This is a genomic window from Flexivirga lutea (assembly GCF_054778955.1).
The window spans coordinates 253,044-480,883 of the sequence record NZ_BAAGZB010000001.1; the positions used below are offsets into that span (position 1 = coordinate 253,044).

Here is a 227,840-nt window from a genome sequence, read left to right on the forward strand (position 1 = left end):
CCTTGAGCAGGTTGAGGATCTGCGCCTGGATCGTGACGTCCAGGGCTGTGGTGGGCTCGTCCGCGATGAGCAGGCGTGGCTTGCAGGCCAGCGCCATGGCGATCAGGGCGCGTTGCCGCATGCCGCCGGACAACTGGTGCGGATATTCCTTCAGCCGTCGTGACGGGTCCGGGATGCCGACCTTGTCGAGCAGGTCGCGCGACTCGGCCATCGCCGCGGACTTCTTCATCCCGCGGTGCCGTTGCAGCACCTCTGCCACCTGGACGCCGATCGAGACGACCGGATTCAGCGACGACAACGGGTCCTGGAAGATCATCGCGATGTCGCGGCCGCGCCGGTCGCGCATCTCCCGGTCGTCCAGCGTCAGCAGGTCGGTGCCGTCGTAGGTCGCCGACCCGGACACCTTGTTGCCGCGCTGCGGCAGCAGGCCCATGATGGCCAGCGACGTCACCGACTTGCCGCAGCCGGACTCGCCGACCAGGCCGACGGTCTGACCCGGTCGCACGTCGAAGGACACGCCGTCGACGGCACGGAACGGCCGCTGCCCCTTGGTGCCGAACTCCACGACGAGGTCGCGCACCGACAGCAAGGTGTCGGTCTTTGCTGGTGCTGGAGCGGTCATGCCGCTCACCTCCGGTTCCGGGGATCGAGAGCCTCACGCAGCGATTCGCCCATCAGCGTGAAGCCGAACGCCACCACGACGATGCAGCCGGCCGGCCAGAAGGCCACGTGCGGTGAGATGTCGAACAGTTGCTGGGCCCTGCCGAGCATCTGGCCCCACTCGGGGGTGGAATCGTCCGGGTTGCCCAGGCCGAGAAAGCTCAGTGCTGCAGCTTCGATGATGGCGGTCGCCAGCACCAGCGTCGCCTGGACGAGCACCGGACCGAGGGAGTTGGGCAGCATGTGCCGGAAGGTGATCGACGAGCGCTTCACCCCCAGCGCCCGGGCGGCGAGCACGTGATCGCTGGCCCGTTGGGTCAGCATCGACCCGCGCAACAGACGCGCGAAGATCGGCACCTGGACGATCGAGATGGCGATGATCAGCGTCCACTGCGACGGCTTGCCGAAGAGGGTCGCGACGGCGAGCGCCAGCACCAGCGAGGGCAACGACAGCATGACATCGACGATGCGCATGACGACCGAGTCGACCCAGCCACCGAACGCCCCCGCGATGGTGCCCAGCACCAGGCCGCCGAACAAGCCGGCCAGCGTGGCCAGCACCCCGACGATGAGCGTCTGGCGGGATCCGAGGATCAGCCGGGACAAGAAGTCGCGGCCCTGGTCGTCGCCGCCCAGCGGGAAGCCGTTCTGCGAGGGTGGGATCGGCGTGGCCGGAGTGACCTGGCCGATCAGGTACTTGGTCGTGCCGTTGTGCGGTGCGATCAACGGCGCGAAGATCGCGACCAGCACGAACAGGATCGTGACCGCGGCGCCGACGAGGAAGACGGGGTTGCGCCGCAGCCGCAGCCAGGCACTGCCGATCAGGCTGAGTCCGCCGGATTCGCTGACGTGCCCGGCGTCCGGGATGTCCGTCTCACCGGCCGTCGCGGCCAGCGCGTCGATGCGGTCCTTCTTGCGTTGCATGGGGTTCATCGCACTCACCTCGTCCGGATCCGCGGGTCGATGACGGCATACGCGATGTCGACGAGCAGGTTGACCAGCACATAGCCGATCGCCGCCATCGTGATCAGCACTTGCAGCACGGCGTAGTCGCGTTGGCTGAACGCCTGCGCGAGCGCGTCACCGACACCGGGGTAGCCGAAGACGGTCTCGGTCAGCACCGCACCGGTGAGCAGTCCGCCGACCTGCAGGCCGATGGTGGTGACCACCGGCAACAGGGCGTTGCGCAGGATGTGCCGGCCGCGGATGATCCGCGCCGACAGGCCCTTGGACTCGGCGGTGCGCACGTAGTCCTCGTTCATCACCTCCAGCACCGAGGCACGGGTGATCCGGAAGATCACCGCGAACGGGATGGACGCGAGCGCGATCGCGGGCAGGATCAGGTGCTTGATCGCATCCCACGAGGCATCGAACTCGCGGGTCAGCAGCCCGTCCAGCACATAGAAGTTGGTGACGCGAGTCGCGTCCAGGTCCGGGCTCTGCCGGCCGGCGACCGGCAGCCAGTTGAGCTCGATGGCGAAGACGTACTTCAGCACGAAGGCCAGGAAGAAGACCGGCACCGCGACGCCGACCAGCGACAACACGACGGAGCTGGTGTCCAGCAGGCCACCGTGCCGCTTGGCGGCGAAGTAGCCGAGGGGGATGGCGGTGATCAGCGCCAGGACGATCGCGAAAAAGGACAACTCGATCGTGGCCGGCAGGCGCTGTAGGAACAACTGCATGGCATCGGTGCCGGCCTGCACCTGGATGGAGGTGCCGAAGTTGCCGTGCACCGCGTTGTCCAGGAAGTGCAGGTACTGCACCGGCAGCGGCTGGTCGAGACCGAGCGTCTTGCGCAGCGCCGCACGGGTGGCGGGCGTCGCGCGCTCGCCGAGGATGGAATCGACCGGGCCGCCGGGCAGCGACCGCAGCCAGGCGAAGAGCAGGACGGAGACGATGAACATGACCAGGACGGCCTGCAGCAGTCGTCGCACGACGAATCTGAGCACGGGGATGGCTCCTACGAAGAGATTACGTGCGCCGGTGGCCGGCACCGAGGACTGACCACGGCACCGGCCACCGGGCGGACGAGGGCTACTTGCTGACCTTGGCGGTCCACAGGTGCTCGTCGGTCAACGGGCTCGGAGTGACGCCGGTGACCTTCTTGCTGAAGACGATCGCGGGCGGCGAGCTCGAGATCGGCAGACCCGGGAGGTAGTCCTCCATGATCTGCTTGTTGAGCTTCTCGTAGGCGGCCGCACGTTGCGACTCGTCGACGATCGAGTCGTCGTCGGCCAGCGCCTTGTGGAACGCGTCGCCCCACGGGTAGACGCCGACGCTCATCTGACCCTTCGGGTCGGAGAAGAAGCTGCCCAGGAAGTTGTCCGGGGTGTTGTAGTCACCCGTCCAACCCATCAGGTATGCCGCGGCGTTGCCGTTCTGGGTGCCGGTGACGTAACCGCCGGCCCACGGCATCGGCTTCGGGGTGACCTTGACCCCGACCGCCGCCCAGTCGGACTTGATCGCGTTGAAGATCTTGTCCGGTGCCGGCATGTAGGGCCGGGTGACCTCGGTGGGGTACCAGAAGGTGATGCTGAGGTTGGACTTGCCGGCGGCCTTCAGCAGTGCCTTCGCCTTGGCCGGGTCGTACTTGTAGGGCTTGAGCGACTTGTTGTAGCCCGCGACCGTGTCGGGCATGAACTGCGTCGCGACCGAGGCGCCGTCCGGCAGCTGCGACTTGACCAGCTGGTCCCGGTTGATCGCGTAGTAGAGCGCCTGACGGACCCGGATGTCCTTCAGGTCGGGGTCGACCTTGGCGTTGAGGCCCAGGTAGAGGATGTTGAACGCCGGGCGGATCTCGAGGTTGTCGTCCTTCTTCAGCGACGGCCAGTCGACCGGGTTGGGCAGGTCGTAACCGTCGATCTGACCGGAGGCCAGCGCCTGCTTGCGGGCGGTCTCGTCGGGGATGATCGAGAAGACGATCTTCTTGACCGTGGCCTTGTCGTCACCCGTGTAGTCGTCGTTGCGGACCAGGGTGACGGTCTTGTTCGTCTTGTCGTAGGACTCGAACTTCATCGGACCGGTGCCGGTCGGGTGCGCATTGGCGTATGCCGGGTAGACGAAGCCCTGGCCCTGCGCCTTGATGCCGTTGGCGTCATACTTCTTCATCGCCGTGGGCGACTGCATGGAGAACGCCGGCAGGCCGAGCAGTGCGGGGAACTTCGAGGTGGGCCGGGCGATCTTGATCACGACGGTCGAGGCGTCCTTGACGGTGCAGCCCTGGTAGAGCTCGTCCTTGGCGCCGTTGTAGCCGCCCATGTTCGTCAGCCAGTACTCCGAGGCTGTCTGCCCGGCCTTGTTCTGGCTGTCCATCCGGGTGAAGTTCTTGCAGACCGCGTCGGCGTTGAACGGCGTGCCGTCGGTGAACTTCACGCCGGTTTTGAGCTTGAACGTCCAGGTCTTGCCGTCGGCCGACGGCTTCCAGCTGGTGGCCAGGCGCGGTGCCACCTCGGCCGTGCCGGGCTTGAAGCCGACCAGGCCCTCGAAGATCTGCCGGCTGACGCGGAACGTCTCGCCGTCGCTGGCGTAGAAGGGGTCGAAGGTGGCGGGTGCACCCGCCGCTCCGAAGTTGAGCGTGGCGTTGCTGTTGCTGGCGCCGTTGCCGGACTTCTTGGAGTCATCTCGCTTGGAACTCGCGCACGAGCTGAGCGCGAGCGTGGAGGCGGCCAACAGCGCGACGGCGGCTGTGGTCTTGGTGACGGCCATGATGATGGGACCTTCCGGTGGAGAAGAGGGTTTTGCGAACGTTACCGAGTCGCCGCTGCTCTCGCCGGGTTTCGCGCACACCGTCATCATCTCGAGATGTGAACCGTCAGGAGGGCTGGTGCGGCCGCCGCAGCAACGGCGGCAGGAAGGCCGCGCCGGGTGTTCCGTTGCCGTCGGCTGCCGCGTCCTGCGGATTGGAGATGGCACATCCTCGCAAGGACAGGCACCCGCAGCCGATGCACGAGTCGAGCCCGTCGCGCAGCTTCTCCAGCGCGGCGATCTGCTCGTCCAGTCGGCCTCGCCAGTGGGTGGTGATGCGCTGCCAGTCCGCCTTCGTCGGAGTGCGGCCGTCGGGCAACCGGTCCAACTCGTCCCGGATCTCCTGCAGGGTCAGCCCGACGTGGGCTGCCGCCCGGATGAACGCCAGCCGTCGCAACACGCTGCGTTCGAACCGCCGCTGGCCACCGGAGTTGCGCTCGGCACGAATGAGCCCCTGCGCCTCGTAGTAGCGCAGGGCGGATGCGGCGAAGCCGCTGCGGCTGGCGACGATGCCGACCGGCAGCAGGTCGTGGGCGTCCATGAACGGCTCCTTCATTCCGCGGTCGGCGAACCGGAGATTGACTTCAAGTTGACTTCAACTTAGAGGATCGCATGAGTGATCCGGAGAGCCGGGGCGGCGAAGCCGGGCGGCCCGTGGTCAGTAGCACGGCAAAACCCTGAGACACTGATGGGGATCCCATCCGCGTAGAAAGGACGAAGACTGCCGCCGCACCGGTGCCGCGTGCGCAGCAGATCTGACAACTCCATGGCCATGAAGTCCCGCAGCGACGTCCGCAACGTCGCCATCGTTGCCCACGTCGACCACGGCAAGACCACGCTGGTCGACAAGATGCTCTGGCAGACGGGTGCCTTCAGCGAACGCCAGACCGTCGAGACCACCGGCGAGCGCGTCATGGACTCCGGTGACCTGGAGCGCGAGAAGGGCATCACGATCCTGGCCAAGAACACCGCGATCTCGTATGACGGGCCGTCCGCCGACGGCCAGTCGATCACCATCAACATCATCGACACCCCCGGTCACGCCGACTTCGGCGGCGAGGTCGAGCGCGGCCTGTCGATGGTCGACGGCGTGGTGCTGCTGGTGGACGCCAGCGAGGGGCCGCTGCCGCAGACCCGCTTCGTGCTGCGCAAGGCGCTGGCCGCCAAGATGCCGGTCATCCTGTGCATCAACAAGGTCGACCGGCCCGACTCCCGCATCGCGGAGGTCGAGGAGGAGACCTACGAGCTGTTCATGGACCTGCTCGAGGACGCCGACGCGGACGCCGATCAGCTCGACTTCCCGGTGGTCTATGCCTCGGCCAAGGCCGGCGTCGCCTCCACCACCCGTCCCGACAACGGTGGGCTGCCCGACGGCGCAGACCTCGAGCCGCTGTTCAAGACGATCCTGGAGACCATCCCGGCGCCGGTGTATGACGACCAAGCGCCGCTGCAGGCCCACGTCACCAACCTGGACTCCAGCAACTTCCTCGGCCGACTCGCCCTGCTGCGCGTGCACAACGGCGAGATCAAGAAGGGCCAGCAGGTTGCCTGGTGCCGCCACGACGGATCGCAGCAGACGGTGAAGATCACCGAGCTGCTGATGACCCGAGGCCTGGACCGGGAGCCGGCCGACAGTGCCGGTCCCGGTGACATCATCGCCGTCGCCGGCATCCCGGAGATCACCATCGGTGAGACGCTTGCCGACCCCGAGAACCCCGTGCCGCTGCCGCTCATCACCGTCGACGAACCTGCCATCTCGATGACCATCGGCACCAACACCTCGCCGATGGTGGGCCGGGTGCGCGGTTCGAAGGTCACCGCCCGCATGGTCAAGGACCGCCTCGACCGGGAGCTGATCGGCAACGTGTCGCTGCGGGTGCTGCCGACCGAGCGTCCGGACGCCTGGGAGGTGCAGGGCCGCGGTGAACTGGCGCTGGCCATCCTGGTGGAGCAGATGCGCCGCGAGGGCTACGAGTTGACCGTCGGCAAGCCGCAGGTCGTCACCAAGGAGGTCGACGGCAAGCTGCACGAGCCGGTCGAGCACCTGACGATCGACACCCCCGAGGAATACCTCGGCACGATCACCCAGATCATGGCCGCCCGCAAGGCGCGCATGGAGCAGATGACCAACCACGGAACCGGTTGGGTGCGCATGGAATTCGTCGTACCCTCCCGCGGCCTCATCGGATTCCGCACCGAGTTCCTGACCGAGACCCGCGGCACGGGCATCGCCAACCACGTCTTCTCCGGGTACGAGCCGTGGCACGGCACCATCACCACACGTCTGTCCGGCTCGCTCGTCGCGGACCGCTCGGGCGCGGTGACGTCATACGCCATGGTCAACCTGCAGGAGCGCGGCGTGCTCTTCGTCGAGCCGTCGACCGAGGTCTACGAGGGCATGATCGTCGGCGAGAACTCCCGCGCCGACGACATGGACGTCAACATCACCAAGGAGAAGAAGCTCACCAACGTGCGCGCCTCCAGCGCGGACAACTTCGAGAAGATCTTCCCGCCGCGCAAGCTGTCGCTGGAGCAGAGCCTGGAGTTCTGCCGGGAGGACGAGTGCGTGGAGGTGACCCCGGAGACGGTGCGCATCCGCAAGGTCGTGCTCAACGCCGGTGAGCGCGCCCGCACCGCGGCCCGCGCCCGGAGCGCCGCCAAGAGCTGATCCGACGTTCTCCTCCCCTCGAGTGACGGGTATTCCGAAAGAGCACTGAGCATGAGACTGGTCTTCGTCCACGCCCACCCCGACGACGAGTCGTTGTGGACCGGGCTCGCGATCGCGCACCACGCCGCGCGCGGCGATGACGTGCACGTGCTCACCTGCACCCTCGGTGAGGAGGGGGAGGTCATCCCGGCCGAACTGCAGCACCTGCAGCTGCCCGCCGACCAGCCACGTGCCGCCGACAGCCCCGATCCGCTGGCGGACCTGCGCCGGGACGAGCTGCACGCGGCGATCAAGGAACTCGGCGCCAGCACGGTCACCGTGCTGGCGGACGGCCGGTTCCGCGACTCCGGCATGGCCGGGATGCCGTCGGCGGCCCATCCGCGGGCGTTCACCGGTGCGCCGACCGATGAGGCCAGCGGCGCCATCGCGGCATACCTGCAGGCGGTGCGGCCGCACGTCGTCGTCACCTATGACGCGCACGGCGGCTACGGCCACCCCGACCACATCCGGACCCACGAGGCGACGCGTGCCGCGGTGGCCGGCCTGCCGCAGCCACCGGCGCTGTATGCCGTGGTGACGCCGCGCAGCTGGGCGATCGAGGACCGCGCCTGGCTGGCCGAGCACGCCACCCGGCCCGGCGTGATCGTGCCCGCCCCGGAGGAGACCTTCCTACCCAGCGTCGTGCAGGACACCGAGGTCACGCACACCGTCGTCGACGACGCGGCGCTGGGCCGGCAGATCGCCGCGCTGCGCCGGCACCGCACCCAGGTGTCGGTCGTCGACGGCTACTACACCCTGTCCAACGACGTCGCGACCCGGCTGGCTGCGCGCGAGGCGTTCCAGCGGCTGGACCCGGTCACCGGTGATGTGATGCCCGTCGTGACGGACGGCTTGCGGCATACGGGATTGATGGCATGAGCGAGGAGTTGGCCGCTGGTCGGCCGCCGGAGTCCGTTGATCCGGACGCGTACCGCCAGGTGATGGGCCGGTTTGCCACCGGCGTCTCGGTGGTCACCACCCGGCTGGGCGACATCGATCACGCGATGACCGCCAACGCGATCATGTCGGTGTCGCTGGAGCCGGTGCTGATGGTGATCAGCGTGGAACGGGAGGCGCGCTTTCACGATGCGGTGATCGAGGCCGGTGCCTTCGGGGTCAGCCTGCTGCCGGAGTCCGAACGCAAGACCGCCGCGTGGTTGTCCACCCGCGGCCGTCCGCTGCACGGCCAGCTCGACCGGGTGGAGTTCCACCGCGGCCCGCAGACCGGTATGGCACTGCTCGACAACGCGCTCGGCACCCTCGAATGTCACACCTACGACACGGTTCCCGCAGGTGACCACACGCTGGTGATCGGCGACGTACGCTCGGTCTCGATCACAGACAGGCCAGGGGATGCCCTGATCTATTACCGGGGCGCATTTGGAGTACAACGTTGAGCACGAACGCATCGGGCGGGGGCCGCGCACGCGGTGGTGGACGCAACGATCGGTGGCGCAAGGGCCTGTTGATCGGCGGCCCGACTGCGGTGGTCGTGCTCGCGGGTGCGTATGTCGGGCTCGCGGCCTGGCAGTCCGGCAAGATCCAGGGCGGCACCACGGTGGCCGGGCAGGACGTCGGCGGCATGAGCGCCGCCGACGCGAAGGCGCGGATCGCGGCGGCGGCCGCGCGACAGCTCAAGACGCCGGTCACGATCTCCTCCGGCAGCAAGACGCTCACCCTGCAGCCCGCGTCGTCGGGCCTGTCCATCGACACCCAGGGCACCGTCGACGGGCTGACCGGTTTCTCGCTGAACCCCTCGACCGTGTGGCATCGGCTGACCGGTGACGGCCCGAGCCGCGACGTGACGCCGCGGGTGGACCAGCAGCAGCTCTACCGGGCGATCTCCTCCCAGGCCGAGCAGCTCGAGGGCGCGCCGAAGAACGGTTCGGTGAAGTTCGTCGACGGCAAGGTCGTCACGACCGCGTCGACCCCGGGCAAGGGCGTCGACGTCAAGGCGATGACGAAGCAGATCGCCGCCGGCTGGCCCGGCACCAAGCACTACACCGCTGCGATCGCCGAGCAGCCTGCGGCCCTGACCGACGCGGAACTGCAGCGCTTCGTGAAGAAGTTCGCGGATCCTGCGATGTCCGGGCCGGTCACCGTGAAGGCCGGCGGCAAGCGGGCGACACTTCAGGCCAACGACATCTCCGGCGTGCTGAGCAGCACCTTCGACGGCACGTCGCTCCAGCCCCGGGTCGACGAGAAGGCGCTGGCCACGTTGCTGGACCACCGCGCGAGTGACCTGACGACCCCGGCCGTCAACGCCAAGCTCCGGCTCCAGGGCGACACGAGCAGCGTCATACCCGGAAAGAACGGGACCGCGCCGGACACCAAGGGCGCCGGCAAGCTGCTCATCGCGGCGCTCACCGCTCCCGACCGCACCATGTCGCTGCCGACCACAGCGCTGAAGCCGACGGTCACCGCGGCGCAGCTGAAGCAGACCAAGGTCGGTGACCAACAGATCTCCGAGTTCGTGTCGGTCTTCCCGACCGGGCCGGAGAACGCCGCCCGCACGGAGAACATCCGGGTCGGCCTGGCGAAGATCAACGGCATCGTGGTGCAGCCGGGCGAGACGTTCTCGCTGCTGAACGTGCTGCGGCCGTTCGACGCAGCACACGGATACGTCAACGCGCCGATCCTCGTCGGCGGCATCGACGTGCCGGGCATGGGCGGCGGCATCTCGCAGGTGTCGACCACGCTCTACAACGCGACGTTCTTCGCCGGCGTGAAACTGGTCGAGCACACCGCCCACGCCTACTGGATCCCGCGTTACCCGATGGGCCGGGAAGCCACCATGCTCGACCCCACGATCGACAACAAGTGGACCAACGACACCAGTCATCCGATCCGGATCCAGGCCGGCATCGAGGGCCACGCCTCCGTCATACGGCTGTATGGCGTCAAGACGTTCACCGTGTCGACCACCACGAGCGGAAAGTTCGACATCCAGCAGCCCGGGCCGACCAGGCACCTGACCGGTGCCAAGTGCATCCCGCAGCCGCCGCAGGACGGTTTCAAGGTGACGGTCACCCGGCTGGTGAAGGACCTGTCCGGCAAGGTCGTCAAGGACGAGAGTGTGACGACCCATTACGTCCCCGCGGTGCGCGTCACCTGCAACTGACCGTCTGAGTCACGGTGCACCGATGTCCCGGCCCCAGGGCGGGGATGGCGATCGCTCCAGCCCGGCCGCCGACAGGACCTGGATCAGACCTTGCGCGTGGAATGCGTCCTGCCACGTCCAGCGCGCGAACCCGACCCCGGAGCGACGGGCCCGATCCTCGCGGCGCTTTTCCCTGATGACGATGTTCTCGCTGGCCACGTCGCCGGCATCTCCGGTCGCTCGGTACTTGCGCAGGCCGTCGAACTCTCCGATCAGCCCGGCCCAGCCGAGATCACCCCGGCCGAGTGATCGTGCACACGTTGTTACGGAGCGCCCAGTCGCCGGCGACAAGTCCGCAGGCCAGCGACCTGGTGCGGGCCAGGTCGATCACCGTCCGCGCCGGGGGAGTGACCTGCAGTCCGGCGACCATGACCGGCTCGGGCAGGTAGGTCACCCGATGGCGGCACACCATGGTGCTGGACCCTGCCGCCCCGGCATCGACGAGCACATCGATCCGGCCCGGGTAACCGCCGAGCACCGGCATACGCAACATGGCGGCGGCCGACACCAGACCCAGCATCGGTAGCGGACACGGACGAGCCGAGCCGGTCGGCCGCGCGTGCCGATGAACGATGCGGGTCTGATGCCGCGGCGGGCGAAATGCGCGTTGGACATGATCTCGCGCGGATCGAGCGGTTGGTCGGGCATCGGCATACCCTGGCAAACTCCGTCCGACCGGCGCAGAGACCATCCACAGGCCGACTCCACTGTGACGGTCGTGTGCACGAGGGACGGCCGTCAACGGGCGTCACTGGTGCAAGAAGCCGTCAGTCTTCCGGTGTGGCGTAGTGGTACTCGTGGTGCACCCGCCAGCCGAGTGACTCGTAGAGGCCGACCGCTGCGACGTTGTCGGCGGCAACCTGCAGATATTGCATCGGGATGCGCCGGTCGGCCGCGATGCCGGCGGCCGTTGCCATGATCGCGCGAGCCACGCCGGTGCGGCGTGCGCCGGGATCGGTGTGCACGTCGAAGATGCCGCTCCAGCCACCGTGGAACGCCAGGCGAGCGTGGCCGACCGGCCGGTCGCCGATGTATGCCGTGAGGTATGCCGACTCGGGAACGAGACCCAGGATCCGGGCGAGCGTCTCGCGATGGTCCAGGGCACGGGGTGACGCGGCAGACCACCAGTCGTCGGTCGGTGCGCTGCGGGACGTCTCGACCCGCACGCCGGGGGCGACGGCTCGCCGGGCGGTCGTCGTCCTGGTCATGACCAGCGTGCGCACGACGAAGCGCCAACCCCGTTGTGCCAGAACGGTACCCAGCGGGGTCGCGGACGGTGCGACGTTTTCCGGGTGCGGAAGCTGGATCAGCGCCGGTTGATCGTGATCGGCATACCAGGCCGCCACCCGGTCCACCGCGTGATCCAGCGGTATGCCCGGATCGCCCACTGGCAGAGAAGAATTGGCCCGTCCCGTGTAACCCTCTGCAGATCGCACCAGCCACTCACCGACGTATGTCGAGACCAGCGGCGGCATACCGGCCGTCATCAGGACCTGCAGTGCGTCGATCCCGATCGTGTCCGCGTCGGTGACGTGTGCCCGACGGTGCTTGCGGGCGGGCGCCGGCGGGACGCGCTTGGCCAGCACGATGCTCGCGCGCGGCACCGTGACGGGTCCGCGACGGGTGGTCACGACGACAGCCTCGTCGCTGACCGACGCGACCTCACCCACGGCGTCGGTCAGCGTCGGACCGCCCGGCTCGAGCCCGCTCGCGGCCAGCTGGAAGCGCAGCACGACGCGCGTCCCGGCGACCAGCAGGTTGCTGAGGTGAGACTGACTGACCGGGTCCGAAGGCACGACGGCATACTAGGAGGCGAATAACGACCCGTCGGCCGTCGTCGCGCGGCCACGCATGCTTCGCAGCAGGAGGACCTTTCGTATGACCTACGTCATTGCACAGCCGTGCGTCGATGTGAAGGACAAGGCGTGCATCGAGGAATGTCCGGTCGACTGCATCTACGAAGGCAAGCGCAGCCTCTACATCCAGCCCGACGAGTGCGTGGACTGCGGCGCGTGTGAGCCGGTGTGCCCGGTCGAGGCGATCTACTACGAGGACGACACCCCCGAGCAGTGGGCCGACTACTACAAGGCCAACGTCGAGTTCTTCGACGACATCGGCAGCCCGGGCGGCGCCGCCAAGATGGGCATGATCGACAAGGACCACCCGATCATCGCCGCGCTCCCGCCGCAGAACGCCGCGGAAGCAGCGGAGTGACCCTCGCGGGTCCCGTGCGCCATGCCCGTCGCTGACCTGCCCGACTTTCCCTGGGACTCGCTGGCCGGCGCCAAGGCCACCGCGGCGGCGCACCCGGACGGCATCGTCGACCTGTCGGTCGGCACGCCCGTCGACCCGACACCCGCTGTGCTGCAGGAGGCGCTGACCGCGGCCGCCGACGCGCCGGGATATCCGCAGGTGTGGGGGACACCCGACCTGCGGAAGGCGGTCGCCGGCTGGTTCGCCCGCCGCCGTAACGCCTCCGCGGTCGACCCCGACTCGGTCATGCCGGTCATCGGCACCAAGGAGTTGGTGGCGTGGCTGCCCACGCTGCTGGGCCTCGGCGCCGGCAGCTCGGTCGGCATCCCCGAGCTGGGTTATCCGACGTATGACGTGGGCGCCCGCCTCGCCGGCGCCACGCCGCGGGCAGCTGCCAGTCTGCTGCAGTTCGGCCCGATGGCCCCACAACTGCTGTGGATCAACACTCCGGCCAACCCGCACGGCCAGGTGCTGCCGGTCGACCACCTCAAGAAGGTCGTCGCGTGGGCGCGCCAACGCGGGGTGATCGTGGCCAGCGACGAGTGCTACGCCGAGCTCGACTGGCGTGCGGACGCGGATGGTCCGACCACTCCGAGCATCCTGGACGACCGGATCTGTGACGGAAGTCATGAAGGGCTGCTGTCGGTCTACTCGCTGTCCAAGCAGAGCAACCTGGCCGGCTACCGCGCCGGTTTCGTGGCCGGTGACACCGAGCTGGTGCAGCGACTCGTGCAGGTCCGCAAGCACGCCGGGATGATCGTGCCGTGGCCGGTGCAACGCGTCGTCCTGGCGGCCGTGCAGGACGACGCGCACGTCGCCGCGCAGAAGCAGATCTACGCGGCGCGCCGCGCGGAGCTGAAAGCCGCTCTGCTGCAGGCGGATTGGCGCATCGACCACTCCGAGGCGGGGCTCTACCTGTGGGCCACGCAGGGCAAACCGTGCCGGCAGAGCGTCGACGAACTGGCCGCGCTCGGCATCCTCGCGGCACCCGGCGATTTCTATGGTGCCGCGGGCGCGCAGCACGTGCGCATCGCGCTCACCGCGACCGACGAGCGAATTTCCGCTGCGGCGAAGAGATTGGTTTCTTGACATGGGGTCGCACGCTGTCCTGTCAAGACCCTGAGGTACCGTCGATTTCGCTGACTTCCCCGGCAATGTCGCCGGTTGACGTATAAGGACGGAAAGCGAATATGACTGACCAGGCACCTGCCACATTCCAGGCAGGGGACAAGACGCTCGAGTTCGGGATCGTTCCCGCGACCGAGGGTAACGACGGTTACGACATCTCGAAGCTGCTCGGCGAGACCGGCAACGTCACTCTCGACGTCGGCTTCGTCAACACCGCCTCCTGCAAGTCGGCGATCACCTACATCGACGGCGGCGCCGGCATCCTGCGCTACCGCGGCTACCCGATCGAGCAGCTCGCGGAGAAGTCGACCTTCCTCGAGGTCTCCTACCTGCTGATCTACGGTGAGCTGCCGACCACGGCCCAGCTGGAGGAGTTCACCGAGCGCATTCGGCGTCACACGATGCTGCACGAGGACCTCAAGGACCTGCTCGCCGCGTTCCCGCGCGACGCCCACCCCATGTCGGTGCTGTCTGCCGCGGTCTCCGCACTGGGCACCTTCTACCAGGACTCGCTGTCCATCACCGACCGCGACCAGATCGAGCTGTCGACCGTCCGGCTGATGGCCAAGCTGCCGACGATCGCGGCATACGCCCACAAGAAGAGCCAGGGCCAGCCGACGCTCTACCCGGACAACAAGCTGAGCCTGGTCGAGAACTTCCTGCGGATGACCTTCGGCTTCCCGTCCGAGGACTACGACGTCGATCCGGTCGTCGCCAAGGCTTTGGACCAGCTGTTCATCCTGCACGCCGACCACGAGCAGAACTGCTCGACCTCGACGGTGCGCCTCGTCGGCTCCGGCCACGCCAACCTCTTCGGTTCGATCTCGGCCGGCATCCACGCCCTGTCCGGCCCGCTGCACGGCGGAGCCAACGCGGCCGTGCTGGAGATGCTGGACAGCATCGAGAGCGAATTCGGCGGCGACGTCGACAAGTTCGTCGAGAAGGTCAAGAACAAGGAGACCGGTGTGAAGCTCATGGGCTTCGGGCACCGCGTCTACAAGAACTACGACCCGCGCGCGGCCATCGTCAAGAAGTCCGCCGACGAGATCCTCACGAAGATGGGTGTCGACGACCCGCAGCTGGAGATGGCGATGCGGCTGGAGGAGATCGCGCTCCAGGACGACTACTTCGTCTCGCGCAAGCTCTACCCGAACGTCGACTTCTACACCGGCCTCATCTACAAGGCCATGGGCTTCCCGACCGAGATGTTCACCGTGCTCTTCGCCATCGGCCGCCTGCCGGGCTGGATCGCCCAGTGGCGCGAGATGATGGAGGACCCGGCCACCAAGATCGGCCGTCCGCGGCAGATCTACGTCGGCGAGTCCGCTCGCGACTACCCGGCCAACGGCTGAACTTTCTGCTCGACTCCTCGCACGGCACAGGCCGGGCTGCACGAACTCGTTCGTGTAGCCCGGCCCTTGTATTGCGAGGAGTCGAAGCCGGGGTTAGAGCGCCGGGCCGAAATCCGTGCAGGACGGCTCGAAGTCGGCCGGGCCGCCGCCGAGCGCGTTCATCGTCAGCTGCAGCGTCGGGCCGTCCAGGAAGAACCCGACGTGACCGACGGTGTCGGCCGGACACAGATCCTGCACCACGAGGTTCTGCGCACCGGGCAACGATTGGGCCCGGTATGGCGTGACGACCGCGTCATACTTCGTCTGGATCGTGACGTACTTCGGCCCGTTCGGCAGCGGTATGGCGCCCGTGCGTTGGTTGTATGCCGAACCGACCTGCTGGTCGCGCAGCCCCGGTGCCCCCCACGCCGCGAGGCCCACGTTGGCGATGCCCAGCACACCGAGCGCGGCAGCGGCGGTCGTGATGCCGGACAGCGTGGTCCCGTTCGAGCTCTGACCCCAGCCGACATACGTGCCGACCTTGTTGCCGCCGTCGTGCAGCTTGACGTAGTTGATGCCCATCGAGCCGCCCTGGCTGTGTCCGACGATGTCGACCTTGTCGGCGCCGGTGGCCGCCAGCACCCGGTCGATGAACGCCGCGACCTGATTGCCGGAGTCGGTCTCGGTGTCCAGCCCGCCGACGCGGCCGGCCGACAGCCAGGTCATGCCGAAGTTGGTGGCGAAGACGCAGTAACCGGCGTTCTTGAGCATCGGTGACAGCGCGACGAAGTTGGAGCCGATGTTGGCGAAGGTGCCCGGCAGCAGCACGACCGGATCCGGATGCGCAGCGGTCGGCTCGCAACTCCAGTCGTTGGCGCCGGCGACCGAACCGGGATGGAAGGCATAGCCCGCGGCCGCCTGGGGCAGGCCGCCGACGGGCAGGCTCGTGTCCGCTCGCGCCGCCGGTGCCGCTGCGGTGGCGAACAGGACCGCTGCCGTGCCGGCGCAGGCGAGGGACAGGGACGTCGACCGGGTGAGACGCATGAGGACCTCCATCGGAGTGAACTGGGTCACTCAACGCTACCTACGTTTCGGTAGGTAAGGGTGTCTCGCGCCCGTCTATTTGCTGGTCTCCACGTCGATGCGCACCTGCGTCGGCCCGCTCGTCGGTTGTGGGGCGGCGTGCCAGGTCCAGCCGTCACGGCCGCGGTGCCGCACCCACGCCCGATCGCCGACGGTGACTGCCGTGATGTTGTCGGCGTCGGCGTGCGCGATCGCCCATGCCGCAACCGCGTAGGCGCCGTCGACCGTTTTCGCGTGGTAGTCCACAGCGCTGTGCCCGGCGGTCGCGGTCAGCCCGCTCTCGTTGCTCAATTGCTGGACGACCTGGGCGGGGGAGCCGTTCTTGGTCGTCGGGTCGAGCCGGCAGCCGATGCCCTCGTGCGCGGCGCCGGTCATGACCGCGGTGATGACCTCGCCCTGCGACTCGTGTTGGGCATACGCGTCCGGAAAGCCGCTCTTCTGCACCTCCTGGGCCGCTTGGCCGATCGGCATGGTCTCCCAGCCGGGCACCTTCAGCAGCGCGTTGTAGAACGAGCCGCTGGAGAAGACCGGGTCCTGGATCTGCTCGGCGGTGCCCCAGCCCTGGCTCTTGCGCTGCTGGAAGAGCCCGAGCGAGTCCAGGTCGCCGTAGGCCAGGTTGCGCAGCTTGGACTCCTGTATGGCGGTCGTGGCCGCCACCGTCGCGGCCCGCGCCGGCACGCCCTTCTTGAAGACGCCGACGTCGACGATCGTCGACGCGGATTGCGCCTGGTCCGGATCCCATTGGTACTCATAGCCTTTGGCCACGAACTTGCACGACGGCGAGCCCCAGTTGTCCATCAGGTGCTGGTAGGCGAGGTAACCGCCGCCGGCGATGCCGGCGACCAGGGCGATCGGGATCAGGCAGCCCAGGGTGCGGCGGATCGGCCCGCGCGGCCGGTGCTCCTCCTCGAAGAAGTCGTCATCCAGCCCGTCGTGGCCGAACGCCGACCACGGGGTGTCCTCCGGGTCGCGGTCGAAGCCGTCGACCGGGCCGTCCTCGTACTCCTCCGGGTCGTGCGCGTAGCGCTCCCCGTGCTGCACGTAACGCGCCGGTTGCGCATCGTGGTCGGTGCCTGCGTCATACAGCCGATGGACCTCGCGGTCTCCGGGATTGTTGTCGCGATCGCGGCGGAAGGGCATCGGTGTGGGGTTCGCAGCTTCTCTCGGGGGCGGGGCTCAGTTGGCGTGCAGCGCGTCGTTGAGGGCGATGCCGTGGCCCTGGCGCGGACGGCATTCGACCACGCCGGTGGTGGAGTTGCGCAGGAAGAGCAGGCCGTTGCGGCCGGAGAGTTCGCGCGCCTTGACGACCGCGCCGTCGGGCAGGGTCACCTTGGTGCCCGCGGTGACGTAGAGCCCGGCCTCGACCACGCAGTCGTCGCCGAGCGAGATGCCGATGCCGGCCTCGGCGCCGACCAGGCACCGCTTGCCGATCGACACGCGGTCGGTGCCGCCACCGGACAGGGTGCCCATGATCGACGCCCCGCCGCCGATGTCCGAGCCGTCGCCGACGACGACGCCCTGCACGATGCGGCCCTCGACCATCGAGGTGCCCAGCGTGCCCGCGTTGTAGTTGCAGAAGCCCTCGTGCATCACGGTGGTGCCCTCGGCCAGGTGGGCCCCCAGCCGCACGCGATCGGCGTCGGCGATGCGCACCCCGGACGGCACGACGTAGTCGGTCATCCGCGGGAACTTGTCGATGCCGAAGACCTGCACCGGACCGTCCAGCCGCAACCGCACCCGGGTCTGCTCGAAGTCGTCGACCGCACACGGGCCGTAGTTGGTCCACACGACATTGGTGAGCACCCCGAACAGGCCGTCCAGGTCGACCGTGTTCGGCAGCACCAGGCGGTGGCTGAGCAGGTGCAACCGCAGGTAGGCGTCCGCGACGTCGGCGGGTGGTGTGTCCAGGTCGATCGCGACCCGCACCACCCGGGTGCGCACCTGCCGGCGCGGGTAGTCACGGGCCAGCGCCGCCAGGTCGGCCGGCTCGGCATACGGGTCGGCGGCGGGGGCCTCGCCCAGCTGCGGTTCCGGGAACCAGGTGTCCAGCAGGTCTCCCGAATACGTCTCGGTGGCGAGGCCGTAGCCCCAGGCGGCGCGCGGGGAGTCGGTCATGGGGCCAAGGGTAGGCGACGGGATGTGATGAAGCTGTGACCTGGTGGTGGACGTGCGTCGCACCGGGCGCGCGCCATACGCCAGGATTGCTCGTATGGCGCACTTGGACCTGACCCGCGACGTCGTCGATCTCACAGCCGACCTGGTCGACATCCCGTCGGTGAGTCGTGACGAGCAGCAGATCGCCGACGCCGTCGAGCAGGCACTGCGTGCGCTGCCGCACCTGCGGGTGGACCGGGACGGCAACACCGTGGTCGCCCGGACCGACCTCGGCCGGGCCGAACGCGTCGTGCTGGCCGGGCACCTGGACACCGTGCCGCTCACCGACCCGCCGAACCTGCCGAGCCGCCGGGTCGACGGCCTGCTGGTGGGCCGCGGCACCACGGACATGAAGGGGGGCGTCGCCGTCCAGCTGGCCATCGCCCGGGCGGTGACCGAGCCCACCCGCGACGTGACCTTCGTCTTCTACGACTGCGAGGAGATCGAGGAGGAGTTCAACGGGTTGCGCCGCGTCGCCGCCCAGCACCCCGACTGGCTCGCTGCCGACTTCGCGGTGCTGCTGGAGCCGACCGACGGCGGCATCGAGGGCGGTTGCAAGGGCACGCTGCGGGTCGACGTCACCACCAAGGGGATCAGCGCCCACTCCGCGCGGCCGTGGAACGGCCACAACGCGATCCATGACGCCGGCGAGGTGCTGGCGCGGCTGGCGGCATACGAACCGGCGACCGTGACCGTCGACGGCCTGGACTACCACGAGGCGCTCAACGCGGTCGGCATCAGCGGCGGCATCGCCGGCAACGTCATACCCGACCGGTGCACGGTGACCGTCAACTACCGTTTCGCGCCCGACAAGTCGGCCGACGAGGCCGTGGCGCACGTGCGCACCGTTTTCGCCGGGTATGACGTCGAGGTCGGGGATTGTGCTGCCGGTGCGCGGCCCGGTCTCGACACGCCCGCGGCCCGGTCGTTCGTCACCACGCTCGGCCTGCCGGTCACCGCCAAGGAGGGCTGGACCGACGTCGCGCGCTTCTCCGCACTGGGTGTCCCGGCGGTCAACTTCGGACCCGGCGACCCCAACCTCGCGCACACCGACGACGAGCGGTGCCCGGAGCAGCAGATCACCGACGCGTATGACGCCTTGTGCCGCTGGTTGGGTTGAATTGCTCGACTCCTCGCAGCCCGGGTGGCGACTCTTGCCCGCCGAACTGGTCGTCGTCTCGCACGATCCGCGTGAGAGATTGGGGCCGTGACCAAGGAAACCGAGGCATACCGGAAGGGCGCGACCACGTTGCGCGGCCGCCACGTCCCCGCGACCACGACCGACCAGCGGCTGCTCGACCAGTCGCAGGACACCAACTGGGTGCACACCGACCCCTGGCGCGTGATGCGCATCCAGGCGGAGTTCGTCGAAGGGTTCGGCACCCTCGCCGAGGTCGGCCCGGCGGTCAGCGTGTTCGGATCGGCGCGGATCAAACCGGACAGTGACTACTACGCCAAGGGTGTGGAGCTGGGCCGCCTCCTCGCCGAGGCGGGTTACGCGGTCATCACCGGCGGCGGGCCGGGCGCGATGGAGGCCGCCAACAAGGGAGCCTTCGAGGCCGGCGGCACCAGCGTCGGCCTGGGCATCGAGCTGCCCTTCGAGTCCGGCCTCAACCCGTATGTCGACCTCGGCGTCAACTTCCGCTACTTCTTCGCGCGCAAGACGATGTTCGTGAAGTACGCGCAGGGGTATGTCGTGCTCCCCGGCGGGTTCGGCACCCTGGACGAACTCTTCGAAGCGGTCACCCTGGCGCAGACGCAGAAGGTGACCAGCTTCCCGATCGTGCTCCTCGGCACGAGGTTCTGGACACCGATGATCGACTTCATCCGGGACACGTTGTATGCCGAGGGCATGGTCGGGGAGAAGGATATCGACCGGTTGCAGGTGGTCGACGACCCCGCCGAGGCGGTGCGCATCATCACCACCGACGGCGACACCAACGGCGCGACCCGGCCGGAATGACGGTCGGGTCCGGGCGGCGAGCCGGCCGGGAGCGTGCAGAACCGGCAGCGGTCGCTGGTTGTGCCTGTCCGGTGTCGGCTCTGACAGTTACTCTGGGCCAGTGATCGTCTTCCTCATCGCGCTCCTGGTCGTCGTCATCGGCCTGGTCGTCTTCGCGGTCCTCGGGCACTTCGGGGCGCAGCTGGAGGATCCCACCGGCACCTCGCCGTTCGAGTCGCTGCCACGCGGCGTGGTCACCGCCGAGGACATCGATCAGGTGCGCTTCGACCAGACGCTGCGCGGCTACCGCATGGGCCAGGTCGACGAGGTGCTCGACCGGCTGCGTGCGGAGCTGCAGGCCCGCGACGACGAGATCGCGATGCTGCGCGGCACCGCCCGGCCGGTGCGCGACTGAGCAACGCGGATGGCTGATGTCGTGGTGACGCGGGACTGCTCCGCGCCGGTGAGCCGACTCTGGCAGGTGGTGACCGACTGGCCCGGTCACGGCCGGTTCTTCCCGTTGACGACGGTGCGGGTCGCACCCGGCGAGCACACCGGGACGGACGGCGTCGGCTTGCGCCTGGACGCGACGACCCGCGTCGGGCCGTTACAGCTTCACGACCCGATGGTCGTGACCCGCTGGGATCCGCCGGGGGAGAGCGGCCGCTGCGAGTTGCGCAAGGTCGGCCGGTTGCTGGGCGGCCGCACCATCCTGGCGGTCGAACCCACCGAGACCGGCTCGCGGCTGCGCTGGACCACGGACGTCGGCCCGGCGCCGGAGCGGCTGCGCCGGCTGGTCGCGCCCGTGGCGCGACTGACCGCCATACCCCTTTATCGGCACGTGGTGCGGGGCATGGTGCGGGAGGCCGAAGATGGCTGAGCGCCCCTCCCTGGTCACCGGCCCGGACGGTATGACGCGCTGCGGGTGGGCCGACGGCAGCGACGACTACCGCGCCTACCACGACGCCGAGTGGGGTGTGCCGGTGCGCGGCGAGCGTGCCCTCTACGAGCGCATCACCCTCGAGGCGTTCCAGTCCGGGTTGGCCTGGATCACCATCCTGCGCAAACGCCCGGCGTTCCGGGCCGCCTTCGCCGACTTCGACGCGGAGGTCGTGGCGGCATACGGCCCCGCCGATGTCGCGCGCCTGATGCAGGACACCGGCATCGTGCGCAACCGCCGCAAGATCGATGCCGCTGTCACCAACGCGCACGCGGTGCTGCGGCTGCGGGACGCCGGTGGTCTCGACGCGCTGGTCTGGTCGCATGTGCCGGCCACGCACCGCCGGCCCGCAGATCTCAGCGAGACCCCGGCGCAGACACCCGAATCCGTAGCACTGGCAAAGGCCTTGAAGAAGGCCGGTTTCGCGCACGTCGGCCCGACCACCATGTATGCCGCCATGCAGGCGTGCGGTCTGGTCGACGACCACGTGGCCGGTTGCTTCCGCGGGACGGCCCGGTGACGACGACCACGGCACGCGCCCGGGACCGCCGCGACCTCGTGGCTCCGTCCCGGCTGCAGGTATGGCGCGGGCGCGCCGTCGACCTGCTGCACCGCCGGCTGCTGGTGTGCGTCGTGGCGGCATACCTGCTGCTGCGGGTGTTCTCGGCGGTCGTCATGCAACTGGTGGCCGCCCAACAGGACCCGGGTTTCATCTTCTTCTCCCACGGTCAGCAGGACTACTGGCTGATGACCCACGTCTGGGACGGACGCTGGTACCAGACGATCGTCGAGCAGGGCTATCCCGCGCAGCTGCCGACGGACGGTGGCGTCGTGCAGCAGAACCAGTGGGCCTTCTACCCGATGTACCCGGAGCTGGTGCGAGCGCTCATGACGCTCACCGGTGGGTCGTTCGCCGTCGTCGGATCGCTGCTGTCGCTGGTGCTGGGCGCGGTCGCCGTCGGCATGATGGCGGTGCTGGTCCGCGACAAGGTCGGGCCGGTGGCGGCGTTCTGCGTGGTGTGCGTCTTCGCCGCCTCACCGCCGTCGCCGGTGCTGCAGATGACCTACACCGAGTCTCTCGCGCTGGTGTTGCTCATCGGTGCCCTGCTGGCGCTGCAACGCCAGAAGTGGTGGCTGGCCGGCGCCGCCGCGCTGGCGACCGGGCTGGCCCGGCCGGTCGCGGTGCCGCTCGCGGTGGTGGCGCTGGTGGCGCTGTGGTTGCGCTGGCGCGATCGCGAGGAACGCCCGATCGCCCGGCGGGAGTGGGCCGCGATGGCCTCCACGCTGGTGGGCTGCGGCATCGCCGGTGCGATCTGGCCGGCGATCGCCTGGTGGCGCACCGGCGTCCCGTCGGCATACACCGACACCATGGCGGCCTGGCGGAGCGACCACACGATCGTCTACTTCCAGCCGTGGGTGGCCAACTTCGACCAGATCCTCGGCAACGGTTTCGCCGCCGTGCTGTTGCTCGCGGTGCTGGTGCTGGGCTTCGTGCTGATCACGATCGGCCCCTGGGCGGACGCCATGGGACCGATCATGCGCACCTGGCTGTTCGCCTATGCGTTCTACCTGCTCGCAGTGCTGGACGCGTGGACCAGCACCTACCGCTACCTGCTGTTCATGTTCCCGATCCTGATCGTCTTCGTCGGCGCCGGATGGAAGGACAGGGCGCAACGGCTGCTGGTCGGCTGGCGCACCGTCATCTGGGTCGGACTCGGGCTGGGCTGGCAGGTGTGGTGGTGCTGGACGCTGCTGGTGCTGCGGCACGTCAGCGGCGACCCCATCTGACGCCGGTGGGCCGTATGACGCCCGGCGCGACGCGCGGGCAACGGGAAGAGGGCGCGGATCCGGTGGATCCACGCCCTCTCGCCATACCGCCCGGCGCTACTGCTGCGGGCCGTTCGGACCCGGCTGCTGCCCCTGCTGCGGAGGCTGCGGCTGGTGAGCCGGCAACTGCACACCCTGCGGCGGGTAACCGGGCGGCGGCCCGGAGATCTGCTGGTGCTCGCCCTGACCCGGCAGCTGTGCGTGGGCCTGTGTCTGCTCCGCCGACTGCGCGTCGTCCTCCGCCGGGTCCGCCGACGTGGACGGTGCCGGCGGCGTCGCGGGGGCGGACGGGTGGTTGGACCGGCCGGGCCGCGGCGGCCGCACGTCGTCCAGGTCGGTGGTCTGCCGGGCGACGGCCTCGGCGGCGGCGACCGCCTCCGCGACCGCCGGGTCACGCTCGAGCGTGAACCAGTCGGCGACGTCCTCGTCCTCGACGGGTGCGCGTTCCTCGGCCGGCGGCATCTCGTATCGGAAGGTGCCGTCGTCGCCCTGCGCGCCGAACGACTTGGCGAAACCCTGCAACGCCGAACCGAAGTCGCTGGGCACCACCCAGACCTTGCTGGCCTCGCCCTTGGCCATCTCGGGGATCATCCGCAGATATTCGTAGGCGAGCAGCTCGGGGGTCGGGTTGCTGGACCGGATCGCGTTGAAGGTCTTCTCGATGGCTTTGGCCTCACCCTGCGCGTGCAGGTAGCGGGCGGCGCGTTCACCCTCGGCACGCAACACCTGCGACTTGCGGTCGGCCTCGGCGGCGAGGATCGCGGCCTGTTTGGCACCTTCGGCCGCCAGGATCTGGCCCTGCTTGTCACCCTCGGCCGACTTGATCGCCGCCTCCCGGTGGCCCTCGGCCGCCAGGATGGTCGCGCGCTTCTCGCGGTCGGCCTTCATCTGCTTCTCCATCGACTCCTGGATCGACGGCGGCGGGAAGATCGACTTCAGCTCCACCCGGGCGACCCGCAGCCCCCAGCGGCCGGTCGCCTCGTCCAGCACACCGCGCAGCTGGGCGTTGATGGTCTCGCGCGACGTCAGCGTCTCCTCGAGCGTCATACCGCCGACGACGTTGCGCAGAGTGGTGGTCGTCAGCTGCTCGACGCCGACGATGTAGTCGTTGATCTCGTAGACCGCAGACCGCGGGTCGGTCACCTGGAAGTAGACGACGGTGTCGATGTTGACCGTCAGGTTGTCCTCGGTGATGACCGGCTGCGGCGGGAACGACACCACGCGCTCACGCAGGTCGACGCGCGCGCGCACCCGGTCGATGAACGGCATCAGCAGCGTCAGCTGACCGGACACGGTCTTGGTGTAACGGCCGAGTCGCTCGATGACCGCAGCCTCCGCCTGCGGGATCAGTGCCACGGACTTCGCGACGATCGCGATCACCAGGATCACGATCACCGCGACAACTATCAGGACTGCCATCAGTCATCTCCCCTTCTCACGACGGCTGTTGCGCCGTCGATGTCTTGGACGACCACGCTCTCGCCGGTGCGGAACGTGTCGTTGTCGTCGGCCGGCCGCGCGGTCCAGACATCGCCGCCGATGCGCACCTGGCCGCCGTCGTTGCCGAAGGCCTTGAGCACCGTCGCCTCCTGGCCGCGCAGGGCGTCGATGCCGGTGGGCACCGTGGGCGAGCTCAGCAAGTGGCGCTTGAGCACCGGCCGCAGGCCGAAGACCAGCCCGATCGAGACGACCGCGAAGACGATGGTCGCCAGCCACAACGGTGCGCCGAGGAAGGAGGCGACTGCCGCGGCGATCGCTCCGCCGCCGATCATCAGCAGCACGAAGTCGCCGCTGAGCGCCTCGGCGGCGGCCAGCAACACCCCGCCCGCGAACCAGATCAACGCCGCCATGCCCGGATTGTGTCATGTATGCCGTGGGCCGACGTGAGCGCCGTCACAAGGATGCCGGGTTGTGATCGAACCGGCGACTGTTGCCGGTTGTGCACGGGTGTCGGCCGGTTTCCGGTGAGGAACCGGCGACTGTTGCTGGTTGTGTGCAGGCTGGGCCGGTTTCCGGTGAGGAACCGGCGACTGTTGCTGGTTGTGTGCAGGCTGGGCCGGTTTCCGGTGAGGAACCGGCGACTGTTGCTGGTTGTGTGCAGGCTGGGCCGGCTTCCGGTGAGGAACCGGCGACCGTTGCTGGTTGTGTGCAGGCTGGGCCGGTTTCCGGTGAAGAACCGGCGACCGTTGCCGGTTGTGCACGGGTGTCGGCCGGTTTCCGGTGAGGAACCGGCGACTGTTGCCGGTTGTGTGCGGTCCGATCGAACAGCGGCGACCCGGTCAGCGGCCCTCGAAGGCCGGCTTCTCCTTGGCGAGGAACGCGTCGACGGCGGCCTTGTGGTCCGCGGTCGAACCGGTCAGCGACATCAGCTCGGCCTCGTGTGCCAGCGAATCGGCCAGCGTGTGCGTCGCGGAGAACTCCACGGCCCGTCGTATGGCGCCATACGCCTTGGTGGGGCCGGCGGCCAGGCGGGCGGCCAACTCTTGCACCGTCGCGGCGAAGTCGTCGGCCGGCACCACCTGAGTGGCCAGGCCCAGCTGCAGCGCCTCGTCGGCGCGGACCGTGCGCGGCATCAGCAGCAGCTCCTTGGCCTTGGCCACCCCGACCAGGCGCGGCAACCAGAAGGACGAGCCGGAGTCGCTGGACAGCGCGATCCCGGTGAACGCCAGGTTGAAACCGGCCGCGTCGGACAGGATGCGCAGGTCGGCGGCGAACGCGAAGGCCGCACCGGCCCCGGCCGCGACGCCGTTGACCGCCGCCACGACCGGCTTGTCCATCGTCGACAACAGGGTGACGATCGGGTTGTAGTGCTCGGGCACGGTCGTGAAGAGCGCGTCGGAGCCGTCGGCCAGCAGGCCCACGTGCTCCTTGAGGTCCTGCCCGACGCAGAACGCGCGGCCGGTGCCGGTGAGCACGACGCAGCGGACCGTCTCGTCGTCGGCGACGTCCTGCAGCGCCGCGAGCAGCGCCTCCTTGGTCGCGATGTCGAGGGAGTTCATCGCCTCCGGGCGGTTCAGCCGGACCGTGGCGACGCCCGCCGTCCGCTCCACGACGACCGGGGCGCCGGCGGCGGTGTCCGCAGGGCCGGCGTCGGAAGTTGCGGCTGGTGTGGCATCGGCAGGGCCGGCGTCGGAGGAGCTCATGGGCACAGGCTATCCGGGGCGAGGATTTCCCTCTGCGCGGCGGAAACTGAAATAATGAGCGCGACTGTTGGTCGCACCCGCCGGACACCCGGCGTCGAAAGCACCGCGTGGCATTGGTGCGGCCGAGGATTTGAGCCACGCGGACGGAAGGGGAAAGCCGATGGCGGCAATGAAGCCGAGGACCGGAGACGGTCCTCTCGAGGTCACCAAGGAAGGCCGCAGCATTCTCCTGCGTATGCCGCTCGAAGGCGGTGGCCGCTTGGTCGTCGAGATGAACGCCGAGGAGGCCGAAGCACTCGGCGAGGCCATTCAGGGCTGCATCGGCTGACGCCGACTCACTGCACGCGAACGGCCGCCCACGTCTTGTCGTGGGCGGCCGTTTCCTGTGTATGACGCGAGGGACTCACCGCTTCACGGCGGTGAACAGGCCATCGCCGACCGGCAGCATCGCAGTCGTCCAGGCCGGGTCGTCGCGCAGTTGCTTGCCCAGGTTGCGCAGCAGCACCGTGGTCTCGTCGCGCACCGCCGGGTCGGCGACCCGGTCGTGCCACAGCATGTTGTCGATCAGCAGCAGGCCGCCGGGACGCAGCAGCCGCGCCGCCGCTTCGACATACGCCGGGTAGTCGGGCTTGTGCGCGTCGACGAACACCACGTCGTAACCGTTGTCCGCCAGGCGACCGGTGACCTGCAGCGCGTTGCCGGTGATGATGCGGGTCCGCGCCGGCGGGATGCCGGCGTCGGCATACGCCTGCCGGGCCGCGCTCTGGTGCTCGGCCTTGATGTCGATGGTGGTGAGTACGCCGTCGGACGGCATACCGGCCAGCAACCACAGTCCGGAGGACCCGGCGCCGGTGCCGATCTCCACGACCGCTTTGGCGCGGGTCGCCGCCGTGAGCAGCCGCAGCGCCGGCCCGGTGCCGGCGCCGACGGGGGTGCAGCCGAGTTGTTCGCCGCGCACCCGGGCGCGTTCGACGACCTCGGGTTCGGGCACGAACTCCTCGGCATACCCCCAACTGGCGGCGCGCTGTGATGACATGCCCCGAACCTAATGCTTGCGCGGTCCCCGCGCCGAACCGGGAGCCGGAGATGTCCGGCACATCCAGCACATGCGCCGACCGCGGTAACGATTGCCGCACGTCGTGCGTTGAGCACCTCGAGAGCCGATCCGATCTTCCGGTCAGGTGTATGGCGTGACAGAAATGCCACAGCAGTGCCACAGGTTGATGCGCAAGAATCGGGGCTCAGAAGCAAGGTCGACGACACGAGATGGATGCTGGAAGCGATGACCGACCAACTGCTGCGGGGTGCAGTCAAGACCGAGGTGCCCGATGTGGCGCCACCGGGGTGGGAGCCACCGACCTGGGAGGAGATCGTCACCGAGCACTCGGCGCGCGTCTACCGACTGGCCTACCGGCTGACCGGCAACGTCCACGACGCCGAGGACCTGACCCACGACGTCTTCGTGCGCGTCTTCCGCTCGCTGCATTCCTACCGCCCGGGCACGTTCGAGGGGTGGCTGCACCGGATCACCACCAACGTCTTCCTGGACAAGATGCGGCGCAAGCAGCGCATCCGTTTCGATGCGCTGGCCGATGAGGCCGCCGCCCGGCTGCCCAGTCGGGAGGGCAGCCCCGAGCAGCTGTATGCCGATGCGCACTTCGACGACGACATCCAGCGGGCGCTCGACGCGCTGGCACCGGACTTCCGCGCGGCCGTCGTGCTGTGCGACATCGAGGGTCTGTCCTACGAGGAGATCGCCGCCACGCTCGGCATCAAGCTGGGCACGGTGCGCTCGCGGATCCACCGCGGTCGTGCCCAGCTGCGTGAGGCGCTGGCCCACCGTGCACCCGAGAACCGCCCCGCCGCGCGCACCCGGGTCGGACTGCCGACGTTGTCGCCCGCCGGAGCAACGCGGTGATGCTCTTCTCGCGCGACCAGTTCACCACCGGGGAGAAACCTCGCGGGGTGCAGGGCCACCTGGGCGACCGGGTCGCCGACTACGTCGACGACATGCTGTCCGCCGAGGACCAATACCGCGCCGATCTGCATCTGACCGTGTGCGAGCACTGCCGCTTCGCGGTCCAGCAGGAGCGCTCCATCCTGGAGCAGTTGCGCTCCGTCCGCTTCGACTCCGGTGGCCATCAGCGGATGATGGCCGGGCTCCTGTCGCTCGCGGCCACCGAACCGGACGGCCCGCTGGGAGGGCCGACTCCCGCGGCGCACAAACCGCTCGCGGCGCCGCGACCGGCGCCTGCCGTGGTGACCTGCAGCGCGCCCCCGCAGTACCAGTCGGCGCGCAAGTCGATGGCCTGCGCGCTGTTCGCCGTCGCCGGCTGTGTCGGCGTGGCGCTCGTCGCGTCGACCGCGACGGGCGTCGCGCAGAGCCCGGAGCATCCGCAGCACGAGCTGCCCGGCCGGGCAGCGCTGGTGCGCAATGTGCAGACTCCTCAGGTCGCCGAGGTCACCGCACGACGCAGCAAGGTCAGCGGCACGCTGACCCACGAGATGCCGATGTTCGCGCAGGTGGCCGCCACCCGGACCCCCTGAGCGCAACGTTCCCGGCACTGGGACGGCCGGTCGCCGCCACCGGGCCGCGCGTCGGGTGCGACAATCAGGCGGCCGAGGCTTCGACGTGACCTCGGCGGCACTTCAGCGGGAAGGTATCGACGCGACATGTTTGGCATCAGCGGGTGGGAGTTCCTGATCCTCATCGCGCTCGCCGCTGCCCTCATCGGTCCCGACCGGCTGCCGGAGTATGTCGGCAAACTGCGCGGCTACATCAAGCAGGTGCGCGACATGGCCGAAGGTGCCAAGTCGCAGCTGAAGGACCAGATGGGGCCGGAGTTCGAGGACATCAACTGGCGCGCCTACGACCCGCGGCAGTACGACCCGCGCAAGATCGTCCGGGACGCCCTCTTCGAACCGGACCCCGCACCGGACGACGCCCAGGACGGCGACGAGGTGCCGCAACTGGCCGCCGGCCCGTCATACGACCCGCACCGGTTCGACCCGGACCGCGCCACGCCCTTCGACTTCGACGCGACGTAAGCAGCCGCCGTCTCCGCAGCCGTCGCGTTCCTGACCGGCGACTGTCGCTACTTCGCGGCCGTCAGCGGCCGGCGGGGGTGAGGCCCAGCGACCGGCCGGCCAGCCCCCGGGACCGGGTGGCCAGACCCTTGGCGATGCCGCGCAGCGCGACGGCGGCGGGGGAGTCGGGCGCGCCGAGCACCACGGGCGTGCCCGCGTCGGCGCCCTCGCGCAATGTGACGTCCAGCGGGATCTGACCCAGCAACTCCACCGGCGCGCCGATCGACTTGGTCAACGATTCGGCGACCTGCCGGCCGCCGCCGCTGCCGAAGACCTCCTGGCGGGTGCCGTCCGGCAGCTCCATCCAGGACATGTTCTCGATGACGCCGGCAACCCGCTGCTTGGTCTGCAGCGCGATCGCACCGGCACGCTCGGCGACCTCCGCGGCGGCCTGTTGCGGCGTCGTGACGACCAGCACCTCGGCGTTCGGGATCAGCTGCGCAACGGAGATCGCGATGTCTCCGGTGCCGGGCGGCAGGTCCAGCAGGAGCACGTCCAGGTCGCCCCAGAACACGTCCGCCAGGAACTGCTGCAGCGCGCGGTGCAGCATCGGGCCGCGCCATACGACCGGCTGGTTGCCGGGGACGAACATGCCGATGGAGATGACCTTCACGCCCTGGCTCTCCGGCGGCAGGATCATGTCGTCGACCTGGGTCGGGCGGTTCTCGACACCGAGCATGCGCGGCACCGAGAAGCCGTAGATGTCGGCGTCGACGACGCCGACCCGCAGGCCCGAATCCGCAAGCGCGGCAGCGAGATTGACGGTGACGGACGACTTGCCGACACCGCCCTTGCCGGACGCGACCGCATAGACGCGGGTCAGCGAACCAGGCTTGGCGAAGGGGATCTCCCGCTCCGCCTGGCCGCCGCGCAACTGGTCCTTCAGGGCCGCCCGCTGCTCGTCGGACATGACACCCAGGCGCACGTCGACGGCGGTGACGCCCTCGACCTTGCCGACTGCGTCGGTGACGTCGGTCTGCAGGCGCGTCTTCATCGGACAGCCGGCGATGGTGAGCAGCACGGTGACGGTCACCTTGCCGTCGTCGGCGACGTCGACCGACTCGACCATGTTGAGCTCGGTGATGGGCCGATGGATCTCGGGATCCTGCACATCGGCCAGTGCAGCGCGAATGGCGTCCAGCGAAGGGGTGGGCATACCCCCATGGTAGGTCGTGGCTCAGGTCACTCCGGTGTCGCCTCGTCGCCCTCGGCGGTGGCGGGCGAGCGCAGGTAGCCGCGTTCCTCCATCTCCTCCAGCAGCGACCGCAACTCCGAGCGGACGAAGTCGCGGGTCGCGGTGTCACGCATCGCCAGGCGCAGCGACGCGACCTCGCGGGTGAGGAACTCGGTGTCGGCCAGGTTGCGTTCGTCGCGTGCGCGGTCGGCCTCGAGCGCGACCCGGTCCCGGTCGTCCTGCCGGTTCTGCGCCAGCAGGATCAGCGGCGCCGCATACGACGCCTGGGTGGAGAAGAACAGGTTGAGCAAAATGAAGGGGTAGGGGTCCCACTTCAGCCCGAACAACCCGATCAGGTTGAGCAGAATCCACACGATCACGAACGCCGTCATCCAGACCAGGAACTGCGCGGTGCCCATGTAGCGCGCGAAGTCCTCGGCGAAGCGCCCGAATGTGTCGGAGTCCAACGGGGCCCGCGGCAGCCACCGGCGCTCGGCCTCGCGTGGCTGGTCCAGTCGGGCGGATTCCCGCCGGCGGCGGCCCCTGCGGCGCTCGTCGTCGCGGTCCGCCATCAGATGACCTCCTCGTCGGTTGCCGGGGCATCGGACGGCCGCGGATCGTGGCGGGCCTCGCGCCAGTCCTCGGGCAGGATGTGGTCCAGCACATCGTCCACGGTGACCGCGCCGAGCAGCCGGCCGGCCTCGTCCACCACCGGCATACTCACCAGGTTGTATGTCGCGAGTTGCCGCGTCACCTCACCCAGCGGTGCCTCGACGCCGACCGGCTCGATCGTCTTGTCCACGATCGTCCCGAGCGCGGTCTGCGGCGGCTCGCGCAGCAGCTTCTGGGTGTGCACCAACCCGATGAACCGGCCGGTCGGGGTCTCCAGCGGCGGACGGCTGACGAAGACCGCCGATGCGAGCGCGGGGGCGAGCTCCTCCCGGCGCACCACGGCGAGGGCTTCGGCGATCGTGGCTTCCGGACCGAGCACGACCGGTTCGGTGGTCATCAGGCCGCCGGCGGTGTTCTCGTCATACGACAGCAACCGGCGCAGCGGTGCCGCGTCGTCGGGCTCCATCAGCTGCAGCAACTGCTCGGCCTGGTCCGACGGCAGGTCGGACAGCAGGTCCGCGGCGTCGTCGGGCTCCATGGCCTCCAGCACGTCGGCGGCACGTTCGGTATCGAGGCCGGCGATGATCTCGATCTGGTCGTCCTCCGGCAGCTCCTCCAGGACGTCGGCCAGTTTGTGGTCGTCCATCGCGGCCGCGACTTCGGCCCGTCGCTTGGGGTTGAGGTCGTGGATCACCTCGGCCAGGTCGGCGACCCGCAGGTCCTCGTACTCCTCCAGCAGCCGCTCGGCACTCTGCGCGCTGGCCTGCTGGTGCAGCCCGGTGACGTCACGGGTGTCGACGAGCATGGTGCGGCCGCTGCGGCGCCGGGTGAGGCGCGACATCGCCTTGGACGCCGACGAGATGCCGTCGACCTGCCGGACGAACACCTTCACCAGCACCCAGTCACGACGCAGGTTCTGCTCGATCGCGATGTCCTCGACGAGCCCGACGACGGTCTCCCCGTCGTGGCGCACCTGCACCCGCCGATCGAAAAGCTCTGCCAGCACGAGGGTTTCGCCCGCTCGTTGCTCGAACCGGCGCATGTTCACCAGGCCCGTGGTGATGACGGCGCCGGCGTCCACGCTGGTCACCCTGGTCATCGGCACGAAGACCCGCCGCTTGCCGGGCACCTCGATGACCAGGCCGATGGCCCGCGGCTCGGAGCCGCCGAAGGTCATGACGACATCGCGGACCCTCCCCACGCGGTCCCCCAGGGGGTCCAGCACGGTGAGTCCGGCGATCCGGGCTACGAAGACACGGCTGCTCACCACCGAAAGGTTAGTCAGCCGTGCCGGCATCCGGCTGCGGCGGTTCGGCGTGGCCGGCAACCGGGTCCGGCCCGGCGTCCGCCGGGCCGGCCGGCGCGGTGTCCAGCGCCCAGACGGTGCAGTGCGCGGCCCAGTGCTCGCGCAGACCCTCGGGCGGGTTGTTCTGCCGGGCACCCAACAGCGCCGAGGTGACCGGTTCCCATTCCCCGGAGTCCGGGTCCACCCGTCGCGCGCGCACCGGCACCGGTCCGATGGCTCGCCGGGTCTCCTTCTCCCGCAGGATAATTCGCAGTTCGTCCGGCAGCGGAGGGATGGACTGCTCGCCGTCGCCGCCGACCACGTATGCCGTCTCGCCCGAGGCGGCATACCAGCAGGGGACGGTGACGTCGGGTGGCAGCAGGAGCCACCCGACCTTCGACTTCGCGAGCGCAGTAGTCACTTCCGACACACCCGGAGCGTAGCCGCAGCGCCGGCCGCAACCGGACTGGACAGGTGGCCAACCGGACCGGGCATTAAAGCGTCATACCTGACGAACCGGGACGACAATCTGCGTCACGGGGTTCGCAGAGTCGCTCGACCGAGTGACTCGGGGGATTTTCTTGGGGGCACACAATGCATCACGCAATGGCTCGACGCCAGACACTCGGCGCGGCGCTGGCGACCGGCACGCTCGGCATGATCGGACTGGCGGCCGCAGGCTCGGCCGACGCCGCGACCCGACCGACGGTCAAGTACGGCAGCAGGGGGGCGAGCGTGACCTACCTGCAGCAACGGCTCAACGCCGTCGGCTACTGGTGCGGCACCGCGGACGGCGCCTTCGGCGCCCAGACGCAGCAGGCGGTCCTCGCCCTGCAGAAGGCCTGGGGGCTGGCCCGTGACGGCGTCGTCGGACCTGCCACCTGGGCCCGGGTGGGTTCACCCACCCGTCGACCCGCCCGGTACGGCGCGGGATATCGCCTCGAGATCGACAAGTCGCGGCAGCTGGCACTGGTCGTCTGGGGCTCGACCGTGCGCTACACGCTCAACACCAGCACCGGCGCCAACCGGCGGTTCTACGCGTGGGGCCGCTGGTATGACGGCCGCACGCCGAGCGGGAAGTTCACCGTGCGCAGCCACGTCAACGGCTGGCAGACCGGAGCCCTCGGCTCGATGTACAAGCCCTACTACTTCAACGGTGGCATCGCCGTCCACGGCTCGACCAGCGTGCCCGCCTACAACGCCTCGCACGGATGTTGCCGGCTGTCGATCGCCGCCCAGGACATGCTGATCCGATCCGGCATCCTGGTCAACGGCCGCTCCATCGTCGTCTATTGAGTGTGCGAAGTCGTCGGTTCCGGACCGCACCGCACGCACGCGCCGGCTAGCACTACCTTTGGACGTCATGAGAGCTGCCGAGGCAGACCGGCTCACCGAGCCCCGGGCGGGCGGTCCGGAAGTGCTGTCCATCGACTCGGTCCCGGCGGACGAGCGCCACGGGCGGGTCCGCGACCAGTTCACGATGTGGTTCGGGCTGAACGCCAACATCTTCGTGGTCGTGCTCGGCGGCATCCTGGTCGTGATGGGCCTGTCGTTGCTCTGGGCGGCGATCGCGATCGTCGTCGGCGTGGTGCTCGGGCTGCTCCTGGTTGGCTTCCACGCCATCCAGGGCCCGCGGCTCGGCGTCCCGCAGATGATCCAGAGTCGCGCACAGTTCGGCTTCTACGGCGCCGTGCTGGTCTTCGCCGCCTCGATCGTGCTCGACTTCGGTTTCCTGGCAGCACAACTGGTCATCCAGGCCGAAGCACTCAACCTGCTGATCGGCTCGATCAGCATCCCGGTGTGGATCGCCCTGATCGCCGTACCCGTTCTCGTCATCACCATCTTCGGCCATGACTGGCTGCACCGCTGGCAACGGTGGATGAGCGTGGTGCTCGCGCTGACGTTCGCGATCCTGTGGGTGCGCGCTCTCCTTCACGATGCGCCGACCGGAGTTGCCGCCTCGACCGGTCTGCCGCCCCTGGCCGTCTTCATGGCCGGCACCAGCATGTTCGTCATCAGCGTGGTCAGCTGGGCGCCATACGTCTCGGACTACTCGCGGTATCTGCCGGAGACGGTCTCGCGCAGCAGGACCTTCTGGGCGGTCTTCGCCGGCGCGGCCGTCCCACAGATCGGCTGCGCACTACTGGGCGCCTACCTGACCAGCCTGTTGCCGCACGCCGATTCGACGATCGCGGCGATCGCGGACGTCGGCGGCCGGTGGATGCTGGTGGTCATGGCGCTCAGCCTGATCGGCTCCGACGTCGCCAATGCCTACACCGGCATGCTCGCCGTGGTCAGCATCGTCAGCTGCTTCCGCACGGTCCGCAGGTCGATCGCGTTGCGGGTCCTGGGGTCGGTGCTGCTCGTGGCGGCCGGCACGCTGTGCGCGCTGCTGGGCTACCGGGAGTTCGTCGCCAACCTGTCCAACTTCCTCAACGTGCTGCTCTACGTGTTCATCCCGTGGAGTGCGATCAACCTCACCGACTACTACCTGATCCGGCACGGCCGGTATGACGTGCAGTCCTTCTTCACCCCCGACCGCAGCTACCCGGGTTTCGTCTGGCCCGGGCTCGTCGCGTACCTGCTCGCCGTGGCGGTGCAGCTGCCGTTCATCGACCAGACGTATTTCACCGGGCCGTTGGTCGGTGCGCTGGGCCACGTCGATGTGTCGTGGATCGTCGGGGGAGTCGCCGGAGTGGTGTTCTACGTGGCGGCGCTGCGGGTGACCGGACGCCGAGCCGCGGCGACCGGATAACGAAACGGACACGTATCGCCCTACGACGCAACGACATCGGCAGCTGCGCCGTCATACGGGTGTCAGCACGGGGGACTCGCCTCCGGCCATCGGCGCCGGAGCATCGGGGGTCGAAACGGCTGGTGCCGGCACTCTCGGGGAGTGCCGGCACCAGCCGTTCGCGGATCCGCGAGTCGCTCAGACGGTAGAGCCGCTGCGCACCCGCGCGATCCACGCCTCGACGTCCTCGAGCTTGCTGGGGATGTCGGCCGACAGCACCTCGTGGCCGTCCTCGGTGACCAGCACGTCGTCCTCGATGCGCACCCCGATACCGCGCAGCTCCTGCGGGACGAGCTCGTCGTCGGCCTTGAAGTAGAGCCCCGGCTCGACGGTGAGGATCATGCCGGGCTGCAGCTCGGCGTCCATGTAGTCCTCGCGCAGCGCCAGCGCGCAGTCGTGCACGTCCAGGCCGAGGTGGTGGCTGGTGCCGTGCACCATCCAGCGACGGTGGAACTGGCCGTTCTCCTTGTCGAGGGTCCCCTCGACGTCGACACCGTCGGGCAGCAGACCCCACTCGTGCAGGTGCTCGGCGATCACCCGGATGGCCGCCGCGTGGATGTCGGAGAACTTCACACCCGGCCGCACCGCGGCGATGCCGGCCTGCTGGGCGGCATACACCGCCTCGTAGACCTTGCGCTGCGCGTCGCTGTAGGTGCCGTCGACCGGCAGGGTGCGGGTGATGTCCGCGGTGTAGAGGGAGTCGACCTCGACGCCGGCGTCCAGCAGCACGAGGTCCTCCTCGTGCACGTCACCGGTGTTCTTGATCCAGTGCAGCGTGTTGGCGTGATCGCCTGCGGCGCAGATGGACTCGTAGCCCACACCGTTGCCACGGTGCCGCGCGTGCAGGCCGAAGACGCCCTCCACCCACCGCTCACCGCGACCGCGCCGGACGGCCTCCGCCAGTTCGGCGATGACCGCCTCGAAGCCCTCGGCGGTGGCGTCGACCGCGAGACGCATCTGCTCGATCTCCCAGGCGTCCTTGACCGCGCGCAACGTCGACAGCAGCCGGGCCAGCTCGGAGTCGGCCTCGACGCGTTGTTCGGCGGCGGACTCGGTCTCGGCCTCGGTGGTGCGTGCCTTGTCGACGGTCGCGGTGACGTCGGCGTCCGCGTCGCGCACCACCCGCACGCCGACCTCGCCGGCGTCCTTGGCGACCGCGTCGGCCAACTCGTCGATGTGCCGGGCGATGAGGCCCAGCTCGGCCTCGACGTCCTCGATCGTCGGGCGGCTGCCGACCCAGAACTCGCCGTAGCGCGCGTCGGCGAAGAATTCCTCGGTGTCACGGCCGGCCAGTGGGCGGAAGTAGAGGACCGCGTCGTGGCCGCTGCCCTCGCGTGGTTCCAGCACGAGCACGGCGTCCGGCTCACGGTCGGCGCCCAACCCGGTCAGGTGCGCGAAGGCCGAGTGCGGGCGGAAGATGTAGTCGGTGTCGTTGCTGCGGACCTTCAGTCCGCCGGCCGGTATGACGAGACGCTCGCCGGGGAACGCCTCGGAGACCTGCTCGCGGCGTTTCGCCGCGAAATCCGCGACGGCGGCACGGGCCGGTGTGGCATCGCCGCGCGGCGCCCAGCCGGAACTGATGAACGCCCGGAAGGACTCCGGTGTCGGCTGACTGCGGGACTGGGACTTCTGCTGCTTCTCACTCACACCTGCCATCGTCGCACGTGAGCGGGACGACGGGGATCGGGAGCGGGTGCGGTGCGGACTGGTGCGCCGGCTCAGTGCTGCTTCCAGGCCCAGGTGGAGTAGATCCCGTCCAGCGCCTGGGCCGCCTGCGCCGCCGCATCGGGGGAGGACGCACTGGTCATCGTCATCGAGTAGACGTGGCTGCGGAAGACGACGAAGTACTGCGTCTGGGTGAAGTCCACGCCCTGGGCCTTGCGGTCGAAGGTGTAGCCCCGGGCGGGCAGCCCGCCGATCTTGCGGTCCGGTTCGTCCTTGATGTGAACGCCCTGCTGACGCCAGGCGATCTCGGCCTGGGTCACCACGTCGTCCAGTGCAGGCGTCGGTTGCGGGTTCTCGACCACCACGTTGAAGTTCGTCGTGACCCGGTCCTGCGGCGACGGTGCCCGGATCGCCAGGGTCGCCTGCTTGATGTCCAGCTTCTTCCAGCCCGTCGGAGCGACCAGGGAGAACGATCCGTCACCGCTGGTGGTGCTGCCCTGAGCAGCCGAGGTGCTCGGGGTCGGTGTGGGCGCGGCCGTCACGGTCGTGGGGACCGACACCTTGCTGCTGGGTGTGGGTGTCGTGGCGCCGCCGGAGCTCGAGCAGGCGGTCAGGCCGGCGAGCAGCACGGCTGCCGCACCGGCCGTTGACCAACGTGTCGACAGGCAGGCCGGTAACGAGACAGTCATGCCGCCCGATCCTAGATCGTCGTGTGAGTCGTCGGTCCGGGTGATCAGCCGCCCGAGGTGACGGCCGCCTGCACCGCACCCGCCAGGTCGTTGTCGAACGACGGGGCGCCGTTGCCGTACAACGCGATCACGTGCCGCAGGATCGGGAACGACTGGCTACCGGTGGACTGGGTGTAGACCGGCTCGACATACAGCAGTCGGCCACCGACGGGGATCGCCTCGAGGGAGCCCAGCACCACCTTGGACTGACCACCGCGCTGCAACGTGAGCGCCTCGGTGATGGTGGTGTCGGACTCGATGTCGTTCTGCACCTGCGACGGCGATTCGCCCGCCCCCTCGGAGGGGAAGTCCAGCACGGTGAACTTGCCGTAGTCCGGTCCCGGCTGTGCGTCGACCGACACGAAGGCGGCCAGATCGCGACCGTTGTAGGTCACCATCGGGCTGGACAGCGCGTAGCGCTGCGCGCCGAAACCGTCCGCGGACAGCGAGATGTACTGCGACGGCTGGTTCGGCGTCGCGGCCGAGCCGGCGCTGCTGCCCTTGGCATTGATCGTCTTCGCGGCCGCGACCGTGGGGTCGTTCGGCACGGTCCAGAAGTCGTTGCCGCTGTAGAAGTTCGATGCGCCGGTGACGTGGTACTTCGCCAACAGGGTGCGCTGGACGTTGAACAGGTCGGTCGGGTAGCGCAGCTGCGCCAGCAACGACGGCGAGATGCTCGACTGCGGCTGGACCAGGCCGGGGAACACCGACTCCCACGCCTTCAACAGCGGGTCCGGCTGCTGCTTCTGGTTCCACGCGTACAGCGTCACCTTGCCCGTGTAGGCATCGACGACCGCCTTCACCGAGTTGTGCAGGTAGTTGACTCCCTTGCTCGGCTGGGACACCGACGCGCCGTCCTGGGTGAGTGTGGTGTTCGTCGCCCTGTGCAGGTTGACCAGCTGGGAGTCGGGATAGCGGTTGGAGGTGGTGTATCCGTCGACGATCCAGTCGATCCTGCCGTCGACCACCGCGGGGTAGACGTCGCCGTCGAGGGTGAGCCACGGCGCGACCTGGGCGACCCGCGTGCGCGGGTTGCGCACCTCCAGCAGCTGGGAGGCGCTGTTGACCTCCGAGCTGAACAGGATGCTGGGGCTCTTCAGTTGCACCGCGAACAGGAACCGGCGCAGCGTCGACCCGATCGGGATGCCGCCGTGCGCTGCGTAGGTCGTGTGCGCCGAATCGGCGGAACCCTTCGCGCCCGGGTGGTCGAACTCGAGGTTCTGGTGGCTGCCCGCCGGCCGGCCCACGATCGCATAGGACCCGGCCGGGAAACCCTGCCCGAAGTAGACCTGCGGCCGGGTCACCGGGATCTGCTGCGCCGGCGGCATACCACCGTCCAGGAAGTCGGGGCTCTCGGTGGTCGCGTCCATCCGGTCCGAGGGAGCGGCCACGATGCCGTAGCCGTGCGTGTAGACCAGGTGGCTGTTGACCCAGCTGTTGCTCGGTATGCCGGACAGGTTCAGCTCACGGGTCGCCAGCGCGACGTCCTGCCCGGATGCGCCCGGCAGGTTGTAGTGGCCGACATCGAGGGTCGACTTGAACTGGTAGTAGGGCTCGAGCTGCTGCTTGACGGTGAACGTCGGGGAGAGCTGGTTGGGGTCCAGCACCGGGATCTGCGCGGTCGTCCGGGCCAGCTTCACCAGCGCTGCGCCCTTCGCGGCACCCTTGGCTGCCGTCGAGGAGTTGTAGGGCACGGTCGTGACGTCGTGGTCCAGACCGAAGGCGGTCAGCGTCGCCTTCTGGTTGTGCGCGATCTCCGGCAGGTCGACCTGGGCGGCGCTGGGTGCCTCCCGCAGCCGGTAGACCAGCTTCGGCCAGCCGACCCCGACCACCAGGGCGGCCACCACCAGGGTGACCAGGGCAGCCGTCAGCATGCGCACCCGGCCGACCACGAAACCGTTGGTCACCAGGGCGGCGGCGCACAGCACCGCGATCACGACCATCACATACTTGCTCGGCACCAGTGCGTGGACGGCGGTGTAACCCGCGCCGGTGACCGGACCCTGACCGGAGGTCGTGGCGGCATACCGCGCCAGCCAGAAGCCGACCGCCTTGAGCAGCACGTAGCCGGCGAGGAGGAAGGAGAGCAGGATGACGAACGGCCGGGTGACCTTCTGCCGGCCGCCACGGATCCGCCAGCCGCCGTACCAGTAGCCGGCGACGACCGCGATCAGCAGCCCGTACTGCACGGCACTGGACAACAGCGAGACGATCGCGAGGTGGAAGGGGTAGACCTCCACGTAGAACGAGATGTCCTTGTGGAAGAGGGGATCGGTGCGGTGCCAGGGCGCTGCGTGGCTCCACAAGAGGTAGGTCTGCCACTGCCCGGCGGCGCGCTGCCCGATCCGGATGGCCGGCGCTGCCACCGCCGCCAGCACGAGCAACCAGGCCACGCGCGGTTCGAAGCGCCGGAACGCCGACCGGAACACGTCGTCCTCGTCGTCGATGTCCAACCGGGGCCGGGCCCGTCGCGCGGCCACCAGGGTCACGCCGCCGAGGGCGCCGGCGATCGCTCCGAAGACGACGAACAGGCCGACCTTGGCCCAGATCTCCTGGGTGTAGACCGAGCCGGCGTGCAGCGAGTCGAACCACAGGTAGGTCGTCGCGATGCGCACCGCCACCTGGAAGAGCGCGTAGGCCACGGCCAGCGCGCCGACCGCGATCGCCAGGCGGACGAGCCACCGGCGGACGAACCCGGCACGGGCGCCGCGGCGCTGCGTCTCGTGCAGTCGGGCAGACGGCATACGCAAGAGGCTCACCGCCGGACTCCGCTGTGACCCTCGGCAGCACAGTGCCCTCGACGTCGCATGGAAGCCTCCTTCGCGGGCGCCTGGCTGACGCAGAACGACCCGGTCCACTGGATGCGAGGACGCGTGCCCCTTCTGCGCGGGCCCTCAGAACGCGCACATCGTAGGGACCGAAATCGAGTGCCATCTTCAGGTAATTCGAAGGTTGCATTCAGGAAGCTGCGGCGCCGATGAGCAGGGGGCCGCGGCGGCCGGGACGGCCGTATGGCCCTCGTCACGTGCGTCGCCGGGCGGGCGGGGCGAGGCGCTGAATGCCGTATCCTTGCACGTCGTGACACAGTCGGCGCAGGCATCCACCAGCCCTCGACGCGTCCAGCCCTCCAGCAAGGAGGTGCAGGCGCTGGTCGAGCGGTTCGGCCTCAAGCGGGCCGGCGCCCGCGCGCCGCTGGCGGACTACACCCGTGAGTTGTGGTTGCGGCGGCACTTCATCGTGGAGTTCTCCCGGGCGACCAACGCGTCCGGTTATTCCAAGAGCATGCTCGGACAGGCGTGGCAGGTGCTGACGCCGCTGCTGAACGCGGCGGTCTACTTCCTCGTCTTCGGGCTGCTGATCGGCACCCGGCGCGGCGTGACGAACTACATCGGCTATCTGGTGATCGGTGTCTTCGTCTTCCAATTCATCCAGGGCACCATGAACCTCGGCGCCCGGTCGCTGCAGTCCAACATCTCGCTGGTACGGACCCTGCGTTTCCCGCGCGCGGTGTTCCCGGTCTCGGCCACGGTGGTCTCTCTCGAGCAGATGCTCATGTCGCTCATCGTTCTCGTCCCGATCGTGCTGCTGACCGGTGAGCCGATCCGGCTGCAGTGGCTGGGGGTGATCCCGGCGCTGGCGCTGCAGTCGGGCTTCTGTGTCGGGCTGGCCTTCATCTTCGCGCGCATCGGCGCGAAGGTGCCGGACGTGTCGCAGATGCTGCCGTTCATCCTGCGGGTCTGGTTGTACGTTTCCGGTGTCATGTTCAGCATCGACCAGGTTTCTTCGAAGTTCGCTCCCTGGGTGGGCAATCTTCTCAACATCAACCCGGCTGCCGAGTTCATGTACCTCTATCGGGGATCGCTGCTCGCTTCGGAACCGAGTGTGACCCTGAATGAATGGCTGATCGCGATCTGCTGGACCGTGCTGGCGCTCGTCGGTGGGTACGTGTTCTTCTGGAAGGCCGAGGAGCAGTACGGCCGTGACTGACGTGACCCAGGAACGGACCCCGACGGTGATCGCCGACGACGTCCACCTGACCTACAAGATCTCCGGGCGGTACGCCAAGCGTGGCGGTGCCGTCGCGCTGGCGCGGGCCGTGATGCGTCAGTCCACTCCCGGCCTGCGTGAGGTGCACGCGGTACGCGGGGTTTCCTTCACCGCCTGGGAAGGTGACGCCATCGGACTCATCGGACCCAACGGGTCCGGCAAGTCGACCCTGTTGCGTGGCATCGCCGGGCTGCTCACGCCGTCGGCGGGCGCGGTCTACACCAAGGGCGACCCGGCCCTGCTCGGCGTGAACGCCGCCCTGATCGCCACGATGAGCGGCGAGCGCAACATCACCCTGGGCGGCCTCGCCATGGGTATGACGCCCGAGGAAGTGGCGGACAGCTTCGACGACATCTGCGAGTTCGCGGGGATCGGTGAGTTCATCTCGTTGCCGATGAACGCCTATTCCAGCGGGATGGGCGCCCGACTGCGCTTCGCGATCGCGGCGAGCAAGTCGCACGACATCCTGATGATCGACGAGGCGCTCGCCACCGGCGACGCGGAGTTCCGCCGCCGCAGCGAGCAGCGGATCAAGGAGCTGCGTGAGCAGGCCGGCACGGTCTTCCTGGTCAGTCACAGCCTGGGCGTCGTCCGGGAGACCTGCAACCGGGCGATCTGGCTGGAGAAGGGTGAGATCGTCATGGACGGCGCCACCGACGAGGTGCTCGACGCCTACGAGGACAAGCACGACCCCAAGAAGGCGGCGCGCCGGCGCGAGGATCAGCGCCGCGCCGCCGAGGAGTCCGCCAAGCGGCAGGCCGCCGAGGTCCGGGCGACCGGTTAGGCGTACCCCTACGGGCCGTCAGGAGCGGCCGGTCACGCCGAGCCGTCCGGCATCGGCTGCCGCCCACGCGGCGTCGTCCGCAACGCGGCGCACTGTTCGAAGAACCGGTTGCTCGGTTGCTGCCACAGCAGCCAGACGGCGGCGGCCCCCACCAGCAGGGTCGGCACCTCCGCGATCGTCGCGGCGGTGGTGCCGCGGGTCGCCATACCGATGGTGAGCAGCAGGTTCATCACGACCAGCACGGTGGCCACGATGCGCGCCCAGCCCAGGCCGCGGCTGTTGGCGACCGCCATCACCAGCCAGACGACCGTCGCCACGATCGACATGGTGAGGAAGCCGTCGTAGGTCAGATCGGCCGCCTGACGCAGATCGGCCGCGGACAGTCGGTTCCCGGGCGATCGGGAGTTGTTGGTGTGCTCCAGTGCGCGGGTGATGGCGTCGCGGGACAACGCATTGACGAGCACACCGATCAGCGCCAGCAGCACCCCGGCATACATCAGCCGGATGGCGGTGACGACCGGTTTCGGGCGCAACGCGGCCAACCGGGGCGGGCGGGGTGCGGACATGGGTCCAGCTTGTCAGCCGCAGGACGGTCGTGTGGCGCACTCGCGGATACGCGGTGCGCGGCGGTCGGCCCGGCCGGTTACAGTCGGCCCGTGCGCATCGACCTGCATACCCATTCCACCCAGAGCGACGGCACCGAGACCCCCGTGGAGGTCATGCGATCCGCCGCACGGGCCGGGCTCGACGTCGTCGCGCTGACCGATCACGACACGACCCGCGGCTGGGGACAGGCCGCGCGAGCGGTCGCCGAGACGGGCGTCACGCTGGTGCCCGGCATCGAGATCTCCTGCGCGTACGACGGCATCAGCATCCACCTGCTCGGCTACTTCATCGACCCGCTGGATGCGGCCCTGCTGGGCGAGCTCGAACGTGCCCGCTCCTCCCGCCGCACCCGGGCGCAGCGGATGGTCGAACGTTTGGCACCGGACACCGGGCTGACCTGGCACCAGGTGCAGGAGCAGTTCGGGGCGGAGACGACCATCGGCCGGCCGCACATCGCCGACGCCCTGGTGGCTGCCGGCGTCGTGGCCTCCCGGGACGAGGCGTTCGCGTCCTACCTGGCGTCCGGGTCGAAGTACCACGTCTCGCACTACGCACCGGACCCGGCGTTCGCGACCCGGCTGGTGCGCGCGGCCGGGGGAGTGCCGGTGATGGCGCACCCGTTCGCGGCGGCGCGTGGGAGGACCGTCGACGTCGACGTCATCGAGGGTATGGCGGAGGCCGGCCTGGCCGGCTTGGAGATCCATCACCGGGATCACACCGACGAGGCGATCGGCAAGGGCCTGCAACTGGCCCAGCGGCTCGGGCTGCTGGTCACCGGGTCCAGCGACTACCACGGCACGGGCAAGGACAACCAGCTCGGCGAGAACACCACCTCACCGGAGGTGCTGGAACAACTCAGTGCGCAGGCGACCTCGGGGAGTGGACCGATCCGCCCCTGACGCGTGGGTCCTGCGACCACCGGCACCGGCCGGCCCCGAGCCCGGACATAAAAGATCGCCGGCACATCCCCGTATGTGCCGGCGATCTCTCCCCTGGACCGGCGTTCGCTCCCCCCAGTGCGCGAACGACCTTGTCCAAGGATGTCCGATCCCGCCAGCGCTCGCTATGCGACTGGGGCTGAACTTTCCCCGGGAACGGCCTAGGCCCAAGGACTAGGACCGGGTGGGACCCCGCGCGAGGTCAGTGGCTCGACCGGCGCAGCGCCGGGCTCAGCACCAGCTCGATGCCGGCGCGCTGGGCCACCCCGAGTTTGCGCAGCACGTTGCCGACGTGCGTCTTGACCGTCTTCTCGGAGATGTGCAGTTGCCGGGCGAGGTCGGCGTTGCTCACGCCATCGCGGGCGATCAGCTCGGCGATCTCCCGCTCCCGGGCGGTCAGCTCGGCTGCGGGGTCGGCCAGGTCGTCATCCGCCTCCTTGTCGGCGAGCGCGCCGAAGAGGTCGCCGATCTCGACCTGTGTCGTCTCGGACAGCTGCTGCAGTTGTTGCGCGGCCTCGGCCACCTCACCGCCGGCCGAGGCCGCCAGCTCGGCGAGGTCGCGGATCCGGCGGTGCAGCCGGTTGACCCGGGCGCTGACCTCGTCGATCAGGTCGGTCTGGTCTCGCACGCCGGTGGTGTCCAGCTCCGGATAGATCGTGTAGAGCTCGAGTTCGTCCTGCGCCGCGGTGTCCCGGGCGAAGGAGTGCATCAACGCCCGGCCGAGCCACTCCAGGGCACGGACGGCCTCGTCGTCATACACGTGCGATTGCAGGCTCTGCGCGCTCATCAGTCCGGTGACCTCACCGCTGACCGCATCGATCAGCGGCACCGCCATCGCGTCCAGGGACACCTCGTCGGTGTCGCCGAACGGTATGGCGTTGGTGAGCAGTCGCCCGCCGTCCTCCCGGTAGACGTAGGGCCGCCTGCTGCTGCGCACCCAATAGGAGACACCGTGCTTGCCGTAGCGCCCGATGCTCGGGCGCAGGAACTGGTCGTGGTCGTAGATGTAGGGGATGAAGACGGTGTCCTCGCCCCGGAAGAACCCGATGTAGAAACTGTCCACCCGGGTCAGCGCGGAGATCGTGGTCCGGCACACGGCGTAGCGTGCCGCGTGTGCGTCGCGTTCGGAACTGCGCAGCCAGCGGTCGGCGGACCGCAGCCGTTCGACGTAGGGCGGACTGAACCGCGGGCTCGCCACGGCCCGGGCTCAGCCCTGCTCGGCGGAAGCCCGACCCGCGGAACCGCCGCGATGGGTGCGGCGCCGGCGGCGCGGCGTGCCGGAGCGTCGGCTGCCCTCGCCGTCGGAGGCGTGCCCGGCGGCCTTGCGGGCGCGGCCGCCGCGGCCACCCTCGCGAGCACCGTCGCGAGCACCGTCACGGCCGCCGGTGCGCTTGCCCGTCTCGCCCAGGTCCTCGACCCGCTCGGCGCGCAGCCCGGCCCGGGTCCGCTGCGCCCGCGGCAGCTCACCGGTGGCCGAGGTCGGGATGTCCAGGTCGGTGAACAGGTGGTCGGAGGAGGAGTAGGTCTCCGGCGGCTGCGGGATGCCCAGGTCGAGCGCCTTGTTGATCAGTCCCCAGCGGCCCAGGTCGTCCCAGTCGACGAAGGTGACGGCGGTGCCGGTGTTGCCCGCCCGGCCGGTGCGACCGATGCGGTGGACGTAGGTCTTCTCGTCCTCGGGGCACTGGTAATTGACCACGTGCGTGACGTTCTCGACGTCGATGCCGCGTGCCGCGACGTCGGTGGCGACCAGCGTGTCGACCTTGCCGGTCCGGAACGCGCGCAGCGCCTGCTCGCGGGCGCCCTGGCCGAGGTCGCCGTGCAGGGCGGCGGCGGCGAACCCGCGCTGGGTCAGCTCGTCGCTGACCTTGGCCGCGGTGCGCTTGGTGCGGGTGAAGACGACGGTCAGGCCGCGTCCCTCGGACTGCAGGATGCGGGCTAGCATCTCCACCTTGTCCAGGGCGTGCGCCCGGTAGACGAACTGCTCGGTGGCCGCCACGGTCTGGCGGTCGTCGCCGTCCTCGCTCATCGCCCGGATGTGCGTGGGCTGGGTCATGTAGCGGCGGGCCAGCGAGACGACGGCACCGGGCATGGTCGCCGAGAAGAGCATCGTCTGCCGGGAGGCCGGCGTCATCGCCAGCAGCTTCTCGACGTCCGGTAGGAAGCCCAGGTCGAGCATCTCGTCGGCCTCGTCGAGCACCACGCTGCGCACGTAGCTCAGGTCGAGGTGCCCCTGCCCGGCCAGGTCGATCAGCCGGCCCGGTGTGCCGACGACGATCTCGACGCCCTTGGTCAGCTGCTCGATCTGCGGCTCGAAGGCGCGGCCGCCGTAGATGGTGGCCACGCGTATGCCGCGCCGCTTCGCGGCGGTCTGCAGGTCACCGGCCACCTGCACGGCCAGCTCACGGGTCGGCGCGACGGCCAGTGCCTGCGGCTTGCCGGGCGCCGGCAACCGATCGAAAGCCTCGTCCTGCGGGGCGACGGTCTGCTGCAGCATCGGGACGGCGAAGCCGAGCGTCTTGCCGGTGCCGGTCTTGGCCTGGCCGATGATGTCGTGCCCGGAGATCGCGACCGGCAGGGTCATCGCCTGGATCGGGAAGGGCGTGGTGATGCCGGCCTCGGAGAGCGCGGCCACGATGTCGGGGTGTACGCCGAAGTCGGCGAACGACGGAGCGGGGGCGGTGTCTGTGGTGGCGGCAGTCGTGTGGTCAGTGGTGGTGTCGTCGGTCATGACGCGTGATGAATCTTCCTGTGATCGGCGTGCGTCGCGTCCAGCGCCGGGGCGACCAGTCGTCGGACGGGTCGCTTCGGCGCGAGCATCGCATCGCGCGGTGTGGCGGAGCCGATCGGAATTCTTCGGATGCGGGGCGACCCCGCGGATGTGTCTTCGTGACCGACCGGGCACCTGGGTGTACCGGTTGTGCTCATGTTCGTGCGCGTGACAGGACGGGCACGCTGCGGCGGCCCGTCCACTGCGATTGTACCTTGTCGGGGCGTCATACCACGACCGCTACCATCGGCGCCATGACTCAGGAGACACCGGATCGGCCCCGGCGCACCCAGGCGGATCTGTCCCTGCCGGCCTACCGGCGCGGTGTCGTCGCCCTCCTCGGCGTCCTGTCGTATGGCGAGCTGGTCGGCTTCCTCACCATCGCGCAGGAGGCGGGTTACGCACCCTCGTCCCGCGACAAGGTCACGCTGGGCAAGGTGGCGACCCAGGAGTTCTCGCACTACGAACGGCTGGCGGCCCGGCTGGCCGAGCTCGGTGCCGACCCGCACCAGGCGATGGCGCCGTTCACCCGGGCGGTGGACGACTGGCACCGGCGCGCGGCCCCCACCGACTGGCTGGAGGCGCTGATGAAGGTCTACGCCGGCAACTCGATCGCGAACGACTTCTACCGCGAGGTCGCCGATCTGGTCGACGAGGAGACCCGGACCCTGATCCGGGAGGCGCTGGAGGACAGCGGCCAGGTGGAGTTCGCCGCCGGGGAACTGCGCCGCGCCATCGCGGCCGACGCGACCGTCGCCGGTCGCCTGGCGCTGTGGGGCCGGCGGCTGATCGGCGAGGCGTTGTCGCAGGCGCAGCGGGTGGCCGCGGAGAACGACGACCTGATGGGCCTGCTGGTCGACGACGGGTCCGGCTACGGGCTCGATCTCGGCGGCTGGATGCACATGTTCACCCGGCTGACCGACGCCCACACCGCACGCATGGAGGCGCTCGGCCTGTCCGCGTGAGCGCGCCATACGAACAAGTGCCCCGCGACCGGACGGCCGCGGGGCACTCTTCGTGACGCCGGTGCAGGGTCAGCGGGTGACTTGCTTCCTGCCGGTCATGTTGCCGTAGATGGTGATGATGATCGCCGCGAAGACGATGCCGACGATGAACGGCACCCAGGCGAAGCCGCTCTTGTTGTGGTAACCGATGAGCCCGACGACCAGGCTCGCGATCAGTGACGCGACGATGCCGATGCCGATCGTCATCAGGATCGAGATGTCCTGTTTGCCGGGCAGGATGAGCCGTGCGAGCGCTCCGATGATGAGACCACCGATGACGGCTCCGATGATTGCGCCGATCATTGCTTCTCTCCTTCTGTCGAGGTCCCGTCGATGGACGGACCCAGGACGCCGACTGTGCTACACCCTGGGAGAACCCGCAATATTGCCTGCGGGCGCGCCGGGTATCTCTTCGGTAAAGCCCAAATTCTGTTGTTCGCACCAGCCGGTGCTGGGAGGCTGGTACCCGCCCGGGTGCCGGCCAAACCAGGCGTCATACCGACCGCACGCTCAGGGTCGACCGGGGGACAGTCAGGGTCGAACCGCATGGTGGGGGATCGCGCCCGGCGGAATAGTCGTAGCCGACACTGCAGCAGATCCAGCAATCTCGGGAGGAACCACATGTCCAACCCAGCAGCCGCCCCCGAGGTGGCCCGCGAGGCGCAGACGCCGCCGGCCGCCGCGGCATACAAGCTGGCCAAGACCTACGGCAAGGGCGAGACCGTGGTGCATGCACTGCGCGAGGTCTCCGTCGAATTCGCGGCGGGGGAGTTCACCGCGATCATGGGCCCGTCCGGCTCCGGCAAGTCCACGCTGATGCACTGCCTGGCCGGCCTGGACACCGCGTCGTCCGGCGACGTGCAGATCGGCGACGTCGCCCTGACCGGCCTGAACGACAAGCAGATGACCACGTTGCGCCGTGACCTGGTCGGGTTCGTCTTCCAGGCGTTCAACCTGGTGCCCACCCTCACCGCGCGCGAGAACATCACCCTGCCGCTGGACATCGCGGGCAGATCAGTCGACAAGGAATGGATGGCCGCCGTGGTCGACCGGCTCGGGCTGGCCGACCGGCTCGGCCACCGGCCCAGCGAACTCTCCGGCGGCCAGGTGCAGCGGGTGGCCTGCGCCCGCGCGCTGGTCGGCCGGCCGCAGATCATCTTCGGCGACGAGCCGACCGGCAACCTCGACTCCCGCTCCTCGGCGGAGGTGCTGTCGATCCTGCGCGCCACCGTCGACGACTTCGGCCAGACCGTGGTGATCGTGACGCACGACCCGCGGGCCGCGTCCTACGCCGACCGGGTGATCTTCCTGGCCGACGGCCAGATCGTGAACGACCAGCGAGGCCTGTCGACCGACGACATCTACGAATACATGAAGCACCTGGACGAGCACGCCCCGACGCGGCTGGCCGAGCAGGACTGACCCATGGCTTCCACGATGCGCAAGGTCTCCTTGCGAAATCTCGCGGCGCACAAGCTGCGCCTGGCCCTCACGGTGCTGTCCGTCGTGCTCGGCACGTCGTTCATCGCCGGTGCGCTCGTCTTCACCTCGACGATGAGCAACTCCTTCAACGGCATCTTCGACAAGGTGGCCATCGGCGTCGACACGCAGATCAGCCCCAAGACCACCGACACCAACGCGTATGGCGGGGTGGAGAGCCTGGGGGTGCCCGACTCCGTCATCGCACGGATCGAGCGCGACAAGTCCGCCCTGGGTGTCGCGAAGATCGTCCCGGGCTACGAGTCGACGATGACGATCGCCGGCTCCGACGGCAAGGCGATCCAGACCGGCGGCGCCCCGACGATGGGCGCCAACTGGGTGCCCAAGAGCCAGGCGCTCGATCCGGACGGCGCCACGATCCTGCCCGGTGGCCGGGCGCCGCACGGGCCGCACGAGGCGGTGCTCAACGAGAGCGCGGCCGAGCGCGGGCACCTGAAGGTCGGTTCGACGACGAAGGTCGTCGTCTCCTCCGGCACCGCCACACCGTTCGAGGTCACGATCGTCGGCCTGGTCAAGATGGCCGGCGACACCTCCGGCTACACCGAGATGGACTTCGACACCGCGACCGCCAAGAAGCTGTTCACCGACGGCTCGCACGCATCGACCGTGCAACTCGGCGCCGTGCCCGGCGTCTCCGCCGACACCCTCAAGCAGCGGATCAACAAGGAGTTCCCCGGCTACAAGGTGCAGACCGGGGACGAGGTGCGGCAGGAGAACAAGGACGCGATCAACTCGTTCCTGCAGATCTTCAACTACATCCTGCTGGCCTTCGCGGCGATCGGCCTCATCGTCGGCACGTTCATCATCTACAACACCTTCTCGATGATCGTGGCCCAGCGGGTGCGCGAACTGGCCCTGTTGCGCGCCATCGGGGCCGCCCGTGGTCAGGTGATGCGGTCGGTGATGCTCGAAGCGGTGGTGGTGGGCCTGCTCGGCTCCGTGGTCGGGTTGGGTGTCGGCATCGGGCTCGCGGCCGGCCTGCAGGCGTTGTTGTCCAGCACCGGCACCGGGCTGCCCAGTGGCTCGCTCGTGGTCGGTCCCGGCGCGATCATCGCCTGCCTGGTGGTCGGGGTGGTCGTCACCACGGTGAGCGCGCTGGCGCCGGCCCGTCGAGCGTCCAAGGTGGCGCCGGTCGAGGCGATGCGGGAGAGCCAGACCGACGGATCCGCCTCGCTGCGGGTGCGCACGATCATCGCGGTGGTGCTCGCCGTGCTCAGCATTGCGGCGCTCGTCATCGGGGCCAGCGGCAAGGGCGGCGGCGCGGCTGGCCTGGTCGGTCTCGGAGCGCTCGGGACCATCATCGCCGTGGTCTGCGGTGCTCCGGCGCTGGCCCGCCCGGTGGTGGGTCTGCTCGGCCTCGTCTTCGCCAAGCCGTTCGGCAAGCTCGGACAGCTGGCGCGCACCAACGCCATACGCAACCCACGGCGGACGGCGGCGACGGCGTTCGCGCTCACGCTCGGCCTGATGCTGGTGGCGATCATCGGCACGCTGGGGGCGTCGTTCAAGTCGACCATCGACAAGGCGGTCAACGAAGAGGTGAGGGCGCCGATCATCGTGACCGGCACCACCAACTCCGGCGCCCTGCCGCCGGCGGTGAGCTCGGCGATCGGCAAGGTCGACGGTGTCGACCGGGTGGTCGCGATGCATGCGGTCGCCGCCACCGTCGAGGGCAAGGAGATCGGCGGCACGTCGCCCAGTGGCGACCTGACCGCCGTGGCCAACATCAAGCTGGTCAAGGGCACCACGGCGCTGGGGTCCGACGCTCTGCTCGCGTCGCAGAAGATGGCGGCCGACAAGGGCTGGTCGGTCGGCCAGACCGTCGACCTCACCAGCAAGTTCGGCCAGCACGTCAACGTGAAAGTCGTTGGCATCTACAAGGACTCGGCACTGCTCGGCCCGTTCCAATTGGGCTCCGGGGCGTTCGAGAAGCTGACCCCGCCGAGCCTGCGTGCCGACTACGTCGACCTGATCCTGCTCAAGAACGGCGCCGATCGGTCGGCCGTGCAACAGCGGATCGAGGACGTCACCGGCAGCTATCTGACCGTGAAGGTGCAGACGAAGGCGGAGTTCGCCAACTCCTCGGCACAGCAGATCAACCAGATGCTGGTGGTGCTCTACGGCATGCTCGGCCTGGCCCTGGTCATCGCCGTGCTCGGCATCATCAACACGCTGGCGCTGTCCGTGGTGGAGCGCAAGCGGGAGATCGGGATGCTGCGCGCGGTCGGCATGCTGCGGGGGCAGGTGCGTCGCACGATCTACCTGGAGTCGGTGCTCATCTCCATCTTCGGGGCGCTGCTCGGCATGGTGCTCGGTGTGATCATCGGCTGGTGCCTGGTGCGGACCTTCCGCGAATGGATCGCCGGCATCACCCCGGTCGTCCCCTGGGGCACGGTGCTGTTCACGCTGGTCGCCGCCGCGGTGTGCGGTGTGCTGGCAGCACTGTGGCCCGGCATACGGGCGGCACGCACCAAGCCGCTGGAGGCCATCGCGGACCTGTGATCGGCGTTGGTATGCCGAACGGGCCGGTCACCCTCGATGGGTGACCGGCCCGTTCGTGTCGACGCAGTGCGGTGGCTGGGCGATGTCGCGACGACGATCGGAACGGACTCAGCCGTCGGCGAACTTGTGAGCGACGGCTGAGGACCGATCCGTGAGGAATGCGACCAACAATGCAGTCAGCCGCCGAAACCGACGCGGCCGCGCTGCTCGCTGCCGATGTCGATGTAGCCCAGCACCGCGGCCGGTATGACGACATGGTGGCCGCGCTCGTCGGCCAGCACCAAGGGAGTGCCCTTCTCCAGTGCGGTCTCCACCTGCTGCTGCACCTCGTCCGGCGACTGCTCGGACTCCAGGACGACCTCGCGTGCGACGTGCTGCACACCGATCCGGATCTCCACGTTCAAGCTCCTTCGAATAGGGCTGGTTCACGAACTGGCGCTCACTCTACGTCCGGCCCGCCGGCAGACCGGAGGGTGTCGCGGTGACTGGCACAGTTGTCGCCCAGTGGCACAGCTGTAGGTGTGCCACTCGGTGGCAGGTGTGCGACTCGGCGGCCGGGCGAGGCAGGTCAGCCGCGTCAGTCGGCGACGGATTGCTCCGGGTGCAGCGGGAACCCGGCGAGGCCGCGCCATACCAGACTGGAGACAAGGCGCTCGGCCTCCTCGCGCGGCACCGTGCGGCCGTGCAGCCAGGAACGGGCGACGGTCTGCGACATACCGACGGTGGCGACGCCGAGCAGCAACGCCTGCTCCGGCGGCAGGTCGGTGTCCTCCTGGATGACCCGGGCGACGGCGTCGGCGCACTCCGCACTCATCCGGTCCACCCGGCCGGCGACCTCGGGTTCGCCCAGCAGGTCGGACTCGAAGACCAGCCGGAACGCGGCGTCCTCGCGTTCGACGAAGGTGAAGAAGGTGCGCACCGCCGCGGCGACGCGCTCCTGGTTGTCCTGGGTCGAGGCCATCGCGGCGCGGACCAGCTCCGGCAGCTCGGAGGTGTGCTGCTCGATCAGCGCCAGGTAGAGGTCCAGCTTGCCGGGGAAGTGCTGGTAGAGCACCGGCTTGCTGACGTGTGCGCGATCGGCGATCTCGTCCATCGCCGCAGCGTGATAGCCGGACTCGGCGAACACCGACTGCGCAGCCTCCAACAGCTGGGCGCGACGCGCAGAGCGTGGTAGACGTCCTCCGCGGGCTCCCGTGTCCGCAACACTCACTCCAATGTCCCTTTCTGACCGGCGCCGACCTGGCGGGTCCCGCTCGGCATCCTAGAGCGAGACTAGGCTGTGGCAGCGTGACGCGCCCACCAAGGTTACGGGGCAGTACGCCCGCAGACAGCAAGCAGGCCGAGCGGTACTCCCGGCACACGCTGCTGCCGGAGGTCGGGATCGCCGGTCAGGACAAGCTCGCGGCGGCCCGCGTGCTGGTCGTCGGAGCCGGTGGTCTCGCCGCCCCGGTGCTCTCCTACCTGGCCGGTGCCGGGATCGGCCGGTTGACGGTCATCGACGACGACGTCGTGGAGTTGAGCAACCTGCACCGGCAGGTCATCCACCGCACCACGGACATCGGTGTCGCCAAGGTCGACTCGGCCGTGCGCGCGGCGCTCGACCTCAACCCGGACATCGTGGTCGTCGGGGTCGAGGCGCGGTTGACCGCCGACAACGCCCTGCCGCTGTTCGCCGAGCACGATGTCGTCGTCGACGCCACTGACAACTTCGCCACCCGCTATCTGATCAACGACGCTTGCGTGCTGCTCGGGCTGCCGCTGGTGTGGTCCTCGATCAACCGGTTCGACGGACAGGTCACCGTCTGGTCGTATGGCGAATCCCCTTGCTACCGCTGCATCTTCCCGACCGCTCCGCCACCCGGCACGGTGCCGTCCTGCGCCGAGGCCGGCGTGATCGGTTCGCTACCGGGTGTCATGGGCTCCATCCAGGCCACCGAGACGGTGAAGCTGGTGCTCGGCATCGGCGAGCCACTGGCCGGTCGGATCCTGGTCCACGACGCGCTCGCCGGCAGTTGGGCCGGCGTGCCCGTCGCCCGCGATCCGCATTGTGCCGTCTGCGGGGACCAACCGACCATCACCGTCCTGCAGGACGAGGCGTCCGCCTGTGCGGTGCCGCCGGAGGAGCCGGTGCCGACCATCGGTGCCCGCGAGCTGGCGGACCTGATCGAGGCGGGCCGGGCTCCGGTGCTCGTCGACGTGCGCACCCCGGCCGAGCGCGACATCGTGTCGCTGCCCGGCGGCGGCATACAGGTGGACGTGGCGCAGTTGCGCGACGGCACGGGGCTGCCGGCGGTCGCCGGAGTGGACGAGTCCGCGGTCTTCTACTGCAAGAGCGGCGCGCGATCGGCCGAGGCGGTGCGGCTGGTCGCTGACGCGACCGGTGTGCGCGCTCGGTCGCTGGACGGCGGAGTGCTGGGCTGGATCGATCAGATCGACCCCTCGCTACCCCGGTACTGACATGCCGGCCGTTCACGAGCTGCCCGATCTCGCCGACGCCGTGCTCGACGTCGTCGACCGGGTGCCCGAGGGCAAGGTCGTCACGTATGGCGACATCGGCCGCGTCGTCGGTGCCGGGCCGCGTCAGGTCGGCGCGGTGATGTCGGAGTACGGCGCGTTGGTCACCTGGTGGCGCGTGCTGCGCGCCGACGGCCGGCCACCGCAGGGCAACGAGGACGAGGCATTGGCGCACTACCGCGCCGAAGAAACGCCGCTGAAGGGCACCTTCCTGGACCGGGTCGACCTCGCGCGGGCTCGCTTCGACCTGGGGTGAGCGACATGCGTCCACCTGCGACCGTCGGGGCGGGGCGTCGGGGACCGAGCACCTGTGGGTATGTCGGTCGTGCGTGATGGGATGAGTCCCGTGCTGGAACTACGTCGACCGCCCGCTCTCACAGCGGAACCGTTGGTCCTGGACGACGTGCAGCAGGCCGTCTGCGACAGCACCAGCCGCGCATCGGTGGTGATCGGTGCTCCCGGCACCGGCAAGTCGACGCTCGCGGTCGAATCCGTGGTGGCAGCGGTCGAGCGCGGCATCCCGCCGGACCGCTGCCTGCTGCTCGCACCGACGCGGCTGGCGGCCGCCGACCTGCGCGACCGGGTCACCGCGCGACTGCAGCGCACCTCGACCGAGCCGCTCGCGCGCACCCACCAGGCGCTCGGCTTCGGCATCCTGCGACAGGCCGCCGCGCTGCAGGGCGAGCCGGCACCACGGCTGCTCAGTGGACCCGAGCAGGACGTCGTCCTGCGCGAGTTGCTGGCCGGTCACGCGGCCGGTGACGGCATACCGCCGGGTTGGCCCGACTTCGTGCACAACGCCCTGCCGACCAGGGGTTTCCGCAACGAGTTGCGCGACCTGCTGATGCGCGCGGTGGAGTGGGGGCTGACTGCGGACGAGCTCGCCGCGCTGGGCCGGGCACACGACCGCCCCGAGTGGCAGGCCGCCGCGCGCGTGCTGGACGAATACGACCAGGTGACCGCACTGTCGCGACCCGGTGCGTTCGACCCGGCATGGATCCTCAGCGCGGCCGCCGATCTGCTCGAGTCCGACCCGCGGGCGCGCGAGCGGGTGCACCGGGCCATCGGCTTCGTCGTGGTCGACGACGCGCAGGAGCTGACCCGGGCGGCCGCTCGGCTGTTGCGGCTGGTGATCGCGCCCGCCACCCGGATCGTGCTGATCGGGGATCCGGACGCGACCGTGCAGAGCTTCCGTGGCGCCGACCCGGCGATGTTCGGCGCGCTCGGCGACCACTTCGGTGCGATCGACCAGGTCATCTTGCCGGTCGGGCACCGGCACCCGGAAGCGGTCCGCCGGGTGGCCGAGCGGGTGGCCGAACGGATCGGCGCCGTCGCGGGCGCCGAGCACCGGCTGGTGTCGTCCCGGCCGGGCGGACGGGTCGACGTGGCGCTGCTGCGGTCGGCGCCCCAGGAGGCCGCACACATCGCCGCCCAACTGCGCCGGGCACACCTGCTCGACGGTCTGGACTGGTCCCGGATGGCGGTCATCGTGCGCGGCCAGGGCCGGGCCGGTTCGCTGCGCCGCGCGCTGGCCACGGCCGGTGTGCCGGTCAACTCCCCGCCGACGGTGGTCCCGCTGCGGGACGAGCCGGCGGTCCGGCCGTTCCTGGCGCTGCTGGAGACCATCGGCAAACTCCTCGCCGACGACCCTGACCCGATCAGCCCGGAGCTGGCCGCCGATGTGCTGAGCTCACCCCTCGGCGGCGCCGATGCGGTGGCGTTGCGGCGGTTGCGTCGCGCGCTGCGCGCCGAGGAGCTGGGCGCGGACGGGTCGCGCTCCTCCGACGAGCTGCTCGCCGCGTCGGTCGTCGGGCTGCCGTGGCTGGAGCTGCTGGGTCCGGTCGCGACTCCGGCACTGCGGGTGGCGGGCGTCATCCGCGCCGGCCGGGAGGCTGCGGTTGCTGCCGGAGCCACCGCCGAGACGGTGCTGTGGGCGATGTGGGAGGCCAGCGGACTCGCCGACGACTGGCAGGCCAAGGCGCTGGCGGGCGGCCGCGAGGGCAAGCGCGCGGACAGCCGGCTCGATGCGATCGTCGCGTTGTTCGCCGACGCCGCGACGTATGTCGACCGTCTCCCGGGCGCAGCCCCGCTGGATTTCCTGGAGCACGTGCGCGGCCAGGACGTGCCCGGTGACCGGCTGGTCGCGGCGGCGCCCGACGACGAGACCGTCGCACTGCTGACTCCGCAGGCCGCCGCCGGCCGCGAGTGGCAGTTCGTGGTCGTCGCGGGCGTGCAGGAGGGCGTGTGGCCGGACCTGCGGTTGCGCGGATCGCTGCTGGGTTCCGAGCGATTGGTCGATGTGCTGGCCGACCGGGGCGACTCGTGGCGTGCCGCGCAGACCGCCGTCCGCTACGACGAGACCCGGCAGTTCCTCGTCGCGGTCAGCCGAGCCACGGAGCGGCTGCTGGTCACGGCCGTGCGCAACGAGGACGAGCAACCCTCGGCATACCTCGACGTCGTCGACCCGCTCGACGTCAGCGACGACCCGGACGCATTGCGTGATTTCACCGAGGTCGCGCGACCCACCACCCTGCCCGCGGTCGTCGCCGAGTTGCGGCGCGAGCTGGCCGTGGGTGACGAGGAGGACCGGTCCCAGGCGGCTCGACAACTCGCGCGGCTCGCCGCGGCCGGCGTGCGTGGCGCCGACCCGGCCCACTGGTGGGCGCTGCGCGAGCTCACCGACGACCGGCCGCTGCGCTCACCGGACCAGCTGGTCCAGATCTCGCCCTCCCGGGTGGAGAGCTTCGGCACCTGTTCGCTCAACTGGTTGCTGACCACGGCCGGCGGGGACGGACCCGACGTCGGCGCGGCCGCGTTGGGCACCCTGGTGCACGAGGTCGCCCAGGAGTTCGCCGACAAGGACCCCGACGCGATGGCGGCCGCGCTCGACGAGCGGTGGGCACGGCTCGGTCTCGGGGACACGTGGGTGTCGGTCCAGAAGCGGGCGACCGCGCACCAGATGCTGCAGCGGCTGACCGGATACCTCGACGAGGCGAAGGCGCAGGGCTGGCGGCCGGTCGGTGTCGAGGTCGATTTCTCGGTGCTCGTCGGCCGGGCACGACTCACCGGGCGGGTCGACCGCATCGAGGGCCGTGGGGAGGAGATCCGGATCATCGACCTCAAGACCGGTTCGTCCAAGCCGTCCGCCGCGGAGCTGCCGGGCAACCCGCAGCTGGGCGCCTACCAGGTCGCGGTGACCGAAGGCGGCTTCGCCGAGGGCTCGGTGTCCGGCGGGGCGGCGCTGGTGCAGGTCGGTAAGGCCGCCGGCAAGAAGGCGGTCACCCAGGTCCAGGCGCCGCTGGCCGAGCAGGAGGACCCGCGATGGGCCTACGACCTGCTCGCCGAGACGGCTGACGGCATGTCCGGCGCGACATTCAGCGCACAGGTCAACTCCCGGTGTCGCACCTGCCCGGTTCTGAAGAGCTGTCCGCTGCAGCCCGAAGGCGGACGTCTGTGACCGGGCAGCAGCGTTACTCCGCCGTGGAGCTCGCCCGGGCGCTCGGTCTACCGACTCCGACCGACGAACAAGTGGCGGTGACCGAGGCCGCCCCCGGGTCCCCGCTGTTGGTGGTGGCCGGTGCCGGCTCGGGCAAGACCGAGACGATGGCCGCGCGCGTGGTGTGGCTGGTCGCCAACGGCCAGGTGGAGCCCGACCAGGTGCTCGGTCTGACCTTCACCCGCAAGGCCGCCGGTCAGCTCGCCGAGCGCATCGGCGTGCGGTTGCGGCGGCTGCGCCGCGAAGGCATCTGGCTGCCGACGACCGACGACGGCACCCAGGCGTTGGCCGAGGTGCCCACCGTGCAGACCTACCACTCCTACGCCGGCCGGCTCGTGGGGGAGCACGGGCTGCGCCTCGGCATCGAGCCGGAGTCCCGGCTGCTCTCCGAGGCCGCGGCATGGCAGCTCGCCTCCGAGGCGGTGCTCGGCTACGACGGCCCGATGGACCAGGTCACCCACACCGAGGGCAATGTCACCACCGCAGTGGTCAGCCTGGCCGGCGAACTCGCCGAGCACTTGGTCGACGCCGAGGACCTGATCGGCTATCTGGACCACTACCTCACCGACACCGCACAGCTGCCGCCGGTGGGTGCCACGAAGGTGACCGGTGGCGACATGAAGAAGGTCGCGGACGCGCTCACCGCTCGTCGGCAGATCGTGCCGATCGTGCAGCGCTACCTGCAGTTGAAGCGGCAGCGGTCTGCCCTCGACTTCGCCGATCAGATGGCCCTCGCGGCGCAGCTGGCACGGTCCTTCCCGGCACTCAGCGCGCTCGAACGCGGCCGCTTCCGTGCCGTGCTGCTGGACGAGTTCCAGGACACCAGCGAGGCGCAGATGGTGCTGCTGCGATCCCTGTATGCCGGTGACGACGAAGCACCCGGCGATGATGTTCGCGTGACCGCGGTGGGCGATCCGCACCAGTCGATCTACGGCTGGCGCGGGGCCAGCGCCACGACCCTCGGCAGCTTCCCGCACCTCTTCGCCGATACCAGTGGGCCGGCGAAAGTGCTTCAGCTGTCTCGGAGTTGGCGCAATGACAGCAGCATCCTCGCCGCGGCCAACCGGGCCGCCTCGCCGTTGCGGGCGGCCAGTGCCGTGCCGGTCGCGACGCTGCAACCCCGGCCGGGCGCGGGGGAGGGCTCCGTCGTCGCCGCACGGCTGTCCGACCAGGACGCCGAGGCGGCATACATCGCGCAGTGGATCCACGAGCGGCACACCGGCGCCGACGGTGCGTGGACCCGTCGCACGGCCGCGGTGCTGTGCCGCAAGCGGTCCCAGTTCACCGCGGTGGTCGAGGCGCTGCGAGACCGCGACCTGCCGGTCGAGGTGGTCGGTGTCGGCGGTCTGCTGACCACGCCCGAGGTGGCTGACATCGTCAGCCTGCTGTGGGCGGTGCAGGATCCGACGCGCGGCGACCAACTGATGCGGTTGCTCACCGGACCGCTGCTGCGCCTGGGCGCGGCCGACCTCGACGGTCTCGGGGAGTGGGCGCGCACGCTGGAGCGGCGCGACCGGCCGCAGCCCACGCCCGGCGGCGACGACCGCGTTCGCCAGGACATCTCAGCCGAGACCCGCGACCGGCCGTCGATCATCGAAGCCCTGGACGAATTACCCGACGCCGACTGGTGCGGGCCCGCCGGACAGCGGATCGGCCCGGTGGCGTTGGACCGCCTGGCCGGCCTGCGGGACGAGATCCGGCGGCTGCGGTCGATGACCGGACTCCCGTTGAGCGAGTTGGTCGTGGAGGCCGAACGCGCTCTCGCGCTCGACATCGAGGTGCTCGCCCGGCCGGGCCAGACGCCGGACACCGCCCGTGTGCACCTAGACGGATTCGCAGAAGTGGCAGCCGGTTTCGCGGCATCGTCCGACCGGCCGACGCTCGGCGGTTTCCTCTCCTGGCTGGCAGCCGCCGAACGCGAGGAGCGTGGCCTGGACCGCCCTTACCTGGAGGCCGAACCCCGAGCGGTGCAGGTCCTCACCGTGCACGCCGCCAAGGGCTTGGAGTGGGACATCGTCGCCATCCCCGGCCTGGTCGAGGGCACCTTCCCGGACCACAACGGTTCGGTCGGCTGGAGCGCCGACCACCACGGCTGGAAGATCAGCCCGCACGGCGTCCCCGGCGATCCCTCCACCTGGGCCGTCAATGCCAGTGAGTGGATCGGCGGGCTCGAGGGCCTGCCCTTCGACCTGCGCGGCGACGCCGACGGGCTGCCTCCACTGCGCTGGGCGGAAGCGACCGACGCCCGCGAGTTGCGCGACGCGATCGTCGAATTCCGTGCTGCCGCAGGTCAACACGGTCTGGACGAGGAACGCCGCCTCGCCTACGTCGCCTTCACCCGAGCGCGCTCGGAGCTGCTGCTGACCGCCTCGGTGTGGTCCACGGCGAGCACCCCGCGGATCACCTCTCGCTACCTCACCGAGCTCGTCGACGCCCGGCTCGTGCGCACCGACGTGTGGGAGCCGATGCCGGCACCCGCACCCGGTGAGACCACGGTCGCCAATCCCCGAGCCGACGAGGACTCGTCGGTCGGCTGGCCGACCGATCCGATGGCGGCGCGCCGGGCCGATCTGGCGGACGGTGTGGCACGGGTGTCCGCCGCGCTGGCCGGGGACCGCCAGGATCTGCTGCCGATCGGTGACCGGGAGCAGGAGATCGAGCTGCTGTTGCGCGAGCGTGACCGGTCGCGCTCCCGTGGGCTCGGAGCAGTGCTGCTGCCACGACACCTCTCCGCCTCCGCCGTGGTGTCCCTGGCCGACGACCCCGTCGAGTTCACCCGGCGGCTGCGGCGCCCGATGCCGTCACCACCGGCGAGCGCGGCCCGCCGGGGCACCGCGTTCCACGCCTGGATCGAACAGCACTACGCACATGCTGCGCTGGTCGACGTGCTGGAGCTGCCCGGCGCGGCGGACGAGGACGCCGACCACGACGCCGACCTCGAGGTGCTGAAGGAGCGATTCCTCGCCTCCGAATGGGCGTCGCGCACCCCTGAGGAGATCGAGGTCTCGGTCGAGACCTGGATCGACGGCATCTCGGTGCGGGGACGCATCGACGCGGTGTTCCGGCGGGACGACGGCTTCGTCATCGTCGACTGGAAGACCGGCGCACGGCCCTTCGGCGCGGCGATGCAGGCGCGGGTGCTGCAGTTGGCGGCATACCGGCTGGCCTTCGCCCGGCTGCGCGGAGTGGCGACCGATGAGGTGGACGCGGCCTTCTACTACGCCGGCACCGGCGAGACGGTGTGGCCCGCCATGCCTGCCGACGACGCGATCGCCGCCTTGCTGCGGCGGGTGCCCGGCTGATCCGGGTGCGGTGCGGCCTCAGCGATCTCCGGTCCGCAACGGCGTGGCGGCTGAGGTGCCGGCCAACGGGCGGTCGCCGCAGATCGTGGGGTCGGTGTCGCGTCGCAGCCTGCGGGTGGACATCTCCAGCAGCCAGACGGTCAGTCCCACCGTCGGGAACGCCGCTCCCAGCAGGCAGACACCGCCCCACCCATGGGAGGCATACACCGCAGCCGAGAGGGCGCTGCCGACGGACCCGGCCGCGAAGTAGGACGTCATGTAGGCGGTGTTCAGCCGGCTGCGCGCATCCGGTCGCAAGGCGTAGAACAACGACTGATTACTGATGTGGGTGCCCTGGATGCCGAGTTCCAGCAGGGCAGTGCCGACCGCCAGCGCGACCACCTGGTGCCGCCCGACGTCGAGCAGCAGGAAACTGACTGCGGTCGCGGCGACGAACACCCCGGTCTGCACGCGGGCCCACCCGCGATCGGCGAGCCGTCCCGCCACCTTGCCCGCGAGGGCGCCGGCCACGCCGCAGAGCGAGAACACGCCGATCTGTGCATCGGACCAGTGGTAGGGCGCACGGGCGAGCAGGAAGCCGATGCTGGTCCAGAACACCCCGAAGGAGGAGTAGGTCACCGCGCCGTACAGCATCCGCCGGCGCAGCACCGGCTCCTGACGGATGAGGGCGAGCACCGACACCAGCGCGCGTCGGTAGCTGAGCTGCGCGGCCGGCGGGGCGTCGGGCAGTTCCCGCCGCAGCAGGACGATGGTGGCGACCATCAGTGCCGCAGCGACCCAGAACACCGCCCGCCATCCGGCGACCTCGGCCAACAACCCGGCGACGAAGCGGGAGAGCAGGATTCCCAGCAGCAGACCGGTCATCACGTCGCCGATGACCTTGCCGCGCTCGTCGTCGGCGGCCAGCGAGGCAGCGAACGGCACGAGAATCTGGCCGACGACCGACGAGACGCCGACCAGCAACCCTGCGGCGGCGAGCGTCTGCCACGTCGGTGCGAGTGCCATGGCGAGCAGGCAGCCGGTGGTGCCGATCAGCACCGCGGTCAGCAACCGGCGCCGGTCGACCAGATCACCGATGGGCACCAGCAGCGCCAGGCCGACCGCGTAACCGATCTGTCCGGCCGTCACCACCAGGCCGATGCTCGTGGTCGACGCCGCGAAGTGGTCGGCGATCTGCGCGACCAGCGGCTGGGCGTAGTAGCTGTTGGCGACGACGATCCCGGACGCGAGGGCCATCACCAGCACCAGCCGGTGATCGATGCGACGGCCTGCGGAGGATGGTGTCGGATTCACCCGGCCAGGCTGACGGCTGCATGAGGTACTTGTCCAACAAGGTAATCAACTCGTTTTCATTGCTAGCTTTTATAAATGGAGTTGAAGCAGCTGACCCACTTCGTCGCGGTCGCCGAAACCCACAGCTTCACCGTCGCGGCGCAACGGTTGCGGATCTCCCAGCCGGGACTGAGTTCCTCCATCCAGGCATTGGAGCGGGACGTCGGCGCCGTGCTGCTCGAGCGCACCACCCGACGTGTGTTGCTGACGCCCGCCGGAGCCGCGCTGCTGGACTCGGCGCGCCTGATCCTCGGCGAGATCGCCACCGCGCGGCGGCGCATTGCCGGAGCGGCGGGTCTGACAACGGGGCAACTCGCCGTCGGAATGGTGCAGACGTTCAGCTCGGTCGACGTGCCGGCTGCGCTGGCCGGTCTGCACCGGCGGCATCCCGGCATCCAGCTGACGCTGCGGGAGGCACCGACCGCTGACCTGCTGCGCGCGGTCCTGCGGGGCGAGCTCGACCTCGCCTTCGCGGCGCTCGACGGCACACGGCTGCCCGACGGGTTGACGGTCCGCCGGTCCTACACCGAGCGCATCGTCGTGGTCGTCGGTGAGCAGCACCGGCTCGCGGGACGTTCCCGGGTGCGCCTGGCCGACCTGGCGGAGGAGACGTTCATCGAGTTCCGGGCCGGCCAAGGGCTGCAGACCGTCATCGAGAACGTCTGCGCGGACGCGGGTCTGCATCGCCGCATCGGCTGCGCCGTCAGCGACATGGATCAGGTGCTGTCGCTGGTCGGGCACGGACTGGGCGTGGCGCTGGTGCCGGCACCGCTGGCCGATCGCAGTGGGCTGCCGGCGATCTCGGTGGCACCCCGGGCGCCGTCCCGCACGCTGGCGCTGGTGACGCGCACGACCCCCTCGGGCAATCCGGCAGCGCGCGCCCTGCTGGAGCTTCTGTCGGGGGAGTGAACTTCGCGGCCGGCGCAGCGTGACGCGAGGCGTGTCAGGACGGGCGCTTCGCGTCCTTCGCGTTCTCGTCCGAGTGGTCGTGGTCGTCGGTCGCGTCCGCCTCGTCGTCCGCCTCGTCGTCCAGCGGGTATGACGACGGCTCGGGATCTTCCTCCGGGCCGGTCTCGTTGGCTGCGGCCGAGGAGGTGGACCGCTCCCGGGCGTTGACTGGGATCTCGACGGTCTCGTCGTCGGAGCCGGCGTCCTCGAACTCCACCACTTCGATGTCCTCGGGGTCGACCGCCGGCGTGGGCTCCGGCGCGACTTCCGGCACCTTGCGCCGGCCGGGTGCCGGCGGAAGGAGTGACTCGTCATCGCGCATCGCCTCGTCCAGGCGCCGGAGTGCGGCGCTGCGGCGAGCGACCAGCTCGCGGTCGTTGCTGGTCACCGCGTCCATCAGGGCGTTGACCCGCTGCAACTCGGCGGCCAGCCGGACCCGGCGCTCCAGGTGGGTGTCGATCGTGTCGCGACGTGCGCCGGCATACGCCTCGAGCACGGTGTCGAACGCGGCCGGCTCGGCGAGCACCGACAGCACCGCGAAGTCGGCGGCGGGATCGGAGACACCCGCCTGCTCCCAGCCGGTCATCGCGACCACCGCGTCACCGTCGACCAGCACGTGCGAGCCCTCCAGCGGGCCGTGCACCGTGCAGGTCGCGAACTTCCACAGCGCCACCTCCTCCAGGGCGCGTTCCCAGCGCGACAACAGCCCGGCGGGCACGTGGCCGGTCGCGGCGGCGCGGTCGAGCGTCGCGAGACGCCGGGCGCGGTAGGCGTCCGCGTCATACGTCGGCAGTCCCGCCTCCTCCACCGCCCGCGGGTCGGCGTCGTGTATGGCGGCCAGCGCCTTGCCGATGTTGCGCGCCATCGGGGAACCGGCACGCAACTCGCGCCATACCAACGGGGTGCCCGGCAACCGGGTCTGCACGGACACCACCGTGCCGTCGTCGGCGACCGCGGTGCCCTCGATGCGGGGCACGGCGAACGGGACGCGCGCCGACAGCAGCCGCAGCAAGCCGTCCGACTGCTCCATCTGCGCACCGGCAGCGGTGCTGCGGCCGGCGCGCACGACCCAGTCCTTGCCGTCGGCGGTGGTGACGTAGGCGATCTGGAAACGATCGTCCTGCGCCGTCGACGTGCCACGGACGGTCGTCGGCGTGAAATGTGGGACGGCTGCGGTCGCGAGGGCGGCGAGGGTCAACGGGCTGCGGAGCACGGCCCCACGGTAAGCCGAACCGACCGCATAACCTGGATGGCGTGCCCGCAGCTTCGCAAACTGGTTTCGATCTGGTCCTCGACAGCTCCGCCCTCGACCGCCGTGCGTTGCGTCGCCGCGACCCGGCGCTGATCGACGCGCTCCTCGAGCAGCCCTCCACCGCAGTGCTCGAGGTGTATGGCGACAGGCTCCCCCACACCGGGGACGGTCATCGGTTGCATTATCGGGCCCCCGACCCGGCCGACCGCCACGAAGTCGTGGTCTACCTGGGCGAGATCGCCGGCCGCGAGGTGCTCGCGGTGCTGCGGGACAGCGACGACCGGCGTCCTCGCGAAGTGTCGGGGGGTGCAGCCCCTGACGAAGCATCGAGGGAGCGTAGCGGGGGAGAGCTTCGTGGGGTGGTCGGCGACGTTCCGGCCGACGGTTTGCGCTACCTCGGCATGCGGCTGCACGGCGACGACGTCCCGATCGCCGTCACCGCGACCGGCATCGGCCGGTGGCACGCGGTCAACGGGTTCTGCTCCCGGTGCGGTCACGCGACCCGGGTGACCGAGAGCGGCTGGACGCGGCACTGCGACGGATGCGGGCGCGACCACTACCCGCGCACCGATCCGGCCGTGATCATGTCGGTGGTCGATGCCGACGACCGGCTGCTGCTCGGCCGCGGCCGCAACTTCACCGGCAATGGGATGTCGGTGCTGGCTGGTTTCGTGGAGCCCGGCGAGTCGCTCGAGACCGCGGTCGCCCGGGAGGTCATGGAGGAGGTCGGGGTGGAGGTCGTCGACGTGCGATTCCTCGGCGATCAGCCGTGGCCGTTCCCGGCGTCACTGATGGTCGGCTTCACCTGCCGTGCGACCACGACCGAGCTGACCCTCGATCCCGAGGAGATCGCCGCGGCCCGATGGTTCACCCGGCCGGAGCTGGCGGCCGCCGTGGGCAGCGGCGAGGTGCGGCTGCCGGCGCGGCTGTCGATCGCGCGCCATCTGATCGAGCACTGGTACGGCGCACCGATTGACCAGGCCGACGACGGATCCCTGTTGCGGCAGGCACGGTAGGACGGTTAGGGACAGGGACAGAGCACGGATGACGACAGCAGACGAGGTCCTCGCGGGGCTCGACCCGGAGCAGCGGCAGGTAGCGAGCAACCCGCTCGGGCCGATGTGCGTGCTGGCCGGTGCCGGCACCGGGAAGACCCGGGCGATCACCCACCGCATCGCCTACGGCGTGCACTCGGGCGCCTACCGGCCGGATCGCGTGCTGGCGGTGACGTTCACCGCCCGCGCGGCGGGGGAGATGCGCACCCGGTTGCGCGGACTCGGCCTGCCCGCGGTGCAGGCGCGCACCTTCCACGCTGCCGCGCTGCGGCAGCTGCACTACTTCTGGCCGCAGGCGATCGGCGGCCCGATCCCGCAGCTCCTCAAGCACAAGGCGCCGGCGGTCGGCGAGGCCGGCGCCCGCCTGCGCCTGGAGCTGGACCGCGTCGTCATAAGGGACCTGGCGGCGGAGATCGAGTGGGCCAAGGTCTCGATGCTGACTCCGGAGACCTACCGCGCGGCGGCCGCCAAGGCCGGGCGCTCGCCGGCCGAGCTCGATCTGACCGCGATGGCCCGGCTGTGGGAGACCTACGAGGAGGTCAAGTCGGCCCGCGACGTCATCGATTTCGAGGACGTGCTGCTGCTGATGGCCGGTGTGCTGGCCGAACGCGACGACATCGCGGCGACCGTGCGCGGTCAATACCGGCACTTCGTGGTCGACGAATACCAGGACGTCAATGCGGCCCAGCAGGCGTTGCTCGACCTGTGGGTCGGCGACCGGCCCGACCTGTGCGTCGTCGGTGACCCGGCGCAGACGATCTACTCCTTCACCGGCGCGACACCACGCCACCTGCTCGACTTCGCCGGCCGCCGTCCCGGCACGCACACCGTGCAACTGGTGCGCAACTACCGCTCCACTCCGCAGGTCGTCGACCTGGCCAACCTCGTCCTGCAGTCCGGCACGCGGCGCGCCGAGAGCGTGCGGCTGCAGGCGCAGCGCGAGCCAGGGCCGGCCCCGGTGCTGACCCAGCTGACCGATGACGAGGCCGAAGCGGCATACGTGGCGCAAGAAGTGAAAAGGCTTCTCTCTCAAGGCGTTCCGGCGAGCGAGATCGCCGTGCTCTATCGCATCAACGCGCAGAGTGAGGCGGTCGAGCAGGCCTTGTCGGCCGCGGACATCCCCTACCTCGTGCGCGGCGGCGAGCGGTTCTTCCAACGCTCGGAGGTCAAGCAGGCGCTGGTGCTGTTGCGTGGCGCGGTGCGCGGCGACGACGGCAGCGTCGAGCTCGGCAAGCTGGTGCGCGACATCGTGACCGCGGCCGGCTGGTCCCCGCAGCGCCCCTCGGGCGGGGCGGTGCTGGAGCGCTGGCAGTCGCTCAATGCGCTGGCCGAGCTGGCCGACGACCTCGGCGGCGCCGACGAGGGCTTCCGGCTGCGCGAGTTGGTCACCGAGCTCGACCGGCGTGCCGCCGAACAACACGCGCCGACGGTCGAAGGCGTCACCCTCGCGTCGCTGCACGCTGCCAAGGGGCTGGAGTGGGACGCAGTGCTGCTCATCGGCTGCTCCGACGGGCTGCTGCCGATCTCGCTCGCCGAGGGGCCGCAGGCCGTCGAGGAGGAGCGGAGGCTGATGTATGTCGGGCTCACCCGCGCCCGCCGGCACCTGTTGCTGAGCTGGGCCGCCGCACGCAACCCCGGCGGTCGCGCGAGCCGACGGCCGTCGCGGTTCCTGGACGCAGCCGCGCCCGTCCTCGGCCCGGGAGCGCGCAGCGCACCCCGGAGCAGGTCGACCGGGCCCGCCCCCAAGAAGCCGGCCAAGCCGAAGACCTGCCGCAGCTGCGGCCGCACTCTGGACACCGCGGCCGAGCGCAAGATCGAGCGGTGCGGCGACTGTCCGGCGACCTATGACGAGGCGCAGTTCGAAGCGTTGCGGGCCTGGCGGCTGGAAGTGGCGACGTTGGCCAAGGTGCCCGCATTCGTGGTGTTCACCGACGCGACTCTCATCGCCATCGCCGAACGCCGCCCGCGGGACATCGCCGGGCTCAGCGGCATCTCGGGCGTCGGCAAGCACAAGCGCGACACCTACGGCGAGGCAGTTCTCGCCGTGCTGGACGGCGCCGACCCGGAGGCGGCCGCCGCCGCATGTGTCGCCGCGCAGGACAGCGCCTAGGCCGGCGCCGTGGACCGGCGTCCGCAGACACGCTCGCCGGAGGCGCGGTGGCGAGCCCCTCGAGATGTGTCCGACGATCACGTCCTACCGTTTTTCTGTAGGTGAATCCTGTTGTGCTGCAATGTTTTTCGCCACACACGAAAATCGTGCAAAGAATTCTCGTTAATTCAGTTGCTCGCGTGCATAGGCACCCCGTAGCCTGTTGGACGTTCAGCTCGCGCGTCCAGGCGACGTGGCGAGGCCCGCGAAAGCGAGAGGAGGGGTTCGACGTGGAAATCACCAAGATGACGCAGCCGTGCGACGAGCACGCCGCGATGACGTCTGCCCTTCCGGTGATGACGAGTGTCCACCTCGCTTCCTCCACCGCCCGGGTCCAGGGGATCAGTGCGCCCGCCGCCGGCAGTGTCAACGGTCTGATCATGCGCGAGCGCTCCGTCGACGGCATCGCCGTCTTCGCTGTCGGCGCCGATCTCGGCGTCACGCGCGATGTCCCGACCTACAACTCCAAGTTTGCCGGCGGTGTCCGGTGTTCCGTCCTTTCGAGGCCACCCGTCTGACTCAGACGACAACGTCCTCATCGAAGGCCGCGGAACCCGACACCAGGGTCCGCGGCCTTTTTGTGTCGCGGGCTTCCACCACCACCAGGAAGACCGAGTTCATGACCCAGTGCATGACCACCGCACGACCGGCCGGCGCTCACCAGGCGCCGACCGAGCAGGAAAGGCCCCGCACCCGGGGTGACCGCGACAAGGAGGTCCCACCGATGATGTTGTCCGATCTGATAGACGCGACCGCGCTGGCCGCAGACTGCGGGGAGCAGCTCCCGTGTCACCAGAACGATCCGGAGCTGTGGTTCGCCGAGCGCCCGGAGGACGTGGAGTTCGCCAAGGCGCTGTGCACCAGCTGCCCCCTGCGGGAGGCCTGCCTCGCCGGAGCCAAGGACCGTTCCGAGCCCTGGGGCGTCTGGGGCGGCGAGCTGTTCTCCCAGGGCGTCGTCATCCCGCGCAAACGGCCGCGGGGTCGTCCGCGCAAGCAGACCGTGGCCGCGTGATCACCATGCGTTCCACCACCTTCCTTCTGCATGACACCGGTATGCCGCACGACCGGTGCGTTCCTGACGGACACCACCGGTCGTGCCGGGATACCCCTCCCGAAAGAGCTTCCACGATGTTCCAGTTGCTGCGGGTCGAACCGACCCGACCTCGCCCACCGACGGGGCAGCCGGCGACCAGGCGAAGCAAACACGTGACGCGTGTGCTTCCCCCGCCGACCACACCACGTCGATGAACGCCCTGCAGCCGCCGTTCGGCGGCCCGATCGCAAAGCCGGTCGCGGCTTACCGCGACCGGCTTTGCCGTGTCCGGAGGTGGTTTGCTCGTCCGTCTGCCCGGGAGGTGGCCGAGCGGGGAACACGCTGAGCTGGCCGCGCGCCGCACGTTGGTCGCTCTCTCACCTCGTCCACCGCGTGAGACGCCGATCGCACATCAGCCGAAAGATCTGCGGATCTGGACCATGATGCTCGCGATCCCTGCAGGCCTTCGCCGCTGTCGCACAAATTCTGTTTCCTGCCTCCTGTGGGCCCGCTGGTATGTACCGCACACACTCGCGCCCGAAAGGACATCCTGATGGTTGCTCACACGACGCTCGGAACTGTCGTCGAATGGCTCGGCCTGACACTGCTGACCGCACGTGCCGGCTCGGTGGACAGCAGCCGGTCAGTGCGCAGTGTGGTGGTGCACGACATCGCCGACCCGCCATCGGTGCCGACCGGTGCCGTCGTGCTGGGCGTCGGTGTGCAGGGGGAGTGCGCCATCGCAAACCTGCTGCGCGAGCTTGTCGCGCGGGAGGCCGCCGCCCTGATCGTCCGGGAGCCGGTGACGGTCACCCCGTTGATCGACGAACTGGCCTCGCGGAGCGGCGTCGTCGTGCTGGGGCTGGTCCGGGGCGCGTCGTGGCTGCAGGTCGCCCGGATGCTCGACGACCGGCAGGTCGACGACGACGGCTGGTCCGGCGGGGCGACCGAGGCACTCGACCTCTTCGAGGTCGCCAACTCGCTGTCCGCGTTGCTGACCACCCCGGTCACCATCGAGGACGTCAGCTCGCACATCGTCGCCTTCTCGGCGGACCAGGCGGAGGCGGACGAGGCCCGCAAGGCCAGCGTGCTGGGTCACCAGGTGCCGGCACGCTACAACGACCCGATGGTGGAGGCGGGTGTCTTCCGCCGGCTGTATGCCGCCACCGCGCCGATCTTCGTGCCGTCACTCGCCGACGGCATCCGGCCGCGTGCGGCCATGCCGGTCCGCGCCGGGGCAGAGGTGATGGGATCCATCTGGGCGATCGTCGACGAGCCGTTGAGTGAGTCGCGCGCGACCGCGATGATCGAGGCCGCGAGCACGGCAGCGATCGCGATGCTGCGGCGCCGGGTGGCTTCCGACGCTTCCCGCCAGATGCGCGCCGCGCTGGTGGGCGGCCTCATCGACGGTGGTCCCGCGGCGGTCGGGACCGCGGGCCGGATGGGCGGGAATGTGACGGGCGGCTGCGTCATCGCGGCCGGCATACGTGGCCGTCGCACCGCCGGCCACGCCGCTGTGTCGGCCGAACTGGACCGGCTGGCGAATGCGCTGCGGATGTGGCTGCACCCGGAGTTGCCGGAGTCGGCGGTGGCAGTCGTGGACGAGACCGTCTACGCGGTGATCCCGGCATACCGTGGCGGCTGCCTGCAGCTGCGCCAATTGCGCCGGCTGGCAGAGGGATTCGTGCAACGGGCCGCCCGGCACGACGAGTTCGTCATGGTCATCGGCAAACCGGTCGTGGGCGTCGCGGCCATGGGCGAGTCTCGGCGGGAGGCCGATCTCGGGCTCCGGGTGCTGCGCACCGTCACCACCGTGCGGCAGCGCGTGGCCGTGGCGAGCGACCTGCAGCCACAGATCCTGCTGATGCAACTGTCCGACCTGATGGCCCACGAGAACACCACGCTCTCCGGGCCCATCGCCGTCCTGCGTGCGTATGACGAACAACATCAGTCGGCGCTGGGGGAGACACTGCACGCGTGGCTGGACAACTTCGGTGATGTCGCAGCGGCTGCCGCCGCGTTGCACGTGCACAAGAACACCTTCCGCTACCGGCTGGGCCGATTGGTGCAGATCGCGGACATCGATCTGGACGACCCCGAAGTGCGCTTCCAGCTGATGATGCAATTCCGCCTGAGCGCACCGGCGTTCGTCCGGTAGGACAACGGCGGCGGGGAAGTTCGTCCCCACGCATGAGGTCCCGAGCCTTGCGATGATCGATGCTGACTCACGTGACAGCGATGGGTGAGCCGTCGGACGGGCGGCGCGGGGAACGGACGGCCGCCGCGTGCCGGCCGGTGCCGGACGCGGCGTGGCAGGTCGCCGGCCGCCGGGCCCGGGACAGTGGCGTGGCGGTCCGTCGGCTGCGTACGGCGGAGACGTCCGAGGCCGCCGACCTGCTGGCCGGGATCTGGTCACCCGGACGCGGACGGGTGCCGATCGAGGCGAGTCTGCTGATCGCGCTGCTGCATTCGGACAACTACGTGGCCGGAGCCTTCGACGGTCGGTTACTGGTCGGCGTGTGTGTCGGGTTCCCCACGGTGCCAGCGGGTTCCGGGTTGCACTCGCACATCACGGGTGTCCGCGATACGCATCTCGGCCGTGGTCTGGGGGCCGCGCTCAAGCTGCACCAGCGCGCCTGGGCCCTCGGGAACGGCATGACCACCATCACCTGGACCTACGATCCGCTGGTGGCGTGCAACGCCTACTTCAATCTGCATCGCCTCGGGGCCAGGGCGGTCGAGTACGTCCCCGACTTCTACGGCCGGATGAGCGACGCCCTCAACGACGGACAGGCGAGCGATCGGATGGTGACGCGTTGGGAGCTGCCGGTGTGGCCACCCGCGCTGCCGGACCTGCCCGTCGGGCCGCCGGCCCTCGAACTCGGCATGGCCAGGGAGCCGGTCCGGATCACGATGCCGGCCGAGGCGATGACGTGCCGCGTCGCGGTGCCCGACGACATCGCCGCCCTGCGGCTGCGCGACCCCGGGTTGGCTCACGACTGGCGTCTGGCGACCCGCGAGGTGCTGACCGACCTGACCCGGAACGGCTGGCACATCGACGGATTCGACCGGTCCGGGTTCTACCGGCTGGGCAGATCCTGAGCCGACCGCGTTCAGGGCAGTTCGACCCGCACATTGCGCAGCGCGGTGATCGTCGTGTCGCCGGGGTTGCCGCGGCGCGGGGAGATGTCCACCGGCGCTGCCGTGCGGGGGCGGCCGACCGGGACCGCCTGGATGACGAACTCCTGCACCTGCGCCGGCTCGACCGGAGTCAGGTGGATCATGCACAACAACTCGCCGCGTGCTGCGGGGATGGACCACGTCACGTCTGCTGCCGTCGCAGCGGACACGATGTCGTGTGCCGGGCGCGCTTCGCCGAGCGGGCCGACCTCGGCGACCAATTCGTTGATTTCAGCGCGTCGTTCGACCAGCGGTCGGTCGAAGTCGACGTTCGGGGCGAAGACTTCCGCCGCCAGCTCGTCGTCCCAGGAACGGATCAACCGCTCCACCGAGGCACGAAGGTGCACGGTCTCCGGCCACAGGACGATCGTCTCGGCCGGAGTGTCGTCATACGCCAGCAGTGTGCCCAGCGCGTCCATGCAGAGGATTCCGGCACTACTGCGATGGCTGTTGGTCAGGGCGACGATGCCGTGGCCGGAGTCGGGGTGCCAGCACATGAAGAGACTGAAGCCGGGCAGCCCGCCGCCGTGCGCGACGATCGGTCCGCGCTGCAGGTCCAGGTCGATGCGCAGGCCGAGCCCGTAGCCGGAGACGGACGGGTGCAGCGCACCGCCCGTGGTGACAGTGACCGAGGGGGTGTCGACGATGTGCAGTCGTTGCATCTCCCGCCGGGAGGCGCGACTGAGCACCGGCACGTCGCCGTCCTGCGGTGCGCGGAAGGCTGCACCCAGCCAGCTGATCCAGGTGGTCAGATCCCGCACGCTGCTCATGATGCCGCCGGCCGCCGCGAACGCGGCCGAGGCGACATACGGGTAGCCGACCCAGTTGCCGCCGGTGTCCAGGTGATAGCCGGTCGCGCGGCGAACGTCGCTGGGCGCCGCATTGTCGAAGCAGGTCGCGTCCAGGTGCAGTGGTGTGAAGATCTCGTCGCGGACGAAGTCCTCGACCGGGCGTCCGACGGCCCGGCCGACGGCGAGACCGGCGAGTGTGTAGCCCAGGTTGGAGTATTCGTAGACGGCGCCGGGCACGTGGCTGTATCGCAGCCCCTTGGCGACCTGATCCAGCAGCACCTCCTCGGTGGCGTCGATGAACGGGTCGACCCACGAGTTGTCCTCGGTCAGGCCGCCCGACATCGACAACAGCATGCCGAGCGTCGGCGGCTCACAGGGGTCGTCCGCGGTGCCGCTCGCCGAGAACTGCGGGAAGTATGCCGTGATCGGATCGTGCAGCGACAACGCGCCGCGATCCCGGGCGATGAGCGCCGCGCACGCGATGAAGCTCTTGGACATCGAGGCGATCGGGAAGACGGTGTCCACGTCAGGCACCAGGCCGTCGTCCGAGACCACTCCGAACCCCCGGCCGTGACGTAGCCCGCCGGGTCCGCTGATGCCGTAGGCCAATCCCTTGGCGGTGTCGGCGGCGACGTAGTGGGCGAAGTAGGCGTCCAGTTGGGACTCGATCGGGATCCGGATCGTCTCGTTCGACATCGTGTCCATGCTCCTCGGGCGGCGGCTGGGCCGGTTCTTGGGGTGGTGGCCGGCGGGGCGTCGGCCACTCACAAACTAGTGAGACCGACGTGGTGGCGGACCGTTCGGCTGCACCAAATCGACCCCGAAGTTTCGTGCCAGCGACCAGTTCGGACCAGCCCGCCACAGACCTACTGTGGCTCGTGCCCGGCAGGGCGGACCTCAGTGAGTGGGCGGCGGCAGCGCGACCGCAGCGGCCCTTCCTCGTGCGACAGGAGCTGACGATCAATGACCCGCAGGAAGACTCTCACCAGCGCAGTGGTGATGGTGGCCGCAGCCTCGCTGGCCGCGTGTTCGTCGGGCTCCACCAGCTCGGGAGCGGCCGCCGGCACACCCCAGTCCGGGGGCAAGCTGGTGATGGCACGTGCCGACGAAGCCACCAGCCTGTTGCCGTCGGTGCCCACCGACAATGCGTCGATCTGGATCATCGAGGAGATCTACGACACCCTCACCGTCCCGGCACAGAACGGCAAGGACGTGCAGCCGTCGCTCGCGACGTCGTGGACCCAGTCCGCGGACAAACTGAGCTGGACCTTCCACCTGCGCAAAGATGCGAAGTTCACCAATGGCAGTCCGGTCACCTCGGCCGACGTGAAGTTCTCCATCGAACAGAACCAGGCCAAGGATGCTCCGTTCTCGTTCATCGACTCGATCATCACCAAGATCGACACACCGGACGCGAACACCGTGGTGTTCCACACCGCCCAGCCGTGGGCGCCGTTGCCGGCCGACATGGCGCTCTACGCCAATTCGATCGTGCCCAAGAACTACGGGGGCAAGTCGGCCACGGCGTTCGCCCAGCACCCGATCGGATCGGGACCGTTCAAGTTCGACAGCTGGACCAAGGGCAGCAGCCTGAAGATCGTCAAGAACACGGCGTACTGGAGGAAGAACACGCCGCACCTGGACTCGGTGGAGTTCACCGTGGTGCCGGACAGCAACACCCGCAGCACGCAGCTGTCCAGCGGTCAGATCCAGATCAACGAATACCCGTCCAACTCGAGCATCCAGTCGGTGCAGAAGACGCCCTCGCTGCAGGTGAGCACCTTCCCGTCCAGTGAGGTCGACTACCTCGGGATGAACACCAAACGCGAGCCGCTGAACGATCTCAACGTGCGCAAGGCGATCCGGCTCGCGATCGACAAGAAGGCCATCCTGAAGTCCGTCTACTACGGGCACGGAACGATCGCCGGCTCCTACCTGTCACCGACGAGCTGGGCGCACGACGCGTCGATCAAGAGCACGCCGTACGACCTCACCGCCGCCAAGGCCGCGCTGGCCAAGTCCACGGTGCCGCAGGGTTTCAGCACGACGATCACCATCCCCTCGGGCGATCAGAACGCCTCCGGTGAGGCGCAACTGGTGCAGAGCGACCTGGCCAAGATCGGCATCACACTGAAGATCAAGACGCTGGACCCGTCGGCGATCGTGACCGCCAAGCATGCCGGCAACTACGACATGGCGTTCGGGCTCTACACCACCGACATCGTCGACCCGGACGAGATCGCCCGTTTCGCAGGCACGTTCACCGGTGGCGTGCACACCGTCTACACCTGGTTCGACAGCGCGAAGATGAACCAGCTGGCCGCGACCGGCAGCAGCGCATCGGACCAGGGCACCCGCAAGAAGGCCTACGACCAGATGCAGCAGATCATCGACGACAACGTGCCGTTCATCCCGCTGTTCTACGTGCCGGGCATCTACTCCTACTCCCAGAAGGTCGGCGGCTTCCGGCCCGGTGCCACCGGCAACTACTTCCTGGAGCGGGCCTGGTTGGCCCACTAGCGATCCTGCTCCCACCCCGTTGCAACCCTGACCTGATCGCCCTGGCGAAAGGAGCCATCCGTGCTGCGCTGGCTGGTCCGGCGGCTACTGCTCGCCATCCCGGTCGTGTGGGGCGTCGTCACCATCTCGTTCTTTCTGATGCATCTGGCGCCCGGTGACCCGGCCCGAACAGCGTTGGGTGAGAAGGCCGATGCCGCCTCGATCGCCGCACTGCGGCATCAGTGGGGCCTCGACCAGAGCCTGCCGATGCAGTACCTGTCCTACCTCGGACAGCTGATCCACGGCGACCTCGGCACGTCCTTCTACTACCACTCGCAGATCACCGCGCTGATGGCGCAACGGCTCCCGGTCACACTGATCCTGATCCTGCTGAGCGCGGTCTTCGCGGTCGTCATCTCCATCCCCCTGGCCTCGCGCAGTGCGACGCGGCCGAACGGTGTCGCGGCAACGCTCGTCCGGTTGTTCAATGCCGTCATACAGGGTTCACCGACGTTCTTCATCGGCAGCATGCTGATCCTCTTCCTCGGGGTGCGGATCGCGATCTTCCCCGCCGGTGGCTACCCGAGCGGGCTCGGTGCCCGGGCCTGGGCGCTGGTGCTGCCGGCGATCACCATCGCACTGAGCATCGTGCCCCTGTTGGTGCGTGGTCTGCGCGCGGCCATGATCGAGTCCTACGGCAGCGAATACGTCATGTTCGCGAGGTCGAAAGGCTTGACAGCAGGGCCGATCCGACGGCGCTACGTGCTGCGCAATGCGGGCATCTCGGGTGTGAGCATCCTCGGCATCCAGGTCGGCGCACTGGCCAGCGGGGCCCTCGTCATCGAGCAGGTCTTCGCCATACCCGGCATGGGTTCGATGCTGATGACCGGCATCCTCAACCGCGACTACGCGCTGGTGCAGGCCTGCACGCTCATCTTCGGTCTCATCGTCGTGGTGGTCTACCTGCTCACCGATCTGATCTACGCCCGGCTGGACCCGAGAGCGAGGTTGTCATGACCACGACCGAATCCGCCACCTCCGTCGTCCCGCCCGAAACGGTGCCGGAGGTCCGTTCCGCCGGCTGGGCGCCGGGATGGCTACGTCGGCACAATCTGCCGCTGTGGCTCGGCGCGTCGATGATCGGTGTGCTGGCGCTGGCAGCCATCTTCGCGCCACTGATCACCCGGCACGATCCGACCACCCCCGACGCCATGCACACGCTGCTGGGACCGTCCGCGGACCATTGGTTCGGCACCGACAACCTGGGCCGTGACGTCTTCTCGCGCGTGGTGTACGGCGCCCGCAGCGACCTGACCATCGCAGTGGTCGCGGTCATCGCGCCCTTCCTCATCGGGCTCGTATTCGGTGTCGTGTCAGGCTATTTCGGTGGCTGGATCGACACGATCCTGATGCGTCTGGCCGACATCGTCACGGCGTTCCCGTTCTTCATCCTGGTCATCGCATTGGTGTTCGTGCTGGGCAACGGTGCCTGGAGCATCTTCGTGGCGATCACCTGCGTGTCGTGGGTGGCCTACGCACGCCTGGTGCGCGGCGAGGCGATGGTGCTGCGCCACAAGGAGTTCGTCGCGGCCTGCCAGGCCGGCGGCATCTCGACCGGACGGATCCTGGTGTGGCACTTCGCGCCCAACGTCGCCACCCAGGCGATCGTCTATGCGATGAGCGACATCGTGATGAACGTCGGCGTGATCGTGACGCTCAGCTACTTCGGGCTCGGCATCGTGCCGCCGACACCGGACTGGGGCTCGATGATGGCCGACGGCCAGCAGTTCCTGGCCGGCGGCTACTACGGGGTGACGTTGTTCCCCGCCGGTGCCGTCATCTGGACCAGTCTGGCGCTGTCCTTCATCGGCGACGGGCTGGCGCACGCACTGCGGGTCGAGCGATGAGCAGCGGTATGACGTCCCGCGAACCCTTGCTGTCCGTGGAGGACCTGACACTGAAGGTGCGGGTCGGAGGCGCCGAATGGGCTGCGCTGGAGCACCTTTCGTTCGATGTCGGGTATGGCGAGGCGCGTGGCCTGGTGGGCGAATCCGGCTCCGGCAAGAGCCTCACATTGCGTGCCATCCTCGGGCTGCTGCCGCCGAATGCAGTCATCACGTCGGGTCGGATGCAGTTCGACGGTGATGAGTTCGACCTCGCGCGGCAGGGCAAGCAGGAGCGCCGGCGGCTGGAACGCCTTCGTGGCGCCGGGATCTCGATGATCTTCCAGGAACCGTCGGTCGCACTGAATCCGGTGATCCCGGTCGGCGAGCAGATCGTCGACGCCGTCATGCGGCGCGACGGGATGCGGCGCGCCGCGGCGCGCGACTACGCCATACACCTGATGGAGCTGGTGGGGATCCACGACGCCGAGCAGAAGGTCGACGCCTATCCGTTCGAGTTGTCCGGTGGCCTCAAACAACGCGTGATGATCGCTGCCGCGGTCGCCGGCAAGCCCAAGCTGATCCTCTGCGACGAACCGACGACCGCGCTGGACGTGACCGTGCAGCAGCAGATCCTGAGCCTGTTCACCCATCTGCGGGACGAGCTGGACGCCGGATTGCTCTATGTCACACACGATCTGGCAGTCGTCGCGCAACTGTGCGACTCGGTGACCGTGCTCTACTCGGGCAATGTCATGGAAGGCTCGACGGACCTGCGGGCGGTCTTCGAACGACCGCAACATCCCTACACCGAGGCACTGCTGCGGTCGACACCGGACATCGACCGCATCGGCCGCCGGCTCTACTCGATCCCCGGCAGCGCGCCCTCGCTGGCGGACCGGCCCGTCGGCTGTCCGTTCGCGCCTCGCTGCGAACACCGGCAGGACGACTGCGAGATCACGCGGGTGCCCGGCACGTCCTCGATCGACGGCCGGGAGGTGCACTGCCTGCATCCGGTCGGCAGCGCCACCGGACAGATCGAACTGGCCGAGGAGGCACGATGACCGACGAGCCTTTGCTGCAGTGCACCGACGTGGTGGTGACGTTTCAGCAGAAGCAATCCCACACGATGCTGCAAGCGGTCCGGTCGGCATCGCTGACCGTGGGGCGCGGCGAGATCGTTGGGCTGGTCGGTGAGTCCGGCTCCGGCAAGTCGACCCTCGCCCGCGCGGTGGTGGGGCTGCAGCCGATCGACTCCGGCTCGATCAGCTTCGAGGGCAAGCGGTTCGGCGCGCGACGCAGCCGTGCGGACCGGCGCGGCATACAGATGGTGTTCCAGGACCCCTACGGCTCGCTGGACCCGCGCATGACGATCCGCGGCACCCTGGTCGAGATGCTGCGCAGGCACACAGCACTGCGCGGCTCGGCCATCGACGAACGGTGCCGGGAGCTGATGGACCAGGTCCGGTTGCCCGCCTCGCTGCTCGGCTCCCGGCCGGCCGGCATGTCCGGCGGTCAACGGCAGCGGGTGGCCATCGCCCGGGCGTTGTCGATCCAGCCGCGACTGCTGGTGGCCGATGAACCGGTCGCGGCGCTGGACGTGTCGGTGCAGGCCGGCATCGTCAACCTGCTGTCCGACCTGCGCGATCAGGTCGGTCTGTCGATCCTGTTCATCTCCCACGACCTGTCGATCGTGCGCACCCTGTGCGACCGGGTGAACGTCATCTATCGCGGTGAGATCGTCGAGGAGCAGGGCTGTGCGGAGCTCTTCGCCGATCCGCGCGACGACTACACCAAGACGTTGCTCGCGGCGATCCCGCGGCTGGGAGGCCCGCGCAGCGTCGGGCTGGCCGACGGGCGCTCACTGCTCCGGTAGCGGCGGCAGGTCGGCGCCGGGCACCCAGCGGTCGAAGATCTCGCGCGCGGGCACCGTGCCGCCGATCTGGCACAGCACGGCGATGCCGCCCAGCCAGGCACGGTGGATCATCACGTAGCTCGGCGGCAGGTTGAGCCGCAGACCGACGGTGAAGGTGGAGTTGCGGGGATCGTTGAGGAAGTTGAAGATGCCGCGCAACCACTCGCGGTCGAAGCGGAAGTCATTGCTGCGCAACGGTTTCAGGAAAACTCCGAGATAGTCGAGCACGTCCTGGGCGTCGACGTCGATCGAACGCTTCACGAAGCCCTCGTCACGCAAACCCTCCAGCAGTGCCACCTCGTCGCCGCGCAGCGCCGCCGAGATCAACTCGCCCATCGCGGGGGGCAGCCCGTCGGGCAGCCGATTGACCGCGCCGAAGTCGAGGACACCCAGCCGCCCGCCCGGCAGCAACCGGAAGTTGCCGGGATGCGGGTCGGCGTGCAGCAGTCCGGCGCGCTCCGGGCCGCTCACCAGGAACTCGAAGTAGCGCGCGGCCGCGAGGTCGCGTTCCTCCGGGGTGCCCGACGTGATGATCTGGGACAGCGGCACACCGTCGATCCAGTCGCTGACGATGACCTGCTCGGTGGCGAAGACGACCTGCGGCAGCAGGTAATCGGGGTCGTCGGCATATGCCTCGGCGAACTGCTCGTGCATCGCCGCTTCGAGGCTGTAGTCGGTCTCCTCGGCCATCCGTCCCTTCAGCTCGCGCAGGATCGGCGCCACGTCGAGTCCGGGCACCCAGCTGGTGCTCATCCGGGCCACCCGGGACAGCTGGTTGAGGTCGGACATGAGCGCCTCGGCGGCGCCCGGATATTGCACCTTGACCGCGACCTCGCGCCCGTCGCGCCATACGGCGTGGTGCACCTGGCCGATCGACGCGGCCGCGCGCGGCTGCTCCTCGAACTCGCGGAATGTGGCGCGCCACTTCGCCCCGAGCTGGTCGGCGAGGACGGCGTGCAACGACGTGGTGGACATCGCCGGAGCGGTGTCCTGCAGCTTGGTCAACGTCGACCGGTAGGGCGCGGCGAGCTCCTCCGGCAGCGCCGCCTCGAACATCGACAGCGACTGGCCGAACTTCATCGCGCCGCCCTTGAGTCCGCCGAGCACGCGGAAGAGCTGCTCGGCGGTCTGCGCCTGCAGTTCGGCGGTGACCGCCTCGGCAGGGCGGCCTCCGACACGCTTGCCGAGCCCGACGGCGGCACGCGCGCCGATGCCGAGCGGCAGCGTCGCGAGCCGGGCGGCCCGGGTCACGGCCTTACGGGGCAATTCGCTCATGCCCTCATTGTCACCCTTGCCTCCGCGGCGCCGCAGCAGGACGGGTGGCACGTCCACAAGTGGTGCCGCACGCGAGGCTGCGGACGCTCCAGGCTGAGGCTCACCCCGGCCGGCAACGGCTCGTGCTCCAGCAGCCCGCGCGCAATCAGCGCGGTGAGCGCCGCCGCGGCGCTGCGTAGTTCAGGCACCGTGTCCATCTCGCGGTCGACGTCGGTGTGCACGGCGCGCGACGCGAGCCAGGACGCCCAGCCCGGATCACGGGCACCGCGATGCAGGTCGAGGCAGCTGAGGCAGGGCCCGCTGCCCGGGCGCACCAGCGGCCCGACGCTGAGGCGGCCACCGGACACCACGACCGGCAGCTGCGGTATGCCGCGACGCTGCCACGGCTGTCCGGCCAGCGGCGCGAGCGCGTCGACCGCGGGCAGCACCACCAGGTCAGCAGGTGGTCCGGCGGGATCGGACTCCGGTGCCAGCAACGCCTCGGGCTCGTTGACGACCCGCCCCACGACCGGCTGCAGGGCCCGGCAGATCTCCTCCGGCAACGGACCCGCACCCAGCACCAGCGCCTGTCCGGCGACCGTCTGGCCGGCGGTGAGCCGAGCGGCCGCCCGGTGGACCGCGCCGAGCACCTGCGACCACCGCGCGGAGGGGGCGCACCGATGCCGGACGACACCGGGGGCACGCAGCGCGGCGGTCAGGCCGACGACCGCGGTGGTCTCGGTCTCGGTGAGACCTTCCAGGACCAGTGCGCCGGGACTGCCGCCGGTCATCATCACGGCGCCGGCGCCGCGGCGGCGGACCGCGAGGGTCGACGGCAGCCGCGGCGCGAGCTCCCGCACTGGTTCAGTCATCAGCGGTGTCCCTTCGATCCCGAGGCGATGGCGTGTGACGCCGGTCGCGGCGCACCCAGCCACCGTGCCAGCAGCGCCGCGTTCCCCGCAGAAGTTGTCCACAGGCCCGACCTGCTCCGGCCCGACGGACACGTCGGGCTGAGGATCGCGGGCCGACCTCGTCGCCAATGTCACCCGCATCGCTTAGGTTCGGGGTATGACGTCGCCGACACCCGAAGTGGAAGTGCGGCGCTCTGCGCGACGCCGGCGCACGGTGTCGGCATACCGCGAAGGCGACCGCATCGTGGTGCTGGTGCCTGCCCGGTTGTCCCCACGCGACGAGGAGCGGCTGGTCGCCGACATGGTCCGCAAGGTGGAGGCGGCGGCCGCGCGGGGGAGGTCCACCGACGCCGAGTTGATGGAGCGCGCGGCAGCCCTGTCCACGCGCTACCTCGGCGGCCTGGCCCATCCGGTGTCGGTGCGGTGGGTTGCCAATCAGCGTGCCCGCTGGGGCTCGTGCACCCCGGCCAACGGCACCATCCGGCTGTCCGACCGGTTGCAGGGCATGCCCGAATACGTCAGCGACTACGTCCTGCTGCACGAGTTGGCACACCTGTTACAGCCCGACCACGGCAAGAGCTTCTGGTCGCTGCTGGAGGCCTTCCCGCGCCTGGAGCGGGCCCGTGGTTACCTCGACGGTGTCGCGTTCGGGTTGGGTATGCCGTCCGATCAGGACGACGAGACGGTCGGTGACGCAGCGGACGATCCGGACGGCGACCTGCCGGCCGTGGTGCGTGACTCCTCAGGCTGAGATCAGCGGGGTGCGCAACTGCTCGATGCAGTGCGCGAGGTCGGGGTCGGTGGGCTCGGGCAGTGCGTCGACCGGCCACCACCGCACGTCGTGCGACTCCTCGGAGACGGTCACTTCCGCGTCCTGTGGTGCGATCGCCGCCACCCGAAGGTCCCAGTGCGCCGTGCACCGCCCGAACGCGCCGGTCAGGTCGTGCCGGTGCAGATAGATCGCCCCGGGCACCGCGGTGAGACCCTCGATGCCGGATTCCTCGGTCGCCTCGCGCAGCGCCGCACCGGCGACCGTGCGGTCGCCGGCCTCGAAATGTCCGCCGGGCTGCAACCACAGCCGGGCCTTCTTGTGCAGCACCAGCAGCACCTGCTGTCCGTCGGCCGAGAAGACGACCGCGCTGGCGGTGAAGTGCTCCGGCGGCCCGTGCCGCCACATCGCGTCGTCGTATGCCGCCAGGTGTGCCTCGAACGCGTCCCGCAACGGAGTCGCCGGCGCGGTGCGCAACACCTCGAAGGCGTTGTCGCGCAGCGGATCGCTCACGCGTCGCCCGTGCCGTGGTCGCCCTTGCCGTCGTCACCGTCGGGCCGGTCGTCCTCGCCGCCGCGCTCGGCATCCAGCTCCGCGGTGCCCTGCGCCAACAGCGCTTCGAGGGCGGCATCGACCTCGTCGGGCGCGGTCGCGGCCTCCTCCGGCTGCTGACGGCGTCGGACGTAGCCGCTGGGGTCGTCGAGGTCGGCGGTGGTCGGTGCGAAGTCCGGGTGCTTCCACGCGGCGTCGCGCTCCGCGGCGCCGAGGCCGGCCTCCAGCTCGGTGAAGACCTGGGCCGCGTCGCGCAGCCGTCGCGGCCGCAGCTCCAGGCCGACCAGGGAGGCGAACACGCGCTCCGCCGGGCCGCCGGAGGCCCGGCGGCGGCGGACGGCCTCGGACAACTGCACGGTGTGCGGCAGGTGCTTGCCGGCGGCCTCATTGGTGACGACGTCCACCCAGCCCTCGACCAGTGCCAGCAACGTCTCGAGATGCGCCAGCGCGCGCTGCTGCGCCTCGGACGGTTCGTTGCTGAAGAGCGAACCCTGCAGCGCCTCCTGCATCGCCGCCGGGTCGGAGGTGTCGGCGTCGGCGACCGCGCGTTCGATGCCGTCGGTGTCGATGGAGATGTCTCCGGCATACGACTGGACGGCGGCGATCAGCGCGGGGCCGAGCCAGGCGACCGAGGCGAAGAGGCGGGCGCGGGCGGCCTCGCGCACGGCGAGATAGAGGTGCACCTCACCACCGTCGATCTCCAGGCCTTCGGCGAAGTCGCGCACGTTGGCCGGCAGCATCGCAATGCCGTCGGTGAGCGGCAGCCCGACCTCGGTGCCGCTGACCAGCTCACCCGCGAGCGCACCGACGGCCTGCCCGATCTGCGCACCGAACATGCCGGCGCTCATCCGCGCCATCATCGGCTGCATCTGGCCCATCATCTCGGCGGGATTGATGCCGGCCGGCAGGCCCATCTCCTCGGCCTGGTGCGGATCCAGCCGGCGCAGCTGCTCGCCCATCGCGCGCTCGATCGCGGCGTTCACACCGCTGGCGACCGGCTCGACCAGTTGACGCCACATGGGCATCGTCTGCTCGACCCACTCGGCGCGACTGAGTGCCTTGGCTGGGCCGACGGCCGCGAACTCGGTGACCTCGTCCAGCCACAGGTTGGCGACCTGCACGACCTGCTCCACGTCACGCACCGTCGCGGCACCGACGCTGGAGTCGCCGGCCGCGGCGACCGTCTTGCGGGCGACGTCGGTGGCCAGCTCGAGGTTGACCGGGCCGTCGACCGGGGCGGACATCATCGCCTGCAGCTGGCTCTGCAGCATCTGCATCATCTGCGGGTTGATGCCGTCCGGACCGAGCTCGATGCCCATCTGCTCCAGGGCACCTGCGAGTTGGTCGTTGCCGGAGTCGCCGCCGAGGATCGACCGCAGGAGTTCGGACAGGTCCGGCTCCTTGGCGGAGTCGTCGCCGAAGTTGTCGTCGGGGCGCTCGGGTGGGTTGTCAGACATCTCTCTCCGTCCTGTGCCGGTGCCCGGGCGGGGCACGCGGCGAATGCGCGCCGGTCGCGGTGAATAGGCTTTCCACTAGACAACCACGAAGCGGCCGGTGGGGTTCCACCACCCGGGCTGTGTTCGCTGCCAGCGCAACGAGGAGGACCAGGTATGACGATCTCGGACGGGACGACGGACCGGACGCCCGATGCCCGGGTGCGTCTGGTGGACCTGCGGGACGAGGCGTTGTCCGTCGACGAGGCGCTCGCCGCGGTGAGCGATCCGGCCGCCGGCGGAGTCGCGCTCTTCGTCGGCACGGTGCGCCGGCAGGACCACGCCAAAGCCGTTGAGCTGCTGGACTACTCGGCTCACCCCAGCGCGGTGGACACGCTGCGCGAGGTGGCCGAGTCGGTGTTGACCGACGAGATCACCGCGCTCGCGGCGGTGCACCGGGTCGGCCGGCTGGCGATCGGGGATACGGCCGTGGTGGTCGCGGTCAGTGCACCGCACCGTGGAGCCGCGCTCACAGTTTGCCGGGAGATGATCGACACTCTCAAAGCGCGGGTGCCGATCTGGAAGCACCAGGTGTTCCGCGACGGAAGTGACGAATGGGTCGGACTGTAGATCGATGACAGGTGCGCAGGACCGAGGCGAGGACACGGACACAGTGGGTGGATCACCAGGGACCATGAACGCACAGCCGGACGGTCACCCGGGTACGGGAGCGGCCCCCGGGCCGGTCGCGGGGGCGAAGCGGTCGCTCAGCGGGCGCAACGTCGCGCTGCTGGTGACCGCCGTGGTGCTGGTGATCGCGGTGGCCGCACTCAACCTGATCCACGTGCCCAAGGTGATCCTGCGTCCGGGGCCGGTGACCAACACGCTGGGCAAGACCGACGGCAAGCCGGTGATCGAGGTCAAGGGCGTCAAGACGTACCCGACGTCGGGCACCCTCGACTTCACGACGGTGTCGATGGCCGGTGGGCCGCAGTACCCGGTGAGCATCATGGAGTGGCTGCGCGCCAAGTATTTCGAGGACGACGCCGAGATCTATCCCGAGGACGTCTGGTTCCCCCAGGGCATCACCTCCAAGCAGGTGCAGAAGCAGAGCACCGCGGAGATGACCAACTCGCAACAGACCGCGGAGGTCGTCGCCATGCGCGCCGCCGGCATCATCGTCCCGGAGACCATCAAGGTCATCCAGCTGCAGAAGGGCGCCGCTGCGCAGGGCACGCTGAAGCCCGGCGACGTGCTGGTCAAGCTCGACGGCACGAAGGTCACCACGCTGAAGTCCGTCTCCACGGTGATGGCGAAGGTCAAGGCCGGCACCGCGGTGCCCGTCACCGTCGAGCGCGGCGGCAAGCAGCTGCGGTTGACGGTGCCCACCAGCGCGGGGGACGGCGGCCACGCGGTGTTCGGCATCGCGATCTCCCCGTCATACGCATTCCCCTACCAGGTGAAGGTCAACGCGGGCGACGTGGGCGGACCGTCGGCGGGCACGATGTTCACGCTGGCGATCTACGACCTGCTGACTCCGGGTGCGCTGACCGGTGGCCACCAGATCGCCGGCACCGGGACGATGAGCGAGGACGGGTCCGTCGGTCCCATCGGCGGCATCCGGCAGAAGATGCTGGGGGCCAAACGCGCCGGCGCGAAGTTCTTCCTCGCACCGACCAGTGACTGTTCGGAGGCGAAGGGTCACGAGCCGAAGGGTCTGACCGTCATCCGGATCGACACGGTCAAGGACGCCATCTCCGAGGTCGAGCAGATCGCCCAGGGCAAGACCAGCGGGTTCCCCAGCTGCTGACTCGGCCGTCCAGCGAAGGAGCCGCAATGCCGACGTCGGGGTCCCCGCGACGTATGAGGTGACCCAGCGGAGGAGAACGCCGTGGGGTGACGTCAGTCCTGCAGGGTGACCTGCAGGGCGTGCACCAGGCCCGGTGCGATGTCCTTGCCGACCGCGACCTTGTCGTCGGCGTCGTGGGCCCGCTGCCGCAGCAGGCAGATCGAGTCACCGTTGCGCAGCACCGCGACCAGCAGCCGCACGTCGGCCCGGTCCGGATGCGCCGCCAGCGCCTCCGCCGCGGCCTCGGCGTTCTCCGGCAGATCCCGCTCGGCCTCCGGCGGCACGACGATCCGCTCCACCGCCAGCGCGACGCCGTCGACCTCGGCCGGCCAGGCGAGTTGACGCAACAGGCTCTCGATGTTGGAGGTCTGCGGCAGCCCCTCCTGCTCGATGGTGCTGTATGCCGAGGGGTCCGCCCCGGCAAGCTGTCCGGCCAGACCCGGCTCGCGGGCCAGCAGGTCGGCGTTGCGCGCGATGGCGAACAGCCGCGGCGACTGGTCCCACCCGGCGGAGGCGACGTGTCGTTCGGTGTCGAGGGCGCATTCGGCCAGCGGGCTCAGGACCTGCTTGAGCTGCTGACCCGGGTCAGTGGCGTCTTCCGGCATACGACCAATGCTGCCGTATTGCGATCGGGCAACGCCTGGGCCCCGCACATAAGTGCGCGGGTTAGGTTGTCCCCAGACCCTGCACCCTTGGACACGAGGCCCACGTTGACTTCTTCGGACGAGCCGGCCGGCAACGAGCACGACGAGCGTGGCGCGGCGGTGCGCCGTTTCGGACCCATCGGTGCGCGACGGGTCGTGATCGTCGCCGCGGCGATCGTGGCCGTCCTGGTGCTGGTCCAGGTCTGGGCCAACGTGTGGACCAATCAGCTGTGGTTCTCCAGCATCGGCTACTCCTCGGTGTTCCGGACCGAATACCTCACCAAGAGCACGATGTTCGTCGGTGGCGCACTGTTGGCGGGCGGCCTCATCTGGGTCAGCATGTGGCTGGCCTACCGGCAGCGGCCGATCTACGCGCCGGCGACCGCCGAGCTGGACAGCATGGACCGTTACCGCGAGGCGATCGAGCCGTTCCGCCGAGCGGCGTTCTGGGTGGTGCCGCTGGTCTTCGCGCTGTTCACCGGCTCCGCCGCGATCGGGCAGTGGAAGATCGCGCTGCTGTGGCTCAACCGGCAGCGTTTCGGCACCCAGGACCCGGAGTTCCACAAGGACATCGGCTTCTACGTCTTCACCCTGCCGTGGCTGCAGGTGGTCGTCGGCTTCCTCACCATGACGTTGATCCTGTCGCTGATCGCCGCCGTCGTGATGCATTACCTGTATGGCGGGATCGCCCTGCGGGACAAGGGCATTCGCACCACCGGTGCGGCACGCATCCACCTGTCGCTGCTGTTGGCGGCGCTGGTGCTGGTGCGTGCGGTCGCCTACTGGCTGGGCCGCTACGACCTGACCGCGACCGACAACTCGCTCTTCACCGGCATCGACTACACCGCCCAGCACGCCACGCTGCCGGCCAAGGCGATGCTGGCCGGAGCGGCGGTGATCTGCGCGGTGCTGTTCGTCGCCACCATCTGGACCCGCACCTGGCGGCTGCCGATCGTCGGACTCGCGCTGCTGGTGGTCTGCGCGATCGTGCTGGGTGCGATCTACCCGGCACTGGTGCAGCGCTTCAAGGTGCGCCCGACCGAGCAGTCGCTGCAGACGCCGTACATCGCCCAGAACATCGAGGCGACCAAGACGGCATACGGGCTCGACAAGGTGAAGATCACCTCCTACACGCCGACCAAGAAGACCGATGCCGGGCAGCTGGCACAGGACGCGGCGACGGTGCCCGGCATCCGCCTGGTCGACCCGTCGATCGTCTCCCCGACCTTCCGGCAATTGCAGGGGCAGCGCAACTATTACCAGTTCGGCAACACGCTGGACGTCGACCGCTACCGGATCGACGGCAAGACCGACGACGTCGTGGTCGGGGTGCGCGAGCTGGACCTGAACGGCGTGCCCGATTCGCAGCGCAACTGGGTCAACGACCACACCGTCTACACGCACGGGTTCGGTGTCGTGGCGGCATACGGCAACGAGCGCACCGACGACGGGCAGCCGGTGTTCCTGGAGTCCGACATCCCGCCGGTGGGCAAGCTGGGCGACTTCGAGCCCCGCATCTATTTCGGCGAGTCCTCGCCGCGCTTCTCGATCGTCGGCGGCCCTGCGGGCGGGCCGAAGCGCGAGCTGGACTATCCGCGCACCTCCTCCGGCGGCGAGCAGCGCACCACCTACACCGGCGGTGGCGGCGTCGGCGTGGGTTCGTGGCCCCGAAAGCTGGCGTATGCCACCAAGTTCCACGACTTGAACTTCCTCTTCTCGGGCTCGATCAACAGCGAGTCGCGTGTGCTGGACACCCGCAACCCGGTCGACCGGGTCAAGAAGGTCGCGCCGTGGCTGACCGTCGACGGCGACCCCTACCCGGTGGTCGAAGGCGGCCACGTGCAGTGGGTGGTCGACGGTTACACGACCTCGGCGCACTACCCGAACTCGCAGCTGCAGTCGCTGGGCAACGCCACCGCGGACGCGCTGACCAGCTCCTCGAGCAACCTGCGCAAGCTGGCCGGTGGGCGGGTCAACTACATCCGCAACTCGGTCAAGGCCACGGTCGACGCCTACACCGGCCAGGTGACGATGTACGCCTGGGACGACAAGGATCCGGTGCTCAAGGCGTGGCGCAGTGCGTTCCCCGGCACGGTGAAGCCGATGGCGAAGATCCCGGCCGGGCTGATGTCGCACCTGCGGTACCCGGAGGACCTTTTCAAGGTGCAGCGGGAGCTGCTGACCAAATACCACGTGACCGATGCGGGGCAGTTCTTCCAGGGCAACGACCAGTGGCAGATCCCGACGGACCCGGCCCGCGGCAACCGTGAGCAGCAGCCGCCGTACTACCTGTCGGTGGCCATGCCGGACCAGAAGTCGCCGACGTTCTCGCTGACCTCGACCTTCATCCCGACCGGCGACCGGCAGAACCTCGCCGCATTCATGACCGTCGACGCGGACGCCGGCTCGACACCGGGGAAGAAGAGTCCCGGCTACGGAACGTTCCGCATCCTGGAGATGCCGCGCAACGTCACGGTCAAGGGGCCGGGGCAGTTCCAGAACGACATCAACTCCTCGCAGGCGGTGTCGCCCACCACCAAGCAGACGCTGGCGCAGTTCCTGACCTACAACAAGCAGGTCGGCTCCGAGGTACAGGAGGGCAATCTGCTCACCCTGCCGGTCGGGGGAGGGCTGCTGTATGTCGAACCGATCTACGTCAAGGCGGCCGGCAACACCTCGTTCCCACTGCTGAAGGCCGTCGTCGTCGGGTTCGGCGACAAGCTGGCGTGGGACACCACCCTGGACGGTGCGCTGAACGAACTCTTCGGCGGGAACTCCGGTGCCAGCGCAGGGGATTCGGGACAATCGACGCCGCCGTCGTCCACACCTTCGCCGTCCCCGTCGGGCTCGTCCGGTTCGTCGTCGGGCTCGCCGTCCGGTTCGTCGAAGTCGAGCGGCAACCCGGCCCTGCAGCAGGCGCTGCAGGACGCGAACAAGTGGTACACGCAGGGTGAGCAGGACCTCAAGAAGGGCGACTTCGCGGCATACGGCGAGGACCAGAAGAAGTTGAAGGCCGCCATCGAGAAGGCCATCGCGGCCCAAGGTGGCAGCTCGTCGTCCGGTCCGTCGTCCAGTCCGTCGTCCAGTCCGTCGTCCAGCTCGTCGCCGGCGCCGAAGTCGACCAGCAAGTAGGTCCTGCCGTCTGGCGCGGTGTCGCCCGGGCGGGAGTATGCCGATCGCGGTGTATGGCGCGCGACGGGCATAGTCGGAAGGTGTGGCCCGGCCCGGAGTATGCCGATCGCGGTGTATGGCGCGCGATGGACATAGTCGGAGAATCTCGGTGGATACGGGCGTTTTGAATGAGTCAACGCGCCGATTTGGCGCTCCGGCCGGTGTCACGTAAGGTGGTGTTCACCGACGCGGGGTGGAGCAGCTCGGTAGCTCGCCGGGCTCATAACCCGGAGGTCGCAGGTTCAAATCCTGCCCCCGCTACGAATTTCAGGCTCGGAATCTACCGATTCCGAGCCTGAAAGCATTTACGAACTTGATCGAGTGTCCATTTAGTGACGGGTTTCCCGGACAACCCGCTGGCCGGCGGTCGCAGTGCGCCCCCGGGTGACCTACACCGCGACCGCCCCCGCGACGGCCCGGGACAGCGGTTGGCTATGCGGGTCCGACATGACCCACCTGACAGCCATGCCCGCCAGCCACGCCCTCGATCGGATCACCGACTGGCGGATCGCCCTGCGGGCCGAGAACAAGAGCCCGGGCACGATCTTCATCTCCGCCGACGGAGCCACTCGTTACCTGACCTGGTGCGCCGACGGCGACCACCTGCCGATGAGCCGCGCCGCGCTCAACTCCTGGATCGCCGGCCTGCTCGACGGCGGATCCTCGCCGGGCACCGCCCGCATCCGCCAGCTCGCCGTGCGCCGCTTTGCGGCCTGGCTGACCGCCGGCGGTGAGATCGCCGCCGACCCGTTCCCCGGAGTCAAGGCACCCCGCTACGAACCGCCGCTGGTCGAGCCGCTCACCGACGCCGAGCTCCGCGCGCTCCTCGCCACCTGCGCTGTCTCCGACGACCACGCGCGGCTGGAAGCCACCCTCAACGACCGACGCGACGAAGCGATCATCCGGCTCATGTTCGAGACCGCGATCCGGTCCGGGGAGCTCGTCGACCTCCAGCTCGACGACGTAGACCTCATCGCGCGGCTGATCACGATCCGTCGTGGCAAGGGTGGGCGCGGCCGAGTGATTCCTGTCGGCCCTGTGACCACCGAGGCGCTGCTGGTGTATCTCGACCAGCGTGAGCAACACCCGCTGGCTGCGAGCCCCGACCTGTGGCTCGGCAATCGCGGCCAGCGGTTCGGCCGCGAAGGACTCAGCCGTGCCCTGCGCCGCCGCGCCAAGCGCGCCGGAGTGCAGGGCTTCCGGCCCCACCGGCTCCGGCACACCGCCGCCCACCGATGGCTCGCGGCCGGCGGCTCCGAATCCGGCCTGATGGCCATCGCCGGCTGGACCCGCAGCGACATGCTCGTCCGCTACACCCGAGCCCGCGCCTCCGAACGCGCCGCCACCGAGGCCCGCCGACTCAACCTCGGAGACCTCTGAGCTCCGCGACAGTTGGCACGGTTCACCGCCGATCGTGGCAGACCAGCTCGCCGGAACGGCGGGTGGACGTCCGAGCGCTCGACACGGCCTGCCGCCACGACCATGATCGAACCGTGAGCGCGCAGGCCGAGACCGCCGAATCAGACAACAGCCTGCCGCAGTGCTGGTGTTGCGGCGGCTCGTTCGCCGAACCGGAGTTGGTCCACCTCGGGTCGCACCCGGAGGTGGGCCTGTGCGCGGACTGCGCCCATTGGGTGCACCGCCGCGCCGCCGAGCAGGCCGCTGCCCGACGGGGCGGGCTCCCCGCGCGGTATCGCGGAGCCTTCGCCGCGACCCGGTCCTGGGTCATCCAGCACGAGGTGCACAACCTGCCTGTCCTCGGCCGGCTGCTGCGCGGCCTGGACCGTCGCCTGCCCTGAACCTCGCGCCCGCGACCGCTCAGGCCACCCGACCCAGTTGGGCAACCCGCTCACACGGACTTGCCGACATCCCGTCCCAGCGTCCCGCCGCCGGGTCCCGGGGCGGTGTCCGGCGGGCAGCAGGCGCCGGGCACCGGAGCCATGCGTCCTCGGCGTCGACGTTCGACGAGGGCAAGTGTGGCTGCTCCCAGCACCGCCGTCACGGCGAGGACACTGATGAGGGTCGTCCGACCCTGGATCCACTGCGAGATGGTCGCGGACAGTCCGGCGAGTGCGCCGGCTCGACCCGCCGACGTCGCGTCACCGGTGGCGGCCGGATACCAGTACCAGGCGAGGTAAGCGCCGGTGAGCACGAGGACCACCGCGGTGACCTTGGGGCCGTAGCGAGCCAGCGTGGCCACCCGGTGGGTGAGCGCGGTGCCCGCGGCTGCGGTGGCCAGGGCCAGCAGCAGCAGGACGGTGGCCGACCCGGCCGCGTAGACCCCGAACACCACGAGCAGGCCGGCGTAGCTGGCGGTGGCCTGGGCCTGCGCGATGACCGCGAGCAGCACCCCGAAGGTGCACGCGAGCGAGGCGATCGCGTAGCCGACGCCGAAGACCACCATCTGAGCGGTCGGGGCAAGCCCCGCGGTTGCCCGGCCGGGGATCCGGGGCAGCCGAAGGGAGAACGAGCGACCGGCCAGCATCGCCCCACCGAGCAGCACCAGCAGTACGCCGACGGCGAGGCCGAGCGCCGGTGCGGCCTCGATCAGGCCGCGGGCGCCGGCGCTGACCACCAGCCCGGCGGCGGCCAGCGTGCCGGCGAACCCGAGGGTCAGCGCGGCGCCGGCCCGCAGCGCATGGAGCAGCCGCACGGGTGCCGGGGAGGTGTCGCCGTCGCCGATGGTGTGGCTGATCCAGGCCGGCAGTAGCGCGAAGCCGCACGGGTTGACCGGGGCGACCATGCCGGCGGCGAAGGCGAGCGTGAGCAACCCGCCCATGGCTCAGGCTCCCGCCTTCACCAGCTCAGCGGTGATGGTCTCGGCGCTGGGGTCGGTGGCCCGGAAGGTCACCTTGCCCTCGGCGTCGACCACGATCAGGGTGGAGAGCGCGGCGACCTGGAAGCGCAGAGACAGGGCCGCGCCGGTGTCGATGGCCGCCGGGACGTGCTCCGCGTCGACGGAGTCCATAAAGCCTCCGATGGTCTCCTTGGACTCGCCGGGGTCCATGTCGATGGCGAGGAAGCTTGCGTTGTCGCCCGCTTCCTCGGCGGCGGTCGCCGCCCTGCCGAGGGACCGGACGCCGTTGACGCATTCGCCGCAACCGACCGAGAAGAAGAACACGGCTGTGGGTTCCCCGGTTGCGGGCAGGCTGATCTGGTGGCCGTCGATGCTGGTCACCGTCACCGGACCACCGTCGGCCACTGGGCTCGCGGGGGCAGTGGTCCCGCATCCGGTCAGCGCCAGCGATCCGGCGGCGAGGGCCGCGGCGATCGAGACGGCCTTCAGTCCGGTTCGGGTGCGCGTCATCGGGTCTGTTCGTCCCTCGTGTCAGTGGTCTGGTCGGTACGAGTGGGCGGGGTGGGCGGACAGCAGTCAGGGCTGTCCGTGCGACGGTGCCGCCTCGCGCTCCCGACGACGGCGAGGACCACGACGCCGATCCCGGCCCCGATGACCCAGGGATTGCGCAGGAACGCGCCGATCCCAGCAATGGCGCCGCCGGTGACCAGAAGCGGGAGGAGGGCGCAGCAGGCGACCATGAGCACGGCGGCACCTGCTGCGGTCAGCAGCAGGCCGACGCCGCCGGGTTGGCCGTCATGGTTGGAGGTCATCGGTGTCCTTCGGTCCTGTCGTTGAGGCTGGGTCAGCAGCAGTGGGTGCGGTCGGTCGAGGTGTCGTCGGTGGTCGGCTGGGTGCCCGCGAGGAGGGCGGCGGTGAGGTCGGCGCCGATCCGGTGGGCCTCGGCGACCGGGACGACCTCGGCCCCGGGGTTCCCGACGAGCCAGCCGGCGGCGTCCTCGGGCGAGGTGAAGAAGTGCACCTGGTTGCAGAAGGAAGGGCGGATCGACGTCATCCGCTCGGGATTCACCAGGGACACCACTGCGGTGGCTGGTTCGACGCTGGTGACGCCGGTCGCAGGGTCGATGGTGACGCGGATCGTTGCGCCGCTGGCCGGTGAAACCGACTCGACGTGTGCCGCCCGCTCCACCAGCGCGGGGAAGATCAGGGTGTCCAGAGCGCACCAGGTGTAGAGCTCCTCGCCGGCCACGGTGAACCGGTGATTGGTCGGGCGCAGGGTCAGACCCTGGCCGAGGATCCGACCCTGGGCGTCGTACTCGGTGTCCGGCACAGCGGCCAGACCACGACGTACGTCGTCGACCGTGCGGCCCGCAGCAGCGGCGAGCTCCTCGATGCTGACGGGGTCGCCATCGACGAGCAGTCGCAGCAGCGGGACCAGCAGGCCGGCGTCCAGGCCCGACTCCCCGGGGTCGGCGAGCCGGTTGGTCAGGTCGGTGATGAGATTCGGCACGGTGATTCCTTTCAGGCGCAGCAGGACAGTTTCGAGACGTCGGCGGTGAAGGACTTGGCGACGATCCGGATGCCTTCGGCCATGGTCAGGTAGGGCGCCCAGGCGTCGGCGACCTCGGCGATGGTCTTGCCGAGGATGTGCACACCGGCGGCTGCGAGCTCGCCGGCGTCCTTCGCGACCGCGGTCAGGCCGAGGATCTCGCCGGTGTCGGCATTGGCGACCATCTTGATGAAGCCGCGGGTGTCGCGATTGACCAACGCGCGGGTCACATAGGTCAGCGGCAGAACCCGGCAGTCGCAGCGGATCCCGGCGGCGACGACGTCCTCCTCGGTCAGCCCGACCGCACCGATCGCGGGGCTGGTGAAGGTCACCCGGGGGAGCCTGGTGTAGTCGACCGACCGGTCCGCGGCGGCGAAGGCGTTCTCGGCGACCATCGTGCCGTGGTGAGCGGCGACATAGACGAACTCCGGGTGCCCGGTGACGTCACCGGCGGCCCAGATCCGCGGGTTGGAAGACTGCATCTGGTCGGTGACCACGATCTCCCCGGACTCGCCGGTCTTGACCTCCACCGCGTCGAGGTTGAGCCGGTCGGTGACCGGGCGGCGGCCCAGAGCGACCAGGATCTCGTCCGCGCGGAACTCCTGCTCGCCCCCGGAGATCTCGGCGCGGACGACGACCTGCCCGGTCCCCGCGTCGCGAGCCACGTGGACAGGCGTGGCGCGGCGAACCACCCGGATGCCCTCATCGGCGAACACCTCCTGCAGCGCCTGGGAGACCTCCGGCTCCTCCTTCGACGCCAGCCGCGAGCGCACCAGCAGGGTGACCTTCGCTCCGAGACGGGCGAAGAGCTGCGCCTGCTCCAGCGCCACGTAGCCGCCACCGAGCACCAGCAGTGACTCGGGGACCTCGGCCAGCTCCATTGCGGTCGTCGACGTCAGATACCCGACGTCGTCGAGACCATCGATGGGCGGAGCCCAGGCGCGCGCGCCGGTCGCAACAAGGTAGTGCGCGGCCTCGATCACCTCGACCGTTCCGTCGGTGCCGGTGACCTCCAGGAGGGGGGACTCCGGAGTGCCGGCGAAGATGGCCTCACCACGTCGGACCTTCCACCCGTAGGAGTCCGCGACGTCGACGTACTTCTCACCCCGCAGCGCCTCGACGAGGTCCTCCTTCCCTGCGATCAGGGCGGGCATGTCCACCGCGCCCGCGTCGGTCGCGATGCCCGGGAACCGGTCGCCAGCGTCGGCCGCGACGTGCCGGGCCTCGGCCGCCGCGATCAGCGCCTTGGACGGCACGCAGCCCGTGTTCACACAGGTGCCGCCGAACGTGCCGCGCTCGATCATCACAACGGACTTGCCGATCGTCGTGGCCCGGATGGCGGCGGCGAATGCCCCGCCACCCGACCCGATCACTGCCAGATCAAACTTCGACTGCATCCCGATTCCTCCCCGACGGTTGGGAAACGCTCCTGATGTGCTCAGAATGGACCTTCCAGTAAGGTGGAAGGTCAAGTGAGACCTGCGACACAAGGGAGTCGGGATGCGGATCGGGGAGCTCGCCGAGGCATCGGGAACCACTGCCAAGACGCTGAGGTTCTACGAGGAGCAGGGGCTGCTGCCAGCCGCCGAGCGCACCCCGGCTGGCTACCGCGACTACACCCCCGACGCCGTCGGGCGCATCGACTTCATCCACCGCGGCCAGGCTGCCGGGCTCACCCTTGCCCAGGTCCGCCAGATCCTCGACATACGTGACGACGGACAGGCGCCCTGCGGACACGTGCAGGACCTGCTCGACTCTCGACTGGCAGACCTCGACGAGCAGATCGCGCAGCTCGTCGCGCTCCGAGAGACCATCACTCAGCTCCGCGACCAGGCAGCCACGGTCGAACCGGAGACCTGCAGCCCCGACCAGGTCTGCCGCTACCTGTAGCCGAATCGCACAAAGCCACGGCGAGAGTTCACGTAACTCTGAATACAGCGTCTGATGTATTCTCGCCTTCATGAGTGCCACCACCGCCGCTTCACTCGACGCGCTCGCCCGGTTCGGGCACGCCCTGTCCGACGCCACCCGGTCCCGGATCCTCATGGCGCTGAGCGAGGCTCCGTCCTACCCGGCCGACCTGGCGGACGCCTTGGGGGTGACCCGGCAGTCGATGTCGAACCACCTCGCGTGCCTGCGCGGCTGCGGGCTGGTCGTGGCGGTCCCTGAGGGGCGGCGCACCCGCTACGAGCTTGCCGACGCGCGTCTCGGGCATGCCCTGGCCGACCTGCACCAGGTCATCCTCGTCACCGACCCGGACGCATGCGCTGACGCCGATGAGCAAGGGTGCTGTTGATGAGCACCGAGCTGCCCGTTCACTCCATCGACACGACGGCTTCGGTCGCGCCCGCTGGCCTGCACGGTCCGGCGCCGAGCCCCGAGCACAAGGCGCTGTTGATCAGCCGCGTCCGGTTCCTGGTCGCCTTCACCATCGCCTACAAGTCATCGAAGCCGTCGTCGCTCTGACCGCCGGCTCGATCGCCGGGTCGGCCGCACTCCTTGGATTCGGCCTCGACTCGGTCATCGAGGTCTCCTCGGCGCTCGCTGTCGCGTGGCAGTTCGCAGGCGGCGACCACGAGGCCCGCGAGAAGGTCGCGCTCCGGGTCATCGCGTTCTCGTTCTTCGGGCTCGCGGCGTTCGTGACCTACGACGCCGGCAGCAGCCTGATCACGGGACACGCCGCCGAACACTCGTCGCTCGGCATCGGGATCGCCGCGCTGAGCCTGCTGGTCATGCCGGTCGCTTCGTTGATCCAGCGCCGCACCGGCAACGAACTCGGCTCCCACTCCGCGGTCGCGGACTCCAAGCAGACCCTGCTGTGCACGTACATGTCTGCCGCACTGCTGCTGGGGCTCGTGGCGAACAGCGTCCTGGGCTGGTGGTGGGCCGACTCGACCGCGGCACTGTTCATCGCCGCTCTTGCGGTCCGCGAGGGCATCAACGCTAGGCGCGGCGACCTGTGCTGCTCCCCGGCCGAGGTCTTCTTCGACCACGACCACGATGGCTGCGAGACAGGCTGCGACTGCTGCTGAGTCAAGGAGCAGGGATTCGAGCTGTGTCCGAAAACGGTCCACATTGGGCCGGTACCACTCCGTGTTAGACGGGTATCCTGAGACAGGAAGCGAGGGCGAATCCCTCACCACACCGAGCGAATCGGTAGCTTCCGGCTTGAGACCACAGTAGTTGCGACGCCTCCGACGGCGCCCAGAGGTCGCAGGTTCAAATCCTGCCCCCGCTACTACGCGAAGCGTCGCGGAAAGCGCCTCGGGTCACAGCGATCCGGGGCGCTTTCGTCATACCCGCGGGCGTCATACCCGCGCGCGTCATACCCCAGGGGCGGCGCACCGGCCGCGGGTGCCCGCGGCCGGTCTAGACGCGGGTGAGCGGGAAGTGGGGCAGCGGCGGCGGCTGCTGCTCGATCCGATCGCCCGGACGCACGGCGCCTCCCCGGCTGACGACCGCCATCACCCCGGCCAACCGCTGCACCGCTCCGTTGGCGTCCTTGCGCAGGACCTGTTGGAGCAGGCCGCGCTGGAAGGTGTTGATCTGCCGGCAGGGATTGCGCAGGCCGGTCACCGTCAGTTCCGCCGGACCGATGCGCAAGCGGGTGCCGACCGGCAGCGACAGCAGGTCGATGTCGGTCGTGGTGATGTTCTCGCCGAGCTCGCCCGGCCCTACCCGGTGGCCCGCCGCGCTCAACAGGTCGAAGAGTTCGGCGTGGATCAGATGCACCTGGCGCAGGTTGGGCTGGCTCGGGTCGGCGGCCACCCGGCTGCGGTGCTGGACCGTGACGCCGGCGTGCGCGTCACCTGCCACGCCGATGCCCTCGATGAGCCGGATGGCGGGCACCGGCGTCTTGCTGAACGAGTGGCTGGAGCTGACATGGACGGAGTCGACGCGTGCTGTCACCCGCCCATCCTGTCCTACGGGCGCGTCGTCCGTCGCCGGACCGCGCCGGGAATATACCCGCAGGGGGTATACGTTGGACGCGTCGTCACGCAGTCGAAGCGCCGGGAGAGATCGATGAGCGATCAGCACGCACAGCATCACGACATGGCCGCCGGCCACGAGCGCCACATGGACGCGAGTTGGTCGATGGCGGTGGCGGCGACGTTGCACTGCCTCACCGGCTGCGCGATCGGCGAGATCGTCGGCATGATGATCTCCACCGGTGCCGGTCTGAGCAACGGATGGTCGGTCGCGATCTCGATCGGGCTCGCTTTCGTCTTCGGCTTCTCGCTGTCGAGTCTGCCGCTGGTCCGGGTGGGAGTCGCTCCGCTGGCCGCACTCGGTGTCGTGCTCGCGGCGGACACGGTGTCGATCGCCACGATGGAAGTGGTGGACAACGTGGTGATGGTGCTGCTGCCCGGTGCGATGAACGCCGGACTGGTGAACGTCGTCTTCTGGGTCGGCATGATGATCTCGCTGACTGCCGCGTTCCTGGCCGCGGTGCCGGTCAACCAGTGGCTGCTCAGCAGGGGCAAGGGCCACGCACTCACCCACGAGTTCCACGGGATGACGGCATCCGCGACCGGCTGGCGTCGACTGCTGCCCAACCTGCCGACCGGCGCGCTGGTCGCGGTCCTGGTCGCCTTCATCCTCGGTGGGCTGACCGTGTCGATCGCCGACGAGGCCGGCTGGCAGCAGCATTCGTCCGTGGCACAGTCCGCGCGGCCTGCCGACATCGCCGGGGCGCTCGGCGCACCGAGCCACGCGCTCTGAGGTCCGGCCGCCCTGCCGCGGCCGGCCGGGACGACCCCTGGGATGCTGAACGCGGTGCTGCATCCGACGTGCGAAAGGGCTCTCCGTGATGGATCGACCGACAACCTCCGAGCGGTATGACGTGACGGCCGTGCGGGAGCAGTTCCCGTCGTTGCGCAGCGGACGCGCGCACTTCGACGCACCGGGCGGCACCCAGACCCCCGCACCCGTCGCGCGGGCGATGTATGACGCCCTCACCGCGCCGTTGTCCAACCGTGGCCGGCGCACACCGGCGGAGCGCAACGCCGACGCCATCGTGCTCGGCGCCCGCACCGCGATCGGCGACCTGCTCGGCGTCGACCCCGGCTCGGTCGTCTTCGGCCGCAGCGCCACCGAGCTGACGTTCATGGCGTCACGCGCGCTGGCACGCACCTGGCAGCCCGGCGACGAGATCATCCTCAGCCGCCTGGACCACGACGCCAACGTCGGCCCCTGGCTGCTGGCCGCCGAGCGAGCCGACGTGCAAGTGCGGTGGGCCGACTTCGACCCGGCGACCGGCGAGTTGGACATGGCTTCGATCACCGGTCAGCTGTCGGAACGCACCCGGCTCGTCGCGCTGACCGCGGCCTCGAATCTGCTGGGCACCCAGCCGGACATCGCTGCGGTGGCTGCTGCGGCACATGACGCGGGTGCGTTGCTGTATGTCGACGGCGTGCACCACACCGCGCACGACGTCGTCGACGTGCCGGTGCTCGGCGCGGACTTCTACGTCTGTTCGCCATACAAATTCCTGGGGCCGCACTGCGGCGTGCTCACCGGCCGGGCGGAACTGCTCGACCACATGCGGCCGGACAAGCTGCGGCCGTCGACCGACACGGTGCCGGAACGCTTCGAAATCGGCACGCTGCCCTACGAATTGCTGGCCGGCACCACGGCGGCGGTCGACTTCCTGGCTGGCCTGGTGCCCGGCAGCGGCAGCCGCCGGGAGCGGCTGCGCAGCTCACTGGAGGCGCTGCACGCCCACGAGGAGGCGCTGCGCGAACGGCTCGAAGCAGGACTGGCCCAGTTCCCCGAGGTGACAGTGCATTCCCGTGCGAAGCGCCGGACCCCGACGCTGTTCATGACCTTCGCCGGCCGCCCTGCCGACCAGGTCGCCGATTATCTGGCCACCGACGGCATCGATGCACCCGCCGGCACCTTCTACGCCTACGAAACCGCCCGTCGGCTGGGCATCGACAGCGGGCTGCGGGCCGGCCTGGCGCCATACAGCAGCGTGGACGACGTCGACCGGTTCCTCACCTCGCTGGGGGCGTGCCTGCGCGGCGATCAGCTCTAACGCAGCGTGGCCACGCACCGGTCGGGCGTCACGAAGGGATCGAGTCGTGCGACGTCGGCAGCGGAGTCGGCCAGCAGGCCTTGCATCAGCCCCAGGTGTATGGCGCAGACGGGCCCGCCCTGCGGCGTGGTGAGCTCCAGGAAGGGGCAGTGCCGCAGGGAGATCTCGCCCGGCGCGGTCTGTTCCGGTGCGAAGTCGAGGTCGGCCAGGGCGGTGATCAGCGTGGTGGCCGGGCCGGCCGAGATGTCGTGGGACTGCTCGGCGAGGTGGCGACCCCACGACCGCCCGGCGCGCCGGGCCTGCTCGGCGGGATCGGGCCGGCTGGTGAGGTCGGCCAGCAGTGTCGCGGCCAGCGCCTGATAGCCGCGCGGTCCGCCCCGGTCCATCCGGGCGACGGCACGGAAGCGGAGCGCCGGCCGCCCGCGGCCGGCGGGCGCCGACCGGACCTGCTCGACGCGTCCGGCTTCGAGCAGCGAATCCAGGTGAAAACGCACGGTATTGGCGTGCACCCCGGCGCGTCCTGCGACCTCGGTGACGGTCAGTGGCTCGGTGCTGTCGCGCAGCACGGCGAGGATCCGGGCGCGGGTGGTCACGACGAGACGTGCGCGATCGTGAGCAGCGCGACGGAGTCCTGCAGGGCCAGCACGGAGTGCCGCCGCTGGGGCACCGCGACGATCTCGCCGGGCCCCAGCTCCCACGCGTGATCGCCGGAGCTGAGCCGCAAGCGTCCGGAGAGCACGTGCAGGAACGCCTCGCCGGGGTTGGCGTGCTCCGACAGCTGCCGACCGGTCAGCAGGGCGAGCGCGACCGTGGTCAGCACCCCGTCCCCGGCGGCGTGGAAGGCCTGGGTCGCGCGCCCGCTGTGCGCGTCGGCCGCGCGGGCGAGGAGTTTGTCGGCGACGGTGTCGAGGGCGATCGCGGAATCGGTCATGCCTAGAATTTACACAAGTTCTTCATGTGAAGAAATCCCCGATCCGGAAGTGATGCCATGTCCGACCAGACGACCACCCAGACCCTCGACGTGCGGGGCATGCGCAAGCCCGACAAGCACCCGACGATCTTCGCCACGTTCCGCGACCTGGCGGTGGGCGAGGCCTTCGTGCTGGTCAACGACCACGACCCGAAGCACCTGCACGACGAGTTCGAGGCGGAGTGGCCGGGCGGCTACGACTGGGAGTACCTCAACCAGGAGATGCGCGACTGGCGGATCCGGATCACCCGCCGATCCAGCACGCCGACGCCGCGGGCGCTCGGCCGCGCGGACGAACTGGGCGGCACACCCGGAGCCGACGGTGCCGTATGGCGCCTCAGCGCGCGAGACCGCGACCTGGACGCCAGCGTGCTGGAGGTGGATGCCGGCGTCGCGCTGGAGCCGCACCGGGGGCCGGGTTGTGACGTGCTCGTGACGGTGCTGTCCGGCGCCGGCGTGCTGGTGACCGAGGTCGGCCAGTTGGGCCTGACCGCAGGCGAACTCGTGTACATCCCGGCTGGAGCGACCCGCGGCTTCACCGCGGGTGACGAAGGGCTGCGGGTGCTGCTGGTGCAGCAGCGCCGTCAGGAGTTGAAGCTCGGCCTGTGACGGGCACGCACCTCCGTGTCAGTCGGCGCAGACATGGGCCGTCAGTCGGCGCAGACATGGGCCGTCAGTCGGCGCAGACATGGGCCGTCAGTCGGCGCAGACATGGGCCGTCAGTCGGCGCAGACATGGGCCGTCAGTCGGCCGGTTCAGGCCGCCACCTGGATCGGCACCGCCCGACTGCGGATGACGAGCGCACCACGCCCGGGAGCGGCCCGGCCGGCCGGGCCGAGCTGGGCACCGAGGAGTTCGCCGTCGCGACGACCGGGTTGCAGGATGAGGCCGGTCTGCCGGCGGCGCAGCTCCGCCACCGCGCCGCGGAAGGCGTTGGCCAACGTGTCGGATCGTCCGCTGGCCCAGACGATCCCGCCGGCCCGGCGACCGTGCTGCAGGTAGTCGGTCAGCAGATCGTCGACGGGGGAGCCGATCAGTTCGTCGATGTCGTCGACCAGCACCGCCCCACCCGGGTGGGTGTTGAGCCACGCGGCGAAGTCCTCGGGTGCCGTGGCGTCGAGCTGGTCCACGTGTGCCGGCAACGGCGGTGCTGCCCCGTGGCCGGCGATCCAGCAGACCGCACGCTCGGTCAACTGGTGCGCGACGGTGCCGAGCGCGGTGCTGCGTCCGCTGCGGGGTGGGCCGGCGACGAGGGCGGCGAGCTCCCGGTGTCCGCCCAGTGGCACCCCGATCGGGGCGATGTCGCGGCCGCCGATGCCGAGCAGGACGCGGTCCGGCACGCGGGGGAGTTCGGCGCGGGCACACTGCTGCGGGATCGGCGCGAAGCGATGCACGTGTGGTGCGGTCATCTGCGCGCTGAGCCGTGAGATGTATGCGGCGACAACGGAACCCGTCTGATCAGTCGTCGGCGTGGCGACCTGCAGCTCGAGACCGTCGGGACAGATCACCGCCCGGCCCGGTGGCATCGACTCGGGGAGGTCGGTCTCCCGCATCCCGAGCAGCATCGCGTCGCCGGCGTCCGCGGGCCGGAGCATCAGCTTGCGTGGGAAGCTGCTGGCCACCCGGCCGGTCGCCAGGGCGCGGCCGCCGGTGGCGGCGGCATACAACCCGACGGCGGAGCCGTCCCGCAGCAGCTGCAGCACCTCGTCGGTGAGCCTGCCGAGGCTGGTCTCCTCACTGATCTCGGTCAGCGTCTCCCACCCGTCGATGAGCAGCAGGATCCGTGGCAAGCGGCCGCCGACCGCCAGGTGCTCGGCGAAGTCGTTGACCTGTTGCTCCGCGAATTCCTGCTGGCGGGAACGTATTTCATCAGTCAGCCATTGCACGAGCTGGTGCATGCGACCGGCATCGTCGCGGTCGATGACGGCACCGACCTGTGGCAGCGCGCGCAGCACACCGAGGCCCGACCCGGCATCGATCAGGTAGATCGCCACGCCGTCGCGTGGCCACTTGCGGGCGGCCTCGACGGCGAGAGTGCGCAGCAGACAGGTCCGCCCGCTGCGCGGACCGCCGACGACGGCCAGGTGGCCGTCCGTCGCCAGGTCCCAGGCGATCGGCCGCGTCGTCTGGTCCTGCGGAACGTCCAGCAGGCCGAAGGGGATGCCCTCCGCGCCCGCCGGCGCGCCGCCCACGGCCCGCGCTGGCGCGGTCAACTCGTCGACGACCACCGTCGCGGCCAACGGGGGCAACCAGGGTGACTGAGGCGTGGCCACCCCCAACTCGGCGCTCGCGTCGGTGAGCGCGCCGACCACCCGCTGCAGATCGGTGGGACCGGCGAACTCCATCGGCGGGGTGAGGGCGACCGGCGGGCCGCCGTGGGCCTGCGGGCGGGAGACCTCGATCCGGTCGCCGGCGTCGAGGCTGCAACCGCCGATGCGCGCGGTCTGGAAGGTGACGGGTCGGCCGCCGCCGGTGCGCACACTCGCCCGGCCGGGGAGCGCTGCGGGGATCTGTGCCGCATCGCCGCCGTCGATGACGTCCTGGGAGTCGGCGGTGTCGCGCACCCTCAACGCGATCCGCAGGTTGACGTTGGCCCGTATGTCGGCCGACACCACGCCGGCCGGCCGCTGCGTCGCCAACAGCAGATGTATGCCGAGGGAGCGGCCGACCGCCGCAAGGCGCACCAGGCCGCTGATGAAGTCCGGCAGCTCTTCGGCCAGCACCCGGAACTCGTCGATGACCAGGACCAGCCGCGGCAGTGGCGCAGCGTCCGGAATGCGTTGGTAATCCTCGATGTCCTTGGCTCCGGCAGCACGGAGTAGCCGCTCGCGGCGCCGTACCTCGGCGCCCAGCGACGTCAGCGCGCGGGCGGTCAGATGCGCATCCAGGTCGGTCACCAGGCCGACGGTGTGCGGCAGCCGGGCGCACTCCTGGAAGGCGGCGCCGCCCTTGTAGTCCACCAGCACGAAGACCAGTTCGTCCGGCCGGTTCGCGAGCGCGAGCGAGGTGACCAGGCTCTGCAGCAACTCGGACTTGCCCGCGCCGGTGGTGCCGGCGATGAGCCCGTGCGGGCCGTCGGTCGCCAGGTCGATGCGGAGCACTCCGTCCGCGGTGAGTCCGAGTGGTGCGACGGTCGACCGCGGTGACTCACGCCAGCGCCGCACGATGCTCACAGCATCCGAGGCATCGGTGCCGCCGGTGCGCCATACATCGAGCAGCGCGGCGCGTTCGGGCAACGACCCGGTCGTCGCGTCAGGGGTGGCGTCGCAGATGCCGGCCAGCCGGTCGGCCACCGCCCGGGTCAGTGAGGGGTGCGGTAGGTCCGGGCATCCGCGGGCATCGACCGCGCCGGACACGGTGACCCTCGTGTCGCTGCTGACCTCGACACACACATCGCATTCCGCAGGCAGGTCGGTGGGGTCCCCGATCGCGATGATCGCCACGCCCGCGCGGTCGGCGTCGTGCAGCAGCGCAGTGACCTCCGGCCGGTTGCACAGTGCTGCACAGTCGTCCAGAACGATGACGTGCGACACGGGCGGGTCGGTCCTCGCCGGACCGATCCGGGTGTCGTCCTGCGCGGGGAGCACTTCGGAAAGCATGCGGACACAGCCGTTTTCGTCGTTCTCCAGGTCGCTGAGGGCACTGTCCGCGTGCGGCGAGGCCGTCACGTGCGGCAGCGACGTCACCCACTGCCACCGGGCGCGCTGTGCTGCGGTGTCGCAGACGACAGTGACGCGCAGGAAGTGCGCCGAGTGCCAGGTCGCCAGCTGCAGGACCATCGCCTCGGCCATTCGGCGCCGGGCGGTGGCCGTGCCGGTGACTCCGACGATGCGTGACCCATGGAGTGACAGCGTGATCGGCGCGTCGGCGAGCCACAGCGTCTCGGTCCCGTCCCCGTCGCCGGTGACTCGCACCTTGCTCGGTAGGCGGCCGATGCCGATCCGGCAGTGCAGATAGTCGGCATGCGAGGGCGATCGACACCAGAGTCGGGCGTCGCGTGCCGTCGCGGAGCGCAGGGTGTCGCTGATCGGCGGTGCGATCCTGCGTCGGAGGGTCAGTTCGGCCTCGAGCGCTGCCTCCTTGTCCGACTCGAGACGGCGGCTCTTCTCGGCATACTCCGCCTGCTGGGTCTTGAGTCTGCTGGAGCCGCCCTGCCGTTCGGAGATGTGCTGGCCGATCATCATGACCGGTCCCAGCAGCGCGAACATCAGGAACATCGCGTTGTGCATCACTGCGACCATCACGACCGCGAGCAGCGCCGGCAGCACGATCACCGGCCACGGCAGTCGGTGCCGCTCGGGCCGGCCGGGCGCGGCGGGTCGTTCCAACTCGACTTCAGGGAATCGCAACGGATTTCGTGGTGCGCGTTGGAAGGGAACCCGGCATGACTCGTCGGTGTCGAGCGCGCCCTCGGCCGGCAGCGCGCGCTCGAGGGCGAACGTCGTGGACCCGGCCCGCAACCGCTGGCCGGCCCGCAACTCGAGGGGGTGCTCCGGCGTCAGCAGCCGGTCGTCGATGGTGCTTCCGTTGGTCGACCGCGCGTCGGAGACCATGGCCCGACCCTGATCCAGCCCCACCACCAGGTGGGTGCGCGAGAGATCGGGGTCGTGCAGCATCAGGGTGTTGTCGGCGGCGCGGCCGATGCGCTGCACCTGTATGCCGAGGGCGGTCCGCGCGCCGACCTGGGGACCTTCGGTGACCACCAGGTCCAGCAGATGCCGTGCTGCCGCCGCGGTCGGCCGGGGACAGAGCTGGACCCCGTTGAGCAGCGGATGCCGGCCCAGGGGTGTGTCGTCGGCGACGGCGAGGTTGCCGGCATACAACCGTTCGGGGACCTCGATTCCGCAGGCCCGGATGGCCTCGCGAGCGTCCGACCACGTGCTGTCCCCGGGAGCGCGCAGGCAGACGGAGACCGGCTCCGCGGCTGGGTCGGGTGCGCAGCCCACGAGGTGCAGGCGCAGGGAGCGTGTCGACGTACGCGAGGGTTCGGGAGGCGATGCGGCCATGGGCCGATTGTGGGCCGATGAACGATCCCTCTGCCGCTTGGAAGGCCGTGGCCTGTGGACAAGTCGCGGAGCAGCAGTGCCGGCCCGTTGTGGTCTGGCGGCTCAGGAGACCTGCGAGGTCGGCCCGAAGGTGCTCAGCCAGACGTTCACCGCGCCGAGCGCTCCGTTCGATCCCGGCAGCCAGCGGGCTTGTCGTCCGTCGGCGACGACCACGCTGCGTTCCCCGACGACCAACGGCGCGGCGCTGCCGACACGCAACGCGGTGCGCTCGCTGATGCCCACACCGACGGTGGCCGGTGCCGCCTTGGCACCGGTGTAGAGCCGGCCCCAGCGGTAACCCTCGGTCAGTTCCGGCTCGAAGCGGTAGCCGGGGACGATTCCCAGGCCCCTCGCGACGACCGGGTAGTCGGTGCGGAACTGCGCGATCGCGGCATTCTCGTCGAAGAGCTCCGGATCCGGGTTCGCCAGGTAACTGGTGCCCATCGCCGGTGTCATGGCGCCGTCGGTCAGCACCGCCGTGGTGGTCGTGGCGACCTTGACCGCCTGGGCGAACTGCTTGTCGCGCAAGGCATTCGGCACGAGCGACTGATCGCCGCCGACGAACACCACACCGGCCGCTCCCGCAACGGTGCCGGGGTTGACGCGGTCGGCGCCCTGGACCGCCGTCCGCACCGGACCGGACCATCCGGCGCCGCGCATGGCCGTCGAATACTTGGCCGCGGCGGCGCGCGCCGCCGCGGTGTCGGCGTAGCCCGCCGCGATCACGACGATCGGACCCTTCCTGGTGGCGGCGGAGACCAATGACCGCAACGCGTCCGAGGACGCCGTGTCGTTCTGTCCGCCGCCGAGCAGCAGGGTCCGCTTCGCGGACAGGGCCGGCAGAGCGGCCGGGCGTGGTGCCGCGACCGCAGTCCGGCCGATGGACGGCGTGCGGGAGGCGACGTCGTAGGTCATACCGGTGCCGGGCGCCATCAGGTGGGTGAGGACGTGGCGCACGGTCAGCGTCTGCCGCGGTCCGACCCACGCCGGCGCCGAGGCATGCTTCAGGTCGACGAAGGCCGAGGACGAGGCGCCGAACGGCCGGGACACCGTCGCGTCGTCGGTGATCGCCACCCCGGTGGCGTAGTCGACGCCGAGACCGAGCTTGCCCGCGCCGCCATACCGCCCGACGGACTCCGCGGTGTAGGCGAGCAGCCGGCCGAAGCGGCCGCGCTGGTAGAAGTGCTGGTCCAGGATGATGCGTTGCGAGCCGAAGGACAGGCCGCGCTCGTCACTGGACAGGTTGTCACCCCAGTAGATGAGGGCCTGGCCGCGTTCCATGGCGTTCTCCGGATAGCCGCTGTCGGCATACCCGGCGCCCATGCTGCGCGACTCGACGGCGTTGCCCGCGCTGGTGCCGCCGAAGACCACCCCGTGGCGGGCGGCATACTCCATCGAGCTCTCGGCGGGTGTGTTGGCCAGCACCTGCATCGCCAGGACCTGGTCACCGCCGAGCACGAAACTGCCGTCGGTGTCCGCGTCACGGAAGGCGTTGGAATTGCTGGGATTCGAGGCGTCAGAACGGTCCAGCAGCGTCAGCAGGGTGGCGCGGCAGCCGGCCGGAAAACGCGCCGCGTATGACGAGGCGGCGACGGCCGCGTCGCACTCGCTGTCGATCTGCTGGGCCCGCTGGCCGGCCAGTTCCAGGTTTGAGTCGCGGTCCTCGGGTGCATCGCCGTATGCCGAGGGCACGACCAGGATGTCGACGGTGGCGCCGGTGGCGTGGGCGGCGACTTCGAGTGCGAAGCCGCGCAGAGCCGGCGACTCGTAACCGCCGCCGATCGGCGACAGCACGAGGCCCGCGCCCGGGTCGGCCGCGTGTGCGGTGGGCGCAGCGCTGAGCGCAAGACCGCCGCAGCTGACGGCGAGCAGACTGGCGGTGAGACGGGAACGACGGGACATGGCGAGCCCTTCCGTGGGGTGTGCGAAGTCCTTCACCGTAGGCCGTCGACGGTCGAGGACGTGGCGATCGAGTGCGGTCGATGACACATCCCTGCCTGTGGATAACCGCCACGGCGGTGCCGATCAGGGCATGCTCGAAGGGAGTGATCGGTGGGGCCGCTGGTGCGCAGTGCCATCCCTGTGTCCGACGACCGGTCGTCAAGGTATGGCGTTGTTAAAGGATTCGGTGGATGACGCCACCACCGCCCGGTTCATGTGTTGTATGACCACGTTCACTGCGGACGTGGACGCAAGTTTCAGGGGAAGGTGTCCGATGGACGGCGCAGACGTCATCGAGGACGAGATCCGTGAGCTGATCCGGCGGCAACGACTCGATCCGGCGCACGACCAGCAAGTCCTGCACGGACTGGTCCGCGACGCCGTGCAGGATTACGAGGAGCGCAGCCTGCACGGTGGCCTCGTCCCGTTGGGCGACCGCGAGAAGGCGACCCAGCGTGTCCTGGACGCCGTGCTTGGATTCGGTCCGTTGCAGCCCTACCTCGATGATCCGACGATCGAGGAGATCTGGATCAACGAACCCGAGCGTGTCTTCGTCGCCCGTCACGGCGTCGCCGAACTCACCCCGACGATCCTGACGTCCGAGCAGGTGCGCACGTTGGTCGAGCGCATGCTCAAGCCCAGCGGGCGCCGCATCGACCTGTCCTCTCCCTTCGTCGACGCAACGCTGCCGGACGGCAGCCGGTTGCACGTCGCGATCCCCGACATCACGCGCAGCCACTGGCTGATCAACATCCGCAAATTCGTGGCGCGCGCCCGTCAATTGGACGATCTGGTGCGCCTCGGCACCATCACCGCCCCGGCGGCGCGCTTCCTCGGCGCGGCCGTCGCCTCAGGTCTCAACATCCTTGTCAGTGGGGGAACCCAGGCGGGTAAGACCACCACGTTGAACTGCTTGGCCAGTGCCATTCCGTCGATGGAACGGGTGGTGTCGTGCGAGGAGGTCTTCGAGCTGCAGCTCAGCCTGCGCGACTGGGCGGCGTTGCAGTGCCGCCAACCGAGCCTCGAGGGCACGGGGGAGATCCCGTTGCGTCGGTTGGTCAAGGAGGCCCTGCGCATGCGCCCGTCACGGATCGTGGTCGGCGAGGTGCGCCAGGAGGAGAGCCTGGACCTGCTCATCGCGCTCAACTCAGGACTGCCCGGTATGGCGACGCTGCACGCGAACTCGGCCCGCGAAGCCATCGTCAAGATGTGCACGCTGCCGCTGCTGGCGGGCCCCAACGTCAGCTCGACCTTCGTGGTGCCGACCGTGGCCGCATCCATCGACCTGGTCGTCCAGATCGCGCTGGACCGCGACGGGACCCGCCGAGTCCGAGAGATCGTCGCTGTGCCGGGACGGGTCGAGGGCGATGTCGTCGAACTCGCCGACATCTTCGTGCAGCGCGACGGACGACTGGTGCGAGGGAGTGGATTCCCCACGCACGAGGAGCAATTCGAGCGCGCCGGCTACAAGGTCGCCGAGCTGCTGGCGGAGCGATGAACACCATCCTTCCGCTGATGTTCGGCGCCGGGCTGCTGTGCATCTGGTGGTCGTTCTGGCCCCGCGAGGCCACACCGAAGGTGCGGTCACGAGCCACCCTGCGGGAGCAACTGAACGACGAGGTGGTGCAGTCCGGGCTGAGCGGCCTCACCCTGGCGCGACTGTCATGGATGTCCGGCTGCCTCGGTGTCGTCGTGCTGCTGATCGTGATGGCCGCAACCGCCGTCCCGGCGATCGCAGTCGCGTTCGGGGCCATCGCGGCATACGGTCCGATCGCCTTCGTCCGTGGCAAGGCCCGACGCCGGCGCAGCCAACTGCGTGACCTGTGGCCGGACGTCGTCGATCACATCGCGTCGGCGGTGCGGGCCGGTCTCGCCCTGCCGGAATCCTTGTCCCAGCTGGCGATTCGTGGCCCGGAGGAGTTGCGTCCGGCGTTCGCCGAGTTCGCGCACGACTACCGCGCCACCGGGCGCTTCCACGAGTGCCTGGACGCGTTGAAGGCACGCTTGAGTGACCCGGTCGCGGATCGTCTGGTCGAGTCGTTGCGCATCGCTCGGGAAGTGGGCGGCACGGACCTCGGGAAGCTGCTGCGCACGTTGTCCGCGTTCCTGCGCGACGATGCGCGCACCCGCGCCGAGCTCGAAGCGCGGCAGTCATGGACTGTCAACGCGGCACGGCTCGCCGTCGCTGCACCGTGGATCGTGCTGGCGATGCTGGCGACTCGCGGGAACTCGCTGGCGGCATACCGCGAGCCGGGCGGGGTGCTCGTGCTCGTCATCGGCACTGCAGTGACGTTCGTGGCGTACCGGGTGATGCGCCGCATCGGTCGGCTCCCGGTCGAAGCGCGGGTGTTGCGATGATCGCGACCTACACGTGGTTCGGCGCCCTCCTCGGCCTGGTGGCGGGCGTCGGCATCGTGCTGCTGTATGCCGGGCTGCCGATGCATCGCAAGCCCGACCTCAACTCCCGGATCGCGCCCTACGTTCGGGACACCCCGATGCCGTCGCGGCTGCTGTCCGCACCGACCGACCGGCTGGATGTCAACCATGTTCTGGCACCGCTGCTGCGTCGGGTCGGCCAGCTCGTCGACCAGGTCCTCGGAGGCGCGACCTCGGTTCGCACCCGGCTCGAGCGTGCCGGACAGCCGTCGGACCTCGAAGGCTTCCGTGCACAGCAAGCGCTCTGGGGCATCGTGGCCATGGTCGTGGGTGGGTGCTACGTCTCGTTGACATTCGTCGGCGGCGACGGATCGCCGGTGAAGGCGATCCTCGTCCTGCTGATCGCGTTCGCGGCCGGAGTCGTCCTGCGTGACCAGATGCTGTCCCGGGCCGCCGAGCGCCGCGAGCAGCAGATCCTGGCCGAATTCCCGGCTGTCGCCGAGATGCTGGCGCTCGCCGTGACCGCCGGTGAGGGTGCCGCGGCCGCCCTGGAGCGGGTTGCCAACCTCTCGACCGGCGAACTGTCCGGTGAACTGGCCCGGTGTCTGGTCGACGCGCGCTCGGGCTCGTCACTGCCGGAGGCACTGCAGGGCCTAGCCGATCGCACCGGCATACCCAGCCTCGCCCGGTTCGTCGACGGAGTCGTCATCGCTGTCGAGCGTGGCACCCCACTCGCCGACGTGATGCGGGCGCAGGCGCAGGACGCCCGCGACTCCAGCAAGCAACAACTGATCGAGCTCGGTGGCCGTCGCGAACTCATGATGATGGTCCCGGTCGTCTTCCTCGTCCTGCCGGTCACCGTCCTGTTCGCCATTTTCCCCGGCCTCGGCGTGCTCAACATGTCCATTTGACCCGTCACAGAACACGATTCACCCCCAGGAGGAAACATGACCGTCATCGCGAAGATGCAGTCACGGACCATACGTGCGGCACATGCGCTGCACGAACGCATCGGCGACGCCGCTGAACGCGAACGCGGTGACGTCCCGGGCTGGGTGCTCATCACCATCATGACCGCCGGCCTGGTCACCGTGCTCTGGGCGACGGCGCAGGACGCACTCACCACGCTGTTCAGCAGCGCCGTCAACGGCGTCACCGGGAAGAAGTAGGTCGTGCGGGCCACCCGCCCGCGCGTCGCGCACCGTCTCCGGCAAGGCACCGAGAGCGGTTCGGCCACAGCAGAGTTCGCGCTCGTCGGCGCCCTCGTGGTGCTGTTCTTCCTGGCTGCGTTCCAGGTTGGTTTCTCGCTCTATGTGCGCAACACGCTGATCGAGAACGCCACGGAGGGTGCGCGCCTGGGAGCGCGCGCCGACGCGACGCCGGCGATGGGCGCACAACGCGCCGCCGAACTGATCCGGGCAAGTCTGGCCGACCGGTATGCCGACAACGTCACCGCCGCGACGGTGACCGAGGGCGGCGCGCAAGTGGTGAAGGTGACCGTGCGCGCGCCCCTGCCGATCGTCGGCCCCTTCGGACCGTCGCAGTCGCTGACCGTCTCCGGCCGCGCATATGCCGAGGCACAGCGATGAGGATGCCGGCATACCGGCCACCGGCAGGGCACTGGCCGCGATCGGGACTGCGGGACACGGCGCTCGCGCGCCGTCTCCGATGCCGGCTGGTCGGCGGGGACGAGCGGGGGAGCGCCCTGATCGAGTTCATCGTCGTCGGGTTGCTGCTGACGCTGCCGGTGTTCTACCTGGTGATCACCCTGGCCCGGCTCCAGGCCGGCACGTATGCCGTCGCGGCCGCCGCCCGCGAGTCGTCCCGGATGTTCGTGACGGCCGACAGCGACGCGGCCGGCGCCCGGCGGTCGGAGGCCGCCGCGGCGATGTCCTTCGCGGATCAGGGATTCACCGGCGAGGGATCGGTGCGCATGCGGTGCAGCAGGCAGCCGTGCCTCAGCCCGGACTCCGTCATCGAAGGAGTGGCCGACCTGGACGTCGACTTGCCGTTGATCCCGGACTTCCTGCGCGGCGTGGTGCCCTCGAGCATCCACGTGCATTCCCGGCACGCCGAGGTCGTGGACCACTACCGCCACTACGGGGCACGATGAGATGGCCCGCGGCCCTGCGGGACAGGGCGCCCAGGCGTGCGGACGAGGGTGGCCGGGTCGTGCTGCTGATCGCAGGCCTCTTCGGCATCCTGGCGATGCTCATCGTGGGCGGGGTGGACGTCACCGCCATACAACTGGCGCGGATGCAGGTGATGGACGCTACCGATGCCGCTGCCGCCGACGCGGCGGATGCCGCCGACCAGGCCAGCCTCTACAAGGGCGGACTCGGCTCGCAGCTCACCCTGTCGGACCGTTCGGTGCAGCAGACGGCGGCCAGCACACTGACGCGGCAGGACCGGCCGGCCCATGTCACCGACTGGCGGGTCACCGACGGGACGGGGGCGCAGAATGCCCGTACCGCGGTGGTGCGTGTTTCCGCCGTGGTGCATCCGCCGCTGCTCGGTGGTGTGGTTTCGGGCATGTTCGGCGACGTGCACATCACCGTGCAGTCCCGTGCCAGGGCGCACGTCGACTGAAGATGATCAGAGCGGTGTGAGGTGAGGCCTCGAGGAAGCCCGTGCCCGGCGCCGTGCCGCTGCACGCGACCGAGCCGGATCGCCCGTGGCGGCCGGTGGCGCCGCCGCGCCGTCGGCATACCGGACCTCACGCCGTACGCTGTGACGTTGTGGCTACCGATTTTCCTGTCGAGATCAAGGCATTGCGGACGACCATGGACACCGTCCGTGGGGTGACCGACCTCGACGCCCTGCGCACCCAGATCGCCGATCTGGAGCAGCAGTCCGCCGCGCCCGACCTGTGGGACGACCCCGAGCACGCCCAGCAGGTCACCAGCAGCCTGTCCCGGGCGAACGCCGAGTTGGAGCGCGTGGAGACGATGGACCAGCGCATCGACGACCTCGAGGTGCTGGTCGAGATGGCGCAGGAGGAGAACGACGCCGACACCCTCGCCGAGGCGGACAAGGAGCTGACCGACCTGCGCAAGGCCGTCGGTGAGCTGGAGGTCCGCACCCTGCTCAACGGCGAATACGACCAGCGCGAGGCCGTGGTCACCATCCGCGCCGGCGCCGGCGGCGTGGACGCCGCCGACTTCGCCGAGATGTTGATGCGCATGTACCTGCGCTGGGCCGAGCGCCACGGCTACCCCACCAAGGTCATGGACACCTCGTATGCCGAGGAGGCAGGCCTCAAGTCGGCGACCTTCGAGGTCAACGTCCCCTACGCCTACGGCAACCTCTCGGTCGAGGCGGGCACCCACCGGCTGGTTCGCATCAGCCCCTTCGACAACCAGGGCCGCCGCCAGACGTCGTTCGCAGCCGTCGAGGTGGTGCCGCTCATCGAGCAGACCGACTCCATCGAGATCCCGGAGAACGAGCTCAAGATCGACGTCTTCCGCTCCTCGGGCCCCGGCGGACAGAGCGTCAACACCACCGACTCGGCGGTCCGGATGACGCACATCCCGACCGGCACCGTCGTGTCGATGCAGAACGAGAAGTCGCAGATCCAGAACCGTGCCGCCGCCCTGCGTGTCATGCAGTCCCGGCTGCTGCTGATCCGTCGCGAGCAGGAGGCCGCGGAGAAGAAGGAGCTCGCCGGCGACATCAAGGCCAGCTGGGGCGACCAAATGCGGTCCTACGTGCTCCACCCCTACCAGATGGTCAAGGACCTGCGCACCGAGCACGAGGTCGGCAAGACGGATGCGGTCTTCGACGGCGACATCGACGACTTCATGGAGGCCGGCATCCGCTGGAAGCGCAGCCAGGAGAAATCCGCCGCCGAGTGAGTCGGACCGGTCCGATACCGGCGACCGTTGCCGGTTGTGCACAAGCCTGAGATCTCTGAGCACTGCTGAGGAATTTGTGACTCCCGGGCGCGCCTGACCGATCCCGCGCGGGTGGCGGCATACGGTGTTGCGGCCAGTGAACTGCCCCTGCGAAAAGGCTTCCCCTCTCAGATGATTCGATTCGAACACGTCACCAAGCGGTATGCCGCGGGCAGTTCCGCAGCGCTCGACGACGTGAGCCTCGACATCGACCGGGGCGAGTTCGTCTTCGTGGTCGGCTCGTCGGGGTCCGGCAAGTCCACCATGATGCGGCTGGTGACCCGCGAGATCACGCCGAGCGCGGGCTCCATCCTGGTCGCCGGGCGCGATCTGGTGCCCATGCCGGACCGCAAGGTCCCCACGCTGCGTCGCGACATCGGCGTGGTCTTCCAGGACTTCCGGTTGCTGGAGGGCAAGACGGTCTACCAGAACGTCGCCTTCGTGCTGCGGGTGCTGGGCAGCAAACGCCACCAGATCAAGCAGCTGGTGCCGGAGACTCTCGACCTCGTCGGCCTGGACGGTATGGCGGGCCGGCTGCCCCACGAGCTGTCCGGTGGCGAGCAGCAGCGGGTGGCGATCGCCCGCGCGGTGGTCAAGAAGCCACCGATCCTGCTGGCCGACGAACCGACCGGCAACCTCGACCCCGAGACGAGCGCGGAGATCGTGAAGGTCCTGGACCGCATCAACAAGACCGACACCACCGTCGTGATGGCCACGCACGACCAGGGCATCGTCGACGTCTTCCAGAAGCGGGTGATCGAGCTGAAGGACGGCGTGCTGGTCCGCGACGAGGAGCGTGGCGGTTACGCCGCGGACCAGACCCGGATGCGCGAGCTGGAGGCCGAACGCGCGGCCCGGGCCCTGCAGCGGGACGAGGACTGATCCGATGCGGCTGACATTCCTGCTCGGCGAGGTCGGCAACGGCATCCGCCGCAACGCCTCGATGATCGTCTCGGTCGTGCTCGTGTCGATGGTCTCGTTGTTCTTCCTCGGCGCGGGGTTGCTCGCGCAGCGAGAGGTCAGCGTGGCCAAGGGCTTCTGGTACGACAAGGTCCAGGTCTCCATCTTCTTCTGCACCCCGCAGTCGACCCAGGCCGAGTCGTGCGCCGACGGTGCCGCGACCCAGGCGCAGAAGGACCAGGTCAAGAGCCAGCTGGACGGCATGAAACCGCTGGTGGAGCACGTCTACTACGAGAGCGAGCAGCAGGCCTACGACCGCTTCAAGAAGCAGTTCCGCAACAGCCCCTATCTGTCGGACATCAGCGCCGACGCAATGCCCTCGTCATACCGGGTCAAACTGTCCAACCCGGACAAGTACAACGAGATCGTCGCCTCCTTCGAGGGCCAGCCCGGTGTCGAGGCGGTCAGTGACCAGAGCAGCGTCTTGAGCACCTTCTTCAAGCTGCTGCACGTGATCAGCGTCGGCGCGGTCGCGCTCGCGGTCGTCATGGTGATCTGCGCGATCCTGTTGATCACCACCACGATCCGTCAAGTCGCGTTCACACGCAGACGGCAGGTCAGCATCATGCGGCTGGTGGGTGCGTCCTCGACCGTCATCTACCTGCCGTTCGTCCTGGAAATCCTGCTGGCGACGCTGGTCGGCGCCGCCTTCGCGGTCGGGCTGCTCTGGGCCCTGGTGCATTACGGCGTCGAGGGCCTGTTCAACAGCAGCGGATCATCAACCGGCAATCTGGTCAGCATGATCGGCACCGGGGACGTCTGGGACTTCGCGCCCTGGCTGTGCGCCGGCGCCATCGTGATCGCCCTGGCCACGGCGTGGATCACCTTGCGTCGTTATCTGAGGGTTTGAGGAGCCACGTATGTCGTCCACCCACCGCAGCCCACTGTCCCGCGGCCGGCTGATCGCCGGGGCCTGTGCCGTCGCCGTCATGGCGACCGTCATCGCCGCTCCGGCATCGGCCGACGTCGACGACCAGAAGCGCAAGTCCGACAGCAAGGTCGCCGCCGCCCAGCAGAACCTGGACGACACGTCCGCCGCGCTGGTCAAGGTGAACAAGCAACTGGTCGAGACCAACAAGAAGGTCGCCTCGGCCCAGCACAAGCTCACCGCGGCCAACACCGCGCTCACCAAGGCCAACAACCACCTGCGCGACATGCGCTCGGAGCTGGCGATCGCCAAGGCGGACGAGAGCAAGAACGAGAACGCCCTGCAGACCAACAAGGCCGCGCAGGCCAAGTCGAAGGTGCTGGTCGGCGGGATCGCCCGGCAGAGCTACATGTCCGGCGGCCTGGGCAATCTGCAGCTGACGCTGAACATCCTTACCAGCCACGGCGACGTGACCACCAAGTTGTCCGTCGCCGACATGGTGATGCGGCAGCAGGGTGGCGTGCTGAGCACGCTGGCCAGCGAGCAGGCCAAGGGCACCGCCGCCGGTGACCGGCTCAGCGCCGCACGAAGGCGGATCGCCACCTTGACCGTCAAAGCGACCAATGCGCAGACCTCGGCGCAGAAGGCGCAGCAGTCGGCGACCAGCGCGCGCAACGCCGTCGTCTCCCTGCAGAAGACGCAGACCAAGCAACGCAATGCCCTCGCCGCGCAGAAGAAGACCGAATTGGCCAACCTGAAGAAGCAGAAGCAGGAGTCCGCGCGGTTGGCGGAGATCATCCGCCAGCGCAACATCGCCGCCGCGAAGGCGGCCAAGCGCAAGCGCGAGACGGCGACCCGCGTGGCCACGCCGCCGGTGGCACGCTCGTCCGGAGGCGGCGTCCTGGCGGCGCCGGGCGCGATCGGCTCCATCGTCTCCGGCTTCGGTATGCGGGTGAATCCGGTGCTGCACATCAGCATGCTGCACGCCGGTGACGACTTCCCCTACCCGTGCGGCACCCCGGTGCACGCGGCCCGGGGCGGCACCGTGGCCAGCACCGGCTGGGACAGTGCCGGCGGCAACTTCGTGCTGATCGACCACGGGTACATCGGCGGCGCCAACATCGCCAGCTACTACGCGCACTTCGAGCGGGCCGCGGTCGTGCACACCGGCCAGCACGTCAGCAAGGGACAACTGATCGGTTACTCCGGCACGACCGGGCGCTCCACCGGCTGTCACATGCACTTCGGCGTGATGGCGAACGGTCGGTGGGTCAACCCGATCCCGTACATCTCCTAGCCGACGTTTTGTCGATCCGACGGGTTGCGCCGACCCGGGAGTATGCCGATCGCGCGTCATACGCCGCGATGGGCATAGTCGGGACGCTGCGATGAGCCGGGGGTATGCCGATCGCGCGGCATACCCCGCGATGGGCATAGTCGGGAAGCGCGCCGCGAAGCCGCCGGACCAAAACCGGGTTGCCACCGCTCCGTAGACTGGATCCATGGCCAAGAAAGCGAAGAAGTCCGCCAAGGACGAGCCGGCCAAGAAGGTCGTCGCGAGCAACCGCAAGGCGCGCCACGACTACCTGATCGAGGACACCATCGAGGCCGGCCTCGTGCTGACCGGCACCGAAGTGAAGAGTCTGCGCATGGGACGCGCCTCCCTCGTCGACGGGTATGCCGACGAGCGGCACGGCGAGTTGTGGCTGGAGAACGTCCACATCCCCGAATACATCAACGGCAACTGGACCAACCACGCCACGCGCCGCCGCCGCAAGCTGCTGATGCACCGGCACGAGATCGACAAGTTGCTCGGCAAGAGCAACGAGGCCGGGCACACGTTGATCCCGCTGTCGCTCTACTTCGTGAACGGCCGGGTCAAGGTGGAGATCGCGCTGGCCAAGGGCAAGCGGCAGTACGACAAGCGGCAGGCCCTGCGCGAGCGGCAGGACAACCGCGAGGCCGAGCGCGCGATGTCGCGCGCAGTGCGCCGGGCGCACAGCCAGGCCCGCTGACCGACGCAGGATCATCCTGCGGAGGGATGATTCTCCCAGGCCGGCGACTTATGCTCGGTGAATGAACGCGCCATACAGCCGCCGTCCCTGGCTGCGCTGGATCGCACCGGGGGCCGCGCTCGCCACCATCGTCGCCGGCTCCCAGCTCGCCGCGCACTGGCCCGCCGAAGCCGCCACCAACCTGCCGCCGCGCACCGCCGCGCAGCTGCTGACCGATCTGCAGCGCGCCCAGCCGGTCGCGCTGTCCGGCACCGTCACCGCCACGATGTCGCTCGGGCTGCCCGAGCTGCCGACCGCGGGCAGCAGCAACCCGACGGATCCGATGACCCTGCTGAGCGGCACCCACACCGCCAAGGTTTGGTATGACGGCGGCCGGCAGAGCCGGGTCGCGGTGCTGGGGGAGTCCGCCGAGACCGATGTCATCACCAACGACAAGGGGCTGTGGGTCTGGCAGAGCGCCGACACGTCGGTGCTGCACGTCGCACCGCCGAAGGGCGGGCCACTCGCCGGAAAGAGGGGGCTGCCGCACGGCCCGGCGACGCGCCCGGGCAGCTCGACCCCGAACGCTGCGCAGCTGCGCACCCCGGAGGGCGTCGCCCGCTGGGTGCTCACGATGCTCGACCCGACCACTGCGGTCAGCACCACCAGCAACGACCGGGTCGCCGGGCAGGCGGCATACGAGCTGGTGCTGCGGCCGAAGACCGCCGCCACCAAGATCGGTTCGATCCGGATCGCGATCGATGCCCGCCACCACATCCCGCTGCGCGCCGAGGTCTTCGCCCGCGGCGCCGGCAAACCGGCGATCAACGTCGGCTTCAGCTCCATCAGCTTCACCGCCCCACCCGCGAGCCGTTTCGACTTCACCCCGCCGCCGGGCGCGAAGGTGACCACGCCGAAGTCGCTGATGGCCGCGCCGCACACGGTGCGGCACCCGGCGCTGCGCAAGCCTGCGGCCACCGCATTGCCGCACGTCGTCGGCACGGGCTGGTCGTCGGTGCTGGTGGGCACGATCCCGGCGAAGTCGACTGCAGACACCAAGGATCAGAGCCTGCAGAGCGCGTTGAAGCTGTTGCCCGAGGTCTCCGGCAGCTGGGGCCGTGGGCACCTGCTCGACACGGCACTCTTCAGCGCGGTCATCACCGATGACGGACGGTTCGCCGTCGGTGCGGTCCAACCGGCCACCTTGTATGCCGCCCTCGGCTGACCCGTCTGCCGCGCCCGGCACTCTGCCGAACGAGTCGTATGCCGTCGAAACCCACGGGCTGACGAAGGTTTTCGGCTCGCAGCGAGCGGTGGACGGCATCGACCTGCGGGTCCCGGCCGGCAGCGTCTACGGCTTCCTCGGACCGAACGGCTCAGGCAAGACGACCACGATCCGGATGCTCCTCGGCCTGGTCGCACCCACCGGTGGCGGCCACGAGATCCTCGGCCATCCGATGCCCGCCCACCTGACCACGGCGCTGCACCGCGTGGGCTCGCTCATCGAAGGCCCGGCCTTCCACTCGCACCTGTCCGGCCGGGCCAACCTGCGTCGCCTCGACGCAGCCGACGCCCGGTCCGATGCGGCCACGAGTCGGCAGCGCATCGAGGACGCGCTGGACCGAGTCGGGCTGAAACCGGCTGCGGACAAAAGGTTCCGGGCCTACTCACTGGGCATGAAGCAGCGCCTGGCGATCGCCGCGGCGCTGTTGACACCGCGCGACCTGCTGGTCCTCGACGAGCCGACCAACGGACTCGACCCGCAAGGCACCCGGGAGGTCCGTCACCTGGTCGGCAGTCTCGCCGCGGACGGCATCACGGTCCTGATCTCCAGCCATCTACTGGCCGAGATCCAACAGATCTGCTCGCACATCGGTGTCATGCGCGCCGGGCGGCTCGTCGCGCAGGGCAGCATCGAGGAGCTGCGCGCCACCCAGACCGCGCAGCTGGTGGTGCACACTCCGGACGCCCGGCAGGCGCTGCAGGTGCTGGACGGCCTCGGGGTCGCCGGCCTGCACGCGACCGGCGAGGTCGTCACCGGCATACCCGAAGGTCAACCCGCAGAAGACCTTTCGGCGGCGCTCGGCGCTGCCGGTGTCCGGTTGCGCCGATTCGCCATCGACCGGCCCAGCCTGGAGGATCTCTACGTGTCACTCACCGGCGAGGGCTTCGAGGTGCGCGCATGACCCACACCCCGCTACTGCGTTTCTTCGGCTCCGAGCTGCGCCTCATCATGGGGCGGCGCCGCAACCAGGCCGGGTTGCTCGTCCTGGCCGCCATGCCGATCTGTCTCGGCGTCGCGGTCCGGCTCACCGAGAGCAACCCGCGCGGGGGAGGGCCGCCCAGCTTCGTGGACGACATCGTCGGCAACGGAGTCTTCCTGGCCTTCGCCGCGCTCACCTTCGAGCTGACGCTCTTCTTCCCGCTGGCGATAGCCATGGTCTCCGGTGACGCGATCGCCGGTGAGGCGCACGCCGGCACCCTGCGCTATCTGCTGACGGTCCCCGCCGGCAGGACCCGGGTGCTGGTGGTCAAATACCTTGGCATCGTTGCGGGTTCGTTCATCGCCGCGTTGACCGTGACGATCGTGAGCGCCCTCGTCGGCGTGCTGCTGTTCGGCACCGGACCGCTCACCACGCTGTCCGGTGACCGGATCTCGCTCGGCATCGGCCTGTGGCGGCTGCTCATCTCCGCCCTGTATGTCGCGGTCGGGCTCTGCGCGCTCGGCGCCCTCGGCCTCTTCCTGTCCACCCTCACCGAGCAGCCCATCGCCGCCACGGTCGCGGTCATGATCGTCACAGCGACCATGTGGGTGCTGGACGCCATCCCGCAGATCGCCTGGCTGCACCCCTGGCTGCTGGTCCATCGTTGGACGGCGTTCGCCGAGTTGATGCGCAATCCGCCCGACTTCAGCGGGATCCGCGACGGTCTGCTGCTCGCGCTGGGTTATGCCGTGGTGTTCCTGCTGGCCGCCTGGGCCCGCTTCGACGGCAAGGACATCACCAGTTGACGGCTCGGCTCAGTCGACGACCTTGCGGGCCAGCCGCCACTGCGTGATCGCGGCATACCCGGCGGCCAGCACCAGCAGCATCACGATCTCGAGCACGAACACGCCGGAGGAATGCTTCCACAGCGGATCGGTCTGCGAGGCCAGGATGTTGCGGACGTCGGTCGTCGCGGCGGAGGCGGCATACCCCCAACGGGCCGGCGTCAGCCAGGAGAACTGCTCCAGCCCGACTCGCCCGCCCACCGGGAAGAGCCCGCCGCACAACGCCAACTGCGCCATGATCGAGATGACCAAGGCCGGCATGGCCTGCTCGGAGGTCATCACCACACTCGACAGCAGCAGGCCGAGCGAAGCCGCGGCGAACGCCGTCAGCCAGCACGCCACGATGATCTCCACCATCGGCGAGCCGAGCAGCACCGCGCTGTCCGGCATCGGCTTGCGGATGCTCACCAGGGCGACCATCAGGATCGACTGCAGCAGGGTCAGCACGCCGAAGATGGTCAGCTTGCCGGCCAGGTAGGCCTGCGGCGACAGCCCGACCGCCTTCTCCCGGTGATAGATCGCCCGCTCACCGACCAGCTCCCGGATGGTCGCCGCGGTGCCCATGAACACCGCACCGATGATCAGGAAGACCAGCAGTTGCAACGGCTCGGTGGTGTGGAAGGGCACCTGGTCGGGACCCTTGCCGATCGGCGGCTGCTGCTGCAGGCCGAAGTCGCCCGGCACCAGCATCGCGACCAGCGCCAACGCGATCGGCAGCACCAGCATGAACGCCGAGTAACCACGGTCGGCGAGTATGACGCGGACGTGCCGCCGGGCCAGGGTGGACAACTGGGAGGGGATGCTCTGCTGCCGCGGCGGCTTCTCCAGCGGCGGCGGCTCCCGGCGCGGCGCGCGCAGCGGTCCCTCGACCTGTTCGTCCTCCAGCGGCGACTCCTTGAAGCGCCGCTGGGCACCGTCCGGGTCGGCGGTGACGGAGGTGAACACGTCGGCGAAGTCGACCGCGCCGAAGAAGGACAGCAGCTCGTTGGGCGGGCCGAAGTAGGCGACCTTGCCGCCCGGCGCCAGCAGCAGCACCTTGTCGCAGACGTTGAGGTTGGCGACGCTGTGTGTGATCACGCCGACCGTGCGGCCGCCGTCGGCCAGTTGCCGCAGCGTCTGCATCACCTGTTTGTCCAACCCCGGGTCGAGCCCGGAGGTCGGTTCGTCGAGGAAGAGCAGGGACGGCTGGGTCAGCAGCTCCAGCGCGACGGAGGTGCGCTTGCGCTGGCCGCCGGACAGCTTGTCGACCCTGGTGTGGGCGTGCGCGGTCAACCCGAGTTCGTCCATCACCTCATCGACCCGCCGCTCACGCAGCTCGGCCGGCAGGTCGTCGGGGAAGCGCAGCTCGGCGGCGAAACGCAGCGCCTGTTGCACGGTCAGTTGCCGGTGCACCACATCGTCCTGGGGGACGACGCCGATGCGGTGCCGCAGGTCCTGGAAGTTCTGGTAGAGGTCCCGGCCGTCGTAGTAGACCTCGCCCTCGGTCGCCGGCTGCGAACCGATCAGCGCCTTCAGCATGGTCGACTTGCCCGCACCGGACGGGCCGATGATCGCCAGCAGGCTGGAGCCCTCGAGCGCGAACGACACGTCGTCCAGCAGCTTCTTGCCGTCGGGCAGGGTGAAGCTGAGGTGGTTGGCGACGAAGTTGACGTCGCCCTCGTCGACGCTGGCGACCAACTGCCCCTGGCGGACCGTGAAGCGGGAGTGGCCGACCGCCAGCAGATCGCCTTCCCCGAGATGGGCGGCCATGATGCGCTGGCCGTTGACATAGGTGCCGTTCCGGCTGCCGAGGTCCTGCACGTCATACCCGCCGCGCGCGGAGACCAGTCGAGCGTGCTGGCGGGAGGCGAGCAGATCGTCCACGACGATCTGGTTCTCCAGGCCGCGCCCGATGGTGATCGCGCCGCCGCGGCCACTCGCCGGGCCGGCGTCGACCGGCATCACCTGCGGTGTCGAGCCGGTGACCGTGGCATGGCCGGACCGGTCCAGCGGCGCGCGCTGCTCGAGCGGGCCGCTCGGCAACGAGTAGCGCTCGAAGACCACGCCGGTGTTGCTCGGCGACGACGGCAACGCCACCCGCTGTTTCGTGACCCTGGTCGGGAGCGGCTGGCTCGCCAAGCGCGCCCGGGCGGCGGCGGGCAGCTGACCGGGCGACACGGCGGCGGTGGCCGGCTGCGGGGTCCGGACGGCCGCGCGGGCCGGTGTCGCGGCGAACTGCAGTTGCGGTCCGGCGGCACCGCCGATGCGCAGGATGCTGCCCGGCCCGACCGGCGCGGGGGCACTGATCCGTGCACCGTCCAGGAAGGTGCCGTTGGAGCTGCCGAGGTCGGTGACGGTCAGCTGGGTGCCGTCCAGGTGCAACTCTGCGTGGCGTCGCGACGCGAGGGCGTCGGTGATCACCAGGTCGCAGTCGAGGCCGCGGCCGACCACGACGGTGCGGCCCGCGCCCACTGTGACGGTGCGCCCCTCGCAGGTGACGCTGACGGAGAAGTTGGTAGCGATGGCCACTGCCCCCATATATGTCGATGCGGCGCAGCGCTGCTGCGTCCCTTCCCGGGCTGCACCCTACCGAGATCCGGCCCGCCGGACGCCGCGTCGCTCAGACGTTGAGGAGCCAGCCGTCGCGGACCTCGAACGTGGCCGCGCCGATGCCGATGCGGTCACCCTCGGACAGGTGCGTGCGTTCGACGCGCCGCCCGTTGACGTAGGTTCCGTTGCGGCTGCCGAGATCTTCCAGGACGAGCCCGTCGGCGTCGGCGGTGATCCGCACGTGCTGCCGGGACACCAGCATGTCGTCCAGCACGATCGAGTTGCCGCGACCGCGGCCGATCGTGAGCGCCTCGGGCTCCTGATCCGCCGGCTCCTCCACCCCCGGCGTCGTGACCGTGGCGGCCTCGTTGATCGGCCCGCCCTGCTGTGCCGGGGATGCGGGGGCTGCCGGGGCGTCATACGACGGCCACTGCTGCTGCGGTGCCTGCTGGTCGGGCGCCGGCGGCTGGAAGTGCTCGGCGACCGGTGCGCTCGGCGCCGGGTATGGCGCGGGCGGCGCGCCCTGCGCGGCCTCCCGCGATGACTGCCAGTGCTCGGCCACCTCCTGCGCGGTCTGTGCGGTGCCGGCGGAGACCCACGGCTGGTCGTGCCCGGGAGGCGGCGTGAACTGCTGGGGAGCCTCCGGTGACTCCTGCTGTGGTGACTCCTGCCGCGTTGACTGCTGCCGCGTTGACTCCTGCTGCGGCGACGCCGGCGGGGCGAATGCCGCCGGACCCTGCCAGGGCGCCTGATCCGGCCGCGCCGGGCCGGACTGCCAGTCGATCCGGGCGGGCTGCGACTGGGCAGGCTGACCCCACTGCTGCTGGCCCTGGTCCGGCTGCGAAGGGTCGTGCGGGTTGCTCATCGAAGCCTCCATACAAGCGACATCTGCGGGGGAGCGCGGCCGAACGGACGCCACGCGCACTGGCGCCCAGCGTAACCCGGGGCGACCACCGACCGGTTTGCCTCCACTAACCTTGCGGGTAGGAGCCATCCACACGACCCGTCGCAGTTCGTTTCGTCGCAGCCTCTCGACGTCTCGCCGCAACTCATCGACAAAGGCAGGTGCTGATGACCGTCTCCGCCAACACCCCGCAGGACACCCCACGCCCCGCTCATGGACACCTGCCGACCGATCGGCACCGGGTGGTCATCATCGGCTCGGGCTTCGGTGGTCTCTTCGCCGCTCGCAAGTTCGCCGGCGAGGACGTCGACGTGACGGTGATCTCCTCGACCGCCTATCACCTCTTCCAGCCGCTGCTCTACCAGGTCGCGACCGGGATCCTGTCCGAGGGCCTGATCGCCCCGACGACCCGTGAGGTGCTGGCCAAGCAGAAGAACGTCGAGGTCGCCTTCGGGACGGTCCACGACATCGATCTCGAGGCGCACACGGTGACGGCCACCGCGCTCACCGTCGAGACGACCTATGACTACGACTCGTTGATCGTCGCCGCCGGCGCCGGTCAGTCCTACTTCGGCAACGACCAGTTCGCCGAGTTCGCCCCGGGCATGAAGAGCATCGACGATGCCCTGGAGCTGCGGGCACGGATCTTCGGCGCCTTCGAACTCGCCGAGCTGGCCGCCGCCTCTGGGCGCGAGCAGGACCTGGAGCGGTTGATGACCTTCGTCGTGGTGGGCGCCGGCCCGACCGGCGTCGAGATGGCCGGCCAGATCGCCGAGCTGTCCCGGCGCACCCTGCCACGCGACTTCCGGCACATCGCCTCGGAGGAGGCGCACGTCATCCTGCTGGATGGTGCCGACAAGGTGCTGGGCAGTTTCGGCTCGCGGCTCGGCAAGAAGGCCAAGCAGCGACTGACCGAGCTCGGCGTGGACGTCCGGCTCAACGCGATGGTCACCGACGTCGACGCCGAGGGCATCGAATACCGCTCACCGGACGGCAGCACCGAGCGTGTGCCGGCGCTCACCAAGGTCTGGGCGGCCGGTGTGCAGGCCAGCGGTCTGGGCAAGACTCTCAGTGAGCAGACCGGCGCCGACCTCGACAAGGCCGGACGCATCAGCGTCAACCCCGACCTCACGCTGCCCGGCCACCCCGAGGTGTATGTCGTCGGGGACATGATCTCGCTGGACAACCTGCCCGGTGTCGCACAGGTCGCCATACAGGGCGGGAAGTTCGCCGCGAAACAGATCGTGCACCGGCTCAAGGGCGAGGCCACCGACGCGCACTTCCACTACTTCGACAAGGGCTCGATGGCCACCATCTCCCGGTTTAGCGCGGTCGCCAGCGTCGGCAAGCTACGGCTGTCCGGCTTCCTCGCCTGGGTCATGTGGCTGGCCGTGCACCTGTGGTACATCATCGGCTTCAAGAGCCAGATCACCACCTTCTTCCACTGGGCGGTGTCCTTCCTCGGCCGCTCGCGGGGCGAGCGGACCGCGACCGAGCAGCAGATCTTCGCCCGCCTCGCCCTGCAGCAGCTCGGCGACGACTTCAACCCGCGGGTCGAGCTGGGCGTCGGACGACCGCTGCCCGAGCGTGCGCGCAAGGGCGACGACACCACCTCCTGACCGGCGCCGGACTCCCCGGACGAGCGCTACGGGAGCAGGTCCGTAGTGTGTGCCGACATGCGGCCTCATTACCCGATCGCCACCCACCGCCTCGACAACGGTCTGCGAGTGGTGGTCTCGCCGGATCATTCGGTGCCGACCGTGGCGGTCAATCTGTGGGTCGGCGTCGGCTCCCGGCACGAGCAACCCGGCCGCACCGGCTTGGCGCACCTGTTCGAGCACCTGATGTTCCAGGGGTCGGAGAACGTCGCCGAGGGTGAGCACTTCGCCGCGCTGCTGGCGCAGGGCGCCCAACTGAACGCGACCACCTGGGTGGACCGCACCAACTACTTCGAGGTGGTGCCCACCGGTGCCCTGGAGCTCGCGCTGTGGCTGGAGGCCGATCGGCACGGGCGGCTGCTGCCGGCACTGACCCAGGACAACCTGGACAACCAGCGCGACGTGGTCAAGGAGGAGAAGCGCCAGCGCTACGACAACGTGCCCTACGGCACCGCGTATGCCGAGCTGACCGCGCTCGTCTTCCCCGAGGGACACCCCTACCACCACACGACCATCGGCTCGATGGACGACCTGGATGCGGCATCGCTGACCGACGTGCGCGACTTCTACAGCCGTCACTACCGGCCGAACAACACCGTGCTCACACTCGTCGGCGACATCGAGCCGGACGACGGATTCGACCTGGTGACAAAGTATTTCGGTGAACTGACCAACCCGCAGGTGCCGCCACCGCGTCCGCTCGCCGCGCCGCTGCCGCCGATGGCTGAGCCGGGCCGTTTCGAACGCACCGGCGACGTGCCCTCCGACCGCCTCTATCTCGGCTTCCGGCTGCCCGCGGGCGGCACCGACGACTTCCTCCGCGCCGAGCTGGCCTTCGACCTGCTGGCCGGACTGGCCACCTCGAGGCTCTACCGGCGACTGGTGCGCCGGGATCAGATCGTCACGCACGTGTCCCGCAACGCCGGGGCCCGGGTCGACGGGACGTCGATGGGAGCGCTCATCGTCGACATCGCCGACGGGGTGCCGGTCGAGGAGGTGGAGGGTGCCATCGGCGCCGAGTTGCGCCGCCTGGCCACGGAACCGCCCACCGACACCGAACTGGCCGCGGCGCTCGCGGACGTCGAGCGCTGGTGGCTGCAGAGCCTGGCACAGCCCGATGAGCGCGCCGACGTCATCAGCGGCAACACCCTGCTGTATGACGACCCCGACCATCTCAACACCTATCTGGACCGGATCAGGGCGGTGACCGCATCGGAGGTCGCCGAGAGCGCCGCCACCTGGATCCGGCCCGAGGCGGCCGCCGCCGTGATCTACCGCAAGGAGCAGCACTGATGGTGCAACCGCGACCCGCCGTGCCCGTCGCCCGGCCCTGGCAGTTCCCGGCCGCCAGCCGGCACCTGCTCGACAACGGCATCGAGGTGCTGCTCTACGACCGGCCCGGCCAGCACATCACCTCGACCCGGCTGATCGTCCCGTCACCGATCGCGGTCGAACCCCGCGGGCTCGAAGGCGTCGCCACCCTGGTCGCGCGCACGATGGACGAGGGCACGCGTAGTCACACCGCCGACCAGATGGCCGAGCTGTTCGAGCTGGGTGGCATCGCCTATGGCGCGGGGTATGGCGCACGCGGTCTCACCGTCGAAACCGATTCCGCCGCAGCGCAATCGGCGCGTGGCTGGGAGTTGGTCACCGAGTGCTTGCGCGAGCCGGCATTCCCGCAGGAAGAGGTCGCCCGGCATGCGCGGCAGCGACTGGCCGAGATCGAGCACGAGGATGCCTCCCCGGACATGCGTGCCGCCAAGGAGTGGGCGGCCAACTTCTACGATCAGCGGTCGCGCGCCGCGCGGCCCGCCGGCGGCACCGCCGACACCGTGGCGGCGATCACCCCCGAGGACTGCGCCACGTTCCACGCACGGTGGGTCCGGCCCGAGGGAGCGACGGTCGTGGTCGCCGGTGAGCTGGACGAGGGCCAGACACTGCGCGACCTGCAGGCGACGCTGGGCACCTGGCAGGTGGAAGGCGCTGCGCCGCAAGACGATTCGCCTGCTGCCCTGGTTGCGCAGGGGCAGACTCGGGTGCGGTTCGTGCACCGGCCGGGTGCGGTGCAGACCGAGATCTACCTCGGGTCCTACGGACCCGACCGGCAGGTGGCAGGTGGCTGGGCGCCATACCCGGCACTCAGTTTCGTGCTCGGCGGATCGCCGAACGCCCGGCTGGACGCGGTGCTGCGCGAGGACAAGGGTTACACCTACGGGTTCCGGGCGGCGTTCCGTCCCCGCGTCGAGGGCGGGGTGTTCCTGGTCTCCGGCTCGGTCCGCAGCGACGTGACGGTGGAGGCGATGCGCCTGACGCTGGAGATCCTCGACGAGGCCCGTAGCGGTTTCACCGACGAGGAGACACGCGCGGCGACCGACTTCATCGGCAAGACGGCGCCGGCGCGCTACGCCACCGCGGACGCCGTCGCCGACGAGGCCGCGGTGCTCCGATCCAATGGCCTGGGAACCGAATTCGTCTCGGCATACCTGGAGCAGCTGGCGACGCTCACCCCGGCCGACCTGGACGCGGCGTGGGCGAAGTGGGCCGACGAACCCCGCACGATCGTGCTGGTCGGCGACGCCGACGCGCACGCCGACGGGATCCGCGAGCTCGGCATCGGTGAGGTCACCGTTGTGCAGCCCGCTTCCGCCGACGCGCCGACCGGACGGTGAGCGGCCCCACCAGGCGCGGACCGGAGAGTCGCTGCTCGAGGCGGCGGCCCTCCCGGCGCAGCGGCTGCGCGACGTATTCCCCGAAGATCACGCCGGCGGCCAGGGCGAGCAGGATGACCGAGGCGTTGATCAGCTCGACCAGGCCGCCGGGTTCGTCGGCGGACAGGTGCGCCAGGCCGCGGTAGATCGACAGACCGGGCAGCAGGGGAACGACCCCGGCCACCACGAGCACCAGCGTCGGCACCTTGATGCGCGCGGCGATGGTGTAACTGACCAGACCGACCAGGACCGCGGCGATCGCCGAGGGCCACGAGACGCCGAGGCCCGCACGGTAGGCGAGGATGAACGCCGACGCCGACACCAGGCCGAGGACGCCGGTGGGCAACAGTGCCCGGGCGGGCGCGTAGGACGAGAACGCGAACGCAGCGGAGGTGATCGCGCCGCCGATCGCCATCTGCGGCAACGAGGGGTAGGCGCTCGCCCCGGGCGTCAGGTTCACCAGCTTCACCCCGACCGCGGTCGCGATCGTCAGACCGCCGCTGACGCCGGCGATGACTCCCGCAGTCGCCAGCGTGGCCTCGAGCGATCGTGCTGCCGCGGTCAACGGGAAACCGGTGAGGGCGTCCTGCACCGCACCCATATAACTCACCCCGGCCAGCAGCAGGATGATGCCGGCGCTGACGATCCGGCTGGGATGCTCGCTCAGGCCGGTGGCGATGACGAACACGGCCAGCAGGGTGGCGAAGAGGCCGCCGGCGACCTGCTGGTAGAAGGTCGGGAGCCGCTGCCGGCTCAGGTAGCGCTGGATGACGTCGATGCCCATGGAGCCGAAGAAGGCCGCGGCGATGACGATGGGGCGTGCGCCGAGCAGCAGGCCGACTCCCAGACCCATCACGCCCCAGCCGAGCGTCACCACACGACGGGAGCGCTCGTGACCGGAGGAGACGATCTGGGCCAGCGCCGCACGAGCCTCCTCGCGGTCGATCCGGCCGGACACCAGGTCGCGCACCAGCCAGTCGACGCGGGTCAGGTCCTCGTAGTCGATCTCGCGTTGGGTGACGTTGCGCACCTGGATCAGGCCGGGGTCGTCGGGGGACTGCTGGTGGGTCAGCTGCAGCTCGGTGAAGGTGACGCTGGCACTCACTCCGCGCAGCCCGCAAGCGATGCAGACGTTCTGCATCTGCACGCTCACATCGGCCGCGCCGGCACCGGACGAGAGCAACAGCTCACCGACACGCAGGGCCAGATCGAGGGTGGGATAGGTGTCGTCAGAGGTCATCGCCAGTAAGTGTGACCGATGGCACGAGAGGCCGTCGGGTCACCCTGGGATAGCTGGGATCTGTCGGGTCCTTTCGCGTCATCGTACGGTGGCAGGAGCCGTCCGAAGTTGACTCGGCCGGTGACTCTTGAAAACGTCGAAGGGTTGTCCACCCGTATTCGACAAGGAGCTGAGTCCATCCGTGCAGACGTTGGAACCGACTGAGCAGCCGCAGGATTGGGCGGTCAGTGACGTCGTCGTCACCGAGCCCGGGATCATCCGCAGAGCGATCGGCGCGGCCGCGATCGGCAACGTCACGGAGTGGTACGACTTCGGCGTCTACGCCTACTTCGAGCCGACCATCAAGGAGGTCTTCTTCGACGGCCTGAGCGACGCGGCGGGCACCATCGCGACCTTCGGGCTCTTCGCGGTGGCATTCCTCGTCCGCCCCTTCGGTGGCATGTTCTTCGGGCCGCTGGCGGACCGGATCGGCCGCAACAAGGTGCTGGCGATGACGATGGTGCTGATGGCGCTGGGTACCTTCGCCATCGGCTGCATCCCCAGCCGCAGCTCGATCGGCATCCTGGCGCCGTTGTTGTTGCTGCTGGCCCGGCTGGTGCAGGGCTTCTCCACCGGCGGTGAATACGGCAATGCGATGACCTTCATCGCCGAATACGCCCCCGACCGCAAGCGCGGCTTCTGGGGCAGCTGGCTGGAGTTCGGCACCTTCACCGGCTACCTCTTCGGCGCGATCATGGTGACCGTCATGGACGGCGTGCTGTCGCACGACCAGTTGTTGTCCTGGGGCTGGCGCATCCCCTTCTTCGTCGGTCTCCCGTTGGGCCTGGTCGGTGTCTACCTGCGCACCAAACTGGCCGACACCCCGGCATACCTGGAGCTGGAGAAGCAGTCCGAAGAGCGGGAGAAGGAGAACAAGAAGGAGCAGTCCGGCGGCGAGCTGCGCCGCATCCTGCGTCTGTGGCCCTACATGCTGGTCTGCATGGGGCTGGTGCTCGTCTGGAACGTCACCAACTACATGCTGACGTCATACATGCCGACCTACGTGACCGACACCCTGCCGTCCGGCGAGGGCCAGGTCTCCGACACCACCTCGCAGATCATCCAGATCGCGGTCATGGTGCTGGCACTGTTCACGATCCCGCTGCTGGGCATGCTCTCGGACCGGGTGGGCCGCAAGCCGATCTGCTGGGTCGGCGCGATCGGGCTCATCGTGCTCGCGCTGCCGATGATCGCGTTGGTGCGCTCGCAGACGACCGTGGGCGTCTTCGCGGGTCTGCTGATCATGGCGATGCTGTTGATCTGCTTCTCCTCCACCATGCCCTCGACGCTGCCGACGCTCTTCCCGACGAAGGTGCGCGGTGGCGGGTTGTCGATCGCGTTCAACGTGTCCATCTCGCTGTTCGCCGGCACGACCTCGGTGGTCGTCGGGGCGCTGGTCACGCTCACGGGGGACCTGAACTGGCCGGCCTACTACCTGATCATCGCCGGCGCGATCGGCGTGGTCTCGGTGCTGTTCCTGGCCGAGCCCAATGGCCGCAAGATGTGGGGCTCGCCGCCCGCCGCGGCCACCCGGGAGGAGGCACGCGACGTGGTGCGCTCGCTGCGCAAGAAGCTCGCCGACGCGCGCGGCCACGCAGCGCCCGGCACGTCGGTCCGCCCCGAGTAGCGCGCCCGGCGGCCGGCGCCCGACCGACCAACCGCCTGACGAACCACTCGACCGACCGACCGACCGAGCAACCAGCAGCATCCCCAACCGAGCGGACACAAAACCGCCGAGCGGACACGAAATACGGGCCCCTGCGGCCCGTATTTCGTGTCCGCTCGATGCGGTTTGTGTCCGCTCGGTGGCGGGGTGGGAAGGGCAGCGGCAAGATCGCAAAGATATCTTTGCAAATACTTCTTTGCGGTGTACCTTCGCCGTATGGCGACAGGCGGACGACGTGAGATCAACCGCGTGCGCCCGGATCTGGACCAGCTCAAGGCGATGGCGCATCCGGTCCGGCTGACCATGCTGACCCGGCTCCGACTGGACGGCCCGGCGACGGCCTCGTCACTGGCGGCGCAGCTGGGGCTGAACTCCGGCGCCACCAGCTACCACCTGCGCCAACTCGCCGAGGCGGGACTGGTGGTCGAGGACACCGCGCGCGGGACCAAGCGCGATCGCTGGTGGAAGGCTGCGCACGAGTCGACCGAGACAGCACCCTCGGACGTCGCCGACGCCGAGGAGCACGACGTGCTGCTGGGCGCCTACCACGGCGTCGTGGCGCAACAGGCCGCCCAGCAGATCGTGCAGGCCGCGGCGGAGACGCCCGAGCTGCCCAAGGAGTGGGCCGACCTGGCGGGCGCCAGCGACTGGAACCTCTACCTGACCCCGGACCAGGTCCGCCGGGTCAAGGAGGCGGTCCAGGCGATCATGACCGAGATGCTCAAGCAGTCGCCGGACCGACAGGACGCCCCCGCCGACGCGGTCCCGTTCGTCTTCCAGTTCCACTCCTTCCCGCGCCCGGGTGCGCTTGCGCACCACGACGACGACGGTGGGTCGCGATGACCGGCAGCCGCAAGCCGTTCGCTGCGCTCGCGGTGGCCGAGGCGTTCTCGATCTCGGGCACCCGGCTGTCCCAGATCGCGGTGCCGTGGCTGGTGCTGACGATGACCGGCTCCGCGGTCTGGACCGGAGTGGTCGGCTTCGCCGAGATGCTGCCGTATGTCGTGGCCAAGGCCCTGGGCGGCCCCATCGTGGACCGCATCGGCGCGAAAGCCGTTGCGGTGACGTCTGATTCGTGCAGCGTGCTGATCGTCGGGGCGATTCCGCTGCTGCAGTGGGCCGGGATGCTGCAGCTTGTCTGGCTGGTGCCGATCTCGGCGCTGATGGGTGCGGTGCGTGGCCCCTCGGACGGCGCGAAGTCGGCATTGGTGCCGGTGGTCGCCGAGCAGGGTGCCGTGCCGTTGGAGCAGGTCACCGGCGTGATGGGCGCGATCGAGCGGTTGGGCGGCACTGTGGGCGCCGCCGCGGCCGGTGCCGTCGTCGCGATGATCGGCGCACCGCAGGCGTTGCTGGTCAACGCCGTGACGTTCGCGGTCGCTGCGGCCTTCATCTCGCGCGGAGTGCCCAGCGCCACATCGCAACGGCCTCAGGAGGTTTCGGGACAGGCTGGGGCAGAGGCGTCATACCGGCAGCAATTGGTCGAGGGATGGCACTTCCTGCGCGGGGATGCGGTGCTGGTCGGCATCACCACGATGGTGTCGGTCACCAACCTGCTCGACCAGGCGTGGACGGCGGTGCTGCTGCCGGTCTGGGCGCACGACACCGGTCAGGGCGCCGGCGCGGTCGGACTGGTCCTCGCGGTGATGGCCGGGCCGTCGATCCTCGGTGCGCTGACCGCAGCGGCGGTGGGGGAGCGCCTGCCGCGACTGCCGATCTACACGCTGTGCTTCGTGGTCGCCGGCATACCGCGCTTCTCGATCTTCGCGTTCGAAACCCCGATGTGGGCGATGGCCGCGGTGCTGGCCGTCGTCGGCTTCGTCTCCGGATTCTGCAACCCGATCCTGGGCGCGGTGATCTTCGAACGGATCCCGAGACACCTGGTGGGCCGGGTGAGTGCGCTCAACACATCGCTGTGCTGGTCACTGATCCCGTTCGGCGGCCTGCTGGGCGGTGGACTCGCGGCGCTCGTCGGCCTGCGGGCGGCGACGATGACCGTCGGGGTGGCGTACTTCTGGGTGGCGTTGATGCCGTTGGTGCGCAAGAGCTTCCGCGAGTTCGACAAGCGGCCGGCGACGGCGTCGCTGTCGGACGGCCGCACGGTCCACGATCTCGCCGTCTGATGCACCGAGCGGACACAAAACACACTCAGCGGACACGAAATACCGGGCATGATCGCCGGTATTTCGTGTCCGCTCGGTAGTTGTGTGTCCGCTCGGTTGATGGCGCTGGTCGTCAGGCGAGCTCCGCGAAGGCGTCGCCCAGGACGCCGAGACCCTCGAGCAGCAGTTCGTCGCTGATCACCAGCGGCGGCAGCAGCCGGATGACGTTGCCGAAGGTGCCGCAGGTCAGGATGACCACCCCCTGCTCGTGGCACCGCTTGGCGACGGCCGCAGTGAGGGCCGCGTCCGGCTCCTTGGTGCCGGGCTTGACGATCTCGACCGCGAGCATGCCGCCGCGGCCCCGGATCTCGCCGATGACGGCGGTGGTGCCGGCGATCTCGCGCAGCTTCGCGGTGGTGATCTCCTCGATGTGCTTGGCCCGGTTCAGCAGACCGTCCTGCTCCATCGTCTCGATGGCGCCGAGCGCGGCCGCGCAAGCGACCGGGTTGCCGCCGTACGTGCCACCCAGGCCACCGGGGTGGACCGCGTCCATCAACTCCGCGCGACCGGTCACCGCGGCCAGCGGCAAACCGCCGGCGATGCCCTTGGCGGTGGTGACCAGATCCGGCACGACACCCTCGTGATCGACCGCGAACCACTCACCGGTGCGGGCGAATCCGCTCTGCACCTCGTCGGCGATGAAGACGATGCCGTTGTCGGTGCACCACTGCGCCATCGTGGCCAGGAAGCCCGGCGCCGGCACGATGAAACCGCCTTCGCCCTGGATCGGCTCCATGATGAACGCCGCGATCTGGTCGGCGCCGACGGACTTCTCCGCCATGGTGATCGCGCGCTGCGCAGCCTCCTCGCCCGTCATACCCTCCGGGTCGCGGAAGGGGTATGACGTCGGCACGCGGTAGACGTCGGACGCGAAGGGGCCGAAGCCCTTCTTGTAGGGCATCGACTTCGCAGTGAGAGCCATCGTCAGGTTGGTGCGGCCGTGGTAGGCGTGGTCGACCGCGACGACGGCCTGTCGGCCGGTGGCGTAGCGAGCGATCTTGACGGCGTTCTCGACGGCCTCGGCGCCGGAGTTGAACAACGCCGACTTCTTGGCGTGGTCGCCAGGCGTCAGCTCGGCCAGCTTCTCGGCGACCGCGACATAACCCTCGTAGGGGCTGATCATGAAGCAGGTGTGGGTGATCTCGGCGACCTGCCGCTGCACGTTCGCGACCACTCGCGGGTCCGAGCTGCCGACCGTGGTGACCGCGATGCCCGAGCCCAGGTCGATGAGCGTGTTGCCGTCGACGTCCTCGATGACACCGCCGGCGGCGCGGGCGGCATACACGGGCATCGTCGACGAGACGCCGGCGGCGACCACGGAGCTGCGACGCGTGGCCAGCTCCTGCGAACGCGGTCCAGGGATCGGCGTCTTCAGCTCGCGGCGCTGGGCGACGTCCGGTGCGGTGATGGTCATGGGGGCTCCTCTGCAGACATGCGACGTTCGCGTTCAGTGTGCCACGCGTCGATATTCGAAATCGAAAGAGTATGCCGCAGGGCCCTCCCGGAACCCGCGCCGCGGTCGGGAACGTTGCGTCCATGCACCGGGGGACCGGTGCACTGCGGGCGCCGACGACGAGAGGTATGACGTGCGAGACGTGCAGGATCAGCTGGAGCGGTATCTCGAACTGGGCGTGCACGAGCTCGCCGGACTGTCCGCGGACGCCTTCCGCGCCGCAGCACCTGCGGACCCCGGCGGCACGGCACTCGTCGTGGTGCACCCGTCACTGGTGCCGGCGGCAGCGTTGGCACCGCTGCTGATTCGGGACGGCAAGCCCGGATTCGTGGTGGAGGACATGACGGACCTGGCCGAGTTCGCCGACATTCCGCAGCTGGCGGTGCCGGACGGGCGGCTCTATCTGGTGGACGATCCACAGCGCGGCGACGAACTGCGCAACTGGAGCCCGGACGAGGCGTTGCCCGAGTTGACGGGCTCGGGCCGGACACCGCTGACGATCAGCGAGGGCATCAGCTGGCTGCTGCAGGAACCGCACCAGTTGGAGCCCAATCACTGCTTCATGTGCATCGGCTCCCGCAAGCGCAAGCCGAAGACCGGGAAACTGGACGCGCGCACGCCCGCGCTCTGGATCAGCGGCGGCACCGGGCGGGACGGCACGGCACGACGTAACGCGGCCAAGGTCGGCTGGTGCTGGGCGGGCAACCGGCACACCTGGCTCGGTTTCGCCTCGGCGGCCGGTCGCCGCTGACCGGCGGCACGGTGGGACGCGATGCCGGCCGTGGTGCGCTCGTCAGCTCGCGTCGCCGAGACGGCGTAGCACCTCGTCGTGCAGCAAACCGTTGCTGGACAACGCGTTCCCGCTCCACGGGCCGTCCCTGCCGTCCAGTCCGGTGAAGCGTCCGCCGGCCTCGGTGACGATCGGTGCGAGGGCGGCCATGTCGTGCACGGCCAGCTCCGGCTCCGGTGCGAAGTCGATCGCGCCCTCGGCCACCAGCATGTGTGCCCAGAAGTCGCCGTAACTGCGCACGCGCCATACGTTGTCCATCAGCTCGACGAGCGCGTCCCGGCGGTCGATGTCCGCCCAGGTGCGCCACCCTGCGACCGAGGCCGATGCGTCGGAGATCTTCGAAACGCCTGAGACGGCAATGCGTTTCGCGCCCGACAGGGAACGTCCTGTCCACGCGCCGGTGCCGAGGCCGGCCCACCAGCGGCGACCCAGCGCGGGCGCTGCGACGAGCCCGACGACCGGGACGCCGTCGTCGACGAGCGCGATGAGCGTTGCCCACACCGGCACGCCGCGGACGAAGTTCTTGGTGCCGTCGATGGGATCGACGATCCAGCGGCGCGGGCCGCTGCCCTCGGTGCCCTGCTCCTCGCCCTGCACCGCGTCACGGGGCCGGGCGCGCTTGAGCTGGCCGCGCAGGATCTCCTCGACCGCCACGTCCGCGTCGGTGACCGGGGTCAGGTCGGGCTTGGCCGTGACGTGCAGGTCGTCGGCGCGGAAGCGCCCGGTGCTCGTCGGCTCGACCGCGTCCGCGAGCACGTGGGCGAGGCGCAGGTCGTCGTCATACGTCGGCATGCACCCGAACCTATCGGTCGGGGGCCCGGTGATCCGGCAAAGGGCGACGGCGGCAACGAGCAAGTGACGACAGTTGCGGATTGTTCGCCGGTGGGGGCGGGTGCGGGCGAGTAAGTGACGACAGTTGCGGGTTGTTCGCCGCGGAGACGCCCACCCGCGTCAGACCAGCGGCCAGCCCTTCTTGGCCAGCCGCTTGCGCACCCGGTCCAGGTCGGCCTCGATCGGCACGACACCCGCGACCTGCTGCATCAGTTCCTGCGCCTCCTCCTCGGAGATCGGCGTCTTGGGCTCGCCGGGCACCTTGTTGGAGGCGATCAGCTCCTTGGCGACCTTCTTGATCTCCTTCTTGGTCAGCCGGCGCTGCAGCAGCGCGAAGAGCGGGGGCAGGTCGGTCGGCGGCACGCCGTCGGGGTAGCCGGCGCGCAACCAGTCCAGGATGCGCTGGAAGAAGTTGACCCGCTCGGGGCTGTCGTCCTCCTCCTCGTCATCGTCGTCGGTCCCCACCGAATCCGGCAGCGTGGCGGGCCAGCCGACGGACTCCAGCCGAGTCGCGACGGCCTGCACCTCGTCCTCGCTGGGGGGTGCGGACTTGAGCCGCTCGACCGCCTCGGCGACGGTCGCGGCGGAGATCTCCCCGTCCGGGTTGTCCGCGATCAGCTGTGCGCAGACAGCCTGCACGTCGGCCGGCTTCAGGGTGCGCTGCAGCAACGCCAGCAGCGGCGGGAAGTCCTTGGGCGGGATGCCCTCGGGGTAGCCCTTGCGCAGCCAGTCCACGACGGAGGTCAGCAAATTGGTAGCCATGGTCATCAGAACAGCTCGATCCCGAGGTAGTGGTCGATGCTCTTGTGGGTGATGTAGAGGACGCCCACCACGACGGCGGCGGCCACGATCGCGAAGATGGCGTATGCCGCCCAGAGTGCGGCGGCCTTGCCGGCCGTGACGGTGCCGTCCTCCTGCTCGTGCTCGCTGCCGATGTCCCAGAGTCGTATGCCGATCGTGAACAGCAGGGGCAGGCCGGCGCCGAACAGCAGGCCCACGACCAGCACCTTCGCGGTGCCGTCCACGATGCTCGTCCAATCGATGTTCATCTCGAAACCATTGCCCTGTTCGCCCTGTATCCCCTTGTGTCCTGCCGGTCCTGCCGCCGGTCAGGCGGTGGGAACCTTCGTCTTCTTGCCGGGTTTCGCACCTGTACCCTTCGCGCCGTCGTCCCACTCGGCGTTGACGTTCTCGGCGCCGACCTTCTGCTGTTGCGCGCGGTAGTAGATGTATGCCGCCAGGGCGACCAGGATCAGGAAGATCACGATCGCGCCGGCCGCTCCACCGATGAGGTGGCCGATGTAGAAGCTCACCGCTCCGCCGATGGCCGCGCACGGCAGGGTGATCAGCCAGCCCGCGGCCATCCGGCCGGCCACGCCCCAGCGCACGGTCGCGCCGGGTTTGCCGACGCCGGTGCCGATGATCGAGCCGGTCGCGACGTGGGTGGTGGACAGCGCCATACCCAGGTTGCTGGAGGTCAGGATGATCGCCGCGGCCGACGCCTGCGCCGCCATACCCTGCGGCGCCTCGATCTCGACCAGGCCCTTGCCGAGCGTGCGGATGATGCGCCAGCCGCCGATGTAGGTGCCCAGCGCGATGGCGCCGGCACACAGCACGATGATCCACACCGGCAGCCCGTGCGCTTCGATCTGCCGGTCCGACAGGCTGCCGTGCGCGATGAGCGCGAGCGCGATGACGCCCATCGTCTTCTGTGCGTCACCGGTGCCGTGCGCCAGCGACACCAGTGAGGCGGTGGCCACCTGTCCCCAGCGGAAACCGCTCTCCTGCTTGCTCTTGCGTACGGTGCGGCTGAGCGCATAGACCCCGACCGTGCCGACGGCGGCGACCGCTCCGGCGATGACCGGTGACAGCAGCGCCGGGATGATCACCTTCACGACGAGCCCGTCCCAGTTGATGCCGCTGGTGCCGATCGCGGCCAGACCGGCGCCGATCAGGCCGCCGAAGAGCGCGTGCGAGGAGCTGCTGGGCAGGCCGAGCAGCCAGGTGAGCAGGTTCCACAGGATGCCGCCGATCAGGCCGGCGAAGATGATGAACATCGCCTCCTGGGCGTCGATGCCGGTGACGAGGCCGCCGGCACCGTCCTGGATCTTCAGCACCGACGTGGTCACGGTGACCGCGACCTCCACCGACAGGAAGCCGCCGACCAGGTTGAGGACCGCCGAGAGTGCGACAGCGGTCTTGGGCTTCAACGCACCCGTGGCGATCGAGGTGGCCATCGCGTTTCCGGTGTCGTGGAAGCCGTTGGTGAAGTCGAATCCCACGGCGGTGATCACCAGCAGGATCAGAATGAAGAGTTCGGCACTCACGGGTCACGAGTATGACGCCGCGAGCTGGGTGCGGCGCAAATCGGGACGGCGCCGGACCCGATTTGTTCACGAACTGTTCAGCTGTTTGCCGATGTCCATCATGCGTTGCAGACCACTGGCGATGATTCGGGCGTCGACCATCCTCGTGCCGACCGGGGGCAGCGTCGCGATCATCCGGGTCAGCACCCCGGCCATCCGTTCGGCGTCGATGGCGCGTGGCGGGTCGGTCGTCCAGCAGGCCGCGAGCACGATGTATGACGCCTCGTTCAGCGAGGTCTCCAGCAGGTCCCAGTCGGCCAGCGTCCGGGGCAGATCCGTCTGGGCCAGTTGCAGGATGTTGCCGCATTGCAGTTGCTCGAAGCCGAGGTCGCGGCGGGCGGCATACCCGCGGTCGCTGCTCTGCTGGCCGTCGGCGATCAGCAGCAGCAGGCGTTCCAGGGAGCGCAGCGAACGCCGGAACTGCCGGCGTACCAGGGCGATCGGCGCGCGCCGGCCCATCAGCCAGATCACCAGCACCGACGCGGTGCCGCCGACGACGGTCTCCAGCACGCGTTCGCCGGCGATCTCGCCGACCGGCCGGTAGGGGTTGCCCGCGGTGCTGATGAGCAGTGCCATCGGGGTGACGAAGATGACGCCCAGCGCGTAGTTGCGCACCGCCAGCATCTGCACGCAGAAGACGAGGAACAGCGCGATGACCAGCAACACCAGACCGCTGGGGTGCGCGGCGTGGATGGCGAAGAACGCGGCGATGCCGATCACCGTGCCGGTGATGCGGTGCAGCGCGCGGCGGGTGAGGGCGAGGCGGTCGGCGGTCACCGACATGACCAGGGCGGTGGTCATCGCGGCCCAGTAGGGGTGGCCGATGTGGAACCCGTAGGAGACCACGCAGGTCAGCAGCACGGCCGTGGCCATCCGCCGGGCCGCCAGCCAGGGCAGTGACGAGGGGGACAGCCCCCAGCGCAGCAGATAGGACCAGTCGGGCCGGCCGAGGTAGCGGCGGTGCTCGACACCGCTGACCACCACCTCCCGGCCCGGGAGGTGCACCGTGACGACCTGCTGGATGATCGCCAGGTGCAGGTGGCGCAGGGACGCGTTCATCCGGCGCCACTGGCGCAGTCGGGGTTGGCGACCCACCGCGTCCTCCAGGATCATCGAGGCGCCGAAGACGGAGGCGAACGCCTGGTCGCGCAACCTGGCCAGCCGGTGCCGGGGGATCGTGGCCCGGTCGGCGCCGAGGTATGCCGCCACGGCCTCCTCCGCGGTGTCCAACGCGTCCTGTTCGGCGTGCCGGGGACGGGTGACCAGCTGCAGCAGCACCGAGGCGGCCGAGGCGCTGACGCAGCCGATCGCGCAGACCAGCACCACTGTGCCGGCCGGGATGCCGACGGTCGGCAGGTACGAGGCGATGGCGGGCCCCATGATGAGGAACATCGCGCCGGGCGGTTCGGCGACCAGCGAGTTGTAGCCGAGCACCGTGACCAGGGAGATGAGGGTGAGCACCAGGGTGAGCAGCACCGGGTCGTCGCCGACCAGCGCGCCGACCGCCACGCAGACGATGTAGGTGAGGTCGAGACCGGCCAGGATCACCAGCCGCGAGCGGATCGGGCGCGACTGGGCGATCCAGCCGAGGAAGGCACCGGTGATGCCGACCAGCCCCATGCTGGGCCCGAGCAGCAGGCTGATCAGCGTCACCGCGACGACCACGATCGCCAGCACGTGCAGCGCGAACTTCCAGCGTCCGGGGGCCGGCTTGACCTCGGCGAAGGCCAGCAGTTGCCGGTTGAGCGCCTCGGGAGCCGGCCGCATGGGTTCAGTCCGTCTCGCGCGGGTCGGTCTCGTGGGGATCGGTCCCGTGGGGTTCGGCCTGCTGCGAGTCCGCCTCGCCGGTCCGGCTGCGCAGCAGGCGGCGCAGTGACGCCAGCCGGGCGGGGCCGCTGTCGCCGGCCCGGCCGTCGGCGACCCAGGCGTCCAGTGCGCATTCCTCCTCGTCGTGGGTGCAGCCGCGGGGGCAGTCGGCGGTCCCGGCGGCCAGGTCGGGGAAGGCGTGGATGATGTGGTCCGGGTCGATGTGCGCCAGCCCGAAGGACCGCACACCGGGGGTGTCGATGACCCAGCCGTCGGTGCCGCCGTGGCCGTCCGGCAGCGGCAGCGCGATCGCCGACGTCGAGGTGTGCCGGCCGCGGCCGGTCACCGCGTTGACATGGCCGATCGCCCGGTTCACGCCGGGCACGAGGGCGTTGACCAGGGTCGACTTGCCGACCCCGGAGTGACCGACCAGCACCGTCATCCGCCCGTGCAGCGCCTGCTGGACCTGTTCGAGGCCGGCGATGCCGTCCTCCGTCCGGTGGGTCACCACGTGAAGGACGTCGAGACCGGCGTAGTTGGCCAGGAACGGGGCCGGGTCGGCCAGGTCGGCCTTGGTGAGCACGAGCAGTGGCGTCATACCGGCGTCGTATGCCGCGACCAGGCACCGGTCGACCATCCGGGGGCGCGGCTCGGGGTCGGCCAGCGCGGTGACGATGGCGAGCTGGTCGGCGTTGGCGACGATGACGCGTTCGTAGGGGTCGGTGTCGTCGGCGGTGCGGCGCAGCACGCTGGTGCGCGGCTCCACCCGCACGATGCGCGCGAGGGTGCCCGGCTCGCCGGAGGTGTCGCCGACCAGGGCGACGCGGTCGCCGACGACGGTGCTGGTGCGGCCGAGTTCGCGGGCGCGCATGGCCACGACCTCGTGGCCGTCGACCAGACAGGTCCAGCGGCCGCGGTCGACGGTGGTGACCTGGCCGATGCGGGCGTTCTCGTGTTTGGGGCGTTCCTTGGTGCGCGGCCGGCTGCCGCGGCGGCTCGGGCGCACGCGGACGTCGGATTCGTCGTAGTCGCGGCGTCCGCGGTGTGCCACCGGTCAGTCCCCGATCATGCGGGTCCAGCGAGCGGTGAAGTCCGGCATGGTCTTGGCGACCGTGCCGGCGTCCTGCACGACCAGACCGGGGACTCGCAGGCCGAGGACCGCGGCCGTCATCACCATCCGGTGGTCGGCGTAGGTGTGGAAGGTATTGCCATGCATCGGTTCCGGGCGTATGACGAGCCCGTCCTCGGTCTCCTCGACGTCCGATCCGAGGCGACCCAACTCGGTGGCGAGCGCGGCCAGCCGGTCTGTCTCGTGGCCGCGGATGTGCCCGATGCCGCGCAGGTGACTGGGGCCGTCGGCGAAGGCGGCGATCGCCGCGACGACCGGCGACAGCTCGCTGGCCTCGTGCAGGTCGAGGTCGACCGCCTCGATGCGGCCGGTCCCGCGCACCGTCAGGCCCTCACGGGTCAGCTGCACGTCGGCGCCGAACTGCTGCAGGATGTCGCGCGCGTGGTCTCCGGCCTGGGTGGTGAAGTGCGGCCAGCCAGGGACGGTCACCCGGCCGTCGGTCAACAGCGCCGCGGCCAGGAACGGGAAGGCGTTGGACAGGTCGGGCTCGACCTCGACGTCGAGGGCGTGGATCTGCGAGGGCTCGACCCGCCAGCGGTTGGCGTCGCCGTCGTCGACCATCACGCCGGCGTCGCGCAGCACCTCGACGGTCATCGCGATGTGCGGCAGCGACGGCACCTGTTTGCCCTCGTGGATGACGGTGATGCCGTCGTCGTAGCGCGCACCGGCCAGCAGCAGCGCACTGACGAACTGCGACGAGCCGGACGCGTCGATGTGGACCGTGCCGCCGGCGACCCGGCCGGTGCCGGTCAGGGTGAAGGGCAGGCCGTCGCCGTCGACGACGACACCCAGCGAGCGCAGCGCCTCCAGGACCGGGCCGAGCGGGCGGCGCCGGGCACCCTCGTCGCCGTCGAAGGCGACCGTGCCGTGCGCGAGCGCCGCGACGGGCGGCAGGAAGCGCATCACGGTGCCGGCCAGACCGCAGTCGATGTCGGCGGGCCCGTGCAGCGGTGCCGGCTCGATGATCCATTCGGTGTCGTCGGTGCGACTCTCGATGTGGGTGCCGAGCGCCTGGAGTGCTTCGCACATCAGCGTGCTGTCGCGGGAGCGCAGCGGATCGGTCAGCCGCGACGTGTCCTGGGCCAGCGCGGCCAGCACGAGGAAGCGGTTGGTCAGCGACTTGCTGCCGGGCACGGGCACGACGGCGTCGATCGCCCGATCGGCGGTCGGTGCGGCCCAGTCGCCCGCGGCGAGGGTGGCGGTGGAGGTCGGATGCGGAGGTTCTGCGCTCATCGCGCCAAGATTACCGAGAGTGCACGGGCCGCGTAGCACTACGCTCACTGATCCGTGCCGGGGTTCGCGCTGTCGCTGATCGAGTGCCGGGGTTCGCGCTGTCGCTGATCGAGTGCCGGGGTTCGCGCTGTCGCTGATCGAGTGCCGGGGGAGCGCAGCGGAGGAGGTGTATCGAGATCGAGACACGCCATACGCTTGCCCCCATGTGTGGCCGGTATGCCGCGAGCTTCGCCCCCGACGAGCTGTTGCAGGACTTCGACATCGAGCAGGACCGCACCGACGAGCGCAGTCGGTCACTGCTGGTGACCCCGCAGGATCCACCACCGGGTGCCCCGGACTGGAACGTCGCGCCGTCGAAGCAGGCTCGGGTCGTCCTGACGCGCGCGCCGCGCGACGACCCCGCCGCGACGCCGCTGCGGCAGCTGCGGCTGCTCACCTGGGGCTTGGTGCCCAGCTGGGCCAAGGACCCGAAGATCGGGCTGCGGATGATCAACGCGCGTGCCGAGACACTGCTGGACAAGGGTGCCTACCGGAACGCCGCGCTGTCGCGGCGCTGTCTGGTGCCGGCCGACGGCTGGTACGAGTGGCAGGCGAGCCCCACGGCGAAGGATCGCAAGGGCAAGCCGCGCAAGCAGCCGTTCTTCGTCCACCGTGCCGACAACGAGCCCGTCGCGTTCGCAGGGGTCTACGAGTTCTGGCGGGACAAGTCGGTCGCGGACGATGACCCGAATGCCTGGGTGGTCAGCTACTCGATCGTGACGACCGCGGCCGAGCCGGGCATGGACCGCATCCACGACCGCCAGCCGGTGGTGCTCGACCCCGATCAGTGGGCCAGCTGGCTCGACCCGACGCTGACCGAGCCGGACGACGTGCGCGCCCTGCTCGAACCGCGGACGCTGGGCCGCTTCGGGGCCTGGCCGATCGGGAAGGCGGTCGGCTCGACCCGCAACAACGGGCCGGAGTTGCTCGAACCCGCTCCGCGCGCCGAGCTGGAGGGCGTCGTCGACCCGATGACCGGCGAAGTCCTCTGATGGCGGTCCGCACCCGGCTGATCGACACTCCGCCGGGCCCGGCGCGAGTGCATGTCGAACGCCCTTCCGCCGATCGCCGTGGTCCGCCCGGTCGCGGCTCGCTCGTCCTGAGCCACGGCGCGGGTGGCGGCATCGAGGCGGCCGATCTGGTGGCGCTGCGCGAACTGGTGGCGGACGGCTGGACGTACGTGCGCGTCGAACAACCGTGGCGAGTCGCCGGTAAGAAGGTCGCGACCCCGCCGAGAACCCTTGACGCCGCATGGGTTCCGATCATCACCGCGCTGACGCGCGGCCGATGGGCCCTGCCGCGGCCGCTCGTCGTCGGCGGTCGCTCGGCCGGCGCCAGGGTCGCCTGCCGGACCGCAGCGCAGGTCGGCGCCGACGCGGTGCTGGCGTTGTCGTTCCCGTTGCACCCGCCGAACAACCCGGACCGGTCGCGCGCGTTCGAGGCGCAGGCCGTGCTGGCTGCTGGGCTGCCGCTGGCCGTCATACAAGGGGAACGTGATCCGTTCGGGCGCCCCGACGAGGTGCGTGCGGCGCTCGGCCGGGCACCGACCGTCGTCGGTGTGCCCGGCGACCACAGCTTGACCCGGGGCACTGCGCAGACCCTCGCCGCCGCTCGCGCCTGGCTGAGCACGCTGGTCGAGTAGCGACGAAGGAGCGTATCGAGACCAAGTGCCCGGTCCGGCGTAGCGTGTGGGCATGAGCCTGACCATCGGATACAAAGCATCCGCAGAGCAATTCGCACCCCGTGAGCTGGTGGACCTGGCGGTCGAGGCCGAACGCGCCGGACTGGACAGTGCGTTCGCCTCGGACCATTTCCAGCCCTGGCGTCACGAAGGCGGCCACGCGCCGCACGCGTTGACCTGGTTGGCGGCGGCGGGTGCGCGCACCGAGCGGATCACGCTCGGGACGTCGGTGCTGACGCCGACCTTCCGCTACAACCCGGCGGTGCTCGCGCAGACGTTCGCGACGCTCGGCTGTCTCTACCCGGGCCGGGTCATCCTGGGTGTGGGCACCGGGGAGGCGCTCAACGAGATCGCCGTCGGGCAGGAGGGCTGGCCGGACTTCAAGGAACGTTTCGCCCGGCTGCGTGAGTCGGTGCGGCTGATGCGCCGGCTGTGGACGCAGGGACGCGTCGACTTCGACGGCGACTACTACCGCACCGTCGGCGCGACCATCTACGACCGGCCCGAGCAGCCCATCCCGGTCTATGTCGCCGCCGGCGGACCGACCGTCGCCAAGTACGCCGGCCGGATGGGTGACGGGATGATCGTCACCTCCGGCAAGGGCATGGAGCTGTATGCCGACAAGCTGGTGCCGGCCATGCAGGAGGGCGAGCAACTGGGCAAGCGCGCGCCCGGTGCAGTGGAGCAACTGCTCGAGGTCAAGATCTCCTACGACCGGGACCCGCAGCGTGCGCTGGAGAACACTCGCTTCTGGGCGCCGCTCGCGCTGACGCCGGAGCAGAAGCACAGCATCGACGACCCGGTGGAGATGGAGAAGGCGGCCGACGCGTTGCCGATCGAGCAGATCGCGTCGCGGTGGATCGTCGCGTCCGACGCCGAGACCGTCATCGAGGGGGTGCGTCCGTATGTCGAGCTCGGCTTCACTCATCTGGTGGTGCACGCCCCGGGCGAGGATCAGCGGCGATTCCTCGGGCAGTTCGGCGAGGACGTGCTGCCTGCGTTGCGCGCGGAGTTCTGAGCGAAGGCGCCGGTGTGGCGGCGGTCAGGCGGTCGTCGCCGCCGGGCCGTCGGCAGGCTGCTGCGCAGGTGACGGCGGTGCCAGTGCGACGACCTCTGCCGGTGTGTCGACGGGCGGATCGAGCGGCACAGAACGTTCCTGCCACAGCGTGCGCGTCAGGAGGCAGACGACGAAACACACCGACACGGCGTAGATCGCGACGACTGCGCCGAGGAGGAGGGTCACGAAACGGAAACCTACTCATCGGCTCCGCGGGCGTCAACGGGCTCGGATGCCGCACCAGCACTGGGATCCGCGGGTGCGCGCAACGGTTTTCGTGGTGTGTCCAGCCGATTACGGCCTATACCGTTGCTTTTCGCCGACTATACGGACGCTTTACCCCGGTCTCGTGCGGGATGCGGGAGGTGGTGGAACCACCGATACGGATGAGTCCGCCCGGGGAATGAGCCGGCGCTCGCCACTGTTGACATGGGTGTCCAGGCAAGACCTTCGCAGTGAGGAGTGCAGCTTGTTGCACGCGCCATTGATGCTCTCGGAGTCCGGTGGCTCCGCAGGTGGGCCGACGCTCGTCGGCTCCGCGACCCAGTCCCGCGGAGGTCTAGGCTTGACGTCGATGACCACTCATGAAGGCAGCGATCTGCAGCCGCAGTCCGCGGAGGATCCGGACCTCGACGTTGCGAGCGAGTCCGAGGCGGACCGGCTCGCGCGGTTCGAGCGCGACGCCATGCCCTATCTGGACCAGCTCTACAGCGCTGCGCTGCGCACCACCCGCAATCCGGCCGACGCCGAGGACCTGGTCCAGGAGACCTTCGCCAAGGCGTTCTCGGCGTTCCATCAGTACAAGCCGGGCACCAACCTCAAGGCCTGGCTCTACCGCATCCTCACCAACAGCTACATCAACACCTACCGCAAGAAGCAGCGTCAGCCGCAGCAGTCCGACGCCGCCGACATCGAGGACTACCAGCTGGCTCGCGCCGAGGCGCACACCTCGCGCGGCCTGCGGTCGGCCGAGACCGAGGCGTTGGACCACCTGCCCGACAGTGACGTCAAGCGCGCGCTGCAAGAGGTCCCGGAGGACTTCCGGCTGGCTGTCTACCTGGCGGATGTCGAGGGCTTCTCCTACAAGGAGATCGCCGAGATCATGGATACGCCGATCGGCACGGTCATGTCGCGGTTGCACCGTGGCCGGCGTCAGCTGCGTGAGCTGCTGACCGACTACGCCGTCGAGCGCGGATTTATCAAGGAAGGGGCGTCTTCCTGATGGGCGCCGAATGTGGCGACTACTTGTCGCGGATCTATCAATTTCTGGACGGCGAGCTCGACGATGCCGGCCGCGCACAGCTGCAGGCTCATCTGGACGAGTGTCCGCCGTGTCTGGACGAATACGAGCTCGATCGCCTGTTGAAGGCGCTCGTGCAGCGATCGTGTGCCTGCGAGCAGGCGCCGGACACGCTGCGCACGCAGATCCTGCAGACGATCACCAGTGTGCAGGTCACCCCGACCCAGGTCACCCAGGTCACCCAGGTGCGCATCCAGGAAAGCTGACAACGTCCCCCGGTCCGTATGACGAACGGCCCGGCGGCACGCTATTGCGTGCGGCCGGGCCGTTTCGTATGTCGCTCGCTGAGCGGCGACTGGCTCAGGCGTTCGGCTTCTTGCCGTGGTTGGCGGCCTTGCCCTTGCGGCTGCGACGCTTGCGGGCGCGCTTGCTCATGATGAGACTCCTTGATCGAGCGGAAGCTGATGGTTGCCGCACTGGCGGCCGGAGCATCATCTCACATGTGACTGAAGTTAAAGATTTAGTCAAGAAATGGTCTTCTATGGCTCACGGGGTTGCGGCACCCCGGCTCCGTCGTGGGAAAATTGTGAACGGTTGATCACGGCCCACCCCTGAGGTCGTGCAGATATCTGCCTCCCGCTTCGTGGACGAGGTGGAGCGGAAAGGATCTCGATCATGGATCAAGCTACATTGCTGGCAATGTTGACGTCGCTCTCGGGCAGCCACTCCGGCGGCGGCTCGATGTCGACGATGACGATCAAGTGGGACCCGGTCAACTGAGGCCTCGTCTACCGTCTTCGTGACGGCCCAGTGTTTCCGCTGGCTCTCGCGCCGCGGTTATATATAGACATATGACGCGCGCATGGCGATTGATCTGGGGAATCTCCCTGACGCTATGTGCGGCGTGCGTTGGTTCCGCGCTGACCATGTCAGCGCGGAACCTTTCGCTGTCTGCACTTCTTATCCTTGCGGTCCTGTCGTTGCTGGCGTCGGCGGCGCAGTCGACCCGGCTAGCTACTCCTAGTGCAAGCGTGTCGCTGACTTCGATCCTTCTCGGTGCTGCGATCCCGCTGACCGGACCGCTGGGTGCAGCCATCGTCGGAACGGTCTCGGTGATCGATCCCGGACAACGTCGGCCACTCGTGGTGCGCGTCTTCAACATGTCCATGACCGGACTTGTCGGCGCGATCGGGGGCCTCGCCTATCTGGCCCTTGGCGGTGTGCGACATGATCCCTCGCTGCAGCCGCTGGGGATCATTCTTCGGCAGGGCCTACCCCTTGCGGCGGCCACTGTGGTCATGCTTCTCGTCAACGCGCTGTGTGTCGGGCTGATGATTCAGTTGACGGGGGGTGCAACCGTTCTGCTCGCGGTTCGCCGCCTGGTTCGCCAGGTCGGCCGCACCTACCTCGGCTACGGAGTGGTGGGTTTTCTCTTCGCGGTCCTGTGGGATCCCGTCGGGCTCGGGCCGGCGACCGCGCTGGTCATGTTCGTGCCGCTCGTCTTCGCCCAATGGTCGTACGCGCAGCAACACGCCGAGTCGGTCGCCCACGAACGCACCGTCGCGAGCTTGGTCGCGGCCGGTGAGGCGCGGGATCCGATCATGAGCGGCCGTATCGAGCGTGTTGCGCAGGTCAGCGAGTTGCTCGGCAACGAGCTCCGCCTGTCGCCTGCGGATGCCGACGCGCTGCACTTCGCCGCGTTGCTGCACGACGTCGGCATGGTGGCGCCCGTCGAGGGCCGGCACCGTGACAATGACGACATACGCGCCGACAACCTCGAGCGGATCCGTCGTCACCCGTCCCGCGGGGTCGACATGCTGCGGTCCATCGAATTCCTCGGCGATTCGATCACCGCCATTCGGCACCACCACGAGCGGTGGGACGGCAGAGGCTATCCGGACGGGCTCGCCGGCCCGCAGATCCCGCAACTGGCGCGAGCGCTCGCGGTGTCGGACGCGTTCTGTGCGCTGGTGCCCCGAGTCGGTGCCGAGCGGACGATGGAGCTGCTGCGCGACCGGGCCGGTGTGCAGTTCGACCCCGAGTGCGTGGACGCCATGGACAAAGTCGCATCCCTCGCCGCGGACCTCGCAGCGCTCGATCGCGGTCCGCAGGGCGAGGTGATCGCGGACACCGCGATCGATGACCGGTGGATCGACCATGATCTGCCCGAGGTGTCCGACCTGCTCGCCGCCGACAAGGTGCAACCGTGAGACGTGCGCGGACCGCGCAGATCATTGTCTGGTCGGTCGTCCTGTCGGTGCTGTGCCTCGGCGCGGCGGTGCTGCAGGAGCGGGTCACCACCGGGACGCATGTGCTGGTCCTGACGTGTTTCGCCGTCGCCATCGCTTGTGCATCGCAACTGCACCTGTCGTTGTTGGGCGGACGCGTGGCGACCCCGGTGGCGACGGCGATCGCGCTCAGCCTGGCGTTGTCCGGGCCGCAACCCTTCGCCGGCTCCGGCCGGGTGCCGGACTCGACCTGGGCGGTGATCGGCACGGCCGTCGTCGGCCGCGTGGCGGGGGGACTGCTCAGCTGGCGGCTTTTCGGCATACGGCCGACACCGAAGGAGCGCATCGGGCCGCTGATCGCGATCATCGTGGCATCCCTGCTCTACCGGGACCTGCCCTTCTTCAACGGGGTCTCCGCTCTCGACATGTATGGCGCCTGGGGCCATCACCGGTGGCGGTCCGCCGCCGCGATGGCCGTGGCCGGCATCGTCGCGGGCATCGTGTTGCTCCTCACCTCGGTCTATCTGCACCGGGGCGGGCGCAGCTTCCGGGCCGAGTTGTCCGAGGTGGTGACGATCCAGTCCTCGCTCAATGCGGCCGTTGTCTCGACGTCGATCGCGATCGCGCTGGGCATGTCCGCGTTGGGCGTGCTCGCCATACCGCTGATGTCGGCACCGTTGGTGTTGTTACGTTTCGCGCTGCAACAGCAGGCGTCGGTGATCGACACCCGCCGGCAGACGATCGCGGCGCTGGCGCAGCTGACCGATATCGCCGGCTACACGCCGGAGGGTCACTCGGCGCGGGTCGCCGCGTGGGCTCGGCGCATCGGCACCGAACTGCACATGAACGATCGTGAGCTGGACGAGCTCGAGGACGCTGCACGGCTGCACGACATCGGGCAGGTGTCGTTGGCAGCGCCCATCCCGGGCGGCGCCACCATCGACGTCGCGCCGGCCGATCAGCGCGGCATCGCCGACGAGGGTGCGCGGATCGTGCGCCGCACTGAGGTGCTCGACGGTGTCGCCGACATCATCGAGGCGCAGGTCGTGCAGTTCCGGGAGGTCCAGGAACACGGCGAAACCGTCCCGATGAGCGGGCGAATCATCAAGGTGTGCAACGCCTTCGAGGACCTCACCGGCGGCGACATCATGCTCCGGGACGCCGCGATCGAGCGGTTGACGCTGGGCATCGGCTATGAATACGACCCGATGGTGCTCGATCTGTTGACCAAGGTGACCGCGCCGCAGCACGGTCGCACGCACTGAGGCGCCATACCCTTCGCTGTGGCAGCAGCACATACGAAAACGCGGGCGGATCAAGGTGATCCGCCCGCGCTCTGGTGGGTCGGTCAGGCCGGGTCGGCGGCGTGCCGGCCGGTCGGGGCCTCTCCGGTGCCCAGGTCCGTGGGGTCGTAGCCGTGGTCGATCCGCGGGTCGTCGGCCTCCACGAAGTAGTCGGCGACAGCGGTCTCGTCCCGGCCTGCCGGCACCTTCAGCGCCCGCAGGACGAAGGTGAGCACGACGGCGACGATCACGTTGATGATGACCGCGGTGAACGCAATGTAGCCGAGTTCGCCGATGACGGGGATGTTGGACAGCGATCCGCCGAAGTGCTTCGTGGCGGGGCTGGCGACGTCATACGCGCGCCACGTGCCGTAGACCATCGCGACCGCCCAGCCTGCCAGCAACGCGTAACGGTGCATCCAGCGGGTGTAGAGGCCGATCACGATCGCGGGGAAGGTCTGCAGGATCCAGATGCCACCGAGCAACTGCAGGTTGATGGCATTCTGCTTGTCCATCGCCAGCACGAAGACCAGCGCGAAGACCTTGACCACGAGCGAGGTGAGTTTGGAGACCTTGGCCTCCTCCTTCACCGTGGCGTTCGGGCGGATCCACTCCTTGTAGATGTTGCGGGTGAAGGTGTTGGCCGCCGCGATCGACATGATCGCCGCAGGCACCAGGGCGCCGATCGCGATGGCTGCGAAGGCGACTCCCGCGAACCAGCTCGGGAACTGGTCCTCGAAGAGTTGCGGCACGACCAGTTGCGGGTTCGGCTTGCCGTTGAGGCCGATCGGTTTGGTGCCGGCCGCGATGGCCACCCAGCCGAGCAGCGCCAGCAGGGCGAGCACGAAGGAGTATGCCGGCAGCATCGAGGCGTTTTTGCGGATCGTGTCCCGGCTCTTGGAGGACAACACTGCGGTGATGGAGTGCGGGTACATGAACAAGGCCATGGCGGAGCCGAACGCCAGTGTGACGTAAGCCCACTGAGCCTTCGGGCCGACCGTGTCGGAGAACTTCGCCGCCTGACCCGCGGGGGATTCGGCCTTGGCGTGCACCGCGTCGAAGATGTGGCTCCAGCCACCGACCTTCGTCGGCAGGTAGATCACCGCGACGATGATGACCAGGTAGATCAGGATGTCCTTGACGAACGCGATGATCGCCGGTGCGCGCAGCCCGCTGGTGTAGGTGTATGCCGCCAGGACGACGAACGCGACGAACAACGGCGCGTCATTGGCGAACCAGTTGCCCTTGCCGCCGACGCCGGCGACTTCCAGGACGGCCTGAATTCCCACCAGTTGCAACGCAATGTAGGGCAACGTTGCGACGAAACCGGTGATCGAGATGGCCAGGGACAGCTCGCGTGAGCCGTAGCGACCACGCACGAAGTCACCAGCGGTGACGTAGCCGTGCCGGTGGCTGACCGACCACATCCGCGACATGAAGAAGAAGATGATCGGGTAGAGCACGATGGTGTAGGGCACGGCGAAGAAGCCGCTGACCGCTCCCGCTCCGAACATCGCGGCCGGGACGGCCACGAACGTGTATGCCGTGTAGAGGTCGCCGCCCAGCAAGAACCAGGTGATCCAGGTGCCGAAGCTGCGGCCGCCGAGGCCCCACTCGTCCAAAGACTCCAGGTCCTTGCCCTTCTTCCACCGCGCGGCCATGAAGCCCATGACCGTGACGAGCAGGAAGAGCAGGATCAGGACGACGGTCGCCGAGACGTTCAGGCCACCGCCCGGGTGCGACGGACTTGCCGCAGTGGGAAGGAGATTCGTCATGCTTCACCGTCCTCGGTGATCGGGCCGTCGGCCGGCTGGAAGGGCACGGGCGGCCGCGCCTTCTTGACCAGCACGTAGGCGACCGACGTGCACAGCACGCAGAAGAAAACGAGCGCCATCTGATACCAGATGAAGAAGGGGAACGCGCCGAGCTTGGGCGTGGTCCGTGCGTACCAGCCGACCGGCACGAGCGCGATCATCGGCAGCAGCAGGACAATGCCCGCCACGACCTGCAGGCGACGGTCTGCAGGCGGAGCCTTGTCGGGGTATTTGTGAAGAGCCATCCGGGTGCAACCTCTCGGGGTGACGTTGCTAACCGGAAAACGCTACCGCCGTGACCGGTGTTGCGGGTGGGATTCACCAGACCCGTTCCCCGAACACCTTCTGCACGTGCGAAAGGCCCCCCGAAGGCACGACCGCGCTGGTCGAGTGCCGGAGGAGCGCGCTGGTCGAGTGCCGGAGGAGCGCGCTGGTCGAGTGCCGGAGGAGCGTAGCGGGGGAGGTGTATCGAGACCGAGCGTCCTTGGTGGGTGGTCTCGATACGGCCTCGCCTTGGGGCTCGGCCTACTCGACCGGCGTGGGGTTGGGGTGAGCGTTCGCTGGTCGAGTGCCGGAGGAGCGCGCTGGTCGAGTGCCGGAGGAGCGCGCTGGTCGAGTGCCGGAGGAGCGCGCTGGTCGAGTGCCGGAGGAGCGCGCTGGTCGAGTGCCGGAGGAGCGTAGCGGGGGAGGTGTATCGAGACCGAGCGTCCTTGGTGGGTGGTCTCGATACGGCCTCGCCTTGGGGCTCGGCCTACTCGACCGGCGTGGGGTTGGGGTGAGCGTTCGCTGGTCGAGTGCTGGGGGAGTGCGCTGGTCGAGTGCCGGAGGAGCGTAGCGGGGGAGGTGTATCGAGACCGAGCGTCCTTGGTGGGTGGTCTCGATACGGCCTCGCCTTGGGGCTCGGCCTACTCGACCGGCGTGGGGTTGGGGTGAGCGTTCGCTGGTCGAGTGCCGGAGGAGCGCGCTGGTCGAGTGCCGGAGGAGCGTAGCGGGGGAGGTGTATCGAGACCGAGCGACTTCGAGTTGTCCACAGGCAGCGTTCTCAACAGACCGCCGATCGAATCCGGCGGCACATGCTGTCGTATGCCTTGGACATACATATTGCGCTGTGGCGACGGCAGCTACTACGTCGGCAGCACGCTCGACCTCGAGCGACGGCTCGCGCAGCACTCGGTCGGTGAGGGAGCGGCGTACACCCGTCGGCGGTTGCCGATCGAACTTGTGTGGGCGCAGGAGAGCGACTCGGTGCGCACCGCCTACGAGCTGGAGAAGCAGGTCCAGAACTGGAGCCGTGCCAAGCGCGAAGCGCTGATCACCGGGCGCTTCGATCTCTTGCCCGAATTGGCCAAGAAGCGAGTATGGCGGCGGGCGCCGGACGGGTGAACAGTTGGCTGGTCGAGTGCCGGGGGAGCGTAGCGGGGGAGGTGTATCGAGACCGGGGTGTGGTCTCGATACGCGTCTCGGCTGGCGCCTCGCCGCTACTCGACCAGCGTGCGGTCGCCGCTACTCGACCAGCGTGCGGTCGCCGCTACTGGACCAGCGTGTGGTCGCCGCTACTGGACCAGCGTGTGGTCGCCGCTACTGGACCAGCGTGTGGTCGCCGCTACTGGACCAGCGTGTGGTCGCCGCTACTGGACCAGCGTGTGGTCGCCGCTACTCGACCAGCGTGGGGTCGCCACTACGCGACCGTGTGCCTCTGGCCACATGCGGCGCTGGTTCAGTCGATCTTGAACTCGCCGAGCTCGTCCCAGTGGTCGCCTTCCATCTGCACGTTGCGGACACGGGGTGTCTCCTGCACGTACTGCGGCAGATCGCGCTGCGCGGCCTTGAAGTGCTCGGAGGTCACGTGTGCCTCCGCGGCGTCGTCCCGGAACGCCTCGATCAGCACGTACTCGTGCGGGTCATCGACGCTGCGGGACCAGTCGAAGAACAGGTTGCCCGGCTCAGCGCGCGTCGCATCGGTGAACGTCTTGGTCAACTCGATCCACTGGTCGGCATACTCGGGCTTCACCTTCCACTTCACGCAGATGAAGATCATGTCGCTCTCCTTGACGGCTCGGGTGCAAGTGCATGCGGGCGTCGCCGGGACGCTCCGCCCTCACTCTGGCACGCGACGGAGAGCGGCGGGGAGGCCGATTCTCACGGGGTGACAACCGCCGGCCGATCCTGCCGGACCCGGCCGTGAACGTCGTATGTCGTCGTACAGTCGAAGGATGACCCTGGTGGACGACGCCGTCCCGACCCGCGGCGGGTCGGTGCGACGGACGCTGCAGATCCTCGAACTGGTGGCCGCGCGCGGTGGCGCCAGCGCCAAGGAGATCTCCGACGCGATCGACCTTCCGCTGCCGACGGTCTACCGGCTGGTACGCGAACTGCTGGACTCCGAATACCTGGTGCACATCCGCGAGGAGAAGCGCTTCGAGCTGGGCTACAAGCTGCACCAGCTCGCCCTCAGCCTCCACCAGCAGATCGGGGTGCCGCGCGCAGTCCGCACCGAGATCGTCGCGCTGCATCAACGCATGGGAGCGGCGGCCTATTTCGCCATCCACCGCGGTTCGCAGATCGTGGTCGTGCAGACGGTCGACTCCCCGGCTGCACCACGGCTCAAGCCCATCGACTTCGGATTCCATGAAGCAGCGCACGCGACGGCGCTGGGCAAGATCCTGCTCGCGGACATGGACGACGAGCAGCGCGAGCGTCATCTCGACCCGGAGCCGATGCCACGATTCGGGCCCGGCACGTTGACTACCCGCCCCGAACTCGCCGACCAGCTCGCGATCGTCGCCGATCGCGGAATTGCCTGGGAGATCGAAGAATTCCAGCCCGGCGCGACCTGTTGTGCCGCTGCTGTGCGCAGTGCCTCCGGCAGCATCGTCGGGTCGGTGGCGGTGTCGGCGCCCAAGGAGCGCTTCGCCCAGCGGCGGGACCTGGTCGAACGCGAGCTGCGGTGTACGGCGTCGGCGGTGAGTCGCTACTACCGCTCCGGTCACACGGGCTGAGTCCGGAGCGCGGTGGTCTCGATACACCTCCCCCGCTGCGCTCCTCCGGCACTCGACCAGCGCGCGCGTTGCGTGCGCTACTCGACCAGCGCGCGCGTTGCGTGCGCTACTCGACCAGCGCGTGAGTTGCGTGCGCTACTCGACCAGCGCGTGAGTTGCGTGCGCTACTCGACCAGCGCGTGAGTTGCGTGGCCACTCGACCAGCGCGCGCGTTGCGTGGCCACTCGACCAGCGCACGAGTTGCGTGGCCACTCGACCAGCGCGCGAGTTGCGTGGCCACTCGACCAGCGCGCGCGTTGCGTGGCCACTCGACCAGCGCGCGAGTTGCGTGGCCACTCGACCAGCGCGTCGAGTTCGGCTGGGGCTTCTTATCGCTTTGCGAGAACGAGCCTGGGCACGGCCGGCTCCGCTACCTACGGTGAGCTGCATCACAGTCACCTGCAGGAGGTAGCGATGGCAACGCAGTCGGGCATCGACGAAGCGACCCTCGGCGCGGACGACCGCGTCAACCTGGTGAAGCTGCTGCGCACGGCATACCCGCACGCACAGTTCCCGGACGGCCCCTACGAACGCACGGCCGACAAGATTCTGGAGCAGGTCGGCGAATCCGTCTGGCACCGCACGCTGCTCAGTCGCGGGTTGCGCACGCTCGACGGCGCGGCCGGGGGTGCCTTCCGCGAGCTCGACGACGTGGCCGCGAGCAGGCTGCTCACCGACATCGCCGATGCCGAGTTCTTCGTCTTCATCCGGGGCGTCGCCGTCCCGATCCTGTATGACGATCACGAGGTCTGGGACGCACTCGGCTACGAGGGCGAGTCCTTCTCCAAGGGCGGCTACTTGCATCGCGGTTTCGACGACCTCGACTGGCTGCCTGATCCCCGCATCGAGGAGTACGGCGGACCGGAGCAGTTGGTCGAAGTGGCCGACCAGGACCAGCTGAAGGAGGCATGAGCGATGAGTAACCACAATAGTTTCCAGATCTCGCACGACGACGAGGCGGTCGTCATCATCGGCTCCGGTGCCGGCGGTGGCACGCTGGCCCACGAGCTCACCGCGCGCGGCATACCGTGTGTCGTGCTGGAGGCAGGCACCTACCTCAAACCCGAGGACTACGAGAACGACGAGTGGGCCGCCTTCAACCAGATGGCCTGGCTCGACAAGCGCACCACGTCGGGGTCGTGGCGGGTCGCGCGTGACTTCCCCAATCTGCCCGCGTGGATCGTCAAGGCCGTCGGTGGCACGACGACGCACTGGTCGGGAGCCACGCCGCGGTTCAAGGACTACGAGTTCAAGGTCAAGAGCTACTACGGCGGTGTGCAGGGCGCCAACCTGCTGGACTGGCCGATCACGCTCACCGACCTGGCGCCCTACTACGACGCCGCGGAGAAGGCGATCGGCTCGACCCATCGCCACGGCCGGCCGCCGCTGCCGGCCAACAACAACTACAAGGTCTTCGCCGGTGGCGCCGAGAAGGTGGGCTACAAGTTCTATGCCACCGGCCCCTACGGCACCAACGCCGAGCCGTATGACGGCAGGCCCGCCTCGATCCAGGACGGCTTCAACTTCCAGGGCGACAAGAACGCCTCGAAGTGGTCGACGGCTGTCCGGGAAATCCCGCGTGCTCTGGCCACCAGCAAGCTGGACCTGCGCACCCAGGCGCACGCCGTGCAGATCACGCACGACCCGTCCGGTCGTGCGGATGCCGTGCTCTATCTCGACAAGGACGGCAACCTGCACCGACAGCGCGCGAAAGTCGTGTGCGTTGCGGGGAACTCGATCGAGACCCCGCGGCTGCTGCTGATGAGCGCTTCGTCGCTGCACCCCAACGGCCTGGCGAACTCGTCCGGTCAAGTGGGTCGCAACTACATGCGGCATACCACCGGCTCGGTGTATGCAACGTTCGACAAGCCGGTGCGTATGTATCGCGGCGAGACGATGGCCGGCATCATCGCCGACGAGGCGCGGTTGGACACGGCACGCGGGTTCGCTGGCGGCTACTACCTGGAGACGATCGCGCTCGGCCCGGCCTTCATGGGTGCGTTCGTGGAGCCGGGTGCGTGGGGCAGCGACTTCACCGCGTTGATGGACGCCTACCTGAACACCGCCGGATTGTGGATCGTCGGTGAGGACATGCCGCAGGAGACCAACCGGATCACGCTCAACACCGCGGAGCAGGACCAGTGGGGGCTGCCGGTCCCCGACGTGCACTACGACGACCACGCGAACGACGTCGCGATGCGCGAACACGGTTATTCCCGAGCGGATCTGGTCTACGAGGCGGTCGGCGCGGAGAGCACGCACCACACGCCGCCATACCCCTCGACACACAACCTCGGCACCTGCCGGATGAGTGCGCGCCCCGAGGACGGCGTGGTCGACGCACACGGCCAGGCGCACGACGTGCCCGGGCTCTTCGTCTCCGACGGGTCGCAGATGACCACCGGTGCCGCCGCCAACCCGACACTGACCATCGTCGCGTTGGCCATCCGACAGGCGGAGTACATCGCCGATCAATTGGCGAAGGGTGAACTCTAGGATTGCTGATCGAGTGCTGGGCTGGTGGAGCGGGAGAGGTGTATCGAGATCAACACGGTTGCGATGACGGCTGATCGGCTCCGCGTGGAGCTTGGCTCTGGCGTGGATGTGCTCGACCGGCCCCTCGACCTGCGCGCTCGGGCGCACGATGCATCGCACTACCTGCTCGTGCCCTCCGCGGTGGCGGTGCCGCGGGATGCCGCGCAGGTCGCGGAGGTGATGCGAGCCTGCACCCGACTCGGTGTGCCGATGACGTTCCGCAGCGGAGGCACATCGCTGTCGGGGCAGGGGGTGACCGATCACGTCCTGGTCGACACCCGCACCGGTTTCCGGGGCGTCGAAGTGCTCGACGCCGGTGCCCGCGTCCGGGTGCAGCCGGGTATCACCGTGCGTGCGGTGAACGCCCGGCTCGCCCCGCACGGGCGCCGGCTCGGCCCGGACCCGGCCAGTGAGATCGCCTGCACCATTGGCGGAGTCGTCGCCGACAACTCCTCAGGGATGCAGTGCGGGACCGAGTTCAACTCCTACCGCACCATCGAGTCGATGGTCTTCGTTCTTCCCTCGGGCACGGTGATCGACACCGCCGCCGCCGATGCCGATCAGCTGTTGCGCGAACGCGAACCTGCGCTGCACCAAGGTGTTTCGCAGTTGCGTGACCGGGTCCGTGGCAATCCTGAGTCCGTCGCGATCATCGAGCGGCTCTTCTCGATCAAGAACACCATGGGGTATGGCGTCAATGCCTTCCTCGACCACGACGAACCGGTGCAGATCCTCAGCCACTTGCTGATCGGCAGCGAGGGGACGCTCGGATTCGTGGCGTCGGTGGTGTTCCGCACGGTCCCGGTGCTGCCGAAGGCAGCCACCGGACTGCTGGTCTTCGAGAATCTGGTGACCGCCTCGGCGAGCGTCGACCAGATCGCCGCGGCCGGTGCGGCAACCGGTGAGCTGCTCGACGTGCGGTCGCTGCGGGTCGCGCAGGCGGACCCGAAGTGTCCCGCGGAGATCGCCGGTCTGCAGTTGCGCTCCCAGGCCGCGGTGCTCGTCGAGCTGCAGGCGGGCGACGACGACGGCTTGGCGCAGTTGCGATGCTCCGCGGAGCCGCAGCTGGCGGATCTGCCGCTCCAGGTGCCGCTGCGGATGACCACCGACGGGGCCGCCCGGGCTGCGCTCTGGACGACCCGCAAGGGACTCTTCAGCGCTGTGGCGGGTGCACGGCCGTCCGGCACCAATGCGTTGCTGGAGGATGTCGCCGTCCCGGTACCACGTCTGGGCGAGCTGTGCACGCGGTTGTCCGAGCTGTTCACCGAGCACGCCTATGACGACTCGGTGGTCTTCGGCCACGCCCGCGACGGCAACCTGCACTTCCTGCTGGTGGAGGAGTTCGGCGACACCGCGAAACTGCAACGCTACGAACGATTCACCACCGATCTGGTGGATTTGGTGCTCGGCCTCGACGGCACCCTCAAGGCTGAGCACGGCACCGGTCGCATCATGGCGCCCTTCGTCGAGCGGCAGTACGGCAGCGAACTCTTCCAGGTCATGCGCGAGGTGAAGCGGCTGGCCGACCCGGGCGGCGTGCTCAACCCGGGAGCCGTGCTGACGGACGATCCGCGCGCACACCTGAAGGACCTGAAGACGGCGCCCCCCGTGGAGTCGGAGGTGGACCGCTGCGTCGAGTGCGGTTATTGCGAACCCGTCTGCCCGTCCAGGGATTTCACCGTGACGCCGCGCCAGCGGATCGTGCTGCGCAGGGAGTTGGAGCAGGCACGACTCGACGGCGACGATGCGCTGGTCGCCTCACTGTCGGAGGACTACGACTACGACGGCGTGCAGACGTGCGCGGCCGACGGCATGTGCGGCACCGCCTGCCCGGTGCGCATCGACACCGGCGACCTGATCCGTCGGCTGCGGGCCGAAGACGCCTCACGTGTCGAGGACCGCGCCTGGGCGTTCGCCGCCGAGCACTGGTCGACGGCGACGCGCGCCGGCGCGGCGGCGCTGACCGCAGCGTCCGCCATACCGGCTGCGGTGCCGAGGGCGCTCACCCGCGGTGCGCGTGCGGTCGCCGGTGCGGACCGGGTGCCGCTGTATGACGAGGGCCTCCCGCGCGGTGGCGGTAAGCGCCCGCAGGTTTCGGATGACACTGCGGAAGCAGTGCTCTTCCCGGCGTGCATCGGGGCGATGTTCGGGCCGGCCGAAGGGCCCGGCGCCTCTGCGGCGCTGGTCGAACTGTGCCGCGCTGCAGGGGTTCCGGTGCGCACCCCGGACGGGATCGACGGGCTCTGTTGCGGCACCCCCTGGTCGTCGAAGGGGCATCGGAGCGGACATGCGGTGATGCGCGAGCGTGCTCTGGTGGCGCTCGCCGCGGCCACCGACAACGGTCGGTTGCCGGTGGTGGTGGATGCGAGCTCGTGCGCCGAGGGGCTGATCAAACTGCTCGACGCCGGTCGAGTAGGGCGGGCCCCCCAGAGCGAGACCGTATCGAGACCCTCGACGCCGGAGATCGCTGTCGTCGACGCGCTGGACTTCGCAGCCTCAATGGTCTTGCCGAAACTTCCTGCGGTGACGCGTATTCCGCGGGTGGTCGTGCACCCGACCTGTGCGACGACGGTGCTGGGTTCGACGCCGTCGCTGGTACAGCTCGCGGAGGCTGTGGCCGACGACGTGGTCGTGCCGACCGACTGGGGTTGCTGCGCTTTCGCGGGCGACCGAGGGATGCTCCACCCGGGACTGACCGCGGCCGCGACCGCACCCGAAGCCGCCCAGGTCGAGGCGCTCGACGACGTGCCCGGCACGGCATACGTCTCGGCCAACCGCACGTGTGAGATCGGTATGACGCGCGCCACCGGCCGCACCTATCGGCACATTCTGGAGGTGCTGGCCGAGCAGACGCGCTGACCACAGCACGCCGGTCGAGTGCTGGAGGAGTGCAGCGGGGGAGGTGTATCGAGGCCACGTGCGCCGGGCGACTACCCGACTCACCGCCAGGTCGCACGCGCGCCGGCGTCGCCGGCACGCACCACCGCGACGATGACGCCGAACGACACCGCCACCGTGACGACCGGCAGCACGATGCGCAGCCATCCCGGCGCATCGCCGGCGGCATACCGTCGCCAGAGCCAGTTGCCCAGCGCCACGACGGTGAGCGCGACGCTCCAGGGCAGGATCTGCTCGGCGAGGTGTTCGTGCCGTTGCAGCAGCGGATTGCCTGCGGTGCCGCCGAGTTGGTCGGCCAACGCCTGCCCGGCGGCGACGGTGACCGGCACCAGCGCGGTGCCCGCGGCGGCCAGCAGGGTCGGCACGATCCCGAGTCGCACTCGCGCGGCCGGCCACAGGGAGTGGAGGATGGTGGCCAGCGCAGCGAGCGGCAACAGGACGACGACGGCGTGCACCAGCAGCGGGTGCGCGGGCAGGCCGGCGATCTCGTAGGCGGTGTGCATGCCGGTGACACGGCGTGCGGTCGCCGCCGGTTCGATTGAACCGATCGCTGCCCGGTCTCGTGTCCACGACGGAGGTGGTGATGGTCACGGACCCCGAGGTGCTCGACCAGTTGCATCGAGACCACGCAAAAGCGTTGTGGGCGTATGCCGTTCGGCTGACCGGTGACCGCGCCTTCGCCCAGGACGTCGTGCAGGAGACGATGCTGCGTGCGTGGCGGGAAGGCATCACCGACCAGAGCGACACAGGCGCGACGTCGGCCCGGGCGTGGTTGTTCACGGTCGCGCGGCGCCTGGTGATCGACGAGGCGCGGTCGGCGCGGCATCGCCGGGAGGTGACCGCGGACGAGCTGCCGGACGCCGGCGCGGGGGACCAGGTCGACGCCGTGTTCGACGCGGCGATGATCGTCGATGCGCTGGCGGCGCTCAGTCCGCCGCACCGCGAGGTGGTGGTGCGGGCGTACTACGGACGGGCCACGGTGGCCGAGATCGCGCAGGACCTCGGTGTGCCGGCCGGCACGGTGAAGTCGCGGATGCACTACGGGATGCGCGCGTTGCGGCTGGCGCTGCAGGAGAGAGGGGTGACGCGATGACCGGCGTGCACGACGACTACGTCGACTGGGACGCCGCCTACGTGCTCGGTGCGCTGTCGACGCAGGAACGGGCGGCATACGAGCAACATCTGGCCGGCTGCCCGCAGTGCGCGGACGCGGTGCGCGGGCTGGCCGTCATACCGGGTCTGCTGGGGAAGGTGCCGCCGGAGGACGTGCCGGGCGACCTCGCCGAGCCGGCGCCGCCGGACCTGTTGGCCCGCACCCGCTCGGCAGCGCACGGTGAGGTCATCAGTCTCCGGCGACGCCGCAGGCGCGTGGTGTCGCTCGTGGCGGTTGCGGCTGCTGCGGCGCTGGTCGTCGGCGGCGTGGTCTGGTCCCAGCTGCCGGGCGGCACGACGCCGGGTGTGACGGTGGCGATGCACCAGGTGCGCACCAACCCCTTGCGGGCGACGGTCGAGCTGCGTGATCGGGCGTGGGGGACCGAGGTGGACATGCAGTGCGTCTACCCCGACGCGAGCGGGTGGGGCGGGCGTGCCGTCTATGCCTTGTATGTCGTGGACGACGCCGGTCACGCCAGCTCGATCTCGACCTGGGCGGCAGGGCCGGGCACGACCTCGAAGCTGACAGCGGCCACGGCGCTTCCCCGGGACAAGATCGCGCACCTGCAGATCCGCACTGCCGACGGCACCGTGTTGCTCACTGCGGCGCCGGATTGAACCGTCCGGCAACGCAATTCGTGACATCAGCACACAACGGTGACACGGAGGGCAGAGATGATGCGGACGAGACAGATGTGCGCCGTCCTGGGTGCGGCAGTGCTGACGACGACCGTCGCGGCGTGCGGTTCCGGCGGTTCGGCTGGTGGCTCAGCGTCGGCAGCTGGCGCCCGTGCGGCGTCGACGGGCGGGGGTGTGCCGTCGACCGGCGGTGCGTCGTCGGGCGGTGGTTCGTCGTCGACCGGCGGTGCGTCGTCGGTCGGTGGCGGCGTGGCGTTGCAGGTCGCCAGGACTGCGTTGGGGTCGGTCGTCGTGGGACCGGACGGCCACACCGTCTACCTGTTCGGCAAGGACGTCAAGGACTCGGGCAAGAGTTCCTGCTCCGGCCCGTGCCTGGGCTACTGGCCGCCGGTCACGGTGACGAGCACGCCGCGGACGATCGGCATCAGCGGCACGGTCGGCACCATCACGACGGACGGCAAGAAGCAGTTGACCCTCGACGGGTGGCCGCTCTACTACTACGTCGGTGACGCCTCCGCCGGCGACGTGAAGGGTCAAGGCAATACCGGCTTCGGTGGGGTGTGGCGGGCCATGATGCCCAACGGCGCGGACATCACGTCGGGAGGCGCAGCCGCCACAGGCAGCGGTGGCGGTGGCGGTGGCGGCAAGGGCGGCTACGGCTCGTACTGACGTGGCGATGATGCCGAGCGCGGTGCAGGGGACGCGATGGGCATATTCCGGAGGTGATGTCGGGTTGGGAGTATGCCGAGCGCGGTGCAGGGGACGCGATGGGCATATTCCGGAGGTGATGTCGGGTTGGGAGTATGCCGAGCGCGGTGCAGGGGACGCGATGGGCATATTCCCGGGGCGCTGTCGGGTTGGGAGTATGCCCAGCGCGGTGCATGGGACGCGATGGGCATATTCCCGGGGTGATGCCGGGTTGGGAGTATGCCCAGCGCGGCGCATGGCACGCGATCGGCATACTGCACGCCGCACGCCGCACGCCGCACGCCGCACGCCGCACACCGCACACCGCACACCGAACGCCGCACGGGAAACGCCCGGAAGTGGCATACGAAAAGCGCCGGACCCCCAGGGGATCCGGCGCCTCGAGGGAGAGGAGGCCTCAGGCCTGCTTGGTCTCCCAGAAGATCTTGGCGATCTCGTCGATCTTGGCGAGAAGCTCGTCGGCGGTCGCAACATCCCACGACGCCTTGGTGCCGCCGGCGCCGGCCAGCTTGGTGGCCTCGTTGACCAGCGTGTGCAGCTGCGGGTACTTCTCGAAGTGCGGCGGCTTGAAGTAGTCGGTCCACAGCACCCACAGGTGGTGCTTGACCAGCTCGGAGCGCTGCTCCTTGATGATCGCCGCACGGATCTTGAAGTCGATGTCATCGGCGTGGTCGGCGGCCTTCTCGATGATGGCCTTGACCGACTCAGCCTCGATCCGCGCCTGAGCGGGGTCGTAGACGCCACACGGCAGATCGCAGTGAGCGCTGACCTCGATCGTGGGGGCGAAGATTCGGCGAAGCATGTGATGTCCTTCCGTCGTGTGCATCGGACGTATGGCGGGAGCGTGTCACCTCAAGCAGGCTTGAAGTCAACCGGACGTGTCCGCGGATGCGGCATCCGCGCTCCTTGCTACGAACCTACTCGGACGCGGGCCGGCCGCTGAACCCCCCTAAGTCATATGCGACACAGTCGCACATGAGTGCTGTGCGCGGTGACCGTGCCGCGTGCAATTACTCCTGGAGCGCGGCCGGCCTTTGACACAGTCACAGCGTTGCGGATGCCGACCGCAAGCGTGCCGGGCGTCCGGAGGGGAGGCCGCCATGCAACGCCGGATCGTCGCTGTGCTGGTGCTCTGCGGGCTGCTGGCCATCGCCGACGCGAAGTTGGTCGCCACGTATCTGAGTGGCAGCGATGCCGACACTTCTCCGATCCCGGCGGCGACACTGACTCCCACCGGTGCCGCCTCCAGCGGTGCGGCGGACAGCAGCTCGGCCACCACCGGCCCGGGCGACGCGCACGTGGGGAAGGTCTCGATCGCGGCGCTCTCCGCGACGCGGGCCTGGCGGGCCGCGTCGGCGATCCGCTGCTCACCAGGGGTCCGGGCCGCCACGTTCGGTTATTCGGCCGACGGCGGCATGCACTGGACGCGCAAGAAGGTGCCGATGAAGACGGTCTCGGATCTGTCCTCCGTCGGCGATCAGATCGTCGCCACCGGCACGGACCCGTCGTGCAAGCCGGCGGCATACGTCCTCTCGGCGACGGACGATGCGCGCGACGCGATCCTGGCGCCGAGCTGGGTGATCGACCCGGTCGATCCCACGGCGCTGATCGCCTCGGGCAACCGCGTCGCCAACGGTCCGTGCCCGGGCGCCGTGGTCGACGTTGCCGGCAGTTCACCGTCGGACGTCGTCGCGCTCTGCAGCGACCATTCCGCGCGACGGAGCAGCGACAAGGGTATGACGTGGCGACCGGTCAGCGGCGGATCGGACACCTTCACCGTGGCCGCCGTGTCGGGGGCGACCTTCGCGGCATACCGCGCGGCGTGCGGCATCGCGGTCGGTGCGTTGGTCGGCGGCGACAGGGCGCGATGTGTGGCGGGGACGAAGGACTGGTCAGGACCCGGCGACATGACGATCGTCGACGGCACGATCTGGCTCGCGACCAGCGACAAGGCACTCACCACGCCGCTCACCGCCGGCCCCTGACGCCTCCTCCCTCCGGGCGTCTCGGCGCGCCGGCGAGGACAGTCACCCGGCGTCGGAGACGTCGGGCACGACGAGTTTGCCGATCTCGCCGGGGTTCCAGCAGACCTCCCAGCGGAAGCCGTCCGGGTCGGCGAAGTAGCCGGAGTAACCGCCCCACACGCGTGCCTCGGCGGCGGTGACCTCGGCGCCGGCCGCCGCGGCTTCGGCCAGCACCGCGTCCACGGACGCACGATCGACGACGTTGCGAGCGAGCGTCAGCGGCGGTATGCCGGACGCCGGCCGCCCGCCGACCTCTGCGGCGAACGCGTCGGCCTGCCACAGCGACAACACCAGGTGCTCGCCGACCTGGATCATGATGACTTCGGTGCCGTCCTCGAACTGCGGGCGCCAGCCGAGGCCGTCCACGTAGAACGCCCGGGTGCGTGCGATGTCCGCGACGGCGAGCGTGATGAAGCTGACTCTGGGTTCCATCGGCTCAGTCAAGCAGCGCCCGCCGCAGCCGCTGCTAGGTGCGCTTCGCCCGCCGCACCCGCAGCAGCACCAGAGCCAGCACGTCCGCGGTGGGGATCTCGCCGACCAGCCACGAGTCGACGCCCTCGGCGGGGTTGTCGCGCTCCACCCACCAGCCGTCTCCGACCGCCCGGGTGATGCGTTTGACCGCGATCGGGCGCGGCCCGTCCGGCCCGTCCGGCAGCCGTATGACGTGCGCCCGGCCGATCCGCGGACGCACGCCATACGCCACGAGCAGGCGGTCGCCGCCGGCGTAGGTCGGCTCCATCGACCGACCCCGCACGACGGCGAACCCGACTCTCACTCGGTCGTTTTCGCCAGCTCGGCAGCCGCCGCGGCGTGCTGCTCCTGCTCGGCGATGATCCGGCTGAGGAACGTCTTGGTGCGCTCGTGCTGCGGGTTGCGGATGACCTCCGACGGGACACCCTGCTCGACCACGACACCGCCGTCCATGAACACGACGCGGTCGGCGACCTCCCGGGCGAAGGAGATCTCGTGGGTGACGACGACCATCGTCATACCGTCGTCGGCCAGCTCGCGCATGACCGCGAGCACCTCGCCGACCAGCTCCGGGTCCAGCGCCGACGTCGGCTCGTCGAAGAGCATCAGCTTCGGTTTCATCGCCAGGGCGCGCGCGATCGCGACCCGCTGCTGCTGTCCGCCGGACAGCTGCGCCGGATAGTGGTCGGCGCGTTCGCTCAGGCCGACCCGCTCGAGCAGCTCGCGCGCCTCCGCGCGGGCCTGCTTCTTGGACACGCCGCCCACCTGCACCGGACCCTCGATGACGTTTTCCAGGGCGGTCTTGTGCGGGAAGAGGTTGAACCGCTGGAAGACCATGCCGATCTGCCGGCGCTGCCGGGCGATCTGCTTGTCGGGCAGCCGGTGCAGATTGCCGCCGGACTCGCGCAGACCGAGGAGTTCGCCGTCGACATACAGGCGCCCACCGTCGAAGACCTCCAACTGGTTGATGCACCGCAGGAAGGTCGTCTTGCCGGACCCGGACGGCCCGAGCAGGCACACCACCTCACCCTCGGCCACGCTCAGATCGATGCCCTTGAGCACGTCGACGCCGTGGAAGTGCTTGTGCAGGTTGACCGCCTCGACCAGCGGCGACTGCCCGGCAGGTGCTGATGCGTTCGACGTGCTCATAGTCCACCTCCGCCGCCACGCAGCGACATCATTCGGGAGCGCAGCGACGGTCGCGAGGTGCCGGTGTGCACACCGAAACCGCGGCCGAAGTGGCGCTCGAGCAGGGTCTGGCCGACCATCAGGATCGAGCAGACGATGAGATACCAGATGACAGCGGCGACGAGCGCGGGCATCACCAGATAGGTCGAGTTGGCAACGGCGTTGGCCTGGAAGAACAACTCGGTGGTGACCGGCACCGCGGACAGCAGCGAGGTGTCCTTGACCATGGCGATCGTCTCGTTGCCGGTCGGCGGCACGATGACGCGCATCGCCTGCGGCAGGATGATCCGGCGCATCGCCTTGCCGCGGCTCATGCCGATCGCGCAGGCCGCCTCGTGCTGTCCCTGGTCCACCGACAGCAGACCGGCGCGGGCGATCTCCGCCATGTATGCCGCCTCGGACAGGCCCAGACCCAGGATGCCGACGAGGATGCCGCTGCTGACCGTCTTCACGTCCAGCGTGTAGAAGTGCACGTCGGTGAACGGCAGCCCGAAGTCGAGCTTGGGATAGAGGTAGAGCACCCCGACGCCGAGCACGACCAGCAGCACGTAGCGCGGCACCGCCCGGAAGAACCAGGTGAAGACGAACGCCACGAACCGCAGCACCGGATTGGTCGACAGGCGCATCACCGCCAGGATGACGCCGAGCACGATGCCCAGGATCATCGCGCCGACGGTGCAGATGATGGTGCCCTTGACCAGACCCTCCAGCACCGGGCGGTATTCCATGACCCGCCAGACGAAGTGCCAGTCCCACTTGGAGTTGGTGACGAAGGAGTTGATCATCATCGCGACGAGGATCGCGATGACGACGACGCCGACCCACTGCCACGGGTGGGGGACCGGGCGTGCGTCGACCGTGCCCGGCCGCTCGGTGGCGGCCGGCTTCTCGGCCGTGGTCGTCGTCTCAGCCATGGGGCACCGCCGGGTTCGCCGCGAACATCTCCACTGCTCCGCTCTGCTGGCCCCACTTGGCCAGAATCTTCTGGTAGCTGCCGTTGGTCGCCATCTGCGCGAAGGCCTGCGCGATCGCCGCGCCGAGCTTGTCCTCGTTCTTCGGCAACACCACGCCGTATGGCGCCGAGCCGGTGATCTTGCCGGCGGCCTGCAGCTTGTCGCCGGTCTTCTTGACGGCATACAGCGCGACGGGGGAGTCGGCGGCCATGGCGTCGACCTTTCCGGCGAGCAGGTCGGTGGTCACCTTGGACTGCAGGTCCTCGATGACGGCCTTGATCGGCTTGCTCTTGCACTGGTCCTTGTTGAGGGCCTTGATCTCATCGGCCTGGGTGGTGCCGGTCTGGACGCCGACCGAGTAGCCGCACGGCTGGGACGGATTCACGTGCCGGGGGTTGCCCTTGCGCACGACCCACTGGGTGCCGGCGGAGAAATAGCTGACCATGGTGACCTGCTTGAGCCGGTCGCTGGTGATGGTGAAGGAGGAGACGCCGACGTCATACTTGCCGCCGACGATGCCGGGCAGGATGTTGTCGAACTTCGCGTTCTGGAATGTCGCCTTCAGGCCGAGGCACTGCAGCGCACCGCGCATCAACTCGATGTCCATGCCGACGAGTGTCTGGCCGTCGGCCGCGAGGAACTCGTTCGGCTCGTAGGAGCCGTCCGAGGCCACCGTCAGCGTGGTGCCGGGTTTGACGTTCGGCGGGAGCACGTCCTTCAGGCCGCCGGACGAGCAACCGGTGGTGCCGGTCTGTTGCTGGCTCGAGCCGAGCCCGAGCGAGGTCGCGCCACAACCGGTGAGCAGCGACGCGACCAGTCCGCCGGCGAGGACCATCGGTCCGCCGCGTGACCATGCCGACATGGGAGTCCTTTCGGGGGTGGAGCGTTCTCGGAGCGCCTCCGCCGTGGCGGGCGCCGTGCCGAGTAGCGCGCCTGGAGCGGGTATCTCGAGGTGGAGCTGCCGGAGCGTAACGGAGCACAGGGTAGCGACGTCGTGCACGTCCGCCGCGCCCTGTGGTTGGCAATCCTCGCAGCGGCATACGGTGTGGCGTGCGTCACCCTCGTGCGAATGTGTCTCGTATGCGAGACGACACGGCGCGGCCCATCCGAAGCGCTCGCGGCGCCGAAGTCCCACTGGACATGTATGACGGCCGGGCAGCAGCCCGTCCGACGACCGACGGGCCGACACAGGCTGGAGATTCCCATGAAGGTCAACAAGATCGCGGTGGCGCTGGTCGCTGCCGCCGCAGTGCCGCTCGCCGGCTGCTCCGCATCCGCGAGCACGCCGCCGAGTTCCAGTTCGGCGCCCAGCGCTGCCTCGGGTGCTGCCTCCTCCAGTGCGCCCTCGAGTGCTTCGCCGAGTGCGTCGTCACGTGCCGGTGCGGGCTCGGCTTCGGCCGCACGAAGCGGCGGCGCGACGCCGAAGAGTTCGGCCTCGGCGCACGTCGGGGACGCCGGCGCTCCGTCGGAGGCGGCGAAGATGATCTGCACCGACGAGACGCGCGACAACATCACGACGGTGCTGTCGGTGCAGCCGGATCCGAAGCCGGCGTCGTCGTGGCGCAACCACATCTACACCTGCACCTATCAGCTGCCGGAGGGCCCGATCGTGCGGACCGTGCACGAGGCCGCCGACGTCAACGCCGCGACGGCATACACCACGGCGCAGCGGTCGACGGTGCAGGGCGAGAAGGATCTGACCGGTCTCAACCCCGGGGCGTTCGGTACCCAGGACGGTGTCGTCGTGTTGCAGAAGGACAACGACACCATGCGGGTGGACACCTCACGGCTGTCGCCACAGTCCAAGCTCTACCCGCGCCGCGCCGGCTTCGCCTACAACATCGCAGCCGTGGTGCTGGGCTGCTGGAACGGCGACTGAAAAAAGTTCCCGTCCGTCCCATCCGTTTCGAAGGTGGCGCCGAACTCCCTGTGTTCGTCGGTACGGCGGGCTTCCTCAAGGGGTTGGCCCGTGACGGCAAGGTCACGGGCCGACCCCGGGAACAACGGGGTGGCCGGCTCGACGAGCAGCAGGGCTGTCGTGCCTGGATGGTGACGGCAGTCAGATGTGACGCACGGAGTCCTTGCCGTTCCGGGCGACTGCGAAACAGTCGATGGAGCGATCGCCCTGTCGGCGTCCGATGGAGAAGGAAGCAATCATGCAGACGAAAAAGAAGCTGTTCCTTGCAGCCGTTCCCGCAGCGGCATGTGTCGCCGCCCTGGGTGCGGGTGCTCCGGCCGCGCATGCTGCCGACAGCTGGAGTTACCAGGCGAATCTTGCGCCGGTGGCGATGAACACTCCCTCCGGTGCCGCGTCGGGGCATTTCATGATCAGCATCAACGGTGACCAGGCCACGGTCACCGAGACGGTGTCCGGTCTGGCGGGCAAGTTGCCGACCGACAAGAAGACGCTGGACGCGCTGGGTATCCCGGCCGCGTTTGCTGGGGCGCCGTTCCCGCATGTGCAGCACATCCACATCAATGGTGGCGGCATGTGCCCGACCTCGGGTGCCGACACCAATGGTGACGGTGTCATCAGCACCGTGGAGGGCCAGCCGGCGTACGGCAAGATCGGGACCACGTTGTCGACCAAGGGCGCCACCGATGGTTCGACGGCGCTGGATGTGACCAAGGCCCCCGGTGGCGCCAGCTTCACCTACAAGCGCACGTTCACCCTCAATCAGGACACGCTGTCGGCGATCAAGGCCAACAAGGCGGTCGTGGTGGTGCATGGGCTGAATCCGGCCAACGCGCCGAAGGCGTCGTTGTCGACGCCGAACTCGCTGGGTCTGACGCTGCCGGGTGCGAGCAAGAAGCTGGCGTTGATCGGCACTGCTCCGGCATTGTGCGGCAAGCTGGAGGCCTCGCAGATGAACACCACGCCCTCCGGTGGTGTGCAGACCGGTGGTGGCGGCACTTCGGGCCTGCAGAACCAGGGTCTGTTCTACGGTGCCGGCGCGCTGCTGCTCGGCGCTGGTGCGGTGCTGACCGTGCGTCGCCGTTTCGGCAAGCAGCACTGAGCGGTCGCACTCGACTGTTGTGACTGATCCGTGCGGTTCGAAGTTTCAGGAACGCTGAGATGAGTACCACCAAGCCTGGTCACCACGGTCGCCGTATGGCGGCCGTGGTGGCAGGCCTGCTCACGCTGGCAGCGGTCGTGCTGGTCGTGATCGGCGTGCGCAGCCAGGTCCACGCCGCGCCGCCCCCGGCGTCCGCGGCGCATCCGTCGGCGGAGGGCAACCTGCCCGCATCATCGACATCGGGCTCGGCCTCCGGTGCGACGTCCGGTTCGACGTCGGGCTCGAAGTCCGGCTCGGCGAAGCAGTCCTCACCGCATGCGGCGTCCACGCCGGCCGTGGTCGGTCCGGTGCTGGATCGGTCCATTCCGACCTCGCTGAGCATCCCGGCCATCGACATCAAGAACGAACACCTGGCGGCGTTCGGCACCGACTCCCAGGGAGCGATCGACGTCCCGCCGGCCACCGGCGGCGTGCCCCCGGGCTGGTACACCGGTTCCCCCACCCCGGGGCAACTCGGCCCGTCGGTGATCGTCGGCCACACCGATGAGCGCAAGGACGCCCGGTCGGTCTTCTTCCGGCTCGGGCAGCTGCGACCGGGCGACACGGTGCAGGTGACCCGCAAGGACCACACCGTGGCGACGTTCCAGGTCGACAGCCTCGAGGAATACCCCAAAGCGAAGTTCCCGACCGCGCATGTCTACGGCAACATCAACCACGCCGGGTTGCGGCTGATCTCCTGCATCGGCAAATTCGACACCGCCACCGGCCACTACCTGGACAACATCGTCGTCTACGCCCACCTGGTCTCCAGCCACCACGAGTGACGGCATCAGCCTCTCGGTGCATGGGTGGCGGTCGGCGGGAGCCGCCTCCTACCGCGCGTTGTAGTGCGCCAGGATCTGCGCCGGGGACAGCGCCGTCGGGTAGATCGCCGCTCCGCTGATCGACCCGATCAAGCCCTGGCTGGTGGGCGGGGACGTCCAGCCGCTGAAGTTGCTCTTGCCGATCCGCCAGTAGCCCGCGGCGTTCTCGGCGGTTCTCACCGACGAGTTGGACGCGACCAGGACGGCGTCGACATACAGCTTCATCCCCTCGGCGGAGAGCGTCGCGGTGGCGAGGTGCCACGCGCCGTCGTTGTACTGCCGCGAGCCGGCGATGGTGTGGACGCTGCCGGTGTAGACGCCGAAGAGCACGTGCGCGGAGTTGTCCAGATAGAGCTGCCGGTCGTACTGGCTCGGGGTGGTCGTCTGCGTGTTCGCATAGGCGATCAGCGATCCACCGCGGTAGTCAGTCGTGCGGAACCAGATCTCCTCGGTGAAGGTCGTTGGCCCCGGTGCATCGATCCGCTGCGTGGTCGAGATCATCCCGGCACCGCTTAGGGTGGTGGCGCTCGCCGCGCCGGCCGGGCACGGACCCGGCTCGCCGTGCGCGACGCCCGTGGTGCTGTAGGTGCCGTTGCGCTGGTTGCCCGAGGCGTCGGCGGCGACGGTGCCGGTCGTCTCCTCGAGCGGGTAGTAGAGGTATGGCGCGTCGGCGCGCACCGCGTCCCAGCACGGCGATGGGAACGCACTCGCCGCCGCCCAGGTCGACGCGGGATTGCCCGTCGTCCCCCGGAACGGTGCCGCAAGTGCCGGTGCGCCGGCCGCGATCACAGCCAATACCAGGGTGGCCGCGCCGATCAATGCCAGCCGGACCGGACGCCGCGCGAACGCGGCCCGGCGGATCTCGGCGTCCCTCCCCTCGGCCCCGGCCTCGGCGACGGCGTCGGGACCCTCGCCCGGCCCGGTCGTTGTGCCCTCGGCGTCGTCGTCAACATCGTCGGGGGACCGGTCGTCCTCGTCCCGCCAGGCGCAGGCACCGCCCAGCAGCATCAGGAGTATGACGGCGCCGCCGGCCAACGGCCCCACCTGGTGGGTGCGTAGCCAATACGCGGGTGACCCGGCAAACGGCACCCGCAGCGTGCCGACCCCTCGCACGGCGTCGCGCCGCACCGGCGTCGAATCGTCGGCCCGGTTGGTGTCGCCGCGCAGGACGAGCGCGCCGTCCGGGCGGATGGTGGCGAGCCGGTGCAACCGCAGCCGGCCGGCGTGATCGGGGTCGTTCACGAGCAGCACCTGGCCCGCCCGGACCGGCTGCGCGGGCACCCGCCGTGACGCGACGACGTCCCCGGGGCGCAGCGCCGGCTGCATCGAGCCGCTCATGACGACGGTGACGTGCCAGCCGAGCGCGACCGGGAGCAGCGACCACAGCAGCAGGCTCGCCATCATCGCGAGCACGCCACGGCAGAGTGCGGTGATCAGCAGGGCGGTCCAGCCGGCGCGCCACTGCTGTTGCTGCTTGGTCGGTATGGCCATGAGCCCCTCGTGGTGGATGTGTGCTGGTCAGGTGGCGCGGTGAGCGGCCGCGTGTGGCGGCCGCCCACCGTCGTGAGGTCAGGAGTTCTGCGCCTCCCACGTCAGGCCGAGGCTGGCCGTGCCGCCCTGCGCGGTGTTGGGCGTGTTGGCGTTCAGTGTGTAGTTGACCTGGAAGACGCGGGTCTCCGAGGCGCTCCCGGTCGGGGCCCAGTCGCCCTTGCCGGTGGCGAAGCTGGATGCCGAAGCGCCGAAGTCGGCGAGCGTCCCGCTGTAGACGGTTGCCCCGCTGGCCAGCGGCTTGAAGGTCGAGCACGAGCCGAAGGAGCCCGCGGTCCCCTGGGTGATCGTCAGGCTGATGTTGCTGGCCAGATCCTTGGTGGTCGTGGGGTTGGTGCCGTAGAGCTTCACCGCGGAGGGGAGCGACCCGGTCGAGGTGACCGCGATGCACTTGGTGTCGGTGGACCCCGGCTTCAGGTTGTTCGCGGTGAAGAGCGCGGTGTTGCTGTCGTCGTCCGACAGCGCCACAGTGCCGGCGTTCCAGTTGCTGGTCGGGTTGGCAGTCTGAGCCGCGAACGCCGAGTATGACGCGTGCCAGACGAAGGCACCGGAGGCGCAGAGGCCGGTCACGATCGCACCGACGGTCGCGAATCGAGCAGTGCGGCGGCGGGTACGGGCGGAAGAGGACATGGGTGATCGCCTTTCGAGCAAGAGGAAGATCGTCTTGACCCGGTCGTGGCCATGACGCGAGCGGACCGATCCCCCTGGTGGGGCCCGACCCCGCGCCTCGTGTGACTTGACGAAAGTTTTACGAAGCGATGAAAGGTAAAGTATTGGTAAAAACAACGCCTGTCAAACATTTCACCTTTCGAATTTTTGAAGTTTCATCGAGCGGCCACGCCACGCCGGATCGGAAGTCATGACACAGCAGTCCAAGGCGAACATCAGCGCACTGCGCGCCCTGGTCCTCGCAGCCGACCTCTTCCGGCAGACGGTCGCCGAAGCCTTCGGCGTGGGGCCGTCCGATCTGACGGCGATGAGTCACCTGCGGTCGGCGGGCCGGCTCAACGCCCGCGAACTCGCGAGCCGCACCGGCCTGACGCCGTCGACGGTGACGGCGTTGCTGCGCCGGCTGGAGGCGGCCGGTCTGGCCGAGCGCACCATGCATCCCACCGATCGCCGCCAGGTCGTGGTGGCGCTCACCGCCAAGGGCGGGTCACTCCTGGAGCGCTCCGAGGGATGGCTGGCCGCCGTGGTGACGCGGATGGGCCAGGACGTGCGGGAGACCGAGGGTGTCCTGGTCGCGCTGCGCACCGCGCTGGAGGTGCAAGAGGCGCGGATCCGCGAGGAGCTGGAAGCTGATCGCGCGTGAGCGCCCGCCGGCTCAGCTCAGGCCGGCGATGAACTGCTGGCAGTCGTCATACAGCGGCAGCAGGCCTTGTTCGCGCGCCTCGGCGAGCGTCGGGGCGGCGGTGTCCTTCGGCGACAGGATGGGTTCGATGTCGTCCGGGAAGGCCAGTGCCAGGTCCGGGTCCAGCGGGCTGATGCCGTGTTCGCGCTCGGGGTTGTAGCTGGCCGAACACAGGTAGACCGCGGTCGAGTCGTCCTCGCGGGAGACCAGGCAGTGTCCGAGCCCCTCGGACAGGTAGACGGCCCGGCGGGTCGTGGTGTCCAGCTCGATGCTGCGCCACTGGCCGAAGGTGGGGGAGCCGACCCGGATGTCGACCACGTAGTCGACGAAGGAGCCGCTGACCGCGGTCACGTATTTGGCCTGGCTCGGCGGGACGTCGGCATAGTGCACGCCGCGGACGGCGCCCTTGCTGGACACCGAGATGTTGGTCTGGATGACGTCGAGGCGGTGCCCGATGTGCTCGGCGAGCTTGTCGCCGCGGAAGCCCTCCATGAAAACCCCACGGTCGTCAGGGAATTGGCGCGGCGTCACCACGAAAGCGCCGGCGATGTCCAGCGGTGCGATGTCCATCAGCGAGGGTCCTCCAGAAGTCGGGACAGGTAGGTGCCGTAGCCGCTCTTGGCCAGTGCTGCGGCGTGCTGTGCCAGCTCGTCGTCGCCGAGCCAGCCGGCGCGCCAGGCGACCTCCTCGACGCAGCCGATCTTGAGGTCCTGGCGGTCCTCGATGACGTGGACGAAGTTCGCTGCGTCCATCAACCCCTCGAAGGTGCCGGTGTCGAACCACGCGCTGCCGCGCGGCAGGACGGTGACCGTGAGGTCGCCGCGTCGCAGGTAGGCGTCGTTGACTCCAGTGATCTCCAGCTCACCGCGCTCGCTGGGCTCCAGCGCACGAGCGATCTCGACCACGTCGTTGTCGTAGAAGTAGAGGCCCGGCACCGCGAAGCGGGACTTGGGCTTGGCCGGCTTCTCCTCGATCGACAGGACGTTGCCGCCGGCGTCGAACTCCACCACTCCGTATGCCGAGGGGTTGGTCACGTGGTGGGCGAAAACGTGTCCGCCGGAGACGGATTCGGTCGATCGGCGCAGCGCGGTGCCCAGGCCCGCGCCATAGAAGATGTTGTCCCCGAGCACGAGGGCGACGGTGTCGTCGCCGATGAAGTCGGCGCCGATGAGGAAGGCCTGGGCCAGGCCGTCCGGTGAGTCCTGCACGGCGTAGGTCAGGTCGATGCCCCACTGGCTGCCATCGCCGAGCAGCCGCACGAACTGCTCCATGTCGTGCGGGGTGGTGATCACCAGGATCTCCCGGATGCCCGACATCATCAGCGTGGACAGCGGGTAGTAGATCATCGGTTTGTCGTAGACCGGCATGAGCTGCTTGCTGATGCCACGTGTGATCGGGTGCAGGCGCGTGCCCGAACCCCCGGCGAGAATGATCCCCTTCACGCGGCCGACCTTAGCGGACCACCGTGCGCCCCGACCGGGGCCCGGATGTTCGACGCTCGAATGGTGCGGGGATTGAACCACTTCCGCCGCGTTCCGGCCACCCCTGCCGGACATTTTGCGCAATCGTGATGCGGCAGCAGAGAAGCGTTGTGCGCGCAGCGGCTTCGGGAGGATGGCTCCCGCGACGAGACCGGTGGGGGCCGGTGGACCGCACCAGATGCCAGCCGAGCGAGCCGCATGGGGGAGCGTATGACAGCCGAAGCAGACGCCGGACTGGCCCAGCCGCCCGGAGCCGTCGTCGACCCGCCGGCACTCTGGCCGTTGCGCCGCCCGCGGCGGCCTGCGGCGAGTCACCGGCAGACCCGCACCGGCGACTGGTCGCGCCTCTACCTGCGGCACGTCCTGCTGGCCGACGCCTTGTGCGCCTTCTGTTGCGTCGGTGTGGCGGTGGTCCTGTCCGACGCGATCCCGCTCCGGGGCGTCGTGCCGGTGCCCTATCTGGTGGTGATCGTGCTCAGCCCGGCCGTGTGGGTCGCGGCGGTGGCGGCCTGCCACGGTTACGAGCGGCGCTATCTGGGCGTCGGCGCCGAGGAGTACCGCGCCCTGTTCTCGGCGACGGTCCGCCTGCTGGCCCTGTCGGCGTTCGCGTCCTACGCGGTCTACACCAACCGGCCCTACTTCTCCCGCTACTTCGTGCTGATCCTCTTCCCGCTGTTGTTGATCACCTCGCTGATCGGCCGCTACGGGTTGCGCCGGCACCTGCACCAGGCCCGCTGGAAGGGCCGCAGCTTCCACCGGGCCGTCGTGGTCGGTCAGAACGCGGCCGTCAGCGGCCTGGTGAGCGACCTGCGCCGGGAGCCGGTGCACGGCATCAACCCGGTCGCGGCCTGCACCACTGAGGTCGCCGAGCTCGGCTGCGGTCTGCCCCGCGAGGGCACGGTGGCAGAGACGGTGCAGATCGCGCGCCGGTATGCCGCCGACGTGGTGGTGGTGGCCAGCCCCTCGGGGCTGGACGGCATCGAGTTGCGCCGGCTGTCCTGGGAGCTGGACGACCTGGGCACCGAGCTGATCGTCTCGCCCGGTGTGGTGGAGGTGACCGGCCCGCGGATGTCGATCCGCCCGGCGGCCAACCTCTCGCTGCTGCACATCGAGCGGCCGGCGCTGCACGGGGTCAACGCCGTCACCAAGGCGACGTTCGACCGTTGCGCCGCCGCGCTGGGGATCGCGCTGCTGGCGCCGGTGTTCCTGGTGATCGCGGTGCTGATCAAGGTGCGCGACGGCGGCCAGGTGTTCTTCCGGCAGACCCGGGTGGGCATCGACGGCACCGACTTCACCATGCTGAAGTTCCGCTCGATGGTGCCCGACGCCGAGGCGCGGCTGGCCGCGCTGCAGGGCGCCGCGAACGACGGCAACGGCGTGCTCTTCAAGTTGCGCGACGACCCACGGGTCACCCCCGTCGGGCGGGTGCTGCGCCGCTTCTCGCTCGACGAGCTGCCGCAGCTGATCAACGTGGCGCGCGGCGACATGTCGATCGTGGGTCCGCGTCCGCCGCTGCGCGACGAGGTCGCCAAGTATGGCGCCGACGCGGTGCGCCGGTTGCGGGTGCGGCCGGGGCTGACCGGGCTGTGGCAGGTCAGCGGACGCAGCAACCTGTCGTGGGACGAGTCGCTGCGGCTGGACCTGCGCTATGTCGACAACTGGTCGATGACCCTGGACCTGCAGATCCTGTGGCGCACCGCGCGGGCAGTGGTGCGCGGCACGGGCGCCTACTGACCCCCTCATCGACTCCCTGACTCAACCGACCGACTGACGTGAGCCATTGACATGACCGACTGACATGACCGACGCAGCACGCCGATTGCCCATCGACCCGGATAAGCACGGGAGGAATCACACCGCACCGAATACGCCCTGGTGCTCCCTTGTGAGGCACTGGCCGGCCGCGCCGGCGACGAACGCCGCACCGGAAGGTGTGCGTCACTTTGTGCTGCGCGAGGGCAATTTCCACCACACGCGACGACCTGAAAAATCTGTGACTGGAGGGACTGCTGGTGATACGCCGAACTGACGAATCACCTTGTCGTTGTTGGGATTGCGACTCGACGGCCCGACCGCAAGACGGCGGATTTCGTTGCGGTTGCAGGGATCTGCGGCCCGCGCAGGGAGTAGCGAACCACAAAAGTAGTAAATTTTTAGTAAAGCCTTGTTCTAAGTTTCGTAAAGGGGTACGTTGCTTGCACGCAGTTGATAAGTCAAAGATCCAGGCCGCTAGCACCGGCCGATGTCATGACCGCAACGTGTTAGAGACGCAGCGTTGTTGTTTGCAAGTCCGCCCCCTCCTCTTGGGCCTGCGGCGTTTTCTCACCTCGCCAGCACAGTCGTCCAGGGGACTCGATGTCATCTATAGATCAGAAGGATTCACCACTCGGGGATAACGACCGTTCCGGAGCCGCCAGACGGCGCTCCGTCCTGGTCACCGGCGCCGCCGGCGCCTCCGGCACATCGCTCGCCGAGCAGTTGGCCGACCGCGGCCTGCGGGTGCATTGCGCGGACAGCCGGCCGATGGACGTCCCATCCGCCACCTGCCACCTCATCGCCGGGGGGCCGGGCTTCCTGCCGGCTCTCGCCCGGCTGGTCCGGACCGAGCACATCGACCTCGTCATACCGGCGAACAGCAGTGAGCTTGCTGCGATTTCGTCGGGACGTATGGCGTTCGGAGGTCGCGTCGAGGTCGTCGTGCCCGGACCGGGCCCGGTCGCCACCGCACAGGACCGGTTGCTGACCGCGTGGGGCCTGTGGTCGCACGGCATCGGGGTGCCGGGGTTCGGCGTCCCCAGCGACTTCGCCCACTCATCGGCCAGTTCGGCGGTGCTGGGCGGTGCGCTGATCCTGCGGTCCCGGTGGGCCGACGACAACCAGCCGACGGTGCTGGTGGACGACCCGTCGGAGGTCGACTGGGCGTCGCTGGGTGACGAGACGCTGGTGCAGGAGTTCGTGCCGGGGACGGCATACAAGGCGGTCGTCTACCGGCCGCTGGACGGCAAGGGCCGGCTGACCACGGTGTTGGAGGAGACCATCCTGGACGACGGGGAGGTCGATTCGGCATACGCGGTGGAGCGGGGTGCGGCTCCGGAAGTGGAGCGCGTCGCACAGGCTGCGGTGCGTGCCCTGGGGCTGACCGGGCCGGTCGAGGTGTCGTTGCGCGGTCGCGCCGGGGACACGCCGGTCGTGCTCGATGTGCGGGCCTGCTTCGGCCCGCACAGCCATCTCGTGCCGGAGCTGCTGGATGCGGTGCTGCGAGATCATCCGTGGCGGGATGCCACGTTTCCGGCTAGCGACCGTCTGAACGGTGCGCCGGCCGGCCGGCGAGGAGCGCGCACGGGCCGCTCCCTCCCGATGGGTGCGCGGCTGTGACCTGGGTGCCGGGGCGGGGTCGTCCTGTGGTGATCCCCGAGGACGAGACATCGCTGCGCGGCGCGCGGATCGATGCCCGCGGCCGGATCGCCTGGCTGCTGCGACTGAGCCGGCTGGCGGCCGCACCGGGGCCGGCCGGACGCTTCGTGGAGATGCTGCGGGCCCAGGGGTGCGTGCTGGGACCGAGCACCCTGTGTCGCTACGAGACCGGGGTGGAGGCGGTGCCGAAGTCGGTGGTGAGCGCCTACGAGCGGGCGCTGGACGCGCCGGCCGGCCGGCTGGTGGGCGTCTGCCTGGGCCTGGACCGGATGTTCGGGCCGGCGCTGGCGTCCGACGTGGCACCGGCGTTCTCCAGGGCGGCGCTCAGCGACGCGCTGGGTGAGTGGGAGGAGCAGGTGGCGACCCGGTCGATGACCGGCACCGACTGGATCCACTTGGCGGACGCGATCACCCGGCCGACGGGTCCGGTGCTGCCGCCGTCGATGTTGCACGACTGGGTCGCGCAGCTGGTGTCGGAGACGATGCGGTCGGTGCGGCACGCCTACACCACCCGCACGCACGCCCTGGACCTGTTGCTCGCCGACCGGTCGGCCGGACGGGTCGTGCTGGACACAGTGGCCTCCGCGGTCGCGGAGCCGGGCGCCCAGTCGGTGACCAACGTGCTGCCGATCCTGGGCGGCAGCTCCGACCCGTCGGTGCTGCGGTGGCTGCTGATGCACTTCGAGCACTCCGAGGGCGAGCAGATGTGGGGGGCGGCATACGGGTTGCTCAACCAGATCTGCACCGGGCGGCTGCCGGTCGACCTGGTGCCGCGCATCGCTCGCGCGGCGCTGGACGCGGCGAGCGACGGCCCGGGCCGCGGGGAGCCGGCCTTCGCGCTGGCGCAACGGCTTTCGGCGAACCTGACCCAGCAGGTCGTGACCCGGCTGGGTTACTACGCGGCGCCGACCGCGGTGGGTGCCCGGGTGCAGAGCCCGACCGCGTTGAGCGCCTACCGGGCGGCCGCCCTGCAGGCGTCCGGGCTGGACGACCCGATGCTGGATCGGCTGCTGCGGGAGGCGCTGTCGCCGGACTTCGTGGAGCGGCGGCACCACTCCTCGCTGCTGCTGGCGGTCAGTCCGTACCGGAAGGTCGTCTCGGAGGTGGCGCTGGAGCAGGTGCGGGCACCGGCCGGTCCGTATGCCGCGCACGCGGCGGGCCACGCGCTCAGCTACCTGGCGGTGCCCGAGCAGCGCGAGGACCTGGTCGACCTGCTGGAGACGGTGCCGGAGTCGCGCGCCGCGATGCTGGTCGCGCTGGCCCGCGCCGGCGGGGTGCCCGAGCACGTGGACCTGGCCGCACTGGCCGCGGACCCGGTGCTCGCGCCGACGGTCGTGTATGCCGCGGGCATGAGCAATCACCCCGACCTGGCGCTCTTCGCGGCGAGTCCGCAGCTGGCCGGTGAGCAGGTGCAGCGGCACGCGCTCTGGTGGCAGCAGTCCGGGGCCGCGGTCTCCGACGTGCCGGCCGGCATGCCGAGCGACTGCCTGTCCCTCGCCGGCTGACCGCGCACGCTGATCGAGTGCACGCACGCTGATCGAGTGCCGGAGGAGCGGGCGGGGTCCCCGCGAAGTATTCGGAGGAGCGCAGCGGGGGAGAAACTTCGTGGGGTGCCGGAGCGGGGGAGGTGTATCGAGATCAAGTGCCGGGGTGGTCTCGATACGCGTCTCGGCTAGCGCCTCGCCGCTACTCGACCAGCGTGGGGTGGGGTGAACTCGCACGCTGATCGAGTGCCGGGGGAGCGCAGTGGCGGAGGTGTATCGAGATCGAGTGCCATCCACCCCGGTTACCATTCCGGGCATGCGCATAGTCGTCACCGGAGGAGCCGGTTTCATCGGCAGCAACTTCGTCCACCTGACCGCGGCGACCCGGCCGGACGTGCAGGTGACCGTGCTGGACGCGTTCACCTACGCCGGTGACCGCGCCTCGCTGGCCGGCCTCGAGGACAAGATCACGATCGTCGAGGGCGACGTCGCCGATGCCGCGCTCGTCGACGGGCTCGTCGCGGAGGCCGACGCGGTGGTGCACTTCGCCGCCGAGTCGCACAACGACAACTCGTTGGCCGAGCCGTGGCCGTTCGTGCAGACCAACCTGGTCGGCACCTACACGCTGCTGGAGGCGGTGCGCCGGCACGACGTGCGCTACCACCACATCTCCACCGACGAGGTGTATGGCGACCTGGAGCTGGACGATCCGCAGCGCTTCACCGAGGCGACGCCATACAACCCGAGCAGTCCGTATTCGTCGACCAAGGCGGGCAGTGACCTGCTGGTGCGCGCGTGGGTGCGGTCCTTCGGGGTGCGCGCGACGATCAGCAACTGCTCCAACAACTACGGCCCGCGCCAGCACGTGGAGAAGTTCATCCCGCGGCAGATCACCAACATCATCGACGGCGTCCGCCCCAAGCTGTATGGCGACGGCCTCAACGTGCGCGACTGGATCCACGTGGACGATCACAACCGGGCGGTGTGGACGATCCTCGAGCACGGCGAGCTGGGGCAGACCTACCTGATCGGCGCGGACGGCGAGCGCAACAACAAGGAGGTCATCGAGCAGATCCTGGTCGGCATGGGCCAGGACGCGCACGCCTACGACCGGGTGACCGACCGGGCCGGGCACGACCGGCGCTACGCGATCGACTCCACCCGGCTGCGTGAGGAGCTGGGCTGGGCGCCGGAGTTTCCCGACTTCGACGCCGGGCTCGCGGCGACGATCGACTGGTATCGCGACAACGAGTCGTGGTGGCGCCCGCAGAAGGCGGCTGCGGAGGCCCGTTACGCCGGCCAGTCGGTGATCGGCTGATGCGCTGGCTGGTCACCGGTGGCCGGGGCATGTTCGGCACCGACCTGGTGGAGTTGTTGCGCGAGCGCGGCGACGACGTGGTGGCGGTCGGGTCGGCCGAGTGCGACATACGCTCGCTGGAGGCGGTGCGCGCGACGCTGCAGGGTTTCGACGTGGTGGTGAACGCCGCGGCGTGGACCGCGGTCGACGACGCCGAAACCCATGAGCCCGGAGCATTCGCACTCAACGCGGTCGGCGCTCGCAACGTCGCGCTGGTCGCGGCCGAGACCGGCACCCGGATGGTGCACATCTCCACCGACTACGTCTTCGACGGCACCGCCACTGCGCCATACGAGCCGGACCACCCGCAGGACCCGCGGTCGGCATACGGCCGCACCAAGGCGGCGGGGGAGTGGGCGATCCGGGCGACGAACCCGGACGCGCTGATCGTGCGGACCGCCTGGCTGTATGGCGCGCACGGCCCCAACTTCGTCACGACGATGCTGCGGCTGGCGGGGGAGCGCGAGACGCTGAGCGTGGTGGACGATCAGGTCGGCCAGCCCACCTGGACCCGGGACCTGGCGGCGTATGTCATCAGGCTCGTCGACGACAAGGCTTCCGGCGGTTACTACCACGGCACCTCGTCCGGTGAGACCTCGTGGTGCGGCTTCACCCGCGAGATCTTCCGTCTGTCGGGCCTGGACCCGGAGCGCGTGTCGCCGTGCACCACCGAGGACTTCCCGCGTCCGGCGCCGCGTCCGGCCCTCAGTGTGCTGGCCCACCCGGACGACCCGATCGACGTCTGGTCCGACCGCCTGGCGGCCTACCTCACCACCGCACCGCCGGTCGAGTAGCACCCCTCGTCGGTCGAGTAGCGGTGAGGAACGAACCCCAAGCCCGCTGATCGAGTAGTCCCATCGTCAGTCGAGTAGCGGTGAGGTACGAGCCGCTTCTCGACGGGGCACGAGCCACAAGCCCGCTGATCGAGTAGTCGCGAGGGACGAGCGACGTATCGAGATCCGGGCCAGCTACATTGACCCCGTGAACGCAGGCGGACGAATACTAGTGGTGTGCACCGGCAATGTATGTCGCTCGCCGTACATCGAGCGGTTGCTCATGGTCGGCCTGCGCGGCCTTGACATCGAGGTGTCCAGCGCCGGCACCCACGCCTTGGCCGGTCGACCCATGGATGCGGGCTCGGCGCGACTGCTCAAGGACGCTGGCATCACCACCGACGACTTCGTCGCCCGGCAGCTCACCGCGACCATGCTGGCCGAGGCCGATCTGGTGCTGACCGCCACACGTGAGCATCGCCGTGAGGTCGTGCAGTTGGAGCCGAAGGCGTTGCGCTACGCGCATGCCATCGACGACTTCAGTGACCTGGTGGCAGTTGCGGATCTGCGGCACACGTCGTTCATGGAGCCACCCGGCGCCTCGGTGGTCGCCAAGCTGGCGGCCCGAGCCCAGTCGGCCCGTGGCGAGGTCGCGGCGCGTGTGGCGGAAGACTCCGGCATTGTCGACCCGTTCCGCCAAGACGACAGCGTCTTCGCCGCGATGTCACAACAGGTCGGCGAGGTGCTGCCGCGGATCATCCGCGCTGCGCACGAAGTTGCGCTCAGCCGCTGACCGGCGCAGCGGTGGCCGGAGAGCCGGAGGAGCGAAGCGGGGAGGCGTCTCGAGGCCCCGCGCGCGCTGCCCGACCACACCACAGCGGCGGCTGACGGCGCCCCGAGGCGCGAGATCCGCTCTCAGGACCTGCCCAGAAGTGAACACGAGTGACTGTTTCGCACTTCCCCGTCGTCTTGCAGCCACATTTCAGACCCACAAGACGACTTAGTGACGGGAACAGCGACCCGACGAGGCGTTCGCTGCATCCGTTCGGACCATTCCTGTGCTATGACCACGCTGAACGGCCCCACAACAGTCTTATATGCCAGACACGACGCTTACAATTGCGGCACCCCGTCGAATTTGCTCCACCGAAACATGATCCCAACATATCGACCGTGACCTACTGGCCGGAGGAAGCGCACGCGGCTATTGGCGGACCTCGAAAAAACCCAGGTCGGTTGTGGCGTAGGCGCCCAAATTGCGCTCGCAGACATTTTCAACTGCCTTGCTCAGCATCGCAGCCTGCCTTTCCGGCGTCCACCGCTCCTGTATTTCGGCGACACACCACTCGGCAACAGTTTGCGGATTCGAAGAGGCGACAAACTCCCATGTCTGATCCACGCACTTCCGGATGTCGCCGCGAGGGAACAGCACGCCGGTGCGACCTGGCGTTACTGCCGCGTACTCTGGCATCTGATGATCGCCATCCTCGTGCGTCGATACGGGACATCCACGCGACATGGCATGTACCGCTGCGAGACCAACATTCCGTGGCGACACGAGAATATCGGACTCGTCCAGAATAGAGTCTGCCGCAGATCCATAGAGTTCCCCAGTGAACCGCACTTCGATGTCGAAGCTAGTACACATTGTTTCAAGATGAGCGCGCCCAGGTCCATCGCCCACGACAACAAATCGCACATCTCTCCCGTCCTTCTTGAGCCGGGCGAGTTGCACAATTAAGTCCTCAAGCCCACGCCCCGGCATCAGCCGACCCACATAGGCCCATTGCTGTCTGGTACGCCGGCTTGAAGAACGCTTGTTCCGAACTGCAAGAGGAGTTCCCAGGCTGTTACCCACCACCCAGATCGGGCGACCATAACCGTGCTGGCGCGCAAGATTCGCGCCTCGCGCCGTATAGACCGCGAGCCCAGCGGCAAGCCCATAAAAAATCGGCTTAACGATAGACGTAAGACCATGATCTGATCTCGTCCACCCATGAGTCCAGAAGATTACCGGACGACCTACCGTGCGCGCGAGAATCGCGATCATCCAAGCCGATACGTATCTCGCATCTCCGGTCACTATGGCGACATCTCCGGAGAAGGCTGCCTGCACTGATTTGGTCTGCCACCTTAGACCCATCGGAAGCTTTATAGCTCGCGACTTAACACGCTTAACGGGGAGTGAGGCCCAATCAACGCCGACGATGGTGCCTGTCTCGTCCTCTTCCGCCGAGAAGCAGGTGAGCACGTGCGCAGAAGATAATTCTTTCAACACTGACTGTCGGTAATGGGGGAAAGACCTACTAATGAGTGTGACTCGCCGACCTCGCTCATTGACTGAGGTGTGTTGTGTCATGCGGTGCTCCTGGAAATTGCATCATTGATCAGGGCCGCATACGCGAACGCACGGTCACGAGAAGTCGGCCAGTTCGAAATGATTTCCAACCCTGATTCGATCAGCCTGTTACGGAGGCCAGCGTCCTCCGTAACACGGATAATGGCTCGTGCCCAGGCGACTGCATCATGGGGGTTAGCGTACACGGCACTTGTGCCGCACACCTCTCGCACAAAGTCCCGGTCGCTCGCGACGAGCGGAGTCGACGTTGCCAGCGCCTCTAAAGGCATCGCGGAGAACGACTCCAGGACACTGGGAAATATAGCGCCAAAGGCCTTCGCGTAAAGCTGGGGGAGCTCGCCGACTCTACATGGGCCAAGATTCCGGCAGAACCTTCGCGTTCGGTTGCTGAGTTCACGCCATTCCGCATCGCTCAAAGTAACGAGGACCCGCCAATCGTGATAGCCGTAGGAAGCGAGTCGCTCGCCGATCATACCGATAAAGTCCAGATTTTTGTGAGGATAGCTGCGCGTCACGTATATCCACTCAACGGTGTGGCGTCCACCCAAACAACTTGCTTCGGCTGGGGAGCGAACAGGTTCGCGAAATATTTGATGTACGGTGTTTGGTACGACATGGATCCGATCCGGGCATATTCCCCAGTGATCTGTAAGTTTCAATGCCACATGTCGAGCCTCAACAACGATCATATCGGATCGCTTGAATAGGTGCCGCGAGACCCGACGTCTTACAGCTACCTTCAATGTTGTTCGGCGTCGCCCTGCATGAGGGTATATGCTCGTAAGATCTGCGAACCCGACAATCTTGAACTTCGAACGACTCCAACCGTAGCGCGGGCCGAATATCGTGAACTCAATATCGAACGGCTTGCCGATTGGTAGCGATGGCAGGCGAATGGTCGACTGGCGTCGGACCGCGACGAAAGGACTTAATCGGGACTCTTCCGCCAGGTTCTCCCATACAGCGCGTGACACCTCGCATTGCGCGCTGGACAACCACGGAAACTGGTCGCTTGCGCCAGCCGTCGAGCCGAGCGCGCACAACTCGTCGATGAAAGAAGCAGCCACCTGGACCCCGCCGCCGGAATGTAGATTCGCCGCGTTTATTAAAACTGACTTGATTCCAGAGCGGGCTTCCCCGTCGTCTTTACTTTGCCCGGGCAGTTTCATCAAGACATCATCCCTGAGTCAACGTACTTCCCATCACATCCAAGGCTTCTGTCGTGAAGTAGGTCATGTATCCGCCCTGGGGAGTGAATGTCAACTCGCCAATATACGTTTCGCCCTCCCTCGGCGCGTACATGTCGACGCGCACTTGCCGAAAACGTGACGCGATATCCTCCGCGACATCTAACATCTCCTGGAACTGTGTCGGCATCGGTGGAACGGCCGAGGGAAGATATTCGTCCTTTACCCATGGAAGAGGTTCCCATTGCTTGTTGAGAAAGGAAAGCCGGGTGCGTGTGTCTCGTTCTGTGCACACGAGCGCGCCGTGGACTACGCCGCCGCACGTCATAAACTTGTAGTCAACCGGCGACACGTCGGGATTTCCCACCCATCGCTCCATCAAGAGATGTGGCGGTATCGACGCATACTGCGGTTCGTGATCCGGAGGAGTCGAATATCGATCGAAAAGTTCATTAACCGCAGCGTAACGGCGCTCATAAGGCAATTCCAGGATTTTGTTAGTCGCCGTTGCTCCGCCGGTTGAATTGGATGGTTTGAGCACACAGTCCCGCTTTAGCAGGTCCGAAATATTTGCTGGAACAGACGTCCATTGGTTGACGAGTTCCGGCAGCATGTGTGCATATCCCCACGATGACAGAATCTCCCGGGCTCTCAACTTGTCACAGTATGGCGCGTACGTTGCCGTGTCACCGGACAGAATTTCGGCCAGGATTATTTCACTCAAATCGCGCGGTGTTGTTAGGTTTGGCCAGGAATGACGGTAGTACATGTACTTAAGGCTCGCTGCGAGCCTAGGTGATAAATGAGCTAAAGGTTTGTAGATGCGTGATTTTAGCTTTTTCACAGAAGTCTCCGATTTCGTTTTGTGGGGACTGCCCGCTTCAACACTGAGCAGTTATGAAATTCCTCTCCGGAGTGCCGGGCATAGGTCGCTGTGGCCCGAAGCAACACACTGCAATAAATCATTTGCATTCCAAAAGTCGACGCGGCCGGTCCGACCGGGCCAAGAAGTTTCGTCAGAGGGTAAACCGCGACAAGCTGCGCCGTGACAAGTAGTGCGGCGCCGAGGCCTGCTGGCTTTTCGTGATGACGCCCTACCAGTAGATTTACCAGCACTTGATTCAGGAACGCGAAGGGAGCGCTCATCAAAAGTACGACGGCGGGGAAGCGGGCATCCGAGTAGGCCTGGCCAAGAACAATGGGTGCGGCAACGAAAGCAAGCATGGCCGCTACGCCCGATGTGATGCATGCGAGCGCGAAGGGTACGCGCACCCTCTTTTGAACTCTTCGGATGGCGGCATCATCGGTGTCGGCGCTGGCCGAATCACGCAGTGTTGTGGTTGCGGCGGCAGACGCGAGTAAGACTATTGGCTGCGTCCATCGCGCGACGGCACCATACTGGCCGGTGATCATGTCAGTCGATGCAAGTCGGGCGACTGGGATATCGAGTTGCTGTGCGGAGAACGACACCTGCGCCCAGCCAACCCAGTGTGAGGAGCGATACAGCTTCCACATTCGCCGTGGAGAAAACGTTGGAACGCATCGCGGCAGAAGGAGCCGCCAGTGCCATATTGCTAGGGTGCCACCGAGGACATTTCCAGCGACGTAGCTCACGGAGTAGGTCAAGGGGTCAAGCTGTTGGACTGCCACTAGGGCGCCAGTGATGAGCGCAAATACAAGCTTGTCGACTATGTTGGCAGCGGCGACCGTTCCATATTTCCCAGATCCCAGTAATGGGACCTGCGCGCACTGTGCTAGTTGACTGCCGACTGCCACTGCTAGAACGATCGCGAACGCGGCGGGCGATATAGAACCGACCAACAACATGGCGCCGCCGACAAGGCTAGCGACGAGGAAAGCCGTCGTCAGTCGCCCAACGAACTCGCCAAAGATGTCATTGACATCCTTCTCGCCGCGCGCTAGCACCCGGATGTGATAGGAATGTATCCCGAATGAACTGAGGACGCCGGCTGTTGTGCCGGCAGCCAAGATGCTGGCTGCGATTGCGAAAGCGCTCGGTCCGATGATCCGGGCTGCTAACAGCGTAGCGAGAACTGAGCAGACTTGCGCTCCGACCCCACCAGCAACGAGGCGCCTCACGCGAAACCTAACAGCCTGTCCGCAAACTCGCGCGGATCTGGTGCATTTTGTGGCTCTGGCGTCGGCATTCCTAACGCTTCTTCGAGCGCCATTTGGACCGCGTGCGCGGACATGCCGGCCGCGGTGCTTGTCCAAAATCGACATCCATTGCGTAGGAATGCTTCCGGTCCAGCGCCTACGACTCTGGTCCCAAGATAGAAGGCCTTGGCCGTCGTAGAGTTAGGTGCCGAGGTGGAGTATGCGCATACGACTGCATCTACCGCTGCTACGGCGGTATTCATTTCGTCATTGGATAGCCTGCGGTTATCCAAGACGAGTGGAAGGCCAGCGCGAACGGCGAGTTCCTTGATTTCTTTCAGCAGATCCCTGCTTTCGGGAGGAACGGGCCCGAGCAGGGCGAGTCCAACGTTGCCGTTCTTCTCAGATGCACTCGCCGCCGCCATGGCAACTAGCAATGGATTCTTGTTGATTGATAGTCCACCGACGACGCCGATCCAACGAATGTCCGGGCTCATCTGGAGATGGGCTCGAAGCTCGCTGGCATCGCTTGCATATCCACGGTAGTTCGTGATAAGGACCGGGTCCGGTGCGCGATCAGAAGGCAGCGCGCGAATCGGGGCGTTCGGTGACAGTCGCAAGACTCGGATTTGCCGACGTGTTCGCAACACTCGGATTAGGGCTGCCTTGGCACGCTTCCGTGGCGCTGGCGGGTACCATGCCGGATCATCCATGACGAGAACCGTCACCCTTTCTCCTGCGCGTGGCCTTGCGAGTTGTGTGAGATTGTGGTCTCCGCTCGGAATAATCAAGCGAGCGTCCTCATGAGCGGAAATTTGTCGTGCGTGACGGAGGTCCGCGCAGTTGGCGATCAGGTCTTGGCGTCCGACGTGCATTTTGACCTGCGGGTTCGAGACTGACTGTGACGGCATGATGATTTTGGCTGATGCACCGAGTTCTAACGCACGCTCCAATATGAGGTTGGCATAGACCATTCGGTGACCATTTGGATCGGGTTCCCAAATGTAAAATGTGCGCATCTAGTTACCCGTTGGGCTTTGCATCTCGACTGCCGCAGTGCTAAGTGCTGTTATAATCGAGCACGCGATGGCAAGTCCTTGGTCTGCGGTCGGCATACTCGAAAACAGGCTCAGAGCCAGGACGACCACCCATGCGGCGACGAGCGCTCGAATCCACGACGCCTTCGAGGCAGTCTTGAAGATGAATCGAGCGTGCGCCACATAAAATGCGGCAATGAGTACGGTTCCGATGAGACCGAACTCCGCTAGGTACAGCGCGGCGGAATCAACGTGTTGGCTCGATCCGATACCACCGCCGAAGAGCGGATGGGCATGCCACTGATCAAGCGCCTGCGACGTTATTTGCGCCCTCACCATCGCAGAAGCGTCGCCGTGGGACGTGCCCTTCACTAGGTCGACGATGCTCGCAAGTCGCGACGAGATGAGGGCGGAGTTCGGTAATGTGGGCAGGATGAACTTGAAAAAGAAGAGCATGCCGATGGAACACAGAAGGCCGGAGAGCGCAAGCCGTGTGGCAGAGCCGCGATTGCGGAACGTATAGATGGCGAGAATCGGGACGCCGGCGAGCATGATCATGGTCGACCGGTTTCCGGAGAGTATGGCGGCCGTCAGTGTTCCTAGCGCAGCCAGTGACGCGAACATCCACCATCGGCGAAAGTAGAGGACGATAGCCATGGCAAACAGGAACGAAAATTCTACCAAGACCCGCGATCCGAGCACGTATGTGACATCCGATATGTATCCGCGGCGACCTTGCCACGTAACGACGTATTGGATGGTGCCTACAGCGCATACGAGGGCGGAAACGGCGATGACGGATCCCAGGTCTGTTCGTCGCCCAACCCATGCCCCTAGGATAATCCCTAGCACGGGGAGGGCTTGTGTCATGCCTTCTCGGGCATATTCACTTGTCGGTACACCTTGAAACATCGCAACGGGGATCAGTATGATCGCGATTATCACGGTATATGCGGCGCCTAGGCTGTAGAGCGGTAAACTGTTTAGTGTGGGTTTGAGGACGTCGACTAGATGTTGGCGCGGAAGCGTTAAAAGGGCCAAACACGCGAGAATGAATGCGGCCTTGAGGAGAGTTGAACGGCCGGAATCGAAAAGAAGAAGCCCGCCGAAGCCGAACAGTGCGAGCGCAAGTTCGGGACGGCGACTCGCATGTAGGAATAGTGCTGCACCAGCAAAGAGGCTCGCGGCTGTAGGCGACACAAAAAACAAAGCTGCCACGACGGCAATCCACCAAGCTGCTTGCCAGTAGTCCGTCGGCTTTGATGTATTGCCGTGCCTAACCACGGACGCCCCCCGGGCGACGGTGGGTTTGATGGAACCTGCTCTGGATAGAGATAGAGCAGTGCTGTTCCCGATGGATGCGTGATTGTGGTGGGACATCCTCTGTGTCATTGTCGGATACCGGCCCACTGGTGATGGCGGTGCGCGGTGGACAGGATGAAGTTAACAACGCGCTCGGAACAGTTGGTGGGAAGATAGTCGGCGGGCGTGATGGTGCTAATGCCATTGCGCTGATGGTCTGAGTTCATCGCGACGCGCACCGCTGTCACTATGTCGTCGGTGTGCAGGCCCGTCATTATGATCGCTCCGGTATCGAGTGCTTCTGGACGCTCGATCGAATCGCGTAAAGTGACTGCCGGGAATCCCAACAGTGATGACTCCTCGGCGATGGTTCCAGAGTCGGAAAGCACGCAAGCGGCCGAGAGCTGTAGCTTGTTGTAATCATGGAATCCGAGCGGCTCACTAAACGTAATATTGTGCGGCTCGCTCCAGTTGGGCAGAGCCTCGAGACGCTTCCTGGATCGTGGGTGCGTTGATACAAAGACCGGAAGGCCGAAGGAATCCCGTACTGCAACCAGGCCCCGGAGGAGTGTTTGGAGTCGCTCCGAGTCGTCGACCGTTTCCTCTCGATGTGAGCTGACGAGAAAGTATTCGCCGCTCTGAAGCCCTCGTTCGGCCAGCACGTCCGAGGCAAGTATCTGAGCCTTGTAGGCATCAAGCACTTCGCGGATAGGACTTCCTGTCTTTATGATCCGTCGCGGTTGCAGGCCCTCGGCAAGCAGGTTGCGTCGGGCGTGCTCGGTGTAGACAAGATTGAAGTCGGCAACGTGGTCGACCAGGCGTCGGTTGGTCTCTTCTGGAACGTTTTCATCGAAGCAGCGGTTGCCCGCTTCCATGTGATACACGGGGATGCGCAGCCGCTTCGCTATGACAGCCGCGATGCAACTGTTGGTGTCGCCGAGGACGAGGACAGCGTCAGGGCGCTCATCCAGCATGACCTGCTCGGACCGAATGAGTGTGTCCCCGAGGACGTGTCCGAGACTCGACGTATCTACCTCGAGGAAGTGGTCCGGCTTGCGCAGGCCCAGATCAGCGAAGAAGACACCGTTGAGTTCGTAGTCATAGTTCTGACCGGTGTGCACGATGACGTGCTCAACCGTCGAGTCCAATCGGGTCATCACTCGGGAGAGTCGGATGATTTCCGGCCGCGTCCCGACGATGGTCATGACCTTCATGCAGGGTGCTCCTGACGCATAACCGGCTCCGGGAACGTATCCGGTGCCTCGGGGTTGAAGAGTTCGTGTGCCCAGAACATCGTGACCAGTTCGTCATCACCGATGTTGGTGATGTTGTGTACCCACATCGTTGGCATGTCGATGATCGCCGGTGCATCACCGCTGACGTCAAAACTGACGATCTTGTCCGTGAACACCTGACGTAGTGAGATCCGTCCCCGGCCGCGGAGGACGACGAACCTCTCCACCTTCTCCAAGTGGAAGTGTTCCCCCCGTGTGATGCCGGGGTGAGTAGTCGAGACGAAAGTTTGGCCCTGCCCGCCGTGTGCACGCACCGTTTCGACGAGGTCGCCTCGGCTGTCGGCGTGCTGCTTCAGCGCGATCGGGTAATGCTGCGGGAACATGGCCCACCGGAGCGTGTTGAACAGCTCGACATCAATCTGGCTACTCAGGGCAGGGATGTCTCCCGCGTCGTACAAACGTCTCATTACGGACAGCGTGTCCCACACGGTTTGGACCGTCGTTTCGGTGCCTGTGGGTTCCAGGTTGGGCAGAGAGGTGGTGAGGGCATCGATCAGCGTCTGCGCGGCGGCTTGTGCGTGCAGGAGGCGGATCGGCCGGTCGACGATCTCCGGAAGTTCATCCGAAGCTATCTTGTGCACGAAGGTCGCCACGAATGAGTTGTAGTCGGGCCGCCCGCTCTCACCGAAGATGTTCGGGAGACGAACGTCGACATAGGCTGCGCCCGCGTCCGCCGCCGCTTCGCCCAGCGCGGCGTTCGCCCTGGCCTTGCCCTCCCCGTAGGGGCTCGCGCTCCCTGCCCAGATCGAATTGGCGTACACGACGCGCTGTACCGATGAGCCGGGCCGAAGGAGCGTCGCCAGGTCCTCGGCCAGACGCGCATTTCCGTCGTTCACCTCGTGCGGCGTTCCGCGGTTGACTCCGGCGACGTGGACTATCGCATCGCATTCTGCGGCGAGCTGCCGGAGCTGCGTCCAGTTCTTTCGGGTGGCCAGTACCACTTCGTGGTTGGTGAGAGCGCGCAGCCGCACTCTGGTGTGCCAGCCGAGAAATCCCGCCGAGCCGGTGAGTAGAATCCTCATCAGCGCTGACTCCTCAGGGCCTGAATCTCTGGGAGACGGAGCAGTAGTTCGCAGGTGGCGTCGACATCGAGCTGCGTCGTGTTGGCCGACGTGTAGTCGCTCATCGCCGCGGCCGCTCGATCACCCTCCTCGGTGTACAGCCCGTACTCCAGTGACCTGGCGTCCAGCGGAACTCGGAAATATGGCCCCTGATCGAGCGACTTCAGCCGCTCCTCCTGGCTGAGGAGCGTCTCATGCTGTTTCTCACCATGGCGAGTGCCGATCACCTTGATGTCGGGTTCGTCGTATCCGAGCACGTGGGCAACTGCTCTCGCCAACACCTCGACAGTCGAAGCCGGCGCCTTACGGACGAAGAGATCTCCCGGCTGAGCGTTGAAGAACGCGTGCAGGACGAGGTCGACCGACTCGTCGAGTGACATCAGGAAGCGTGTCATGGAGCCCTCAGTGACAGTGATGGCTCGTCCCTGCCTCAGCTGGGAGACGAAGAGCGGGATCACCGAGCCGCGTGAGTACATCACGTTGCCGTAGCGAGTGGTCGACACGATGGTCTTACTCTCCGGGTGGTTCCGGGCCCAGGCCTGGGCGGTCTTCTCCATCAACGCCTTCGTCATGCCCATAGCGTTGATCGGATAGACCGCTTTGTCGGTGCTCAGGCACACGAGTGAGCGAACACCAGCGGCGTGGGCAGCACGAATAACGTTGCGGCTGCCCTCGACATTGGTCTTGACAGCCTGCTCGGGGAAGAACTCGCACGAGGGCACTTGCTTGAGCGCTGCGGCGTGGAACGCGAAGTCCGCGTCAACGAACGATTCGGCCACCGAGTCGTAGTCACGGATGTCGCCGAGAAAAAGCTTCAGCCTCGAGTCTCCGACCGCCTTGCGAAGCTCGTCCTGTTTCGCCTCGTCGCGGCTGACCACGTGCACGGCAGCGACATCCTCCTTGAGCAAGTGCCGCACCATCGTCGAGCCGAAGGAGCCGGTGCCTCCGGTGATCGCGACTGTGGCTCCCGCCAACGACATCCCCATCACGCCTCTTTCCTATTTCGCATGGTCCATCCGAGTTCCATCCACGCGCCAAGTCCTTCTATCGGCTGCCAGCCTTGCTCGTCCAGCCAGCTCGTTGCTTGCCGCTGTCCGAACCACAACATTTCGACCCTGCGCGCGTTTGGGGCAAGTGGCTTCACGGCCCGACCTGCGAGCACGATGGAGCCCACCGCGGCGCGGGCGAGTGCACGGGGCAGCACTTTCGGTTTGCGGCTGCCGAGCAACTCGAGTAGTAAGCCGGTGGTCAGTCCCTCGCTGGGGTGATGTACGACCGGCGGCAGCGTCATTTCCGTCGTAGCCATGAAGCGAAGAGCGTCAGCCACGTTGGCGACAAGCGTCTGGGGAGTGGGTGACTCCGCAGGCGCTGCGACCGACGAGAATGGCGAAGCAGCGAGCCGCGTGATGCCGCGGGTCACCCGCCTGCTGCTCGCATGAACGCTGGGTGGCCGGTAGATCGAGGTCTCGACTGGACCGAACTCTCTCGCGTGCAACTCACCGCGCATTTTGGATCGAGCGTATGCCGAGAACGGATCGAATTGCATGGAACTATCCAGTACCTCTGCCCGCCCTTGTACCACCGCGCTGCTCACGTGCACGTAGCGGGGGATCCCTGCCAAACACGCGGATGCACCGATCACTCCGGGCAGCAAAGCGTTGGCGCCGAACAGAGCCTCTTCGTCCTGAGAAGATGCGTCGGGGTTGCCCGCACAGTTGATGACGGCGTCGCACCCTGTGAACTGAGCTGCTAGGGCGACGATCTCTTGATCCATGTGCCGCATCGCGCCTGAGATATCGCGCTCTTCAGTCACACTGAACCGAGGAGCACGGATGCTGTGCACCTGGATTCCAACCCCTAGCAGAGCGGTCGTCACCGCGGACCCCACGAAGCCGGACGCGCCGACAATGCCGATCTTCTTCATGGACACACGTCCCGGGCTGCGTGGGACAGCAAGTTGATGAGTGACCGGCTCGAGGCCTCTTCGCTGAATACCCGAGCGTAGTGATCGCGCGATCGGTTCTTGCGACGGATCAGTTCACGCTCTGGCAACGAGGCATGCGTGCGTATCGCGGCGGCGATTGCTTCGGGCGTCGGTTCGGCCACCACTGTGCTGCCAGCTTCGGTGAGCACCTTCCGGGCATCTCCACTGAGCGATGCCACGACTGGCCGACCGGCCGCCAGGGTGGCCTGGATCTTGGACGGGATCGTCTTCTCGAAGAGCGGCATGCTGTCGAGTGCAATGTAATGAAGGTCACCCACCGACAAGACTCTGCCCATGGACTCGAACGGCTGCGGTGGGACGAACACGACGTTGTCGAGACCGCGGGCGAGGTCTCTCAGGCGTCGTTCCTCGACGCCACCGCCGACAATGGCGAATTGGATCGCTGACTGATCGCTGAGGAGAGAGGCCGCCTTAAGGAGTAGGTCGACCTTTTGATATTCGCCGAAATTGCCTGCGTACATCACCACAAAGGGAGCGCTCAGGCCGAGTTCCTCCTTGAGCGCGGCGTCCGGTTCGAAAGCTCCAGTGATAACTTTTTCATCCGCCCAGTTCGGCACGAAATGAATCTTCTTGGGTTCGACGCCTCGCTCGATGATCGCCTCGATCATCCCGGGTGACGTCACGGCGATTGATGCTGCCTGACGATAGATGAGATCGCACATGACATGCAATGCTCGTTCAACTCGGGAATGGCCGCCCTTCAGGAAGTCAGAGTGCAACACTGTGTCGGGCCACAAGTCCTGCACGTGCACGACGTATGGCACCCGGCGCAAGAGTTTGATCGCCAGGGCGGGCAGCGCGACAGTCGCGGGCGTGAGGTGCACCAGGTTGGCATCGGTCCGCGGGAACCGCGTAACGCCGATGGTCGAAGCCCCAGCTGCGAACGACAGATAATTGGCGGCCCGCCGAGCACTGCTGGGGTCATGGTTGGCCCACAGCGGCGCGCGATGGATCGTCAGGTTTGCCGCTCGTTCGCGTTGGTAGGGGCGAACCCGATAACCACTGAAGACTTCACCGTTGGGGTAGTTCGGAAAACCGGTCAAGACATCAACGGTGTTTCCACGTGAAGCCAGGGACCGTGAGATGACCCCGGGCAGGGCCGCAGAGCTTCCCTCAGGGTCGTACCACTGCGTAATTTGTCCGATGTGCATCAAAGCTCCGTGCTGCGGAGGCACTTTGGCAAAACGAGATACGAGGCGAGCATCGCGACTGCGCCTGTCGTTGCGACTGCCGGAGAATCAACGCGCCGCCAGGTGACGGCGATGGCAGAGGCAAGCGCCGCGTGGATGGTGGCCACCTGCAGATGACTCATGCCTGCGTGATCAACCAACTGCTGGTAGACGTGTTCGCGATGAGCCTCGGTCAATGCGACGCCACTCGCCGCCCGGCGGATGATCGCCTGCGCGACGTCTACGCCGTACGGCAGCAGTGGTGCCCCAATGAGAACGGATTCGCGAATCCTTCTGCTGCGCACCATCGTGCGAACGATCCCCAAAGCCATGAGGCCGCCGAGAAGATAGCTTCCGCTATCGCCGAGGAAGAGGCGCGCGGTCGGGGCATTCCAGGGGAGGAAGCCCAAGCCCGCGCCCGCCGTCACGGCACCGATCCAGGCGACGTCGGAAAGCTCACTGCATGCCGCATTCAAGCCCCAGACGAGGGAGGTGAGCCCGGTGATGCCATTGATCCCGTCCATGAAATTGACCGCGTTGACCACGCTCACCGTGGTGAACGATGCAGCAAGGCTAATCAGGGGGCTTGAGCCACTACTTGCACTAAGGCCCGCCATTGCTTGAACACCAAGTCGAAGCTGTGGGGACAGTCCTCCGGACGCGGTCGTGTGATCATCCGCATAGCCCACTCCGACGAGCGAAACCGCGGCGACCCCGGTGCCGAGATGTATCCGCGGCCGGTTCACGACGAAAGCCGTCGCAACACCGGCGAGCGCCGCGAGTCCGCCGCCGCGCGGAACTGGCACAGCGTGCGAGGAGCGGTGGTTCGGTACATCCATCCGGCCGGCGTTCACCATCAGCCGGCGGACCAAGGGGGCCGCGGCACACGTCGCAGTAGCGGCGACGGTAAGTGTCTTGATCAACGGACGTGCTCCCACGAGTGGTTTGCCGTGGAGCGCACACCGGAGTCGCTGTGACCGTTGCTGGCATCGAGCATCCACTCGAACGTCGAGACGTCATCCGGGTCTACTGCACGGACGGCCGCGGGAGCGAGTGTGGGCACTTCCACATGGCGGACCAACGGGTGCGTTGACTCTTTGCTCTTCTCGGTCGGGGAGAAGAGTTCTTCGGTCATCTTCTCACCCTGGCGAAGACCGGTGTAGACAATGTCGACATCGCTCTTGCCGGAGAGTTTGATGAGAGTCCTGGCCATGTCATCAATCTTCATCGGGCTGCCCATCTCGAGCACCATCACCTCGCCGTCCTTGCCGATGGCACCAGCTTGTAGCACGAGCTGGCACGCCTCCGGAATCAGCATAAAATAGCGTTCGACATCCGGGTGAGTAACGGTCACTGGCCCGCCCCGTTCGATTTGGGCGGTGAAGGCGGCAACCACGGAACCTCGCGAGCCAAGTACGTTGCCGAAGCGGACGCTGACGTAGGTGCCGGTGTCGTAGGAGGCGTAGGCTGCGGTGAGCCGTTCGGCGCACCGCTTGCTGTAGCCCAGAACGCACGACGGGTTTGCCGCCTTATCGGTCGAGATATTGACGAACGTCGTCACGCCCACGCGCCGCGCCGCCTCCAGCACGTTGAGCGACCCAAGAACGTTCGTCTTCCACGCCTCCAGCGGAAACTGCTCGAGCAGGGTGAGGTGCTTCAGCGCAGCAGCATGGAACACGACGTCGGGTCGTTCCCGCTCGAAGACAGCGTTCAAACCATCCAGATCGCGAATATCCGCTAGGGCTAACGTCCCGTCGTCGAGCAGGGCGCGACCGGTGATGCTCATTTGGGTGCTGTGGAGACCTGACTCGTCGCGATCAAGCATGATCAGTTTGGCGGGGCCGAACTTGCTGATTTGCCGGCAGAGCTCCGACCCGATGGATCCGCCCGCGCCCGTCACCAGCACGCGCTTGCCGCTGATCGCTTCGGAGATTGCTGCCGCGTCAAGCGTGATCGGCTCGCGGCCGAGGAGGTCCTCGACCTGGAGCTTGCGGAGGTCGGTCGAGCGTCGTTCGCCGGTCAGCATGTCCGCGATGCGCGGAAGAACGAGCACCTCCAGGCCGGCGGCTTCGGCGAGGGAGTTGATGCGCTGCATCTGCTCAGCTGTCGCCTGTGGGATGGCGACGACGACTTTTGTGGCACCGACTTCCCACGCAATGTCGGCGAGGCGGTCCCCACCGCCGCGGACCCGCACGCCGTCGATTTTCAAGCGCCGCTTCCGCGGGTCGTCATCGATGGCTGCAACGGGAACGAAATGCGGCGTTTGCGACAAGTCGCGGAGAAGTCCTCGAATGAGGCCCGCCCCGCGGTGTCCGGCGCCGTAAACGATGACCGGGACGTCATCAAGATGGCCGATCGTGCGACCCGCTCGATAGGAGCGGACGATGAATCGAACCGCACACATCAACACCACGCCGACGACCGGCGCCGTGAGCGGAAGGCTGCGCGGAACGGCGAGAATTTGAAACACCCATACGCCCACACCGAGCACGATGATGGCCAGGATCCCGGTCCGCGCGAGATCGACGGTCTCCTCGAAGGAGCCACGGGTGTGATTGATCCGGTAGGGCCCGGCGGCGATTCCGACCACGACGAAAACGAAAGCGGCGAGACAGGCGAAGACAGTGACATTGCGCGACGAGATGTCACTGACGGTGAAGTCATAGCGCAACCACGCGGCGACGTACGTCGCGAAGATGAGGACAAGTGCATCGGCCGCACCCCAAGCGGACAGCACGAAGAACTCGCGCCTCAGACCTCGCGACAGCGTCGGAGCGAACATATCGCTTCGCACGTGGGTATTAGCGGGTTCTGAGTCGGGCATGCCGACCTCGCTCGCCAACCAAGTCGTCCGTCGCTTCGTCGACGTGCTGCGAATCCGACGCCACCGGTCGTGTCGGCACGTCGGTGCGGGCGCGATAGCCGTACGCATAGTCGTAGTAACCCGCGACTCGGTTGCTGCGGGGCAGCCGGTTGAGCGTCACGCCCAGCAAATGCGCGTCCACCGATTCGAGCGACTCGACAGCCGTCGTCACCTGATCGCGCGTCACGATGCCGCTGCCTACCACGAGGACCGCGCCGTCCGCGATGGTGCTCATGACGGCCGCGTCGGTCACGGGTAGCAGCGGTGGCGCATCGATGAGCACGTAATCGAATTGATCACGCAACCGCTCGAGCGTCGCCTGCATGGCGCCGGAGCTGAGCAGCTCACTGGGATTCGGGGGCAGCGCACCGGCACCGAGCACGGCGAGCTTGCGCTTGCCGAAGGGCTGCAGCACATCGCCCAACTCCGCGCGGTCGATGAGCACGTCGGTGAGCCCGACGCCGCCCTCCATGCCGAGATATTCGAGCAGCCGGGGGCGGCGCAGGTCGCCCTCGATGAGACAGACGCTGGCGCCGGTGTCCGCGATGACCAGCGCAAGGTTGGCAGTCGTAGTGGTCTTGCCCTCGCCAGCCAGCGAGGAGGTCATCACGATCGTGCGCGGGTGGTTGGCGGCGTCGACGAAGCGCAGGTTGGTGCGCAGGGTGCGAAATGCCTCGGCGCGGGTTGAGTGCGGGTCGGTCTGCACCAGCAGCGGGTGTTTCGGCGCGTCGCCGTCGAATGGGATCGCGCCGATGATCGTCAGGTCCTCGGAGAGTTCCTCGACGTCTTGCTTGGTGCGTACCTTGCTGTCCAGGGTGTGGCGCAGGACGGCCAGGCCGAAGCCGAGCAGCAGACCGAGGATCAGTCCGAGCGCGAGATTGCGAGTGGGCTTTGGGCTCACCGGTGACCGGTCGACGATCGGGTTCTTGGTGAGGGTGACCTTCACCGGGCTGGTCTTATCCGACGACACGCGCTCGAGGTTCTGCGCCGTCTTGGGGAACTGCTCGCCGATCGCGGCGGCTATCTTTTGCGCAAGTTCGGGGCTGCGATTCGTGACCGTGACGTCGATCAGCACCGTGTTGGGCGGCACCGTGGCGGTGACGCTGCCGGCCAGATCACCGGCGGTGGCAGACAGGTGCAGCTTTTTGATCACCGGATTGAGCACCACCGGGGCGTTGACCAATTGGGTGTAAGACGTGACGCGAGCCTGGCTGAACGTGCTGCCCTGCGCCAATTGTGCAGCATCGGTCGAGTCGGCCGTCGACACGAAGAACTGCAGGCTCGAGGAATATTTCTTTGCTGCCACAAAGCTGTATGCCTGAGCGAGCAGCAGGACGACGAGCGTCGTCACCGCAATTGTCTTCCACCGCTTGCGAAGGATCCGAAGATAACTACGCAGGTCCACAAAATCCTCCCAGAGCGGCGAACTTTCCATTCCGTAACATAGGTTGCCTACTGTCACAGCGCCACGGAGAGACTACCCGCTTGTGCGGGTGAAGCGTGACACCTTCGCAAGAGTGCATGTGTCAGCATGCCCGATGGCTAGTGTGTGGCAGGTGCGACTTGCAGACCAGAAGGCGGGACACAACTCATGAAGGCATCGCTGTCGGCGGCGGGCATCGGCGCGCTCGTGCTGGTCAATGCGGTGGCCTTCGTGGCCGTCGACCAGCACTTCCAGGTGAGCGCGGACGCCTCACCGGCGCCGGCGACGAGCGGCATACAAGCTGTCGCCTCCTCGACGACGGACACGAGCGCCCCTCCCGCCAGCTCGTCGTCGACCGGCTCCCAGACGCCGTCGCAGACGACGTCATCGGCCACTGACGCGGTGTCGTCGCCCGGTGTGTCGGTGATCGCGGCAAGCGGCAAGCGGGGATGGCGCGCGGTGAACTCGGGCCCGTGCAGCGCCAACTCCTCGGTGACCGTGCAGGCGACCGAGGACAGCGGCCGCACCTGGACGACCAAGACTGCTGCGCCTGCCGGAGCGATGCAGAGCATCAGTCTCAGCGGCAGCGGCCGGCTGCAGCTGAGCGGGCAGACGACCGGCGACTGCTCGCACGCCGTCTGGCTGCTGAGCGGCGACAACTGGTCGAAGTCCAGCTCCGCGTCCTGGCTGCCCGCCGGCGCGCGCAGCGGGAAAGTGGTCCACGGCGGCAACACGCAACAGGCGTGCGACCGGGGCTGGGTCATCGACCTCGCCGTCGCCGGCGACACCGCCGACGTGCTGTGCTCCACCGGCGAGGTGCGCGCGGTGCCCGCCGACGGCTCGGCCAAGACCATCTATCAATCGGCCGACGCGCTCAGCATCGGCACCACGGGCGACAACACGCTGATCGTCGCGCGCACCGCGTCCGGGTGCGACGGTGTCCAGCTGGCCACGGTGTCGAAGGGGTCCGCGCAACCCCTCACCTGCGTCACCGGCGCCACCAAGGCCGTCGACCTGACGTTCGCCGGCGACAACGGCTGGCTCGTGGCGGCGCACAACACCTGGACCGGCACGACGACCGGCGACTGGTCCAAGAGCTGACCGAGTCGCCGGAGCCGACTGCGCGCCACCGCCCCGTCCCTTACAGTGTGCATCGACGGTCAGGGAACGACAGCCGCCCCCAGCGGCCGCTGTCGCCGGAGGAAGTGCATGGGGCGCAAGGGTTAAGCACACATCTCGTGGGGGAGTCGCCGCGGGTCGCCATCATCGGCACCCGCGGTTTTCCGAGCTACTACGGAGGCTTCGAGACCCTGGTGCGGCACCTGGCGCCATACCTGGCCGAACGCGGCTGGGACGTCGACGTCTACAGCCGCCCGCGACAGGTCGCCGAGGAGAAGATCCCGGCCGGCGTCACCCAGCGCTTCACCCGCGGGGTGGAGTCCAAGTCGGCCAGCACGCTGTCGTACGGGCTGACCGCCTGCGCGGACGCCGCGCGCCGCAAGCCGGACGTCGCCCTGGTCATGAACGTCGCCAACGGCTACTTCCTGCCGATGCTCAAGGCCCGCGGCATCCCGGTCGTCCTCAACGTCGACGGCCTGGAATGGGAGCGCGAGAAGTGGAGCACGCCGGCGAAGCGGGTCTTCCACACCGGGGCCACCATGACCGCCAGATTCGCCGACACGTCGGGTCCAGCGACGGCAACCGGCATGCCGGCGACGGACTGCAGTCGCTGGGCCGGCTCGCGTGGGACGACTACTTCAAGCTCCTGGCGCGCACGAAAGTCATCATCTCGCTGCAGGCAACTCCGCACCCGTCGCATCCGCCGCTGGACATGGTGGCCAGCGGCGGGCATGCCGTGAACGAACGCGGTCGGGGAAAGTCGGTCGAGCCTGCATCCGAGGCTGCATGCCGTGGAGCCGGACCCGGAAGCACTGGCCCTGGCGGCGCTGGAGATCTTGACGGAGTCGACAGCGCCGGGCGGTCCGGTGGGACCCGAATTCCTGCGGGACCAGCTGGGTGCGCCGTTCGCAGAGGCCGTTGCCGCGGCGTTCGACGCCGTCGAGTGACGGCGCGACGCCATCAGGGTGGGTGTTCGGTCGATATTGCACACCGGACAGCGAATGCGCAGGTCAGCTGTCGAGCTGCAGCCAGCCCTGCCAGCCGGCGTGCAGCACCAGCCAGGCGATGAGGCCGTAGCCGGCCTGGCCGGGGTGCATGCCGTCGCCGGAGGCGAGGTCGGCGTGCCACTGGTCGTGGCCGAGGAGGGGACGGAAGCAGTCGACATAGGTGACACCCCGGCGCGAGCATACGTCGGCCTGCGCGTCGACCAGCGTCTGCAGCCGGTCGTTGGTCTCCGCGTCGATGGTCGGGGAGGGGCCGACGACATACGTCGAGATGGCGCCGGACGACGCATCGTCCAGGATGTTGGCCAGGTTGAGCCGTGAGCGGGCGGTGGTCAGCCCCTGGGCGATGTCGTTGAGGCCGACGCTGACCACCAGGCGACGCTCGTTGGCCCTCGCCCAGCGCGGCTCGCACTCGCTCTGCCACCGAGCGAGGACGTCGGTCGAGCTCTGACCTCGGATGCCGAGGTTGTAACTGGCCAGGTCGATGCCGGAGTGCGGCGTGCGGGCGACCACCCGGGACACCCAGCCGAGGGCTTTCGGATCGCCCAGGCCGGCCACGAAGGAGTCGCCGACGAAGCACAGTCCGACGCGACGGTCACCTTCGGTCACGTGAAAGCGTGCGGTGGGGCTGAACTCGGGGTCGCTGCCATCGTGGTGAGTCGTCACGTCGGACATTGTCGCGCATGGCGTCGCTGCAGTCCGGAAGGGCGTGGTCGCGAGTCGCTCAGGAAGCGGTACTTGATCTCGTCGGACCCGTCAGTCGTCCTCGTCCTCGTCGTCCAGCCGGGCCAGCCAGGTCGCCAGACGTTCGACCGGTGTCTCGAAGTCGGGGTTCAGATCGACGAACGTGCGCAGCTGGTCGGACAGCCAGCCCAGGGTGACCTCTTCATCGCCGCGCCGGGCGGCGAGCTCTTCGATGCCTCGATCCGTGAAGTACAACGTGTCCTCCGTGCAGGTTTTGAAGGGTGCTCAGACGTCGCAGTCGACCGCGACGGCAAGTGCAGCGCAGATCAGCCGCATCCGCGTGTCCGCCAGCCTGCCGAGCCGCTCGGTGAGTGCGGCGACCGACACGCTCTCCACCGAGTCGAGGTTGACTGCCGACTGCTTCGGGACGGGGTCTTCGCCGGGTTCGAGAACAACCTCGCTGGCCAATCCGCGGATTGTCGTGGTGCACGGAGCAACGAGGGCCCGTCGGTGCCGGGGAATCGCCGCGTCGCGCGACAGGACCACGACGGGGCGTCGAGACACTTCCGGAAGTTCGCACCACCAGACCTCACCTCTCGCGGGCCAGCTCACGACTTGCTCGCGGCCGCGCGGAAACTGGCCAGATCTCCCCATGCGTCGGGCTCATCGGCCGGATGCGCTGAGTATGCGAGATCGTATGCAGCATCGATCTCAGCCCTCCGCTTGCCGGCGAGGAGCGCACGCAGCGCTGCGTCCATCAAGGCCGCATCGGCTGCGGGTGCGACCGACGCGCGAGCGGCAGCGAGCAGGTCGCTGTCGACTGTCGTGCTGATGCGAGAGCGGGGCATGCCACGATTATGCCACGTTTGGGGGATGGTCTCGATACGGCCTCGCCTAGCGGCTCGGCCTACTCGACCAGCGTGCGTGTGGGCTCGGGCTACTCGGCCCAGCCGTGCGTGTGGGCTCGGGCTACTCGGCCCAGCCGTGCGTGTGGGCTCGGCCTACTCGGCCAGCGTGCGTGTGGGCTCGGGTTACTCGACCAGCCGTGTGGTTGGGCTCGGGAGCTACTCGACCAGCGTGGACGGCGATTGATCGACTTCACCATCGGGTACCGCGGGGTGACCCTGCGACCCCGACGGAGAGAAGCGATGACCTCGACACGAGCCGATGGCGACGACGAGGCACAGAAGCCGCAGACACCGGCCGACATACCCAAGGCGGGTTGGCTGACGATCCTCAAGCGCGCGCTCCAGCAGTTCAAACACGACAACGTCACCGACCACGCAGCGGCGCTGACCTACTACGGGATCCTGGCGATCTTTCCTGGGCTGCTGGTGCTGGTCTCGATCATGGGCCTGCTGGGCACGTCGACCACGGACCAGGTGCTCAGCAACGTGCGCCAGCTGGCGCCGGGCGGCGTGTCCACGTTCCTGCAGACGGTCATCACCCAGGTGCAGGGACGCGCCGGCGCCGCCGGGATCGGCGCGATCGTTGGTCTGGTGATCGCCCTCTGGTCGGCATCGGGGTATGTCGCCGCCTTCATGCGCGCCGCCAACTCGGTCTACGAGATCGGCGAGGGCCGGCCCATCTGGCGCACCATCCCGGTGCGGGTGCTGACCACGGTCGCCGTGGTGGTCATGCTGCTGATCTGCGTGGTGATCATCGTGGTCAGCGGCCCGATCGCCAGCCAGGTCGGCAGCGCGTTCGGCATCGGTGACTCGCTGCTGATGGTGTGGCGGATCGTGAAGTGGCCGATCCTGCTCATCGTGGTCGCGTTGCTCTTCGCGCTGCTGTATCGCGTGACGCCGAACGTCAAGCAGCCGAAGTTCCGCTGGATCACCCTCGGCGGCGTCCTTGCCGTGGTGTTGTGGCTGATCGCCTCGGGGCTGTTCGCGTTGTACGTCTCGTTCTCCGGCTCCTACAACAAGACCTACGGGTCGCTCGCCACCGTCATCATCTGGTGTGGCTGTGGATCACCAACATCGCGATCCTGCTGGGCCTGGAGTTCGACGCCGAGACGCAACGGGAGCGGGAGGTGCAGGCGGGTATGCCGCCCGACGTCGAACCGTTCGCCGAACCCCGGGACACCCGCAAGATGGACGAAGAGCAGAAGGAACGCGTCGAGGAGGCCGACCGCATCCGCGACGAGACCGAGGACTGAGTGCACGCACTCCTGACAGTCATTCGGTGAATGTAGATCAAAGTAGATCAACCTGCGTATGCTGAGGTCATGAAGACGATCAGTGCCCGGGAGCTGCGTCAGAACCCCTCGAAGATGCTCCACGACGTCGAAGCCGGAGAAACCTACGCGCTCACCATTCACGGCCGGCAAGTGGGCAGAATCGTGCCGGAGCGGAACGCGGCACGCATCATTCCAGCGAAGACGACAGGCCCGGTGGACACTTCGGTGTTTGCTCGCCATGCGTTGAATACAGCTGGCTCGATCGATGAGCTGCTGCAGGACATGAAGGGCGAGTGGTGAGCCAGTTCTATCTGGACACTTCCGTAGCCGGGAGGATTCTGCTCGGCCATTCGCCATCGGCCGTGGACTGGTTCGCTCAGGCTGTCAGCGACGGGGAATACCTGGTGTCGTCTCGACTCCTACGCACGGAGTTGACCAGATTGCTCCGGAGGGAGGGGCTTTCGTTGGAGCGGCGGGGCGAAATCATCGACCGCCTCGCGACGATTCCGGTGGATCACGGAACGCTCACTGCGGCGGAAGCGATCGTGCCGCACGTGAAGACACTGGACGCCATCCATCTGGCTTCGGCCCTGCATTCCGGTCTGGACGATCTCGTCATCGTCAGTCACGATCGGAACATGTCGCAGGTTGCCGAGCAATTGGGATTTGAGGTGTTGGACCCGGTCGAGGACTGACTTCGGCCGACGCAACCCTGTCCCGAAGGGCCAACGGTCGCGCTGTAAGGACGAATCGCAGACGCGCAAGGGCCGCACACCGGGTGGTGTGCGGCCCTTGCGCTGTGTGGAGCGGTGCGCGGGTCTCGATACGCTTCCCCCGCTTCGCTCCTCCGCTACTCGACCAGCGCGAGCCCTTCGAGACGCCCGCTCGTGCCTCACGGGCTCCTCAGGGCGCAAGCGCTCGACCAGCGCGACTTGATCTCGATACGGGCTCGTCCCTCGCCCTACTCGATCAGCGTCGGTCGAAGGCTTCCTTCATCAGCTGCTCGCGCTGCTCGTCGTGCCGCTTGTGCGAGCCGGTGGCCGGTGCGGCCGAGGCCGGGCGGGAGACCAGCCGCAGCGGGCGGGTCTCACCCAGGGGGGCCAGCATCTCGGGCAGGTTGAGCGCCATGAAGGACCAGGCACCCTGGTTCTTCGGCTCGTCCTGCACCCAGACGATCTCGGCGTGCGGGTATTTGCGCAGCTCCTCGGCGATCTCGCGGGCCGGGATCGGCGCGAGCTGCTCGACGCGCACGATCGCGGTCTGGGTGTCCTCCCGCTTGGCGCGCTCGGCCTCCAAGTCGTAGACCACCCGCGACGACGCGAGGATCACGCGGGTCACGTCCTCGGGCTTCGGCGACTGGTGGTCGGCCATCACCGGACGGAAGCGACCGTTGGTGAAGTCCTCCGGGTTGGACGTCGCGGCCTTCACCCGCAGCAACTGCTTCGGCGTGAAGACGATCAGCGGCTTGCGGGGCCGGGCCGCGGCCTGCCGGCGCAGCAGATGGAAGTATGACGCCGGCGTCGACGGGTAGGCGATCGTCATGTTGTCCTCGGCATACAGCTGCAGGAAACGCTCGATGCGCGCCGACGAGTGGTCGGCTCCCTGGCCCTCGTAGCCGTGCGGCAGCAGCAACACCACCGACGAACGCTGCGTCCACTTCTGCTCCGAGGAGCTGATGAACTCGTCGATGATCGTCTGCGCGCCGTCGACGAAGTCGCCGAACTGCGCCTCCCAGAGCACAAGCGCGTCCGGGCGCTCCACCGAGTAGCCGTATTCGAAGCCGAGGGCGGCATACTCACTCAGCAGCGAGTCGTAGACCCAGAACCACGCCTGGTCGGGGGAGAGGTAACGCAGCGGCGTCCACTCGTTGCCGTTGGTGTGGTCGATCAGCACCGAGTGCCGCTGCACGAACGTGCCGCGACGGCTGTCCTGACCGGCGAGGCGCACGGGGGTGCCCTCCATCAGCAGCGAGCCGAAGGCGAGCAGCTCGCCCATCGCCCAGTCGATGCCGCCGCTGGTGGTCATGTCCGCGCGGCGCTGCATCAGCTTGGCCAGCTTCGGGTGGACGGTGAAGCCCTCCGGCGGGTTGGCCCACGTCTTCCCGATCGTCAGCAACTCCTCGCTGCTGATCGCGGTGTCGAAGACGCTGCCGTCGGCGCGGGTGTCATCGGCCTCCTGCGCGGACGGCCGCTCCAGGCCGCCGTGGCCCTCGGCGTCGGTGCCGACCGAGCTGTCCGCGGCTGGCGCCGACAGCTCCTGCTTGGCGGCCTTGGTCTCGGTGAAGACCCGCTCCAGCTGCTTCTGGTAGTCCTTCAGCGCGGCCTCGGCCTCGTCCGGGGTGATGTCGCCGCGGCCGATGAGTGCCTCGGTGTAGAGCTTGCGGACGCTGCGCTTGGCCTCGATCAGCTTGTACATCATCGGCTGGGTCATCGAGGGGTCGTCGCCCTCGTTGTGGCCGCGGCGGCGGTAGCAGACCATGTCGATGACGACGTCGCGGTTGAACTTCTGCCGGTATTCGTAGGCCAGCTCGGCCACCCCCACGCACGCCTCCGGGTCGTCGCCGTTGACGTGGAAGATCGGCGCCTGGATCATCCGCGCCACGTCCGTGCTGTATGTCGAACTGCGGCTCTGCTCCGGTGCGGTGGTGAAGCCCACCTGGTTGTTGACCACGATGTGGATCGTGCCGCCGGTGCGGTAACCGCGCAGCTGCGACAGGTTGAGCGTCTCGGCGACGATGCCCTGCCCGGCGAACGCCGCGTCGCCGTGCATCAGGATCGGCAGCACCGTGAACGCGGCGCCGGCCAGGTTGATGCGGTCCTGCTTGGCACGAGCGATGCCCTCCAGCACCGGGTTGACAGCCTCCAGGTGGGAGGGGTTGGCCGCCAGGTAGACGCTGGTGCTGTTGCCGGCGTCGGAGGTGAAGGTGCCCTCGGTGCCGAGGTGGTATTTCACGTCCCCGGAGCCCTGCACCGACTTCTTGGACTGCTGATCCTCGAACTCGCGGAAGATCTGCCCGTAGGACTTGCCGGCGATGTTGGCCAGCACGTTGAGGCGGCCGCGGTGCGGCATACCGATGCAGACCTCGTCCATGGAGTCGTCGGCGGCCTCGGAGATGATCCGGTCGAGCATCGCGATGACCGACTCGCCGCCCTCGAGGGAGAAGCGCTTCTGGCCGACGAACTTGGTCTGCAGGAAGGTCTCGAAGGCCTCCGCCGCGTTGAGCCGGCGCAGGATGCGCAGTTGCTCGGCGCTGGACTGCTTCTCGTAGCCCTTCTCGACCTTGCTCTGGATCCAGGCCCGCTGCTCGGGGTCCTGGATGTGCATGTATTCGATGCCGATCGAGCGGCAGTAGGCGTCGCGCAGGATGCCCAGGATCTCGCGCAGCTTCAGGAACGGCTTGCCGCCGAACCCGCCCGTCGGGAACGTGCGGTCCAGGTCCCACAGCGTCAGGCCGTGGGTGGTGACGTCGAGGTCGGTGTGCCGGCGCTGCTTGTATTCCAGCGGGTCGGTGTCGGCCATCAGGTGACCGCGCACCCGGTAGGCGTGGATCAGCTCCTGCACCCGGGCGACCTTGTTGATGTCGTCGTCGTGGCCGGCGTCGATGTCCTGCACCCAGCGGATCGGCTCGTAGGGGATCTTCAGCGACTGGAAGATGTCGTCGTAGAAGTTGTCCTGGCCCAGCAGCAGCTGGTGCACCACGCGCAGGAACTCGCCGGACACGGCGCCCTGGATGACGCGGTGGTCGTAGGTCGAGGTCAGCGTGATGATCTTGCTGACGGCCGCCTCGTTGAGGGTGTCCTTGCTCGCGCCCTGCCACTCGGCCGGGTAGTCCAGCGCGCCGACGCCGATGATCGCGCCCGCGCCCTTCATCAGCCGCGGGATCGAGTGGACGGTGCCGATGCCGCCGGGGTTGGTCAGGCTGATCGTCGTGCCCGCGTAGTCCTCGACCGTGAGCTTGTTGGTGCGCGCCTTGCGCACCATCTCCTCGTATGCCGCCCAGAACTGCGCGAAGTCCATCTCCTCGGCGCCCTTGATGCTGGGCACGACCAGGGTGCGGGAGCCGTCGTCCTTGGCCAGGTCGATCGCCAGGCCGAAGCCGACGTGGCCGGGCTTGACGAGCGTCGGCTTGCCCTTCTCGTCCTCGCCGAGCGAGTAGTTCATCTCCGGAATCAGCTTCAGCGCCCGGATGATGGCGTAGCCGATCAGGTGGGTGAAGCTGACCTTGCCGCCGCGGCTGCGGGACAGGTGGTTGTTGATGACGATCCGGTTGTCGATCAGCAGCTTCGCCGGGACGGCACGCACGCTGGTCGCGGTCGGGACCTCGAGGCTGGCCTCCATGTTGGAGACGATGCGGGCCGCGACGCCCTTCAGCGGGACCGTCTGGTTCTCGGCGGCCTCGACCTCCGGCACCTTGGGGGTGCCCGCGTCGCGGGCGATGACCTTGCCCTCCCGGCGCTCATAGTCCTCGGGGTTGGGGCGCGGCGCCGGGTCGCGGCGGTTGTCCTTCGTGCCCTTGGGGGCCTGCCGGGCGGCGCCGTTCGGCGCTTCGGCGGCCGGGGCGGTGCTGGTGGTGGCCCTCGCGGTGTCCTTGCTCGCGGTGGTGCTGGTGTCGGTGCTGGCCGTGCTGGGTGTGGGCGGCTGTGTCGTGCCGTTGCCCGCCGGCGTCTCCGCCGTGCGTGGCCGGTAGTCCTCGAAGAAACTCCACCACGCCTTGTCGACGGAGTTCTTGTCGTTCTTGAACTGCTCGTAGAGTTCGTCGACGAGCCATTCATTGGGTCCGAATGTCGCGAGGGGGTCAGGCGACTGGGATGACACGCGAATGCGCCTCTTTCATCAAGGTCGGCACGGCCATGCTGAGGATGTCCGGCTATGCGGGTTTCAGGCGTATGACGACGGGGACCGCCATACGAGGTCCAGCCTAACGCCCGGCGGTTCCTCGCCGACAACAGGTCATGGGGCGTGTGCTATACGGTTTTTCGGCGCCGTACGCGGCGTGTCGGCCGGCTCGGGCAGGCATTGTCGGAAGCAATCAGGGCTTGCAACTCACGACATATCGCGTCTATTCTGAACGCGATATGTCGTGACCGACGGACAAGGAGAGGCGACATGGCGCAGGAGTGGGAACTCGACGGACCGAAGGTGCTCGACGTCGGCGGAGAGGGCGAGCGGGTCGACGCGCTCGCCGTCGCCCTGGTCGGCGGCCACGTCGACGTCGTCACGCACGACTCGCCGACCGCGCAGGTGGAGGTGCAGGAGGTGGTCGGTCCGCCGCTGAAGGTCACCTGGAACGGCCATAAGCTGAAGATCAGTCACGTCAAGCACAGCGGCGAGAACCTCTGGGCCAGCGTGAAGAACTTCGGCGGCTCCATGCAGATCCGCGCGCGGGTCGCGATCGCCATACCCCGGGACGCCCGGACCGACGTCAGCACCGTCAGTGCCGGGGCGGTGGTGAGCGGCATCCATGCGCGCACTTCGCTCAACACGGTCAGCGGTGACATCACGGCGGACGACATCGACGGCCGCATCGAGATCAACGGCGTGTCGGGCACGTTCGAGGGTCACAACCTGCGCGGCCGGCTCGAGGCCAACACCGTGTCGGGGAGTATGACGGTGCACGACAGCGTGCTGGACCCGATCGAGCTCAACGGTGTCTCGGGTGACATCACCCTCGATCTGACCAACCAGAGCGCCACGGTGGAGTCCAACACCGTCTCCGGTGACGTGACGGTGCGCGTGCCCGCCGGCGGCGGATACCGGGTCAACGTCTCCACGATGAGCGGCACCGCGATCGTCGACGGCGTCAAGCTCGGCGGCAAGTGGCACCGCGGGGGAGAGACCCGCGACGGTGACGAGTCGTTGCGGCTGTCGGCGTCGTCGGTGTCCGGGGATGTCGTGGTGCTGCGTGCGGCGGAGCGGCCGAACGGCCCGTCGCTGGAGAAGGATCTTTGATGAGCGAGCGAAGCGAGCGAACAAAGGCGCAGTCGAAGAGCGAGACCCGACGGAGGAGGGGGTCGCTATGAGTCCGGTCTTCGCCCACGGGCAGTTGCGCCTGTATTTGCTGTCGTTGCTCAACGAGGGGCCGCGGCACGGCTACGAGATCATGCGTGATCTGGAGCAACGCTTCAACGGTCTCTACACGCCGAGCGCCGGCACCGTCTATCCACGGCTGGCCAAGCTCGAGGAGGAGGGCCTGGTCAGCCGCGGCGACGACGGCCGCAAGGTGACCTACACGATCACCGACGCCGGCCGGGCGGAGGTGGCGCGCCGGCAGGCCGACCTCGGCGACCTGGAGGACGACCTCGACCGGTCCGCCAGTCAGCTCGCCGACGAGGTGCGCTCGCGGGTCAAAGGTGAGGCCGCGGACCTGCGCGCCGAGCTCAAGGCGGCCGCGCAGGAGGCGCGCCGGGTCGCCCAACCGGCGACCGGTGAGCCGATGAGCGGCCGGGCGCGCGGGGAGTTCGACCAGGCGATCAACGAGTTGCGGCAGAGCGCGCGCTCGATCCTGCGGTCGCGCAAGACCGCCGAGTCGGTGCGCGCCGAGGCGCTGCGGATCGTGCACGAGGCGAAGCGGCAGCTGGACCAGCTGAAGTAGCCACGGCGGTCGGCGCGCCCGCTGATCGAGTGTCGCGTGCGCCCGCTGATCGAGTGTCGCGTGCGCCCGCTGATCGAGTGTCGCGAGGGACGAGCGACGTATCGAGATCAAGGACGTCGGCTTGCGCCTCGCCGCTACTCGACCAGCGTGTGCGTGCGCCGGGCGTTTCCGAATGCGGTCGGAACGCCTTACGCATGAAACTATGTCGCCAACATGTTGGTGCAATGGCTGCTCATCCTCGCCGGGGTCGTGCTGACCGTCGGCACCGCCCTGTTCGTCGCCGCCGAGTTCAGCCTGGTCGCGCTGGACCGGCCCACGGTGCAGCGTGCGGTCGACGAGGGCGACGCGCGTGCCGGCGTCGTGCTCAGCTCGCTGCGGCGCCTGTCCACGCAGTTGTCGGCGGCGCAGGTCGGCATCACGATCACCACGCTGGTGCTCGGTTACCTGGTCGAACCCTCGCTCGGCACGTTGCTGGAAGGTCCGCTGGAGTCCATCGGGGTGTCCGGCACCGCGTCCGCCGCGGTCGCCACGGTGCTCGCCCTGGTCATCGCCTCACTCTTCTCGATGATCTTCGGTGAGCTGATCCCGCAGTTCCTCGGCATCTCCGCCCCGCTGGGCGTCGCCAAGATCGTCGCCGGCCCGGTGCGCATCTTCGCGACCGTGACCAGGCCGTTGATCGTCATACTCAACGGATCGGCGAACGCCGTGCTGCGGCGGCTCGGCATCGAGCCGCAGGAGGAGTTGAGTGCGGCGCGCACGCCGCAGGAGTTGTCGTCGATGGTGCGGCGTTCGGCCGAGGCGGGCACCCTCGAGGAAGGCACCGCGCGGCTGCTCACCCGGTCGCTCGACTTCGGTGAGCGCACCGCCTCCGACGTGATGAGCCCCCGGGTGCGTTGTGTGTATGTCGAGCGCGACGCCACCGCTGCCGATGTGGTGGATCTGGCTCGTAGCACTGGTCATTCGCGATTCCCGGTCATCGCCGACGACTGGGACGACGTCGTCGGCGTGGTGCATGTGAAGAAGGCCATCGCGGTCCCGCAGGACCGCCGTGACGACGTGCCGGTCACGGCACTGATGATCCGGCCGGTGCTCGTGCCCGAGACGATGCTGCTCGACCCGCTGCTGCTGTTGCTAAGGGCCGGCGGCTTCCAGTTGGCGATCGTGGTCGACGAATACGGCGGCACCTCAGGCGTCGTCACGCTCGAGGACGTGATCGAGGAGATCGTCGGCGAGGTGAGCGACGAGCACGACCCGCGGGTCGACGTCAGCCGCCTGTTGCCGGACGGCTCCTGGACGGTGCCGGGACTCTGGCGGCCGGACGAGGTGCACGACCGCATCGGCGCGACCATCCCCGAAGGCGCCTACTACGAGACCGTCGGCGGATTCGTGATGGCTGCGGTCGGGCGCGTGCCGCAGGTCGGTGACGAGGTCGCGCTGCACGGGTGGACCGTGCGGGTGGTGGCCATGGACGGCCGGCGGGTGGACCGGGTCCGGTTGGCTCCCGTCATACCGGCCGACGAGGCGGAGGTTTCCGAATGAAGCTCTGGCTGTCGTTGGTCTTCCTGCTCGGCAACGCGTTCTTCGTCGGCGCCGAGTTCGCGGTGATGGCCGCGCGGCGCTCGCAACTGGAGCCGCTCGCGGCGGCCGGCTCCAAGCGGGCGAAGCTGAGTCTCGAAGCGCTGGAGAACGTTTCGTCGTTGCTGGCGTGCGCCCAGCTGGGCATCACCGTGTGTTCGGTGCTCCTGGGTGCGGTTGCCGAGGACGCGCTGCACCACCTGATCGAACCGCTTTTCACCGGCATCGGTGCGCCGGAAGGTTTGTCGACTGTCGTCGCACTGTTGCTGGCATTGCTGATCGTCGCCTACCTGCACGTCGTGCTCGGCGAGATGGTCCCGAAGAATCTCGCCATCGCCGGGCCGGACCGCGCCGCGCTGCTGCTCGCGCCCGCTCTGCTGTGGGTGACGCGGGTGCTGCGGCCGATCATCCGCGCGGTCGAGGCGATCGCGAAGTGGGCGGTGCGCCGCCTGGGTGTGGAGCCGAAAGACGAAGCGGCATCAGCGTTCTCGGCCGAAGAGGTCGAGCTCATCGTCGCCGAGTCGCAGCGTGAGGGGACGCTGCCCGAGGAGCAGTCCGCGCGCGTGCAGGGCGCGCTGGAGTTCACCGACCGGGTGGCCGCCGACGTCGCCGTGCCGGTCGACGAGCTGGTCACCGTGCAGGTCGGCGCGACGCCCGAAGACATCGAACGACTCGTCGCCAAACATGGCTTCTCGCGCTACCCGGTGCTGGATCGCCGCGGCGTCATCGCCGGTTACGTGCACCTCAAGGATGTGCTCTACGCGACCGACGAGGCGTATGCCGAACCGGTGCCCCCGCGGCGCATCCGGCCATTGGCGACCGTCGCGCCGTCCGACGAGGTGGACGACATGCTGGTGACGATGCAGCGCAGCGGTGCGCACCTCGCGCGCGTCGTGGACGACGCCGCCCAGCGGGTGCTGGGTGTGGTCTTCCTGGAGGACGTGCTCGAGGAACTCGTCGGCGAGGTGGAGGACGCCACCCAGCGGTGACCTGGCCGCTGGTGGCGTGTGTCACCGGCAACGGTCGCTGGTTGGCCAGCTCGCTGGTCGAGTAACGGGGGAGCGCAGCGGAGGAGTGTATCGAGACCCGAGCTGCCTGTCGGCACACCGGATGTCGCACCCCCGGACTAGCGTGAATCCTCCCGATCGAGGAGAAGCTCATGCCGGCATACCCCGTCCTGCTGCACACGGCGATCGATGCGCGCGACTGCCGCGGGCTGGCCGAGTTCTACCGCCGGCTGCTCGGCCTGCGCTATCGCGCGGGTGATGCACCGCCGGCTGACGGCGAGGTGGATCACGCCGACTGGTTGGTGCTGGTCGACGACGCCGGTGAGCGCGTGCTGGCGGTGCAGGAGAAGGCGGACACGACACCGCCGACCTAGCCGTCCGAGGACGTGCCGATGCAGCTGCACCTCGACTTCGGCGTGTCCGGCGTCGCCGAACTCGAACGGCATCGGGACCGTGCGCTCGAGCTGGGCGCGCGGGTGCTGCACGACCGCTCGGAGGACGACGACGAGCCGCTCTACGTGCTGGCCGATCCGGCCGGTCACCCTTTCTGTCTGCTGGTGCAGTAGCCCGGGCGTTATCGCGGGTCGTGGACGCCGAGGCAAGCAGCGGCGCACTGCCCGGCGCGCTGAGGCCGCACAGTTTGGTATACCATTCTGTCGTGACTGACACCCGCATCACCTGCCTTCGCGCCGGTGCCGGGCCGGCGGAGGTGCTCCACTGACCACCGAAGCCCTCGCCGAACCGCCCACCGCGGTGCGCCCGCGCACCGGCGGCCCGCTGTCCTCCCTGCGCGGCAACCGCACCTTCCGCTACCTGTGGCTGTCCAACCTTTTCTTCTTCGGCGGCGTGTGGACTCAGACCCTGGTGATGGGCTGGCTCGCGTTCCACCTGACCGGCTCGGATCTGCTCGTCGCGGTCTTCACGGCCGTGCGGCTCGCGCCCCTGCTGCTCGGCCCGATGAGCGGCGCGATCGCGGACCGGCACAACCGCGTGCTGCTGCTGACGCTCGCGTGCGGATGGGCGGCGACCGTCGCGGCGCTGGTGGCCGCGCTGGGCTCGTTCGGTGCCCTGTCCTACGGCGTGCTCGTGGTCGGCGGTCTCGCCATCGGCATCGCGCAGTCGCCATCGCAACCGGCGCGCGCCTCGCTGGTCTTCGACCTCGTCGGGCAGGAGAGCATCTCCAACGCCAACGCGCTCAATGCGTTGGCATTGAACATGACTCAGGTCTTCGGCCCGGCGCTCGGCGGGGTGATGATCGCCGCGATCGGAGCACCGGCGGCACTATGGGTGTCGGCGGGCTGGTACGCAATCTCCCTGCTGCTGCTCATCCCGTTGCGCGGTGCCGGCACGATCGCCGCACCCGCCGGCGAGCACGAGTCCGTGCTCGCCTCCGTCGTCGGCGGACTGCGGACGATCGGGCGCAATCGGCTGGCCGTCGCCATCCTGCTGGTGACCGTCTCGGCCAACCTGATGCTCTGGCCGATCTTCCAGACGTTCATGCCGGTCTTCGCGGACGAGGCTTTCGGGCTGGGCCCGGCGGGCCTGGGCAGCCTGCTCACCTGCAGCGGGATCGGCGGCCTCTTCGGGTCGCTGATCATCGCCGCGCTCGGCGACTTCCGTGCCAAAGGGGCGTTCTTCCTCGTCGGCACCGGTCTCTGGGCGGTCGGCTGGGCGCTGTTCGCCTGGGCGCATTCGCCCGCGCTCGGCTTCGTGCTGATGGCCTGGATCGGTATGACGAGTGCCGCGTTCGCCGTGCTGCAGACGACCCTGCTGCTGATCACGACCGACCGATCCGTCCACGGCCGGGTGCTCGGGTTGCAGGAACTGGCGATCGGCGTCATGCCGGTCTCCACGCTCGCGCTCGGCGCGATCGCCGAACGGGTCGGCGTCGGTCTCACCACCTTCGGTGCCGCGTGCGGTCTGCTGCTCGCCCTCGCGCTGATAGGCGTCCGGGTGCCGAGCATGCTGCACATCCGTTAGGCCGGGCAGCCTCCCGATGCGTTGGGACGAACGTGCCGAGGCGGTGGAGGTCTACCGCCGGTGGCAGCAGCGCGCCGCCGAGACCGGCGACGCACCGGCCGTATGACGCTCAGCGGCCGCTCGCAGTGGGCGAAATACCTGTGTCACCAAGGTGATTCGCCGCCAGGGCGGCCACCTCGTCGAGATCGCGGCGGGCGATGGCGGCATATAGCGCCTGGTGCTCCAGGGCGACGTGCAGCAGGTCGTCGTGCTGTGCCATCAGCCAGCGCATCCGGCTGCGCATCGTCTGCATCCACTCGCACAGCAGCAGATTGCCGCTGAGCTCGGTGACCACCTCGTGGAAGTCGGCCGCGGCCCGGCGCGCCTCGATCGGGTCGTCGGCACGTGCGGCGGCCAGCTCAGCCTCGACGGTGGAGCGCAGCTGCGCCAGCCCGGCGGGTTCATGGCGCTGTGCCGCCAGCCGGAACGTCAACGGTTCGACGGCGGAACGCACTTCGTTGAGGTCGGCCACGTCACTCGGGGTGAACTCGCGCACCACGGCCCAGGTCCGTGGCCGCAGGGTCACCAGCCCCTCCGCCTCGAGCACCTTCAGCGCCTCGCGGACCGGCACCCGGCTCACCGCGAGCTCCTCGGCGATGTCCCGCTCGACGAGCTTGCTGCCCGACACGCGCACTCCGTCGAGGATCTCGTCGCGCAGCCGGCGGATCACCCGGGCGGACTCGGGCTCGCTGTCGATCGTCGGACTCACCCGGGCATCTTCGCACTCTCCGGCCCGGCCGTCGGGGCAGCAGCGCCGCGAGCGGCGAGCTGCGTCTCCGCCATGGCGAGCTCGGCGTTCAGCTGGGCGCCCGCCATGGCGCCGGCCGCCGCGGCGGCTCCCACCTGGGCCGACAGGTCGGTCACATTGCCCGCCGCCCACACGCCGGGCACGTCGGTGCGGCCGACCGGATCGGTGGGCACGTGGGTGCCCATGCCGGAGGGGTGCTCGGCCAGGGTGAGGCCCAGCGCCGTGAACAGGCCGGCGCCGCGAGCGACCAGGTGCGTTCCTGCCGCGATCACCTCGCACGGCACCACCCGACCGTCGTCCAGGGTGACACCGCGGATCGCGTCGTCTCCGGTGACGACGGAACGCACCGCGCCGTCGACGATCCGCACGCCGCGAGCGCGCAGCTGGTCGAGTTGTTCCGTCGGCAGGTCGATCCCGTTGCGCAGCAACACGATCCGGTCGGACAGCTGTCGCCACAGGACGGCCGAATGGAAGGCCATCGGCCCGGTGGCCAGGACCGCGATCGCCCGATCGCGCACCTCCCATCCGTGGCAGTAGGGGCAGTGCACCAGGTCGCGCCCCCACCGCGCGGCGAGCCCCTCGACGGCGGGGAGCTCGTCGGTCAGGCCGGTCGCCAGCAGCAGCCGACGTGCCTGGGTGGCACGGCCGTCCGCCAGGCTGACGGCGAAGCCGGTGTCGTCGCGACGCACATCGCTCACCTCGCCGGCGAGCACCACGCCTCCGTACCGGCGCACGTCGGCACGGCCACGGCGCAGGTATTCCGCCGGTGGCGTCCCGTCATACCCGAGCAGGCCGTGGACCGCCGGCGCGGGCGCGTTGCGGGGCGACCCGGAGTCGATGACCGCGACCGAGCGCCGCGAACGCGCCAGCATCAGTGCGCCACTCAGTCCGGCGGGGCCACCGCCGATCACCAGAACGTCGAGATCAGTGGGCAGTTCGGCAGTTGTCGTCATACCAGCAGCGTGCGCTGCACCGCGGGTGATGGCAAACAGTGTTGCCAATATGGCAAACTGGTCGTATGGCGACAACGGATCTCGAAGCTGCGCTCACCGCGGTGGGCCCTCGACTACGGCAACTGCGCGAGCAGCGCGGACTGACGCTCACCGAGGTCGCGCTGAGCACCGGTGTCGCGGTGAGCACCCTGTCCCGGCTGGAGTCCGGCGGCCGGCGACCCACCCTGGAGCTGCTGCTCCCGCTGGCGGAGATCTATCGGGTGACGCTCGACGAGCTGGTGGACGCACCGCCCACCGGCGACCCGCGGGTCAACCTGCGGCCGGTCACCGTCCACGGCATGACGATGGTCCCGCTGAGCAGCCGCTCCGGCGGGATCCAGGCCTACAAATTCGTCATACCGGGGCGCACGAGTCGCCAGCAGCCGAGCCTGAAGACCCACGAGGGCTACGACTGGATCTACGTGCTGACCGGCAACCTGCGGCTGGTGCTGGCCGACCACGACCTGGTGCTGCGGGCCGGCGAAGCGGCGGAGTTCGACACCCGCACGCCGCACTGGTTCGGCGCGGCCGACGAGCAGCCGGTAGAATACCTCAGCCTCTTCGGCAAGCAGGGGGAGAAGGCGCACGTGCGAGCCCGTCCCCGCGCGGCGGCGGCCGGCGACTGACTCAGCGCGGTTCGACGAGCCACGAGCGCAGCGTGGCGACCTCCTGGGATAACGCGGCGGGGTCGTCGTCCGGCACGAACTCCAGCAGCAGGTCCCGCGGCCGGCACGTGTCGTCCAGCAACGCCAGCACCTGCCGCCACAACGGCGCACGATCGGTCAGCGGTAGCCGCTCGATCTGCGGCCACCAGGAGAAGACGTGCACGGCGCAGACGTCGTCCGCCAGCGTCCGCAGCCCCGCCACCGCTTCCGCCGCGGGGTCACCGACCCGCGGCTGCCAGTAGGTCGCGAGGTTGGGATGGTCGACCTCGCGCAGCAGCCAGGCGGTCGACTCGACCGTGTCGGTGAGCGTCCCGCCGTGGAACTCCAGCCCGATGAGTATGTCGTGGGCGGCCCCCACCTCGGCGGCGTGCCGCAGCGCCCGGACCACCTGTTCGCGCTGGGCCGGTGACGACTCCGCCGAGCCGTGCGCGCCGGCCCAGACCCGGATCCGCGGCGCACCGAGCCGGGCGGCAGCCTCGACCAGTTGCTCGATCGACGGGTCCGTCTGGGCTCCGGGACGCCAGTAGGTGCCGTAGGACGCCACCGTCATACCGGCGTCCAGGGTCCGGTGCCGTACCTCGTCCAGGACGTCCGGTCGGTCGGCCGGCGCATGGACGTCCGAGCCCCACTCGATCCGGCGGATGCCGGCGTCGGCCGCGATGGCCAGCAGTGCGGTGGGGGACAGCCGGCGGAAGGTGATCGAGCACAGCCCGATGCGTTCGGTCCAGGCGTCGCGGCTCGTCATACGACCACGGTAGCCAGCGGTGCGCGGCGGCGCAGACACGCCACCGGCCCGCGGACCTGGCTGGTTTCGGCGACCGTTGCTGGTTGTGTACGCCGTCGGCGCCTCGTCCGACCTCGTTCCTCGGTCGTCCGATGCGCCTGTTGCTTCTGCCGGAGGTACGGAAAAGAGGTTGGCGGCAAGCCGCCAACCTCTTTTTCCGTACCCCCGGCAGGATTCGAACCTGCGCTCCCGCCTCCGGAGGGCGGTGCTCTATCCCCTGAGCTACGGGGGCGTGCGGCGAACCGCGCTCCGCAACATTAGCAGTCGCAGGACGCTCGCTTCGAATCGACAGCAGGATCGGTGATGACGCTCGCCCGCTCGGTGCGGATGGGCAGTGTTCATCCGCCGGACGTGCCGGTATGCCGCGACCGCTCCGCCGTATCGTGTCGCCCGTGACTTCCGCCACCACTCGACTTGCCGCCCACGTGTGGCCGTCCGGGCTCACCGCGACCGCCGACGGCGAGCTTGCCCTGCAGGGGATCACCCTGCGCGAGCTCGCGACGACGTACGGGACGCCGGCATACCTCGTCGACGTGCCCGATCTACTCGTGCGCGCGCGGGCGTTCCGGGACGAGTTCGCGGCTGCGTTCGAGGCGATCGGCACCACGTGCGACGTCTTCTACGCCGGCAAGGCCTTCCTGTGCTCGGCGCTGGTGCGGCTGCTCGACGCGGAGGGTCTCAGCCTGGACGTGTGCACCAGCGGCGAACTCGCGGTCGCCGCCAAGGCCGGCTTTCCGGGGGAACGCACCGGCATGCACGGCAACAACAAGTCGGTCGCCGAGATCGAGGCGGCCGTCGACCACGGAGTCGGCCGGATCATCGTGGACTCGCTGGAGGAGATCGACCGGGTCGTCGCCACGGCGCGCAGCCGCGGCACCCGCGTCGGAGTGATGCTGCGGGTCAAGACCGGCGTCGAGGCGCACACCCACGAGTTCATCGCCACCGCTCACGAGGATCAGAAGTTCGGCTTCAGCCTTGCCGGCGGCCAGGCCGCGGAGGCGGCGGCCGCAGTGTTGCGCCACCCGGACCAACTGCAGCTGCTCGGCTTCCACTCCCACATCGGGTCGCAGATCTTCGACTCCGACGGCTTCCGGGTCGCCGCCCAGCGCCTCATCGCCATGCAACTGCAGATCGCCCAGCAGCACGGGGTGGTGCTGCCCGAGCTCGACCTCGGCGGCGGCTTCGGCATCGCGTATGTGCCCGAGGACGAGCCGCTGTCTCCGCGCGAGATGGCCACCCAGCTGGCCGCCATCGTCCGGGCGGCCTGCGAGGACGCGCAGACCCCGGTGCCGCGGGTGTCCATCGAGCCCGGTCGGGCGATCATCGGCCCCGCCGGGATCACGCTCTACGAGGTCGGCACGGTCAAGCCGGTGCAGGCCACCGACGAACTCACCCGCACATACATCTCCGTCGACGGCGGCATGAGCGACAACCCTCGGCCCGCGCTCTACCAGGCGGATTACGTTGCCACGCTTGCCAGTCGGCGCAGCGACGCGCCGACGACCCAGTCCCGGGTGGTCGGCAAGCACTGCGAGTCCGGCGACATCGTCGTCCGCGACCAGCAGTTGCCGGCCGACATCGCCCCGGGTGACCTGCTCGCGGTGGCGGCCACCGGCGCCTACTGCCGCGCGTTGTCCAGCCAGTACAACCACGTCACGCGGCCGCCGGTGCTCGCCGTGACGCCGGAGGGTGTGCGCACCTGGCTGCGACGCGAGACCATTGACGACCTGTTGGCCCTCGAAGGGGAGTAAACGCATGGCCAAGCCACTGAGGGTTGCGCTGCTCGGCTGCGGAGTGGTCGGCAGCGCCGTCGCCCGCCGGCTGACCGAGGACGCTGCTGACCTGGCAGCGCGCGCCGGCGCCCCGCTCGAACTGATCGGTGTCGCAGTGCGTGACGTCAACAAGCCGCGCCCCGAATCCGGTGTGCCCGCAGCGCTTTTCACCACCGATGCCGAGTCGCTGGTCGCTGATGCCGACCTCGTCGTCGAGCTGATGGGCGGCATCGAGCCGGCGCGCTCGCTGCTACTGCGGGCGATCGAGCACGGCGCCGCGGTCGTCACGGCCAACAAGGCGCTGCTCGGATCCGACGGGCCCCGGTTGTATGCCGCGGCGGATGCTCGCAATGTCGACCTGTCCTTCGAGGCGGCGGTGGCCGGCGCCATACCGCTGCTGCGTCCGCTGCGCGAGTCGCTCGCCGGTGACGACGTGCATCGGGTGATGGGCATCGTCAACGGCACCACCAACTACATCCTGGACAAGATGGATCGCACCGGGGCGGCACTGGAGGACGTGCTCGTCGAGGCCCAGCAACTGGGCTACGCCGAGGCGGACCCGACCGCCGACGTGGAGGGCCACGACGCGCAGGCGAAGGCGGCCATCCTGGCGTCGCTGGCCTTCCACACCCGTGTCTCGACCGACGACGTGCATTGCGAGGGGATCATGGGCGTCACTGACGCCGACATCCGCGACGCGCGCAAGATCGGCCACGTCGTCAAGCTTCTCGCAATCTGCGAGCGGTCCGCCGACGGCGTCAGCGCCCGGGTGCATCCCACGCTGGTGCCTCGCTCACACCCGTTGGCGTCGGTGCACGAGGCGTTCAACGCCGTCTTCCTGGAGACCGAGCTCGCCGGAGAGCTGATGTTCTACGGTCAGGGCGCCGGAGCCGCACCGACGGCGTCCGCCGTGCTGGGCGACCTGGTGCAGGCAGCCCGTCACCGCGTGGTCGGCGGACACGGCCCCCGCGAGTCGGCATACGCCGAACTCCCGGTGCTGCCGATCGCCCGCACCAACACCAGCTACTTCATCCGGCTGGACGTGCTGGACCGGCCCGGTGTGCTGGCACGGGTTGCGAATGTCTTTGGCGCACATCATGTTTCGATCGAGAGCATGCGCCAGGGCGCCCGCCGGTCGGAGGACGGCCTGGCGATCCTGCACCTGGTCACCAATCAGGCAACCGACGAGTCGCTGAAGGCGACGGTCGATGGGCTACGCACATTGGACGATGTGCACGAGGTCAGCTCCGTGCTGCGTGTGGAAGGACTGTAATGGCAACGCAATGGCGAGGCGTGATCCGCGAGTACGCCGATCGACTGCCGTCCTTGGCGGGCGCTCCGGTGGTCACTCTGGGTGAGGGCGGCACGCCGCTGATCCACGCCGAGTGGCTCAGCAAACATGTCGGTGCCGACGTGCACGTGAAATACGAAGGCCTCAATCCGACCGGTTCGTTCAAGGACCGCGGTATGACGACCGCGATCTCGGCGGCGGCGAAATCGGGTGCCAAGGCAGTGATCTGCGCCTCCACCGGCAACACCTCCGCCTCGGCGGCGGCATACGCGACCAAGGCCGGTATGACGTGCGGCGTGCTGGTGCCGGAGGGGAAGATCGCCATGGGCAAGCTCGCCCAGGCCATCGCGCACGGTGCACAGCTGCTGCAGGTCGACGGCAACTTCGACGACTGCCTGACCCTCGCCCGCAAGCTCGCCGAGGCCTACCCGGTGGAGCTGGTCAACTCGGTCAACCCGGCTCGCATCGAGGGCCAGAAAACCGCCGCGTTCGAGGTGATCGACGTGCTCGGCGATGCACCGGACATCCACTGTCTGCCGGTCGGGAACGCCGGCAACATCACGGCGTACTGGAAGGGCTACCGCGAATCTGCTGAGATGCCAATAGGTTCCGACGGTGCAGCGAGCCGCACGCCGCAGATGTGGGGATTCCAGGCTGCCGGCGCAGCGCCCATCGTGAACGGGCACCCGGTGGACGAGCCCGACACCATTGCGACGGCCATCCGGATCGGCAACCCGGCGTCCTGGCAGCAGGCGATCGCGGCTCGCGACGAGTCGGGCGGGCTGATCGACGCGGTCACCGACGAGCAGATCCTGCACGCACACCACGTCATCTCCAGCAAGGAGGGCATCTTCGTTGAGCCCGGCTCGGCGGCGAGCATCGCCGGCCTGCTGCTGATGCACGAGCGCGGTGCCATCCCCGCGGGCGCCACCATCGTCTGCACGGTTACCGGGCACGGTCTGAAGGACCCGCAGTGGGCGCTGCAGGACCAGAGCGGCCAGCAGGTGCAGCCGACCAAGGTTCCGGTGGACGCCGTGAGCGCCGCGCGGGCCCTCGGCCTGGAAGGCTGACCGGGGCCCGATCCGATGGATTCACAAGTGCTTTCGCCCGGCGCGTCCGTCACCGTCGAGGTGCCCGCCAGCAGCGCCAACCTCGGCCCCGGCTTCGACTCAATCGGCTTGGGGCTGGCGATCACCGACACGGTCCATGCGACCGTCGGCGGTGCCGGCCTGCGCATCTCGGTCGAGGGCCAGGGGGCGGCGGACGTGCCGACCGACGGCACCCACTTGGTGTGGCGGTCCGCGCTGACGATGTGGCAGCGGCTCGGCATCGAGCCGCCCGCCGGCCTGACTCTGCACTGCCGCAACGGGATTCCGCATTCGCGCGGCCTCGGATCCTCGGCCGCCGCGATCGTCGCCGGTATGGCGACAGCGCTCGCGCTGGTGCGGGGGGACGGTCTCGCGACTGCGGCCTCGCTGTCGATGCTGAGCAGCCTCGCCGGCGAGGTTGAGGGGCACCCGGACAACGCGTCCGCCAGTGTCTACGGAGGACTGACCGTGTCCTGGGCCGACGACGAGGGCGCCGGCTGGCGGACCGTGCGCCCGGCCCTGCACCCGGCGGTGGACGTGGCGCTGCTGTTGCCCGAAGCGACGCTGTCGACGGACTCCGCGCGGGCCGCGCTGGGCGACACCGTCTCGATGTCGGCCGCGGCATCGACCGCGGGCCGGTCCGCTCTGCTCGTCCACGCACTCACCCAGGAGCCGGAGTTGCTCCTCCCGGCCACCCGCGACTGGCTGCACCAGGAGCCCCGCAGGGCGTCATACCCGCAGAGCATGGCGGTCGTGGACCGGCTGCGCGGGCGGGGGCTCGCGGCGACGATCTCGGGCGCCGGGCCCGCCGTGCTGGTGCTCGGTGCGGGCGAGATCCTGGTCGGCGCGGACGACCTGCCGGCGGGCTGGCAGGTGCTGCGGCCGGGGATTGCCGCGTCGGGTGTGCGAGTCGTTTCGCATTCGGCACCCCACACGGTGTAAGTTGGGCAGTGCATCGACGGCCCAAGCCGACCGCGTGACAGTCCTGTCCCGGAAGTCGATGTCTCACCGCAACGTTCCTCACCGATTCCCGTCGGCAGTGCACGTGCCGGTGATGTGAGAGTTACTTCGCTTGAGAAGCAACGATTTTTGGCATACCCCACACCGGTCGTAGCACCGGACGAACGAGGGGGAAGGAACCTTCGTGACCGAAACCACCGAACTCTCCGCGGCGCCCGCTTCGAGCTCCCAGGGCAACCTGAGCACGATGAAGCTGGACCAGCTCAAGCAGCTCGCGGTGACCATGGGCATCAGCGGCACCTCCAAGATGCGCAAGAGCGATGTCCTCGCGGCGATCCGCGACCGCGGCGGCGACCACAAGCCGGCCGCCGAGAGCACCGGCGCTCCGCGCCGCTCGCGCCGGGCGACTGCTGCGCCTGCCGCCCCCGCCGAGGCGGCCCCCGCCGAGACGGCCCGCACCCAGCCGGCCCCCGTCGAGGCCCAGTCCGCCGACACCACGCCTGAGACCGCGCCGGCCGAGAAGCCCGCGGAGCAGAACGCATCGCAGGGCGACCGCGGTGAGCGCGCTGACCGCTCGCACGACCGCGGCAACCGGGGAGACCGCGGCAACCGCCAGGGCGAGCAGGAGCCCGGCAACGACCGTTCCGGCGAGCGCAACAACACCGAGCGCAACAACACCGAGCGCTCCGGCGACCGCAACGATCGCTCGAATGATCGCTCGAATGATCGCTCGAATGATCGCTCGAACGACCGCGGCAACCGGCAGGCGGCCAACGACGGCGACCGCCAGGGCAACAACCGGCAGGGCGACAACCGCGGCAACAACCGGAACGACCGCAACAACAACGACCGGAACAACGACCGGAACGACCGGAACAACGACCGCTGGAACGACGACGGTGGCAACGGCCGGGGCCGGCGTCGCCAGCGCGGCCGGGACCGCAAGCGCGGCCGCGGCCGCGGCGACGACTTCGGCGACGTCGACACCCAGGTGCGCGAGGACGACGTCCTGGTGCCGGTGGCCGGCATCGTCGACGTCCTCGACAACTACGCGTTCGTGCGCACCAGCGGCTACCTGCCGGGCCCGAACGATGTCTACGTGCCGCTGGGCATGGTCAAGAAGAACGGCATGCGCAAGGGCGACGCGGTCACCGGTGCGATCCGTGCGCTCCGCGAGGGCGAGCAGCTGCCGAGCCGGCAGAAGTTCAACGCCCTGGTGCGCGTGGACACCGTCAACGGTATGACGCCCGAGCAGGCCAAGGAGCGCGTCGAGTTCGGCAAGCTCACCCCGCTCTACCCGCAGGAGCGGCTGCGCCTGGAGGACGACCCGAAGCACCTGACCAACCGGGTCATCGACCTGGTCGCGCCGATCGGCAAGGGCCAGCGTGGCCTGATCGTCGCACCGGCCAAGTCCGGTAAGACCATGGTCATGCAGGCGATCGCCAACGCGATCACCACCAACAACCCCGAGTGCCACCTGATGGTCGTGCTCGTCGACGAGCGTCCCGAGGAAGTCACCGACTTCCAGCGCTCGGTCAAGGGCGAGGTCATCTCCTCGACCTTCGACCGTCCCGCCACGGACCACACCGAGGTCGCCGAGCTCGCCATCGCGCGGGCCAAGCGCCTGGTCGAGCTCGGCCAGGACGTCGTGGTGCTGCTGGACGGCATCACCCGCCTGGGCCGTGCCTACAACCTGGCAGCGCCCGCCAGCGGCCGCATCATGTCCGGTGGTGTCGACTCGGCAGCCCTCTACCCGCCCAAGAAGTTCTTCGGCGCCGCCCGCAACATCGAGAACGGCGGCTCGCTGACCATCCTGGCG

General features: G+C 68.7%; 214 protein-coding genes, 2 tRNA genes and 1 pseudogene (2 of these 217 cut by a window edge). 121 read left to right on the top strand and 96 right to left on the bottom strand.

Annotation, left to right across the window (positions count from 1 at the left end; translation table 11 throughout):
- The 5 genes from ACYVBN_RS01305 to soxR all read right to left on the bottom strand — a co-directional run.
- Nucleotides 1-622, bottom strand: partial view of an ABC transporter ATP-binding protein gene (locus ACYVBN_RS01305; RefSeq protein ID WP_460598980.1) — the 5' portion only. 398 nt of this gene lie to the left of the window's left edge; the window shows 622 of its 1,020 coding nt (coding positions 1-622); the start codon lies at nt 620-622; the stop codon falls past the left edge of the window.
- 5 nt (nt 623-627) lie between these two features.
- Nucleotides 628-1,593 carry an ABC transporter permease gene (locus ACYVBN_RS01310; RefSeq protein ID WP_460598981.1) on the bottom strand — a complete coding sequence of 322 codons (966 nt, stop codon included), beginning with the start codon at nt 1,591-1,593 and terminating at the stop codon, nt 628-630.
- 5 nt (nt 1,594-1,598) lie between these two features.
- Entirely contained in the window at nt 1,599-2,609 is a 1,011-nt protein-coding gene (locus ACYVBN_RS01315; protein WP_460598982.1) for an ABC transporter permease, read from the bottom strand.
- 85 nt (nt 2,610-2,694) lie between these two features.
- The gene (locus tag ACYVBN_RS01320; protein ID WP_460598983.1) at nt 2,695-4,365 is read right to left on the bottom strand and encodes an ABC transporter substrate-binding protein; all 1,671 of its coding nucleotides are present in this window, start codon (nt 4,363-4,365) and stop codon (nt 2,695-2,697) included.
- A gap of 106 nt (nt 4,366-4,471) precedes the next feature.
- Nucleotides 4,472-4,945, bottom strand: coding sequence for a MerR family transcriptional regulator (gene soxR / locus ACYVBN_RS01325; protein WP_460598984.1), 474 nt, complete (start codon nt 4,943-4,945; stop codon nt 4,472-4,474).
- 225 nt (nt 4,946-5,170) lie between these two features.
- Here soxR and typA point away from each other — a divergent pair, with 225 nt between their 5' ends.
- The 4 genes from typA to ACYVBN_RS01345 are packed head-to-tail and all read left to right on the top strand — an operon-like array spanning nt 5,171 to nt 10,232.
- Nucleotides 5,171-7,072 carry a GTP-binding protein TypA/BipA gene (gene typA, locus ACYVBN_RS01330; RefSeq protein WP_460598985.1) on the top strand — a complete coding sequence of 634 codons (1,902 nt, stop codon included), beginning with the start codon at nt 5,171-5,173 and terminating at the stop codon, nt 7,070-7,072.
- A 51-nt stretch (nt 7,073-7,123) separates the two neighbouring features.
- Entirely contained in the window at nt 7,124-7,990 is an 867-nt protein-coding gene (mshB, locus tag ACYVBN_RS01335) for a PIG-L family deacetylase (RefSeq protein ID WP_460598986.1), read from the top strand.
- Entirely contained in the window at nt 7,987-8,508 is a 522-nt protein-coding gene (locus ACYVBN_RS01340; RefSeq protein WP_460598987.1) for a flavin reductase family protein, read from the top strand. Before mshB ends, ACYVBN_RS01340 begins: the two co-directional genes overlap by 4 nt.
- The gene (locus tag ACYVBN_RS01345; protein WP_460598988.1) at nt 8,505-10,232 is read left to right on the top strand and encodes a VanW family protein; all 1,728 of its coding nucleotides are present in this window, start codon (nt 8,505-8,507) and stop codon (nt 10,230-10,232) included. Before ACYVBN_RS01340 ends, ACYVBN_RS01345 begins: the two co-directional genes overlap by 4 nt.
- A gap of 9 nt (nt 10,233-10,241) precedes the next feature.
- On the opposite strand, the gene ACYVBN_RS01350 is transcribed toward ACYVBN_RS01345, so the two are convergent.
- From ACYVBN_RS01350 to ACYVBN_RS01360, 3 genes are all read right to left on the bottom strand, one after another.
- Nucleotides 10,242-10,430, bottom strand: a complete 189-nt coding sequence (locus tag ACYVBN_RS01350; RefSeq protein ID WP_460598989.1) for a hypothetical protein — start codon at nt 10,428-10,430, stop codon at nt 10,242-10,244.
- Between the two features lie 73 nt (nt 10,431-10,503).
- Nucleotides 10,504-10,779, bottom strand: coding sequence for a hypothetical protein (locus ACYVBN_RS01355; protein ID WP_460598990.1), 276 nt, complete (start codon nt 10,777-10,779; stop codon nt 10,504-10,506).
- Between the two features lie 259 nt (nt 10,780-11,038).
- Nucleotides 11,039-12,067: a GNAT family N-acetyltransferase gene (locus ACYVBN_RS01360; protein ID WP_460598991.1), complete on the bottom strand. Its 1,029-nt coding sequence runs from the start codon at nt 12,065-12,067 to the stop codon at nt 11,039-11,041.
- An 82-nt stretch (nt 12,068-12,149) separates the two neighbouring features.
- Between ACYVBN_RS01360 and fdxA the strand changes: the two genes are divergently transcribed.
- From fdxA to ACYVBN_RS01375, 3 genes are all read left to right on the top strand, one after another.
- Complete coding sequence (gene fdxA / locus ACYVBN_RS01365) at nt 12,150-12,485, top strand: ferredoxin (protein WP_440284036.1); 336 nt, start codon at nt 12,150-12,152, stop codon at nt 12,483-12,485.
- Nucleotides 12,486-12,506: 21 nt separating this feature from the next.
- Nucleotides 12,507-13,613, top strand: coding sequence for a pyridoxal phosphate-dependent aminotransferase (gene dapC, locus ACYVBN_RS01370; protein WP_460598992.1), 1,107 nt, complete (start codon nt 12,507-12,509; stop codon nt 13,611-13,613).
- A gap of 101 nt (nt 13,614-13,714) precedes the next feature.
- Nucleotides 13,715-15,004 (top strand): type II citrate synthase, encoded by a 1,290-nt coding sequence (locus tag ACYVBN_RS01375; protein ID WP_460598993.1) that lies wholly within the window; start codon nt 13,715-13,717, stop codon nt 15,002-15,004.
- 93 nt (nt 15,005-15,097) lie between these two features.
- On the opposite strand, the gene ACYVBN_RS01380 is transcribed toward ACYVBN_RS01375, so the two are convergent.
- The 3 genes from ACYVBN_RS01380 to dapD are packed head-to-tail and all read right to left on the bottom strand — an operon-like array spanning nt 15,098 to nt 18,181.
- On the bottom strand, nt 15,098-16,057 hold the full coding sequence (locus tag ACYVBN_RS01380) for an esterase/lipase family protein (protein ID WP_460598994.1): 960 nt from the start codon (nt 16,055-16,057) through the stop codon (nt 15,098-15,100).
- A 45-nt stretch (nt 16,058-16,102) separates the two neighbouring features.
- Nucleotides 16,103-17,206, bottom strand: coding sequence for a hypothetical protein (locus ACYVBN_RS01385; protein WP_460598995.1), 1,104 nt, complete (start codon nt 17,204-17,206; stop codon nt 16,103-16,105).
- A 36-nt stretch (nt 17,207-17,242) separates the two neighbouring features.
- The gene (gene dapD, locus ACYVBN_RS01390; RefSeq protein WP_460598996.1) at nt 17,243-18,181 is read right to left on the bottom strand and encodes a 2,3,4,5-tetrahydropyridine-2,6-dicarboxylate N-succinyltransferase; all 939 of its coding nucleotides are present in this window, start codon (nt 18,179-18,181) and stop codon (nt 17,243-17,245) included.
- A gap of 94 nt (nt 18,182-18,275) precedes the next feature.
- On the opposite strand from dapD, the gene dapE reads away from it, so the two are divergent.
- The 6 genes from dapE to ACYVBN_RS01420 all read left to right on the top strand — a co-directional run bounded on the left by dapE (nt 18,276) and on the right by ACYVBN_RS01420 (nt 22,890).
- Entirely contained in the window at nt 18,276-19,340 is a 1,065-nt protein-coding gene (gene dapE / locus ACYVBN_RS01395; protein WP_460598997.1) for a succinyl-diaminopimelate desuccinylase, read from the top strand.
- Nucleotides 19,341-19,427: 87 nt separating this feature from the next.
- Nucleotides 19,428-20,183, top strand: a complete 756-nt coding sequence (locus ACYVBN_RS01400) for an LOG family protein (RefSeq protein ID WP_440284042.1) — start codon at nt 19,428-19,430, stop codon at nt 20,181-20,183.
- Between the two features lie 100 nt (nt 20,184-20,283).
- On the top strand, nt 20,284-20,577 hold the full coding sequence (locus ACYVBN_RS01405; RefSeq protein WP_440284043.1) for a DivIVA domain-containing protein: 294 nt from the start codon (nt 20,284-20,286) through the stop codon (nt 20,575-20,577).
- Between the two features lie 9 nt (nt 20,578-20,586).
- Nucleotides 20,587-21,042 carry an SRPBCC family protein gene (locus tag ACYVBN_RS01410; protein ID WP_460598998.1) on the top strand — a complete coding sequence of 152 codons (456 nt, stop codon included), beginning with the start codon at nt 20,587-20,589 and terminating at the stop codon, nt 21,040-21,042.
- The gene (locus tag ACYVBN_RS01415; RefSeq protein WP_460598999.1) at nt 21,035-21,622 is read left to right on the top strand and encodes a DNA-3-methyladenine glycosylase I; all 588 of its coding nucleotides are present in this window, start codon (nt 21,035-21,037) and stop codon (nt 21,620-21,622) included. The genes ACYVBN_RS01410 and ACYVBN_RS01415 overlap by 8 nt, the downstream gene beginning before the upstream one ends.
- Nucleotides 21,619-22,890 carry a glycosyltransferase family protein gene (locus ACYVBN_RS01420; RefSeq protein ID WP_460599000.1) on the top strand — a complete coding sequence of 424 codons (1,272 nt, stop codon included), beginning with the start codon at nt 21,619-21,621 and terminating at the stop codon, nt 22,888-22,890. The genes ACYVBN_RS01415 and ACYVBN_RS01420 overlap by 4 nt, the downstream gene beginning before the upstream one ends.
- Nucleotides 22,891-22,986: 96 nt before the next feature.
- On the opposite strand, the gene ACYVBN_RS01425 is transcribed toward ACYVBN_RS01420, so the two are convergent.
- From ACYVBN_RS01425 to ACYVBN_RS01435, 3 genes are all read right to left on the bottom strand, one after another.
- Nucleotides 22,987-24,348, bottom strand: coding sequence for an SPFH domain-containing protein (locus ACYVBN_RS01425; protein WP_460599001.1), 1,362 nt, complete (start codon nt 24,346-24,348; stop codon nt 22,987-22,989).
- Entirely contained in the window at nt 24,348-24,779 is a 432-nt protein-coding gene (locus tag ACYVBN_RS01430; protein WP_440284048.1) for an NfeD family protein, read from the bottom strand. The genes ACYVBN_RS01425 and ACYVBN_RS01430 overlap by 1 nt, the downstream gene beginning before the upstream one ends.
- A 429-nt stretch (nt 24,780-25,208) precedes the next feature.
- Nucleotides 25,209-26,072: an enoyl-CoA hydratase/isomerase family protein gene (locus ACYVBN_RS01435; RefSeq protein ID WP_440284049.1), complete on the bottom strand. Its 864-nt coding sequence runs from the start codon at nt 26,070-26,072 to the stop codon at nt 25,209-25,211.
- A gap of 160 nt (nt 26,073-26,232) precedes the next feature.
- On the opposite strand from ACYVBN_RS01435, the gene ACYVBN_RS01440 reads away from it, so the two are divergent.
- Nucleotides 26,233-26,400: a DUF3117 domain-containing protein gene (locus ACYVBN_RS01440; RefSeq protein WP_440284063.1), complete on the top strand. Its 168-nt coding sequence runs from the start codon at nt 26,233-26,235 to the stop codon at nt 26,398-26,400.
- 75 nt (nt 26,401-26,475) lie between these two features.
- Here ACYVBN_RS01440 and ACYVBN_RS01445 read toward each other — a convergent pair whose 3' ends face one another.
- Nucleotides 26,476-27,108, bottom strand: a complete 633-nt coding sequence (locus tag ACYVBN_RS01445; RefSeq protein WP_440284050.1) for an O-methyltransferase — start codon at nt 27,106-27,108, stop codon at nt 26,476-26,478.
- A 246-nt stretch (nt 27,109-27,354) separates the two neighbouring features.
- Between ACYVBN_RS01445 and sigE the strand changes: the two genes are divergently transcribed.
- The 3 genes from sigE to ACYVBN_RS01460 all read left to right on the top strand — a co-directional run bounded on the left by sigE (nt 27,355) and on the right by ACYVBN_RS01460 (nt 29,120).
- On the top strand, nt 27,355-27,990 hold the full coding sequence (gene sigE / locus ACYVBN_RS01450; RefSeq protein WP_440284051.1) for an RNA polymerase sigma factor SigE: 636 nt from the start codon (nt 27,355-27,357) through the stop codon (nt 27,988-27,990).
- Nucleotides 27,990-28,619: a zf-HC2 domain-containing protein gene (locus ACYVBN_RS01455; RefSeq protein WP_440284064.1), complete on the top strand. Its 630-nt coding sequence runs from the start codon at nt 27,990-27,992 to the stop codon at nt 28,617-28,619. Before sigE ends, ACYVBN_RS01455 begins: the two co-directional genes overlap by 1 nt.
- Nucleotides 28,620-28,745: 126 nt before the next feature.
- Nucleotides 28,746-29,120, top strand: coding sequence for a Sec-independent protein translocase family protein (locus tag ACYVBN_RS01460; protein ID WP_440284052.1), 375 nt, complete (start codon nt 28,746-28,748; stop codon nt 29,118-29,120).
- A 61-nt stretch (nt 29,121-29,181) separates the two neighbouring features.
- Here the strand turns inward: ACYVBN_RS01460 and ACYVBN_RS01465 are convergent, their stop codons facing one another.
- From ACYVBN_RS01465 to ACYVBN_RS01480, 4 genes are read right to left on the bottom strand one after another with little or no spacing between them, the layout of a single operon-like run.
- Nucleotides 29,182-30,315, bottom strand: a complete 1,134-nt coding sequence (locus tag ACYVBN_RS01465) for an Mrp/NBP35 family ATP-binding protein (protein ID WP_460599002.1) — start codon at nt 30,313-30,315, stop codon at nt 29,182-29,184.
- Nucleotides 30,316-30,341: 26 nt separating this feature from the next.
- Nucleotides 30,342-30,905, bottom strand: a complete 564-nt coding sequence (locus tag ACYVBN_RS01470) for a DUF1003 domain-containing protein (RefSeq protein ID WP_440284054.1) — start codon at nt 30,903-30,905, stop codon at nt 30,342-30,344.
- Nucleotides 30,905-32,242, bottom strand: coding sequence for a magnesium transporter MgtE N-terminal domain-containing protein (locus ACYVBN_RS01475; RefSeq protein ID WP_460599003.1), 1,338 nt, complete (start codon nt 32,240-32,242; stop codon nt 30,905-30,907). Before ACYVBN_RS01475 ends, ACYVBN_RS01470 begins: the two co-directional genes overlap by 1 nt.
- Nucleotides 32,223-32,660 carry a hypothetical protein gene (locus tag ACYVBN_RS01480; RefSeq protein ID WP_440284055.1) on the bottom strand — a complete coding sequence of 146 codons (438 nt, stop codon included), beginning with the start codon at nt 32,658-32,660 and terminating at the stop codon, nt 32,223-32,225. Before ACYVBN_RS01480 ends, ACYVBN_RS01475 begins: the two co-directional genes overlap by 20 nt.
- Nucleotides 32,661-32,836: 176 nt before the next feature.
- Here ACYVBN_RS01480 and ACYVBN_RS01485 point away from each other — a divergent pair, with 176 nt between their 5' ends.
- Entirely contained in the window at nt 32,837-33,526 is a 690-nt protein-coding gene (locus tag ACYVBN_RS01485) for a L,D-transpeptidase family protein (protein WP_460599004.1), read from the top strand.
- Between the two features lie 67 nt (nt 33,527-33,593).
- The gene (locus ACYVBN_RS01490; RefSeq protein WP_460599005.1) at nt 33,594-34,985 is read left to right on the top strand and encodes a purine-cytosine permease family protein; all 1,392 of its coding nucleotides are present in this window, start codon (nt 33,594-33,596) and stop codon (nt 34,983-34,985) included.
- Between the two features lie 177 nt (nt 34,986-35,162).
- On the opposite strand, the gene ACYVBN_RS01495 is transcribed toward ACYVBN_RS01490, so the two are convergent.
- The 3 genes from ACYVBN_RS01495 to ACYVBN_RS01505 form a co-directional block, all read right to left on the bottom strand.
- Nucleotides 35,163-36,680 carry an aminopeptidase P family protein gene (locus tag ACYVBN_RS01495; protein ID WP_460599006.1) on the bottom strand — a complete coding sequence of 506 codons (1,518 nt, stop codon included), beginning with the start codon at nt 36,678-36,680 and terminating at the stop codon, nt 35,163-35,165.
- A 62-nt stretch (nt 36,681-36,742) separates the two neighbouring features.
- Nucleotides 36,743-37,378, bottom strand: a complete 636-nt coding sequence (locus tag ACYVBN_RS01500) for a hypothetical protein (protein ID WP_460599007.1) — start codon at nt 37,376-37,378, stop codon at nt 36,743-36,745.
- A 44-nt stretch (nt 37,379-37,422) separates the two neighbouring features.
- The gene (locus ACYVBN_RS01505) at nt 37,423-40,161 is read right to left on the bottom strand and encodes a UPF0182 family protein (protein ID WP_460599008.1); all 2,739 of its coding nucleotides are present in this window, start codon (nt 40,159-40,161) and stop codon (nt 37,423-37,425) included.
- Nucleotides 40,162-40,495: 334 nt separating this feature from the next.
- Between ACYVBN_RS01505 and ACYVBN_RS01510 the strand changes: the two genes are divergently transcribed.
- Entirely contained in the window at nt 40,496-41,404 is a 909-nt protein-coding gene (locus ACYVBN_RS01510) for an ABC transporter permease (protein ID WP_440282215.1), read from the top strand.
- Nucleotides 41,397-42,248, top strand: coding sequence for an ABC transporter ATP-binding protein (locus tag ACYVBN_RS01515; protein ID WP_440282216.1), 852 nt, complete (start codon nt 41,397-41,399; stop codon nt 42,246-42,248). The genes ACYVBN_RS01510 and ACYVBN_RS01515 overlap by 8 nt, the downstream gene beginning before the upstream one ends.
- Nucleotides 42,249-42,280: 32 nt before the next feature.
- Here ACYVBN_RS01515 and ACYVBN_RS01520 read toward each other — a convergent pair whose 3' ends face one another.
- Complete coding sequence (locus tag ACYVBN_RS01520) at nt 42,281-42,814, bottom strand: hypothetical protein (protein ID WP_440282217.1); 534 nt, start codon at nt 42,812-42,814, stop codon at nt 42,281-42,283.
- Nucleotides 42,815-42,904: 90 nt separating this feature from the next.
- On the opposite strand from ACYVBN_RS01520, the gene ACYVBN_RS01525 reads away from it, so the two are divergent.
- Nucleotides 42,905-43,753: a PHP domain-containing protein gene (locus ACYVBN_RS01525; RefSeq protein WP_460599009.1), complete on the top strand. Its 849-nt coding sequence runs from the start codon at nt 42,905-42,907 to the stop codon at nt 43,751-43,753.
- Nucleotides 43,754-43,994: 241 nt separating this feature from the next.
- On the opposite strand, the gene ACYVBN_RS01530 is transcribed toward ACYVBN_RS01525, so the two are convergent.
- A complete protein-coding gene (locus ACYVBN_RS01530) occupies nt 43,995-44,990 on the bottom strand; it encodes a response regulator transcription factor (protein WP_460599010.1) in 996 nt (331 codons plus the stop codon).
- A gap of 9 nt (nt 44,991-44,999) precedes the next feature.
- On the bottom strand, nt 45,000-46,520 hold the full coding sequence (locus tag ACYVBN_RS01535; protein WP_460599011.1) for a DEAD/DEAH box helicase: 1,521 nt from the start codon (nt 46,518-46,520) through the stop codon (nt 45,000-45,002).
- A 293-nt stretch (nt 46,521-46,813) separates the two neighbouring features.
- Between ACYVBN_RS01535 and ACYVBN_RS01540 the strand changes: the two genes are divergently transcribed.
- On the top strand, nt 46,814-47,524 hold the full coding sequence (locus tag ACYVBN_RS01540) for a ferritin family protein (protein ID WP_460599012.1): 711 nt from the start codon (nt 46,814-46,816) through the stop codon (nt 47,522-47,524).
- Between the two features lie 69 nt (nt 47,525-47,593).
- On the opposite strand, the gene ACYVBN_RS01545 is transcribed toward ACYVBN_RS01540, so the two are convergent.
- Nucleotides 47,594-47,866 (bottom strand): GlsB/YeaQ/YmgE family stress response membrane protein, encoded by a 273-nt coding sequence (locus ACYVBN_RS01545; protein WP_440282222.1) that lies wholly within the window; start codon nt 47,864-47,866, stop codon nt 47,594-47,596.
- A gap of 318 nt (nt 47,867-48,184) precedes the next feature.
- On the opposite strand from ACYVBN_RS01545, the gene ACYVBN_RS01550 reads away from it, so the two are divergent.
- A complete protein-coding gene (locus ACYVBN_RS01550) occupies nt 48,185-48,985 on the top strand; it encodes an ABC transporter ATP-binding protein (RefSeq protein WP_460599013.1) in 801 nt (266 codons plus the stop codon).
- A 3-nt stretch (nt 48,986-48,988) separates the two neighbouring features.
- A complete protein-coding gene (locus ACYVBN_RS01555) occupies nt 48,989-51,562 on the top strand; it encodes an ABC transporter permease (RefSeq protein ID WP_460599014.1) in 2,574 nt (857 codons plus the stop codon).
- Nucleotides 51,563-51,738: 176 nt separating this feature from the next.
- Here ACYVBN_RS01555 and ACYVBN_RS01560 read toward each other — a convergent pair whose 3' ends face one another.
- A complete protein-coding gene (locus tag ACYVBN_RS01560) occupies nt 51,739-51,960 on the bottom strand; it encodes a DUF3107 domain-containing protein (RefSeq protein WP_460599015.1) in 222 nt (73 codons plus the stop codon).
- A gap of 179 nt (nt 51,961-52,139) precedes the next feature.
- Nucleotides 52,140-52,772 carry a TetR/AcrR family transcriptional regulator gene (locus ACYVBN_RS01565; RefSeq protein WP_440282226.1) on the bottom strand — a complete coding sequence of 211 codons (633 nt, stop codon included), beginning with the start codon at nt 52,770-52,772 and terminating at the stop codon, nt 52,140-52,142.
- A 77-nt stretch (nt 52,773-52,849) separates the two neighbouring features.
- Here ACYVBN_RS01565 and moeB point away from each other — a divergent pair, with 77 nt between their 5' ends.
- From moeB to ACYVBN_RS01585, 4 genes are all read left to right on the top strand, one after another.
- Complete coding sequence (gene moeB, locus ACYVBN_RS01570; protein WP_460599016.1) at nt 52,850-54,019, top strand: molybdopterin-synthase adenylyltransferase MoeB; 1,170 nt, start codon at nt 52,850-52,852, stop codon at nt 54,017-54,019.
- A gap of 1 nt (nt 54,020) precedes the next feature.
- Nucleotides 54,021-54,332 (top strand): MGMT family protein, encoded by a 312-nt coding sequence (locus ACYVBN_RS01575; protein ID WP_460599017.1) that lies wholly within the window; start codon nt 54,021-54,023, stop codon nt 54,330-54,332.
- Between the two features lie 81 nt (nt 54,333-54,413).
- Entirely contained in the window at nt 54,414-57,533 is a 3,120-nt protein-coding gene (locus tag ACYVBN_RS01580) for an ATP-dependent helicase (RefSeq protein ID WP_460599018.1), read from the top strand.
- On the top strand, nt 57,530-60,874 hold the full coding sequence (locus ACYVBN_RS01585) for an ATP-dependent helicase (RefSeq protein WP_460599019.1): 3,345 nt from the start codon (nt 57,530-57,532) through the stop codon (nt 60,872-60,874). Before ACYVBN_RS01580 ends, ACYVBN_RS01585 begins: the two co-directional genes overlap by 4 nt.
- Nucleotides 60,875-60,892: 18 nt before the next feature.
- Here the strand turns inward: ACYVBN_RS01585 and ACYVBN_RS01590 are convergent, their stop codons facing one another.
- On the bottom strand, nt 60,893-62,167 hold the full coding sequence (locus tag ACYVBN_RS01590) for an MFS transporter (RefSeq protein WP_460599020.1): 1,275 nt from the start codon (nt 62,165-62,167) through the stop codon (nt 60,893-60,895).
- Between the two features lie 75 nt (nt 62,168-62,242).
- On the opposite strand from ACYVBN_RS01590, the gene ACYVBN_RS01595 reads away from it, so the two are divergent.
- Nucleotides 62,243-63,115: a LysR family transcriptional regulator gene (locus ACYVBN_RS01595; protein ID WP_460599021.1), complete on the top strand. Its 873-nt coding sequence runs from the start codon at nt 62,243-62,245 to the stop codon at nt 63,113-63,115.
- Nucleotides 63,116-63,149: 34 nt separating this feature from the next.
- Here ACYVBN_RS01595 and ACYVBN_RS01600 read toward each other — a convergent pair whose 3' ends face one another.
- Entirely contained in the window at nt 63,150-64,367 is a 1,218-nt protein-coding gene (locus ACYVBN_RS01600) for a protein kinase family protein (protein WP_460599022.1), read from the bottom strand.
- 41 nt (nt 64,368-64,408) lie between these two features.
- Between ACYVBN_RS01600 and nudC the strand changes: the two genes are divergently transcribed.
- The 6 genes from nudC to ACYVBN_RS01630 all read left to right on the top strand — a co-directional run bounded on the left by nudC (nt 64,409) and on the right by ACYVBN_RS01630 (nt 71,745).
- Nucleotides 64,409-65,422, top strand: a complete 1,014-nt coding sequence (gene nudC, locus ACYVBN_RS01605; protein ID WP_460599023.1) for an NAD(+) diphosphatase — start codon at nt 64,409-64,411, stop codon at nt 65,420-65,422.
- Between the two features lie 28 nt (nt 65,423-65,450).
- Entirely contained in the window at nt 65,451-67,571 is a 2,121-nt protein-coding gene (locus ACYVBN_RS01610) for an ATP-dependent DNA helicase UvrD2 (protein WP_440282235.1), read from the top strand.
- 269 nt (nt 67,572-67,840) lie between these two features.
- A complete protein-coding gene (locus tag ACYVBN_RS01615) occupies nt 67,841-68,128 on the top strand; it encodes a hypothetical protein (RefSeq protein ID WP_440282236.1) in 288 nt (95 codons plus the stop codon).
- Between the two features lie 206 nt (nt 68,129-68,334).
- The gene (locus ACYVBN_RS01620; protein WP_440282334.1) at nt 68,335-68,622 is read left to right on the top strand and encodes a WhiB family transcriptional regulator; all 288 of its coding nucleotides are present in this window, start codon (nt 68,335-68,337) and stop codon (nt 68,620-68,622) included.
- Between the two features lie 574 nt (nt 68,623-69,196).
- Nucleotides 69,197-70,801, top strand: coding sequence for a PucR family transcriptional regulator (locus tag ACYVBN_RS01625; RefSeq protein WP_460599024.1), 1,605 nt, complete (start codon nt 69,197-69,199; stop codon nt 70,799-70,801).
- A 71-nt stretch (nt 70,802-70,872) separates the two neighbouring features.
- On the top strand, nt 70,873-71,745 hold the full coding sequence (locus tag ACYVBN_RS01630) for a hypothetical protein (RefSeq protein WP_460599025.1): 873 nt from the start codon (nt 70,873-70,875) through the stop codon (nt 71,743-71,745).
- A gap of 11 nt (nt 71,746-71,756) precedes the next feature.
- Here the strand turns inward: ACYVBN_RS01630 and ACYVBN_RS01635 are convergent, their stop codons facing one another.
- Nucleotides 71,757-73,310 (bottom strand): serine hydrolase domain-containing protein, encoded by a 1,554-nt coding sequence (locus ACYVBN_RS01635; RefSeq protein ID WP_460599026.1) that lies wholly within the window; start codon nt 73,308-73,310, stop codon nt 71,757-71,759.
- A gap of 267 nt (nt 73,311-73,577) precedes the next feature.
- On the opposite strand from ACYVBN_RS01635, the gene ACYVBN_RS01640 reads away from it, so the two are divergent.
- From ACYVBN_RS01640 to ACYVBN_RS01660, 5 genes are read left to right on the top strand one after another with little or no spacing between them, the layout of a single operon-like run.
- A complete protein-coding gene (locus tag ACYVBN_RS01640) occupies nt 73,578-75,134 on the top strand; it encodes an ABC transporter substrate-binding protein (RefSeq protein ID WP_460599027.1) in 1,557 nt (518 codons plus the stop codon).
- A gap of 60 nt (nt 75,135-75,194) precedes the next feature.
- A complete protein-coding gene (locus tag ACYVBN_RS01645) occupies nt 75,195-76,130 on the top strand; it encodes an ABC transporter permease (protein ID WP_440282241.1) in 936 nt (311 codons plus the stop codon).
- On the top strand, nt 76,127-77,020 hold the full coding sequence (locus tag ACYVBN_RS01650; protein ID WP_460599028.1) for an ABC transporter permease: 894 nt from the start codon (nt 76,127-76,129) through the stop codon (nt 77,018-77,020). The genes ACYVBN_RS01645 and ACYVBN_RS01650 overlap by 4 nt, the downstream gene beginning before the upstream one ends.
- 8 nt (nt 77,021-77,028) lie before the next feature.
- Nucleotides 77,029-78,060: an ABC transporter ATP-binding protein gene (locus ACYVBN_RS01655; RefSeq protein ID WP_460599029.1), complete on the top strand. Its 1,032-nt coding sequence runs from the start codon at nt 77,029-77,031 to the stop codon at nt 78,058-78,060.
- Nucleotides 78,057-78,872, top strand: coding sequence for an ABC transporter ATP-binding protein (locus ACYVBN_RS01660; RefSeq protein WP_460599030.1), 816 nt, complete (start codon nt 78,057-78,059; stop codon nt 78,870-78,872). Before ACYVBN_RS01655 ends, ACYVBN_RS01660 begins: the two co-directional genes overlap by 4 nt.
- Here the strand turns inward: ACYVBN_RS01660 and ACYVBN_RS01665 are convergent.
- Both ACYVBN_RS01665 and ACYVBN_RS01670 read right to left on the bottom strand, forming a co-directional pair.
- Nucleotides 78,858-80,186 carry an ABC1 kinase family protein gene (locus ACYVBN_RS01665; RefSeq protein WP_440282245.1) on the bottom strand — a complete coding sequence of 443 codons (1,329 nt, stop codon included), beginning with the start codon at nt 80,184-80,186 and terminating at the stop codon, nt 78,858-78,860. The genes ACYVBN_RS01660 and ACYVBN_RS01665 overlap by 15 nt on opposite strands.
- The gene (locus ACYVBN_RS01670; protein WP_460599031.1) at nt 80,183-81,037 is read right to left on the bottom strand and encodes a hypothetical protein; all 855 of its coding nucleotides are present in this window, start codon (nt 81,035-81,037) and stop codon (nt 80,183-80,185) included. The genes ACYVBN_RS01665 and ACYVBN_RS01670 overlap by 4 nt, the downstream gene beginning before the upstream one ends.
- Before the next feature lie 196 nt (nt 81,038-81,233).
- Here ACYVBN_RS01670 and ACYVBN_RS01675 point away from each other — a divergent pair, with 196 nt between their 5' ends.
- Nucleotides 81,234-81,827 (top strand): M48 metallopeptidase family protein, encoded by a 594-nt coding sequence (locus tag ACYVBN_RS01675; RefSeq protein ID WP_460599032.1) that lies wholly within the window; start codon nt 81,234-81,236, stop codon nt 81,825-81,827.
- Here the strand turns inward: ACYVBN_RS01675 and ACYVBN_RS01680 are convergent.
- On the bottom strand, nt 81,819-82,358 hold the full coding sequence (locus tag ACYVBN_RS01680) for an NUDIX hydrolase (RefSeq protein WP_460599033.1): 540 nt from the start codon (nt 82,356-82,358) through the stop codon (nt 81,819-81,821). The genes ACYVBN_RS01675 and ACYVBN_RS01680 overlap by 9 nt on opposite strands.
- Nucleotides 82,355-83,854, bottom strand: coding sequence for a zinc-dependent metalloprotease (locus ACYVBN_RS01685; RefSeq protein WP_460599034.1), 1,500 nt, complete (start codon nt 83,852-83,854; stop codon nt 82,355-82,357). The genes ACYVBN_RS01680 and ACYVBN_RS01685 overlap by 4 nt, the downstream gene beginning before the upstream one ends.
- A 153-nt stretch (nt 83,855-84,007) precedes the next feature.
- On the opposite strand from ACYVBN_RS01685, the gene ACYVBN_RS01690 reads away from it, so the two are divergent.
- On the top strand, nt 84,008-84,460 hold the full coding sequence (locus ACYVBN_RS01690; protein ID WP_440282250.1) for a molybdenum cofactor biosynthesis protein MoaE: 453 nt from the start codon (nt 84,008-84,010) through the stop codon (nt 84,458-84,460).
- A 64-nt stretch (nt 84,461-84,524) separates the two neighbouring features.
- Nucleotides 84,525-85,640, top strand: coding sequence for a YlbL family protein (locus tag ACYVBN_RS01695; protein ID WP_460599035.1), 1,116 nt, complete (start codon nt 84,525-84,527; stop codon nt 85,638-85,640).
- Nucleotides 85,641-85,732: 92 nt separating this feature from the next.
- On the opposite strand, the gene ACYVBN_RS01700 is transcribed toward ACYVBN_RS01695, so the two are convergent.
- Entirely contained in the window at nt 85,733-86,284 is a 552-nt protein-coding gene (locus tag ACYVBN_RS01700) for a PPA1309 family protein (protein ID WP_440282252.1), read from the bottom strand.
- Between the two features lie 105 nt (nt 86,285-86,389).
- Here ACYVBN_RS01700 and ACYVBN_RS01705 point away from each other — a divergent pair, with 105 nt between their 5' ends.
- The 4 genes from ACYVBN_RS01705 to ACYVBN_RS01720 all read left to right on the top strand — a co-directional run bounded on the left by ACYVBN_RS01705 (nt 86,390) and on the right by ACYVBN_RS01720 (nt 91,293).
- A complete protein-coding gene (locus ACYVBN_RS01705; RefSeq protein ID WP_460599036.1) occupies nt 86,390-89,455 on the top strand; it encodes a UPF0182 family membrane protein in 3,066 nt (1,021 codons plus the stop codon).
- Between the two features lie 226 nt (nt 89,456-89,681).
- Nucleotides 89,682-89,755 (top strand) — tRNA-Met (locus ACYVBN_RS01710).
- A gap of 186 nt (nt 89,756-89,941) precedes the next feature.
- The gene (locus ACYVBN_RS01715) at nt 89,942-90,874 is read left to right on the top strand and encodes a tyrosine-type recombinase/integrase (RefSeq protein ID WP_460599037.1); all 933 of its coding nucleotides are present in this window, start codon (nt 89,942-89,944) and stop codon (nt 90,872-90,874) included.
- A 113-nt stretch (nt 90,875-90,987) separates the two neighbouring features.
- Nucleotides 90,988-91,293 carry a hypothetical protein gene (locus ACYVBN_RS01720; protein ID WP_139624253.1) on the top strand — a complete coding sequence of 102 codons (306 nt, stop codon included), beginning with the start codon at nt 90,988-90,990 and terminating at the stop codon, nt 91,291-91,293.
- 50 nt (nt 91,294-91,343) lie between these two features.
- Here the strand turns inward: ACYVBN_RS01720 and ACYVBN_RS01725 are convergent, their stop codons facing one another.
- Genes ACYVBN_RS01725 through merA form a run of 5 tightly spaced genes read right to left on the bottom strand, consistent with a single transcriptional unit; the run spans nt 91,344 to nt 95,237 of the window.
- Nucleotides 91,344-92,273, bottom strand: coding sequence for a cytochrome c biogenesis CcdA family protein (locus tag ACYVBN_RS01725; RefSeq protein ID WP_139624254.1), 930 nt, complete (start codon nt 92,271-92,273; stop codon nt 91,344-91,346).
- Between the two features lie 3 nt (nt 92,274-92,276).
- The gene (locus tag ACYVBN_RS01730; RefSeq protein ID WP_179662860.1) at nt 92,277-92,801 is read right to left on the bottom strand and encodes a TlpA family protein disulfide reductase; all 525 of its coding nucleotides are present in this window, start codon (nt 92,799-92,801) and stop codon (nt 92,277-92,279) included.
- Nucleotides 92,798-93,103, bottom strand: coding sequence for a MerC domain-containing protein (locus ACYVBN_RS01735; protein ID WP_139624256.1), 306 nt, complete (start codon nt 93,101-93,103; stop codon nt 92,798-92,800). Before ACYVBN_RS01735 ends, ACYVBN_RS01730 begins: the two co-directional genes overlap by 4 nt.
- Nucleotides 93,104-93,135: 32 nt before the next feature.
- The gene (gene merB / locus ACYVBN_RS01740) at nt 93,136-93,801 is read right to left on the bottom strand and encodes an organomercurial lyase MerB (protein ID WP_139624257.1); all 666 of its coding nucleotides are present in this window, start codon (nt 93,799-93,801) and stop codon (nt 93,136-93,138) included.
- An 11-nt stretch (nt 93,802-93,812) separates the two neighbouring features.
- Complete coding sequence (gene merA / locus ACYVBN_RS01745) at nt 93,813-95,237, bottom strand: mercury(II) reductase (protein ID WP_139624258.1); 1,425 nt, start codon at nt 95,235-95,237, stop codon at nt 93,813-93,815.
- A gap of 103 nt (nt 95,238-95,340) precedes the next feature.
- On the opposite strand from merA, the gene ACYVBN_RS01750 reads away from it, so the two are divergent.
- From ACYVBN_RS01750 to ACYVBN_RS01765, 4 genes are all read left to right on the top strand, one after another.
- On the top strand, nt 95,341-95,730 hold the full coding sequence (locus ACYVBN_RS01750; RefSeq protein WP_139624259.1) for a heavy metal-responsive transcriptional regulator: 390 nt from the start codon (nt 95,341-95,343) through the stop codon (nt 95,728-95,730).
- A gap of 70 nt (nt 95,731-95,800) precedes the next feature.
- Nucleotides 95,801-96,136: an ArsR/SmtB family transcription factor gene (locus ACYVBN_RS01755; RefSeq protein ID WP_139624260.1), complete on the top strand. Its 336-nt coding sequence runs from the start codon at nt 95,801-95,803 to the stop codon at nt 96,134-96,136.
- Nucleotides 96,136-96,306, top strand: coding sequence for a hypothetical protein (locus ACYVBN_RS01760; protein ID WP_460599803.1), 171 nt, complete (start codon nt 96,136-96,138; stop codon nt 96,304-96,306). Before ACYVBN_RS01755 ends, ACYVBN_RS01760 begins: the two co-directional genes overlap by 1 nt.
- Before the next feature lie 11 nt (nt 96,307-96,317).
- Entirely contained in the window at nt 96,318-96,872 is a 555-nt protein-coding gene (locus ACYVBN_RS01765; protein WP_460599781.1) for a cation transporter, read from the top strand.
- Between the two features lie 337 nt (nt 96,873-97,209).
- Here ACYVBN_RS01765 and ACYVBN_RS01770 read toward each other — a convergent pair whose 3' ends face one another.
- On the bottom strand, nt 97,210-97,749 hold the full coding sequence (locus ACYVBN_RS01770) for an MOSC domain-containing protein (RefSeq protein ID WP_460599038.1): 540 nt from the start codon (nt 97,747-97,749) through the stop codon (nt 97,210-97,212).
- 114 nt (nt 97,750-97,863) lie between these two features.
- Here ACYVBN_RS01770 and ACYVBN_RS01775 point away from each other — a divergent pair, with 114 nt between their 5' ends.
- Both ACYVBN_RS01775 and ACYVBN_RS01780 read left to right on the top strand, forming a co-directional pair.
- Nucleotides 97,864-98,562 carry a DUF4396 domain-containing protein gene (locus tag ACYVBN_RS01775; RefSeq protein ID WP_460599039.1) on the top strand — a complete coding sequence of 233 codons (699 nt, stop codon included), beginning with the start codon at nt 97,864-97,866 and terminating at the stop codon, nt 98,560-98,562.
- 88 nt (nt 98,563-98,650) lie between these two features.
- The gene (locus ACYVBN_RS01780; RefSeq protein WP_440282256.1) at nt 98,651-99,877 is read left to right on the top strand and encodes a cysteine desulfurase-like protein; all 1,227 of its coding nucleotides are present in this window, start codon (nt 98,651-98,653) and stop codon (nt 99,875-99,877) included.
- On the opposite strand, the gene ACYVBN_RS01785 is transcribed toward ACYVBN_RS01780, so the two are convergent.
- Nucleotides 99,874-100,470, bottom strand: coding sequence for a helix-turn-helix transcriptional regulator (locus ACYVBN_RS01785; protein ID WP_440282257.1), 597 nt, complete (start codon nt 100,468-100,470; stop codon nt 99,874-99,876). The two genes, ACYVBN_RS01780 and ACYVBN_RS01785, sit on opposite strands and share 4 nt — an antisense overlap.
- On the bottom strand, nt 100,467-100,808 hold the full coding sequence (locus tag ACYVBN_RS01790; RefSeq protein ID WP_440282258.1) for a cupin domain-containing protein: 342 nt from the start codon (nt 100,806-100,808) through the stop codon (nt 100,467-100,469). Before ACYVBN_RS01790 ends, ACYVBN_RS01785 begins: the two co-directional genes overlap by 4 nt.
- 57 nt (nt 100,809-100,865) lie before the next feature.
- Between ACYVBN_RS01790 and ACYVBN_RS01795 the strand changes: the two genes are divergently transcribed.
- Nucleotides 100,866-101,456 (top strand): DUF2249 domain-containing protein, encoded by a 591-nt coding sequence (locus ACYVBN_RS01795; protein WP_460599040.1) that lies wholly within the window; start codon nt 100,866-100,868, stop codon nt 101,454-101,456.
- Between the two features lie 146 nt (nt 101,457-101,602).
- Here the strand turns inward: ACYVBN_RS01795 and ACYVBN_RS01800 are convergent, their stop codons facing one another.
- Complete coding sequence (locus ACYVBN_RS01800) at nt 101,603-105,853, bottom strand: FtsK/SpoIIIE domain-containing protein (protein ID WP_460599041.1); 4,251 nt, start codon at nt 105,851-105,853, stop codon at nt 101,603-101,605.
- A gap of 102 nt (nt 105,854-105,955) precedes the next feature.
- The gene (locus tag ACYVBN_RS01805; protein WP_460599042.1) at nt 105,956-107,794 is read right to left on the bottom strand and encodes a hypothetical protein; all 1,839 of its coding nucleotides are present in this window, start codon (nt 107,792-107,794) and stop codon (nt 105,956-105,958) included.
- Between the two features lie 313 nt (nt 107,795-108,107).
- On the opposite strand from ACYVBN_RS01805, the gene ACYVBN_RS01810 reads away from it, so the two are divergent.
- The 15 genes from ACYVBN_RS01810 to ACYVBN_RS01880 all read left to right on the top strand — a co-directional run bounded on the left by ACYVBN_RS01810 (nt 108,108) and on the right by ACYVBN_RS01880 (nt 120,934).
- Nucleotides 108,108-109,331: a CpaF family protein gene (locus tag ACYVBN_RS01810; RefSeq protein WP_460599043.1), complete on the top strand. Its 1,224-nt coding sequence runs from the start codon at nt 108,108-108,110 to the stop codon at nt 109,329-109,331.
- The gene (locus ACYVBN_RS01815; RefSeq protein WP_460599044.1) at nt 109,328-110,191 is read left to right on the top strand and encodes a type II secretion system F family protein; all 864 of its coding nucleotides are present in this window, start codon (nt 109,328-109,330) and stop codon (nt 110,189-110,191) included. Before ACYVBN_RS01810 ends, ACYVBN_RS01815 begins: the two co-directional genes overlap by 4 nt.
- Nucleotides 110,188-111,120 carry a type II secretion system F family protein gene (locus ACYVBN_RS01820; protein WP_460599045.1) on the top strand — a complete coding sequence of 311 codons (933 nt, stop codon included), beginning with the start codon at nt 110,188-110,190 and terminating at the stop codon, nt 111,118-111,120. Before ACYVBN_RS01815 ends, ACYVBN_RS01820 begins: the two co-directional genes overlap by 4 nt.
- A 36-nt stretch (nt 111,121-111,156) precedes the next feature.
- Nucleotides 111,157-111,378: a hypothetical protein gene (locus ACYVBN_RS01825; RefSeq protein ID WP_440282287.1), complete on the top strand. Its 222-nt coding sequence runs from the start codon at nt 111,157-111,159 to the stop codon at nt 111,376-111,378.
- A 3-nt stretch (nt 111,379-111,381) separates the two neighbouring features.
- Nucleotides 111,382-111,798 (top strand): TadE/TadG family type IV pilus assembly protein, encoded by a 417-nt coding sequence (locus ACYVBN_RS01830; protein WP_460599046.1) that lies wholly within the window; start codon nt 111,382-111,384, stop codon nt 111,796-111,798.
- On the top strand, nt 111,795-112,322 hold the full coding sequence (locus ACYVBN_RS01835; RefSeq protein WP_460599047.1) for a pilus assembly protein: 528 nt from the start codon (nt 111,795-111,797) through the stop codon (nt 112,320-112,322). Before ACYVBN_RS01830 ends, ACYVBN_RS01835 begins: the two co-directional genes overlap by 4 nt.
- Nucleotides 112,323-112,381: 59 nt before the next feature.
- The gene (locus ACYVBN_RS01840) at nt 112,382-112,798 is read left to right on the top strand and encodes a pilus assembly protein TadG-related protein (protein WP_460599048.1); all 417 of its coding nucleotides are present in this window, start codon (nt 112,382-112,384) and stop codon (nt 112,796-112,798) included.
- Nucleotides 112,799-112,947: 149 nt separating this feature from the next.
- Nucleotides 112,948-114,063 (top strand): peptide chain release factor 2, encoded by a 1,116-nt coding sequence (gene prfB / locus ACYVBN_RS01845; protein ID WP_440282291.1) that lies wholly within the window; start codon nt 112,948-112,950, stop codon nt 114,061-114,063.
- Between the two features lie 171 nt (nt 114,064-114,234).
- Entirely contained in the window at nt 114,235-114,984 is a 750-nt protein-coding gene (gene ftsE, locus ACYVBN_RS01850; RefSeq protein WP_460599049.1) for a cell division ATP-binding protein FtsE, read from the top strand.
- 4 nt (nt 114,985-114,988) lie between these two features.
- A complete protein-coding gene (gene ftsX, locus ACYVBN_RS01855) occupies nt 114,989-115,912 on the top strand; it encodes a permease-like cell division protein FtsX (RefSeq protein WP_460599050.1) in 924 nt (307 codons plus the stop codon).
- 10 nt (nt 115,913-115,922) lie between these two features.
- A complete protein-coding gene (locus ACYVBN_RS01860) occupies nt 115,923-117,227 on the top strand; it encodes a peptidoglycan DD-metalloendopeptidase family protein (RefSeq protein WP_440282294.1) in 1,305 nt (434 codons plus the stop codon).
- 205 nt (nt 117,228-117,432) lie between these two features.
- Nucleotides 117,433-117,945: an SsrA-binding protein SmpB gene (smpB, locus tag ACYVBN_RS01865; protein WP_440282295.1), complete on the top strand. Its 513-nt coding sequence runs from the start codon at nt 117,433-117,435 to the stop codon at nt 117,943-117,945.
- Between the two features lie 61 nt (nt 117,946-118,006).
- A complete protein-coding gene (locus ACYVBN_RS01870; RefSeq protein ID WP_460599051.1) occupies nt 118,007-119,149 on the top strand; it encodes a LolA family protein in 1,143 nt (380 codons plus the stop codon).
- Nucleotides 119,133-120,110 carry an ABC transporter ATP-binding protein gene (locus ACYVBN_RS01875; protein WP_460599052.1) on the top strand — a complete coding sequence of 326 codons (978 nt, stop codon included), beginning with the start codon at nt 119,133-119,135 and terminating at the stop codon, nt 120,108-120,110. The genes ACYVBN_RS01870 and ACYVBN_RS01875 overlap by 17 nt, the downstream gene beginning before the upstream one ends.
- A complete protein-coding gene (locus ACYVBN_RS01880) occupies nt 120,107-120,934 on the top strand; it encodes an ABC transporter permease (RefSeq protein ID WP_440282298.1) in 828 nt (275 codons plus the stop codon). Before ACYVBN_RS01875 ends, ACYVBN_RS01880 begins: the two co-directional genes overlap by 4 nt.
- A 9-nt stretch (nt 120,935-120,943) precedes the next feature.
- On the opposite strand, the gene ACYVBN_RS01885 is transcribed toward ACYVBN_RS01880, so the two are convergent.
- On the bottom strand, nt 120,944-123,481 hold the full coding sequence (locus tag ACYVBN_RS01885) for an FHA domain-containing protein (protein WP_460599053.1): 2,538 nt from the start codon (nt 123,479-123,481) through the stop codon (nt 120,944-120,946).
- 91 nt (nt 123,482-123,572) lie between these two features.
- Nucleotides 123,573-124,367 (bottom strand): FHA domain-containing protein, encoded by a 795-nt coding sequence (locus ACYVBN_RS01890; protein ID WP_460599054.1) that lies wholly within the window; start codon nt 124,365-124,367, stop codon nt 123,573-123,575.
- A gap of 206 nt (nt 124,368-124,573) precedes the next feature.
- Between ACYVBN_RS01890 and ACYVBN_RS01895 the strand changes: the two genes are divergently transcribed.
- The 3 genes from ACYVBN_RS01895 to ACYVBN_RS01905 are packed head-to-tail and all read left to right on the top strand — an operon-like array spanning nt 124,574 to nt 128,733.
- Nucleotides 124,574-126,025 (top strand): NAD(P)/FAD-dependent oxidoreductase, encoded by a 1,452-nt coding sequence (locus ACYVBN_RS01895; RefSeq protein WP_460599055.1) that lies wholly within the window; start codon nt 124,574-124,576, stop codon nt 126,023-126,025.
- Nucleotides 126,026-126,082: 57 nt separating this feature from the next.
- On the top strand, nt 126,083-127,357 hold the full coding sequence (locus ACYVBN_RS01900; protein ID WP_460599056.1) for a M16 family metallopeptidase: 1,275 nt from the start codon (nt 126,083-126,085) through the stop codon (nt 127,355-127,357).
- Entirely contained in the window at nt 127,357-128,733 is a 1,377-nt protein-coding gene (locus tag ACYVBN_RS01905; RefSeq protein WP_460599057.1) for a M16 family metallopeptidase, read from the top strand. The genes ACYVBN_RS01900 and ACYVBN_RS01905 overlap by 1 nt, the downstream gene beginning before the upstream one ends.
- Here the strand turns inward: ACYVBN_RS01905 and ACYVBN_RS01910 are convergent.
- Nucleotides 128,687-130,012: a threonine/serine exporter family protein gene (locus tag ACYVBN_RS01910; protein WP_460599058.1), complete on the bottom strand. Its 1,326-nt coding sequence runs from the start codon at nt 130,010-130,012 to the stop codon at nt 128,687-128,689. The two genes, ACYVBN_RS01905 and ACYVBN_RS01910, sit on opposite strands and share 47 nt — an antisense overlap.
- Before the next feature lie 181 nt (nt 130,013-130,193).
- Here ACYVBN_RS01910 and ACYVBN_RS01915 point away from each other — a divergent pair, with 181 nt between their 5' ends.
- The 3 genes from ACYVBN_RS01915 (at nt 130,194) to ACYVBN_RS01925 (ending at nt 133,837) form a co-directional block, all read left to right on the top strand.
- Nucleotides 130,194-131,678, top strand: coding sequence for an MFS transporter (locus ACYVBN_RS01915; RefSeq protein WP_440282305.1), 1,485 nt, complete (start codon nt 130,194-130,196; stop codon nt 131,676-131,678).
- A 255-nt stretch (nt 131,679-131,933) separates the two neighbouring features.
- A complete protein-coding gene (locus ACYVBN_RS01920) occupies nt 131,934-132,560 on the top strand; it encodes an ArsR/SmtB family transcription factor (protein ID WP_460599059.1) in 627 nt (208 codons plus the stop codon).
- Nucleotides 132,557-133,837, top strand: a complete 1,281-nt coding sequence (locus ACYVBN_RS01925; protein ID WP_460599060.1) for an MFS transporter — start codon at nt 132,557-132,559, stop codon at nt 133,835-133,837. The genes ACYVBN_RS01920 and ACYVBN_RS01925 overlap by 4 nt, the downstream gene beginning before the upstream one ends.
- 112 nt (nt 133,838-133,949) lie before the next feature.
- On the opposite strand, the gene gabT is transcribed toward ACYVBN_RS01925, so the two are convergent.
- Nucleotides 133,950-135,290, bottom strand: a complete 1,341-nt coding sequence (gene gabT / locus ACYVBN_RS01930; RefSeq protein WP_460599061.1) for an aspartate aminotransferase family protein — start codon at nt 135,288-135,290, stop codon at nt 133,950-133,952.
- A gap of 172 nt (nt 135,291-135,462) precedes the next feature.
- Here gabT and ACYVBN_RS01935 point away from each other — a divergent pair, with 172 nt between their 5' ends.
- Entirely contained in the window at nt 135,463-136,080 is a 618-nt protein-coding gene (locus ACYVBN_RS01935; RefSeq protein WP_460599062.1) for a DUF5701 family protein, read from the top strand.
- Nucleotides 136,081-136,122: 42 nt separating this feature from the next.
- On the opposite strand, the gene ACYVBN_RS01940 is transcribed toward ACYVBN_RS01935, so the two are convergent.
- The 7 genes from ACYVBN_RS01940 to aroA form a co-directional block, all read right to left on the bottom strand.
- Nucleotides 136,123-136,911: an FIG domain-containing protein gene (locus tag ACYVBN_RS01940; protein ID WP_460599063.1), complete on the bottom strand. Its 789-nt coding sequence runs from the start codon at nt 136,909-136,911 to the stop codon at nt 136,123-136,125.
- Nucleotides 136,912-137,070: 159 nt separating this feature from the next.
- Entirely contained in the window at nt 137,071-137,712 is a 642-nt protein-coding gene (locus tag ACYVBN_RS01945; RefSeq protein ID WP_440282311.1) for a DUF3349 domain-containing protein, read from the bottom strand.
- Nucleotides 137,713-137,717: 5 nt separating this feature from the next.
- Complete coding sequence (locus tag ACYVBN_RS01950) at nt 137,718-137,999, bottom strand: hypothetical protein (protein WP_440282312.1); 282 nt, start codon at nt 137,997-137,999, stop codon at nt 137,718-137,720.
- A 60-nt stretch (nt 138,000-138,059) separates the two neighbouring features.
- On the bottom strand, nt 138,060-139,277 hold the full coding sequence (locus ACYVBN_RS01955) for an inorganic phosphate transporter (RefSeq protein WP_440282313.1): 1,218 nt from the start codon (nt 139,275-139,277) through the stop codon (nt 138,060-138,062).
- A 66-nt stretch (nt 139,278-139,343) separates the two neighbouring features.
- Nucleotides 139,344-141,083, bottom strand: coding sequence for an FUSC family protein (locus ACYVBN_RS01960; RefSeq protein WP_460599064.1), 1,740 nt, complete (start codon nt 141,081-141,083; stop codon nt 139,344-139,346).
- Nucleotides 141,084-141,087: 4 nt separating this feature from the next.
- Entirely contained in the window at nt 141,088-142,173 is a 1,086-nt protein-coding gene (gene rsgA, locus ACYVBN_RS01965; protein ID WP_460599065.1) for a ribosome small subunit-dependent GTPase A, read from the bottom strand.
- 3 nt (nt 142,174-142,176) lie between these two features.
- Entirely contained in the window at nt 142,177-143,484 is a 1,308-nt protein-coding gene (gene aroA, locus ACYVBN_RS01970; RefSeq protein WP_460599066.1) for a 3-phosphoshikimate 1-carboxyvinyltransferase, read from the bottom strand.
- Between the two features lie 203 nt (nt 143,485-143,687).
- Here aroA and ACYVBN_RS01975 point away from each other — a divergent pair, with 203 nt between their 5' ends.
- The 3 genes from ACYVBN_RS01975 to fgd are packed head-to-tail and all read left to right on the top strand — an operon-like array spanning nt 143,688 to nt 146,222.
- Complete coding sequence (locus tag ACYVBN_RS01975) at nt 143,688-144,515, top strand: SOS response-associated peptidase (protein WP_460599067.1); 828 nt, start codon at nt 143,688-143,690, stop codon at nt 144,513-144,515.
- Nucleotides 144,515-145,165 (top strand): alpha/beta hydrolase family protein, encoded by a 651-nt coding sequence (locus ACYVBN_RS01980; protein ID WP_460599068.1) that lies wholly within the window; start codon nt 144,515-144,517, stop codon nt 145,163-145,165. Before ACYVBN_RS01975 ends, ACYVBN_RS01980 begins: the two co-directional genes overlap by 1 nt.
- A 52-nt stretch (nt 145,166-145,217) precedes the next feature.
- On the top strand, nt 145,218-146,222 hold the full coding sequence (gene fgd, locus ACYVBN_RS01985) for a glucose-6-phosphate dehydrogenase (coenzyme-F420) (protein WP_460599069.1): 1,005 nt from the start codon (nt 145,218-145,220) through the stop codon (nt 146,220-146,222).
- 24 nt (nt 146,223-146,246) lie between these two features.
- Here the strand turns inward: fgd and ACYVBN_RS01990 are convergent, their stop codons facing one another.
- Nucleotides 146,247-146,447, bottom strand: a complete 201-nt coding sequence (locus ACYVBN_RS01990; RefSeq protein WP_460599070.1) for a hypothetical protein — start codon at nt 146,445-146,447, stop codon at nt 146,247-146,249.
- Between the two features lie 388 nt (nt 146,448-146,835).
- Here ACYVBN_RS01990 and ACYVBN_RS01995 point away from each other — a divergent pair, with 388 nt between their 5' ends.
- Both ACYVBN_RS01995 and rsrA read left to right on the top strand, forming a co-directional pair.
- Nucleotides 146,836-147,483 carry a sigma-70 family RNA polymerase sigma factor gene (locus tag ACYVBN_RS01995; protein WP_440282321.1) on the top strand — a complete coding sequence of 216 codons (648 nt, stop codon included), beginning with the start codon at nt 146,836-146,838 and terminating at the stop codon, nt 147,481-147,483.
- Complete coding sequence (gene rsrA, locus ACYVBN_RS02000) at nt 147,483-147,767, top strand: mycothiol system anti-sigma-R factor (protein ID WP_440282322.1); 285 nt, start codon at nt 147,483-147,485, stop codon at nt 147,765-147,767. Before ACYVBN_RS01995 ends, rsrA begins: the two co-directional genes overlap by 1 nt.
- 94 nt (nt 147,768-147,861) lie before the next feature.
- On the opposite strand, the gene ACYVBN_RS02005 is transcribed toward rsrA, so the two are convergent.
- A complete protein-coding gene (locus ACYVBN_RS02005; RefSeq protein ID WP_370670776.1) occupies nt 147,862-147,936 on the bottom strand; it encodes a 50S ribosomal protein bL37 in 75 nt (24 codons plus the stop codon).
- A 596-nt stretch (nt 147,937-148,532) separates the two neighbouring features.
- Between ACYVBN_RS02005 and ACYVBN_RS02010 the strand changes: the two genes are divergently transcribed.
- Complete coding sequence (locus tag ACYVBN_RS02010) at nt 148,533-149,711, top strand: HD-GYP domain-containing protein (RefSeq protein WP_460599071.1); 1,179 nt, start codon at nt 148,533-148,535, stop codon at nt 149,709-149,711.
- Nucleotides 149,708-150,994 carry an HD-GYP domain-containing protein gene (locus tag ACYVBN_RS02015; protein ID WP_460599072.1) on the top strand — a complete coding sequence of 429 codons (1,287 nt, stop codon included), beginning with the start codon at nt 149,708-149,710 and terminating at the stop codon, nt 150,992-150,994. The genes ACYVBN_RS02010 and ACYVBN_RS02015 overlap by 4 nt, the downstream gene beginning before the upstream one ends.
- Before the next feature lie 83 nt (nt 150,995-151,077).
- Here the strand turns inward: ACYVBN_RS02015 and mctP are convergent, their stop codons facing one another.
- Both mctP and ACYVBN_RS02025 read right to left on the bottom strand, forming a co-directional pair.
- The gene (gene mctP, locus ACYVBN_RS02020) at nt 151,078-152,787 is read right to left on the bottom strand and encodes a monocarboxylate uptake permease MctP (protein ID WP_440282325.1); all 1,710 of its coding nucleotides are present in this window, start codon (nt 152,785-152,787) and stop codon (nt 151,078-151,080) included.
- Nucleotides 152,784-153,071, bottom strand: coding sequence for a DUF3311 domain-containing protein (locus ACYVBN_RS02025; RefSeq protein WP_440282326.1), 288 nt, complete (start codon nt 153,069-153,071; stop codon nt 152,784-152,786). Before ACYVBN_RS02025 ends, mctP begins: the two co-directional genes overlap by 4 nt.
- A gap of 838 nt (nt 153,072-153,909) precedes the next feature.
- Here ACYVBN_RS02025 and ACYVBN_RS02030 point away from each other — a divergent pair.
- A complete protein-coding gene (locus ACYVBN_RS02030) occupies nt 153,910-154,209 on the top strand; it encodes a GIY-YIG nuclease family protein (RefSeq protein WP_440282327.1) in 300 nt (99 codons plus the stop codon).
- Nucleotides 154,210-154,543: 334 nt separating this feature from the next.
- Here the strand turns inward: ACYVBN_RS02030 and ACYVBN_RS02035 are convergent, their stop codons facing one another.
- The gene (locus tag ACYVBN_RS02035) at nt 154,544-154,864 is read right to left on the bottom strand and encodes a putative quinol monooxygenase (RefSeq protein WP_440282328.1); all 321 of its coding nucleotides are present in this window, start codon (nt 154,862-154,864) and stop codon (nt 154,544-154,546) included.
- Nucleotides 154,865-155,039: 175 nt separating this feature from the next.
- Between ACYVBN_RS02035 and ACYVBN_RS02040 the strand changes: the two genes are divergently transcribed.
- From ACYVBN_RS02040 to ACYVBN_RS02055, 4 genes are all read left to right on the top strand, one after another.
- Complete coding sequence (locus ACYVBN_RS02040; RefSeq protein ID WP_440282329.1) at nt 155,040-155,825, top strand: IclR family transcriptional regulator; 786 nt, start codon at nt 155,040-155,042, stop codon at nt 155,823-155,825.
- Nucleotides 155,826-156,278: 453 nt separating this feature from the next.
- The gene (locus tag ACYVBN_RS02045; protein WP_460599073.1) at nt 156,279-156,776 is read left to right on the top strand and encodes a hypothetical protein; all 498 of its coding nucleotides are present in this window, start codon (nt 156,279-156,281) and stop codon (nt 156,774-156,776) included.
- Nucleotides 156,777-156,779: 3 nt separating this feature from the next.
- Entirely contained in the window at nt 156,780-158,360 is a 1,581-nt protein-coding gene (locus ACYVBN_RS02050; protein WP_460599074.1) for a GMC family oxidoreductase, read from the top strand.
- Nucleotides 158,361-158,462: 102 nt separating this feature from the next.
- The gene (locus tag ACYVBN_RS02055) at nt 158,463-161,258 is read left to right on the top strand and encodes an FAD-binding and (Fe-S)-binding domain-containing protein (protein WP_460599075.1); all 2,796 of its coding nucleotides are present in this window, start codon (nt 158,463-158,465) and stop codon (nt 161,256-161,258) included.
- An 80-nt stretch (nt 161,259-161,338) separates the two neighbouring features.
- On the opposite strand, the gene ACYVBN_RS02060 is transcribed toward ACYVBN_RS02055, so the two are convergent.
- Nucleotides 161,339-161,800 carry a DUF2231 domain-containing protein gene (locus ACYVBN_RS02060; RefSeq protein WP_440281744.1) on the bottom strand — a complete coding sequence of 154 codons (462 nt, stop codon included), beginning with the start codon at nt 161,798-161,800 and terminating at the stop codon, nt 161,339-161,341.
- 80 nt (nt 161,801-161,880) lie between these two features.
- Here ACYVBN_RS02060 and ACYVBN_RS02065 point away from each other — a divergent pair, with 80 nt between their 5' ends.
- From ACYVBN_RS02065 to ACYVBN_RS02075, 3 genes are read left to right on the top strand one after another with little or no spacing between them, the layout of a single operon-like run.
- Nucleotides 161,881-162,390 (top strand): sigma-70 family RNA polymerase sigma factor, encoded by a 510-nt coding sequence (locus ACYVBN_RS02065; RefSeq protein WP_440281743.1) that lies wholly within the window; start codon nt 161,881-161,883, stop codon nt 162,388-162,390.
- Nucleotides 162,387-163,067 (top strand): anti-sigma factor family protein, encoded by a 681-nt coding sequence (locus tag ACYVBN_RS02070; RefSeq protein ID WP_460599076.1) that lies wholly within the window; start codon nt 162,387-162,389, stop codon nt 163,065-163,067. The genes ACYVBN_RS02065 and ACYVBN_RS02070 overlap by 4 nt, the downstream gene beginning before the upstream one ends.
- Nucleotides 163,068-163,124: 57 nt before the next feature.
- Nucleotides 163,125-163,757 (top strand): COG4315 family predicted lipoprotein, encoded by a 633-nt coding sequence (locus ACYVBN_RS02075; protein ID WP_460599077.1) that lies wholly within the window; start codon nt 163,125-163,127, stop codon nt 163,755-163,757.
- 436 nt (nt 163,758-164,193) lie between these two features.
- On the opposite strand, the gene sodN is transcribed toward ACYVBN_RS02075, so the two are convergent.
- Nucleotides 164,194-164,598 carry a superoxide dismutase, Ni gene (gene sodN / locus ACYVBN_RS02080; RefSeq protein WP_460599078.1) on the bottom strand — a complete coding sequence of 135 codons (405 nt, stop codon included), beginning with the start codon at nt 164,596-164,598 and terminating at the stop codon, nt 164,194-164,196.
- Between the two features lie 298 nt (nt 164,599-164,896).
- Here sodN and ACYVBN_RS02085 point away from each other — a divergent pair, with 298 nt between their 5' ends.
- Nucleotides 164,897-165,781: a hypothetical protein gene (locus ACYVBN_RS02085; protein ID WP_460599079.1), complete on the top strand. Its 885-nt coding sequence runs from the start codon at nt 164,897-164,899 to the stop codon at nt 165,779-165,781.
- A gap of 42 nt (nt 165,782-165,823) precedes the next feature.
- Here the strand turns inward: ACYVBN_RS02085 and ACYVBN_RS02090 are convergent, their stop codons facing one another.
- The 5 genes from ACYVBN_RS02090 to ACYVBN_RS02110 are packed head-to-tail and all read right to left on the bottom strand — an operon-like array spanning nt 165,824 to nt 169,294.
- Nucleotides 165,824-166,252, bottom strand: a complete 429-nt coding sequence (locus ACYVBN_RS02090) for a VOC family protein (protein ID WP_460599080.1) — start codon at nt 166,250-166,252, stop codon at nt 165,824-165,826.
- A gap of 34 nt (nt 166,253-166,286) precedes the next feature.
- Nucleotides 166,287-166,559, bottom strand: a complete 273-nt coding sequence (locus ACYVBN_RS02095) for a S24/S26 family peptidase (RefSeq protein ID WP_460599081.1) — start codon at nt 166,557-166,559, stop codon at nt 166,287-166,289.
- A 32-nt stretch (nt 166,560-166,591) separates the two neighbouring features.
- The gene (locus ACYVBN_RS02100) at nt 166,592-167,440 is read right to left on the bottom strand and encodes an amino acid ABC transporter ATP-binding protein (protein WP_460599082.1); all 849 of its coding nucleotides are present in this window, start codon (nt 167,438-167,440) and stop codon (nt 166,592-166,594) included.
- Nucleotides 167,437-168,393 (bottom strand): amino acid ABC transporter permease, encoded by a 957-nt coding sequence (locus ACYVBN_RS02105; protein WP_440281735.1) that lies wholly within the window; start codon nt 168,391-168,393, stop codon nt 167,437-167,439. Before ACYVBN_RS02105 ends, ACYVBN_RS02100 begins: the two co-directional genes overlap by 4 nt.
- Entirely contained in the window at nt 168,386-169,294 is a 909-nt protein-coding gene (locus tag ACYVBN_RS02110; protein WP_460599083.1) for an ABC transporter substrate-binding protein, read from the bottom strand. The genes ACYVBN_RS02105 and ACYVBN_RS02110 overlap by 8 nt, the downstream gene beginning before the upstream one ends.
- A 342-nt stretch (nt 169,295-169,636) precedes the next feature.
- On the opposite strand from ACYVBN_RS02110, the gene ACYVBN_RS02115 reads away from it, so the two are divergent.
- From ACYVBN_RS02115 to ACYVBN_RS02125, 3 genes are all read left to right on the top strand, one after another.
- Nucleotides 169,637-170,311, top strand: a complete 675-nt coding sequence (locus ACYVBN_RS02115; protein WP_460599084.1) for a hypothetical protein — start codon at nt 169,637-169,639, stop codon at nt 170,309-170,311.
- 277 nt (nt 170,312-170,588) lie between these two features.
- Complete coding sequence (locus tag ACYVBN_RS02120) at nt 170,589-171,449, top strand: hypothetical protein (protein WP_460599085.1); 861 nt, start codon at nt 170,589-170,591, stop codon at nt 171,447-171,449.
- A gap of 59 nt (nt 171,450-171,508) precedes the next feature.
- A complete protein-coding gene (locus tag ACYVBN_RS02125) occupies nt 171,509-172,273 on the top strand; it encodes a class F sortase (RefSeq protein ID WP_460599086.1) in 765 nt (254 codons plus the stop codon).
- 48 nt (nt 172,274-172,321) lie between these two features.
- On the opposite strand, the gene ACYVBN_RS02130 is transcribed toward ACYVBN_RS02125, so the two are convergent.
- Together ACYVBN_RS02130 and ACYVBN_RS02135 are read right to left on the bottom strand one after the other, a co-directional pair.
- A complete protein-coding gene (locus ACYVBN_RS02130) occupies nt 172,322-173,803 on the bottom strand; it encodes a LamG-like jellyroll fold domain-containing protein (protein ID WP_460599087.1) in 1,482 nt (493 codons plus the stop codon).
- A 78-nt stretch (nt 173,804-173,881) separates the two neighbouring features.
- Nucleotides 173,882-174,490 (bottom strand): hypothetical protein, encoded by a 609-nt coding sequence (locus ACYVBN_RS02135; RefSeq protein WP_440281729.1) that lies wholly within the window; start codon nt 174,488-174,490, stop codon nt 173,882-173,884.
- Nucleotides 174,491-174,719: 229 nt separating this feature from the next.
- On the opposite strand from ACYVBN_RS02135, the gene ACYVBN_RS02140 reads away from it, so the two are divergent.
- The gene (locus ACYVBN_RS02140; protein ID WP_440281728.1) at nt 174,720-175,172 is read left to right on the top strand and encodes a MarR family winged helix-turn-helix transcriptional regulator; all 453 of its coding nucleotides are present in this window, start codon (nt 174,720-174,722) and stop codon (nt 175,170-175,172) included.
- 12 nt (nt 175,173-175,184) lie between these two features.
- Here ACYVBN_RS02140 and ACYVBN_RS02145 read toward each other — a convergent pair whose 3' ends face one another.
- Nucleotides 175,185-175,781, bottom strand: coding sequence for a dTDP-4-dehydrorhamnose 3,5-epimerase family protein (locus tag ACYVBN_RS02145; RefSeq protein WP_460599088.1), 597 nt, complete (start codon nt 175,779-175,781; stop codon nt 175,185-175,187).
- Entirely contained in the window at nt 175,781-176,653 is an 873-nt protein-coding gene (gene rfbA, locus ACYVBN_RS02150) for a glucose-1-phosphate thymidylyltransferase RfbA (RefSeq protein ID WP_440281726.1), read from the bottom strand. The genes ACYVBN_RS02145 and rfbA overlap by 1 nt, the downstream gene beginning before the upstream one ends.
- Before the next feature lie 249 nt (nt 176,654-176,902).
- On the opposite strand from rfbA, the gene ACYVBN_RS02155 reads away from it, so the two are divergent.
- The 6 genes from ACYVBN_RS02155 (at nt 176,903) to ACYVBN_RS02180 (ending at nt 184,513) form a co-directional block, all read left to right on the top strand.
- Nucleotides 176,903-178,426, top strand: coding sequence for a sugar transferase (locus ACYVBN_RS02155; protein ID WP_460599089.1), 1,524 nt, complete (start codon nt 176,903-176,905; stop codon nt 178,424-178,426).
- Nucleotides 178,427-179,047: 621 nt separating this feature from the next.
- Nucleotides 179,048-180,067: an ATP-grasp domain-containing protein gene (locus ACYVBN_RS02160; RefSeq protein ID WP_460599090.1), complete on the top strand. Its 1,020-nt coding sequence runs from the start codon at nt 179,048-179,050 to the stop codon at nt 180,065-180,067.
- Nucleotides 180,064-181,611: a hypothetical protein gene (locus ACYVBN_RS02165; RefSeq protein WP_460599091.1), complete on the top strand. Its 1,548-nt coding sequence runs from the start codon at nt 180,064-180,066 to the stop codon at nt 181,609-181,611. The genes ACYVBN_RS02160 and ACYVBN_RS02165 overlap by 4 nt, the downstream gene beginning before the upstream one ends.
- 295 nt (nt 181,612-181,906) lie before the next feature.
- On the top strand, nt 181,907-182,908 hold the full coding sequence (gene rfbB / locus ACYVBN_RS02170) for a dTDP-glucose 4,6-dehydratase (RefSeq protein WP_460599092.1): 1,002 nt from the start codon (nt 181,907-181,909) through the stop codon (nt 182,906-182,908).
- Nucleotides 182,908-183,741, top strand: a complete 834-nt coding sequence (rfbD, locus tag ACYVBN_RS02175; protein WP_460599093.1) for an SDR family oxidoreductase — start codon at nt 182,908-182,910, stop codon at nt 183,739-183,741. Before rfbB ends, rfbD begins: the two co-directional genes overlap by 1 nt.
- Before the next feature lie 187 nt (nt 183,742-183,928).
- A complete protein-coding gene (locus ACYVBN_RS02180) occupies nt 183,929-184,513 on the top strand; it encodes an arsenate reductase/protein-tyrosine-phosphatase family protein (protein WP_460599094.1) in 585 nt (194 codons plus the stop codon).
- A gap of 411 nt (nt 184,514-184,924) precedes the next feature.
- Here the strand turns inward: ACYVBN_RS02180 and ACYVBN_RS02185 are convergent, their stop codons facing one another.
- From ACYVBN_RS02185 to ACYVBN_RS02250, 14 genes are all read right to left on the bottom strand, one after another.
- Nucleotides 184,925-185,998: a glycosyltransferase family 4 protein gene (locus tag ACYVBN_RS02185; protein ID WP_460599095.1), complete on the bottom strand. Its 1,074-nt coding sequence runs from the start codon at nt 185,996-185,998 to the stop codon at nt 184,925-184,927.
- 77 nt (nt 185,999-186,075) lie between these two features.
- Nucleotides 186,076-187,248 carry a glycosyltransferase gene (locus ACYVBN_RS02190; RefSeq protein WP_460599096.1) on the bottom strand — a complete coding sequence of 391 codons (1,173 nt, stop codon included), beginning with the start codon at nt 187,246-187,248 and terminating at the stop codon, nt 186,076-186,078.
- A gap of 7 nt (nt 187,249-187,255) precedes the next feature.
- The gene (locus ACYVBN_RS02195; RefSeq protein WP_460599097.1) at nt 187,256-188,035 is read right to left on the bottom strand and encodes an ATP-grasp fold amidoligase family protein; all 780 of its coding nucleotides are present in this window, start codon (nt 188,033-188,035) and stop codon (nt 187,256-187,258) included.
- 71 nt (nt 188,036-188,106) lie between these two features.
- The gene (locus ACYVBN_RS02200) at nt 188,107-189,192 is read right to left on the bottom strand and encodes an MATE family efflux transporter (protein ID WP_460599098.1); all 1,086 of its coding nucleotides are present in this window, start codon (nt 189,190-189,192) and stop codon (nt 188,107-188,109) included.
- A gap of 170 nt (nt 189,193-189,362) precedes the next feature.
- The gene (locus ACYVBN_RS02205; RefSeq protein WP_460599099.1) at nt 189,363-190,403 is read right to left on the bottom strand and encodes a glycosyltransferase family protein; all 1,041 of its coding nucleotides are present in this window, start codon (nt 190,401-190,403) and stop codon (nt 189,363-189,365) included.
- Nucleotides 190,404-191,639, bottom strand: a complete 1,236-nt coding sequence (locus ACYVBN_RS02210; RefSeq protein ID WP_460599100.1) for an O-antigen ligase family protein — start codon at nt 191,637-191,639, stop codon at nt 190,404-190,406.
- 170 nt (nt 191,640-191,809) lie between these two features.
- The gene (wecB, locus tag ACYVBN_RS02215; protein ID WP_460599101.1) at nt 191,810-192,937 is read right to left on the bottom strand and encodes a UDP-N-acetyl glucosamine 2-epimerase; all 1,128 of its coding nucleotides are present in this window, start codon (nt 192,935-192,937) and stop codon (nt 191,810-191,812) included.
- Nucleotides 192,934-194,040: a polysaccharide biosynthesis C-terminal domain-containing protein gene (locus ACYVBN_RS02220; protein ID WP_460599102.1), complete on the bottom strand. Its 1,107-nt coding sequence runs from the start codon at nt 194,038-194,040 to the stop codon at nt 192,934-192,936. The genes wecB and ACYVBN_RS02220 overlap by 4 nt, the downstream gene beginning before the upstream one ends.
- Nucleotides 194,040-195,065 (bottom strand): polysaccharide biosynthesis protein, encoded by a 1,026-nt coding sequence (locus tag ACYVBN_RS02225; protein ID WP_460599782.1) that lies wholly within the window; start codon nt 195,063-195,065, stop codon nt 194,040-194,042. Before ACYVBN_RS02225 ends, ACYVBN_RS02220 begins: the two co-directional genes overlap by 1 nt.
- Nucleotides 195,065-196,003, bottom strand: coding sequence for an NAD-dependent epimerase/dehydratase family protein (locus ACYVBN_RS02230; RefSeq protein WP_460599103.1), 939 nt, complete (start codon nt 196,001-196,003; stop codon nt 195,065-195,067). Before ACYVBN_RS02230 ends, ACYVBN_RS02225 begins: the two co-directional genes overlap by 1 nt.
- Entirely contained in the window at nt 196,000-197,235 is a 1,236-nt protein-coding gene (locus tag ACYVBN_RS02235; RefSeq protein WP_460599104.1) for a glycosyltransferase family 4 protein, read from the bottom strand. The genes ACYVBN_RS02230 and ACYVBN_RS02235 overlap by 4 nt, the downstream gene beginning before the upstream one ends.
- Entirely contained in the window at nt 197,235-198,176 is a 942-nt protein-coding gene (locus ACYVBN_RS02240; RefSeq protein ID WP_460599105.1) for an MraY family glycosyltransferase, read from the bottom strand. The genes ACYVBN_RS02235 and ACYVBN_RS02240 overlap by 1 nt, the downstream gene beginning before the upstream one ends.
- Entirely contained in the window at nt 198,173-200,077 is a 1,905-nt protein-coding gene (locus tag ACYVBN_RS02245) for a polysaccharide biosynthesis protein (RefSeq protein WP_460599106.1), read from the bottom strand. The genes ACYVBN_RS02240 and ACYVBN_RS02245 overlap by 4 nt, the downstream gene beginning before the upstream one ends.
- Nucleotides 200,055-201,467, bottom strand: coding sequence for a tyrosine-protein kinase domain-containing protein (locus tag ACYVBN_RS02250; protein WP_460599107.1), 1,413 nt, complete (start codon nt 201,465-201,467; stop codon nt 200,055-200,057). The genes ACYVBN_RS02245 and ACYVBN_RS02250 overlap by 23 nt, the downstream gene beginning before the upstream one ends.
- 240 nt (nt 201,468-201,707) lie before the next feature.
- On the opposite strand from ACYVBN_RS02250, the gene ACYVBN_RS02255 reads away from it, so the two are divergent.
- The 3 genes from ACYVBN_RS02255 to ACYVBN_RS02265 all read left to right on the top strand — a co-directional run bounded on the left by ACYVBN_RS02255 (nt 201,708) and on the right by ACYVBN_RS02265 (nt 203,727).
- Nucleotides 201,708-202,640, top strand: coding sequence for a thiamine pyrophosphate-dependent enzyme (locus ACYVBN_RS02255; protein ID WP_460599108.1), 933 nt, complete (start codon nt 201,708-201,710; stop codon nt 202,638-202,640).
- 137 nt (nt 202,641-202,777) lie between these two features.
- On the top strand, nt 202,778-203,398 hold the full coding sequence (locus ACYVBN_RS02260; protein ID WP_460599109.1) for a glycosyltransferase family protein: 621 nt from the start codon (nt 202,778-202,780) through the stop codon (nt 203,396-203,398).
- A complete protein-coding gene (locus ACYVBN_RS02265) occupies nt 203,305-203,727 on the top strand; it encodes a rhamnosyltransferase WsaF family glycosyltransferase (protein WP_460599783.1) in 423 nt (140 codons plus the stop codon). Before ACYVBN_RS02260 ends, ACYVBN_RS02265 begins: the two co-directional genes overlap by 94 nt.
- On the opposite strand, the gene ACYVBN_RS02270 is transcribed toward ACYVBN_RS02265, so the two are convergent.
- The 4 genes from ACYVBN_RS02270 to ACYVBN_RS02285 form a co-directional block, all read right to left on the bottom strand.
- The gene (locus tag ACYVBN_RS02270) at nt 203,669-204,337 is read right to left on the bottom strand and encodes an SGNH/GDSL hydrolase family protein (protein ID WP_460599110.1); all 669 of its coding nucleotides are present in this window, start codon (nt 204,335-204,337) and stop codon (nt 203,669-203,671) included. The genes ACYVBN_RS02265 and ACYVBN_RS02270 overlap by 59 nt on opposite strands.
- A gap of 81 nt (nt 204,338-204,418) precedes the next feature.
- Nucleotides 204,419-204,601 (bottom strand): DUF6104 family protein, encoded by a 183-nt coding sequence (locus ACYVBN_RS02275; RefSeq protein ID WP_460599111.1) that lies wholly within the window; start codon nt 204,599-204,601, stop codon nt 204,419-204,421.
- 30 nt (nt 204,602-204,631) lie between these two features.
- The gene (locus ACYVBN_RS02280; protein WP_460599112.1) at nt 204,632-205,000 is read right to left on the bottom strand and encodes a type II toxin-antitoxin system PemK/MazF family toxin; all 369 of its coding nucleotides are present in this window, start codon (nt 204,998-205,000) and stop codon (nt 204,632-204,634) included.
- Entirely contained in the window at nt 204,955-205,194 is a 240-nt protein-coding gene (locus ACYVBN_RS02285) for an antitoxin MazE5 (protein ID WP_460599113.1), read from the bottom strand. The genes ACYVBN_RS02280 and ACYVBN_RS02285 overlap by 46 nt, the downstream gene beginning before the upstream one ends.
- A gap of 300 nt (nt 205,195-205,494) precedes the next feature.
- On the opposite strand from ACYVBN_RS02285, the gene ACYVBN_RS02290 reads away from it, so the two are divergent.
- From ACYVBN_RS02290 to ACYVBN_RS02300, 3 genes are read left to right on the top strand one after another with little or no spacing between them, the layout of a single operon-like run.
- Nucleotides 205,495-206,523 carry a YihY/virulence factor BrkB family protein gene (locus tag ACYVBN_RS02290; protein WP_460599114.1) on the top strand — a complete coding sequence of 343 codons (1,029 nt, stop codon included), beginning with the start codon at nt 205,495-205,497 and terminating at the stop codon, nt 206,521-206,523.
- 53 nt (nt 206,524-206,576) lie between these two features.
- Entirely contained in the window at nt 206,577-206,828 is a 252-nt protein-coding gene (locus tag ACYVBN_RS02295) for a type II toxin-antitoxin system Phd/YefM family antitoxin (protein WP_440281688.1), read from the top strand.
- Nucleotides 206,825-207,223, top strand: coding sequence for a PIN domain-containing protein (locus ACYVBN_RS02300; RefSeq protein ID WP_440281687.1), 399 nt, complete (start codon nt 206,825-206,827; stop codon nt 207,221-207,223). The genes ACYVBN_RS02295 and ACYVBN_RS02300 overlap by 4 nt, the downstream gene beginning before the upstream one ends.
- Before the next feature lie 274 nt (nt 207,224-207,497).
- Here ACYVBN_RS02300 and ACYVBN_RS02305 read toward each other — a convergent pair whose 3' ends face one another.
- A complete protein-coding gene (locus ACYVBN_RS02305) occupies nt 207,498-211,349 on the bottom strand; it encodes a multifunctional oxoglutarate decarboxylase/oxoglutarate dehydrogenase thiamine pyrophosphate-binding subunit/dihydrolipoyllysine-residue succinyltransferase subunit (protein ID WP_460599784.1) in 3,852 nt (1,283 codons plus the stop codon).
- Between the two features lie 285 nt (nt 211,350-211,634).
- Between ACYVBN_RS02305 and ACYVBN_RS02310 the strand changes: the two genes are divergently transcribed.
- From ACYVBN_RS02310 to ACYVBN_RS02335, 6 genes and pseudogenes are all read left to right on the top strand, one after another.
- Nucleotides 211,635-212,477, top strand: a complete 843-nt coding sequence (locus tag ACYVBN_RS02310; protein ID WP_460599115.1) for a DUF4097 family beta strand repeat-containing protein — start codon at nt 211,635-211,637, stop codon at nt 212,475-212,477.
- Between the two features lie 67 nt (nt 212,478-212,544).
- On the top strand, nt 212,545-213,120 hold the full coding sequence (locus ACYVBN_RS02315; protein ID WP_460599116.1) for a PadR family transcriptional regulator: 576 nt from the start codon (nt 212,545-212,547) through the stop codon (nt 213,118-213,120).
- A gap of 216 nt (nt 213,121-213,336) precedes the next feature.
- Entirely contained in the window at nt 213,337-214,659 is a 1,323-nt protein-coding gene (locus ACYVBN_RS02320) for a hemolysin family protein (RefSeq protein WP_440281745.1), read from the top strand.
- Nucleotides 214,656-215,684 (top strand): hemolysin family protein, encoded by a 1,029-nt coding sequence (locus ACYVBN_RS02325; protein ID WP_460599117.1) that lies wholly within the window; start codon nt 214,656-214,658, stop codon nt 215,682-215,684. Before ACYVBN_RS02320 ends, ACYVBN_RS02325 begins: the two co-directional genes overlap by 4 nt.
- Nucleotides 215,685-215,854: 170 nt before the next feature.
- Nucleotides 215,855-216,268, top strand: a pseudogene (locus tag ACYVBN_RS02330) (VOC family protein).
- A gap of 187 nt (nt 216,269-216,455) precedes the next feature.
- A complete protein-coding gene (locus ACYVBN_RS02335) occupies nt 216,456-217,682 on the top strand; it encodes an MFS transporter (protein ID WP_460599118.1) in 1,227 nt (408 codons plus the stop codon).
- Nucleotides 217,683-217,791: 109 nt separating this feature from the next.
- Here the strand turns inward: ACYVBN_RS02335 and ACYVBN_RS02340 are convergent, their stop codons facing one another.
- Both ACYVBN_RS02340 and ACYVBN_RS02345 read right to left on the bottom strand, forming a co-directional pair.
- A complete protein-coding gene (locus tag ACYVBN_RS02340) occupies nt 217,792-218,430 on the bottom strand; it encodes a GntR family transcriptional regulator (protein ID WP_460599119.1) in 639 nt (212 codons plus the stop codon).
- Nucleotides 218,427-219,422, bottom strand: a complete 996-nt coding sequence (locus ACYVBN_RS02345) for an NAD(P)/FAD-dependent oxidoreductase (RefSeq protein ID WP_460599120.1) — start codon at nt 219,420-219,422, stop codon at nt 218,427-218,429. The genes ACYVBN_RS02340 and ACYVBN_RS02345 overlap by 4 nt, the downstream gene beginning before the upstream one ends.
- Nucleotides 219,423-219,487: 65 nt before the next feature.
- On the opposite strand from ACYVBN_RS02345, the gene ACYVBN_RS02350 reads away from it, so the two are divergent.
- A complete protein-coding gene (locus ACYVBN_RS02350) occupies nt 219,488-220,087 on the top strand; it encodes a helix-turn-helix domain-containing protein (RefSeq protein WP_460599121.1) in 600 nt (199 codons plus the stop codon).
- Between the two features lies 1 nt (nt 220,088).
- Here ACYVBN_RS02350 and ACYVBN_RS02355 read toward each other — a convergent pair whose 3' ends face one another.
- Together ACYVBN_RS02355 and ACYVBN_RS02360 are read right to left on the bottom strand one after the other, a co-directional pair.
- Nucleotides 220,089-220,871 (bottom strand): sugar phosphate isomerase/epimerase family protein, encoded by a 783-nt coding sequence (locus ACYVBN_RS02355; protein ID WP_460599122.1) that lies wholly within the window; start codon nt 220,869-220,871, stop codon nt 220,089-220,091.
- A gap of 199 nt (nt 220,872-221,070) precedes the next feature.
- A tRNA-Arg gene (locus tag ACYVBN_RS02360) sits at nt 221,071-221,142 on the bottom strand.
- A gap of 160 nt (nt 221,143-221,302) precedes the next feature.
- Between ACYVBN_RS02360 and lysA the strand changes: the two genes are divergently transcribed.
- The 5 genes from lysA to rho all read left to right on the top strand — a co-directional run.
- Nucleotides 221,303-222,661 carry a diaminopimelate decarboxylase gene (gene lysA, locus ACYVBN_RS02365; RefSeq protein ID WP_460599123.1) on the top strand — a complete coding sequence of 453 codons (1,359 nt, stop codon included), beginning with the start codon at nt 221,303-221,305 and terminating at the stop codon, nt 222,659-222,661.
- A gap of 4 nt (nt 222,662-222,665) precedes the next feature.
- Nucleotides 222,666-223,955: a homoserine dehydrogenase gene (locus tag ACYVBN_RS02370; RefSeq protein ID WP_460599124.1), complete on the top strand. Its 1,290-nt coding sequence runs from the start codon at nt 222,666-222,668 to the stop codon at nt 223,953-223,955.
- Nucleotides 223,955-225,043: a threonine synthase gene (gene thrC, locus ACYVBN_RS02375; protein ID WP_460599125.1), complete on the top strand. Its 1,089-nt coding sequence runs from the start codon at nt 223,955-223,957 to the stop codon at nt 225,041-225,043. The genes ACYVBN_RS02370 and thrC overlap by 1 nt, the downstream gene beginning before the upstream one ends.
- Nucleotides 225,044-225,070: 27 nt before the next feature.
- On the top strand, nt 225,071-226,003 hold the full coding sequence (locus ACYVBN_RS02380; RefSeq protein ID WP_460599126.1) for a homoserine kinase: 933 nt from the start codon (nt 225,071-225,073) through the stop codon (nt 226,001-226,003).
- A 202-nt stretch (nt 226,004-226,205) separates the two neighbouring features.
- Nucleotides 226,206-227,840 carry the 5' portion of a transcription termination factor Rho gene (rho, locus tag ACYVBN_RS02385; RefSeq protein ID WP_460599127.1) on the top strand. It continues 336 nt past the right edge of the window, so 1,635 of the gene's 1,971 nt are visible here — the first part of the coding sequence; it begins with the start codon at nt 226,206-226,208; its stop codon lies beyond the right edge, outside the window.

Bases quoted from the DNA above. Each gene is read 5' to 3' on its own strand.
- ACYVBN_RS01980 (WP_460599068.1), top strand. From the start codon at position 144,515: ATGGCGGTCCGCACCCGGCTGATCGACACTCCGCCGGGCCCGGCGCGA.
- ACYVBN_RS01375 (WP_460598993.1), top strand. From the start codon at position 13,715: ATGACTGACCAGGCACCTGCCACATTCCAGGCAGGGGACAAGACGCTC.
- ACYVBN_RS01890 (WP_460599054.1), bottom strand. From the start codon at position 124,367: ATGAGCAACCCGCACGACCCTTCGCAGCCGGACCAGGGCCAGCAGCAG.
- ACYVBN_RS01805 (WP_460599042.1), bottom strand. From the start codon at position 107,794: ATGTCCCGTCGTTCCCGTCTCACCGCCAGTCTGCTCGCCGTCAGCTGC.
- ACYVBN_RS02145 (WP_460599088.1), bottom strand. From the start codon at position 175,781: ATGGACATCGCACCGCTGGACATCGCCGGCGCTTTCGTGGTGACGCCG.
- ACYVBN_RS02195 (WP_460599097.1), bottom strand. From the start codon at position 188,035: ATGTACTACCGTCATTCCTGGCCAAACCTAACAACACCGCGCGATTTG.
- dapE (WP_460598997.1), top strand. From the start codon at position 18,276: ATGGCGCACTTGGACCTGACCCGCGACGTCGTCGATCTCACAGCCGAC.
- ACYVBN_RS01500 (WP_460599007.1), bottom strand. From the start codon at position 37,378: ATGACTGTCTCGTTACCGGCCTGCCTGTCGACACGTTGGTCAACGGCC.
- ACYVBN_RS02110 (WP_460599083.1), bottom strand. From the start codon at position 169,294: ATGTCGGCATGGTCACGCGGCGGACCGATGGTCCTCGCCGGCGGACTG.
- ACYVBN_RS01550 (WP_460599013.1), top strand. From the start codon at position 48,185: ATGTCCAACCCAGCAGCCGCCCCCGAGGTGGCCCGCGAGGCGCAGACG.
- ACYVBN_RS02100 (WP_460599082.1), bottom strand. From the start codon at position 167,440: ATGAGCACGTCGAACGCATCAGCACCTGCCGGGCAGTCGCCGCTGGTC.
- ACYVBN_RS02345 (WP_460599120.1), bottom strand. From the start codon at position 219,422: ATGACGACAACTGCCGAACTGCCCACTGATCTCGACGTTCTGGTGATC.
- ACYVBN_RS01410 (WP_460598998.1), top strand. From the start codon at position 20,587: ATGGCTGATGTCGTGGTGACGCGGGACTGCTCCGCGCCGGTGAGCCGA.
- ACYVBN_RS01430 (WP_440284048.1), bottom strand. From the start codon at position 24,779: ATGGCGGCGTTGATCTGGTTCGCGGGCGGGGTGTTGCTGGCCGCCGCC.
- ACYVBN_RS01940 (WP_460599063.1), bottom strand. From the start codon at position 136,911: ATGCCGACGTATGACGACGACCTGCGCCTCGCCCACGTGCTCGCGGAC.
- ACYVBN_RS01495 (WP_460599006.1), bottom strand. From the start codon at position 36,680: ATGGCAGGTGTGAGTGAGAAGCAGCAGAAGTCCCAGTCCCGCAGTCAG.
- ACYVBN_RS02225 (WP_460599782.1), bottom strand. From the start codon at position 195,065: ATGGGGATGTCGTTGGCGGGAGCCACAGTCGCGATCACCGGAGGCACC.
- ACYVBN_RS01415 (WP_460598999.1), top strand. From the start codon at position 21,035: ATGGCTGAGCGCCCCTCCCTGGTCACCGGCCCGGACGGTATGACGCGC.
- ACYVBN_RS01455 (WP_440284064.1), top strand. From the start codon at position 27,990: ATGCTCTTCTCGCGCGACCAGTTCACCACCGGGGAGAAACCTCGCGGG.
- ACYVBN_RS01920 (WP_460599059.1), top strand. From the start codon at position 131,934: ATGGCGACAGGCGGACGACGTGAGATCAACCGCGTGCGCCCGGATCTG.
- ACYVBN_RS01540 (WP_460599012.1), top strand. From the start codon at position 46,814: ATGACTCAGGAGACACCGGATCGGCCCCGGCGCACCCAGGCGGATCTG.
- soxR (WP_460598984.1), bottom strand. From the start codon at position 4,945: ATGGACGCCCACGACCTGCTGCCGGTCGGCATCGTCGCCAGCCGCAGC.
- ACYVBN_RS02280 (WP_460599112.1), bottom strand. From the start codon at position 205,000: ATGGGGAGATCTGGCCAGTTTCCGCGCGGCCGCGAGCAAGTCGTGAGC.
- ACYVBN_RS01875 (WP_460599052.1), top strand. From the start codon at position 119,133: ATGCCGCCCTCGGCTGACCCGTCTGCCGCGCCCGGCACTCTGCCGAAC.
- ACYVBN_RS01715 (WP_460599037.1), top strand. From the start codon at position 89,942: ATGACCCACCTGACAGCCATGCCCGCCAGCCACGCCCTCGATCGGATC.
- rfbD (WP_460599093.1), top strand. From the start codon at position 182,908: ATGCGCTGGCTGGTCACCGGTGGCCGGGGCATGTTCGGCACCGACCTG.
- ACYVBN_RS01835 (WP_460599047.1), top strand. From the start codon at position 111,795: ATGAGGATGCCGGCATACCGGCCACCGGCAGGGCACTGGCCGCGATCG.
- ACYVBN_RS01825 (WP_440282287.1), top strand. From the start codon at position 111,157: ATGACCGTCATCGCGAAGATGCAGTCACGGACCATACGTGCGGCACAT.
- fgd (WP_460599069.1), top strand. From the start codon at position 145,218: ATGAGCCTGACCATCGGATACAAAGCATCCGCAGAGCAATTCGCACCC.
- ACYVBN_RS02075 (WP_460599077.1), top strand. From the start codon at position 163,125: ATGATGCGGACGAGACAGATGTGCGCCGTCCTGGGTGCGGCAGTGCTG.
- ACYVBN_RS01460 (WP_440284052.1), top strand. From the start codon at position 28,746: ATGTTTGGCATCAGCGGGTGGGAGTTCCTGATCCTCATCGCGCTCGCC.
- ACYVBN_RS01675 (WP_460599032.1), top strand. From the start codon at position 81,234: ATGACGTCGCCGACACCCGAAGTGGAAGTGCGGCGCTCTGCGCGACGC.
- ACYVBN_RS02115 (WP_460599084.1), top strand. From the start codon at position 169,637: ATGAAGGTCAACAAGATCGCGGTGGCGCTGGTCGCTGCCGCCGCAGTG.
- ACYVBN_RS02205 (WP_460599099.1), bottom strand. From the start codon at position 190,403: ATGCGCACATTTTACATTTGGGAACCCGATCCAAATGGTCACCGAATG.
- ACYVBN_RS01490 (WP_460599005.1), top strand. From the start codon at position 33,594: ATGAGAGCTGCCGAGGCAGACCGGCTCACCGAGCCCCGGGCGGGCGGT.
- sodN (WP_460599078.1), bottom strand. From the start codon at position 164,598: ATGCTTCGCCGAATCTTCGCCCCCACGATCGAGGTCAGCGCTCACTGC.
- ftsE (WP_460599049.1), top strand. From the start codon at position 114,235: ATGATTCGATTCGAACACGTCACCAAGCGGTATGCCGCGGGCAGTTCC.
- ACYVBN_RS01435 (WP_440284049.1), bottom strand. From the start codon at position 26,072: ATGAGCTCCTCCGACGCCGGCCCTGCCGATGCCACACCAGCCGCAACT.
- mshB (WP_460598986.1), top strand. From the start codon at position 7,124: ATGAGACTGGTCTTCGTCCACGCCCACCCCGACGACGAGTCGTTGTGG.
- ACYVBN_RS01800 (WP_460599041.1), bottom strand. From the start codon at position 105,853: ATGGCCGCATCGCCTCCCGAACCCTCGCGTACGTCGACACGCTCCCTG.
- sigE (WP_440284051.1), top strand. From the start codon at position 27,355: ATGACCGACCAACTGCTGCGGGGTGCAGTCAAGACCGAGGTGCCCGAT.
- ACYVBN_RS01775 (WP_460599039.1), top strand. From the start codon at position 97,864: ATGAGCGATCAGCACGCACAGCATCACGACATGGCCGCCGGCCACGAG.
- ACYVBN_RS02120 (WP_460599085.1), top strand. From the start codon at position 170,589: ATGCAGACGAAAAAGAAGCTGTTCCTTGCAGCCGTTCCCGCAGCGGCA.
- ACYVBN_RS02255 (WP_460599108.1), top strand. From the start codon at position 201,708: ATGAAGGCATCGCTGTCGGCGGCGGGCATCGGCGCGCTCGTGCTGGTC.
- ACYVBN_RS01950 (WP_440282312.1), bottom strand. From the start codon at position 137,999: ATGAACATCGATTGGACGAGCATCGTGGACGGCACCGCGAAGGTGCTG.
- ACYVBN_RS02045 (WP_460599073.1), top strand. From the start codon at position 156,279: ATGGCAACGCAGTCGGGCATCGACGAAGCGACCCTCGGCGCGGACGAC.
- ACYVBN_RS01960 (WP_460599064.1), bottom strand. From the start codon at position 141,083: ATGCGGCCGGCTCCCGAGGCGCTCAACCGGCAACTGCTGGCCTTCGCC.
- ACYVBN_RS02065 (WP_440281743.1), top strand. From the start codon at position 161,881: ATGGTCACGGACCCCGAGGTGCTCGACCAGTTGCATCGAGACCACGCA.
- typA (WP_460598985.1), top strand. From the start codon at position 5,171: ATGGCCATGAAGTCCCGCAGCGACGTCCGCAACGTCGCCATCGTTGCC.
- gabT (WP_460599061.1), bottom strand. From the start codon at position 135,290: ATGACCATCACCGCACCGGACGTCGCCCAGCGCCGCGAGCTGAAGACG.
- ACYVBN_RS01535 (WP_460599011.1), bottom strand. From the start codon at position 46,520: ATGACCGACGACACCACCACTGACCACACGACTGCCGCCACCACAGAC.
- ACYVBN_RS02235 (WP_460599104.1), bottom strand. From the start codon at position 197,235: ATGCACATCGGACAAATTACGCAGTGGTACGACCCTGAGGGAAGCTCT.
- fdxA (WP_440284036.1), top strand. From the start codon at position 12,150: ATGACCTACGTCATTGCACAGCCGTGCGTCGATGTGAAGGACAAGGCG.
- ACYVBN_RS01575 (WP_460599017.1), top strand. From the start codon at position 54,021: ATGCCGGCCGTTCACGAGCTGCCCGATCTCGCCGACGCCGTGCTCGAC.
- ACYVBN_RS01620 (WP_440282334.1), top strand. From the start codon at position 68,335: ATGATGTTGTCCGATCTGATAGACGCGACCGCGCTGGCCGCAGACTGC.
- ACYVBN_RS01695 (WP_460599035.1), top strand. From the start codon at position 84,525: ATGAACGCACAGCCGGACGGTCACCCGGGTACGGGAGCGGCCCCCGGG.
- ACYVBN_RS01730 (WP_179662860.1), bottom strand. From the start codon at position 92,801: ATGACGCGCACCCGAACCGGACTGAAGGCCGTCTCGATCGCCGCGGCC.
- ACYVBN_RS02370 (WP_460599124.1), top strand. From the start codon at position 222,666: ATGGCCAAGCCACTGAGGGTTGCGCTGCTCGGCTGCGGAGTGGTCGGC.
- ACYVBN_RS02095 (WP_460599081.1), bottom strand. From the start codon at position 166,559: ATGGAGCCGACCTACGCCGGCGGCGACCGCCTGCTCGTGGCGTATGGC.
- ACYVBN_RS01545 (WP_440282222.1), bottom strand. From the start codon at position 47,866: ATGATCGGCGCAATCATCGGAGCCGTCATCGGTGGTCTCATCATCGGA.
- ACYVBN_RS01910 (WP_460599058.1), bottom strand. From the start codon at position 130,012: ATGACCTCTGACGACACCTATCCCACCCTCGATCTGGCCCTGCGTGTC.
- ACYVBN_RS02355 (WP_460599122.1), bottom strand. From the start codon at position 220,871: ATGACGAGCCGCGACGCCTGGACCGAACGCATCGGGCTGTGCTCGATC.
- ACYVBN_RS01440 (WP_440284063.1), top strand. From the start codon at position 26,233: ATGGCGGCAATGAAGCCGAGGACCGGAGACGGTCCTCTCGAGGTCACC.
- ACYVBN_RS01340 (WP_460598987.1), top strand. From the start codon at position 7,987: ATGAGCGAGGAGTTGGCCGCTGGTCGGCCGCCGGAGTCCGTTGATCCG.
- ACYVBN_RS01760 (WP_460599803.1), top strand. From the start codon at position 96,136: ATGAGCACCGAGCTGCCCGTTCACTCCATCGACACGACGGCTTCGGTC.
- wecB (WP_460599101.1), bottom strand. From the start codon at position 192,937: ATGAAGGTCATGACCATCGTCGGGACGCGGCCGGAAATCATCCGACTC.
- ACYVBN_RS02140 (WP_440281728.1), top strand. From the start codon at position 174,720: ATGACACAGCAGTCCAAGGCGAACATCAGCGCACTGCGCGCCCTGGTC.
- ACYVBN_RS01815 (WP_460599044.1), top strand. From the start codon at position 109,328: ATGAACACCATCCTTCCGCTGATGTTCGGCGCCGGGCTGCTGTGCATC.
- ACYVBN_RS02090 (WP_460599080.1), bottom strand. From the start codon at position 166,252: ATGGAACCCAGAGTCAGCTTCATCACGCTCGCCGTCGCGGACATCGCA.
- ACYVBN_RS01975 (WP_460599067.1), top strand. From the start codon at position 143,688: ATGTGTGGCCGGTATGCCGCGAGCTTCGCCCCCGACGAGCTGTTGCAG.
- ACYVBN_RS01790 (WP_440282258.1), bottom strand. From the start codon at position 100,808: ATGACCGATTCCGCGATCGCCCTCGACACCGTCGCCGACAAACTCCTC.
- ACYVBN_RS02060 (WP_440281744.1), bottom strand. From the start codon at position 161,800: ATGCACACCGCCTACGAGATCGCCGGCCTGCCCGCGCACCCGCTGCTG.
- ACYVBN_RS01895 (WP_460599055.1), top strand. From the start codon at position 124,574: ATGACCGTCTCCGCCAACACCCCGCAGGACACCCCACGCCCCGCTCAT.
- ACYVBN_RS01750 (WP_139624259.1), top strand. From the start codon at position 95,341: ATGCGGATCGGGGAGCTCGCCGAGGCATCGGGAACCACTGCCAAGACG.
- ACYVBN_RS01385 (WP_460598995.1), bottom strand. From the start codon at position 17,206: ATGCCCTTCCGCCGCGATCGCGACAACAATCCCGGAGACCGCGAGGTC.
- ACYVBN_RS02160 (WP_460599090.1), top strand. From the start codon at position 179,048: ATGTCATCTATAGATCAGAAGGATTCACCACTCGGGGATAACGACCGT.
- ACYVBN_RS01900 (WP_460599056.1), top strand. From the start codon at position 126,083: ATGCGGCCTCATTACCCGATCGCCACCCACCGCCTCGACAACGGTCTG.
- rfbB (WP_460599092.1), top strand. From the start codon at position 181,907: ATGCGCATAGTCGTCACCGGAGGAGCCGGTTTCATCGGCAGCAACTTC.
- ACYVBN_RS02030 (WP_440282327.1), top strand. From the start codon at position 153,910: ATGCCTTGGACATACATATTGCGCTGTGGCGACGGCAGCTACTACGTC.
- ACYVBN_RS01880 (WP_440282298.1), top strand. From the start codon at position 120,107: ATGACCCACACCCCGCTACTGCGTTTCTTCGGCTCCGAGCTGCGCCTC.
- ACYVBN_RS02285 (WP_460599113.1), bottom strand. From the start codon at position 205,194: ATGCCCCGCTCTCGCATCAGCACGACAGTCGACAGCGACCTGCTCGCT.
- ACYVBN_RS01520 (WP_440282217.1), bottom strand. From the start codon at position 42,814: ATGTCCGCACCCCGCCCGCCCCGGTTGGCCGCGTTGCGCCCGAAACCG.
- ACYVBN_RS02050 (WP_460599074.1), top strand. From the start codon at position 156,780: ATGAGTAACCACAATAGTTTCCAGATCTCGCACGACGACGAGGCGGTC.
- ACYVBN_RS01755 (WP_139624260.1), top strand. From the start codon at position 95,801: ATGAGTGCCACCACCGCCGCTTCACTCGACGCGCTCGCCCGGTTCGGG.
- ACYVBN_RS02025 (WP_440282326.1), bottom strand. From the start codon at position 153,071: ATGGCTCTTCACAAATACCCCGACAAGGCTCCGCCTGCAGACCGTCGC.
- dapC (WP_460598992.1), top strand. From the start codon at position 12,507: ATGCCCGTCGCTGACCTGCCCGACTTTCCCTGGGACTCGCTGGCCGGC.
- ACYVBN_RS02125 (WP_460599086.1), top strand. From the start codon at position 171,509: ATGAGTACCACCAAGCCTGGTCACCACGGTCGCCGTATGGCGGCCGTG.
- ACYVBN_RS02105 (WP_440281735.1), bottom strand. From the start codon at position 168,393: ATGGCTGAGACGACGACCACGGCCGAGAAGCCGGCCGCCACCGAGCGG.
- ACYVBN_RS01795 (WP_460599040.1), top strand. From the start codon at position 100,866: ATGTCCGACCAGACGACCACCCAGACCCTCGACGTGCGGGGCATGCGC.
- ACYVBN_RS02230 (WP_460599103.1), bottom strand. From the start codon at position 196,003: ATGAAGAAGATCGGCATTGTCGGCGCGTCCGGCTTCGTGGGGTCCGCG.
- ACYVBN_RS01700 (WP_440282252.1), bottom strand. From the start codon at position 86,284: ATGCCGGAAGACGCCACTGACCCGGGTCAGCAGCTCAAGCAGGTCCTG.
- ACYVBN_RS01310 (WP_460598981.1), bottom strand. From the start codon at position 1,593: ATGAACCCCATGCAACGCAAGAAGGACCGCATCGACGCGCTGGCCGCG.
- ACYVBN_RS01445 (WP_440284050.1), bottom strand. From the start codon at position 27,108: ATGTCATCACAGCGCGCCGCCAGTTGGGGGTATGCCGAGGAGTTCGTG.
- ACYVBN_RS02325 (WP_460599117.1), top strand. From the start codon at position 214,656: ATGAAGCTCTGGCTGTCGTTGGTCTTCCTGCTCGGCAACGCGTTCTTC.
- ACYVBN_RS01475 (WP_460599003.1), bottom strand. From the start codon at position 32,242: ATGCCGGCACGGCTGACTAACCTTTCGGTGGTGAGCAGCCGTGTCTTC.
- ACYVBN_RS01905 (WP_460599057.1), top strand. From the start codon at position 127,357: ATGGTGCAACCGCGACCCGCCGTGCCCGTCGCCCGGCCCTGGCAGTTC.
- ACYVBN_RS01735 (WP_139624256.1), bottom strand. From the start codon at position 93,103: ATGACCTCCAACCATGACGGCCAACCCGGCGGCGTCGGCCTGCTGCTG.
- ACYVBN_RS02245 (WP_460599106.1), bottom strand. From the start codon at position 200,077: ATGCCCGACTCAGAACCCGCTAATACCCACGTGCGAAGCGATATGTTC.
- ACYVBN_RS01470 (WP_440284054.1), bottom strand. From the start codon at position 30,905: ATGGCGGACCGCGACGACGAGCGCCGCAGGGGCCGCCGCCGGCGGGAA.
- ACYVBN_RS01555 (WP_460599014.1), top strand. From the start codon at position 48,989: ATGGCTTCCACGATGCGCAAGGTCTCCTTGCGAAATCTCGCGGCGCAC.
- ACYVBN_RS01625 (WP_460599024.1), top strand. From the start codon at position 69,197: ATGGTTGCTCACACGACGCTCGGAACTGTCGTCGAATGGCTCGGCCTG.
- ACYVBN_RS02290 (WP_460599114.1), top strand. From the start codon at position 205,495: ATGACCTCGACACGAGCCGATGGCGACGACGAGGCACAGAAGCCGCAG.
- mctP (WP_440282325.1), bottom strand. From the start codon at position 152,787: ATGACGAATCTCCTTCCCACTGCGGCAAGTCCGTCGCACCCGGGCGGT.
- ACYVBN_RS01870 (WP_460599051.1), top strand. From the start codon at position 118,007: ATGAACGCGCCATACAGCCGCCGTCCCTGGCTGCGCTGGATCGCACCG.
- aroA (WP_460599066.1), bottom strand. From the start codon at position 143,484: ATGAGCGCAGAACCTCCGCATCCGACCTCCACCGCCACCCTCGCCGCG.
- ACYVBN_RS01635 (WP_460599026.1), bottom strand. From the start codon at position 73,310: ATGTCGAACGAGACGATCCGGATCCCGATCGAGTCCCAACTGGACGCC.
- ACYVBN_RS02155 (WP_460599089.1), top strand. From the start codon at position 176,903: ATGACAGCCGAAGCAGACGCCGGACTGGCCCAGCCGCCCGGAGCCGTC.
- ACYVBN_RS01945 (WP_440282311.1), bottom strand. From the start codon at position 137,712: ATGGCTACCAATTTGCTGACCTCCGTCGTGGACTGGCTGCGCAAGGGC.
- ACYVBN_RS01650 (WP_460599028.1), top strand. From the start codon at position 76,127: ATGACCACGACCGAATCCGCCACCTCCGTCGTCCCGCCCGAAACGGTG.
- ACYVBN_RS01685 (WP_460599034.1), bottom strand. From the start codon at position 83,854: ATGTCTGACAACCCACCCGAGCGCCCCGACGACAACTTCGGCGACGAC.
- ftsX (WP_460599050.1), top strand. From the start codon at position 114,989: ATGCGGCTGACATTCCTGCTCGGCGAGGTCGGCAACGGCATCCGCCGC.
- ACYVBN_RS01660 (WP_460599030.1), top strand. From the start codon at position 78,057: ATGACCGACGAGCCTTTGCTGCAGTGCACCGACGTGGTGGTGACGTTT.
- ACYVBN_RS01595 (WP_460599021.1), top strand. From the start codon at position 62,243: ATGGAGTTGAAGCAGCTGACCCACTTCGTCGCGGTCGCCGAAACCCAC.
- ACYVBN_RS02130 (WP_460599087.1), bottom strand. From the start codon at position 173,803: ATGGCCATACCGACCAAGCAGCAACAGCAGTGGCGCGCCGGCTGGACC.
- ACYVBN_RS01665 (WP_440282245.1), bottom strand. From the start codon at position 80,186: ATGAGCGAATTGCCCCGTAAGGCCGTGACCCGGGCCGCCCGGCTCGCG.
- ACYVBN_RS02220 (WP_460599102.1), bottom strand. From the start codon at position 194,040: ATGAGGATTCTACTCACCGGCTCGGCGGGATTTCTCGGCTGGCACACC.
- ACYVBN_RS02135 (WP_440281729.1), bottom strand. From the start codon at position 174,490: ATGTCCTCTTCCGCCCGTACCCGCCGCCGCACTGCTCGATTCGCGACC.
- ACYVBN_RS02310 (WP_460599115.1), top strand. From the start codon at position 211,635: ATGGCGCAGGAGTGGGAACTCGACGGACCGAAGGTGCTCGACGTCGGC.
- ACYVBN_RS01690 (WP_440282250.1), top strand. From the start codon at position 84,008: ATGACGATCTCGGACGGGACGACGGACCGGACGCCCGATGCCCGGGTG.
- ACYVBN_RS01725 (WP_139624254.1), bottom strand. From the start codon at position 92,273: ATGGGCGGGTTGCTCACGCTCGCCTTCGCCGCCGGCATGGTCGCCCCG.
- ACYVBN_RS01860 (WP_440282294.1), top strand. From the start codon at position 115,923: ATGTCGTCCACCCACCGCAGCCCACTGTCCCGCGGCCGGCTGATCGCC.
- ACYVBN_RS01320 (WP_460598983.1), bottom strand. From the start codon at position 4,365: ATGGCCGTCACCAAGACCACAGCCGCCGTCGCGCTGTTGGCCGCCTCC.
- smpB (WP_440282295.1), top strand. From the start codon at position 117,433: ATGGCCAAGAAAGCGAAGAAGTCCGCCAAGGACGAGCCGGCCAAGAAG.
- ACYVBN_RS01485 (WP_460599004.1), top strand. From the start codon at position 32,837: ATGGCTCGACGCCAGACACTCGGCGCGGCGCTGGCGACCGGCACGCTC.
- ACYVBN_RS02295 (WP_440281688.1), top strand. From the start codon at position 206,577: ATGAAGACGATCAGTGCCCGGGAGCTGCGTCAGAACCCCTCGAAGATG.
- ACYVBN_RS02190 (WP_460599096.1), bottom strand. From the start codon at position 187,248: ATGAAACTGCCCGGGCAAAGTAAAGACGACGGGGAAGCCCGCTCTGGA.
- ACYVBN_RS01925 (WP_460599060.1), top strand. From the start codon at position 132,557: ATGACCGGCAGCCGCAAGCCGTTCGCTGCGCTCGCGGTGGCCGAGGCG.
- ACYVBN_RS01580 (WP_460599018.1), top strand. From the start codon at position 54,414: ATGAGTCCCGTGCTGGAACTACGTCGACCGCCCGCTCTCACAGCGGAA.
- ACYVBN_RS02270 (WP_460599110.1), bottom strand. From the start codon at position 204,337: ATGTCCGACGTGACGACTCACCACGATGGCAGCGACCCCGAGTTCAGC.
- ACYVBN_RS02070 (WP_460599076.1), top strand. From the start codon at position 162,387: ATGACCGGCGTGCACGACGACTACGTCGACTGGGACGCCGCCTACGTG.
- thrC (WP_460599125.1), top strand. From the start codon at position 223,955: ATGGCAACGCAATGGCGAGGCGTGATCCGCGAGTACGCCGATCGACTG.
- ACYVBN_RS01820 (WP_460599045.1), top strand. From the start codon at position 110,188: ATGATCGCGACCTACACGTGGTTCGGCGCCCTCCTCGGCCTGGTGGCG.
- ACYVBN_RS01780 (WP_440282256.1), top strand. From the start codon at position 98,651: ATGGATCGACCGACAACCTCCGAGCGGTATGACGTGACGGCCGTGCGG.
- ACYVBN_RS01505 (WP_460599008.1), bottom strand. From the start codon at position 40,161: ATGCCGTCTGCCCGACTGCACGAGACGCAGCGCCGCGGCGCCCGTGCC.
- ACYVBN_RS01810 (WP_460599043.1), top strand. From the start codon at position 108,108: ATGGACGGCGCAGACGTCATCGAGGACGAGATCCGTGAGCTGATCCGG.
- ACYVBN_RS02040 (WP_440282329.1), top strand. From the start codon at position 155,040: ATGACCCTGGTGGACGACGCCGTCCCGACCCGCGGCGGGTCGGTGCGA.
- ACYVBN_RS02315 (WP_460599116.1), top strand. From the start codon at position 212,545: ATGAGTCCGGTCTTCGCCCACGGGCAGTTGCGCCTGTATTTGCTGTCG.
- rsrA (WP_440282322.1), top strand. From the start codon at position 147,483: ATGGGCGCCGAATGTGGCGACTACTTGTCGCGGATCTATCAATTTCTG.
- ACYVBN_RS01465 (WP_460599002.1), bottom strand. From the start codon at position 30,315: ATGCCCACCCCTTCGCTGGACGCCATTCGCGCTGCACTGGCCGATGTG.
- ACYVBN_RS01670 (WP_460599031.1), bottom strand. From the start codon at position 81,037: ATGACTGAACCAGTGCGGGAGCTCGCGCCGCGGCTGCCGTCGACCCTC.
- merA (WP_139624258.1), bottom strand. From the start codon at position 95,237: ATGCAGTCGAAGTTTGATCTGGCAGTGATCGGGTCGGGTGGCGGGGCA.
- ACYVBN_RS01610 (WP_440282235.1), top strand. From the start codon at position 65,451: ATGACGACAGCAGACGAGGTCCTCGCGGGGCTCGACCCGGAGCAGCGG.
- ACYVBN_RS01425 (WP_460599001.1), bottom strand. From the start codon at position 24,348: ATGGCAGTCCTGATAGTTGTCGCGGTGATCGTGATCCTGGTGATCGCG.
- ACYVBN_RS01655 (WP_460599029.1), top strand. From the start codon at position 77,029: ATGACGTCCCGCGAACCCTTGCTGTCCGTGGAGGACCTGACACTGAAG.
- ACYVBN_RS01995 (WP_440282321.1), top strand. From the start codon at position 146,836: ATGACCACTCATGAAGGCAGCGATCTGCAGCCGCAGTCCGCGGAGGAT.
- ACYVBN_RS02085 (WP_460599079.1), top strand. From the start codon at position 164,897: ATGCAACGCCGGATCGTCGCTGTGCTGGTGCTCTGCGGGCTGCTGGCC.
- ACYVBN_RS02350 (WP_460599121.1), top strand. From the start codon at position 219,488: ATGGCGACAACGGATCTCGAAGCTGCGCTCACCGCGGTGGGCCCTCGA.
- ACYVBN_RS01640 (WP_460599027.1), top strand. From the start codon at position 73,578: ATGACCCGCAGGAAGACTCTCACCAGCGCAGTGGTGATGGTGGCCGCA.
- dapD (WP_460598996.1), bottom strand. From the start codon at position 18,181: ATGACCGACTCCCCGCGCGCCGCCTGGGGCTACGGCCTCGCCACCGAG.
- ACYVBN_RS02035 (WP_440282328.1), bottom strand. From the start codon at position 154,864: ATGATCTTCATCTGCGTGAAGTGGAAGGTGAAGCCCGAGTATGCCGAC.